Source organism: Methanocalculus sp. MC3 (genome assembly GCF_054767395.1).
Genome location: NZ_BAABMP010000002.1, coordinates 452,748 through 683,433 on the forward strand (window position 1 = coordinate 452,748; position 230,686 = coordinate 683,433).

Consider the following 230,686-nt stretch of genomic DNA (forward strand, 5'->3'; position numbering starts at 1 on the left):
TATTACGGGCTTGACTATGTTTTATGTTGGCCCGGTAAAGAGCGGGTTTTTCGTCATTATAATGGGATATGGTCATATTTTGTTACCTTTTTAAAAGAGGATATTGGAAAAAAGGCTAAGAGTGAAAATCTGCCTGTATTAGTTCGGGGGTTGTTTGCATTTCCAAGTATGAACGAACCCCTTAAGATGATAGTGCGTGAAGGAGAGGGGATACCACATGCATTTACTGGTAGAATTGCCAAAGATTTTAGCCGATGTCGGTATTGTGGATCTTATGTTGAAAAACCATCGGGTAAGACCATACCGTTTTGTGATGATACCGATTGCCGGAAGAAATACCTTAAATTCCGCGATCTTCTGAAGAAGCTTTTTGAGGAAGGCAAGATCTCAGAGTTTGAACGGGATTGTCGGCTGAATAGTAAATGTATTCTTGAAGATACAGTTTACGGAAGCCGGTATCTTCTTGAAGATCTCCAAGAAGAGGCAGAAGAGCGTGGTTATTCTTATCCTTGGGTATCAACAAAATTCATAGTCACTCCTGATCTCGATATTGTTTTTGCTGATAAGACCTGTGAGCGGTGTGGTGCTTCGTTTGCGGGGAATAAACAGGCTCGATTCTGTTCTGACAATTGCCGGTATCAATATCACAATGAAAAAAAGAAAAAATTAAGTGATTGATCGGAGTGCTGCGAGTTTTACCTCAAGTTCATCAATGAGGCTTCTGTATCGCCGGTCTCCGTGTATCTCTGCTTTCATCCCGGTCAATTCAAGGATAGCCTCTTTTGTCAATGGTTGCCCGCATATAACGCATGTAGGCGCGTGTGGTTCGTTGATATGTAGACATCTGCTGCATGGTTTCGGCTTCAGGGTGTTTTTATCGGTGTTCTCCTCGATCTCGATCCCGTTCACCCGTGCAACCTCTCGATCCACATCGCTGTTATGGAGGTGTGCATACCTGGAGAGTTGTTCTGATGATAACGATCCCCAAGCCATCAGCTTGATCGTACTCTCAGAGAATCCCGCTTTAAGCATGTTGGTTATGCGTGAATGCCTGAATAGGTGAGGCGTGATGTGTTTTTGTATCCCGGCCCGTTTGGCGATCTTTTCGAGATGGTTCTTTGTATATTGGTAGGTGAGGTTTCGGTTTCTTATTGTCACAAAGACCGGGTTGTTACCGCTCGTATCGCCGGGATAAATGGATCTCCATTCTGCGAGGTATCCCCGGCTCAATGTCAATGGTATGTATCGCGGGATCTCTGTTTTCCCGGCAACATTCAACCGGACAAAATGATCCGTAAATTCAACATCCTTCCACTTCAATCCTGCGAGTTCGTGTATCCTCATAGCGGATTCATACAGACATGCTATCAGCGCCTTATCCCGGCGTGCTGTGACCCCTTCGCAGATATGAAGCATCTTCCGTATATCCTCTTCAGATAGCATCTGCTCAGGTGTCTTTGTCATTCTTTTAGATGAAGGTGCTTTGATCTTCTGGATCTTATCGACTGGTAGATCACAAAGCCCCTCTTCAATCGTCCACAGGTAAAACCTCTTCAGGAACATGATATAATCGCGCTGTGTGTCCTGTGACAACATCCCGCCATTATTCCCGTTTTTTGCTCGGAGTTTTTCACCGCGTTTTATTGCGGATACCGCCGCCTGGATCTCTCTGATTGAGTTATCCATAAGAGGCGTTTTGATAAACCGGGTGATGTTGCTAAGTGCGTTTGTGATCTTGTATGCCCGTGCCTCTCCGATGTTACTTGTTGCCTGAAGATGGCTGACAAAGTCACGGATAAGATCCGCGTCTTCGGGTGTCATTTCCCCGGTGTTGATTCGGTTTAAAATGCCCTTCTCTCCGTATCGGTTGAACTGATCAGCCGATCTTGAAAATTTCACAGTTTCGATCATGGTCGTCCCTTCCACATACCGCATATGTGAGCGGTTGTATATAAGGAGAGGAAATAATATGGAAAAACCGTGTATTTCCGTGTAAGCGTTGAACAAAAAGGGATTTACGCCCCGGCCGGGACTTGAACCCGGGTCAAAAGCTCCGCAGGCTTCTAGGATATCCACTACCCTACCGGGACCCTGCAAAGGTGCTCTACTCTATACGTGATGTTCTGATAAAAAGATATTGATTAGTTTATTGGCTCTGTCAAAATTGCAGTCTCAGGGAGCTGCATTTTAACCTCCGCTTTCACGAAATTCCCGCCAAACGTGATGTGATAAACACCTGCTCTCCGGACGGTGATTGCCATGTTCGTATTCTGTGTATATCCCCGGCTGTATCCGTCCTGCACGATGATCTCACCAGTTCCTGCGTCACGGACAGTACATTCAAACCAGGCATTTTCAGAGGGCCGTGTGACAACCACCGAGAATTCATCTTTCGACCCATACTGACTTGTCCCGACAATAGTTCGGGTGACTGTCGAAGGAGTGATTTTTGCGGTAATGATGAGTGGGGCCTTTGTCACCTCGACGATCATGGCAGTTTCAGAAAAACGTGGTTCAATCGTTTCTGAATAGACCGTCTTGTATCCCACTGTTTCCTGAGGCGATGTGACTGAGGATGGAACCTGTTCAGGCTCGGGCTTCAGCGGGCCTGTTGGATAGGGAGTTGCGGGCACAACTACAGATGGATCAATAACAACACCCGGGGTCTCTGCAGGTGGAGGAGCTGGTTGTACCGGCTCAGGTGTGATGGCAGGTGTCTCTACGATCGACTGGGGAGGTGCGGTACATCCACTCACAAAAACGATGAAGAGAATCGCAATGAGCAGATACCCCTCACGCCTCAGATTCATGATCCATCAGTTGCAACTCAAAGTATAAAAGGGAAGATGGTTGTTTCAGGGTGATTGACCCTGATACGAGAGGATAACACCCCTAAACACTCTGGCTGCATTCCTGAGATCCTCATGTGCGACCCGTTCATCAATAGCATGCAGTGTCCTGATATCTCCAGGCCCGTATTCAACCACATCGAACCCCTTCTTTCGAAGCTCACGTGCATCGCTGGCTGCCCACTGGACAATCGGCTCTGCATTGATGTTATGGATTATCCCGATCTGATCGCAGATTCTCCGGACAATATTCGCATCCGGTGGAGTCAGGGATGGGTTCCAGATGCTTGAGGGGGTAATTTCAGTATCAGGTGCATATGATCTGATTTCACTTAGGAGTTCGTGAGCATCACATCCGAAAGGAAGGCGGAGATCAACTTCAAGCCTGCATTTCTGGGCTACGATATTTGCCTTTTCACCCCCTGAGATAACACCGGGATTATACATTATTCTGGTCAGTACAGAGCGAAGATCTGATGTCTGAAAGATTCCTTCAAGCACAGCCTCGGAATGGCTGATAAGTCCGGACATTGCAGGGTCAATTGGGAATTCCCGTTTGTGAATCTGCTTCAGATATTCAAGAAATTCCATTGCATCCATGATAGCGCTCTTTCCAACCGCCGGATAGAGAGAGCTGTGGCCGGGAGAACCCTTAAATTCCATTGTAAAGCGGCAGAGTCCTTTCTGCCCGATACATGGAGCGATTGAAGGGGTCGGCTCTGCAATGATACAGTCAGAGGGTAAAAGCAGCTCTTTATTCAGAAGATGATGGATACCATGAGGGCCGCCCACCTCCTCATCGCAGACAAAAGCGAGGGAGACCGCAGGATCAAGCCCTTCATCAATGATGGAGGCAAGGGCTGCGATTAGGGAAGCACAGCCTCCTTTCATATCCGTACTACCCCGTCCCCAGACAAAAGTATCATCTATGAAACCTGAGTAGGGGGGATGCGTCCATCCTTCATCAAGTGCGGGAACGACATCAATATGCCCGCAGAGAAGGAGGGGATCGCCCTGTCTTCTGGAGATAAGATTGCAATGTCCCGGAGTATTCTCAATGATATCTGTTGCAATCCCAAGGGATGCAAGGAGATCACTGAGATAGCCGACTACCTCGGTAGTGATCCCGGGAGGATTTTCACTATTTATTCGAATAAGATCTGAACAAATCCTGACCGGATCCATGATGCCTTCCTAATCTGACCGGCTTCTTTTATAGGTCTCAAAGAGTGTTGCAAGAGATGCACCATTATATAAGCTTTTAATGAGCTCCTTTGCAAAGAGATCATCTATCATGCTCCGGAACGCAATCGATGGAATCGGCTTGGTTGATGACGGATCGAGGACTATACGGAAACTCCGGTACTGTGCCGGATCAGAATCTGAATAAATACCCTGCCAGAGCATTGGAAGTTTTGAAAAGGTTTCCGGATGATTTTCTGCAAGCCAGTTGACAAATGGCCGGAATAGTGGACGGTCCCCCTTCTTCTCCTCGTCAATCCTCCATCGCATATATTCTCCTGCCATGATGGATCGCGGCGATTCATAGCTGAATCCTGCAATACTTAGTGTATAATCAAGGTGCGCGACGGCATCCATCCAGTGAAACCATAAGACCGGGTGAAATTCAGATATCGATTCAAGAACAAGAGATTTTGAATAGAGATAGTCAAGTTCACGAGCATATTCATTTTTTTCCATCATCATAGGGGATTATATGGAGGGGGTGGAAAAAAGGGTTACTGTCTCGGCAGATGTCCTCTCCTGAGAAATGTACCTGTTCTTCAGGAAAATGAACAATACTGGTGCCAGAGGTGGTAAAGAGAAGGTGACGTTGTCTGATTCAAATTCTGTCTGACATCATCACTGGTTAAAAGGCTGGCGAAGACTGATGGCCTTATGAATCAGTTGATCCAGTTCATCACCGGTTTTTCCCCTGATATCAATTTCATTATCCCTTCTGAGAAGGCAGGGCTTGAGTTTTCCATCTGATGTCACTCTGATTCTATTGCAATGAGCGCAGAACTCGGTATTGTGCAGAGGACGAACTACCTCTACTTCTGCCCCATCGACACAATATTTTTTTCGATGGTGCATCCTCCGTGTCAGGATCTCAGTTGCCTGTGAGGCGATCTTCTTCTCAAGTCCATCTACATCGGCATGTGAGGTACACTCATTAAACTCCATCAGTTCGATGATCTGAAGGATCAGATTCCGGTTTCCCCTGACAAACCTGAAGAAATCAGGGATCTCATCATCGTTTATTCCCTGAAGAAGAACCATATTCAATTTTACTGGTGTCAGACCGGCATCAAGGGCAGAATCTATGCCTTCAAGAACATCTCCCAGGAGATCTTTTCCGGTGATCTGTTTATACCGGTCGGGCCTGAGTGTATCAAGGCTGATGTTCACACGCGACAGGCCCGCTTTCTTCAGATCATGGGCACAATCTGCAAGCAGTGTCCCGTTTGTTGTCATTGACGACTCGATATGTGATGGAACCGAGCTTATGATCTCAATCAGATCTTCACGGAGAGTAGGTTCCCCTCCGGTGAATTTCATGCTCCTGATCGGATACCGGGAGAAAGCATTGATGATTGTGATAATCTCATCTGTACTGAGTGAATTATCCGGCTGTTCTTCCCCCTCCGCATGGCAATACACACAGTTGAGGTTACAGGCTGGCGTCAAAGAAAACCGAACATTTGTTACCTGACGCCCATATGGATCAATCAGCTTCTCTGTCATCTCTTTTATGAATATAGTTCCTGGCAATTATATAGGTCTCAGTACTGCCTTTGCGGGTTGCTTTTGTGCTGTATATCCTGACAGAATAGAAATTCGCCCTGACTTCAGCAAGAAAATCATTAAAGAGCTCTCCCTGAAATGTCTTCACGACAAAATTCCCTCCCTGTTTCAGAACTGCCTTGGCAAACCTGAGCGCTTCTTCATTCAGATCGATTATGCGCGCCTGATCATAGCTTTTCTTCCCGGAAATCTTTGGGGATGCATCACAGGTGACAATACTGACGGGATCTATGATCCTTTGTGCTTCTGCACGTATGAGGGGATTTGTAAAATCTCCTGTTATGGTGTGTACACCCTGAAGTGGAGTTATCGGATTGAGATCAATTCCGATAATTACCCCCTCAGTGATATTCCTCAATACCTGAAGCCATGAACCGGGAGCAGACCCAAGATCGATTACCGAATCTGTGGGACGTATAATCCCGAATTTTGCCTGAATATCCAGCAGTTTATACGAAGCACGAGATCTGTATCCCTCACCGGTTGCTCTGGTATAAGCCGAATCACGTGACCATTGTGAACCCATCTTCTCTCCTCTCCCCAATCAAAATAATGAAAGAAATGTAACACATCATTTATCATCGGGTGTGTCGATAATAGAACAATATAATTATCCGTATTTAGTTCGTATCAATATGATAAGGGGTTTGTGATGTTAAAAGCAACTATTGATGCAGATACGTTCAGAGAATCGATCGACGCCATATCAGCTCTGGTTGGTGAATGCCGTCTTCATATAAGTGAGAAGGGTTTTACCACACGGGCAGTAGACACCTCAAATGTTGCGATGATCTCACTTGAGCTGGATGCAGGTGCATTTCAGTCATATGCTGCAACAGAACTTGAGATTGGACTTGATATTGCGAAATTGAAGAATATCCTCGGGATGGTAGGAAAGAGTGATCCTATCGAGCTTGAACTGGATGCTGAAAGTAAAAAACTCGCGATAAGTTTCAAAAGTTACCGGTATTCGATATCACTTCTGGATACAAAGACGATTCGAAAAGATCCAAACCCGCCAACACTCAATCTGCCCGCAGTTGTGAGGGTTCCGGGCGAAACACTGAACAATGCTATTAAAGCAGCCTCAGTCGTCTCTGATAAGATTGCACTGAAGATTGAGCCTGAAATTTCCCTCTTTACCATGATCGCCGAGGGAGATACTGATAATATCAAACTTGAACTTGGAAAAGACGATGTCGAGTTTGTTCAACCAGCAGAAGCACGTTCGCTCTTCTCACTTGATTATCTCAAGGATATGGGGAAAGTAATCGGGCGATCCCAGACTGTAGAAATTCAACTTGGAATTGATCATCCTGTTCAGTTCCTCTTTCCAATCGCCCAGGACAAAGGGCGTGTCACCTATCTCCTCGCACCCCGTATTGAGGCAGATTAATGAAAATCCGGCTTGAACTGCAGGATCTTGCCCACTACCCTTTTTTAAAAGAAGCACAGGAAGTAATCGCATCACGTGGTTATTCTCTTCGCACTATTACCGGCAACCCTGAGAACCGGATCTACCTTGATGCAGCAGTGGATCGAATACGTGATGCCGCCCAGTCAAAAAAAGGGAGGGCATGGACAGATAGTGATGATCCATTCCTTGATATTCTCAGTTATGGCCTTGCCAGAATTCTTGTATCCTGCATAAAAAACCGCTCAGGGATTGCGACCCTTGCCAGATATGAGGCTGAACGGGCATTCTTCTTCCTACAGACCATCGAGAAGAACGATGCTCTTCGCCTTCATATCTTTCGGGAACTGGATATGCCTCTTTTGGGAGACAGTATGTCCTACACCCGCTATATCGAGATCACACAGACACTGCGGGAAGACACTTTCCGGCTTGTGAACCGTGATCTATCACAAGGACAGGTCTTTCTGAGTGAAGAAGAGAAAGATCTTCTTCTCCGTGAGCGGATCAGAACACTCCTCCTCGATCAACTTCCTCTTGACCTGCCCGAATCTGTCTGTGACAGCCTATCTGTTCATCTCCAGGTTGTCCAGTCCATTATTGCCGAACGTACCGTTGAAGAGTATGGGGATGTCGAGGAGTCACGGTTCCCGCCCTGTATCCATGCGCTCTTCGAAGCGGCTGTTACTGGAAAATATCTCACCCATTCGGGGAGATTTGCATTGACTACATTCCTCCATACCATTGGAATGGATGTAACAGAGATTATCAGAACCTTCTCACAAGGGAGTGACTTCAATATTGAAGTGACATCCTACCAGGTGAATCATATCATCAGCCAGGGAAGTGACGGGTATACAACACCATCATGTGCAACCATGATGACTCATGGGATCTGTTCAGGGAAGAATGCAAAATGCAAACTTATCAGCCACCCCCTCTCATATTACCGGAAAGAGAAGAAGCAAAATAAGAGACCTGCGAGTAAAATTAACTCATCCGGGAAAAATAACGAAGAAAAAGAAGATATATGATTTTGCGGGGATCTTTTAATGAGTTTGTCAGGTTCAGATTGATTTCTCTATTACCGTTGATCCCGCTCCGATGAGGATGAATATGAAGATCAGCAGAGCGATCAGATAGGCGTATCCCGGATTCATTATTGCTGGCAGTCCAATGAGAAGAACAAGGAATATAATGAGGCTTATAACCCCTATGGCGATGTCCATGAGCCATTTTTGCATACATATATTCTCCTGAGGAGAGGCTTAATGGTTTTCACAAAACTCCTGTCAAAACCATTGGATAACCCGGTAGATCACACTTTCTTTCATCATTTGATCCGGATGCCAACCAGAGAATCTATCTCCCTCAGAAAAGATCCATACTGTATGGTACCAGATGATCCCATGAGCCTCCTCAGGCAACATGTCACTTCAGAGAGCCTCATTGAGCATTGTGTAGCAACCGGTGCAATCATGCGGGCTGTTGCCCCACATCTGAATGAAGATCCTGATCTCTTTGAGATAATCGGTATCCTGCATGATATCGATTATGAGATCGTCTCCGGAGGTATGGAGAGGCACGGCATTGTTGGCGCGGAGATGCTCCGTGAGGCAGGCAAATCTAAAGAGATCGCAGATGCTGTCATGAAGCATAACCACCATCTCTTTTCGGGTCATTCGACCCCGGTTGATCTCTGCCTTCAGTCCGCAGACAGCATTTCTGGTCTCATCATCGCCTGTGCCCTCGTCAAAGGCGGGGCAATAGAAGAGGTGACGGTAAAAACCGTGAAGAAGAAGATGAAAGATAAAGGCTTTGCAGCGGGGTGTGATCGTGACAGGATACGATCGATTGAACTCCTGATGGATCTCGATCTCTTTATCCAGTCTGCAATCGAGGGTGTTACACGAATCTGGGTGCGTTCAAATGATTGATAAAGATGAAAAAACCGACATTCTCGATGCACTCGCGTATGCTGTCAGTGAGCTGAAGGAGAAGATGGATCCCCGTCTTATCCCCGAAGTTGGCAGCAACATTGTCTATGCCAAAAAAGGTGCCCGAAGCCCGGCTGATGTGGCGGGGGTGGAAGGGAGGATTGTGACGCTTCGGAAGAGTGTTCACCCGGTGGGAGAGTGTGCATTCGGTGCAAGTGACCATGTTGCGCGGATCGTACTGACAGCAATGCGGTTTGACCCTGAGATACGATCTGCTGCAAATATCCGGTTTACTGAGACTCTGGCCGCTCTATTGGAGGATATGAGCTTCACTGTATGCTGGTTTGACAGGGAACATGAGCCACCCGGCATACAGACGATGGATTGGGGCGTTGCATCATGTTGTAAGGAGGATGTCCCGGATATGATCATTGATCGCGGGGCTGTTGGAAAAGAGCCGATGATACGGATCCTTGGACCGGATCCGTCATCGGTTGCAAACACAATCATTATGTTGTCATCGCGCATTACTATTATGGAAATTTGAGGACGATATACATGGGAATCAAACCAAGCTACATTAAATCAATCGGAACAGGTCTCCTGGAAAAGCATGGCAATTACTTCTCTAATGAATTTGATGAGAATAAACTCGCCGTTTCGAATCTCACCACCATCGAAAGCAAAGGTGTGCGAAATCGTGTGGCGGGTTACATTACGAGAAAAGTAAATACCAGAAGACGCAGATAAGCTAGCGTATGATCCATGGAATAATACCAGCTATCATAACTCCTTTTCAAAGAACAGAAACGATGCCTGTTGATATCAACGGGCTTCGTTCAAACGTCGAAAATCTTTTGTCAGAGGGAATTGATGGAATTGTCCCCTGTGGATCGACAGGGGAATCTGCAACCCTTAATTTTGCCGAACATGAAGAGATCATCGAAGAGGTGGTCTCAGCTGTAGGAGGCAGGATACCAGTCATTGCCGGCACTGGTTCGAACAACACCGAAGAGGCACTGACACTTACAAAAGCTGCAAAAAAGATCGGGGCTGACGCTGCACTTGTCATCAGCCCGTATTACAACAAGCCAAATCGTGCCGGGCTCATCAAACATTATACCAAACTGGCTGACTGCGGCATCCCTATCATCGTCTACAATGTGCCATCACGGACTGGTCAGAACCTGGCCCCGGATCTGATCCTTGAACTTGCAAGGAATCCGAATATCATCGGAGTGAAAGAGGCAAGCGGTGATATCGGCCAGATATCCCAGATCATCGAGATGACCCGGGATCTGGAGAGGGAGGTTCCATTCTCTCTCCTCTCAGGTGATGATAACATGACGTTGCCGATTCTCGCACTGGGTGGACATGGAGTCATCTCTGTTGCTGCAAATCTTGAGCCCGCCAGAATGGGAACTCTCTATGATGCCTGCCGGACCGGATCGTTTGTCAGGGCCCAGCAGATCCATTATGAGCTTTCCCCGCTCTTCCGTGGCATGTTCATTGATACAAACCCAATACCCGTAAAGAAAGGTGTCGAGCTGAGGGGAGGAGCAGCAGGTCCGCTCAGGCTTCCGCTCACCGAACTTGACCCTCAAAAAGAAGCGGTATTGAAGGAGATACTGAGTCATTATGATTAAAGTTGCAATTTGCGGTGCATTTGGCCGTATGGGTACAATCATCGGAAGAATGGTTGAGGAAGATCCCGATCTCACCTTTGTGGGCGGTATTGACATTCGCTCCGGGGAGGCATTCGGACAGCCTGTTGTGGATTCAGAGCATCTGGAGCAGTTCCTCAGAGAGAGAAAACCTGACTGCCTCATTGATTTCACAATAGCAAGTGCATCAGTCAGGAACATTGAAATTGCAGCATCCGCAGGGGTGGCTCTTGTTGTCGGGACAACCGGTTTCTCCGGAGAGGAGGAGGAACGAATCAAAAAAGCAACAGAAGGAGTCGTGCCTATTGTCAAGACCACAAATTTCAGTGTGGGTGTCAATATCTTCTGGCAGCTGATACGAAATGCAGCATCACTCCTCCCTGATTATGACTGTGAGGTGATCGAGGCACACCACCGGTACAAGAAAGATGCCCCAAGCGGTACAGCAAAAACAATCCTGGCAATCCTTGAAGAGGAGATGGGGGCACGGGATAAGTTGTATGGCCGTGAGGGAATGACTGAACGCGCTGATGAGATTGGTGTACATGTGATCCGTGGCGGGGATATCGTTGGTGATCACTCTGTTTTATTCTCAGGCAATTTTGAAACGATTGAACTTTCTCACCGCGCGTACGATCGTTCTGTTTTTGCACGGGGCGCGATCAGGGCAGCGAAATGGGTGCCGGGTCAACCTGCGGGCACATACACGATGAAAGAGGTTCTGGGCCTCTGATCGTGGTGTGTATATCGAAACCTATTTCTCATCTTTTTTTAAACAATACTATAGGAGGAATCCAATTGGTAGCTGTTATTGATAAGGAGAAATGTACAGGCTGCGAAACATGCGTTGATATCTGTCCAACCGCTGCGATCTCTATGAATGACGAGAAGGCTGTTGTAGATGCAGATACCTGTGTTGACTGCGAAACCTGTGTGGATGAGTGTCCGGCTGAAGCCATTCACATGGAATAATTCTTTTTTTTATCTCCCCCGATAGAGTTTGACGGAATTAAAACTCTAACGCTTAAATATATTCTCACCCTTACTTCTGTTTACCCATGATCAATGTTGGAGTGCTTGGTGCTACAGGTGCCGTTGGCCAACGGTTTGTCCAATTACTAGCGAATCACCCCTGGTTTGAACTTACCACACTTACCGCGTCCGAACGGAGTGCTGGGAAGCCATACGGACGGGTTGTGAACTGGAGAGTGGATGCACCGTTTCCAGAGACTGTGGCTGATCGTATCGTGAGCCCGACAACAGTCGAGGCTGTGAAAGATCTTGATATCGTCTTCTCTGCACTTCCTGCGGATGTCGCAAAGACACTGGAGATGGATATTGCAGATGCCGGTGTTACTGTATGCAGCAATGCATCATCACACAGGATGGATCCCCTGGTTCCCCTGCTCATCGCTGAGATCAATCCCGAACATATCGGCCTTATCGATCTTCAGCATGACAGCGGGAGGGATGGCTGTATCGTAACAAATCCAAACTGTTCGACCATCATGCTCTCTTCCTCCCTGGCACCGCTGCTGCCTCTGGGCATTAATGGTGTGACGGTGGCAACCCTTCAGGCGATATCTGGCGCCGGGTTTGATGGCATCCCCGGCATGGCGATATTTGACAATATCATTCCCTACATTGGATCTGAAGAAGAGAAGATGGAGAGTGAGCCAAAGAAGATCCTGGGTACATTCAATGGTGCTGAGATAGAACCCGCATCATTTCAGATCAGTGCAAGCTGTAACAGGGTGCCGGTTATTGACGGCCATCTGATGTCAGTCTGGATCGATGCTGAGTATGGTGCCGCTGAAGCGAAGGACGCCTTTGCCAGATGGAGACCCCCATTTTCCGGGCTCCCGAGCCAGCCTGAGGAGACATTGCACATCTTTGAACAGCCTGATCGCCCGCAGACCAGGCTTGATAGAAACAGGGGTAATGGAATGACCGTCTCAATAGGCAGGATCAGGGAAGGTATCCGCTATACTGCAATGGGACATAACACGATCAGGGGGGCAGCCGGTTCGTCTGTCCTCAATGCTGAGCTAATGAAAACAAAGGGTTATATTTGAGGGATCACATGCAGACAGATAACACAGTATTCGTTGGTAACAAGCCGGTAATGAATTATGTACTGGCAGTGGTGACACAGTTCAATAATGGCGCTGAAATGGTTGCCATCAAGGCCCGGGGAAAGGCAATCTCACGTGCAGTGGATACCGCAGAGATTTCATTGAACCGATTCCTTGAGGGTGTTGGAAAGAAGGATATCTGTACCTCAACAGAGGAGATTGAAACAGATACTGGAAGAACCAATGTATCCAGTATCGAGATCATCCTCACAAAAACACTCTGAAACAGGATCCATCCTCCAGTGTATGGAAATGGATTTTCTCTCCTTTTTTTATTACCTGAAAGTTTCCATGAGTTTTTTTGCAGAATAAGGGCAAGATAATTGGTTCCGACCAGAAACACTATAATTATATACGACAGATAGTATCTAATGAAAACAGGCATAATTATTGCGGCTCTCCTTATATTCGCTCTATGCAGTATGCCTGTTGCCGCTTCTGAGCCTGGAAACAGGTACAGCTACATCACCTTTGAGACAGTGGATATCGTTCTCGATGGGGCGGATGCAGTAATCACCATCAGTTATTCGATCGATACCGGTGTTCAGGTATTGGTTATGCTCCTTGGAAACCATGATCTCAGAACAAAGGTGCTCCGTTCAATGAATTTTGATGACGCAAAAATACAGTATGCCGATCTGGAACGGGCAATTATTACCGTTGACGCTGCATCTTTTGATTATGGCGATGGATCGTTCTGGTTCCCACGCCACTCATTTCTGGTAACCATCCCTGAGCTCACCATACAAACCCCACAATCTGCCCGTAAGCTCTTCATGATCAGTCAGATGGAAGAGGGATTTGGATATTTCGCTGCCCGGCCATAATCACGATATACTAAGGTTTTGTCCAGGGCCAGTGAAAAGAGTGTTTTTGAGTGAACAGATCCACCTGAGATCAGATCCGCTCAAAGTCGATGTATCCCTTCTCAGGATCAGTGTTTAAGAGGCGAACCTGAACTCTCTGTCCAACCTTCAATCCATCCTCGTTTCGTACGACCCGACCCTCTACAGGGGGATCAATGATCCTGGCATAGGTTCCTTTCTCTGAAGCGCCGGTGATAAGACCCCTGAATGTCTCACCCACCCTGTCCATCAAAAGAACAGCACCTGCTGCTTTTCTCACAAACCGCTCCACTTTATTTGCCGCTTTTTCTGAGGCAGAGAGATGTCCGGCAAGCATAGTCAGCTCATCTATGTCATAGGGAGTTTTTTGCCTCTCAATACTGGCTTTGATCAGCCTCTGGATGATTATATCCACATACCGCCTGTTTGGTGCTGTGCCATGGGTATAATCTGTTACTGCAAGGGCAAAATGGCCAACCGAATCCTGATCCGGCGCGACTGCCACATATTCCCCGGGTCCCATGAGCTTGACGACAGTAAGGGAGAGATCAGGAAAAGTTTCGGGATCTTTCTTTTTCTGGGTAATAAGAAATGAAGCAAGCGCCTGGACATCAGGATCAGCAGGCAACCTGAAATGGTGTGAGGCTGCCTCTTCTACAATGCCCTGCCAGTTCCTTGGAGTCCTGACAATCCGCTGGATCATCGGAAATGATCGTTCATTCAGACGGGCGACAAGTGTCCTGTTTGCGGAGATCATAAATTCTTCAATGAGAGAATGGGCCGGACTCTCCTGTTGGATGACAAGGCCGGTGACTTTTCCCTCAACCATAACTGGCGATGCTTCGATTGTTTCAAGATCAAGAAATCCCTGCTCTGCTCGCTCTGCCTTCATCTTTTGAGCTGCTTCATGCTGCAGGAGAAGCTGTTCCGGGAGTTTTGGAATATCAAGATCTTCATAGGGAAAAGCACCCTTGTTTTCGAGCCATTCTCCGACAACTTCATACACCAGCTTTGCTTTATTGTGGACGATGGCCGGATAGATATCCCCGTGACGGATTGATCCATCAGAAAGGACGGTATATTCGATAACAACTGCCAATTTGTCTTTTGTTGGGTGGAGGGAGGTGATATCTTCCGAGAGGCGGATCGGAAGCATCGGGTAGGTTACAACACCGGTATAAATTGAGGTTCCATGCTTTGCAGCGTGCCGATCGGTTGCCGATCCTTTTCCAACGAGATGATCTACATCAGCTATTGCGATCTTCACCTGTATTTCGCCATTCGGCTTTTTTTCACAGAACTGTATCTGGTCAATATCCATAGTGTCATGATTGTCAATTGAGACCCAGAGAAGAGACCTGAGATCACGGGCAGATCTTCTCTCTTCCGGTCTCATCTCATCATTGAGGTTGTTTACTTCTGAGATGACACTCTTTGGAAATGTCGGCAGAAAGCCATACTTCTCCATTGCCTCATCTGCTATCTTCCTGAGATCTGGTGGATTGCTCGCCTGCATAAAAGATGAATATGGTGCGACTGCTGATGAAGTTGTTGGAGCTTTGACCTCATCGCTCAGTCGTCTGGTAGTTTTTACCAGTAATTATAAGCCAGATCGAACTATTTATTCTGGTAATCTGTTGAGAGGTGGATTTTGAATAAACCTGAGATAATTGGCATTATTCTCATTATTTTTGGCATTTTAGGCATTATTGGGACCGGATACAGCTACACTCTTGGAACTGCCGCTGATGCACAACAAATATTGCAGGATAGCGGTGCAATCATTGAGCTCCATGAGGACTCCGTCCGATCGACTGGCGAATCTGTGAAGGAAATGGGATATCCAATGGAACAGGTGGGCGGATACATGAGGGATGCCGGACGACTCATCAATATGATCCCCCTGGTCAGGGCAGGAGATCCGCTTGAAGATGGCGGTGAATTGCTGTATACCATCGGCGGTACCTTGAATAAAACCGGGTATGATCTCATCAATACGGCGGATAACATGAGATCTCTCTCGGAAAACCTGAGAGATCTGAGTGATGATATCGTCACCATGATGAATCTTGCAATGGCCGGAATCGGGCTTATGTCGTTTATGTTCATTATCACCGGTCTTGGTTTCCTTGAGAATGGATCAGACAGAAGAGAGATTACGAGGCTTCGCCTGGAACTTGATGAACTGAAGAAGAAAGGAAGATAAATGTCTCTTCAAAAAACTTCCCACCCTAAATGAGGAATGAGGCACCGTAATAGATGAGGGACTCTTGTGGATTTTGACCGGCTGCTCATCAATTCCTTTCTCTATACAAAGGATGCGTTTCTTGGAAAACAGAGCAGGTGGATCCTCTTCATCATCTCGAAATATCTTCTCTATCCCATTTTTCTCGGCTACATGGTCGAGATATACCGGGGGAAGATGCCATCCCGAACAGACAATCCTTATGAATTCATCGATGATGAGCCTGTCTTTGGCGCCCTCTTCTTCAATGGATTGAAACTCTTCGTAATCAAGCTGATCTATACGGTACCAATCGCCATTATTGCTGCTCCTCTTCTGATTACTCTCATTTTCGGAGATGAAGATGCCCTGTCAGGGCTTGTATCCGGAACAGGTATTGTTCCTGAGGAAGTGCTCTTTGCCTTTGGTTTTCTAACAGGGCTTGCTATCGTCATCTATACCTTCCTGATCGGGATCAATCTGCCGATAGCTCTTGTTCGATTTTCGCGAACCGGCCTTATGAGAGAGGCATTCAGGTTCTTTGAGATCCAGAAGATAATCGGGCATATCGGACGATTGAACTATATAATCGCCCTCTTCCTCCTTGCCATAATCATAGGTTTAATCGAATATCTGCTTCTTCAGGTGCCGGAGATTGGATGGGCTCTCCTCATCATCTTTACTCCCGTGCTGGCAGTCTTCTCGGCACGGTATATCACGATGATCTATGAGACTCTCCCGGAGTAGTCTGTTCCTAAACGGCGGAATAGGATTCCTTTTCAAGCGTGCCGGTACTGCAGATCTGGATGCAGAGACCGCAACCATCGCAGGCAGCAGTATTGATCACAACACCGTCACTTTTCAGCTCGATTGCCTGGTGTCCTCCATCCCGGCATGCGATGACACACCGGCCGCATCGGATACATGATGCAGGATTGCTTATGTGGGGGCGGATTCGTAGTTTTCGATCGAGTGACTGGTGGCTTGTCAATGTATCCAGACATAAGCCCCTGAGTTCATCGGGTGAAGAATATTCTTTCTCTTTCAGATAGTCAGTAAGCCCCTTCTTCATCCCTCTGACGATACCATAGCCATTCCACATGACAGCGGTGCAAACCTGTACAGCAGATGCACCAAGGAGTAAATACTGGACGGCATCCTGCCACCTGCTGATCCCGCCAATACCCATGATGGGAAGAGGAACGGTTTTTGCGATCTGTGAGACCATCCGGAGTCCGATAGGCCTGATCGCTGGGCCTGAATACCCCCCATAGGTTGAATAACCATCCACGTTCGGAAGAGGGGTCAAAGTATCGATATCTATGCCAAACATGCAGCTGACCGTATTGATTGCAGATATGCCATCGGCTCTGCCAAGTGCAGCAGCGAGGGCAACAGGGCTTATATCAGTGATATTGGGGGTAAGCTTGACATAGACCGGAACATCTGCGACTTTTACCACCATCTGTGTGAGATCCTGAACCATCCGGGGGTTCTGCCCTATTGCTGAGCCGATACCCGCTTCAGGCATGCCATGGGGGCAGGATACATTCAGTTCAATCGCATCGCACCCGGCATTCTGCACATCTTCTGCAAGATCCTGCCATGTGGGCGGATCAGGGGAGCCCATGATACTTGCGATCAGGATCTTATCGGGGAACTCGGATTTGATAGCTCCGATCTCCTGTACCCAGTATGAGACGCTGTGCTTGCTGAGCAGCTCGATATTTTCAAATCCCAACAGGTCATTACATTCGCTTTTCCATGCAGTAAAACGAGGAGATACATCCCTAATCGGCATATCGTCGGGGGTTATCGTTTTGATAACGGCGCCTCCCCATCCGGCCCCAAAAGCCCGCCGAATCATCTGGCCATTCGATGTAGGGGGAGCTGATGAGAGTATGAATGGGTTCTCAAGGGTAAGGGAGCCGAGTGTTGTTTTCAGGAGAGGGGAGTCTTGCATTTTTTTCATCACAGCACGGTTAGATATTCCTCTTCAGGAAAAGAACCTTTGGTTATTCTATTCCGAGCCAGAGGTCTCCTGATTATCCGCGGGAACAGATCGGGGCGCTCTTTTCATATCTGAGAATGCTTATTTCCATTGTAAGAGGAAACAACCATGAACCCTGACTGCATATTGTGCATCAAGGGTGCAGATTATGGCTGATATGCAGGTGATCCGGTGGTGTATCGATATCGGAATGGCAGTTCTGTTTGTTGTTGTATTTGTGACCGGGCTGTTCAAATGGACACTCCTGATGAGGGCACTTGGCCTCACAGATCTGGTAATGCCGGTTGCGCTGATGAGCGATATCCATGACTGGGCGGGTCTTCTTCTCGGGTTTATGGTCGCCCTTCACCTGTTTATGAACCGTGCCTGGATCATCTCCACTACCAAAAAGGTGCTTGCAGGAAAAAAGTGATGAGTGGCCGGGTTCTTCCGGCTCATATTACCGGTTATAGACACTTTCGGAGATATCTGCACTATCTGAAAATCCACGCTGCTCCCAGTATCCCCGGTAGGAGGGATCATCTGAAAGCTCGATTGTCTCGATCCATTTGATCCATTTATAGCCCCATTTGTCCTCGGCAACGAGCTGGAACGGATATCCTCTCTCTGACGGAAGCGTGACATTGTTCATCCGGTATGCCATCAGAATATCATTTTCCATGATGTAGTCGAGTGGAAGCGAAGTTGTGTATCCGTCATCTGCCCTGAAGATGACGGTGTTTGCCCGGGGATCTGCTCCAGCGTCATTGATGATATCCCGAACCAAAACACCTTCCCAGAGGATGGTGGCATCCCAGCCTTCAACACAATAGAGGGTGACCACTTTTGAGTAGTGCGGGTATTTGTCAAGGATCTGATCATAGTTTAAGATGGTGTCCTCCTCAACAAGTCCGGTGACCGTCAGCCGGTAGCGGGTGATATCAACATACCGTGGGCCACGGATTGCATTTTCGCGGAAGTCATTGACTGATGAGAGGTCAAGTCCTTCATAGTTCCTAATCTCAACGGCTGCAAGGGCGGTTGGATCATTGCCTGACATCCTGCTATCTGCACCAACATAGGGGAGGAGAAGGAAGATAACCGCACTTAAGAAGATAAACAGGGCGATTATCAGGATGAGGAAGGAAGGTTTCTGCATGAGAAGGGATGTTGTCGGAAGTGTTGATAAAATCATGTATGGGAACTGGCATGTGGCGTATTGTGCGGTTGTGATGGCTTGGGTAGGGGGTAGCTCGGTTCAGATTCGGGGTGCATCTGACATATGTCGTCATGATGATTTACCCACGATTCAGAAAACCTCATCAGTCATGATATCCATCTGAAGAGTATGCCAGTGATCACCACTTCTGATGGCATATCCCTCAGGTATGCAATTCATGGTGAAGGAAAAACAGTCATTTTTGTGCTCGGGTATGGAATGAGCCTCGATGAGTGGCCGTCCCGGCTGATATCACAACTTGCACAATCGTACAGGGTCATTCTCTACAACCACCGCGGGGTGTCCGGTGAGCGTAACCCGGCGATTGAGTTTACGATCCCACAGGGAGCCCGGGATCTGCATGAGGTGATTACACAGCTTGCGGGCAGGGAAGGGTATGGACAAGATAGGGAGGAAGATAAGAAGGAATTGATAGAGGTAGAGGAAGGGGAGGATGATTCTGAAAAAGAGAGGGGTGTGCATATCATCGGGTACTCGATGGGGGGGATGATTGCACTTGAATACGCTCTTTTGTATCCGGATTCAGTCGACCGCCTTGTCCTCCTGAATGCCGACTGCGGTGGGGTGCTGAAGGTCCCGGCAGAGGAATGGGTCACAGCAGAGATGGCAAAAGAACTCTCCACCGCTGAGGCATATCTTGAGCGTGCCGGAAAGCTTCTCCTCACGGAATCATATCGCTGTGAATTTCCCGATCCCATGACCTGGTTTGTGGATTATGGGGAGGTGGCTGACCCGCATGCAGTAAAGGAGCAGTTTGATGCGATGCTCCTCTGGGATGGGGTCTGCCCGGATCTCCATACAATCCGCTCTCCGGCACTCATTATTGCTGGCGATCAGGATATTGTCATCCCCCCGGAGAATGCCGAAATTCTGGCAGCGGCCATGCCGGATGCCACGCTCCATATACTGGGCGGGCAGGCGCATGGGATGATCTTCTGCCAGCCGGTGAGGATTGCAGAGATGATCGAGGAGTTTCTTGGGTGAGCGGGGGGGCAAGGAGATGAGGGATAATGGTCGAAATGATGATTTGATAGATTCAGATTCTATCCTGAGTGAAGGGGATTATATCTCCCTACAAAAATATCGAGCTGAGAAAGAAAAGGGGATGTTGATCTCTGAATCCGATGCGAAAAGGGGACTTGGTTTATGATGTATGAAATCAGGTTATCCTCATAATTCCATTAATTTTATTCCTTGCTTTCTGATTTCATTTGATTAGGCCGATTTTTCCATTATCCCTTCATTCCTTCCCAGAACCGTTCGTCCTTTTATCAATCAACCGGGTTCCGATGGCTATAACCTTAGAGGCAAGGTAGCACTATAGCATACGTACATGAGGGTACATGTACGTATAGGTGGTAAAAGAAATGAAAACAAAGACAAAAGATGAAAAGAAGAGCGTAATAAGAAGATTTAGAAAAAGGATCTCTCTCACAATCGATCCGGAAAATTATGACTTCATTCAGGATACAGGCTTGAATGTCTCCAAAGTCTTAGATGTGGCGATACATTCGCTTAGATTGAATATGTATTATGAAACATTAGTAACAGCGTTGATAGCTAACTCCGAATTAAAAAAAAACACCAAAAACAAAGCCTCGGGCGGGAATCGAACCCGCGACCTCTTCCTTACCAAGGAAGCGCGATACCGCTATGCCACCGAGGCGATTGTTGTGCCAGACAATAAGTTGCCTGTTTGAGTTGCCTGATTGAAATGCCCATATTCCGGAGATCTAAGCCCCTGAATCCGGCAGCGACCCCCAAATACATGAGAAGTTGCATTATATCGTAAGCCAGCGTTGTTTTAATACCTTCCGGAATGGATCATGGCTTGGAGCGTATTTTGCGATGGATTTCCTATATTCAAAGAATGATTGACGACTCTTCGCACCCACTATACCCAAACACCTGACAACTCCCGGCACACTCCCCCAACACATCCCCACAATATACTCCCCGAATACCCACTGCACCAGATCACCATTCAACAGACCCATCACCACTTAACACTCACAACAAGACACCATATCGGGGCCATTACAACCCAAGCGCCCTGATGCTCTCCTTCACCCCTTCAAGGGTATCAACCTCGATAACCGGGATCACCTTCTCCCTCCTGACGGCTTCCATCACTGCATAAAAGTCAATGGTTCCGGTTCCAACCGGACTATGCGAATCGGTTGTCCCATCATTATCATGAATATGGATATGAGCAAAAGGATACTTCAGGAATTCTGGAAGGCAGCTATTCAGGTTAGCATGGCCGATATCAAGTGTAAAGCTGGTGCCTTCAATGAGGGGCAGCTCAGAGGGGGTTTTAAGGAAGAAATAATCCCAGTTCCCCATATTCTCAATCGTCAGTTCGACCCCCCGCTCATTCGCCAATGCCCGGAGTTCGGCTATGGATTTCAGCATCTGCCGCTCTGCCATCTCCCTCTCCTCCAGCCATGCGAAATAGCCGGGGTGGACGATCACCGGGGCATTGACCTCAGCGGCAATTGCAAAGCATTCGTCTGTTACCTGGACGCTCGCCTTTCTGATCGGCTCAAGGAGGGAGGCGATATTCACTCCTCGTGATGGCGCATGAATCGAATAGGAGAAGGAATATGACTCGAGGATCTCAGGATTATCAATATAATGAAGGCCGTCATCCATCACCTCAACAGAGCCGGTGATTGGAGCAAGCTTCTCAAGGGCTATCCCGAGCGGCTCGCGATGAAGGCAATAGGTAGAGACTGCAAACATACACTCAATCGGCAGGAACAGACGATAAATGATCTGATCCGAATCCTCAGGCACAGATCTTCTTTCAAATGAAGATACACCCACCAATGCCACAGCTCCACCTGCAGAAAAGAAGTATCCCCTGTCACGACAGATATGTATCGAAGATAATGGAATACCAATATCTCTTCGGTCCGGTACGCTCCCGCCGCCTCGGGAGATCCCTTGGCATCGATCTTGTGCCCGGAAACATCTGCTCTTTAAACTGCGTCTACTGTGAGTGCGGCACAACCATCCATATCACACGGAAACGGGGGGAATATGCCTCCCTCTCAAGAATCCAGCAGGAACTTGATCACTACCTCAGAATAAAGCGGGATATCGACTATATCACCCTCGGCGGAACCGGCGAGCCGACACTCCATTCGGGAATCAGCGCCATCCTTGAGTATCTCAGAAAACACCACCCTGAATACAAACGAGCTGTCCTTACAAACAGCACCCTCCTCCATGACCCGGCAATCAGAGACGAGATCAAAACAGCAGACCTCATCCTCCCCTCACTTGATGCAGTCAGCGATGACATCCTCCAAACAATCAACCGGCCACCTTCAGGCATCACCGCAGAAACAATGGTTGATGGCCTGATAGCACTCAGGAAGGAATTTAAAGGAAAAATCTGGCTTGAGATATTCTTCATTCCGGGTGTTAATACAACAGACGAAGAGCTCCACCTCCTGCGGGATGCAGCAGTCAGGATCAACCCCGATGTAATCCACATCAACTCGCTCAGCCGCCCCGGCGCAGAAACCTGGGTCACGACACTCACAGACGACGAGAAGAAAGCCATTCAATCTTTCTTTATTGAGCAATTTACGAATACTCAGATCATCTAAAAACCTCAACAGCAGAGGAGATGATGGTCCGGTTTAATCCCTGCCTCCACCAATCAACCTTTTCTGGCTGGGAGGGCATACTACTATGAGAGAATCTCTATGGCGGTTGGAAAGGATATCATCAAGGCAATACAGGAAGAGATTAAGTCAGACGTCAGGATCATGCATGTCTGCGGCACACACGAAGCAGCTATTGCAAAACACGGGATACGAAGCGTCCTCCCAAAAGAACTGAAGGTCGTGATGGGGCCCGGCTGCCCCGTCTGCATCACGCCTGCCGGCGAGATAGACTGTGCAATAGATCTTGCAGCAGAAGGAAAGATCATCACCACTTACGGCGATCTCCTCCGGGTGCCGGGATCGAAAGGTTCGCTCGAATCAGCTGATGGTGATATCAGGATCGTACAGGGCATTCATAAGGCAGTAGAGATTGCAAAAAATACTGATAAAGAAGTTGTCTTCATCTCTGTTGGTTTTGAGACAACAGTTCCAACCGTTGCCGCAACAATCCTCCAGAATCCACCTGAAAATTTCAGCATCCTCTCCTGCCATCGTGTCGTTCCTCCTGCCATGCAATGGCTCCTCAGCCAGGGAGAAGCGGACCTTCATGGATTCATCCTGCCGGGGCATGTATGCGCTGTTATGGGATATGAGGAATATGAGCAATTCCCGGTCCCCCAGGTGGTAGCAGGCTTTGAAGCAGACGATCTCCTGCTTGGCCTGTACATGCTTGTAAAACAGATCAATAACAAAGAGGCAAAGGTGGAGAATGCCTACCCAAGGGCCGTAACACGGGAAGGAAACACCAAGGCAAAAGCCCTGATGTACGAGGTATTTGAACCCTGCGACATCGAGTGGAGAGGCTTCCCCGTCATACCGGATTCCGGTCTTGCATTAAAGCCTGAATATGATATTTATGACGCATTAAAGAAATTCAATAAGACAATTCCTCATATCGAGAAGCGCTCCGCCTGTATCTGCGACCAGCTCCTCCGCGGTCTCGCCGAACCAACCGACTGCCCGCTCTTCGGCACAGCATGCACCCCCCGCACCCCGGTCGGCCCCTGCATGGTCTCCCATGAAGGTGCATGCAAAATCTGGCACCAGTATCACCGATAACGATATCCTTATCTGTTTTTACACAGATCTATCTAGACGCAATGCCCGCATTCGGGCTTCTGCAACAATTGTCTCGGTAGGGTAGTGGACATCCTAGAAGCCTCCGGAGCTTTTGACCCGGGTTCAAGTCCCGGCCGGGACGTCTTTCTTTTCGTAACCATCAACCTGTGGAATGCAATGTATCTGCATCCCGTATATAGCCAATAATTTAAACAATCAGATCGTAAATGTTACCACTATGGCGTTTGACCTGTACGATCTTGTAAATAAATATCCCCCAAAGCAGATGATGGCGGTGCCGCTTGTCATCACGCTCATCGGACTGATAATCATCGGGGCCAATTTCATGATCTCCGGTGTTCCTATCAATCTTGGGATTGATTTTGCCGGGGGAACGGCGGTAACGGTGATGAGCGATGATACACCTGAACAGTTGGAAGCGTATTTTGCAGCATATCCTCTGATCAGTATCGGTGAAGGCTTAAACAGGGGAAACTACCTTCGGTTCGGGCCAATGTCTGATGAACAGTTCCGCTCACTCTCCCAGGATATAGCTACGCGGTATCCTGATGCAAAAGTGGATCAGATCGGAGAGTCGTTTGGCGAGACACTCCAGCAGCAGGCACTTATTGCCCTCCTCTTCTCGTTCATCGGGATGGCAGTCATCGTATTCATCGCCTTTAGAACTGTGATACCCTCTATTGCAGTCGTCTTTGCTGCATTCACTGATATCCTCATAACCGCAGCAATCATGGATGTGATAGGACTACCCCTCTCACTTGGCACAACGGCCGCACTTCTGATGCTCATCGGCTATTCTGTCGACAGCGACATCCTCCTGACAACCCGTATCCTGAAACGGCAGGGGAAACTCGAGGAGAAACTGAAAAATGCATTCAGGACAGGCTTTATCATGACAACAACGACCCTTTCTGCGGTCCTCGCACTGTTGGTCGTCTCGTGGATCGGAGGAATAGAGATCATCATGCAGATTGCAGCCGTCCTGTTGATCGGTCTTCTCGTTGATCTGATGAACACCTGGATGTTCAATGCCGGAATTCTGAAATGGTATGTGCAGAGTGGAAAAGCAGCAAAAGGGGTGAAGAGATGACAAAAGACGATTCCAATTCTCTCATGCGTGACTGGCGCATACTGGTGCTTATTGCAGCACTTATTCTCTCAGCCGTTTCGATCTATCTGCTTCCCCCCGCCTTTGATAAGGGCATTCAGGGGAATGTTCAGCTTGGCCTGGATCTGGAAGGCGGATCATGGATACAGCTTGAATATAAGGCAGAATTAATCACCTTTGAAACAACCGGCTCCGTTGAAGAACTTCTACTTGGAATATCCGAAGATCTCGACACAGAAGTATCACTCCTGGAGGAAAATGTTGTTGAGATACGAAAACCATTCACCCGGGAAGAGCTGGAGCCGGTATTCGCAGAATATGGCGCAACGATCACCAGCTATGAGATCGGGGTAGGTCCTGAAACAGCAGAAACCGTCAAACGCATCCTGGAAGAGAAGATCAACCGCCTCGGAACGAGAGATGCCAAGGTGAACACCCTCACCACATTCGGCGGCGCCTCACGGTATATCCGGATAGAACTTGCAGGCGTCGACATGATCACCGCACAGGAGATCGTCGGGCAGCAGGGCAGGTTCGATATCAGAATTCAGACCACCGGTGATGAGACCGAACATGTCCTCTATGGTGACGCAATAACAAGTGTCGGGAACCCTGCACAGAACCCAATCGGAAGCAGTAACTGGGGCGTTCCATTCACCATCAACGATGAAGGCGCACGCGCATTACGGGAAGCCGCTATCCGTACAGGGGCAACAGATCGGCCGATGGAGCATGAACTGATGATGCTTCTGGACGACGAAATGGTCTACAGTGCACCGCTCTCAACTGATCTTGCCGCACGGCTGAAGGTCGAGGAGGTCAGAAACCTTGTTGCATCAACTGGTGTTGGAGAAGAGGCACTGAACAGGGCGATGATCCTCGAAATTCACCTTCGTGCCGGTGCGCTTCCGGTTGATGTCACCATCGCCGGATCAGGGTCAGTCTCAGCCGCTCTTGGAGAACACTTCAAGACGATGAGTATCATCGCCGGTATCATCGCACTCCTTACTGTGGGACTGGTCGTCTATTACCGGTACCGTGAACCAAGCATTGTCATTCCGATGCTCCTGATCAACACCTCGGAGATCATTATCCTCCTTGGAATTGCACGGTACTTTACCCAGCTCGATCTCGCAGCTATTGCCGGCCTTATTGCAGTTCTTGGAACAAGCATCGATCAGCTCGTCGTCATCACCGACGAGGTACTTCACGAAGGAAAGGTGCCCTCACCAAATGTCTATCTCAAACGGCTCGCACGGGCGCTTGGCATCATCATAGTTGCCGCCTCCACGATGATCATCGCGATGCTCCCGCTAGCCGTGATGGATCTCTCATCACTTCGTGGATTTGCCATCATCACCATCCTTGGCGTCTTAATTGGAGTCGTCATCACACGGCCGGCATACGGGAAGATCATCATGGCGATCCTCTCCCGATAATCCACCTTTTTCCATCGCGCATACAAAAAATCGATAATTCAATACAAAAAAAGGCAAACGGGTTATTTTTCAAGGAAGGATAACACAGATCAAACCAAAACCCCATTGTATAGTACCAATCTGCCCCCACTGTTAATATGAGATGGAAACAGAATGATTATGGTCATTCATGAAGGCGGTTTTGGGGCTTGAAGACGGAAGCTTTTTTGTAGGAGAGGGTTTTGGTGCTGAAGGAGAAAGCACCGGGGAACTGGTCTTCACCACACAGATGGCAGGATATATGGAGGCGCTGACTGATCCCAGCTACGCGGGACAGCTACTCATGTTTACCTATCCGCTCATCGGCAATTATGGTGTAGATTTTGCAAATTTTCAGAACCCTCTCATCCATGCACGGGGATGTATCACTCATGAGGTATGCAAATTCCCAAAACACAATCCTTCGTTAATCACTTTTTTTGAGGATCAGGGACTGCATGGACTATCTGGAATCGACACACGAATGCTTACAATAAATACCCGGCTCCATGGCACACTCAGATCAGCACTGATTGTCGGGGATGATAATGGAGAGTATGCAGTTGAGATGGCACGAAAGGCGCCGCAGATCTCAGATATTGATCTGATACAGTCAGTCACCTGCACCGATCCCTATCATGTACGGGGCAAAGGAAAACGGATCGCCGTCCTTGATCTTGGGGTGAAGAAGAATATCGTCATCAGCCTGCGAAGGCGGGATGCAGATGTATATGTCTTCCCCTACACTGCAACAAAGGACGAGATAGATGCCTGCAGACCGCAGGCACTCTTCGTCAGCAATGGACCCGGCGATCCAAAACGTGCAACACATGCAATCGATACCGTCAAACGATACATCGGCGAGATCCCGATATTTGGTATCTGCATGGGCAACCAGATCCTGGCACTTGCTCTTGGTGGAGACACCCACAAGCTGAAATTCGGACACAGGGGATCAAACCAGCCTGTACGGTGTAGTGATGGAACGATATCCATAACAACTCAGAATCATGGATATGTCGTTGATGCGGAGTCGCTTCCGGAAGGATGCCAGGTGAGCTATACAAATGTGAACGACAACACCCTCGAAGGATTCGTTGATCGTCACTTAAATATCTCCTGCGTCCAGTTCCATCCTGAAGCCCACGGTGGACCGCATGATACGGAAGAACCAATCTTTGATATGATCTACAGGAGCATTCCGGATGCCTAAATTATCACACATAAAGAAAGTGCTGCTGATTGGATCAGGTCCAATCCAGATCGGGCAGGCAGCCGAGTTCGATTTTTCTGGAACACAGGCCTGCCGGGCGCTCAGGGAAGAGGGGATCTCTGTTGTCCTTGTAAATTCAAACCCGGCTACCATTATGACCGATCCGGAGACGGCCGATGTTGTCTATGTCGAACCACTGAAAGCCGATATAATTGCAAAGATCATCGAGAAAGAGAAGCCGGATGGGATATTAAGTGGCCTTGGCGGACAGACCGGGCTGAACCTCACCGCAGAACTTGCTGAACTCGGTGCCCTTGAGGGCATAGAGATCCTCGGCACCCCGCTGAATGCCATTTACATGGGCGAGGATCGGGAGAAGTTCCGTGACCTGATGAACAGGATAAATGAGCCCGTACCAAAATCGATGATCCTGACACGCCTCGATCAGGTGGATGAAGCATTGAAGACGGTTGGCCTTCCCGCAATCATCCGCCCGGCATATACACTGGGAGGATCAGGCGGTGGAGTTGCCACAACCGAGGAGGAACTCCGACGGATCGTCGAGATGGGGCTTTCAAAGTCAAGGATACGGCAGGTACTTGTCGAAGAGAGTGTCAAAGGCTGGAACGAGATAGAATTTGAGGTGATGCGGGATGCAGCTGACACCTGTATCATCATCTGCGGTATGGAGAATGTCGATCCGATGGGTGTCCATACCGGTGAGAGTGTAGTTGTTGCCCCAATCCTTACACTCCGTGATGACCAGTACCAGATGCTCAGGACAGCTTCCATAAAGATCATCCGGGCACTTGGTGTTCAGGGAGGCTGTAATGTCCAGTATGCCTTTAAAGATGGAGATTACCGGGTTATCGAAGTGAATCCCAGGGTCTCCCGTTCATCTGCACTCGCCTCAAAAGCAACCGGATACCCGATCGCACGGGTCACTGCCAAGATAGCCATTGGGATGAGGCTGGATGAGATCACCAATTCTGTCACCGGATGCACCCCGGCATCATTTGAACCTGCCATCGATTATGTGGTTGTGAAGGTTCCCCGCTGGCCATTTGATAAATTCAAGACCGCTGACCGATCGCTCACCACTGCCATGAAGAGCACCGGTGAAGTGATGGCAATCGGCCGGACTCTCGAAGAGGGATTCAAAAAAGCACTCCGCTCAATCGACACCGATGTTATTACCCACACAAATCCCGATGAAATACGGATGATTCTCCAGCGTCCGACCGATGAGCGGTTCTCTACCCTCTTTGATGCGTTTCGAATCGGCTTCTCATTAGAAGAGATTCAGACGCTCACCCAGATAGAGCCCTTCTTCCTGGAAAAAATCCGGCATATTGTTCAGATCGAACAATCACTCTCCCCGGAATCAACAAATGAAGATTTGCGATCGGCAAAGAAATTTGGATTCTCAAATACCGAACTTGCTGAACGAACAGGAAAAACCATTGCCGCTCTCGAAGCAATAACCGGCAATCCCACATATAAGATGGTTGATACCTGTGCGGCAGAGTTCCCGGCACAGACTCCCTATTACTACTCAACCTGGGAGACAGGGTGCGAACTGACAAAGAATGATGCACAGAAGATTCTCATCCTTGGATCCGGGCCGATCCGGATCGGGCAGGGGATTGAGTTTGATTACTGCACGGTTCATGCAATCCAGGCGCTCAGGGAACGTGGTGTTGAAGTCCATGTCGTGAATAATAATCCGGAGACGGTCTCAACAGACTTTGATACTTCAGATCGGCTCTTCTTTGAGCCGATGCAGCTTGAGGATGTCATGAACATTCTCCGGAGTGATGGCTATTATGGCGTCATGGTACAGTTTGGTGGGCAGAATTCCGTCAACCTTACTATCCCGATCAGCGAGGAGATCAAACGTCTCGGACTCTCCACTCAGATACTTGGAACAACTCCCGATGCGATGGACATTGCAGAAGACCGTGACCGTTTTAGTCTTCTCCTCGAAGAACTTGGGATTCCAAGCCCTGCAAACGGATCAGCCTACTCTGAAGAAGAGGCATTCTCCATTGCAAACCGGATCGGCTACCCCGTCCTTGTACGGCCATCCTACGTCCTTGGCGGCCGGGCAATGGAGCTCGTTCACGATGATATCGAGCTTGGGACCTATATCAAGGAAGCCGTCCGTGTCAGCAAAAAACACCCTGTCCTGATAGACAGGTTCCTTCAGGATGCAGTCGAGCTTGACGTTGATGCAGTCTGTGATGGAACTGATGTCCTGATAGGCGGTATCATGGAGCATATTGAAGAGGCTGGAGTCCATTCAGGGGATTCGGCATGTGTCATACCAACCCAGTCACTCCGTCCCGAGACGATCGCCACCGTTCGGGAATATACCCGGAAACTTGCTCTTGGTCTTGGCGTTGTCGGCCTCATAAATATCCAGTATGCAATCCAGAACAATCAGGTCTATGTACTCGAAGCCAATCCGCGTGCAAGCCGGACAGTGCCCTTTGTATCAAAGGCAACCGGTATTCCACTCGCAAAAATCGCTGCACGGATCATGCTTGGAGAGAGCATATCGGAGATCGGCTACACCGAACGTGATATTCGCCATGTGGCGGTGAAGGAGGTTCTCCTTCCCTTTAACAAACTCCCCGGTGTCGATGCAGTTCTTGGTCCGGAAATGAAGAGTACCGGCGAAGTTATGGGGATTGATTTTGACTTTGGACGTGCCTTTTTTAAGGCAAGCCTTGCTGCTGACAATACTCTCCCTCTACAAGGGCGTATCTTCATCTCCGTTAATGACGACCAGAAAGAGGTCAGCATACCAATAGCACGCAAACTCCAGGATCTCGGGCTTGAGCTCTATGGGACGTCAGGTACAGTCCAGCATCTTGCCCAGGCAGGCATCCGGATGAACCTTGTCCGGAAAGTGCAGGAGGGATCGCCAAATGTCATCGATATGATGCGGAGGGGCGAGATCCAGCTCATAATCAACACACCCTCAGACAAAACATCACGACAGGATCACTACCAGATCATGCGTATTGCCGTTGATTATGGGATCCCCTATATCACAACTATCCCGGCAGCAGATGCTGCTGCAATGGCAATTGAAGCATACAAAAAGAATGAGACCACAATAGAGCCCCTTGGATTCTACCTCCGGTAACCGGGGCTCTTCATAATTTTACAGCCAGATATCAGGTTGTAAATACTTCACTCAACCTCTTTTTCTGCTCGATACCTGATCCCCTCAGGATACATTCTATCTGAACCACAGAGTTCCTTGGAATCTGCAATGTTCCTTCGACAACCCGGGTTTCACCTTCAGGTACAGGTGGAACAGATTCTGATTCTGTGAATATCCAGGGATCAGTCACACCATCTGCAGGATACGCAGTCATATCAACGGTGAGGTCACGTGCGGGCCCGGTTCCGGTACTTGAGATAGTACAGTAGACCTGATAGTACGCATACCGCTGATCAGAGTGGACAAGGCGGGCACTAAAGCTCAGATCAGCATCCGGATTTCGAATGGGGTGGTGAATAACCGCACCTGTAATCGGCTGTTCGGGACGGTAATTAATATCGTAGAGGCTCTGTATATACGCATTTCTGAATTGGACAGGCATAGAACCCATGGGGTTGCCCGGGATATTTGATTCGATGTAAATGTAACTTCTACTGAGAACCCCGGGATTATTGTGATAGTAATCCCGGATATTGTTATTTTCATCAAGATAATTGCCTTTCAGGATGGTGTCTGCATCCTTCTGGTACAGGTATACCTTATTCGCCTTCTTATCGGCTTCAGTCAGCGGCAGGACAACCGCATAATGCCGTGGCGTTTCAAGAAGCGATGCTTCAATACCGAGGAGACGAAGGAGTGCTGTGAGAAGAATAGCCGTATCCTGGCTGTCACCACCTCCATCATACAGGGTCTGGAGAGGATACTTTGGATAATCATCATAATCAACAACTGCACCCCACCTGTTATTTGGAAGCGACTGGACAAAGGCAATAACCATATCGCGTCTCTGGTCATCATTGAGATTCCTTGAACCTGCAAGGGAGATGAGATCCTGAATCACGAGATCCAGTTCTGCCCTCCCACGATCGGACATGATGTAATCAGCTGGTCTTGGTTTGTCACGGGGAAGAGTTGCCAGATAATTGTACCGGCTTGCCGGAATATGAATAGTCCAGGTATAAAACGACTCCCCGTAGTACCAACTAAATGAACGGGCGGTATCGCTTGTCTGGAGTTCCACCTGATCAGGCAGTTTTGTATCTACTGTGTCAGGCTCATCAACGGGGATCTGGAAGACAACCTGCGTCAGCTGTCCGGGAGGGATGGTGATCTGATCCGGCATTGGCGGAGTCTCCGGAGCCACATCAGGGATAAATGAAGGACCTTCCTCCATGTCCCATGGAAGGGAAAAGGGGAGCGCAGGCTGCTGGACAAAAAAACCGATGATGAGAACAACAGCTATTCCCGCTATAACGATGATCAGCTCATCCCTGGGCATATAGATATTCTGATGCCTCAGAGGGTAAATGAGTTGTGATGGAAATAGGTGAGTAGGGAGGGAGAAGGTACTTATCCTGTGCGTAGCAACAGATCCAGTTCACTTCTGAGGATCGGCATTTCGCGGTGGATCTTCATGATTGCAGCCCGCGTTCTCAGAAGTTCTGCGTTCTCTTTTGAAGAAAAGAACCCTTCGGGAATTGTATCAAGGCTGTATGCAGCAGAGAGGGCAGTCTGCTCCATTCCCTCAACCAATGTCTTTGCTTCGTTCAGCTCCCTTTTCCAGTCCACATAATTGAATGCGTCATAGAACTGGTCAGCCCTTCTCAGGTGTGCATTATATCGGGAATAATCATCATTCACCACCTTGCTTGCTGATCGGAGTGCATCTGTCCAGATACGATATGCGGTATATCGTGCCATCAGTTGTTCATCATCTTCAGGCAGCTCCTCCATCGAAGCAAAGAGGATATCAATCTCATAGATCTCATCATCAAGTGTAAAGGTATTTGTCCGGCCTTCGATAATACTGAGTTCTTCAAGTGCATCGTTGGCTGCCTTGATATGTCCAGGGATCTCATTTAAAGGCGTTGCTCCAAACGGGCACCCTGATACCAGCACTCCTGCAAGAAGGAGAGCAATGAATACTATTACATATCGGTAGATGGTCGGCATCTGATAAGAGAGTGTATATCCGATACTGATGATAGCCTTTGTGGCAGCCGGATTCATTCAACATGAGTTCCGGAAGCCTGAAGAAGAAAGCTCATTGCTTTTGAAAGATTACAATACTGGAAAGGATCAATGTGTTACCATGTCAGAGAAAACCGTAGTATTATCCTTTTCCGGGGGTCTTGACACCTCCATCTGCGTTCCTTTGTTAAAGGAACGGTATGGATATGACCGTGTCGTTACCGTCGCAGTAGATGTCGGCCAGCCGGAAGATGAAGTGAAGATGGCAACAGACAAAGGCGAGCTGATTGCCGATCGCCACTATACCATCGATGCAACGGAAAAGTTTGTTCGGAACCATATATTCCCGGCAATCAAGGCGAATGGCTCCTATGAGGGTTATCCGATGGGAACATCCCTTGCTCGCCCACTGATTGCCGAGGAGACGGTGGCGGTTGCGAAGAAAGAAGGGGCGCTTGCTGTTGCCCATGGGTGTACAGGGAAAGGAAACGATCAGCTCAGGTTCGATTTCATCTTCAGACTGCATGGATATGAGATCATCGCACCGATGCGGGAGATGAACCTCACCCGTGAATGGGAGATTGACTATGCACAACAGCATAATATTCCGGTACCTGTGGTAAAAGACAAGCCCTGGAGTATTGATGAGAATATCTGGAGCCGGAGTATAGAAGGAGGACGGCTTGAAGATCCGGCATACCATCCCCCGGATGAAATCTACCATTGGACAACAAATCCCCGTGATGCCCCCGATACTCCTGAGGCGATCTCAATTGAGTTTGCAGAAGGAGTGCCGGTTGCAATAAACGGCGAAGCGATGGACGGCATATCTCTTATCAGGAAAATGAACGTGATCGCTGGCAGGCATGGAATCGGCAGGAATGATATGGTTGAGGACCGGATCCTCGGCCTGAAGGCACGGGAGAATTATGAACATCCGGCAGCAACCGTGATTCTGGCAGCACACAAGGATCTCGAGCGGCTCTGTCTTACCAGGCAGGAGCTGGCATTCAAAGTAGGGGTTGATGAGAAATGGTCCGAGCTTGCATACATGGGACTTGTTCATGAACCACTCTACCATGCGCTGAATGCCTTCATTGACACCACCCAGAAGCGGGTCAATGGAACAGTCGATCTCGAGCTCTATAAAGGAAACCTCCGCATCCTTGGACGTTCATCCCCTGACGCCATTTACTCCGATGATCTCGTTTCATTTGACAGCACAACCCTTGATCAGTCGCATGCTATCGGATACTCGGTCTTCTTCGGCCTTCAGGCACGAATGATACCAAAAAAGTAAAAAAAAAATTACTGGAGAGGTGCCCCGGCATTCGGGCCGGGGGCACAATCAAATATCTCGGTTACCGTGAGAATAAGAAGGGATTTCCCGGAGAGATTGGGTTTCTTCTCATGAAGTATCGCCCGCATCTTTTCCACGTTCTCCCCGCTCTTCTCAACTTTTACATCACATTTCAGCTGTGTGCATCCGCCAATCTCCCTGCTCCAGACATATAGAGCCGCATGGGGGTTCTCAAGCACGTTCTGAAGGGTCTTTTTCATAAAGTTGTCTCCTATCCAGATCGTCTTTTCGTCCATGACCCATACACTCCCCATTGGGGCAACATTGGGAATACCATCCTTTGAAGCGGTAGCCAGAGGAAGGATACCAACAGCAGTGATTGCTTCTTTTAGTTTCTCATCTATGAATGCCATAATAGAACACTCCGTTCTGTTGATATGATAAACGACGTGGATACATAAGGGTTGTGTCTGACAACCCATCTCTGATTATTCGATGAAGAGACTGGTTCTGGTAAAGCTGGTGTTGTCGAAGAGCCCCCGCTCGGTCAGTCTCAGTTCCGGAATAACGGTGAGTGCCAGGAAGGAGAGGTACATAAAGGGATTCTCAATTGCACCAAGCAACCGGGCATGATCGTCAAGCTCCCCCAAAGATGCCACAACTTCGGGATAGGATTGATCTGACATAATGCCGCCCCATGGAAGTGGTAAAATGGTCTTTCTACCATGGGAAACAACCACCATTGCCCCGTTGTGGGAGGCAACGGCTTGTATTGCGAGAATGATCTCAGAATCTTCTGCTCCAAGAGCTACAATGTTATGCGAATCATGAGAAACACTGACCGCAAGCGCCCCCCCGGCAAGACCAAAGCCACGGACAAGACCAATGCCAAAACCGCCTGCACGATAGCGATCACAGACGACGGCTTTTAGGATATCAGAGTGTGTATCGGGGAGATTCGATCCAATGACGTCATGAATCTCAAGGCGGGTAGTGATCTGTCCGGGAATGATACCAATGACGCGTGCAGGTCCGGCTCCATTGATCTTCAGGTCATCTATCTCCGGAAGCCTGCAATTGAAGGTTGTCCGCAGTGGTGCGGGACGGGTGTAGGGAATATCCCGGATTTCAACTCCTCTCTTAAACACCCTCTCAACTGAGAAGCGATCAGACTCTTCAAGAACGACGAAATCTGCAATTCTTCCTGGTGCCAAAGCACCCCTGTCATGGAGGCAAAAACGCTCTGCAGGGGTGAGGGTTGCCATTCTGAGAGCAACTTCAAGCTCCACTCCGAAATCTTGGGCAATTCTTATACAATCATCAATTGAACCGGCAGAATCCAGCATATCGGCATGGCGATCATCTGTGGCGAATGCGCAGCGGGTGGCGGTCCGGCAGTCAGCGATCGGTATGAGATCCCGGAGATTGCGTGCAGCTGCACCTTCTCTCATGAAAATATACATTCCTTTCCGGAGCTTCTCTAGCGCCTCCTCACGGGTGATACACTCATGATCGCTCTGTATCCCGGATCTGATATACCGGTCAAGAAGAGCGCCCGAGAGCATCGGAGCATGGCCATCTATGATGTTACAGAGTTGCAGCTTGGCAAGGACATCCGGATCATCATTCAGAACGCCCGGTACATTCATCATCTCCCCAAGACCGATAACGCGTGAGTTATCAAGGAGAGGCGAGAGATCACCTGCAAGAAGCGTTGCTCCGGCTGAATCCATCGGAGTTGCCGGAACGCAACTCGGAAGCATAAAGAAAATATCAAGCGGTGTCCGTTCAGCATCATGGATCATCGCCTGTATGCCTGCTATACCGGCAACATTTGCAATTTCGTGAGGATCTGCGATCACCGTGGTCATGCCATGTGAAAGAACGAGCCTCCCATACTCCGCAGGAGTGAGAAGCGAACTCTCAATATGAAGATGCGAATCAATCAGGCCGGGAACGATACGCCTCCCTTTGAGATCAAGTACCCTTCTCCCATTATATTCTGGTCCAAAACCAAGAATCATGCCATCCCTGATCGCCAGGGTGGTTTCTTCCCAATCAGATGTGAAGGGGTTATAGAGCGTTGCATTCTGAATGATCGTATCGGCAGAGAAGATATCAGGAGTCATAATCATTCAAATCATTGAACGTGAAAATCCAAAATCCTGCCTGCCAGTCGTTTCTCATTCTGAAAGAGCGTAATATGTGCTTTATAACTCCCCTCTGGCAGAGGGGCCGGAATGAAGAGAGCAAATTGATCGGGGCTGATGGAGACACTCTCAAGAATCAGCTGCTCCTCTTCCTGATGAAGCCCGCCCACATCATAAATCATTATCTGTACAAGGATATCCGCTCCTTCATTCAGATCAATCGGAATCACAAATCCTGAGTCCTCATAGGAGATTGCGCCAATACCTGCATTAGTCATACATCCGGCAGACAAGAAGCAGAATATACTTAATCCGATGAGAAGAGGAGCCATTGACTTCATTGTCAGAACGTAGCAGAGGAGATGAGATAAAGATTGCGATACAAACTCCCTCTATTCCGGATATCAAAAATAATCTGTGAAATAATTGTTTTTAGTTGAGCACCTATATATCCGACGAAGACAATATATGATTGATACCATATATGGATGATCTCAAACAGCTTAAAGACCTCATTGAAAAAACCCTCAAAATACGGTGTTCTCAATATAAAGAGGAATATATCAAGCGAAGGCTCCTTTCACGGATGCGAACCACCGGGACAGGTACCTATGATGAATATACACGGTATTTAAATAGTCATCCTGCAGAATGGGAACTCCTTCGTAATGCCCTCACCATCAATGTGACTGAATTCTTCCGTGATGCAGAGGTCTTTGAGATTCTGAGAAAAGATCTGATACCGAAGGTAATCGCCGAACATAATCGTATCAGGATATGGTGTGCCGGATGTTCCTCTGGTGAAGAGCCATACTCAATTGCGATGATACTGAATGAACTGCTCTCCCGTAAAAGCGGTGTGGCAGTCAGCATCCATGCAACAGATATTGATGAAAATATCCTTCAGAGAGCAAAGGAAGGTATTTATGAAGCAAAAACTGTTGAAAAACTGAATAGTGCGATCATCAGAAGGCACTTCAACCAACTTCCGGATGGGAGATATCAGGTAAAACAGGATCTGAAGGATATGATCCACTTCAGAAAACACGATCTGATGAGTGGAATCCCTGCATCACGGTACGTGGACATCGTAACCTGTCGAAATGTCACCATCTATTTCACTGAGGGGCAGAAGAATGATCTCGCAAAGACCATCCATAGTGCATTAAACACTGGAGGGTTTTATGTCATGGGGAAAACCGAATATCTGGGAAGGGAAGTCGAGCATCTCTTTTCCCATTATAACGCTCTCCAGAAGATCCTTATAAAAAATGAGATTCGCTAAATTATTACCAGAGTTTCTTTTGATCAAGAAGGAACTCGGGATCTTCATTTCTTGATAGAGTCTTTAAACGCTCTTTTTTCATAGATCTCCGTTTGATCTCCATTGAGAGGGTAAAGAGATTGACCCCGATGAGTAGAATCACAAGGAAAAGACTGACCCATAGCAGTACTCCCTGTGTTGAGAGGAAGAGGGCAAAGAGCAGGACGACAAATGACAGGAGATAAAAAATTGCCCATGTCCTGAGCATCGGTATATCCATGACTTCTCATTCAGCACTTTAATTTAAAGAATCTTTCCCTTGATGCATGGAGGATGCCACCCTGACATCCATCCATGGATCAGGATTCATCCGATCAACAGCTACATCTATTCAAACCACATTATAGTAGCAGTATGAACCGGTCAGATGTCATAATGGTCATTGCCGGTCTGGCTGTTGTTTTGATAATCGGACTTGCAGTACAGCAACCATCACTTTCACTTCCATGGAAGAGCGAAGCAGTTTTGGATCCATCATCCCCGGGGCAGATCTCAGATTCGATCTTTCTGACACCATTTGAACAGGAAGATCCTTCATTTTCCTATCCTGTCTCTACCATACAGCTTGTCGACAATCCTTTTGGTTATCCGCGGGCATATATGCCAGGTACAGGTTCATTCCAGAGCCGGACATATCAGATCATAGATGGTGAACGTTACGAGGTCTTTCCTCTTTTTGGATCTGCTCCCTATACAACTGCACAGATTGAAGCGATTGCAACAATAGAGTGGATAACCGTTGGTCTTCTTGAACAGAGACGTGGAGGGGTCTCAACAATCTTCTCCATTCCTGAGACACCATTCCTGCGCATACGAACAGAAGTGACAGCTGATAGGTTTCCGGGACAGGCACAATTCCGCTATATCCTCTGCGATGCAGAGACCGGATCGATCCTTGACGGTGGCGAGGTGATCGGTAGGGGTTCTATGAGAAGTGTTCTCGTTTCATCGAAAAAGGAGATGTATTTTATTATCTCTGCAACAAGTGTCGATGGTTACAGAATATTCCTTGAAGTACCACGGGAACATCTCTAAAAAAAGCGTAATGTTGCCATCAGGGGCAACAGGCATACAGGAAAAAGGGGGAGTACTCTCCTGTATTCTCAAATAAAAGGGTCTTTCAGACTTTCTCAATTGTTACCTTAATCCGGTCCCCTGCCTGCAATCCATGACCTTTTGGTACATCAATATTAAACCAGAGAGATTCCGGGGGATCCTGGGACATCAGACAATCCTTTTGTTCATCAATGTGGGCGACAAACTCGATCGTCTCAACAACTTCGACAATATGCTGTGACATACTAGAAAAAGGAAGTGAAAGAATAAAAATTATATGGCTTTTGCAGTTACCATCCAGGTTGTACTGTTAGAGTAACTCCAGCGTTTGATCTCGAGATCATCACAGATCTCAGAGAGGATGGCAAGATTGGTCCCAACCTCTTTTGATGAGAGACCAAGATCATGGGCAATGTATTTCGACTTGAAGAAATGTCTGCCTTTCTGCAGACCCCCACGCAGATATTTCAGAATCCTGTCCTGGGTTTCGTTATACCTGTCACGAATGCTATCTGGCACAGTCATCTGGCTAACCTCTGGTGATAGTTTTGTGCTATATTACTATAAAGCATTTGTGGTTCAATCCATTCTCATAATCAAGTTTATACAGAATCTTATGCAATTGGTGCCTCACCGATCTTTGCTATGAGACTCTCGATCACCACATTTCTCATCCCCTCGACGAACTTTATGCTGCCAACAACAAGGTGTCCCCCGCCATTGACACCGCCTCCGGAGATCTCATCACGGAGTTCCCGAACCATTCTTGGGATATTCATCAGAACACCGCGTGAACGAAGGACAACAAAATCTGGCCCGATTCCAAGTGTGACAACCGGTTCCCCTGCATGTTCGTTGCAGAGAAGATCATGGATTTCACCTGACGTCTTTCCGGGTGGAGGGAAGGTAAATCGGTGTGCATACATCTCGACATCAGCCAGGAAGAGGTGTGCACCGGATGCAAGGGTCCTTCGTTCGACATGTGGCATCAGGGTCTTCACCTGTTCTGCTATTGCCGTCTCAGCCTCTTCAACAAGGAGAGAGACAAGCCTCCTGTGCCTGAGGGGATTATTACTTAGATTGAGTATATCCTTAACAATCTCACGGCCGTCATTAAACCTCAGCCAGAACTGCTCATAGTCAAGAGCAAGAGCGATCTTTTTACACTCATCCAGTGGATATTCGTCAGCAACAAGCGAGAGGTACTGGGGGAGTTCAATTGAATCGCTTCGATCAGCCACCCCGGCAATTGCCGGAAAATGGCGGATCCGCTCTTCAACATGGGGATTGATCATTCGTGCAAGTTCGGTTCCGATCATCCCGGCAGTCAGTCCGAAATCCCCCCCGACATGGTAGGGATTGACATGTGCCTGTAAGAACTGATCCACAATCTCGTCAGGATGATGGTGATCGGCAACAATGACATCAAGATCATAGACCTGTGCCACTTTATATGCCGGCATATCCTCTTCGGTTGAGCCATTATCCATCAGGAAGATGAGCGGGAGTTTCTGTCCAAACCTGATGGCATCCTTCAGCATGAAATCAAGATCACGGGTTATATCCTCTATCTCATAGAAGGGAGCCTTTGAGGGTGATCGTTTAAAGAGATAATATTCTGAATCGGTCTCGGAGATGTGTTCGCGAATCAGGGATACAACTGCCGTCTCAACCGCAACAGCCGCAGAAATGCCGTCTGCATCGGCATGATGGCGAAGAATAATCGGCTGCTGGGTAAAGACGGCACGCCTGACGATCTTTGCAAGCTTTTTCATCTCGGGTCTCAGTTTCACAAGTGTGTCACTTTCAACAAAGAAGGGAATATCTGCTGGCTCGGCCCGTTTATCAAGTGCTGCATTAATCCGCGACCGTACCTGAGCTGCCTCTTCACCATCAAGGCGATTGAGAGAGGACACCTCAATCTGGAGCTGGTTGTTCCTCTTCATCACCTCTCCTGAGATCTGGACGATATCGCCGGTATCTGCCTCCGGGTAGGCCCTGACCCCTGCCTCGATGAATGCTGCGGCATTCTCGACTCCGGTCTCATCAATGATCGTGAAGATCGTCGGTCCGCTCGTCTGTTTCACCTGCCCGAGTTCACCTTCTACGGTAATCCGTCTGCCAACCTTGTCACCGAGATCGGAGAGTTGTGTCGTCCTTACAGCCCTGTTCACCACTGTTGTTTCATACTCGTCAAGGAGAACTTCACGGAGATCGATATTGCCGTTTGGGCGTACCTGTGCCACCATCACAAGAATGTCTGCCCGCTCCCTGTGCTGTGTCAGGGCATTACTCTTATGAATAAGCCCTTTTATTGAATTATTCAGCTGGACAAATGTGCCAAAGTTGGCAAAACCCTGAACTTTTCCAAGATATATATTCCCTTCCTGTACATCCTCAACCTCGCATCCCGGGCCAAGTTTATAGACTGTTTCTGTAGATTTACTCATATTTTAACTCCATTTATCTCTTTATTTATCATCAGGCTTGCAGAGCGCAAGCAACCGGCATTCGCCGTCACGGCGGCCCTTGGCGATGATGAAATCACCTTCATACAGCCGTACATTCTTTTTTGGACGATAGATCCATTTATCTCCCCTTTTAATTGCAAGGACAACCATTCCAGTTATTGCTCCAAGTGATGCCTCTTTGAGGGTTTTTCCCGAGAGGAACGATCCTCCCTTCACCTCAATCCGGGAGATGATTTCATCGGATTCACGGATAATCTTCTGGAAAATTGGGGGGATCTCAATATCACGCATGAGCACATCTACAATTGAGAGTGCCGCACTACAGATCGCATCGGCAAATGCCGACATGTGAAGAAGTCCACGCAGGTATTCCACATGATCCACCTTCTTTGCTGATTCAAGAACCCAGAGTTCAAGCTGGAGCCGCATCGAATCCATGCGTTCATTGAGCCATACCACCTCTTCGGCAATATCCTGACTATCAAAGAGAAGGGCGGTGTATGCAAGTCCTACTGCCAGTTCGCTGATATTTTTCATCTCAACGATCAGGAGAACGGCCCGGTCGAGATCATCAAGTGCCTCTTCTATGAGTTCCTCATCTGGTGGAGGAGGCGATCCCAATAGTTTGTAAAGTGGTTCAATGCCATCTTCTGGTCCCTTTGCGAGGATGATATCGTCCTTCTTCAGGTACGTCTCCTTATCCGGATCATAGGTCCAGACACGTCCACGCCGGATTGCAATGATACGCATTCCTGTTGTACTCTGGAGACGGATATCACCGATGATAACACCATCAAGATCGCATCCTTCCCGAATCTCGGCACGGATAGTTACTTCTTCGGCTTCAGGAAGGGCAAGCCGCATTCTCGCAGGTATTCGGATGTCCTTCAGAAGAACCATCGCAATCTCAGAAGCGGCATTTGAGATCCGCTCTGCACCTTCGGCAATCTGAAGAAGACCACTCATAGATTCGGCCTCCTCCATCCTCCGCGCTCCAAGGATGCTGGTAATTCGTGCCTGATAGAGGAGGAGGTTCATCGTCTCTTCAAGGTTGACAACTTCATTTGCAATCTCCTTACTTTCAAAAAGGATTGCGGAATAAGCCAGATCTACCATTAACTCAGAGACATCCTTCATTTCAATAAGGACATTCTTGAAGTTGACAGGCTGACGATCAAGATCGAACATAACTTCATTACTAATTTATCTTTCACTACTTATCACTATAGCAACAGGTGGATCACCAGGATCAGGACACTTGCCCCGATGAGATCGATACTGCTTGTTACAACAGGTATCCCAAAGTTATCGGGATCATAGCCTGATGAGAACGATACACTTGCGGTAACATATGCCAGAATATTCAGCCCGGTTACAACTATCAGTCCTGAAAAGGTTGTAATAGCGACCATCAGAAAGAGTCCTGGTGTATCAAGGTGCATCATCAATGCTGCCAAATGAGCAATCCCTGCCATGAGAGGCAGAATAATGAGTGCATACAGGTAATTATCAAGGAAGCCGGAGAATACCTCCCGCCCGGGAATGAGTCGTGGCTCTATCTCTCCCATATGCATCCCGGTGGCAAGCTTGGAACAGATGATCCCTCCAATCGCCCCGCATCCGTTCATAAACGGTGGAATGATGATCAACAAGGCGGCAGTTGCCACGAGATCCTCAAGTCCTTCCGTATAGATCACGCCGGCTATCGTTCCGAGGATACAGAGCGGAGCCAGGAGGGGGAGCCCTTCCCTGATAATTGATTGAATGGTATCTGTTCCCCGGAGGATTCCGACGATGCTGACAACTACCAGCAGGAGAACAATACCAAAGAGGATGAACTGCCAGGATAATGGAAGATTGACGACAATCACTGCTGATGTCACAAGAAGAGGGAGAGTGATCACGTCTCCGGCAGTTGTGACAGTCGGAGCGCCCACAATATCGAGATCAAGACCATACCGGTAAGATCCAAGCGCTACAAGAAGGGTAATCAGTGTTACAATCACCCCGGCAACCGTTCCTGAAAGAACTGATACCAGAATCATCTCATGGACGGTGATAATATCGAGACCGGCTGCTTTTCCGATAATGAAGCCGATGATACCGACAATTGCTGCTATCAGGACGGTGAGAATAAACGTTGCCCGGAGATTGTCGCCAAGAACCGATCCCCGGCGGTAATTAATATCAAATGCACCGAGGTGCATCGATGATGCAAGACGCGAGGTGAGAATTCCTGCAATCGCACCCCGCATATTGATCGAGGAGGGGACAAGAATCATGAGACCCGGGATCAGTATGAGCAGCTCGTTCACTGACCCAAGGTATATGCCTGCAACTGATGCCACGAGCGTGGTGATGATGAGGGCAAGAAGCCCCGTCAGCAGATCGCGATAACGGTGGCTGAGGCCCTCTATCAGCTGGTTCATCAGTAATTCCCTCCATAGTAATCAGTCCCGAAATGGTATCTCAATCATAGTACAGTCATTTGGAAATAGAATTTCGCCCTGATAATGTCGTTTTGCATCCTGTATATGGTTTGCTGTTGATGTGTATCGTGAACTGATATGCACAAGGGCAAGTCGCCTGGCGCCGGTCGCCTGTGCCGCAATGGCTGCCTGGCCAGCTGTTGAGTGGAAAACTTCATCTGCCCGGTCTTTTTCCAGGTCGTCAAATGTTGCATCATGGATCAGGAGATCGGATTCGGCAGCTGTTTCCGGCCATTCCCTCAGCGGGCGGGTATCCCCGGTATAGATGACCTTCCTTCCGGGTCGCGGGGATCCCATAACCTGATCCGGGGTGATGGTTGTCTGATCCCCGGAGGTGTTGATAGTAACCGTTTCTCCACGCTGAAGACGGCCAAAGAGCGGACCTGGCGGGACTCCAAGCGATATCGCCTCTTCACGGTCAAAGCGCCCCGGACGTTCATCCTCCACCAGAATAAAACCAAAGCTTTCACAACCATGACGGGTGGTAAAAGGAATCACCTGATATCCGTCAAAGAGAATCTCTTCGCCATCTGAAAGTTCGTGTGCTTCAATTGGAAATGAAAGGCCCTGGTTTAACTGCCTGATTATTGAGACGATCTCATGGATGCGGCGGGGCCCATAGAGCCGGATTGGATCCTGCCTCCCATTGAATCCCATTGTTTCAAGAAGACCAAATATTCCAAGGTAATGGTCGGCATGCCAGTGGGAGATGAAGATCGCATCGACGGTGAAACCGGTCCGGACACGCATCATCTGTTGTTGTGCTCCCTCACCGCAATCAAAGAGGAGAGTGTCAGATCCCCTCCTGATCATGAGGCATGATGGATTCCTCTGGGGTGTCGGAAGTGCACCAGCGGTTCCAAGAAAATGGACATGAAGTGTTTCTCCGGCGATTAGTGCCACCCCCGAACAACAGCAAGGCTTTCTTCCGCCTCAGTGAGATCACGTCCTTCAATAACGACAATACCAGAATATGAGTCAAGGAGCGCACGTGACACTCGGCCCCAGTTCACTGTTCCCCTCTCAAGTGAGAGATGTTCATCGGAAGTGCCATGGTTGTCATGAAGGTGGAGATGATCGGCTTTTGGAAGATATTTTAAGAATTCATCCACGGTTCCGGTCGTGTTTGCATGCCCGATATCAATTGTTACGCCAATACCATCGATCCCCTCAATCATCCCGAAAAGCTCCCCGGGATCACGGCAGAGAAACTCCTTTATCGAGATCATATTTTCAAGACAGGCAAGCACGCCATATTCTTTAGCAATAGCCCCGATTTCAACAAGCGCTTCTTTCTGAAGCGACCATGCACGTCCGGCATCAAGCTTTGAAAGAGGGGAGAGATATCCCGGATGAATCGTAACCCGATCGGTAAGATCTGCTGCATGTTGGATGCAGAGGCAGATCTGACGGATTGATTCACGCCAGATCGGATAATTCATCGAGGCGAGATTCAGATCGCCATATGGTGCGTGAACCGTAATACCCAGGTTTGTACTGGCAAGCACCTCATCAATCCGTTCTCTTTTTTTCGGATCATCAAGCCGGTAATTCCCATCTGCCGAGATCTCCCAGCCATCATACCCCAGTTCTTCGATCCCATGAACCCACTTTGGATCATCCCAGACTTTTGATGATGAAGAGAAGTAATATCCCGAGATCATACACTGCTCCCAATAGTTTTCAGGATCTTTTCAATCCCGGCACGACATTCCTCAAGAGAACCTGTATTATCTATCCGTATATCAGCACCATCCATTGCATGCACCAGTCCAAAACCACATTCCCGCTCATCACGGGAGAGGAGATCGTCCTCATTCACCATATCATCGGATCTCCCGCGACTGCGGAGGCGTGCAAGCCGAATCTGAAACGGGCAGTCAATAGCAATCAATGTGAAGTCAGAAAACGTTTTTCTGAAGAGTTCAACCTCGGCATCTCCCCTGATACCGTCGATGAGGACAACCGGGGCTTTCTGTTCCCTGACCGCAGGAACAGTCAATTCTGCGAGAGCGGCCATTCCCCGCTCTTCTCTCAGGCGGCGCGCAATAGTGCCGAGATGCTGATCGGTTGCAGGAAGCCCCGCTTCTTCTGCATATCTCCTGATGAGATCCCCCATGACAATAACCGGTATCCCGAGTTCCTCTGCAACCGCTGAACACTCACCCTTGCCGCTCGCCGGTAGTCCGACCAATCCTAGTACCTTCATAGTGAAATTCTCCGTTCTCACGTGTTCTGATAATTACCGGTCGACATAAACAGTCTGCGATTGCCTTTAGTTCATCTGAGGAGAGGGGGGGAACCATACCAAACACTCCCTGCTGGAGAACAAATTCCAGCCCCTCAGCTTCGCGTGATATATATTTGACCTCGTCTTCATAACCCCGGAATAAGGTGACGACGACCTGAAATTCCGGAAGTTCTCCTGTATGATATGCGTTTTTGCAGATATTGAGTGTTTCTTTTACCGCAGCAGAATACCGCTCTCGAAGCAGGTTGTCATAACGATTCCATTTTGCCTTGATATCAAGTGCCAGATGATCCACCAGGTGTTCATCCAGGAGTTTTTTAATAACCTTCGGGAAGACACCGTTTGTATGGAGACCGACAAGCAATCCTTCTTGTTTTGATAATCGGGCCAGTTCACAGAGGGCATCTCCCTGGAGGGTCGGCTCACCCCCGGAAAAGACAACGCCCGATACCGCGATCCGGGACGATCGAATCTGCTCGAATACCTGATCGATTGGGCGGTAATCTCTGCCATCCTGAATTTGTTTGTTATGGCAGTAATCACACCTGACCGGACATCCCCTGAGAAAGAGCGTACACACAGCACGGCCTGGCCAGTCCACTGTGCTGATTGGAATAAAACCACCATAATTTACCTGCACATGATCACCGGGTTCTTCTGTATATGGTCTGATTTTGCATTAAAGTATGTTCATAGACAAAAAACAAATGAATCCAAGTTAGGTAAAACAATATTGATTGTTTAGAAATAAAGTAATTTTGCCCTAATTTTCTGAAATAAAAGGATTTATCAGGTATTTTATCATACCAATTCCTATGACTTTACTGGAAGATGCCAGACGCGGCATCATCACAGACGAAATGAAGATCGTTGCACAGGCAGAAGGCGTGACAGAAGACTATGTCCGGCGCGGTGTTGCCGGCGGGCATATCACCATTCCGATCAGCCCGTACCGCGATGTAAAGATCTGCGGAATAGGCGAAGGGCTCAGAACCAAGGTCAATGCCTCAATCGGTACATCATCTGATATTATAGATATTGAAGAGGAGATCGAGAAAGCACGTCAGGCAGAACTCGCAGGAGCAGATACGCTGATGGAGCTTTCAACCGGCGGCGAATTCCTTGAAATTCGTCGGCGCGTCATCGAGAATACAACACTCTCTGTCGGCTCGGTTCCCCTCTACCAGGCATTCATTGAAGCAGCCCGTAAGAAGGGTGCCGTGGTGCATATGGATGAGGATGACCTCTTCAAGGCAACAGAGGATCAGGCGAAGCTTGGAACAAACTTCATGGCAATCCATACCGGGATCAATTGGGAGACGATGAAGCGTCTCCAGAATCAGGGCCGGCACGGAGGTCTCGTATCCCGTGGGGGTGCATTCATGACCGCCTGGATGCTTCATAATGAGATGGAGAACCCGCTCTACCGCCGCTTTGATTATCTCCTTGAGATCCTGAAAGAGCATGAGGTCACCCTCTCCTTTGGGAACGGGATGCGTGCAGGCGCAATCCACGATGCTACCGATCGTGCACAGATCCAGGAGCTCCTGATCAATGCAGAGCTTGCAGACAAGGCAAATGCCTTTGGTGTCCAGACGATCATTGAGGGGCCGGGACATATCCCGCTTGATGAGATCGAGACGAATGTCCAGCTCCAGAAAAGAGTCACAAACAGGAAGCCATTCTATATGCTCGGACCTCTTGTTACCGATATCGCACCCGGATATGATGACCGGGTGGCTGCAATCGGTGCCGCCGCATCATCTGCTGCCGGTGCGGATTTCATCTGCTATGTCACCCCGGCAGAGCATCTTGCACTCCCGACACCAGAAGAAGTCTATGAAGGTGTTATCTCATCCCGGATTGCAGCACATGCAGGCGATATGGTCAAACTGAAGAAAACCCGTGCACTCGACCTTGAGATGGGGCATGCACGGCGCGATCTCGACTGGGAACGCCAGTTTGCTGTTGCAATGAATCCTGAAAGGGCACGCCATATCCGTGACAGCCGATCTCCTGCTGACACAGATGCCTGCACCATGTGCGGAGACTTCTGTGCACTGAAGATCGTCAGCAAACACTTTAATTTCTAAATCTCTCATCCAAACCACTTTTTTTATCTCCGTCTTTCCATTGTCGTGAATTATTGACGGGATTTTTCTGTATCTCAATAGTGGGCTATTCAGATCAAACAGTAGTTTTTTGTATTCAGGAGGGAATTTGCAGATGATCAGAAGAAAACAATCGTTAAGATCTCTGAGTTAGAGAAAACTATAAATATTAAACAACACTAACGTATGGTAAGTCAGAGGTACTCATTATGACAACTGATAAGGATTACATGGATCTTGTAGTGAAAGAGGCGGCTCATGGCGATGCCGGACGGGGAATGGCCCGTCTCTCAATCGATGTGATGAAACAGCTGAACCTGGTCTCAGGCGACGTGATCGAGATATCTGGTAAGAAGAAAGCCGCTGCCATCGTCTGGCCGGGTTTTCCTGAAGATACAGGCCGTGCGGTGATCAGGATCGACGGGAACGTCCGGAGCAATGCCGGTGCCGGTATTGATGACAAGGTCAGGATCAAAAAGCTGGATGCAGGATATGCAACAAAGGTTGTTATCCAGCCGACTCAGGCAATCCGGCTTGTAGGCGGGGAACAATACCTGAAACGAATGCTTCATGGCAGATCTGTATCCGCAGGCCAGACTGTCCGGGTAAATGTACTTGGAAACCCACTCACCTTCGTCATCTCAAAAGTGAGCCCAAAGGGCATTGCCATTGTCACCGAAGACACAGAGATCGAGCTGAAAGAAACACCCTATGAAGGAGAGAAAGGAAAAGAAGGTTTCTCTGATATCCATTATGAGGATATCGGCGGACTTGGACGTGAGCTTCAACTCGTCCGCGAGATGATTGAGCTCCCGCTCAGGCACCCGGAACTCTTTGAGCGGCTTGGAATCGAGCCACCAAAGGGGGTGCTGCTCTATGGTCCACCAGGAACCGGAAAGACCCTGATCGCACGGGCAGTTGCCAGTGAAGTGGACGCCCACTTCATCACGCTCTCAGGCCCTGAGATCATGAGCAAGTACTATGGTGAGTCCGAAGGCAAGCTCCGCGAAGTCTTTGATGAGGCACAGGAGAACTCGCCGACGATCATCTTCATCGATGAGATCGACTCCATTGCACCAAAACGTGAAGATACGAAAGGGGAGGTGGAACGGCGGGTTGTTGCACAGCTCCTCTCCCTGATGGATGGGCTCAAGAGCCGCGGACAGGTGATCGTCATCGCCGCAACAAACCTTCCGGATGCAATTGATCCTGCGCTTCGGCGTGGAGGGCGGTTTGACCGTGAGATCGAGATTGGAATTCCTGATAAAAAGGGAAGGCTCGAAGTCCTCCAGATTCACAGCCGCGGGGTTCCACTTGGAGATGATGTTGAGCTCTCGCATTTCGCAGATATCACCCATGGTTTTGTGGGTGCAGATCTGTCACTGCTCGTCAAGGAAGCGGCGATGCATGCACTCAGAAAGATCATTCCGAAGATCAATGTGGATGAAGATATCCCAACCGAGCTTCTGGATGAGCTGAAAGTTATCCGCGAGGATTTCGATGAGGCACTGAAACATGTTGAGCCAAGTGCAATGCGTGAGGTGCTTGTCGAGGTGCCAGACATCCACTGGAGCGATGTCGGCGGCCTTGAAGATGTTAAAGAAGAGCTGAGGGAGGCAGTGGAATGGCCGCTGAAGTTTCCGGAAATATTCCAGAGACTCACAACCAAGCCACCAAAAGGGATCCTCCTCTTTGGCCCTCCCGGCACCGGAAAGACGCTCCTTGCCAAAGCTGTGGCAAACGAGAGCGAGTGCAACTTCATATCAATCAAAGGACCCGAACTCCTCTCCAAATGGGTCGGCGAATCCGAGAAAGGTGTCAGGGAGATCTTCAGAAAAGCACGGCAGGCATCGCCATCCATCATCTTCTTTGATGAAGTTGATGCGCTTGTGCCTCGCAGGGGAAGTTACACCGGATCCTCCCATGTCACCGAGAGTGTGGTCAGCCAGATCTTAACGGAACTTGACGGGCTTGAAGAACTCAAGGACGTGGTTGTCATTGGTGCAACCAACAGGCCGGATATGATGGATACTGCCCTCATGCGTCCCGGGCGGCTTGAACGCCATATCTTTGTCCCGCCACCAGATGATGAGGGAAGGAAGCAGATCTTCAAGGTATACCTGAAGGATGAAGAAGGTGTGCTTGCAAAAGATATCGATCTTGACACACTGGTTGCTGAGACAAAAGGGTTTGTCGGTGCTGATATCGAAGCTCTTGTCCGTGAAGCAAAGCTCTATGCAATCCGTGATTTCATATCAAAGATGGGAGGCAGAAGCGAGATTGAGATGAAAGATGCGATGGAGAATATTCGTGTCACCAAGGATCATATCAGGCGGGCACAGGAGCGGGTGAAGCCATCCCTTGACAGCGATGCGATCGAGTCCGCCGAACGGCAGTCATGGGAGTTCCTCTATAACGAGGAGCAGAGGCAGATCCTGGAAAAGGCATTGAATGTTGCAAAACGTGCGCTCCTCCTTGAGAAAGGTGAGACGATTGCAGCTGCTGCAGATAAAATCCGCAATCTTGTGACATCCGGCAGGAAACAGTTTGATGTGATCAGGGAACAAACAACAGAACTGGAAAAACTAATGGCTGAAGAGAAATGAGTGTGAAAGAAGAATGAATGAACCACCATCAGATGCATACAGGGAACTGATTGATGCGGTCAGGAAGATCATGGCAGAGTCAATGGACGTTGATCTGACATCCCCACGGGTTATGGGATTCCGTGTGGTTATCAACGGCTCCCCTGTGAACATCAGCCAGACACCATTCGACGAAGAGGAGCATGCAGTTGAGGTCTATGAGATTAATGACGATCTGATCATCGCAACTGATGTCTCAGGATATGATCCTGAAGAGATCAGGATCTTCTTTGAGGGTGGCCGTCTCCATATCGTATCACATGAGAGGAGAGAACCGATTGCCGTGGTGGATCTCCCACAGGTCGATCCTGATAACATCAGGATGAGCTGTATCAACGGTGTCCTTGAGATCATCTGCCGGAAAGATTCGGATAAAGGCCATCAGGTCATCCATCTCGAATAATCAGAAGGGCAGGACGGGGAAAAATGTCCTGGAAGCAGATCCCCTCCTCCTTTTACACCTGAACTCCCGGAAAACATAGTCACATGATCTCAAGTGCCTCAAGAATGAGCCGCTGTTTCTTTGTCATCTCAGTTGTCATCACCTGCCCATCTGCAAGAGTGATCTTTTTGAGCATATTGAGCTCCAGCAAGAGGCTCTTGACAGAATAGTGCTTCAGCAACCCTGCATCCTTCATCATTCCCAGCAATCTGGTGCGGATAATTAACGCCACAAACACAACAAAGATGAAACCGCTTGTGGTACTGTCCTTATGTGTATTCAGTGGGAGAACATCCAAATCCGACTTCATCATCTCTATCTCCTTCTCGATCTCATCACGTTCCCTGTACAGAGACAGAGCAGTCAACCAGTCAACATCTCCTGAATAAAACACCATGAACTTCCCCATTCTGTTCATCCGTTGTGCAACAGCATTCTGCCGAATGGTTGCCTCAATCCGATCATCAACCACATTCCAATCGAAAAAATTCTTAAGCTTGCCAGCTATCTCATAAAACCTGATATATGCAGGTTTTTCCTTCTTCAGCCTGACAGTGGCCAGTTTATCTCTGATATCAATCAGGCGGCTGGTGAGTGATTCTTTCTCCTCGAGTTCCCGTTTTGGATCATAGAAGAGATACCCTTTCAATTGAGAGGACTCAAGCGGGAGTGTCACTGGCTTTGCGTAGAGCGTCCTGTCTTTGAACTTCTGCAGGTATTCAACATTGGTGATATCCCGCTGAGCTTCGGTGAGAAGGAGTTTCACTTCCTTCAGCTGGATCGTTGCAGCGATAATGAATGAAATCTGTTGTTCCAGCATCTCCAGAAGGTTATGCTGGCTGAAGAATCCACGATCCATAATGGCGGTATACTCTTTCACGCCATATGCGGCAATTTTCTTCAGGGTTCCAGTGAGCGTTGTGACATCAGTAATACTCCCTGGATAGAGATCGTACATCACCGGGATACCAAGTTCCTTGTCCATGATGAGTGAGAGATTAATCTGGGGAAGTGACACGCCATCCCTGTTATAACCGTATTCAAGGAGGTTCATCAGGGAAGAATGGCTGGAGAGACTGGTGATATCATAGATCAGTGTTCGTTTTGTCCTGTTCTCTTCCAGGAGTCTTGCCATCAGTTGCTGCGGAACAGTACTGGTTCCGATTCGAGCAAGCAGTTCACTGATCCTCTGGCCGGTAATAGACCTCTGTGGTGAATCAAGGGCAAGGGTGGTTCCGACATACCATGTCCCGACATCTTTCATTGCCATAGGTCGGACAATACGGTTCATTGCAAGTGCAGTCACCATTGCCGCATCGGAGTCGTTGAGGATCTCATGAAGGTACTGATCCAGTTTCAGATCATGCATGATCTGCGTAAGGAGCATGATTGAGCCATGATCATAGGCAGATCGAATCGTTATGGGTTGAGTATTTTTCTTGAGCTTATCTTTGACTTCTTGTGGTGCATCCCGCATACGGACGGGTTTTCCATCGATATTCCGACCCAGATATTTGGAGTTTTTGTATCGAGTCTGCTTTGATACTGGGTCGTAATAGGGTGTTTCTTCGTACCAGTATTCTCTTCCGCCTGTTTTTTTGATCCTTCGAATAGGCTCCATGGCGTGCCCACACAATATAGGCACATGATAGTATAAAGTACTTTCGGTTATGAGGGTATATCGAAGAGATAATGGGTAAATGAATGATTATGAAAGATTTTAGTGTGATCCAGTGCCTACAAACACCGGGAGTTCAGGTTTACACTAATTACAATTTTTTTCATTCCGGTTTTATATTCATGGTTCATAGAGCAGTTCCATCCTGCTGATTGTTGCCTGAACAATCCGCAACCATTAATCAGGCACGGGATGATATTCTGGGTATGACTGCAGAAGATGTCTTCTCGATTCCACTGGATGTACCGTTTGCGGCAGTTGATACCTTCATCGCAAACTACCAGAGGATAACACGCGGTACCGGGCGCCTGATGCTCTTTGCCGGCGACCAGAAGGTCGAGCACCTCAATGACGACTTCTTTGGCGAGGATATCCATGAAGATGATGCAAGCCCTGTGCACCTCTTCAAAATCGCCTCAGAGGGAAAAGTTGGTGTCTTTGCAACACAGTACGGACTTATCGTCCGGTATGGAATGGATTTCCCGGATATCCCCTATCTCGTGAAACTCAATTCAAAGACGCACCTGGTCAAGACCTCCCAGCAGGACCCTTACAGCCCCCTCCTTGTTTCGGTCCAGGATGTTGTGGATCTCCGTGACAGGACGGGACTCGCAATCACAGCGGTTGGCTATACGATCTATATCGGATCAGAATACGAGAGTGAGATGATGCGTGAGGCGCAGCAGGTGATCCTGGATGCACATAAAAACGGGATGCTTGTTGTGCTCTGGATCTATCCACGCGGAGCAGCGGTTAAAGACGAGAAAGATCCGCACCTGATCGCAGGTGCAGCGGGAGTTGCCGCAGCACTTGGTGCAGATTATGTCAAGGTGAATGCTCCGAAGAAAGAGGGTCATAATTCTTCTGATCTCCTGAAAGAGGCTGTTCTTGCAGCTGGCAGAACGAAGGTGGTCTGTGCAGGAGGCTCCTCCATCGATGAAAAGAAGTTCTTAACAGAACTCTATGACCAGATCCATTCCGGAGGAGCGGCAGGAAATGCAACCGGCAGGAACATCCATCAGAAAGGACTTGATGCAGCCGTCCGGTTCACAAATGCAATCTTCGCTATTACGATTGAAGGGGCTGATGTGGACGAGGCATGGAAGATCTATAGTGGGGAGTAAAGAGAGAACTTTCCCTCTCTACCTCTTAGATATAATAAAACCAAAGGGAGTCTTACCATCTCTGCATGAGCAGATCCTTCTTCAGTGATCCCGATCATTTTCACTTTTTTGGGCCCGCATTTGATCTCACCAATGATCATCTCACTTCTGACGAGAAGAAAAGACTGATCGGGATCATCGCTGAAACCTTTGAAGAGTATCCCGATTGCCGCGAAGTCACCCTTGCCCTGTCATCACTCTATGAGTCCATCGGGGATCATAGGTCAGCGTACAGCATATTGATTGATGATTACTTCTTTAGTGACTCTTCCCTCTGCATGATACGAAAGGCACTTGTCGATCGTTCACGGGATGGAGAGTATGATGAAAAATTATTAGCAAACCTTACGAAACGGCATGACGATCCACAGTTAATGCGACGGCTATATGCCTTCCTTGGTTTTACTCTCATGAAAGATGATGAGGGAGCAAAAGAGCTATGGCATAATCTGCTGGAGGAAACATTATTTCGTCCACCTTCCGGAACAGACGATATTCTGGACCATCCCTATAGGTATTCTGTATTCCATAATCTATCATTCCGGGAGCAGATTGAAGGTATCAGATACCTTCTTCGAGCAGGAATCTCTGATAATCTGGAGGTAGAAATCGTCAGTTTTACCGAAGCCATACCATCGTACCTCAAAAATCTCCTCTCATTGATCATGCTCTTCAGATCTGATACTGAAGATGCGGATATACGGGATCCACTCACTGTGGTGATTGCTGCTGCTTTTGGGAGTGTCGAGATAATTGATGGCTTTCTTGCGGACGTTGAAAAGAGGCTGGATGATATATTTGTGGAATATATCGATGTACAGAGAGAGGAGGCAATTTCAATTGGTGAGGAGGCATTTGCCCTCATTCACCTCCTCAACTGGGCCGATGATCCAATCCTGCATGAAGAAGGGGTCCTTGATGAGTTTGAGAGACTCATGCAGAGTAAAAACTCCAGTGTCCTCATTATTGCAGATTGGATTATTCACGGGATTCCTGATGAGAGATTAAAAGATCTACCCCCGGAATATCAAACCGGTTATTTCCTGAAGAGAGCTGAGCTCCTCGAAGATTATTATGAGGATGAACGTGATGATGAAAATACCTCTTTAGAAGAGCTAGATGAGAGGGTACCTGATGAGATACTTGCACTGAGCCCCGAAGAAGTGATTGAACTGGGTAATATTGAACTCTTTTTCTCCTATCTCAGGGATCATATCAGTGATGGCAATTATCTCGACATGAGCGGAACCTTCATTGAACTGGGTCTCGATCTTAGCCGGATGGACGAAGTGTTCGACCAAAAATCTTTGTTTATGGAATATAAATGTAAACAGGCACTGACGATTATCGAGTCATACCTCTTTGTCCAGGACAGGAATTACAAGCGAGCAGAGGCGCACATACATCAAGGTGAGATGGATCCGGACGAGGCTGACCTCTTCCTGGCAAGGATCTATCTTCAGACAGAATCTCCGAAGAAGGCAGTTGAAATCTGTGAGAAGCTTCTGAAAAAGAAGCGTATAGGGGTTGACCCCTATACTCTCCTGATTCAGGCATACAAGGCAGCAGGTAGTGAGAAGAAGGCACTAAAAGCCGAAAGGGCAATAAGAAGACATGAGTAGAAAAGGCTTTTTGTATTGAGAGGTGGTGGGGGAATGCATCACTCTCATCACCCGCCAGGTCGATGCAGAAAGGATTCAGTTATCCGGCAGAGTCATACCCCCTGGCTTTTCCTCTGTAAGCAGCCAGTACCAGAGGGGCAGGTAGCGGATCGTTTTACCAGATAGTATCTCCTCATCAAATAAATCCGAGGTCAGTATAAGCGCATCAGATGCCCCAAAGTGGGTCATTGCAGAGAGAAGCCCCTTTATTTCCCTTTCTCGTGTCGATGGATCAGAGAGGTCGATTGATACCTGGATTAATTCAAACGATTTCAGATCTGACTTCAGAACAAAATCCACTTCAAGTCCTTTTTCATCCTGCCAGTAATAGATATCATGGCCTGTTCGGTAAAGCTGGATGAAGACCAGATTCTCAAACAGCCGCCCGATATCCTCAGAGAACCGAAATGAAACTGCGTTCATCATACCTGGATCGATACAATAGAGTTTTCTCGGTTTATTCATCTGTTTTTTGAGCGAGTCATCATAGTGCCTGATGGAAAAGAGCAGAAATGCATCCTCAAGATAGGAGAGATAATTGATTATTGCATCGGTGCTGATCGTTTGAAATCCTGAGAAGAGCTTTCTCAGTGAATTATAGGTATGAGGCTTTGCCACATTGGATATACAAAAGATAGCCAGTTCCTTGAAAAGAGCAGGGTTCCTCACCCCATGCCGGGTCACGATATCCCGAAAGATGATATCATCAAAATATGATTGGAGCAGGAGGGTTTCATCTGCCGAGGGATAGAGAATAACCTCCGGGAATCCTCCGCGAATGAGATATTCATGAAATAACCTCTTTATATCAGATCTCTTCTCTGAATAGGGCAGTGTTTTCAGATCAACAGGGATGTTATGGTACTCTACACACTCGCTGAAACTGAAAGGATACATCCTGGTTAAAAGGTGCCTTCCGGTGAGGCGGTTTGCGACCTCTTCAGAGAGGAGTGATGCATTCGATCCACTTATAATGATCTTGAGGTTTCTTTTTCTATCATATATGCCCTTGATCCACAGTTCCCATCCAGGAAAATTCTGTATTTCATCAAGAAAAAAGTATAACCTCTCATCATCTCCACAAGGATAAAGTTCCCTGAAAGTGTCGATTAATCGGTCAAGCTCATCTCCATTCAGAGGCTGTAGCCTGTCATCATCGATATTGAGATAGAGTATTCTGGATTTGGGAACACCATTATTGATCAGCTCCTCAATCTGTTGAAACATGAAATATGTCTTTCCGCATCGCCTCACGCCAATGATATCATTGATATGAGGGAGTTCAAGCTGTATGCTGGATCGCCGGCGATATAGCTTCGGAAGATCCCTCTCCTGCCACTCAATGATCGCAGCCTTCAGTTTGCCAACGGTATCCATGATCTAGAGTTGACATATGTATTCATATACCTATCGTCTATAAACGATAAAAAATCGGAATTTTATCGTATGTAGACGACAGACCTGGGGGATGAGCATTAAGTCATACCACGTACCAGACTCCCAGATAGGACATATAAAGAAATGAAACTGATTTTAAAAGCAGATGATGCTGATATGGGGATTCGAACCCCAGTCGTCGGCGTGAAAGGCCGACATGATTGGCCACTACACTATATCAGCCATGCAACAAAAGTGCTATACAAGGTAGACCTCTGGAAATAAAAAGATATTGATATACCTCTCTCCAGCAGACTGCTTTTTCTCTATTCTGATACTCAAATCAGACCGGAGTGCCTTCGGTCTCGGTGATGGTTTTGAACGCGGCCATGATCTGTTTGGTGATGGGGCCGGGCCGCCCGCTGCCGATTGCCCTTCCATCAACTTTCACGATCGGGGCAATCTCAGCAGCAGTTCCGGTAACGATCATCTCGTCTGCGGTATAGAGATCAAAGAACCCAAGCTCTATCACTTTCAACTGGATGCCAAGTTTCTCTGCAATCTCAATGAGGACATCCCGGGTGATTCCTTTCAGGTTCGTCAGGGTATGAGGAGCATAGATGATCCCATTCTTAACCAGGAAGATATTATCGCCGGATCCCTCTGATATCCTGCCCTGTGCATCGAAGAAGATTGCCTCATCCCCGCCCTTGTAGTTTGCCTCAATCTTGGCGAGGATATTATTGAGATAGTTCAGGCTCTTCACATTGGGTGGGAGGGCATCCGGTGCATTCCTTCGTATGGCAACAGTGACGGCAGTCAGACCCTTTTCATAGAGATCACCGTACATTGCACCCCATTCCATTGCAATACAGACAATAGTTGGTTTTGGACAGTGGCGGGGATCAAGTCCCATCGTACCGGCTCCACGGCTGACGATCGGGCGGATATATCCGTTCTTAACCCCGTTTCTCCTGACCGTCTCGATGATAATTTCGGCAAATTCGTCTTTTGAGACAGGCACAGCCATATCGATCATTTTGGCAGAGTCATAGAGCCGGTCGATATGTTCCTTTAAACGGAATATCCGTCCATTATAGCTGCGTATCCCTTCAAAAACACCATCACCATAGAGGAAACCATGGTCAAAGACCGAAACCTTCGCCTCCCCTTCAGGAAAGAATTTTCCATCGATGTATATTTCCATGTAAGAGTATTGGAAAGAGGATCAATGTATTAGTTTTGCTTCGTACCTGATCCGCAGCAACACTCAAGAAATGTCCCAATCATATCAGCACTTGCAACAGGGTGGAGATGGGCATAGCTGCCAACCGAATTATTCACAAGAATTCCGTCATTTCCAGAAGTGATCCCCTTCCCGCGTGAAAGCCTGAATGCATACTGTTGATCGGAGTCCATCAGGATCTCACTATAATGGAACTCATGACCCCGAAATACCGCTCTTCCAAGGGGACCGGCAAGCGATTCTCCTTCAACGTATCCAAGCACCCGTCCTGAAGGAATCAGGGTTATTCCCGGAAAAATACCACACATCTCATGAGTGGATGACGTTTCCTGCTCCTGCCATCCTGCCTTTTTGGTGATCGATCTGGTGAGGTACATCAGACCGCCGCATTCCGCATAGAACGGGATGCCATTCTCCGAAGCACCCGCTATTGCATTCCGCATTCCGGTATTTTCTTCCAGTGCTTCAGTATAGAGTTCCGGATAGCCGCCGCCGATTATGTAGCCATCAGCACTGGGGAGGCGATCATGTATCGGAGAGAAGAAGACGAGGTCTGCTCCGCGTGCGCGGAGGAGATCAAAGAGATCCGCATAATAAAAGGTGAAGGCCTCATCATAGGCGATGCCAATCGTAAGATCCATTTCATTGTGTGGATGAAATGCCGGATGAGGGGTTCCGGGGTGGAGAGGTTCCTCTGCAATCTTCAGGAGGGCATCAATATCGATAAACTCCTCGATAACACGGGTAATTGTCAGGATTCGATCCTGAAATGCGCTGTCCTCACTCCCTTCCCGAAAGGGAACGAGGCCGAGGTGCCGCATTGCAAGCTCCATCTCCGGCATATTCGGGACTGCCCCGATGACAGGTATTCCGCAGAAGTGCTCGATTGCACCTTTGGCCTTCTCAAGGTGTCTTCCCCCCGACACATTGTTTAAGATCACACCTTTGATCCGCACATCCGGATCAAAGCTCTGAAATCCCCTGACAATCGCAGCGGCACTCCGGGTAATACTCTTTGCATTGATGACAAGGATTGTATTGACACCAAGCGTCTTTGCAATCGATGCAGTGCTCCCGGTATCTCCAAGGACTTCAGATCCTTCATAGAGCCCCCGCACACCTTCAATGACGCCGATATCAGCACCTGCTGCGGCATGCGAGTAGATACCCCGGAGACCCTCTGCATCAAGGACATAGCTATCGAGATTTCTGCATGGCCGTCCGGTGACACCGGTCAGGTATGATGGATCGATGTAATCCATCCCCACCTTGTAGGTCTGAACTGGCATTCTTTTCGCGAGGATTGCGGAGATTGCAAGCGTGATACTCGTCTTTCCGCAACCCGAGCGGTCACCAGAGATCAGGAGGGTACGCATTTCATGCTCCTGAGCACCGCTCCAAATTCACTCTCCACAATTGAACGGACACCCAGGGTCTTTGGATGGAGATCAATCTCCACCAGTACATGCTGATGGCCGAGTTCGCGGAGTGGTGCTACCTGCCGGGGGCCGTTTGTAATCGAGAAGACGGTGATTCCTTCAGTATATTCTGCCGGGACTGCATGGGGAACACCCACGATAAAGAGAAAGTCAGGCTTCTTCTCCCGGATCAGGCGACCCAGATCATCTCCAAGAGCTCCATATTCATCAAGAGAGCCGAGTATCGAGAGCGGGAGACCTCGTTTCTCTGCTTCAGTACGGATCCGCTCTGCATCGCCCCTGACTTTCGGAAGACCGCGATCTTCGAGATTTGCATAATAGATGATATCCGCATCCGGTGCCGCTTCATGGAGCGCACAGAGTTCATCCATAAACATGTATGCCGTCTCCTTCTTGGCATTCATGATTGCCATCCCTTTCTTCCCACCGCATGCACAATCCAGGAGAGCCTGTGCGGCGATATGTTTCAGATCCCCACGCTCAGGCTCTATGTACTTCCGGGATGCCGCACCACGAAGCCGCTCAACTTCATTTGCCTTTGCGAGAAGATGGCGCTGCCGTGCCAGTTCATCTTCGCTGATCCAGCCCACCCTTGCAGCCGGTTCAAGGGCGGCGATTACCCCGTCGATATTCTCGGAAAAACCTGCATGGATATCTACTGAGATTGCCGGAGTGGTAATACCCGAGGAGTCAATTGCAGCCTGCATATCCTCCCCGATGATCATCGAGACACAGGTCCCGATAACCGCGATTCTCCCAGGCGAGAATGTCTTCTCGGCATATCTGAGAACATCCTCAAGGAGCTGCTGCCCCCCGAAGATAAACTCGTTATCTGCAAGGGATGTGGTGATCACCCGGAGCCCGTCCTCTTCAAGAAGGCGGGCATGTTTGAACGAACACCCTGACGGACCATGGAGTATCGCGACATCGACTCCGAGATCACGGGCGGTATACAGGGCGGCTACAATGGAACTTGGGCGTGGCTGAATGTACTGCATAGTGGTTTTATCTCCATGTTTTTACTGCCAGAAGAAGGATTGTTCCCGGCGTGCGGGGTGCATGACGTCGTGCTTCTTCAAGTGAAGAGGCGACAGTGGCATCGGAATGGCAGGATACAATCCCGGCATCGGGATTCATGACTACAAGCGTTAGTATATCGGGATTGATATCCTTTATCGCTCGTTTGATATCGGATTCTGCAAAATTTTCACAGACCGCATGCTGATCCTGCCCTATGATAAGATGGAGCGGGGCGTCCGGCTGTATCCGGCGTGCATAGGCTGCTGCCTCAATGGTTGTGTCTGCCGTCGTCCCACTGTTTGAGGCATCAACGATCAGGCATCCATTCTCTCTCCCGGTCTGCATTCTGCCGGGAAGAGCTTCAAAAGAGGAGAGAGGCGAGGGATTAATTCCAAGAAGGCAGGCTGCAGCAGCGGCCGTCATTAGTGGTATGCGGTATCCCTTCAGTGAGAGGAGCGGATGATCAAATGATCCGCTGATCCCGTTATACTCATACTGAATCGAAGAGCCATCATATGAGACGATCTCTCCAACAGTATGCTGATCCGGATGGTGATCCAATGATATGCCATCGGGAAGAAGGACCCGCATGCACGTCTTTAATGATTCGCATTTTGCAGCAAGGGCTGATTTCTGCCCACCAGCGATTTTGTAATCATCTGCCGAGGTAAGTATCCCAAGATCTCCTCTCCCCGGAACACCAAGAGAACACTCACCTATCAGCCAGCCATGAATGGAATGAGCCAATCCGGCAGGGGAGATAAGACTGGCTGGAGTGATACTCGTTCGGCCAAGCATCTCTTGTTCGGGATAGCGAAGGGTTCCTCTTGAGGTATGCAGGATACCGGCGCCAGACATCAGGTGGGCAAGTGCATAGGCTGTTGTCGTCTTTCCGACAGCTCCGGTGATCTCGATCAGAGGATCTGGCAGATCAGATCCGATCAGCATTCCTGCTGCCTGGTGGTGGGTGATCAACGGCATCCCTGCATGGAGCAGGGGGTACGCAGGATCAAGATGAACCGGGGCAATACAGCAGGAATATGTTGTTGCCATTACTTTTTCCGGAGTGATGCCTTCACTGCCCCGGTATACATCCACAGAATCGACGGAATATCCCTGCTCGCGGAGGGCGGAGGCGATCACTCCTCCGCCATGAATAGTATCGAGCGCGAGCAGGCGCATAGATCGATCAGAGGTGATCGCGGATGGCATTCTCCGCATTCTTCAGCATCAGTTCGGCAAGGAGCGGGTCACCGCCGATCGGATCGGCATACACGAGTGGGAGATCTTTCCCGTTCAGCTTCACAACTCCCCTCTTCTTTCCTTCTTCAAGACCAAGGATACCCGGGATATCCTTGAGGATATGAACACCCTTTGCGAGGAAGAGCGGAACAACAACGAGAAGATCGATATCCTCCTGTGAGAACGACTGTATTGACTCCTCTACAGAGGGTTCATTCATGCTCATAAACCCTGCCTTGACGATATAGCCATTATTCTTCGCGGCGATGAGAGCGGCGGTGCTCTCGACAAGTTCCTTGTTGTGCGGGAGTTTGCTCCCATGTCCAACCAGTAGTAAGCCTTTCTTAGCCATTATACTAGAGTTGTACAATTATAGGTAAAAAGTATTATCGATTCGGTTTGAGAGAGGGAGATCCAAACTACTATCCCTTATCATTTCTAATTATAGTGAATCTATGATGGAGGCATACGAACGGTTTGAGCTGCTGATGAACCAGCAGATCGTCAGGACACCCATTGCACTGGCATCCATGGCCGGAATGGTGGATGCTGCTTATGCACTTGAGCGGGGTGGGCATATCGGTGCTGCGTTCCTTGGGGGTTTCTCCATCGATGAAGAGACGGTGCTCGCAAGCCATGATCTTGCCGAAGCCGGGAGAGCCGAGTTCTTCTTCCCAGATCCTATTGAAGGGATCCGGGCAGAAGTCTTGAAGCTGAAGGGATCAGACATTGTGCCCGGCATCAATCTCCGGGGGTCCTCGGTTGCATCGTTTGAAGTACTCGCTGATGAGCTTGGGGATATCGCAGTTTATGAAATAGATGCACACTGCCGCCAGTTGCCGATGATCAAGGCAGGTGCAGGCGAGCATCTGCTCACCCACCACCATGATCTCTGTTCGATTGTAAAAGCCTTAAAAAAATTTGATATCTGCGTCTCGGTGAAGCTTCGTACCGGACACACTGACGAGCGGGCACTGGCAAAAACACTCTGGAAAGCCGGTGCTGATATCATTCATATTGACTTGATGGACGAAGGGTACCAGAAGATCCGCCAGATCAGAAACTCCTGCCCCCTTCAGATAATTGCAAATAACTCAATGCACTCATATGACCGGGTGATGGAGCAGTTCTCCCATGGTGCGGATCTCGTCTCTGTTGCGCGGAAAGCCGATCTCCATACCCTGAAAGGGCTGGATGCTGCGATCCGACGATATGCCGATGAAACCGGATGGTATAACGCACCAAAGCAGCTCTGCCGGGGAGGTGATCTCAGGGCTCTTGCATTCTGCTGTATGCCGGTGAAGGAGTGCCCCCTGCTCCCGGTTCTGAAAGGAATCGACATGGGACGGGAATCGTATGTCCACTTAAAACAACAATCTGTTTTGAATACGCCTCTTCAGGAGGGGGCACACACCTGTTTTGGGAGCCTTGCCTGGTGCTGTAAAACCTCAACCCCCTGTATGTTCCGCGACATGACACTTAAGAATCTGAATATCCAGAAGACAGACTATATGAAGTATAAACGGAGACTTGCCGAGAAGATAATGGAGGAGATCTTCCATGAAGTGCCCGCCGACATCCCGTGCTGAGCTTGCACAGCTCGCAATGATGCTTGAGGTGACGGCATATCCAAAGCCGGGGAATGTCGACCGCTGCCATGATTATGAAGATACCCGGCTCGAACATTTTCTTGCATCTGTGATCGCCTGCCGCCACACACTTGATGCAGTCGAGGGGGGAAAACTCGATATCGGTGAGGGGATCTATGATGCAGTCGTCAGGACCAATTGCCATTCAGGCGGCAACACCCATTTTGGAGCATTTATTCTTCTTCTGCCGCTTATCGCCGGAGGAGATATTCCGGGCGCTCTCCGGCTGATCAAGGAGACGACGGTTGACGATGCTGTCCTCTTCTATCGTGCATTTGCAGAGACACAAGTCCGGGTGATCGAGTCTGACGGGCTGGATGTAAATGATCCCGAGTCGATTGAGCAGATCAAAAAAGACGGAATGACCCTCCTTGATGTGATGGCATATTCTGCACCAAAAGACATGATCTGCCGTGAATGGGTGGAAGGCTACACTCTGACCAGAAGATTTGCAGACCGGCTCCATGATACAGGCGGCGGTGCACAGGCGATCAGTCCTCTTTTCATCCGCCTGATGGCAGAGGAGATGGATACCTTCATCGCCAAGAAGTTCAATGCAACAATTGCTGAGGAGGCGATGGCGATGGCACAGGAGGTTCAGGCGGGGCGGCGGACGGTTACCTCAATGGATGAGGAGTGTATCCGCCGCGGTATCAATCCAGGATCGCTTGCGGACATCACCATCGCCGGGATCTATCTCGCACTCACCGAGGGATGGCAATGGGACAGATAAACAATAATTCCCCGGATGAAACCACCCGAAAGGAGATCATTATCCAAGATAGCGTTCTTCAGGAGGGCATCAACGAGGTGATCGGCACCACCCACATGAATGCCGCACCAATGGGCGTCATCCTCAGGGGCAGGCGCTACACCCTCGCCCTTTTTAAAGGGAGCCATACTGCTGAAAATATCATCAGGGACGGCTGGTTTGTCGCAAACCTGATCCATGATCCGGTGATCTATGTCGAGTCTGCATTCGGTGATCTCCCTGAAGCTGCCTTCGCAACCGAAGAGATCGACGGCACTCCGATGCACCGCCTCGCCACAGCCGAGGCATGGGTTGCCTTCAGGGCAGAGGTGATCGGCGAGAGCGGCGAGGCATACAGCATCCTCCTCACACCACTTCAGGAAGAGGTGATCGTCCGCTCCATCTATCCGGTGAACCGGGGCTTCAACGCGATCATCGAGGCGGCGGTGCACACCACCCGGTATATCATGAACCACGATCCAAAACTGGAATGGCTGATCCGGCATCACCTGACGCTTGCGAGGAAATGCGGCGGTGAGCGGGAGAAGGAAGCGGCGGGGATGGTTGAGGGGTTGATCAGGGAGTTCGTTGTGGAAGAATCTATCTAGAAGAGAGAGTATGTATAGTCTATAGAGCGATCTATGAAGAGGATAGGTTCCGATCTATTCGCATTATGACCGGGAGAAAAGTCATGACATTCAGGAATTACCGTATTATGCTCCGTAAAGAACCCGAAGGCGGTTTCACGGTCACTGTTCCAACCCTGCCAGGCTGTATTACCTTTGGCGAAACGATAGATGAGGCAATAGAGATGGCAAAAGAAGCAATAGAACTCTATATTGAGCATCTTCTGGAGAAGGGAGAGGAGGTTCCAACAGATGGTGGGCTCCTCGAATATACCGTAACAATAGATGCATATGCCTAAGCTACCGGCTCTCACCCCGCAAAAGGTAATGAAAATTATCCAGAAGAGAGGGTTTTTGCTGGATCGAGTCAAGGGAAGCCATCACATCTTTTTCCACCCTGAAACAAAACGCAGAGTCATTATTCCTTTTCATAAACGCGAACTTCCAGTCGGCACTCTGATAGAGATTCTGAAACAGGCTGGGATTAAACGCGATGAGATAGAAGAGCTGCCGTAAAGCCTCTTTGAGTTCAAGATGGGAGATGAGAAGGTTATGGCCAAGCATTTGACAATACCCCTTCTGATCAGGAAAGGTTTCACGCCTCCTCAAAAAGTGGTCAGGAGAAGACGGCTTTCTCACTGTTGAAGGATCTGGTTCGAGGACGATGTATCAACTGAGAAGAGTGTTATAATCATCTTATCAATGGTAAGATACACATCACAAAATAAAAGCCAATATGACGATTAATATCTCAATAAAAAGCAATTATTTCTCTTTCATGACATCTTAACAGTGTCTATCATTGATAAGATGTGTTGGCTCATTTGCTAAGCGGCATCTTATTCCCGACATTCGGCAGCTAAATTTTCACGCATAATATTTTTCCACTCCCTGCCCGAACAGCCGCGTTATATCCTGTAATTCGTCTGTATAATTGAGAATACGGCACTCAACCCCTGTATCAGTCACTTCTTCGATCTGCCGAACCCGCCTGAACAGATGATAGATCCGTTTCGTTGTTGGTTTCGCCGTCTGTTTCTTGACATCACGGATTGTCTTCTTCTGCTCCCTGAGGATCTCCCGGATCTGCCACTGGGTCACCGTGTATACCATCAGACTAAGGACCATCAGCATTGAGACTGCGGCTATTCTATTCGGGTTTTTCAGAAAGATCTCAGAGATATGGAAACTGTTATCCTTCAAAAACCGGAATCCGCGTTCAACGGCACCCTGCTCCTTATACCAGTCAAGAAGTGTGTCAGGATCCAAATCACAATCGTTTGTGGCGAGAATGAACCGCCCAAGCCGCTCTTTCTCCCGCCGTATCTCTTCATCATTCAACATCAGCTTACAAGAGATGAGGAAGACCTCCTTCAGTTCCTCTCCATTCTTTGGCCGACCCTTTTTCCCATTCGCACGATGGTTCTTCTTCGTCACCTGAATGTTTACTGGAACGTAGCGAGGGTGTCTTCTCATCCATCGATCAAGTTCTGCACGTGCATCTGGTTCACACGCATATTCATGCTGAAATGTCATTTTCAGAGCGGTTAAATCTTTTTTCCATTGTTTTTTGATTCGTGATGCAAATGTCTTTTCAGATTTGGTCTGCTGGTCACGGGAATGGTACAGCACCCATTTCTGGGGGATCCCGGCATACTCAGAAGTGAGTTCATACAAGTGATACCGCTCATCGGTACAGGGTTGCCAGGGAACGTCTTCCTGGTGAATGAGTGTTTTTGCCTCCTTGATCGTGTTTGGGACATGAGAGATCCAGTAACACTGTGTTCCCAGGGTTTGGAGGTTTAATTTCGTATAAAACGCTGAATCTGCGATATGGTAGATTCGTTGATCGGTCACCAGATTATTCCGGACAGCCTGAATTGACCTGAGAAGGGATTTCTTATCCGAGGCATTCCCGGAGAGGGGTTCCATGAAGACGGGAATGCCATGCTGGTTGGTGACCAGGGTTATGACGAATTGGTTGAGATCGTTTCGGTGATCTTTGGAGTGGCCACGGACAATCTGAATCAGCCGTGTCCCAAAATCGCTGTCATATTCTCCCGTTACCTTAAACGAGCTTGTATCATGATGAAGTCGGGGAGAATCCTGAGGTTTGGGTGGCTCAGAGGTGAGTTTTTTCATCATGGTGAGGCTGATTGCAGTGAAAAGGTGGGTAGGATTAAACCGTGCAATTGCATCCAGCGTCTCACCAAAGAGGGATTCATTGAGATGATCCGGATGGATTCCTGGACCAAGGAGCCGTTCTGTTGCAATATCATCGAAGTAATCCGGCATGATATAGAGCCGCCGCTCCACAAAGCCGAGAGAGTTGAGGAGAAGTGCTTTGACAGCGGTGCCATGGGAGACGATATGATGCCGTTTCTTGGGTATGAGTTCGTCAATGAGATCGCCAATCCCAAGCGAGTCATACACACCGGCAACGAGCCCAAGATGGGATATGGTGACATTCGAGCCATCTACAAGAGCCATAGTGGAACAATTGAATATTAAACATGTACTATCATATAAAACTATGTACGCAAATGTTTGATAGTTTGATTTTTACTGCCGAAGACCGGTTATTCCAACCATTCAGGCTTTAACATCGAAACTCAAGGGACGTCTCTCCTACTTATCAAAACTATCACCGCCTCGCCACAGCCGAGGCCTGGGTTGCCTCCAGGGCAGAAGTGATCGGCGAGAGCAGCGAGGCATACAGCATCCTCCTCACACCACTTCGGGAAGAGGTGCTGGCTCGCTCCATCCATCCGGTGAACCGGGGCTTCAAAAGCGATCATCGAGGCGGCAGTGCACGCAACCCGGTATGTCATGAACCACGATCCCGAGCTGGAATGGCTGATCCGGCATCACCTGGCGCTTGCACGGAAATGCGGGGGCGAGCGGGAGAAGGAAGCGGCGGGGATGGTTGAGGGGTTCTTAAAATAGAAAAGGGGGTGTTGGGTTAGAACTGCTTATCGAAGATGACTTGAGATGTGCCATCCAAAAATGTACCCGTAATAACAACTCGTTCCCCTGATGCTAATTCAATAGTATCAATTTCACCTACTTTTGGTTCTTCACCATTATATGTATCATCTCCAGGGCTAGTTACATTCCAATAAGCAATATTCTTTAGATCAGCACCACCCTGCCAAGTGATATCAGCATGTGATGTGTTAGTTTGCACAACCGTCACACCAACAATCTTCGCACCCTGGACGCCGCCCACGAGCCCGAAGACAAACGCTGCAATGACTGCAGCAAGGATCACCGTGATGGCGACCATCAGGATAACACCGATAACCGGTGATACCGCATCGTCATTTCTCTTCATAGACATAATCATTCACCTCACATCACCGGAGAGCCATTTTGGATTTCCGGTGTGTATGATGAGTCAATGGGAGATGAACTATATAAATACTGTGTCACCAGGTGCAAAGAGAAAGAAAAACCATTCGGCTACGGGAGGAAGAAATATTATTTCCTTAGAGGCCCATGAATGATTATTTATTTCCTCGCCCAGTACCGGATCTCACCATCAATCTCCTCAGAGACCCAGTCCGGGAGGAGCCCGGCAAGGAGCCCCCGCAGGTAGGCGCCGGCAATCAGAGGGGTACATAAGGGGTGATCGGCCGGAATCATGAAATCAGTCCGGATAGTAATCTGGGTATTGCCCTTCCGCTCATAGGGAACTCCGATCGTGATCAAGAAGCTCTCGACAATCGTCAGGATATCCTCTGGCTGCACCCGCTCACGGAACCCCTCGCCATGCTTCTGCCCGAGCAAGTAGGTATGCCGGGTGACCGCCTCGCGGATATCAGGGGATGGATCTTCGGCAAGACGGGCAAGGAGGGGATCGGCGATCCGGTTCTTTCCAAAGAACCTGGAGGTCTTGCTGATCGTCCAGTCACGTGCAAACGAAGATCCAAAACCCATCCCAAAAACCTCTATCCCGGCTCCAACGGCTCCTTATCTCTATCTCTATCCCCATTCCTATCTGACAACACCGGTGATCATGCACCCGATTCCTGCAATCTGGAAGAGACGGGCGATCACAATCGACCCGTACGAGATGGCCGTCTCTCCCTGCACAATCGCCACAATATCCGAGAAGACGATGCCAATCACGAGCAGGAACAAACCCAGGTTAAAGAGGAGGAGCGTTCTATCCTTCACACGCTTATAGCTGAGGTACACAAGCACATTCAATGCCGCACCCATCAGGAGGGTGATGATCGCAAGTAATCCATGAAGTAATTCAAAAGCCATGCCAATCACCCAAACAGAACGCCTTAACCAACATATGTCTGCTCCTTGATCTTCTTCACTGCCAGAATGGTATTTACCTCTCGAACCCCGGGATGTGCCTGGAGCGGCTGAATGAGATCGTTTTTAAGCTCCGAAATATCTGATGTCACCGCTTTTATCAGGTAGTCGTTTGGCTCAAGCACCTCAAAGACCTCCCGCACAATCTGTTTCCCTGCGAGATAGGTAATGAGATCTCCTGCGGAATCGGGATCAACCTTGATCGAGAGGAAGGATACCAGCCGGCGGGGGAAGAACTCGGGATTGACCGCAATCGTAAACCGCTCGATCACGCCTTCCTGCTTCATCCGCTCGATCCGCTTAAATACCGTCGAGGGGGCAATGGAGAGCCGCTTCCCAAGGTCCGCCAGCGGTATTTTGGCATCCCCCATCAGCGCGTCAAGGATGGCATGATCGGTTGCATCCATTATAGTGATGATGGTTAATTGGATCAGATTAAAGAATCGGTTTGTCTTTTGGAAGCCGGCCACTCCCAGAAGGGATCCGGCACCGCCCCCCCTGAAGGAAGTTGGATTGCCTCCCGGATTGCACCGTCGATGAAGCGTTTGGCACCTGCCACTCCCCCACGAAGATCCCGTCCCAGGCTGAGCTCTGCGGCAATTACAGAAGCAAAACAGCATCCCGAACCATGAACTTCATAGGGATATCGCGGGGCAGAGAACGCCTCTTCTCCATTCCGGGTCATAAATAGATCTACCGAAGCATCTCCGCTTCCCAGATGCCCGCCCTTCAGGACAACCGCATCAGCGCCATATGAAAGGAAGACCAAGCCAGCCTCCCGCATATCCTCGAGGGAGCGAATCGGCGCAATACCGCTTAGAATCTCCGCCTCAGGGATGTTTGGAGTGACGACTGTTGCCCGCGGGATCAGCCCGTCTCTCAAGAGCAGAAGAGCATCTTCGGTGATAAGCCGATGGCCGCTTGTCGAGACGATCACCGGATCGAGGACAAGGGGGGCGCCCGTCGGGAGTGAGTCAATGACAGCCTCTATGACAGCAGTATTCCCAAGCATCCCGGTCTTCCAGGCAGATACTGTAAACTCCTCACAGAGGGTGGTAATCTGCGCAGCAACCGAATCGGCCGACTGCACCCATGCCCCTGCAACTTTCCGGGTATTCTGGGCGGTGACTGCGGTTACGACAGAGAGACCATAGACCCCATATGCGGCAAAGGTCTTCAGATCGATCTGAAGCCCGGCGCCCCCGCTCGGATCCGAGCCGGCGATCGTACAGGCAGTGGGGGGGAGTGGAGCAGTCATATCAGTAGAACTCTCACCCTCCCACATCATGAGAGTTGCGATTCAGGTGCGTGCGCTCCGGTTCGCCAGAACAGTATCATTACAGCATCTCAGATGCACTTGGATCACGCCTTTATTGCCCCTCCCGATCAACAGAATCGTATATGGATATAGAGGGATATGTGCGCAGGCATCTGGCTGAAGGATGCCCCGATGATGACCTGCGCATCCGACTCCGCGACCGGATCCTTGAGATAAAAGATCTCACCCCGGAATATGCCAATGCATTTGCCGCTGCCGCAATCGAGGAAGTAAGGCTCACTGAGGGGCTGAAAGGAGATCTCTTCACCTATGAGAAGGCTGGCGTCTCCATGGGTGAGTTTGGCGTTGGATCCCGTGGAACAGGTGACTTCTATGCGCACCGAAAGATCGCTCAAATCATCGGGGATACAGGTGCATCGGTCGGCGTCTCAGAGATGGATGATGGCGGAGTGGTTCAGGCAGGGGGACAGTATATCATCGCCACCGTAGACGGCATGCATTCCCGCCTCTCGGACTATCCATTCCTTGCTGGCTTTCATGCCACACGGGCAACCCTCCGTGATGTCTATGTGATGGGAGCAACACCTGTCGGCCTCATCTCGGATATTCATGTGGCAGATGATGGCGATGTTGCAAAGATCTTCGACTACACAGCCGGTATCACCACCGTCTCAGAAGCACTGGGTGTTCCGCTCATCGCCGGATCAACCCTCCGTATCGGGGGCGATATGGTGATCGGCGACCGGATGACAGGATGTGTCGGTGTCGTCGGCGTTGCAGAGCATATCACCGCCAGAAGAAAGATCATGCCTGGCGATCTCTTCCTGATGACGGAAGGATCCGGCGGCGGCACCATTGCCACCGCTGCAATCTATTCCGGCAATGCGGAATATGTGGAAGAGACGATCAACCTCAATTTCCTCAGGGCATGCGATGCACTCGTCCGGGATCCAATCTTCACAGAGATCCACGCGATGACCGATGTCACCAATGGGGGGCTCAGGGGTGACACCTATGAGATGGCAGAGACCGCTGGCTGCCGGATCGTCATCGAAGAAGAAAATATTCGGACGCTTATCAACCCGCGTGTTCTCGCTCTCCTCGATAAGCTTGGAATTGACTATCTTGGCGTATCCATCGACTCGCTCCTTGTCGTGGTTCCTCTGGAGGCAGCAGAACGCGTCATCTCTGTAATCAGAAAAACAGGAGTTGCCGTTGCAATCATTGGCCGGGCAGAAGAAGGACCAGCAGAATCGATCCTCCTCTCCGGCGGAGTTGAGACTGACTTTTCCCCGCAGTTCCGTGAGGCTGCCTATACCCCGCTGAAGAAGGTCGTTGAGAAGCAAAGCGGGGATTTCGAGGAGATGAAAAGGAAAGTTGACCGTGCAGCAGATGCGGCATTGGAGAAGAAGCAGCGGATGCTGAAGAGACTGCAATAGTCTCTCTTACGCCTCCTCGCTATCATTTAGGGGTATTTAAAGCAGGTGCGGCGCGGGTATCGGGGGGCGGGCTCGCGAGGGAACAGGATGACAGAGATGATACACCCTTGCTCGAGAGAGCTACCTGAAAGGCGATTCTTCAGAATCGGGTGTTTATCTGCTCTGGCAGCCCCCCTATACATTCCCGCCCCTCCCGCGTTGCATCTCTGCGGTAGCCCAGTACAACCTTCCTGCGAAGCATGTGAGGACGGGGCCGGGGCGGTGGGGGAACAATGCCTCAGTGAACAGATCCTATAGATAGTTCAAACACCTGATACACAGATGTTGACTCGTACCCTATTTAAAACCCACACGAATCAGCAAATTGCCTCTTTCTTACTCCTTCTTTCCACTTACACAGACATTGAATGCAAGATAGGGTATATGCGCCTCGATGAATGGCTCAAACCTCTGAGCAAAGGAAAAAAGCCTGGGGGAGAGGGTATAGTGTGCGAATGAGCAGCGGCCGGATTGAACATCAACAAAACCAGCCTGAGAGAACATATCCTCCATCTCTTTTCCGGTATAGTAATGCTCCCCAAAATCACCTACTCCAATCTTATTGAATCCAAGACGCTCGCCGAGCCGGTAGAAGAAAGGCACCATGCAGGTGAGCGTATTCCAGGAGAGCGTACAGACTGCTATCTGCCCGCCGGGTTTCAGAATGCGATATGATTCACGCAGCATTGCTTCTGGATCATTCAGATAGGTGAAGGCAAGAAGGCTTGCAATGCTGTCAAATGTCTCATCCTCAAATGGGAGAACATCAGCTGTTCCGACAAGGAATTCAGAATCAGGGCACCGGAGACGCCCCATCCTGACCATGCCGGGAGAGATGTCAAGCCCGATAGCCTCCTCCCCGGTTTTGTTATAGTGTTCGATAAAGATCCCTGTTCCACATCCAAGATCCAGAAGGAATCCCCGACTTTTGAGTCGATCAAGAACAAGTCCGCTCAGATGCTGGTGGTACAGCCGTCCCTGCCTGAGATCGTACCGCTGATCATAGACCCCGGCAACCTCATCATAATGTGCCTGTACTTTTGCCCTGCTCATATCTTCAACTCCTCCAAACGCGCCAGAAAGGCATTTACCTGGAGATATTCATTCCCGGACTGCCCAAGCATCGCATCAGCCTCTGCAAGGAGAAGCGTTGCATTTGGATCATTACAACAGACTTTCAATGAATTCCGGAGCGTCATGATACATTCCCGTCCCGAAAGACCATATTCTATCATCAGGCTTTCTGCACTCTTTACAGCTGCCAATTGATCTCCCCGCCTGATTGCATCCAGAATCACATCCCCAAACCTTGAGATCTCGGTATCATCTATCTCCTCCGGACGAATGGGAGTGCCAAGCTCCACTGCCACCTGAAGATGCATGATCGCCTTCCTGAGATCTCCCCGCACTGCAATCGCGAGTAATGCTATATCTTCATCAGGGATCTCACCCGTTCTTCCTTCACAATCAAGGATCTCACGCAGACGAGCTTCAATGAGACTGCTTTCAATCGGTAGGAAAGAAAGGGGAAGGGTACGGGAGCGAATCGGACTGATGAGTGCTGAGGGTTGTGTTGTTACAAAGATAAAACGGCAGGTGGCGCTGAACCGCTCCATTGTCCGGCGCAGGCCGTTCTGGGCATCATGGGATAGTGCATCTGCACAATCAAAGACGATCACCCGGAATTCACGGTTGAGTGGCTTGAGGGAGGCATGCCACCGGACGATATATTTAAAATTGGAGAGAACACTCTGGCTTTTCTGGTATAGAGGAGTGAATTTCGGATTTGCTTCAAGATAGGCACGGCCCTGTGAGAAGAGTGTTCCGGATGGGATCACCGTTACATTTTCCGAAACGTGATCCTGATAAATGAGCTCAAGAAAGGAATCAAGCGCAGTAGTCTTTCCGGACCCGCGGGGACCGGAGAGAAGAAGATGCGGAAACGAACCGGAATCGGCAAAATATTTTAGCTGCCGTTTTATATGCTCCTCTCCAAGGATCTCATCGAGTCCATCCGGCCGATACTTCTCTATCCAGAGCATCAGGCCAACCTCTCTCTCATCTCTCTCAATGCATCTGCAAGGAATTTCTGGTTATCGATCGAAGCCGCTAATGTATGTAGATCTCCAGCCATCTCAGTTCCACAGGCTTCTGTTATCGCAGGGAGTGCACGGGTCAGTTCATCGATAATCGGAAGTGTGGCAAGCCGGGCGGTTCGTGAGAGCGGATTTAGGTCGATTGCACTGACGACCCTTCCCATCTTCCGGAGCGCCTCGCACCGGTCTCCATCCTCAAGCGCAACCAGAATGAGATCGGCAGATCCTATACCCTCAGGCAGGCAGAGGCCGCGATCATGAGCAAGCGGGACGAGCCGCTCGCATTCACCCATCAGCACCTCCACACCATGAGCGGCAAGGTGATCTGCAACCTGCTGCATCCTCTCCTCAGTCCGGTGAAAGAGATTCACTTCAACTGCCACTCCTGTCCTCTTCTGAAACACTGCTATCTCCTCTGCTGCGAGGGCGGCGCAGTTCCCGTTCACCGAAAAGACGGGACGAACTGCAGAGAGGATCAGCCGGGCGGCGAGACGCTCTGCTTCAGCTGCACTTGCAGTCGTCTGCTCACCAATCAGGTAGTCAAATGCCTCACCCCGTCCATGTGCCGCAAGACCCTCAAGCGAGACAAGACCGCTCCGGGCAGCCGCAGCAAGAGATTCACGGACCATGAGTGAACGGTATCGGGGATGATCGCTGGGTATCATTGTTTCACCTCACAAATTATTGGTCCTTCATCTGCAACGGAGGTGACATACACTTTTCCAAACTGCGAAAGAACTGCCTCTGATTCCTCCCCAAAAGCAAAGACACCCTCACCCAGCATCGTCATGGATGCAGGAAGATTCGCATCATCACAGGCAGAGAGGATAGATCGGATCGGATCGGTGATCAGACCGGACGCTTCGGCAAACTGCCGGGAGAGGCTGAAAAAATCATTGATATCGGCCGGACATCTGCCGGGATATGCCAAGGCAACCCGTTTCATGGATTCTGGAGAAGAGAGCACCTGCTGTGTGGAGATTGGGGAGAGGCTGATTATGGCAATCTGCTCGTCATGAACAGGAAGTCTGTGTGCAACTCCCCCTATACCGGGTGCTGTACGGCAGACGAGTCCTCCGCCAAGCTCTGCTGCCACATCACCAAGTCCGTTTCCATGCATAACTTCAATCTCATGCGCAAGGCGGGCAATTTCCGGCATTCCCATTGAGAGAGAGAAAAGTTCATCTGCTGCAATAATTGTTGCCAGAAGGGAGGCGGCAGAGAGTCCAAAGCCAGAGCCTATCGGAAGGAGGGACTCTGTCCTTACCAGAGCACGCACCCCAATCCTCTCCAGTGCTTCCTCAATCGGGGGGGATCCGATCGTCTCCACCCCATCTGCAACAACGAGAACCTCCGTCTCTTTTGACCGCTCCACGGTAGCTGTCACTCCTTGGCTGAGGACAAGTCCGGCGCCGATGCTTCCGGTATCTTCAGGCGTCTCTCCCATAATCCTTGAGAAGTAGCCGGATATATGGCCCGGTGAGAAGGCTTTCACAGACGCCGGCATAGCTCGAAGGCAACCTCCTCTTTTGTTGAAACAGAAACATCAGGACCATCTCCCATGATCAGAAATGATCCCGTGGTAGAGCCCATCACCGAGGGGGGGTTGGCAACAACCAGTGACGCCCCGCGCCTCAGAAGCTCGCGTCCTTCAGCCGCGGCATCATCACCCAGCTTAAACCCGATTGTCGTGATAGCCGGATTTGATAGCGCGAGATCGATTATTTTGGGAAGAGGATGGAGTGCGATCTCCTGATCTATACCGGATGGGATCTTGCCTGCGATCCGATCAGGTGCATAATCCGAGATCGCAGCCGCACTGATGTAGATATCAATCCCAAGGTCAATTTCTGCCCTTACCGCCGCCATCATCTCACCAGCTGTTTCCACGGTCACATTCCGGACAGCCGGAAAGATACCTGAGTGAATGACGGTGACATCCGCGCCAAGCCTGAATGCTTCAAGGGCAATTTCACGGCCCATCAACCCGGTAGAACGGGTGGTCAGGACACGGACATCATCAAGCGGCTCGCGGCAGGCACCGCTTGTGATCAGCACTTTCTTTCCGGCAAGGGGCCTGCCAAGCACCGCCCGCTCGGAGCGGAGAACAATCTCGTCGATGTTAGCGATCTTTGCCTTCCCCTCTTCGATCCGTGGAGGAATAACTTCTATACCATATCCTTTCAGGATCTCAAGATTCTTACATACCGCGGGGTGGCGGTACATCGAATGGTGCATCGCGGGAGAGAGTACAATCGGCTGACCGCTTCCAAGAGCAGTGGTTGCAAAGGTGGTTACAGGCGTATCATCGATTCCACAGGCGATCTTTCCGATCGTATTTGCCGTGCATGGGGCGATCAGGAGGAGATCGGCCTGTCTTTCATCTCCACAATAGATCACATGCTCGACATGCCCGGTGATTGTTCTGATCGTATCCCGTCCGGTTGCATAGGTGAGGGCTTCAGGACTGATGATTCCGGCAGCAGCTTCCGACATAACCGCCTGCACATCACCCCCTTTCCTTCGCAGTTCATGAGCAAGCCGGACACAGTCAACTGCGGCAATGCTTCCGGTGACAGCAAGTACAATCAGTTTCCCTTCCAGTGTCCGCCTCATCCAATCACCAGATCCATTACGCTATGCCATATTTTGGGGGCATATTTCTTTATTCTATGCACAGTTATGTCGGCACCGAATCCGGATTCGGATAGAACATTTCGAATCATCGTTTCATCGGGCTTCAGTGTGTGGAGATGGATGACACTGCCATTTCCGACATGTGGAAGCACGGTTTCCAGATACCCTGCTGCATCAAAATGCCCCATGATCACCCGATCATACCTGCCGGAGAGGAGATCCCGGCAGTCACCGCAATCAGCAGTAATCCGGTGCATAAGATCATTCTCCCGGATATTTTTCAGGAGGTATCCATAGGAATCCGGGTTAATCTCCATCGCATGGACACACCCGCCGCCAGCAGCCGCCGGGAGAGTGAAATACCCGATTCCAGTGAACATATCTGCAATCCGCTCTTCTCTCCCGGAGGATGATATCAGAGATCGTATCCTTTCCTTCTCCCCCCGGTTCCCCTGTGAGAACATCACTTTTGTTGGATCAAGGCGGTATGCAATCCCGGATTCGCGATGAAGCACCTCATGGGGAGTGCCTGCAATCACTTCGTATGAGGGGATTCTGAGTGATCCTGCATGCGCTGGAATAAAGAGAATACATGAAGGATCTTCACGGGATCTGAGATCGGCGATATCATCAGCTGAAGGCCGTTTTCCATGGAAGACGATCGTATCGCCAAGCCGCTGGTATCCCCGCCCCCTCCTCTTTCTATCCGGGATAACAGTATCATATGCCTCACCTTCCAGGACAGGGGCATAGACAAGATCCCCGTCCCTGTACGGCCGCTTTTTTGGGTCAACCCAGGAGAGTCCGGAGAGTGAGGGGAGATCCCCGGGAGAGAGTATCCGTGCACGCATCAGTACCCAACCACAACCAGCATCTCACCATCGCGGAGGATGGTGACGGCTCCCCCTGCCTGCGTATGGCAGCCCTTTGGAGATGGGATCTCAAGAGGTAGATGCGTCTTTGGATCGAGGATACCGATGGTATCACCTTCATGGTATGTCACCATCGCTTCCTCGGCATCCCTGATATTCCCAATGAGCTGTACGGCCTCCTCGTCACGGAAACTTCTTGGCTGCTGGCTGAGCAGGTGTTTGGTCCTGAGTGTCGTGCCATCTGATCCCGAGACAAGGAAGTAGTCATTCTTCATCGAAACGACATCTCCACGGACGATTCGGGGAAGCCTGATGGACCAGGTCACACGATAGAGACGTTTTCCTTCTTTCTCCCCGACAAGTTTCGGATGCGATGTCGAACGTGCACCAAAATAGGAGGAGATATCATTCACAATCGACTGCCCGATCCCAAGAGAGGAGACGATCACATCTATTCCATCCTTTGAGGAGTCGATGGATGATACAAACGAGAGGCGATCACCTCCCTGCTGGGCTGCATCTTCTGCCTGCCAGGCGATCTCTGCGGCTCGCCTGCTCTCCCATTCGGTCAGACGCCTGCCCTCACCTCTCACCTGGATGATGCCCTCATAGTAGCTGCCGGAGATCCGGCAGCATCGGTCACACTGCTCCCTGCCAAGGACAACCAGCACCTGATATTCACCCTGAACCGGGATACCATAACATTTCCCGGATATCTTCAGGAAGGCTTTCGACCGATTCGAACTGATCTCACGGATTGACATCTCCATTGCATGATCAGATACATCGGGGTGGAACACAATGCCATCAATGACAAGAGAGCGGGCAAGGCTTTCCTTATCACTCTCCAAATCAGCCCAGCTACTGCCCACTTTTCTGGATCCGCAGGTGGGGCAGAGGATTGTTTCAACACGGGGGGAGACGGTTACCCATTCGATCTCATGCAGCCTGCATGGGCCACAGAGTCCTTCTTCAGAGGATTTCCCGCAACGGGGGCAGATAGTGTCTTTGATACTCATGATCTCTTATTGTACAAACTGGGCATGCGGGACAGAATCGATCACCAGGCATGATGAAGGTTCGATACAGCCAAGTGAGATTGCAATCTCAACGACTCTCGTCCCGATGATATTCGCATTACTTGCATGTGCAAGAGCATACCGTACCTCCTCCTCGGAGGCGGGAACATCTCCATAAAAATACTCGGAGATGGTGAACTCTATATTGCCTTCAGTGAGCGTTCTTCCCAGAAGTTCCCGATCGCAGACGGCAACAACCGTTCCTCCACCCGGCTCCTTATGGATCTTCAGGTACATTGCATAGTATTCGGTGTCATGGTGCAAAAAGGATCGTTTCGATCAGATGGAGATCTGAACACCATAAACCTCTTCTGGCACCAGAGAATGAATACGCCAGATATCTTCTTCTGTGAAACTGCCTGCCTCAAGATGCCGGAGCGTGAACCTTGGAACAGACCGGGGGCCGAGCACCGATCCGGGCCGGTCACGTTCATCCATATAATCGCTCTCCATCGTGAATGACCTGCTATCGGACGCAGCAGCGGCGATACAATCATCGTTTGCGATAAATGAAGGATGAAGTTTCGTATCGGGAGTAGCAAAGTGTTTCACTACCCGTTTGAGAGGGACACCGGCTCTCCCAGCCATCTCCACAACATCATCGCATGGGCCGCTCTCGGCATGAAGCTGTATCGCACATCCGCATTCTGCGGCAAATTCAAGTGAGGCATTCAATACCCGGTTTGAGGCAACCCATACAGCTGATTCCACCTCATAATGAGGGCGGCCACTCTTCAGGGCAATGGCTGATCCTTCCTTCACAAACCGGGCAGCCAGTTCAAGTGCTCCGATCATCAGGGATTCGGCTTCAGAAAGGGTCATTCGCTCGTTCATGCGCGATATCTCAGCCGGATGAACCCCAAGAACCGGAAATGCCACCACTCCCTCCCGGCAACATTCGGCAGCAAGGTCTATCGTCTTCTCAAAGACCACCCGGAAATCTTCCGGGATAGAGGGTATGATTCCATATGACCATGAGGGTTTTGTCACCAGAAAGATATGGGTTCCACCGGATCGGGCAAACTCTCTGACCGCCTTCATGCCAATCCCCCGAACCGGATCGATATGGATATGGTCGTCTGTTATTGGAAAGCGCGGTTTCTGCATATCAATCGATGATGGACATCATCGGATACCCATTCTCATACCTGAGTGCGGCAGTACAGGTTGCATCTCCCACCTGTGTTGAGATGGTGACATTGAACATCCTTCCTGAAACTTCGGAGTATCCAAAGGGGTTCTCAAGCATGACAGATCTATCGAGCCTGACACGCACGTTTGTCACATATGGCTGGAGGCTGACTGCGGACTCGATCGCTCTTTCAATCATATCTGCTGTCTCCGGGGAAACCGGAGTGCCGACGAACTGGTGATAGAGTGCACCGAGTTTTATCGCCGCTTCAAAGACTGCACGTTCCCTGTCTGTTGGCATATACATCACCTAAATTAACTTTATAAGTCCGTTTCGTGGAGAGAGGGCTTCTCCTCCCCTGAGAAGCACCTCAATCTGCTTCTCGACGGTATCCCGGGTAAACCCTTTCTGGACCAGGCTTTCAACGATCAGATCGATCCGGGCAGTGCCGCTCTCATCCCCGGACTGACGGATCGTCTCCTTGATACTTCGGATCAGATCCCGGCTCTGCTTTGAAACACCGGTGACGATCTTATCGATATCAAAGGATCCTGTCTGGGGATCATAGGCAACCTTCCGAAGACAGCCATCTACAATCCGGATCACCCGCACCGCATCGTCCCGCTCAATTGACATCGAGAGACGGGTGCGTGCGCTCGCTTCAGCCAGCCTTACCAATGCCTCAAGCTGCCTTGCCGTGACTGGTACAGGCTTGTCAGCAGATGCGAGGTTTCTGAGTTTCATATAGTAATCGACAAGCGCCTCCCTGGCTTCGTCTTTGATGATCGGAAAGGAGTTCCGTTTTGCATATGCGATATACTTCCGGAAGAGTTGGGGATCGATTTCTGGAGTGACCGGGGCGAGTTCACGTTTTATATATTCATCATTGACACCTTCAATCGGGTTCTTTCTATGCTGCATGATCAGCTCGCCGACTGAATGGGCTTTCAGGATATGCTGGGCAATTGCCTCATCCCGCTGGGTCTCAGGCTTGTCGGTCATAATGAAGATGAGATCAAAACGCGAAAGGAGGGAGGGGGGCATATTGATCTGCTCGGATATGCCGACATACTCGTCAAATCTTCCCAGTTTCGGGTTCGCAGCCCCAAGAAGCGCACACCGGGACTTCAGTGTCGCAGTGATCCCGGCCTTTGCAATTGAGATCGTCTGTTGCTCCATGGCTTCATGAAGGGAAGAGCGATCATCTTTTGCCATCTTATCCATCTCATCGACTGCCGCAACACCCATATCTGCGAGTACGAGTGCACCTGCCTCAAGGGTCCATTTTCCATCCCCAAACTCATCCTTCACCGCAGCTGCCGTAAGTCCGGCTGAGGTTGCGGATTTGCCGGATGTATAGATACCACGCGGAGAGAGTTTCACCACGTATCTGAGCAGCTGGGATTTTGCAATACCCGGATCTCCAACGAGAAGAACATGGATATCCCCTCGGAGCGTGCTCCCATCCGGCATCTCCTTCGCAATGCCGCCAAACAGCTGAAGAGAGACTGCCTCCTTGACATCATCATTTCCATAGATGGTCGGAGCAATGGAGTGGGCGATCTTCCGATAGAGGTTTGGATCCCGTGAGAGTTCAAGGATCTGTGCCTCGTCCTCCTCGGTGATGTTCACCTCCTCAAACTCTTTCTCACCAAACTCAATGGAGTTGCAATCGAGGTAGATATCAAACGTGGTGCTCTTTGTCCCGGCATTCATCCGCTGAATCGAACGGAGCACCCCGTTTACGATGACACGATCCCCCGGAGCAGCAAGCCCGGTCAGATCGTCGGTTGCGTCGATATCAAGGATCTGGGGCTGCTCACCCCCACGGAGTCCTTCGGGAATCTCCTGTATCCGGATCTTCTGTGCATCGACAAATTTTGATTTGAGATGGATTAATTCCAGGCGCTTGTGAGTGCATTCACCCATGCCACAACTTTCAGGTTCGACAAATTTGCCATATCCCTGTTCCCGAAGTGTCATATGGCCCGACGGACACCGGAAGACTGCTTCAACTATCCGGGGGCGCACCTCGGTCGTCTTTCTGATAATTCCCTCGACTGAGACGAAGGTATTCATCTGTTCAGACCTGATATCACGGACAAGTGTTTTACGCGGGAGGTTGATGAACCGGATATTCATCCGTGGGATGATCTCATGGGCATCTTTTCGTGAAAGGAGGTTGTGTGCCCGCAGGGCATCCCTGACCTCTGCAAAGACCTTGTTTGGATACGCAAGGAGTTCGTCGGCAAGCCTGACACCGCTCTTTCCAAACTTCTGAAGCGTCTCATAATTGATGATCAGGGATCGTTTATAGGGATATTCACGGCTGAGTGTCCGGAGTTCCTGTTTGTATTTCTTCGAGAGAAAATCCGCCCATTCTTTTGATTTATCGACAACTTCGATGTCGAATTCCTCATCCTGATTCAATGCTGATCAATCCCTCTCTTCTTCAATGCCGACAAGACAAACCGTGCGATCATCGCTTCCATCTGAAGCTCGCTCTGCGCCCCTTCGGAGATCCTGAAATCCGCCTCGCCAATATGATCGATCAATTCCACCTTCAGCATCCGATCAAGTTCCATTGAGACAAGATGCCTATAGCACTGCCCGAGAAGTTCGGTAGGCGCAATCCCGCGATCCCGTGTGAGTGAACTGAGGTGCCGCTCTGCGCCTTCGAAATCCCCTGAAAGCGAGAGGTTAATGAGATTCACAATCTCCGAGGGTTTTGCGGTTGCACTGATCGCATAAATCTGCTCTTCTGTGATATCCTGTGCAACTACCGCTGCACCCTGAAGCGCGTTGATCGCTTTTCTCATATCACCCTGGGCAATGTAGACGATTGCATCCTCCGCCTTTTCAGTGAGGGTAAGTCCCTCTTTCGCGGCAATTCGTCGGATCTCTTCCTTGACATCCTCAGGGGTGAGCGGGCGGAACCGGAAGAGGGCGCACCTGCTCTGGATCGGATCGATTATCTTTGACGAATAATTGCAGGAGAGGATAAAACGGCAGCTTTCAGCATAACTCTCCATTGTTCGTCGCAGAGCTGCCTGTGCATCGGTAGTCAGTGAATCAGCCTCATCCAGGAAGAGGATCTTAAATGATGCATCTCCCATCGGGGATGTACGGGCAAACTGCTTGATCTGATTTCTGACGACATCAATTCCTCTCTCGTCAGAGGCATTCAGTTCACGGAAGTTCATCCTCCAGTCCTCACCGAACAGTTCGCGTGCAAGGGCAACAGCTGCTGTCGTCTTCCCGACACCCGGGCTTCCGGTGAGGAGGAGATGAGGGAGGGTTCCCTTTTTGACATAGCTCTGCAAGCGCTCAACGATATCCCTGTGGCCGACCATATCGGCTAACCGCAGTGGGCGGTATTTCTCGATCCAGATCCCGTGGACATCCTCCATGCATGATCATTAGATCCCACCTGATGAAAAGGATACGTTCTATCGATACCCTGATGCCTCACCCCGACAGATACGATCAGACAATGGAACATGCAACTGATCCCGTCGGCTGGGTCTTCGCAGATGAACTGCACCGTGCAGAAAAAGGGAATAATGGTTTTAACACTCCAACCGGAGGTATTTTTCATCGCGTATTTTTGATCGGTGTTTTAACCGAAGTGCATGTGCAGACCAGCCGTGCAGTGGATGCACGGTTGAGTGATCCAACCGGAGGTTTCTCGATCTCAGTGAACCGTTCCTGCCCGCGTGTTGCCGATCTTCTCACGGCAACAGAGCCTCCGGCATTTGTCGCCATCTCAGGCGAACTCTCCCAGCGCGGACGCGAAGAGATCAGGGTGATTGCAGACTCCTGCCAGGTTGTGCGTCGCGAGGATCGTGATCGCTTTGTTCATCTCTGCGCGGAAGAGACGATTCAAAGGCTGGAGTCGATTGGAGAACTCTCTGAAGAACAGAGAGAGATAGCAGAGATGGTTGCAGAGGCTCTGAATGTTGTCGGCACAGAACCAGAGAGAAACCTGAGCGTTCAGGCTGATGTTTTGGATCTGACCGGGAAGATGATCAGCATCATCGAAGAGTGCTCAGGACCAAAAGGCGCTCTTCTTGAGGATGTGCTCCAAAAAGCTGGTGAAGGAGGAGTCGGGGAGAGCGAGGCAAAAGCAGCTCTGACAGTAATTCTTGAGGAAGGAGACTGTTATATGCCGACAACCAGCACTATCAGGCTCTTATGATACCCCGGTTCCTCTCCGAAGGGCCTGCACTTCTTCTGAACCGTACCATCCCGATTCTGGTGATAGCAGATATCCACCTTGGTGTCGAGAGTGCACTTGATACCGCGGGATGGCATCTGAAGAGCAGTTCGGAGAGCCGGCTTCAGCGCATACTCACCTGTATTGAGACAACAGACCCCGATCTCCTGCTCATACTCGGCGATCTGAAACATTCGGTGCCCCGCATCACCTGGCAGGAGCATACGGAACTGCCAGAGTTTCTGAATGCAATCAGGCGTGAAGTTGATCTCAGGCTTCTTCCCGGCAACCATGATCCCGGAATAGAACGATATATGGAGGAGGAAGAAATCCTGAACAAAACTGGTGAGATTATTGACGGAATCGGATACCTGCATGGCCACACCTACCCATCTCCGGATCTTGCCGGCCATCTCATTGTGGCAGGACACCACCACCCGGTCATCCACCTCTATGATGAGGTGGGCTGTTCGCTGAGGGGAAATCCCGCCTACCTCTTAGCTGAAGTCGATGAGAAGCAGCTCAGGATGGAACAGGCAGATTCACCCACCCGCCTCCTCTTCATGCCTGCCTTTTATGAGTATGCAGGAGGGATTGATATCAGAACGATCCCGGAGAGTGGATTATCCCCTCTTTCACGGAGTATCAGGATAGAAACAGCCGAGGTGTTTCTTCAGGATGGAACCTATATCGACACCCTCGGATCCCTCAGATCCGATCCATATTATCGCTCTTCTGCATGAGCGGATCAGGGATGCCCTTGACAAACGGGGGTTTAATGATCTCTCTGAGATCCAGCTCCGCGCAATCCCTCCCCTGCTTCGGGGTGAACATCAGATCCTGATCGCTCCAACCGGCACAGGGAAGACGGAGAGCGCGATGCTCCCGATCTTCCACTCACTCCTCACAATGAAGGAGCGGCAGGGTTTTTCGGCCCTCTATATCACCCCGCTCCGATCACTAAACCGGAACATGCTCTCCCGTCTCACCTGGTGGTGCGGGGAGCTTGGGTTATCTGTCGGGGTGCGGCATGGCGATACCACCATGGCAGAGCGGCGGAAACAGGCACTTAAACCCCCGGATCTTCTGATCACAACTCCTGAAACAGTCCAGTCGATGCTGATGGGATCCCGTCTCCGGCAGCATCTTGGGGGTGTAAGGCATGTGATCGTCGATGAGATCCATGAACTTGCCGATGGCAAGCGGGGAGTGCAGCTTGCTATTGCACTCGAACGGATCTGCGAATATGCAGGGGAATTCCAGCGGATCGGGATCTCGGCAACGGTCGGAAATCCGGAGATAGTCGGATTCTGCCTCTGTGGAGAGCGGCCTTTTTCAATCATTGAAGTGCCGGTTGCATCCCGCCTCTCTCTCCGTGTCCTTTTTGGAGGAGACAGGTTTGATGGCCAGGTGGAGAAGATCGAGGATTCGATCGAAGGCACCGGATCATCACTTGTCTTCGTCAATACCAGATCAGTAGCTGAAGCTATCGGCCATCACCTCATACCACGCGGCGATGTAGAAATACATCATGGATCACTCTCAAAGGAGGTCAGGATCGATGCCGAGGACCGGTTCTCAAAAGGCCAGATCAGAACACTTGTCTGTACCAGTTCGATGGAGCTTGGGATCGATATCGGGCATATCGATCATGTGATCCAGTTTGGATCCCCCCGCGATGTCGCACGCCTGATCCAAAGGGTCGGGAGGGCCGGACACCGAATCGACCAGATCTCACGGGGAACGATCATTGCGACCGGTTTCGACGACCTCCTCGAATCACTCGTCATTGCACGGCGGGCAGTTTTGAATAAGACCGAGCCGGTTATCCCGCCCTGCTGTCCGGCCGATGTGATCGCAAACCAGGTTGCTGCAATCGCTGTTGAGCGGGGGGAATGTGGGATTGAGGTGATCCGCAGGATCTTTTCACGGGCATGGCCGGTATCTGACTGCGGAAGCCTGCTTGACGACTGCATCAGCCGGATGGAGGAGCACAGCCTGATCCGAAGAGAGGGGGATATCATCATTAAAACCGGCCGTGCCCGGAAGTACCTCACCACAAACCTCTCGATGATCACCGATGAGCGGAAATTCAGGATCATCGATTATGTGACACGGAGGACGATAGGCACCCTTGACGAGTCATTTGTCGTCGGGTGGATTCATACCGGCGCCATCTTCATCACCCGCGGCAGGCTCTGGCGGGTGCTTGAAGTACTTGAAGATGCGATCACCGTCGAACCTGCACCAAAGAGCATGGGTGAGCTCCCATCATGGGAAGGGGAACAGATCCCGGTGCCCTTTGAGGTTGCAGAGGAGGTTGGTCAGCTCAGGAGAACCCGGTGCTTTGCCGAATATGGAGCTGATGCAGAATCAGTTGCGTATATAAACAGAATCCTCTCAGAGATGGATAAGAACAGAACCCCTGTTCCAACCGATCAGCTGGTGATGCTCGAACATTCCAAAGAGGGGGTGATCGTGAATATCTGTGGAGGCCATAAGGCAAATGAAGCCCTCGGGCGTGCCCTCTCCATCCTGATATCCGCACGGTATGGAACAAGTGTCGGGATCGAGGTGAATGCCTACAGGATTTTTCTGCGGCTGCCAAAACATATCGGAGCGCAGGATGTCAGGGAGATTCTTTCTTCTCTTGAAGGAGAACACATCGAGGCGATCCTGAGGATTGCGATGAGAAAGACCGCTCTCTATAAGTGGAAGCTGGTTGGTGTTGCAAAGAAGTTCGGGGCGATCGATTCGGATGCCGAATATGACAAGATCAGCCTCTATCGCTTAAGCGAACATTTTGATGGCAGCGTGATCGAACAGGAAGTATACCGTGAGCTCTTCAGCAGGTACATGGATGCGGGGGCAGCAGGCAGGCTCATCTCCCGGATACGTTCAGGGGAGATCGAGATCCGCATCGGGCCACTCTCCATCATCGGTTCAGAGGGGCTCTTTTCTTCACGGGATCTGATCGCTCCGCCAGATATGGATCAGGCGGTGATCGCTGCATTGAAACGGCGGCTGGATGCACAGGAGGTGATACTCGCCTGTATGAATTGCCGGGGGTGGAAGAAGAAGACGATTCTGGAACGGGTTGAGGATCACCCGGAATGTCCAAAATGCGGAGCCCGGCTTATCGCTGCCGTCAAGCCGTATGAAGAGGAGAATATTCTGATCACCAGGAAAAAGAAGAAGACACCTGAGGAGAAGGAGGTTGAGAAAAAAATGCTCAGATCCGCAAACATGGTCCTCTCCAGCGGGAAGACTGCCATCATCGCCCTTACCGGACGTGGGGTTGGTCCCGATGCCGCATCCAGAATCCTGGCTACCCATGCAAAAGGAGATGGATTCTATAAAGAGATCCTAAAAGCCGAGAGGAAGTATATCACAACCCACCGGTTCTGGTAATAATTCAGGAAAAAAAATAAAATCAGAGGATATCCGCAAGGTGCTGTTCAAGGACTTCAAGACCCGCCCTGACATCCTGGAGGTTCTTTCCACCCGTGAGGATGACTTTTCCGGATGAGAAGAGGAGAGCAACAATTTTTGGATCTGCTATCCTGTAGACGAGACCCGGGAACTGTTCGGGTTCATACTCGATGTTCTCAAGCTGCAAAGTGATAACAACTTTATTGAGGTTGATTGGCTTGCCCATATCATATGAACAGACGATATTGGTGACGTTGACATCTGGAACCTCATGCGTGGTGATACCTGCACCCTTGAGTGATGCAATAATCAGCTCAAGGCCCCGGCCAAGATCGCTTTCATTCTTGATCCCGGTGAGCACGACTTTTCCGGATGAGAAGATGAGTGATGCCATCTTCGGATCCTTAATCCGGTATACCGCTCCAGGGAACCGCTTCGTATTCAGCTCGCACCCCTCAATATGCTCGGAAATTGCCAGAAGATCGATGGAGTCGGCGATGACACCGGAAGCCACGATATTTTCGATCTTTAATGAGTCGTACTGTTGATCTGCCATCCTCGTACATTTAAAGGTGTCAGACCATAATGATGACGGAGAAGCTTTATGGCATTCATTCTTCCATCGTCTTCTGCCGCCCTGTATGCGGGCATTTTTACACGGTGAGACAAAGCACGCATAGAACCTGTGCATGGGAGATGGGAAGGTGCTGCCCGCATCCTCTTTTCATAGATTCAGATCGATTTCCATATATGGATAGAAAACCAAATTTAGCCGTTTTTATGACGGAAGGTGTTGGCAATACTACAGAGGGCAGGCAGACGGTCACCGACTGGACACGAAACCTGCCAGAATATGCTCAGGCAACGTCTGATTTTGCTATTCATGTGCCAGAGTACTTTAATTTCGCATTCGATGTCGTTGATGCGTGGGCTGAGAAGGACAGGAATAAGCTTGCGCTGATCTGGACGAACCAGAAGGGCGAGGAGAAGAAGTACAGTTTCTGGGATATGAAGACCCTCTCAAATGAGGCGGCAAATATCCTTCTGAAATTCGGGATTAACAAAGGAGATCGTGTCTTTGTGATGCTCCCGCGAATCCCCGAGTTCTGGATCCTGACCCTTGCACTGATGAAACTTGGTGCGGTCTTTGCACCTGCCCCGACGATGCTGACGACAAAGGATCTCATCTACCGGATAAATGCGGGCGACTTCAAGATGATCATCACGGATTCTGAAAATGCCCCGAAATGTGATGAGCTCTCCGATAATTGTCCTTCGCTCGCCCAGAAGATGGTGGTTGACGGGAACCGTCCCGGCTGGATCAGCTATCCTTTTGAGCTAAATTACCCGGCACCGGTGGCACGCAAACTCGTTCATTTCAGAAGCCTCAGGAGAACCCTCCCGACCGATCCGATGCTGATCTTCTTCACCTCAGGCACAACAGGGGATGCGAAGATGGTCATCCATGAACAGAGCTATGCTCTTGGGCATATCATCACCGCCCGTTTCTGGCATGATCTCCGGGAGAACGATCTCCACTTCACCGTCTCTGATACGGGCTGGGCAAAGGCAGCATGGGGGAAGTACTTCGGCCAGTGGGTCTGCGGATCGGCAATCTTTGTCTATGATATCCGGGGCAGATTCAAGGCAACCGAGCTCCTCCCCTTAATCGAGAAGTACGGGATCACCACGTTCTGCTGCCCCCCCACAATCTACCGGATGCTGATCATCGCCGATCTCAGGAAGTTTGATTTCTCCGAGCTCCGCCACTGCTGTTCTGCGGGCGAGCCCCTGAACCCGGAAGTGATCCGCATCTGGAAAGATGGCACCTGTCTTGATATCTACGAGGGATACGGCCAGACCGAGACGGTCTGCTGTATCGGGACCTTCCCCGGTATGAAACTCAAGCCCGGTTCCATGGGGAAGCCTGCACCCGGCTGGGATATCCAGCTGCATGATGATGACGGGCAGCCGGTAGCGGACGGAGATGAGGGGAGGATCGCCATCTCCCTCAATCCCCGGCCGGTCGGGCTCTTCCGCGAGTACCTTGACAACCCCGAGGCAAATGCCGAGTCTTTTTCGGATGGGTTCTACTATACCGGAGACAAGGCCTACAAGGATGAGGACGGGTATCTCTGGTTTGTGGGCCGCGATGATGACGTGATCAAGAGTTCAGGATACCGGATCGGCCCCTTCGAAGTGGAGTCTGCGATCCTCGAGCACCCGGCTGTCCAGGAGGCCGCGGTCGTCGGCACCCCGGATCAGATCAGGGGGGTTATTGTGAAGGCATTCATCGTCCTCCATAAGGATGTGAAGCCGTCTGAAAAGCTCGTGAAGGAGATTCAGAACCACGTCAAGGAGACGACAGCCCCCTACAAGTACCCGCGTGCAGTCGAGTTTGTGGACGAGCTCCCAAAGACGATCTCAGGCAAGATCCGCCGATCTGAGCTCAGGGAGCGGGAGATGGCGAAAGCCGCGGATCAGGGTGAAGAGACGATCAGGAAGAAGTAGGGATAAGAGGGAGTGAGGCGGGGAAGAGAAAGAGGGGGAAGGCAATAGCCCTTTTCTGATCATCTCTTATTCTCTTTCCCCATCTTTCACCTTTTTCACCATCTTTCAATGTCTTTCATCGCCTATTTCCGATCGAAAGTGGGCATATTTATACCCGATGACGTCAAAGAGGTAAGAGCACAGGAGCGAGGGTTGCCGAGCCAGGTCAAAGGCGATAGGTTCAGGGCCTATTCTCGTAGGGGTTCGCCGGTTCGAATCCGGTCCCTCGCATTTACATTTTCGAGCGCTTACCTCTCCTTACTCTTCTGAATATCTTTTGCGAACTTTGCGATACCTTTCCAGCGTTTTTTCTTAAGTCGCACGAGTCCAATTTCAGCTTTCTCCTGTTCGAATGCAAGTTCCCGCATCAGGCGTTGATAGCTCTCAAGGCGTGATGCCGGGAGGAGTCCGTTTTGTACTGCTGCCTTCACCGCACAGCCCGGCACCTCGTTATGCTGGCAGTCTGAGAACCTGCATTCTTCTGCCAGTTCGAGAATATCCGGAAAGGTATCCGCGATACCTTCAGATGCACAGCCGATACCAACCTCCCGCAGGCCAGGGTTGTCAATCATGAGTGCACCGCTCTTCAGGATGAAAAGCTGGCGGACTGTCGTAGTATGGCGGCCTCTTCCATCATTTTCCCTGATATGCGAGGTCTCCTGAACCAGATTTTCCAGGAGGCGATTAATAAGTGTTGATTTTCCTACGCCGGATGATCCGATGAGCGTGATCGTTTTCCCCGGCAAAAGGTATGGATCAAGCCCTTCAACTCCCTCCCCGCTCACCGCACTGATCGGGATAACCGGAATATCTGAAGTGATTGAATGGATCTCATCAATCAGGATTGCCGGATCATCAGCAAGATCGGTTTTATTCAGCACAACAACCGGACAGACACCGGATGCATGTGCGATCACCAGATAGCGTTCTATCCGGCGGAGATTAAAATCGTGGCCTGCTGCTGTCATGATGAACACATAGTCAATATTTGCAGCAATGACCTGATCGGAGCTCTCCCGCCCTGAAGTCCCTCTTGAAAACCGGTTCTTCTGCGGGAGGATATCAACGATTGTCAGAGTTCCAGCCTCGGGCTGGCTGAACAGAACAACGAAATCGCCAACAGCTGGATAGCGGCCAAGCTTACGCATAGCTCCGGATAATCCGGCGGTGACCTGTCCATCTTTAATAAGCAGATTAAATACCGTTTTCTGCCGGCAGGCTACGCGGCCTGGAAGATATGGGCCATTGTACTTTGAAAATGCTCTATCGAGCTCTTCATTCCAGCCGATCTGTTCAAGCGAATGGATATGGGAAGGATTGCATGAGGAAGGAGAGATACTCATAGTATAACCTGTAATCTTTCAAATGCATTGATTGAGAAGCGCAATGTGCTTTGTGGTTGTACTTTGAGGCTGAATGCAACAGCACAATAACTAATACTCAAAAAATCCATAATTGCTCCTTAATTCAATTAGAGGGCGAAAATGAAGACCTTCTTCGAACAAAAAGCTCCCAGGTTGTGGAAGTGACACTCTGAATTCACCTCGCCTCCCGGTCATTTCCGGCGGGCGGTCCTATTATTTCTCTTCTTTTGCATCTGATCCCCCTATCTGGCAAACAGCGGCATCTATACATTGATCTGAAACTTAGGCAAAGTAATATCTCCCGGATACAATACTGCATATGGACTTCAAAAAATCCGATCTCATCATCATTTCAGGCAGCATCATTGTAATTCTGGTGAATATCTACAACATTGCAACAGGAGTCACCGGAATCGGATTCTATATTTCGGTGTTTGCGATCCTAGTATTCATAATTCTCCTCATAAACACCGTGTACAGAGTGACAAGATTGGCAGAATAGTCGGCTGGCTGAATTACAACACATATCCCACGCCTTTATTACACGTCAGCCACCGATCAGAGTAGTTTCAGATAACAGTTGATAAAACGAGGTGGAGTATGAACGGGACGATTTCTATGTATATCAGGAATGCTGCCACACTGGTCATCGTAGGAATTGCAATGTTTCTGCTCTTTGGCACCTTTGTTGAGTTTTTGGAGACGTCAATCATACTCTTCGCAGCACTTGTCGTCTTTGTATTCTATTGCGGGGTAATACTCCCGGCAATAGACAGATGGGTGGCAGCAAAGAGAGAGGCAACAGATAAAAAAGCACACACAGTATCCCATACAGCAATCCAAAGAGAAACAGATGCCTTTGACCGGCTGCCCCGCAGATCCCGATATTCAAAGGTGATCGTCTTCATCTCTGTTCTGGTCATCTCGTTCTTCATCCTTCACATTCTCGTGCTCATGATGCACGAATTCTCCCACAGCACACTCGCCTGGCTTCTCGGAGTAAAAGCTGATCCCCTGAATATCATCTATGGGGATCTGATCGGGAGCGGGTGGGATGAGAATGTCGATTATGGAGTCCTTTTCAATGCCGGACGAGGGCCTACGGCAGCGGCAATTGCATTTGCAGGCCCCTTCTCAAACATCGCCCTCTTCTTTGTAACCGCAGGACTGATGGCCGTCAAATGGGTGAAAGAACACCGATGGGTATACCACACCGTATTCTGGACATCAGTAATCACCTTCATCATGATCTTTGAGTATGTCCTCACCCGCTCCTTCATGACCCATGATGATTTCGGGAACATCAATCACGGGCTCGGCATCTCGCCATGGCCGATCTTCATCACCGGCACAATCCTCGGACTCATCGGCCTGTATTATCTGTATGTATACAAACTGCCGGAGTATTTCGCCATCATGACCCCGGACGCCCGGACACTTCAGTACATCTCCGGAGCAGTCGTCTCATTCATCATCTTCCTCTTCTATATCGGCCTTCGGATCACCTCGTACCCGGAGGTTCCCCAGTGGTGGTTTGGCACAGCCGGTATTGTCGTCCTCTTCATTGCCCCGTTCATCGCAAGTCCCGCAAGGGCATGGGTGCAGGCGAGGATAAGTGAATATTCGGATAGAAAAGTTTGGGGAGAATAGGGAGAAAACACATTTCCCCAAATCCAGATCCTTTTCATCAACAGCAATTCTTATCATTCCCTATTCCAGATCTGGTATACCATGAAGAGAGAGGTTGCCAGTTTCCTTGCAGGAATCATCATCATTGCACTGGTCTGTGCTGCCGGGTGTGCAGATGAAAAAGAGTCTCCCCAGACACCCGGAGTGATAGCCGGGCCTGACCCGGTCCTCACTCATGAGGTCACCTTCAACTATGCTCCCGGAGTGGTGCAGGCTGATCTGATCATCAGGGGCACCACCGATCTTGCGGATGGATCGATTGTGGTTGTTGAGATGAGAGATAATTTTCTTCCCGCCACCATCCCGGATGAGCCGACAATCATGCCGGATGGACGGGTGATCACCATCACCGAAACAGGAACAGTTACAACACGTGAAGTCAGGCTATCCGGGGGCAGGTATCAGGCGACATTTGCGATCATAGACATACTCACCGGTGATCAGTTCTGCATCCGGGCAGGGTATTATCCATTGCAGGGAGGAGAGCCGCGTTTCCTGGATAACGAGGTCTGTGTAAGGAAATAGCATCCTTCTTTTTCTGACCAGTCACACGATTTCTTCTGCTTTCCCCGCAAGCCACCCGGCAAACACAATCTCCCAGATAATGATCGGATATGCGATCATCCGTTCCATGCCTCCATGCCCAAGCCCTAGCGTCAAACCGGCGATCTCAAGGGCGAGTGCCAAAAGTGTGACCGCCCCAAGCAGGACGAAGAGGGGAACAATCGGCATCCGCACCTGTTGTGAAGAAACGATTGCCGCAATCCCCCCGAAGAGAAATGCAGTCAGTGCCGAGAGATAATGAGGAAGACCGAGGGTTTCAGGAAAAAGCCCGACACAGATCGCCCCGATACCTGCGAGTGCCATGCAGACGGGGAGCAGCCGCCCAAGCCTTCTCCTGAGCAGATATGCGGCTGCGAAACTTGTGGAGCCGAAGAGAATAATAGATGAATTGAAGAGGATTGCCGTCTCTCCGACACCGAGATCACTAATCGCATTTGTTGCAACACTATAGCCGGGGTAGAGTGCCTCTGCTGCCACCAGCAGGAGGAGGAACCAGGCAGAACCGAAGAGGAGGAGGGCGGGGGCAAGGGCAACCCCACGATCGAGCCCCACTTGTTTTCCCTGATCCTTATCCGGATTATTCTGTATCGACATCTGCTCTATTGCCATAACTATTCACCAGCAGACTGATTCTTTTCACTTAAGGGTAATAAACCATACCTGACCAGTCATTCCCTGCTGGATTCCCAGAAAACCACCAAACCGCCCCCTAAACCAGATGTCTGCACAGGTTTTTCTACCAAAACGCCACAAGAATTTGTATATGCAAAAACTATTTCTGATTCCTTTGATCCTGCTTCTCTTTACTGCCGGATGCACAACCGATGCCCCGCCAGTGGCTGATGAGCCGGATATCCTGATGACTACGCCCTCAGATCCCTTCCCAACCGTCAGCGGGCAGGGAATGTATGTGAACATCATCACCGCCGAGACAGCAGTCCTTCCGGTGAGCTACAACCTTGGCTATGTCACCATACCTCCCGGCAATGCCACGCCTCCGCACCGGCTCCTCGGCACCTCCGAACTTGTCTATGTGATCGCCGGGGCTGCCAGGATACACTGTGATTCAGAAACTGTTGAGGCAGCGCCAGGAGAACTCGTCCTCCTTCCTGAAGGAGTGCTCCAGTCGATTGAAAGTATCGGCGAATCAGATCTCCGGTACCTCTCGGCAAACCAGCCCCAGTATTCGTTTGATATCGATATCAGGGATGATGACCTCATCCCACTCCAAAATTCCACAAATGCAGATCCGATCATAATCTCAGATCCGGCAGGCGGGATCGAGTGGGATTACGATACCGGGACGCTCATCTACACCCTGATCAATCCCGTGCTGATGCCTGAAATGGATATTCCAATCGACTACAGCGTAGCATATGCACAGATACTCCCCGGCGGTCAGATTGTTGGAAACCAGCTTTTAGATTCAACCGATCTGATCTACGTCCTGGAAGGTGGGATTGTCATTCGTGCCGGGGACGGAGTGGATTACACAATTCCAGCCGGAAAAGCAGCACTCTTCCCCCCAGGTAAGCCAAAGGAGATCAAAAATGCCGGCACTACGAATGCGGTCATTCTGAGCGTTGTTGATCCCGCATGGCGGCCGGAGATTTTTGTGATGATGGAAAAATAAATAGGGAAATTGTTCTCCTGAACAATCCGCTCATTTTTCAAACACTCCTTTTCTGTGCAATTATCCGGTTATAAAGGGCATGAGATAATACCCAATAATCAGGATGTGCAGGAGGAGAAAGAGATATACAACCTTGAATTTGATCTTCTGCGTCTTGTGCCTGAGCAGCTTTATCCCTGCAAGTGCACCGAACGGCCCGACAAAAGCATAGACTAACAGCCGTTTCTCGCTCGTCCTCCATGAGTTGTTCTTCGCCTTCAGCTTGTCATCTGCAAAGGTAAGGAACGAGAAGATATTCAGCACCGCATACAGAACGAGATGGAGCAGGGTGGTTTCGGTTATCACAATGTAGCCCCCATCACAAAGAGATCGAGTCGGGATATTGATGAGCCCAACTTCATCCCCTGCCAGGAATTCCTTTTCCAATCCGAACCTTCTTCTCAGGACCGGTGAGGATCTTTGCCTTTATCAGCTCGGTCACAATCAGCTTCACCATGATTGGGGAGAGATGGATTTCAAAGCCCGGATCAGCATTATCTGAAGATGAACCGTATTTCACCATCTCAGCACTGATCTCTGTCAGAGAGAGTGTATTCTTCCTGCTGATCAGGCCGATCAATGAGCGAACGATCTGTTGCTTTGTAGTATAATTCTCATAGAAGAGATCAAGGGACGCCTCATCCACTGCAAGGGTATCGAGGAGATCAAAAATTGTGTTTTCGTTCTCCAGCAGGTAGATCCCGGGTCCGGCAGTCACAACACATTCAGAATCAATCGAGTAGTTTGCAGAGATAATCGCACCATGTGTTCTGCCAGCCTCAAAGAATGCATCAGCATATGATGAGGGGGTATTCTGGTAGAGGAGCTCGCCGGGCTTAATTATCTTCTGAAGGCGGTATCCCTCGGGAGATTCAACAACAATCTGGTTATCCTTCAGCATGATCTCAATTGGGATCCAGACATCATTCAACTCAGGCAGATCGCCGAGTGCCTCAGCATCCTTCTGCGGGAGCGAGAGGAGGGAGAGGATTGCTTTCTGGACAGTCTCCCGGGTATAGATGACATCACCGATCTCTTTTCCTGAAATGATCTCTTCCAGTTTTGCCGTTGTCCTTGTCAGCAGATTCACCTGTCTCTGGAAGAGGGAGATCTCATCATCGGCAAAGAGTGGATTCTCTTCAGAGTTGGCATCAATCATCTCCGAATACCAGTCGATAAAACCCTGAAGGGTGCAGGTGATGATATCCTCGGTTATCGCAACCCCCCTGAATGACTTTTTTACACCAATCCCTTTCTCTTTAGCAAAAGCACAGAATGCATCCGCATCCTCCTCTGAACCAAAAATGAGCGTCTCCTCAAGGATCATATCAATAACTTCGACACAGGGAGTAATGAATCCCGCTTATTCTGATCTTCTATCCATCTCGCCAGACCCCGGTGCATCAACAGATCTTCCAATGTATATCATCGGAATGGCATTTTTGATGCTGATAATCATCGCAATTCCACTCGCAACCTACAGGCTGCGAAAGCCGGAGTGGAGTTCCAAGCGAGAAATGATCTAAAATTTCTTATTTTTCTGAAAAATAAGAATATTCATATAATTGAACGTCCCACCACTCAATACGATGACAGAACATAGGCAGGGAGAGAAGAGCATTAGTGGGCATAAAAACCCCTGCGACTGCTCGGTTGAGGGGATCGTCACCATCGACGCCCGCGGCCAGATGGTGCTCCCAAAAGAGGTGAGGGAGCGGGCGGGGATCGCACAGGGGGATCGCTTTGCAGTCGTCTTTTCTGAAAGGAAAGGATCTGTCTGCTGCATTACCCTGATCAAAAAAGACCATCTCGACAGCTACATCACCTCGCTTGTTCACCCGGAACAACAGGAATGCGGAACCAAAGATCAAAAGACACTGAGGAGTTGAAACCATTATGACTGACAGAGAAATTACCAGAAGGCAGGTGCGTGAGAGATATGGCAGGGTCGCCCGTGAAGGAGGTTTTGGATGCGGATGCGGTCCCGGGTGCTGCAATGGCAGACAGAATCCAAAAACAGTCTCCGCCTCAATTGGCTATTCAGAAGAGGATCAGCAGGCGGTGCCGGAAGGGGCCAATCTCGGGCTTGGATGCGGAAACCCTGTAGCGATTGCATCACTGAAAGAAGGAGAGACTATGCTTGATCTCGGATCAGGTGCAGGCTTTGACTGCTTCCTCGCAAGCCAGAAAGTCGGTGCATCCGGCCATGTCATCGGTGTCGATATGACCCATGATATGCTTGAGAAAGCACGCAGGAATGCTGAAGAGGGAGGATATGCCAACGTGGAGTTCCGGCTTGGGGAGATAGAGCACCTGCCGGTTGCAGATGCTTCAGTTGATGTCGTCATCTCAAACTGCGTCATCAACCTCTCTGTCGACAAGCCACAGGTCTTTGCTGAGATATTCCGGGTGCTCCGCCCAAACGGCCGCCTGATGGTCTCAGATATCGTCCTCACCGCCCCGCTCCCTGACGCCTTCAAAAAATCATCCCTCCTCTATACAAGCTGTGTATCGGGAGCTCTCCTGAAAGAGGAATATCTGAAATGCATCCGCGATGCCGGATTCTCCTCTATCACCATTCACGGCGAATCCGTCTTTCCCCTGAATCATATCATCAGCGAACCGGAACTGATCAGCACTATTGGAGCTGTTCCTCTGGATGAGGATGAGCGAAAGAGACTTTATGAGAGCATTGTTTCAATAAAAATCGGCGCAGAAAAGAAATGATTGAGAAGTGGCAATCAAAAGGAAGGGGGCACTTACCGCCCTCCTGCCCCTCCACCGCCAAAGCCGCCACCTGCACCGAATCCTCCGCCACCTGCGCCTGCCTGTGAGGGCGGGGAGAATGTGCTGATCGAATAAAATCCCATGAACCAGAAATAGGTCGGGACATAGTAGCCGGACTCAGAAACATCCACCTTCAGCTCCTTCATCGCCTTCTGGACGTTATCGCCAACTCCAAGCGCTGTGCCGTAAATAAGCCAGATCCCCCACATATTCATATCATCGGGGCTGTACTTCCGGATCATGCTCATATCAGAGAGGAATCGCCTGAAGGCACTCCATTCAAGCTTCGTCTTATAGTAGTCATCCTTCCAGTGGCCAAAGAGGGTTGAGGGAAGTGCCACAGCAATCCCCGCCTGAACTGCCATAATGACACCAAGAACAATTGCAGCCAGCAGCGTCCCTACGGTATCGGTGGCAAAGAGGAATGCCAGGATAACAACGAGAATATAGCCGACTGCGCCGAGGAGGAGAAGAGCAGGAGTCCCCCTTCCATCAACAGCATAGGTTCCTGATATCCGCTCATCACTCATCGTCATCAGGTCATTTATGTTCTCCTTGAGCCGTATTGCAATATGCTCATCTGCGGTGGAACTTTTTGCCCGTTCTGCAACCGCCTCGAAGTATCCGGTATCAAGAACCCCGGATTCATCAGAATTCAGGGTGATGAAGTTCATCACCTTCTGTTCATACTGATCATCCCCTTCCTCTTCAAGAAGCCGGATCCTCACTCCTTTCTGATCGGCATTCTCCCTGATCTCGATCTTCTTCTTCCTGTGGAGATCAAGGAGGGTTGCATAGAACCCGTTCTCATCAGAGGAGAATGCATCCTTATTGAAGACAAGATTCACCTGCCAGGGCGGCATCGTCTCGTCAGGCACCGTGCTGAGGTATTCGGGGACGGTATAATCCTTCTCCCTTCCGTACAGGATGTACAGAAGGAGAAGCAAAAACGGCGTCAGAAAAACCAGGACTTTTCCGATCAAGAGAAGGATATCCGCAATAAAGAAGCCGAAGAGATACGAGTTGTTTGCGGATTCGGTCTTCTCACGGACCCCTTCGACATAGGTTTTAATCCCGGCAACCGAATCTATTGCATCCGGGCTCATCAAAAACTCAACCTCGATCCGCTCATTTGAGGGGGAACTACCGGTGAGCACAATCATCCCATCGCCACGGGTTATCTCGTAGCTTGGGGGATGGGTGAAGACATCTGTTATCTTGTCTGAGATGAGCGTAATGGTGACGTCCTTATAGGGAATGTGCTCGTCTGCAAACATCAGGTTGATATGCACGGCATCGCTGTCGTACTCAACAGGCGGCACCATCTGATAGGTATACTCAACGACATATTCGCCCGGTGTGAAGTAGTCCGGATTGACAATGCCAACCTCATTTGGATAGGCAAGATCAGAGACGAGCGATCGGGCACGGGGATTATCCCCTTCAAAGAGATGGATACTGCTTGTACCCTCCTTCAGGTAAAGGACAGCTCCATCCGGTGCTAATCCCTCGATAAAGCGGATGTGAGGGTAGCCGGATTCTGGCTCTCCAAAGATAAGGGCAGCGTTCCAGTTGCGGTACAACATCCGGTATTCCTGGGCTGAGCGGACCGAATAGACGTACCGCTCTGTGAGATCCCCATTCTCCTGCCAGGTCACCTCATATGACTCGACGATGAGGTCGCCGCTATAATCAAATGCACCGGCAGGAAAGAGCCCCATCACTCCAATGACAGAGAGGCCAAGCAGCAGGGTTCCCGCAAACAGGAGTGCAATCAGTCTCTTCTCTTCCATGAAGAAACCTCAGAACTCGATCTTCGGGGCCTTTTCCAGATTCTCATCCTGGAATTCGAGGTACTCGAGCTTGACCATACCGATCATGTTCCCGACGATATTCGATGGAATTGTCTGGAGCATTGTGTTGAACTGCTGTGAGATATTGTTGAAGGTATACCGGTGGCGGGCGATCTCATCTTCCAGCCCTTTGATCGATCCCATCAGATCCTTTACAGTCTGGGATGTCTTCAGATCAGGATAGTTCTCCATCACCGCAAAGAGGCGGCCAAGCACACTCCGCGACTCGGCTTCAATGGCATTAAGATCCCCTGCCCCGGCAGATCCAACAGATGCACGCATCTTTGTGACCGATTCAAGCGTGCTCTTCTCAAATTCTGCATAGCTCTTCACTGATCCAAGGAGCTGGTCGATCATATCGAGCCGCTTCTTCATCGCAACCTTGATCTGGCCGAGCGTTGCCTCGGATGCGTTCTTCAGGCGATAGTATTTGTTGTAGATACTGACAAACCAGAGAACAATGACGATGGCAAGGAGGACAAGTATCCCGCCGATAATGAGTTCAATCATCTTCTTTCACCTGTACTCACATTGATCTGAGAGATAAAAATACTGATGCGGGCTGCTGAACAGGAGTTGATGAATCTGAGTCAGTCAGGTCATCAATCCGGGCATCAATCAGGACACACCCTGGACAAAGAACCGGCATGATTCACCTGTAATGTTTATTACCAGAAAAAACAGAAAACCGATATGAACGAAATCCCACAAGGGCCATTCTGCCAGAGTTGCGGCATGCCGATGAGCGAGCCGGAACACTTTGGAACAGAGAAGGACGGCTCAAAGTCAGAAGAGTATTGCAGTTACTGCTATCAGAACGGGGCATTCGTTGATGAATCAATTACCCTCGAAGAGATGATTGAATTTTCTGCACAGAAGATCGATGAGGCGGGCATTATGCCCTATGCAGAAGCACGGAAGATGGCCGGGGAGTTCCTTTTGGAACTGAAACGGTGGAGGAAGTAGCGAGCAATCAATAATATAAAAAGTTTAAAATAAATATTTAATAACTGAAGGTACGCTCATTTATTTTTCTTTGTATGATATTCAGGTAGTGGCTCATGTAGCAGTGCATCTGCGGGATCATATGCGGCAGGGGGTTCAATACCAAGATATTCCCTGTAGATACGCTCCTTATACTCAATCCCAATCTCATTGACTGCTGATATGAAGGATGTGTAAGTGCCAGAACCACCAATGGTGTCCCAGAACTCATCGCCGATTAAAACGACATCATCATGCTTCATATCAAACCATCGAAATGGAAAGCTCCACGCGTAATCTTCACGTTTGCCATAGGGATTATAGGGCAATGCAAAGAATGCACCATCCACAACTTGTGGCTCCATGCAGTGGAGTTTGAGGATTTTTTCTTTGCTGACCTTCGTCTGGTCACTATTGGGTAATGGCGCCTTTATTTCAAATGCATATCGTCTGTTTGTGGATTGATCTTCAACATAGAGATCACAAATCACTGATACTGGGATGGATTCGCCTTTTCCTTGCTTTATATAAGAAAGTTCGTTCACCCAATTTGGGGCTGTTTTTCCTTTATTTTTCTTCGAGTGTTCTAATGTATTGAGAACTTCCGAGATGCGCTGAAGTTGACCCTCCGGTATAGACCCATCAATACGGTAACCCATCTCAGCATATCCAAGACCATGAATTGCCGCAACTACAGCCAATTTCTCCCAGACTTTCCCAAAAGGTGTGACAAATCGTCGTTCAAAATGTGATCCTTTGAATATTTCATCTGGAACAAGCGCTGCATAGAGGGGTTTTGTGGAGAGATGCACATCTGTTAAAAAAGGATCTTTATAAAGAACTTTATCCATGATACTATCCATTAATTCCTGAATAACCCCTTGAATAGCATCTTTCATCTCTTTTGATTCAACCATTGTAAAAACTCCATTCACATTTTCCGCCAGATGAATATTGACTCATAAAACTCACCGGCTCGCCTACCAGTTCTCCGGTTAACATGACGTTCGATAATATTCTCCACTTCAACATCCAATGAGGCAGCGATATCACCATAGAGATCAGAACTATCATTGGCAACGACAATTAATCTCCCATCATCATGCATTGAACGGAGAATCCGCCGGAAGACCTCTGAAATATCCTTTTGATAAGCTTCTTTTGCAGATCTGCTCTTACCATTGACAGCAGGGCCAATCTCTTGTACCCGTTTATCTTCAAGACCAAGGAGATTATATGCATACGCATGCTGCTCATGATAATCAATCAATCCAACATATGGAGGGCTGGTTATAACTCCATGAACCTCAGGAAAATCGACAGTTCTGCAATCATCATGATACACATCCACGCTTGCTCCAGTTCTCAGTAAAGCATAATCCGAGACGCGCTTGATCGTGTCGTTACTGTATCGTTTTAAAAATTTGAAGGCTTCCTGTGTTGGCTGGCAGATCCGATTATGTTTATAGCATTTATATGGTTCAGTCACTGGTTTCTTTGGAAAATCCAGATCAAAATGTGTTGTCAACCTCGCTGAGCGGGCTGAGCGACAGAGGATTATTTTGAGGAGATCTTTGTACTGATAATCCCCCGCCTCGATAAAGTAGCGATAGGTAAGCAATTCCTCGCGTGCTTTTGGTGCAAACCATTTCTCAAGATACGCATTATTTTCATCCGAAAGATAGGGGCCATGTGTACACTCAAACCACAACCGGCGTTGTGCTGAATCCACTTGTGTCGCTGAATGAACCTTATTCAGGACTTCAAGGACTTCACGCTTCATCGTTGTAAGATCGTACTCCTGTGTCTTTGCCCGTGCCAGAAGAACATTAAATGCAGAGATGTCAAACCCAATTGAATTTATACCAAGCTCATTTGCCTGTACAAGCGTCGTTCCCGATCCAGAGAACGGATCGAGAACAGTCTGTCCCCTTAAGAAATATTTTCTAAGAAAAATCTCAACAAGTTGCGGGATATATTTTCCAAGATATGGATGAAGGCGATGAACATGTTTTGTCCGTTCTCTCTCAGGAAGATCTTTTTCAGTCCAATTCAGATTTAGGCATTCCAGAGGAGCATCAGGCGTCACATCATGGGCTCGGGTTGGAGTCTGCTCAATTGTATAGATCTTAACACGTTTCTCTTCATTTGTGAGCGTAGATGATACCATGAAAACACTTTCAATTTCATTAGTGGTTTCAGCCTTAGAAAAACATATTGATTTGGGTTAATAAGGCATTGACAGATGGATAGAAGCCCTTTAGCAACCATAAATGCCATTTTCAACACCAACAGACGAAATTACCTTTTTAGCCACCATACCAGCCGTATCATCATTTGGAGAAGAACAGGATGGAAGATTTCGCCACCTTCAAGTAACTTCACGCCAACCATACCGCTATGCGGATCCTGCTTGTAACCGGTACCCAGACAGAAGCGATTGTGAGGGACGCTGCCGATGAATCCGGCCATGACTGTGATGTTGCCGTCATCGGTGAGGTGGCATCGTTCATTTCACCAAAGCGGCTCACGGAACTGATCCAAAAAGACCGGTATGACTTTGTAATCGTCTCCGGGATGTGTACCGCAGATTTCTCCTCAGTGGAAAAGGTGACTGGAGTCTTTGTCTTCCGTGGCCCCCGCCACGCCGCAGATCTCGGCATGATCCTCCCGGGTGTCGGGCAGATCCAGCTCTCCCGGACTATTCCCGCAGATGACCTTATTGCAGCGATAAAGCGCGATAAAGCACTTTTAATGCTGGAAGAGAGAGAAGTCGCTGCCGATCCGGAATTCTACATCAGGGGAGTGAAGATCGGCGGCGGGAGCAGGATGAAGGTCGTCGCAGAGATCATGGATGCACACCGCCATCAGGATATCAGATCCGCTGTCCTTCGCTTCTTCTCTTCAGGAGCGGATATCGTTGATCTCGGTTTTGGGTTCGATGCCTCACCGGAGGATGTGGTAAAAACCTTCTCTCTTCTGGAAGGAATTGAAGGACCGCTTGCAGCAGATACCCAGGATCCTGAGTTAATCAGAGCAGCACTTGATAGATCTGATCTGATCCTCTCGCTCCAGGAAGAGAATATTCCCCTGATCGGATCTGCAATCGCAGAGGCGGGTATAGCTGCTGTTGTCGTTCCCGGAGAAGCAGGGCTTGCTGCAAACTGTGAAGCTGCCAAAGCCTGCGGAATTAAGTGCATCATTGCAGATCCGCTCCTCCCTCCTGCCGGTTCAGGACTGGTGAGAGCACTTGCGACAATGGTAGAAACAAAAACATCCTATCCCCTTTTTTTTGGCGCAGGAAACGTAGTGGAACTCCTGGATGCGGACTCCCCCGGTGCCAATGCACTCCTTGCGGCAATGGCACAGGAGATCAACGCAGCCCTGATCTTCACCAGCGAACACTCAGATAAAACGCTTGGGTCAGTTGCAGAGATGAGAAGAGCAACGACGATGATGGCATTAATGGAAGGCCGGCCATATCCAAAAGATCTCGGTCTTGACCTCTTCGTCATCAAGGAGAAACGCAGACGGCAGGAACCGCCTGTACTGTATGAAACAATGCATGAGGCCGGTGCATCAGAAAAAGCTCTCACATATGACCCCTGCGGAAACTTCAGGATAGGAATTGACGGAGAGGAGATCATTGCAGAAAGAAGGGGTGTTGCAATAAAGTCACAGGACTGGAGGCAAATCTTCTCGATGATCGAGGAGAAAGGATGGGTTTCAGTCCTCGATCACGCCGCATACCTGGGTAAGGAGCTCTATAAAGCAGAGCTCGCCATCCGTTTCAACAGAAGCTTTGAACAGGATGGCGACTTCTGATCCTGGCCAGGATATCTTCAGAAGATACCAAACCAGACAATAAACGAACTGATGACCATAATGATCAGAATGACGATCAAGGCCTTATTGAGACAGCTGCTGCAGATGTTGGCGACACCGCCTTCGTGACGCCTGAGACAAAGCCTGCAGGGGTGGCCGGTGGTAATATTCGGGTGATCTTTTTCATAGAGCGCCCGAATCTTCTTTTCCAGATGAGGTGAGTTGTGAATCTGGTGCCATTCCTCTTCCGAGAGGCCCATGAAGAGGTCACAGGTACTGCACTTGATCCAGATCTCATTATCTGATGGCTGCTCTACATTCAGTGTTTGCTCGCCACACTCAGGACAGTGCAGATGGTTGAAATCCATGGAGATTAGAAGGAGGATTAACCATATAAAAGTGTGTATCACTCCGGAATCAGACATCCTTCCAAACAGATAAGGGTAATCAAACATCTCGATCAGAAGGATTCTTTATTTTCTATGAAGATTATTCAGAAGATGAAGAGTGATGAATGAAGAGACATATATTGGCTGGTCCTCAGTCCCAAGAGGAATGAAGGTTCGACTCGCTGACTTCCATACAGGATTGGCGAAAAACCTGAAGAGGGACAAAAAGGGGAAGAAGGCAATAAAACAGTGGGCAATGGAGTCACTGAATGAGAACAGGGAGGCTCTCTCGGCAGCTCACGATCTCTTCTGGACAGACAAGCGCTATTCTCTTCTGGTCATTTTACAGGGAATGGACACAGCGGGTAAAGACGGGGCGATAAAACATGTAATGTCGGGCTTAAACCCACAGGGCTGCCGGGTTGAGAGTTTTGGGATCCCGACAAGAAATGAGCTTAATTATCCATTCCTCTGGAGATTCTGGAGATTCCTGCCCCGAAAAGGGGAGATAGGCATCTTTAACCGCTCATATTATGAAGATGTGCTTGTACCCAAAATACACCCGGAAATACTCGACACGCAACGGCTTCCTCCCGGATATGGCAGTAAGTCCTTCTGGGATGCAAGGTTTGAGGATATTATTTCATTTGAGAAGCAACTTGTCAATAATGGAGTTATTATTTTAAAATTTTTCCTTCACATCTCATTTGAAGAACAAAGAAACCGGCTTATATCACGCCTTAAAACCGAGAGTAAACAATGGAAATTCTCTTCATCAGACCTCTCAGAGCGTGACCACTGGAAACAATACCAGGAAGTATACGAAGAGATCTTCTCAAGAACCAGCACTGACTATGCTCCATGGTATATCATTCCCGCAGACTACAAATGGGTTGCCAGGACGATGATAGCAGATCTTATTGTGTTGAGCATCAGGCAGCTGGATCTCAGATACCCTGAGATAACCGAAATACAAAAAGTGGAGATAGAAGCCGCACTTGAAAAGCTTCAGAATACAGAGAAAAACCCTACGAATAAATGACTCTTACCTTCAGATACAGGAAAAACATTGATCGGCACCTATCAGATAATAAGGAGAGACGTATTTATCTTCCAGTAAATGAATCTGAATCGTGATGAACGATGATTAAAGAGAAGTATATGGAGAGGCTGCTCGTCAAGCCTGGAAAAAAGCTCAGCCTTACCGATTTCTATACCGGATGGGCACAGAGCGATGCACTCAAAGAAGCTGGCAAAAATGCGGTGAAACAGCGTGCCGCCGAGATACTTGAAGAGAACAGGGTAGCCCTTAATGAAGCTCAGGAGCTGCTATGGGCAGATAAGCGGTACTCAATCCTTGTGATTCTCCAGGGGATGGATACAGCAGGAAAAGACGGCACAATAAAGCATGTGATGTCAGGTGTGAACCCACAGGGCTGCCAGGTGATGAGTTTTGGCGTGCCGATGAAATATGAGCTCGACCACACCTTTCTCTGGCGTTTCTGGAAAGCCATGCCCCGTCGGGGGGAGATCGGGATCTTTAACCGTTCCTACTATGAGGATGTGCTTGTCCCGAAAGTCCATCCGGTGATCCTGGAAGGACAGCAGCTTCCACCGGGATATGGATCTGATGCATTCTGGGAAGCGCGATATGAAGACATCAGGGCATATGAACGGCACCATCGTGCAAACGGCACGATCATACTGAAATTCTTCCTCAACATCTCAAAGGAAGAACAGAAAGAACGGCTGCTATCCCGGCTGAAGACAGAGAAGAAGCAGTGGAAATTCTCCCTCTCTGATCTGACAGAGCGGCAGTACTGGAGCCATTATCAGGCAGCATATGAAGAGGCGATGTTCCAGACAAGTACTGATGAGGCACCGTGGTACGTGATCCCGGCAGATTACAAATGGGTTGCCAGGACGCTGGTTGCAGATATAATTGTCCGTGCAATCAGCCGGCTTGATCTCAGGTACCCTGAAACCTCAGCAGAACAGATGAAAGAAATTGAAAAAGCACGAATTCATCTTGAGAGTGAGTAGATTGATAGCAGAGGATTGCCTGAGCCTGTAAAGGGAGGATGCTGAGAGATGAGTCATAGAGCATTAAAAAAGAAGATATGGGATATTATCGAGCCTCAAGACACGGAAAGCCGGAAGAGCTATATCTTTGGGATCTTCATTACAGCCGTCATTCTCTTGAATATCGCTGCGATGGTCCTCTCGAGTGTATGGGAGATCCAAACAGAATACCCGATCATATGGACCATCCTCCTCCTGATCTCTTCATCGACCCTGATTATCTTCATAATCGAGTATCTGATCAGGCTCTGGACATGTACAGCAGACCCTGAATATGCAAAACCGATCATCGGACGGCTCAAATGGGCAAAAACACCCTTCGCACTCATCGATCTGCTGGTAATACTCCCATATATTCTCCTGCCATTCACCGGCATCAATCTCACCGGGCTTGTGATCCTGAGGGTATTTCGGCTCTTCAAGCTGATACGCTATTCTGACTCGATCAACCTGATCATCAGGGTGGTCAAAGGGGAGAGGAATACGCTCATCACTACGTACCTCGTCCTCTTCATCGTCCTGATCGCAGCTGCCACTCTTATGTATGAGGTTGAATTCCCTGCACAGCCTGAAGCGTTCTCAAGTATCCCGGCAGCGATGTGGTGGGGGGTCATTACCCTGACTACAACAGGATATGGTGATATTGTCCCGATCACGCCACTTGGAAAGATGCTTGGAACCGTGATTGCACTCATCGGAATAGCCATCTTCGCACTTCCGGCAGGTATCCTTGCGTCAGGCTTTTCAAAAGCTCTTGAGAAAGAGATCAACGAGGATGAAGAGTACCTCTGCCCCCATTGCAAGCAGGAGATAAAAGCCCGCGATCTCTGGAAGAAGTGATTCTTGGAGATGTGGAGAGATCAGAACGAGAACTCAGGCGGCTTTCTGCCGGCACCGCCGGATCTCTTCCATATACGCTCGTTCAGGCTGTAGTTCATAGGCTTTTTCAAATGAACGGAGAGCCTCCTCAAACCGATCAAGCGCAGCAAGAGCCTTCCCCTTCGCATACCAGAGCCTGTGGCGATCAGGCACCCCCTCCAGTGCACGATCCAGCGAGACGAGTGCCTCCTCATTTCGTCCCAAACGGAGAAGTGCATGTGCATGAGCCTGCCATGCTGAATACAAGCCGGGATCAATGCTCAGAGCCTCCTCACTTGATTCCACAGCCTTATCGAATCTGCCGAGCTGATGCAACAGTACTGCACGTGCATGCAGCACAGGGGCATTCCCGGGATTAATATCCAGAGATCGGTTAAAAGAGAGAATAGCATCCTCAAACCTGCCCAGGCTCCCAAGAATAGTGCCTCTGATGTACCAGGAGCCGCCATCCTCAGGGGTGAGTGATAGAGCCTGATCAAGTGAACGGAGGGCCTCCTGGTATTTCAGAAGACGGTGGAGTACTGTCCCCCTGAGAACCCAGGCATCCGCATTGGTTTCATCAAGAGTGATCGCCTTATCGGCCGAGGAGAGTGCCTGCTGGAACCGGCCGAGCCTTCCCTGGATAACGCCCCGGAGATACCAGGCATTCGCATCGTCCTGCCTACCGGAGAGAGCCCGTTCAACAGAGAAAGAGGCGTCATCATATTTTCCAGCCTTGACAAGCAGCCTGGCATGCCCATACCAGCCCTCAGGATCATCGGGATGCTCTTCAAGCCAGCAGGTGCAGTAACGGAGTGCCTCATCATAACGGCCGACATGGTAGAGAGCTGAAGCATATCGGCGAAATAGTTCAGGATCAGGTGGATTTTGATGAATTGCCCTTTCATAACAGGATACCGCCTCTTTGTATCTCCCAAGATGTGAAAGTGCGGTGCCACACCTGTTGATGAGCGCAGGATCGTCCTGAGAGAAGTGAAGTGCCCGCCTGAATGCTGATAATGCTTCATCATATCTTCCCAGACGGCAGAGGAGATCACCCATTTCTCTCCACCCTTCGGGTTTCCCGGCTAAGACTACACGATCATATGAAGAGAGCGCATCCTCAAGACGACCGGCTGCTGCCAGAAGATCTGCATAAAGGAAGCGAATTTCGGGATCATCAGGTACCTCTCCGATCAGCTGATGAAGCAGATCAAGTGCCTCTTCTTTTCGTCCAACTGCAATCAGGGAGGTGGAGAGAGCCTGGAGAACAGCTGTCCTGAATGAGGGATCTTCAGTTGGAGGAGAGAGAAGGAGGATTGCATCATCATGTCTGCCAAGGCGGGAGAGAAGAAGCCCCCGCTCTGTCGTAGTCTCATCTGGTGCGTGCTCATAGGCGAGGAGCGCTTCATCAGGACGATCAAGCTGCTCGAGAACAAATCCATACAGAGACCAGAGATCCGGATCATCGGGAATCTCAAGGACCAGTCTTGAGATGAGCCCCTGAGCCTCCGAAAAGCGATTGAGGGCGATGAGGGATCGGGCAATTCCAAGAAGGGATTCTGTATCGGATGGCTCCTGCTGAAGTGTTTCTTCAAAGGAGAGTACCGCTTCTTCATGACGCCCAAGCGATTGGAGAACGACACCCCGCTTTCGAAGAATAGAGGGGGCAGGATCGCCAGCACCGGCCAGTTGTTCATAGAGAGCAAGGGCCTCGTTATTCCTCTTCAGGATAACAAGCGTATCGGCAGCCTTTCCAAGCAGGATTGGATCGTCAGGGAGGGCATGGAGGGCACGCTGGTATAGAGCATAGGCTTCCTCTGCCCTGTCAACTTCGAAGAGCGCATCAGCATACAACTCCAGAAGAGATGTGTCATCCAGGGCAAGCGGCAATGCCTGTTCATATGCATCAACTGCATCCTGATACCTTCCGGAACGGAACCGGCAGTCACCAATCTTTTTCCAGATAAGCGGGTCACCATCCGGGACATACGAAGATAAAACCAGGTATTCCTCCTCTGCTTCATCAAATCTGCCTGTCCGGAAGAGCGAATCTGCATGGAGCAGGCGCTGCTCTGGCGTAAGAGTATCGAGCTGATCAAAAGCAGATACCGCATCCTCATGACGGCCAAGAAGAGTGAGCAGACGGGCACGCTCGCCGATCAGATTGCTATCATGGGGGATGATCCCAAGACCCCTGTCAAATGAAGCGAGCGCCTCATCAGGACGGCCAAGATGATTGAGTACAATTCCAGACCTGTGGAGGAGAAGGGGATCATCAGGAGTGAAACGGAGTGCCTGCTGATATGCGGCATCTGCTTCATCGAAGCGTTCAAGCTGACAGAGGAGATCACCCATCTCTCTCCATCCATCCGGCATATCAGGTGAAACCCCCCTACGATAAGTGGCGAGAGCATCCTCAGTGTGGCCGGCGGATTCGAGGAGTTCCGCATAGAGGAGAAGACGCCCGGCATTATCTGGCATTTCATCGACCTGCTGCCTGAAAATAGCAAGAGCCTCTTCCTCCATGCCAATTGCAATTGAGGAGCTGGAAAGGGCTTTGAGTGCTGCAGGATGGGAAGAGAGCCTTTCAGGAGTGGAGGAGAGGAGAGAGAATGCCTTATCATGATGGCCGGCTTCAAAGAGCAGGACACCCCGCTCTATAGTGGTCTCATCAGGTATATGCTCATAGGCAAGAAGCGCCTCATCAGGTCGATGAAGCAGTTCAAGGACGTTGCCCAGCATCTGCCAGATTTGTGGATCTGCTGGATTCTCAAAAACCAGTTTCGAGAGTATCCCCTGAGCCTCTTCAAAACGGGAGAGAGAGATCAGGCATCGGGCACTCCCGAGCATGGAGGCACTATCGGAGGGGTCAGAACGGAGCGCCCCTTCAAAGGAGTTAAGGGCCTCCTCATACCGTTCAAGCTTTACGAGAAGTTCCCCCCGTCTCCTCCAGAGTGTTGCATCCGCAGTTTCTCCCCCGGTGAGCCGGTCATAGAGAGCGAGAGCCTCTGTCTCCCTGTTCAGAAGGACAAGAGTATCAGCAGCCTTTGAGAGGAGAGCCGGATCATCAGGAGATGCCAGAAGAGCACGTTCAAATACAGCATATGCCTCTTCTCTTCTCAAAACCTCAAGGAGTGCATCCCCGTATGATTCAAGCAAGGCTGAATCATCAGGTGAAGACTGCATGGCCTTCTCATACCCGGATAGTGACTCTTCATACCTGCCCATTGAGAACCGGCAGTCGCCGATCTTTTTCCAGATAGCAGAATCTTCATCCGTATCATCAAGAGAGGCAAGGTATGCCTCTTCTGCACTATCAAATCTGCCTGTCCTGAAGAGTGCATCAGCGTGGAGCAGATGCTGATTTCGTGAAAGATTGCCGAGCTGATCGAAAGTTTCCAGCGCCTCCTCATATCGCTCAAGAAGAGTGAGCAGACGGGCACGCTCGCCGATCAGATCAGAATCATCCGGACTGAGGGCCATTGCACGGTCAAGATAACTGAGTGCCTCATCATGCCGTTTCAGCCGGGAGAGGAGCATCCCATACTCAAAGAGTAAACCGGCGTTCTCAGGATCAAGGCTGATTGAACGCTCAAAAGAACCGACTGCATCTTCAGCACGGTTCAGTGAGAGAAGAACTGACGCATGATCGGACCAGACAGCTGCCTGATCCGGATTCAGATTGAGGGAACGATCAAAGGAAGTGAGTGCGTCCTCATGGCGGCCAAGTGAGAGGAGAGCACGGCCATGATCACGCCAGACAGAAGAGTCACTCTCATCCAGAAAGAGAGCACGATCGAACGAAGAGACGGCATCCTCATAACGCCCAAGCAAGAGGAGAGCACGGCCATGATCACGCCAGACTGAGGAGTCGGGATCATCAGGAGAGAGAAAACGGTCGAACGAGGAGACGGCGTCCTCATAACGCCCAAGTGAGAGGAGCGCAGAGCCACGATCACGCCAGACAGATGAGTCGCTCTCATCAAGAGAGAGAGCACGATCGAACGAGGAGACAGCTTCTTCATGACGGCCAAGCGAGAGGAGAGAAGAGCCACGAATCTGCCAGTACCGTGGATCATTCAGCTCGGTTCCATCTATTCTGTCAAGTGCGGAAAGAGATTCTTCAAATCTGCAAAGCAGGTGTTGGAGCGCTCCGTACCTGAAAAGTGCCTCATTATTATCGGGATCAATCTTCAGCAATTCATCAAGGGATTGAACTGCACCTTCATTCTGGTGGAGTGCCATCTGGGCAGATGACCGGTTCAGCCAGACACCTGGATCGGCTTTGCCTGATTCGATGATCTCATCGTATTCGACCAGGGCTTCCCGGTACCGTTCGAGGCGGATGAGAAGAGGAGCAAGCCGCAGACGCGCTATAGAATCCTTTGGACGAAGAGTACGAACCCGTTCATATGAAGAGGCGGCCTCTCTGTAGCGGCCAAGTGCCTCAAGAGCGGATCCATGGTAGAGCAGAACAGTAGTACTCTCAGGATGTGTATCCAGTATCTTCTCAAAAGCCTCCAGAGCCTCTTCATATCGCTCAGATTCCATGAGAAGCTTTCCCTTTCCAAGATTCGCTTTCAGATCCGATGGATTGAGTGAAAGTGTCTGCTCAAGAGATGCTAGCGATCCATCGGTCCTGCCAAGATGATTAAGTGCCAGTGCACGAAGTGACCAGGAGTCAGGATCATCATCACGAATGGCAATCGCATGATCCAGGAAGGTAAGGGCATCCTGATCCCTGCCAATTGCAAGGGCAGCTGAGCCGCTGTTCAGCCATGCTTCATAATAATCTGGCCGGTCTTCGAGAACCTTCGCATAGGCACCCAGTGCGTCTTCATTATGTCCCTGAATCTGAAGAAGCGTCGCCTTTGAAAACCAGGATTCTGTATCATGTGGGTTCTGCCTGAGTGCGGTTTCAAGTGACTGAAGAGCCTCCTCATACCTGCCCAGATTCCAGAGGCATATCCCGTGCCTTCTCCAGACAGCTCCGGTTTGGGGATGCAGGGTATCAGGAGACTCATTATCCCCGCCCTGACGAAAGAGAGGGAGAGCCCGTTCATAGCTCTCGATCGCATCATCATATCGCCAGAGTTTATCAAGTGCTATCCCACGGAGAAACCAGGCAACAGGATCCTTTTGATTCAGGGTTATTGCTTTCTCATATGAGATAACTGCATCATCAAATTGGGAGAGGCGGCACTGGATGGCACCTTTCATGCACCAGATCTCAGAAACACTGAACGCTGAATCGGATTCATCATCCTTTGCAAGTCTGAGTGCCTCGTCAAATGATTGAAGAGCCTCCTCAAAACGGGAGAGCCGATAGAAGCAGACACCCTGTAAAAACCAGGCTTTTCCAGAAGAGGGATCGATGACAAGTACCCGGCCAAAGAGTTTTATTGCATTTTCATACTGTTTCTCTGAGAGGAGATATTCACCCATCGAGATAAGATCAGGGAGATCATCGATATGGCTGGACTGATTCAGGATACCAATGGCCCGGTCAGTTTTTCCAAGCCCGAGAAGAGCAAAAGCATATCTTCGCCTGGTATCCCGGTCACCTGATCGAATTGCCAATGCTTTTTCAAAGGAATCTGCAGCATCATGAAATTCATGTAAAGAGAGTGAAGCGATCCCTTTCCCCTTCCATGCGATAAAGTTATCAGGATGTATCTGGAGTGCTGTTGAAAAAGACCGTATGGCACCCCGGAGATACCATACACCCGTATCATCGGGATAACCAGGCTGCATTACCCCGGTTTCTTCACCTTGATCTGATCGGGATAACCGGCAGAGGATCGTACCCCTCAGACACCAGAGCCGGGCATCGCCGGTGTCAAGAGCTGTCAGCCTGTCGACGAGATCAAGGGCTTCAGGATACATTCCTCCTGAGAGCAGTTCATGAACAATTTTTTTCAGATCAGGGAGAGCACCCGGGTGAAATGCCAGATTCAGCACTCTTATCGCATCGTCTGTTCTCCCGATTGCAAGGAGCGCAGATGCATATGCCTTGCGAACCTCCGGATCTTCGGCACGAATTGCGAGGGCTTCCTTATAGGCGAGGATCGCCTCAGGATAGTCCTTCATCCGGAGATATGCTTCACCTTTTCCAATCCAGGCTTCATGATACCCCGGGTCAATTGCAAGGGCATCATCAAAGAGACGCACAGCATCTGCCAGATCCCCTTTTGCCAGGAGAGAGCGGGCCAAACGAATATATCCGTCTGCTTCCTCCTGTTTATTCGGCTCAGGCTCCCTTTTCCAGATTTCCATTAGATCTCAGTCCGGATTTTCCATATTCTTCGTCTGTTCCCTTCATCTTATTGGTTTTTTCAATGAGATTAGTATGTTGATGCTGTTCTCCATATAGAGGAGGTAGAAAGAATATAAATAGAAGACGACGATCGCAACGACCGAACTGTAATACCATACCATAAACTCTTTGTGGGATTTTTCACGCAAGTTTTATATAGAGAAATGAAGAGGATTACATTGAAGGTGTATCTATGTCAATCAGCACATTTGCATCGGGATCCTTCGCATATGCACAGGAGGCTGTGTGGGGGAAATGGAAGCAGTGGATACTATACTGCTTGTGGTAGCGTACCTGATTTCAACATTAACTCTGTTCCTGATACCCGTCTTCAATGGGTATATCGTTTCAATCCTGTCAGGGAAAACCCCTGCACCTGAAGTTGAGAACTGGGGTAAACTCTTTGTTGACGGATGGAAACTGAACATCGTCGCTCTGATTTACATGATCCCGGTGATCATTGTCCTGATCATCTTTGGCGCAGCGACCCTCCCATTTGTAATAACCGGAGCAGCAATGGGGGATATGACCGGAGTTGTACCGGATCAGGCAATTATAGGCGCCATTGGCGAACTTATGGCAGGTTTCATGATAGCATTTGTCATCGGGATCATCATCTCATTGATCGCCTATACAGGAGTGGTGAGATTTGCCAAAACCGGAAGTATCAGCGAAGCGTTCAACTTCGGAGGCATATTCGGGCATATCGGTAAGATCGGCTGGCTTGATTACATCTTTGCCGTCATCGCCCTCTGGGTGATCATTGCCGTCTTCGCATTCATCATCGGCATCCTGAGTGCAATTCCACTTATTGGCTGGCTCATCAGCCTCTTCCTCGGACCCCCGCTCTCCATCTTCACCTGGAGATATGTGACAATGCTGTACGAGAGTGTTCCGGCATAAATCTCTTTCCCTTCTTCTTTTCAAGTGGATATCCGGGATTCAGGCATGCAGCAGAGGAGAGAGCTTTTCGCTCTTCACCCCAAATAGAAAGGCATGCAATTCTCCTTCTCAGACAGATATACAAACACCCCAAAATCCTTTCTGAACGAGTTATTCAGGGTATCCCGCGACCCATCAATCATCTCATTTGCAGGCGGGCTGCCCGATACCAATCTCATCGATCTTGATGGAATCAGGGCAGCTGCCTCCACTGTTTTCGAGGAAACAGGACGAACAGCCCTCCAGTATACAACCACTGACGGGTACCTGCCGCTCCGGGAGTACATTGCAGAGCGTTATCAAAAGCGGCTTGGAATTCCGGCAAGCCCGGATGAGATCCAGATAGTAAACGGCTCCCAGCAGTGTCTTGACATCATCGGGAAGGTCTTCATATCAAAAGGAACGCATATCGGGATGGAAGCACCCGGATATCTCGGTGCAATCGATGCCTTCTCTCTCTATGAACCACAAATCCACACCGTCCCCCTCATCGAAGGTGGTCCTGATCCCGATTCTTTTCAGGAGCTGATTGAGACCCGACAACCCTCCTTCTTCTATGGGATTCCCAACTCCCAGAACCCATCCGGAACCAGTTACTCTAAAGATCGGAGAAAAGAAATGGCTGAGATACTGAGAGGTTCAGATTGTGCCTTCTTTGAGGATGATGCGTTTGGAGAGCTCTTCTTTGATGGGAAACCCCGCCTTCCAATGAAGCACTATCTCCCGGATCAGACGATACTCTCGGGATCATTCTCAAAGATCATTGCACCGGGACTTCGTATTGGGTGGATCCATGCACCTGCTCCGGTTCTTGAGCGGTTCAATCATGCAAAACAGGCAGCCGATCTCCATTCCAATCTTCTCTCCCAGATGATTCTTCACGAGTACCTTCGGAGAAACGATCTTGATCATCATATCAGACAGATAACCCGCGTATATAAGGAGAAATGCAGGCATATCTGTGAGCATCTCGATTCTCTCGGGCTTGCCCATACCGAGCCCGCGGGTGGCATGTTCCTGATGGCAACACTGCCGGAAGGACTCTCCTCAATGAAGCTCTTTTCAGAAGGTGTGAAGGCAGGGGTCGCCATCCTCCCGGGGGTCCCATTTTATCCCGAAGGAGGTGGAGAAGACACCATCAGGATCAACTTCTCAAGCCCCTCGATTGATGAGATCGATTGCGGTATGGAACGGCTTGGAGCAGCGCTCAGCGCTCTCTGAAGCCGGGTTACCAAAGGTAAAATTCACGGGAGATAGCGCCTGATCCCCGCAGACTGGAAGAGTATGAGCGCTGATACCCCAAGTACCACCAGGAAGATCACGGTGAATGCCTCCTCCGGCGCATAGATCGTCAGGGCGGCCCCGGCAACAATCGGACCCACTGCCCCGCCTATGCTCTGTACCGTATGCAGGAAGGCACTCGCTGTTGCAGTATTTCCCGGTGGTGCCGAGGCAACTGCGATCATGTTATCAATAGTGAGCAGAATTGACATGCCGGCGGAGAAGATCATCCAGATACAGGCGATAAGAAGCGGCGTTTTCGGGAAGAGGAAGAAGATACCGCATCCGATGAGCAGAAATACCGATCCTAGAATGAAAGGAATAACAACCCCTTTTTTCGCGACAATATAACCGGCAAGGGGACCTGAGATCATATCTGTCAGGGATCCCGGCATCAGGAGAATTCCCACATAAATTGCAGAGAGGGCAAGACCGGCAGGAGATGAGATCAGGTAGGGCATCACCTGAAGAAGGATGAAGAATGAGAAGACGACAAGGAAGGCATTGATTGTGATTGCCGGGAATGGGGCTTCACGTATCATCCCCAGATCGAGGAGTGGGGAGAGCGTCTTTCTCTCATGCCTGAGAAACAGTGACAGGCTGGTGAGTGATATGAGCGTTGAGATCCAGACGGGGAGAGAGGTGATGCCATCAAGTCCAAGCCACGTTATCGCGAGCATCCCTGAGAGGATCGAAAGCGCAAAGAGCACCATACCAATGAGATCGATTGCTGCTTTCTTCCGCTCTCCATGATCAGGGATGATGAACCATGCCGAGATGATCAGGAGAAGAACGATCGGCATCATCACCAAAAAACAGGCACGCCATCCGATATGCTCGATAATAAACGCCCCTGACATGATACCGACAAAACTCCCCGCTCCATAGGTTGCAGCAAGAACCCCGATTGCGGTAGCCACCCATTCCACCGGTGTCTCCTCTGCAACGAGTGCATATGCAAGCGGTGCAACCGCAAGCCCGAGTCCCTGAAGCATACGGGAGAAGAGGAGGGTTGGCATATCTGGTGCATATCCGGCAAGCGCGATACCTGCACCATAGACGATCAGGCACGCAAGAACAATCCGGCGCTTACCGAGTATATCACCAAGAGATCCGATTGCAAGGAGGAGAACAGCACCCACAAGCATCACAGCGGGGAGTATCCAGGCGATGATAACAGAAGAAACACCAAATTCATCTTCAATCCCCGGAAACGCAGCGATGATCATCGCTTCTGTTGCCATCACTGTTGCAATGATGAGACCAAGGAGGATTAAAAGACGGTGATAGCGTTTCAGCCCGAACATGAGAGTGATCATATCAACCCGGAAAACCATGAATCTATATGGATCATAAGGCTCCCGTATCCCACCGCGATGCCTGGAACGCTGAGTACCGGGTACGGGGGAAACTCTATGGCGGAGCGCCGTTTCCACTCCCGGATCTATCAGAAGGGAGCCGGGTACTTGATATCGGGTGCGGCAATGGAAAACACCTCCATCCAATGGAGGCGCGTGGATGGAAAGTTATCGGAATCGATCATGCAGAAGAGGCAATACGTCTCTGTCAGGATAGATCTCTTCTGTTCATAGGGGATGCCTGCAGACTTCCCTTCAAGGACCGGTCGTTTGATGCGATCATCGGAATCCATATCCTCGGACATCTCACGGAGCAGATGCGTTCCCTGCTGATCTATGAAGCCTTTCGAATCCTGAAATCCGGGGGGATATTTCAATGCACGGTCTTTTCCAGAAGGGATATGCGGTGTGGAAAAGGAGAAGAGATACACCCGTTTACCTATCGGAGGCGGGGAATAATTACCCATTATTTCACTGAAGAAGAACTTCACGGATTGAAGGGGCCATTTCAGGAGGCAACAGCCTCACTTGAGAGCCACCCGGTCCGTTTCTCCGGGGAGTTATACACCAGGGAGCATATCACATTCACTTTCAGGAGATAATAAAATTTACTTCATAAAAACAAGGATTAATTGAATATATTTATCTATGATCCCCCTTCAGTATCTTTAATAAGGATGGATGAACGGATGGAAAATAGAAGAGGAATCGTTGTATTAATTCTGTTTTTCTGTTTCCTCATTGGAGCAGCAGGATGTACCGACAGAGAAGGGAGAATCGGAGATCCCGTTGACTCCGGGCTTCGGATCATAACCGAGGAGAACCCGCCCTATAATTATCTTGATACGGATGGTGAGGTAGCCGGACAGTCAACTGAGATTGTACGTGAGATTCTTGCCAGAATGAATGAGAAAGCACCAATCGAGGTGCTCCCCTGGAGCGATGCCTATGGGCTTGCACTCAATACCCGTGACGTCGCCCTCTACTCTGCAGCCCGGACACCGGAGAGGGAAGATCTCTTCTCATGGGTAGGTCCGATCGGGAAACAGGGTTTTGTCTTCTATTCCCCACGTGATTCGGATCTTACAATCTCCGGTGTGGATGAGATCCAGGGCACGTATACAGTAGGTGTTGTCAGAGACGACTGGAGACACCAGTATCTTGTAAAACAGGGCTTTATGAACCTTATTCTCTATACTGATGATATCAGGGCAATACAGGGAGTCAATGCCGGTGAAGCCGATCTCTGGTTTGGAAGCAGTGATTCCATAAACCCGCTCTCCCGTGCTGCAGGACTTGAACCAACTGATCTGATGCCTGTCTATACCCTTCGTGAGATCGAACTCTTCATCGCCTTCAACAAGGATACAGACGAAGATACCATACGGAGATGGCAGGCAGCCCTTGATGGAATGAAGAAAGATGGAAAGTACGAGGAGATCACAACGCGGGAGCAGTTGAACCTCTATATTCAGCCAGAAGGTATAAGCGGGGCAGGAAAGGAGTCACTTGCACTCCTTATCTCAAAGAGCGACACGAAATTAACCGGGAAAGCAGATACGCTCCGACTTCTTGCAGGGACATCCGATCTGGTATCAGGCGAGATGGGTCGTATCCAGCCGGTTCTTGAAAATCTCAAAACTGACGATAAAACGACCACCTTCGCCTTCATATCACCGGATGGGAGCTGGTATACCTCAAAGGATGTTAAACCCCGGCAGGATGCAGGCATGCGGCCATACCTCGTGACACTCTTCTCCGGAACCCCAATCATTGGTACTCTGATCACCGATCCGGTGACCGGACGCGAGGCTGCGGTTATTGCAGTTCCGGTTATGAGCGGGGATACGGTAATTGGAGCCATTGAAGCCATGATCGATCTCGGATCATTTTCAGAATCATTAGCCTCGGATCTCTCACTTGCCGGGACTGCCTATTTCGCCTCATTCAACGAGGAGGGTGTGATTGCCCTCCATTCACATACCGAGAAGATTGGTGTTGTATCCCCGGGGGGTACAGATACCTTCTCAGAAGCAATACGGACGATCATTTCAGGAGAAGAAGGAGAAGTAGGGTTCTATGAAGATGGCATCTATCATCAGGCTGCCTTCAGGGCATCAAAAGTCTCAGGCTGGAGATATATTATCGCAGAACAAGGCACACCACCCATCCCGCCAAAGACACGGGCAGAAGAAGAGCTCGAGAGCCTGATCGAGTTGCATGACTGATCATCTATAGAATAGAGAGCCGTGAGATCCGGCTCAACACCTTTTTTATGATCAGACGGGGTGGCGGTAGATGACAGCTGTTGCGTTATCTGTTGTGATATTCAGCACTTTCTGCATTAATCGGTGGAGAATATCGGCAGGATCAAGACGGAGCGATTCACAGACGAGAGCATCCTCATCAAGATATTCATAAAAGCCATCAGTTGCCAGCAGGAGTACATCACCCGGATGCAGGAGATCCATTGTCAGGGTAACGATAAAATCACCTCCGATACTCCGTGTGATATATGATCGAAGCGGATGATGCAGGATCTCACAGGGATCAAGAAGGCCCCGTTCAACCATATCCGAGACAAGTGAATGATCCCGTGTAACCGAGACAACCTGACCGGAGAGATGGTATGCACGTGAGTCACCTGTATTGGCAATGATGGCAACCCCCCGCCTGATTATGGCTGCAACAAGAGTGGTGCCCATCCCTTTCGCATCACCAACCGCAGCCTCTTTTACTGCGCAATCGGCAGCTGCAAAACCATCACGGAGGATCTGATGGCATTCGTCATTTCGAAGTCCTGCCGTGTATTTGTCAGATATGAAATCCTTCAGGGTCGATATGGCAAGTGACGAGGCCTTATCCCCGGCCCGCTGACCGCCGATGCCATCGGCCACCGCAATCAGGTACCCGGATGGAAGCGGGAGGATAGTGTATGAGTCCTCATTTACCGTTCTACCCCCCCGGCACGTGATTCCGGCGATCTCTCTTCCGACCGTAACCATCTGCCCGATCATATCGACATCCCTGCTATCTTAAAAAGCATTCAAATCTTTAGTACAGTTTAATCGCAGGCAAGGTTACTTCAATCTTTCTTATCAGATATGATAAGGGAGGCGTGAAGTACTGATTTCACAGCATCCATCCCATTATCAAGATACAGGGCGCCGATCAACGCCTCATAACATTCTGCAAGCACCCGGCCCGATGTCCAGATCTCCATCTGCCTCTCCCCCTTCCCCCAAAGGACATAATCGGAGAGATCAAGAGATTCAGCGGCATTTCTGAGCCTGAGCATATTCACGGCGTTTATCTTTTTATTCGTTATTGTGCCTTTATCAGAGTCACCCTGAAAAATAATTGCTTCAAGAACGGCCAGTTCAATCACCGCATCCCCAAGGACTGCGAGCGCATCCATATGAGCATCTGCATCGATTCCAGCCTCACGGGCATATGCCGATCTGGTCAGGGCACGGGTGAGAAGGGTGGGATTATGAAAATTGCAGCCGAGTGATTCTTCAAGGGATCTCATCTATCACCATAGAGATTGATCAGCCTGATCAGATCGGAAAAACCGGAGATTTCCATATCAAGCACACCGGCACGGGTCATCCCCATGCTCGTCTCGGCATCTGCGGTCAGGCATTCAGGCCCCCTGAGAACCCTGCGTGCGGTTCCATCTGCCGAAAGTATCGATTCAGCCTCGGGAAGGTGGACAAATGAGCGTCCGGGTATGATCACGGTATCGGCAAGGATGCTAAGATCGACCTTCCGGAGATCATCGGCAGTGATCAGGCAGGCAATCTCCTTGTCAACGGCGACGACATCGCCGCCGCCACAGCTCTGAAGAATGTCACGGATAAACGGAGCCGCAACGCTCCCGGTGATTACGCTTGCGGATCCGTGGATTCGTGGGAGTTTTGCAAGCAGATCAGATTCATTTCGGATCGCAAACGGAGATCCAAACTCAGGATCAAAGACCGGGGTACCGGATATCTTCATCGAACACGTCGATGCGACAGATCTGATCATCTCTGCAAACTCGTCCACCGTCTGGACAGGATGATCCGGTATAATGGGAGCATTCCCAAGAATAAGACCCTGCTCTGTTGCATTGGCAAACCGCATCAGGATATGCCCTTTTACCCCTCTCTCCTGAAGCCAGTGGCATGTCTCTTCCAGAACCGCCCCGTCATTGACACCGGGAAGAATAACTGATGCCGCATAGACATCAATCTCTTCCGCAAGCCGCTCAAGGATCGCAAGCGATGCCTCGGGTGTCGGATCATGCATATACTCCCTCCTCAGATCAGGATCAGATGCAAACACCGTAAACGAGATCTCGGAGAGGCCGGAATCTATCAGAAGATCTGCAATCCCCGGATCATCGAAACCCTTCCCGCTCGTATAGCCGATATGAAGGGGGGCTTCCAGACTGGCAAGAAGTTCGATGAGATCGATAAATTCAGGATAACAGCTTGGATCGCCGCCTCCGCTGATGGTAATCCGTGTGATCTCTCCCCTGACAGACTGAATATCTGCAAGGACGGAATCTGCCACCTCACGGAGTGGCTTGAAACCGGAGTACTCCTCTTTTACGCCGCGGCTGCAATAATCACATCCCTTGATAAAGGGGAGACAGTATCGGCAGCCAAATGGCGGGATCTCGCGTTTACCCGTATGCCTGAAGTAGCAGTACGAACAGAACCCACGGCAATCAAGTCCCGGGCGGCCGCCGATATCAACCGTCAGCTGAACCATTCAGTAGCGTTTGGTTCGGGAGGTAATAATTACTGCCGATTGCCGAGGATGAGACGTGAGAGCAGTCCCTGCCTGATCAGAATCGCCGCCGCCTCACAGGACTCATGACAGCAATAACACCGGATGCAGAGAGAAAGATTGATCTCTGCCCGCCTTTCACGAAGAGAGGCGGCATCTGCGGGGCAGATCCTGACGCATGCACCGCATCCTATACAGGCAGAGGGCACAACCACTGGATAGGGGAGAAGAAAACGGCCTTCTCTCTGGAAACGGGCAAGTAACTTCCTTGAGATCTTCATTAGAAGCCCTGCGGGGCGGGCGGTATCCGGCAGGCGGAACGCGGGGATCATGAGAGACGCCGGATCAGCACCAACAATAGCCGGCTCTCCATCAATCAGGCCACGCTCCTCTGCCACCCGAAGTGTAGGAACAATATCTATCGGAATCCCTATGATCCGGCAGGCAACAGAATCAAGTGCATGGGGGTTCCGTGATGCTAAAATCAGGCCGACGGGTACCGGTGTTCCCGAGAGAGGTCCGTTTCCCTCCATCCCGACAACAGCATCCATCAGGTGAAGAACCGGAACAACTGCACCATGCAGATCGATGAGCATCTCCGAAAAGGCATCTGCTTCAGGGAACCGTGAATGAAAAGCTGATTTTTCATGTCCCGGGACGACCCCGAAGAGGTTCTTCACCGCCCCGGTATAGGTCGTCAGAAGATGGGTTTTTGGTTTTGAGAGGGAGATGATCGCGTCAGCCTCAACTGCCGGGGTGATAATTAGAAACCGTTTCACCACCCTGCCCTCAGGAGAAGAGACAGTTGTATGCGATACATCCTCATTCAAACGGACACCCGCCATCGTTACCAGAGGAGCATAGCCTGATCGCTCATATGCCCTCTTCAGGGATGAAGGAGTATACCGGGTGCCGGCACCCGGACTGTCGCCGATGATAACCTGGCACCCGTGAGCGGTCAGAATACGGGCAACAGATCTGAGAACAGATGGATGTGTGGTGACTGCTTTTTCCGGATCTGCCCCTGTGAGGAGGTTGGGTTTGAGGAGAACAGTCATCCCCGGAGAGACAAACGAGCCGATACCGCCGAGATGATCGATCGCCTGCACCACCGCCGCATCCACCTCTGCTTCATCATAGGTGGAACAGAGAACAGATGAAACGGTTGCAGTCATAAAAAGAGAGTGTGAGAATTAGATATACCGGGGCTTCATCGAGAGGAGTTTCTGGGTATAAAGCGGCCTGAAGGGCATTCCTTTCGTCTCGGAACGGACTGCTACAATCAGGTCATCGACAGTGAGCTGCTCCTTATATGGCTTTTTGGGATCGGATTTGGAACGTATTGTTACGGTCAGTACACCTGATTCTTCCTCCTGATCCCCGACGACGACCACAAAAGGCACCCAGTCCATACCAGCCTCACGGATCTTCTTGCCGACAGACTCTTCCCGATCATCGAGATCAGTCCGGATATCCGCTCCATTTAATGCAGATACAACCTTCGCGGCAAAATCAATATTTCTGCTTGAGACGGGGAGGACACGAACCTGGGTCGGAGCAAGCCAGACCGGAAATGAGGACACCTTCATCTTTGCCGTTCCCTCCAGCATTGCACAGATCACCCGTTCTATAGATCCGGTTGGCGAACAGTGCAGGATCGGGGGATGGATAACATTTCCATCACGGTCAATATAGGAGATACCGAACCGATCTGCACTCTCGACATCAATCTGGACTGTCGGATTCTCAATAGGACGATCCTGGCTGTCGATTGCGGCAAGATCAATCTTTGCCACCCAGTAATGAACACGGTCAGAGAGGATCTCAACCAGGATCGGCCTGCCCGAGATCTTCGCAACCTTCTTTACCCATTCTGCATGCTCGGCATAAAAGTCCCGCGTGCACCGGAATGCAGCTTCGAGCGGCGTTCCGAGATCCTCACCGCTCTTCCATCCCATGAGAAGCTGTTCTTCAAAACAGGAGAGTGCATTCTCCATATCCTTTGTGAGGGTATGCATATCCGGCATGGTGAATGTGCGGAGCCGCTTTAAGCCGATCACCTCTCCCTTCTGCTCATGGCGGAATGAGTAGGTGGAGAGCTCGTACATCTTCATCGGGAGATTATTTGGAGAGATATGCATGTCATGCATAATCGAGAACATGCCGAAACAGGCGGCAAACCGAAGCATCATATTCCGGTTATTCGACTTGAAGCGATACTGCCGCTCACCAAATTTCCCTGCATGCTCAAAGATAGCAGGATCGCCGAGATCGTACATCACCGGTGTCTCAACCGGGGATCCGCCGTACTCAAGAACTGTCCTGAGGCAGTAATCTCCCAGAAGATCACGGATCAGCTTGCCCCTCGGCATCCACCTGAGATTGCCAACATCGGATTTTGCCTCGTAATCGACAAGCTCCTTCGCCCTCATCAGCTCCACGTGAACCGGATCTCCGCCTGTTGGAACAGCAGATCCAGTCTCCTTCTCGATTAAGCGGCTGAAATTTGAGCCATCGATAAAGTCGGCGACATCCTTCTTCTCGCCATCAGGAGTGAGAACAAACCATTCACGGGAGATTTCCTTCTTTGCCGGGGCATTCTCTGATCCTCCGGGAAGAAGGGTTCGGGAGAGTTCGGAGAGCGGGTGCCCCTTGCATGAGAGTTTGAATGATTTATACCACCCAAACGGAGCTCTCTTCACTTCAACGCTTCCCTTCAGCATCTCTTCAAGGGCTTTTAATGCCGCTACTGCCTGTTTCGGCTGCGCGAGATCATGTGAGAGATGGGCATAGGGGTAGATCATCACCCGGACTGAACCCACCTTCCCGGCAGTTGCCAGGATCTCATCTGCCGCCTGTCTGACGACATCCATGATATCCTCCTCATCGACCGACTCAACCGCACAGAATGCAGCAATAGCATCATTGAGGGAATCTTTATCGATTATTTCCTCTTCAGCCACTGCTGTTTTTTTCTGTGCCTCATACTCAATAAAATCCGAATGTATCAGAAGAAGCCGCATTATTAACCTTCCCAAATCCAGTACGTATGCGTATCAATCAGTTATATAACAATTCAGTCAGGCCGTTTGTTCCCGGCATACCGGGAGAGCGTTGCCTGCCGCTGATCCATATATTTGGCGTCGGGTTTTTTGTCATACGGGGTTGCCGCGCGTTCAGTTGTATAGAAAACCAGTTGTCCGATAGGCATTCCCGCATAGACCCTGACCGGCCTGACATTCACATTACACATCTCAAGTGTGATGGTGCCGCGGAACCCGGCATCGATCCAGCCCCCGGTCTGGTGCAGTTCAACGCCAAACCTGGCAATACTGCTCTTGCCTTCAATGGATGCCACAATATTGTCAGGAAGGCCGATCACCTCAAGGGTCTCGGCAAGTACGAACATCCCCGGCTGGATATCAAAATAATCGGCAAAAGTCTCCTCAGTCTCCAATTCTATGCTCTTTTTGTCATAGGGATCTATTACAGAATCTCCCGGACGATACCAGACAAAATGGTTGCCAAGCCGGATATCAAGGGAGTTTGGTTGAACCAGCTCGGGATTGTACGGGTCAATCAGAATATGCCCATGATTGATCCGATCGCTGATCTCCCAGTCAACAAGAATCATCACTCTTTTGTGGCACGTGATCAGACTTATCGCTTCCTTCTGGATTGTCAAGGTGCCACTCGGTTCTCCGTAAAAGACCATGAAGAGTACTCGCCTCGCGTGCAGTCAGCAGGGTTCTTCCGAGAATTCGCCTCACCAGAAGGAGTGTTGTTGCCCTTTTCTCAGAAGGGTGGGAGATCCGATCGAGGAACGAGCTGATATGGGAGAAGAGGTAATTCATCTCGAATCGCGATGCAAGCTGGTATTCGCCGCGGGGAAGATTCGCAAGCTCATAACAGATGATGCCAACTGCATGGGAGATATTGATGATCGGATAGATATCCGAAGTCGGAATCGTGCAGATGAGATCAGCCTGCGATATCTCCTCGTTATTCAGCCCCCAGTTCTCTCGTCCAAAAAGGATGGAGATCCTGCCATTGATCGGGGCGATGATATCACGGAGTTCGGCAGGAGAGTAAAACGGCATCCGCATCGGGTTTGTCACCGACTTTCCGAGTGTACCGGTGGTGGCGATGGTTACCGCACTCCGTTCAAAGACCTCCTCAAGCGTGATTCGTTCCGCAGATTCCAGCACGTCACGGGCATGTGAAGCGCGGGCTTTTGCCTCATTCCCGAGTTCACAGGGGTTGATGAGAACAAGGTTTGTGAAACCGAAGTTCTTCATTACCCGTGCTGCAAAACCGACATTACCCTCATATAGGGGTTCGACAAGGACGATATCAACCTCGGGCATCCTCTACCGGACCGCCCGGACCGTTGCCTTCAGCGCCTCGATCCCAGCCTCATACACGGCATTCCCAACAATGATGGTATCCGCATAACCGCTCATCTCGGCGGCACGTTCGGCACTGTTGATCCCGCCGCCATAGAAGACCCGGGCATCTGTGACTGCTTCAGAGACTGCTTGTACAACTGCCGGATCTCCATAGGTACCGGAATATTCGATATACACAACCGGGAACCGGAAGTATCGATCGGCAACGGCGGCATATGCAGCGACATCGGCAGGAGCGAGAGTGCAATCAGATCCGGTCACTTTCGCAACTGAAGAGGCGGGATTTAAGACGATATATGCCTCAGGGACAACCCGCGGCCAGTCAATTGGATAATCCCTGACCCAGCGCTCATGCTGGCCGACGATCCAGCGGGGATGGGATGCGTTCAGGACACTCGGTACAAAGACGAGATCCATCCCATCAAACCGTGCACCACCGGGTTCAGCCGGTTCAACAACGATCGGAAGGTTATAATCCCGAACACAATCGTACAGGACTGCCAGCTTCTCAGGAGTGACATCGAGTGTTCCTGAGAGCATGAGTGCATCGGTTCCGCTTGTCGCGACTGTTTCTATGGCATCCCTGTCAAGTGAGCGATCGGGATCCAGCTTTGTGATATGAACCCATTTTTTCCAGTTCATGGTTTTGCCGCCTGTTTTTTCAGTGTTGCCAGCACCTCGGGGGAGATGCCGGGGATTTGATCTCCTGCATCCAGAAGTGTTTTCCGATTGTAAATGCCAGCTGCTGCAAGTTTCTGAAGCGTTGCCTCACCGACTCCCGGCATCTCAAGGAGCTCTGCCTGTCCTTTCCGGAAAGTGGCATTGGTGATCTTCTCAGGATTTTTCAGGTTAAAATAGTCGCATACCAGTGATACATGTTTGATCACCGTCTCGATGGTGACCCCCGATGCAACCGCAATGCCGGCAGGATGTATCCGGGTAAAATCCTCAGGAGATGAGATACCGGCTGCCAGGTATTTCTTCAGGGATGCAGCAGGGATGCCCAACTCCCGCAGGACTCTGGTATCGCTCTCCATCTTTGCTTCTCTGATGAGTGTTTCAGCTTCTTCTGCGGAAACACCGGCTTTTTTCAGCAGGGTGGCATCAGCCCGGCCGAGTGCGGCGATATCACACACCCCTGCCTCGATGAGCATATTGGCAACTTTTGCCGGGCTTCTTCCTCTTCGAGGGGTAATATGGGAGCGGATGAACTTCTTCATCTCTGTCCTCCGCTTCAGAAGAGCGATTACCTCCTCTGCACCCTTCTGAATGGATGTTGCTTTCGAAGGGGATATTCCAAGAATATCTGCAAGAGCATCGGTATTTTTCCCAATGAGATCGATGATCGAATAGAGATGGTGGACATGCAATGAGGTGATCATCTCCTCACTACACCCGGAGATCATCCCAAGCGCCTCTTTATTGGAGGCAATATGGGAGCAGAGAGGGCAGCCGAGATCCCAAGGGCGGGCACCTTTCCTGACAAGGCTGATATGATGAAGGGAGTGGGAGGGGCAGATCTCTTTTGTCCTGACCGCACCACCCCAGGTTCCGGGTGGAAGGCTGATATTGAAGGTGCAGTCCGGGTAGTGCATGCAACCGATGAACTGGGATGAACCCATCTTGCGTATCCTGAGTGAATGGCCGCAGACCGGGCAGGGACCGACGATCGACTCCTCAACCGTCATCTCCATGATATCTTCCCCGATCATCTCCTGGTTTGCCTCAAGCTGGTTAAAGACGCAGTTGAGCATCTCCCGTGATTCGGCAAGTACATCTGAAGACTGTTTCTTTCCCACCTTGATCTGGTTCATATGATCTTCAAGCGATCGCGTCATCTCAGGCCGTGTGATGGTATCGGCGTGGTTTGAGAGTGTATCGGTCACAGCACGTCCGACAAGCGTTGGGCGCAGTGGATTGCCTTCGATATACTTTCGTCCGATGAGTTTCTGGATCACTTCATGCCTTGTACTCTTCGTTCCAAGGCCAAGTTCCTCCATCCGCTGGATCAGGCGGCTCTGGGTATAGCGTGCAGGAGGTTTTGTCTCTTTCTCATCGAGATTAACAGCGATTATCGGAAGGATCATCCCGGCAGCCAGCTCGGGGAGGATGAGCTCTTTTGCATCGGAGTAGGGGTAGATGCGTCGGTATCCCGGTACAACAAGCCTGCTGCCGGTTGTGGTATAGGGCTCGCTTCCCGCAGTCATGTTCACCTTCAGCGTCTTCCATTTCGCATCCGGGGAGAGGGTTGCAAAGAAGCGTCTGACAATAAACTCATAGAGCTTCCAGGAACCCTCACCAATCTTGTCAGGGCTTCCATAGCTTGTGGGGTGAATCGGCGGGTGATCGGTCGTCTCTTTCTTTCCACGGGTCGGGTGTGGCCGCATATTGGACAGCACCCATCTTCCATCTTCTGCAAAGACGCCATGCGAGAGATCCTGGACAATACCTTTCAGATTAAGGCTTTTCGAATAGACGGTATTGTCGGTTCTGGGATACGAGATGAATCCGTTCATGTAGAGATCTTCTGCAATACGCATCGCGTTTGCCGCCGAATAGCCAAGCCTCCCGGCAGCAACGATGAGTGTCGTCGTATCAAGCGGGGAAGGGGCTCGATCGTTCTTCTCCCCTTCTATAACCTCAGTGACGGTTAAAGGGGGGATGCTGCCACGAACAGCTGCTTCTGCATCGGCCTTCTCTTTGAATCTGCCATGAGTATGACGTGCTTCAATGGCAGATCCATTCTTTTCAGAATCAAGCCCGACCATCCAGTAGGTTTCCGGGACAAACGCCTCGATCTCCCGTTCCCTCTCAACGATCATCGCCAGTGTCGGGCTCTGCACACGGCCGACAGAGAGAATATTCATACCACCACGTTTTGCTGCGATGGAGATGAAACGGGTAAGGGATGCACCCCAGACCAGATCCACAATCTGCCGGGTCTCCCCGGCTGCGGCGAGGTGGAAATCCAGTGGTTGTGTCTCAGCAAATGCCCTCTGTATCTCTTCAGGCGTGATAGCGGAGAAGCGGGCACGATCAATCGAGACAGTCTTATTTACGGCACGGACAAGCTCATATGCCTCCTTACCGATGAGTTCGCCTTCAGTATCGTAGTCGGTGGCGATTGTAACGAGATCTGCTCTTTTAGCTGCCTTCTGGAGGATGGAGACGAGCTTCGCCTCAGTGGCCCTCTTGATGATCCCGGCTTCAATGAGTGATCTGGGAGGATGGGTTGCACTCCGCCAGTTATCATATCCGGGCTCAAAATCAACCTCAACAACATGGCCCCGCAGTCCCATGACTTTGGTATCCCCAAACTCATAGACAAAGACAGAGCCATCCTTTTTTGTGGAGAGCTTCCCTTTACCCGCAAGTATTTCGGCAATCCTCCTTGCGGCAATATTCTTCTCAGCTATTATCAGATGCACGGAAAACACAACCTCCAATCATTCCTTCAGAAGATCGGCGATTATTTTCGCGATCTCTTTTGGATCTGCACGCCCTCGTGTTGCCTTCATCACCTGGCCGACGAGGAAGTTGATCGCCCCCGCCTTTCCAGCCCGGTGATCGGCAACTGCCGCTTCATTTTCCCTGAGAACCGAGGCGACAGTATCAACAATTGAATCGCCTTTCTCCTTTGAAAGTCCAAGACGTGCGATAATCTCACCGGGCATCTCCGGCTGCTGTCCCTCCATTACCTGGTTCAGGATGAGCCTGAGAATCTCGACTGCCGATGTATCAGTGACTGATCCCTTCTTCACTTCCAGAAGGAGGGCGCCATAGTGGGGAACCGGCACCTTTGTCACAGGCATGTCACGATAATTCAGCTCACCGAGAAGAATATCCGCGGTCCATGGAGCGGCAATCTCCGGCATATCTGAGGCGATCTCCTCGAAGAATTCGGCAAGCTTCAGATCCCCGGTCAGGGTCCGGGCATGGTTTTGTGAGATCCCGTATTGCTGCACAAACCGATCCCGTCGTGCGTCAGGCAGCTCGGGGAGAGGGATTTCGTCAACCCATGAACTGACCTCAAGCGGGGCGAGATCGGGCTCGGGGAAGTACCGGTAATCATGCTCCATCTCCTTTGAACGGGCGGAGGTGGTGACACCCCGTGCCTCCTGGTAATGCCGTGTTTCGCGGACGATCTGAGCATTTCTCCGAATCATCCCTTTCTGCCGTGTTATCTCAAAGGTAAGGGCTTTCTCAACCCCTTTATAACTGGTGATATTCTTCACCTCGACCCGTTCATATCCCTTGATCGATATATTGGCATCGACCCTGAGTGAGCCCTCCCGTTCGGAATCATAAATTCCGAGGTACTCGAGTGTTGCCCGGAGTTTATTCAAAAACCTCCGCGCCTCTTTTGGAGAGGAGAGCTGGGGTTCCGTCACAATCTCGATTAGGGGAACACCGGACCTGTTGTAATCGACAAGAGTGTAGCGGCCGCGATCCCCGCTTCCTTTATGAACAAGCCGGCCGGGATCCTCCTCCATGTGGATCCGGGTAAGTTCAACCCTTTTCTCGCCGCCATTTTCTGCCTCGATATCGATATAGCCGCCAAGTGCGAGAGGTTTGTCATACTGGGTGATCTGGAATGCTTTTGGGAGATCCGGGTAGAAATAGTTCTTCCGTGCAAATTCAGAAAAAGCCGGAACCTTGCAGTGGAGGGCTTTTGCAACCTTCAGTGCATACAGAACCGCCTGTTTGTTCGTCACCGGCAGCGTTCCCGGCAGACCAAGGCAGATCGGGCAGACATGGGTATTTGGCCCGTCATCACGGTAATCGGTTGAACAGCCACAGAAGAGTTTCGTCTTCGTATTCAGCTGGCAGTGGATCTCAAGTCCGATGATGACAGTCATACTGAACCCTCCTCAAAGGCGAGTGCAGCCGAAAGAATCTCATCCTCTGACCTGTGTTTTCCGATCAGCTGGAGACCGACGGGGAGATTGTGGGCAGTGCCACAGGGAACTGATATCGCCGGGACACCTGCAAGGTTTGCCGGAACCGTCAGGATGTCAGCGAGGTACATCGATAGGGGATCACTCGTCTCTCCGAGGGGGAGAGCGACACAGGGCATTGTCGGGCCCGCAAGCATATCAACAGTCTCAAAAAGGCGGGCAAAATCATTCCGCACCATCTGCCGTGCGGCCTGTGCTTTTGCATAATACTTCCCCTGGTATCCGGCAGAGAGAGCAAAGCTGCCAAGCAGGATTCGCCGCCGAACCTCTTCGCCAAACCCGCTCTTCCGGATATGTGAGTATGCATCATGCCAGGAGCGGACGAAATCAGGTGCAGTGCCATACCTGACTCCGTCATACCTGCCAAGATTTGAGCTTGCCTCGCTCATCGAGGTGACATAGTATGCGGCGAGGGCATACTGCATGCTGGGCATGGAGCATGATATGATCTCAGCACCCAGTCCTTCAAGCCGGTCTATTCCCGACTGTACGGTTTTTGCAACCGCCGGATCGACCCCTTCTCCAAAAAATTCGGCAGGAACCCCGATCCGTTTCCCGGCAATCTCCGCTTTCAGCGGAGCAGGTGCAGGAAGATCCAGACTGGTCCCGTCGCGTGGATCATAACCGGCGATGACAGAATACAAAAGAGCGCAGTCCCTGACATTCCCTGCAAGCGGTCCGATCTGCTCCATGGAGTTTGCATAGGCTATCAGACCGTACCGGGATACCCGGCCATAGGTTGGCTTCAGGCCAACGATCCCACAGAAAGAGGCAGGACAGCGGATTGACCCCCCGGTATCGGTACCGAGTGCCATTTGTACCATTCCTGATGCAACAGCGGCAGCTGATCCACCTGATGAACCGCCGGGTGCCCGTGTCGGGTCGGCTGGATTGAGGGTAGGTCCAAATGCAGAGGATTCAGTGGTAGTGCCCATTCCAAACTCATCCATATTGGTTTTACCAACGATCGCAGCACCTGCTGAGCGGAGAAGGGTTATGACATGGGCATCGTAGGGTGGGATATAGCCTTTGAGGATATTTGAGCCGCAGGTGGTCTCAATTCCGGCTGTTGAGATATTGTCCTTGACGGCAACCGGAATGCCACTGAGAGGGCCTTCGCCATATTCAGCCTCACGGCAGATGGTGATGAAGGCATTGTGGGGATCAGGATTATCAAATGAGTATCGGGATCCCATCTCAGATCACCCTCGGGGCACGGATGAACCCATCTTCCGGATCGGTAGCATTCATCAGGACTTCATCATGTGAGAGGGAAGGTACAACCTCGTCATCCCGGAAGACATTCTTTCGCAGAGGGGCTGCATCACCTCCTATCGGAACAGAATCAAGTACATCAAAATAATCCAGTATTGCATTGAACTGGCCCGTAAAAAGGTCCAGTTCTGATTCATCAACGCCGATATCGGCGATTGTGGCGATATGTGCTACATCCTCTTTAGATACCATGCTCTGCCCTACCATCCTGAATATACTTCATGTACCCTTGTACGGCTCTTTTAAAACCTCTTTCCCGTGCATGATCCCTGATAACCTTCCAGACACCGCTGCCATACTGCATTGCTTTCTTCTCGTACCATGCGATATCCTGAGGCAGATATGCAGATGCTACCGATCGGAGAGGGAATTTTCGTATACCTGAGCTGATCATCTCACCAACCGGAATCCGATCTGCGGCGCGCACGACCCTGGTATCAAGATAGGGAAGCGAGATCCAGACAGAAAAAAGACCGGAAACCGCCTGATCCCGTGCCAGCTGTCTTGGGAGGTCTGCGATATCCGCAGTTCTGTCTGCTTTGAGATCAGAACTCTCAAGGTACCTTGTATACCCACAGAAGAGTTCATCAGCACCCTGCCCGGAGATGATCCGATCATATCCATAATCGGCAGCTGCTTCACAGAGGAAGAAGCCGGTTGCGGCAATCGAGGCATCAACCGGATTTATGGAAGGAAGGAGGGAGAGTATCTGCCGAAGAACAGGTTCCACGCGGGACGGATCGATCTCTCCTGTAATGAGGTCACACCCGATTGCAGCTGCCACCTCTTCTGCACGGTTGAGATCGTGCGATCCTGAGATCCCAACGGCAAGGCAGGGGCGATCTGCAAGAGCTGCGATGAGGGATGAGTCGACTCCTCCCGAGAGGGCAACAACACTCTTTTCACTGGTCCGGAGGGAAACAGCTTCCCTGATGGCATCTCCAAGCGGCATTGCGATCGGATCTGGCACAATGCGGCAGATGGTCTCGCCATTCTTCTGGAAGGTACCCGGGGGGGCGTTTCCAGTCACCACGCCAAGGGAATCACGGAGCCGGTATGCTCCGTACTCGATCGCAAACTCCCCACCAAAACCGCATACTCTCTCCGGCTCCTCTTCGAGAATGAACCGGATCTGATCGTCTGTCAGGAGGGCGCCTCCTTCTTCCACCCATCCACGGATTGATAGTAATGTATCCATTAAGGTTACTCCGGCATTCTGCTCCACATGATCATACTGGATTCCTGATAGCTCTTATCCACGATACACTGCCGCTTCGATCTCATCACGGACTGCGGATCGGATCATCCGTTCGATCGTCTTCTGATCAAATGGCAGTTCACTTTTTGACCGCAGCTCCCTGATGAGGGCGTCCATCACCCGGATCCCCTCGCTCAGGGAAGGGCCATAGGCGATTGCACATTCATAGGCATCGTCTGCAATCCTGACCACTCGTGACATGGATCTGAGATTGGAGCCGAGAGATGATATAAGTTACATATTGTAACATAGTGTTTGATCCAAAGTTACAAATTGTAACGCCATTGATAGAAGGTGTTTCATTTTGTAACTTACACGAACCCACTACACTATCTATTATTAGAAGGATGAACTCAACTACTTGCAGGATGAATCGGATCGTTTCACAAGCAGCAATGATTCTCATTGCCATCCTGCTGGCAGGAGGCATCTGGGTGGCCGCTTCCTCCGGGAACCTCGACCTGCTTTCTTTTATGCTCCTTGCCCTTATGCTCTACCTCTTCTGGATATGGAGGAGGCGGAATATCATCATTGATGAACGGCTGGTGGTGATCTATGAGAAGACAGCGGTCCGGACACTTGAGACTTCAGTGCTGCTCCTCCTCTTCTTCTCATTATTTATCCTCTTCACGGGGTACTATGCAGGTGCATCAAACATCCTGGTCTGGGGATATGCACTCATGCAGAATATCGTCCTGATCATGGCCATCTACCTTCTCTTCTGGCTGTATTATTCCAGAAAGTTTGGAGCATAAGAGATGAATAATACCATCAAGTTCCATCGGACCGCACACAACCTGACGCAGGAGGAGTTAGCTACCGCACTTGGCGTCACCAGGCAGACGATTCTGGCTATTGAAAAGGGGAAGTACGATCCATCACTTGAACTTGCATTTAAGATCAGCCGCTATTTTGGAGTATTGGTCGATGAGATCTTTGTGTATGATGAAGAAATGAAGCCGGATTGAACTGCTCACAATCCATAAATACAAAAATGTACAATATATTTTACATCAGGCAGGGTTCCTGCACCATACATGGAGAAGATAATGGAGATCTGTATCCGGCTTGAAGAGGTCAAACGAATCTATACGATGGAGGCTGGAGATGTTTACGCACTGAACGGCGTCACTCTCGATATCGGTGTTGGTGAATTTGTTGCAATAATGGGAGCGTCCGGGTCAGGGAAAACAACCCTTTTAAACCAGATCGGGTGCCTTGATCAGCCGACAAGCGGGGACCTGTTTATTGAAGGAAAGAATACCCGTGAACTCTCAGATTATGAGCTGACTGAGCTCCGCAGGGATGCAATCGGCTTCATCTTCCAGAAATTTAATTTGATCCCCCTCCTGACGGCATTTGAGAATGTCGAATATCCGCTTATCCTGAAGACTGGTGCACGGGATACAACCGGGAAACCAGCAGAACTCTTAAAACTCGTCGGCCTTGACGGAGGACACATCCACCACACCCCAAATCAGCTCTCAGGAGGCCAGCAGCAGCGTGTTGCGATTGCGAGGGCTCTGGCCAATGATCCACGGATTCTCCTCTGCGATGAACCGACAGGCAACCTCGACTCAAAGACCGGGCAACAGATTATGGATATTCTCACCAATCTGAACGGGCAGGGGAAGACAATCGTGATGGTCACTCATTCGGATGAGATTGCATCTTTTGCAGATCGGATCATCACCATCCGGGACGGGGTGATCCAGTGATTCACCTCGGAATGACATTTGAACTGGCAAAGAGAAATGTCAGGCTCCATCTCTTCAGATCAATTCTTGCAGCACTTGGGATCATCATCGGTGTTGTGGCGATCACCTCGATGGGCCTTCTCGGTGGTGCACTTGAACAGTCAGTATCTGATGAGCTGATGAATATGGGCAACTCAATTATCATCACCCCGGCAGGACCATCAGTCGGAGATCAAAAAGCGGGTATTGATGAGCGGGACATCAGGCAGATCAAGTTGATCGCGGGGAGGCACCCGACAATCGCCTTCTACAATACCTATGACCAGATCAAAGTCGGAGATAACCGGAGGTATGCTTCGGTGTACGGTGTTGATCCGGGAGAACTCCCGTCGACAACAACCCTGGTATCAGGAAGATATGTCTCGGGAACAGAAGGTGTGATGATCGGCCAGAGTCTGGCCCGACAGTACGATATCAAGGAAGGCAATTTTATCACAATCGGCATCGGAAGCCGTGAACAACGGGTGCGTGTTGTCGGAATCCTTGAAGATACCGGGTTCTCTGGCGGCATCCAGACCGATAATGCCATCATTGCATCTGATCGGTGGTATGAGTCAGAGTATGGGGGGAAAGGTAAATACGATCAGGTTGTCATCACCGTTGAAGATCTCGATGAGATCGACCGTATCAAGGATCAGATCGATGCCAGGCTGAACCGGCGTGAGGATATCGTCAATATTATGGATTTCAGGGCGATGATCTCATCCATCCAGGATGCAATCGGTCAGATATCACTCTTTGTCATGGCAATTGGCGGAATATCGCTTGTGGTTGCCGCAGTCAGTATCTTAAACGTGATGCTCATCTCTGTAAACGAGCGGATCAAGGAGATCGGGATTCTTAGGAGTATAGGCACCCAGAAGAGCGATATCAGCAAGATGTTCCTGTACGAAGCAACGATTCTTGGCCTGATCGGATCGGTCTGCGGAGGGGTGATGAGCCTCATCGGCGGCGGGCTTCTCATTCTGCTCATCATGCAGGATATCAAGTATCTGATGACATTCAACACCGTCTTCACAATATTCTATGGCATGTGCATCGGAACCGTCATCTGTATCGCGGCAGGGGTGTACCCGGCACACCGGGCAGCCCAGATGAACCCGATTGATGCGCTTTCGAATGATTAGATGAGTCGGGCGGTGTTATACCAATCCTTCTTGTATTCCACCCCTGACCACCATCCTCTCTTATCAACCCATATCACCAATAATCTTCGATGCTCAGCAGACAGACAGAAGAACAGATACAGGGGTTGCTGAACCGTTTTTGTGATCTCTACTCACAGAAGGATTGTGAGGGGATCCTCGCAATCACTGCTGTTGACATGATGGGATTTGGAACGGGTATGGATGAGATTGTCAGAAACCGGGAGGAGATGGAGAGGCAGCTCAGCCGCGATTTTGGGGAAGTGGAGAGCCTCGCTGTCAGGATGGCGAACTGCACCATAAAAGCTGAAGGGACGATCGCCTGGGTGATGGGGGATATCACCTTCACAGCAGATAAAAACGAGATCCCCTGCCGTATCACGATGGTACTCCGGGGCACCGGACACCGGTGGGAGATTGTGCAGATGCATATCTCGCAGCCAACTGCGGGTCAGGCAGAAGGAAGATCATTTCCGGCCTGATCTCAAAATTGCAGAAAAAGGAGTAATTAAGAGGTGAGCGGGGCGAGCTTCTTGATCACCCGCTCCACCTGTTGTATCGAGGTGCCGATATATCGTTTCGGCAGGAGTGCATCTTCGATCTCAGCGGAGGAGATCAAACCAGTCACCTCGGGGATCTCCGAGAGGATCTCAGCAAGCGGCCTCTTCTCTTCAAGCGCCTTCATGCTGTTTGCCCGGATCACCTCGTGTGCTGCCTGCCGATCCATCCCGCGCCTCGTGAGTTCGATCATCACCGACTCGGCAAGATTGATGCCATGGAGCAGATCAAGGTTCTTTGCGACATTCTCTTCTTTGATGATCAGTCCCTCAAGGGCCTGCGCCATCACCTTGAGGCAGTGATCGCAGAGGATGGTTGCTTCAGGGAAGATCACCCGCTCGCATGAGGAGTTCGTGAGATCCCGCTCATCCCACAGGGTATTATTCAGGAGTGCAGGCTCAACTGCGGATCTGATCACCCGGGCAAGACCGCCTACCTGTTCACTTTTAATCGGGTTTCTCTTATGCGGCATCGTGCTGGATCCGACCTGCTTCTTGGCAAAAGCCTCTTCAACCTCGGCAATCTCTGTCCGCTGGAGAGAACGGATCTCTATCCCGATCTTATCGAGGGTGGTGGCAATGTTTGCGAGGAGGAAGAAGTATTCGGCATACCGATCCCGGGAAACCACCTGGTTCGAGACATCGACTGAACCGATACCAAGGTGGCGCATCATCGCCGCCTGCACCTCCATCCCGTCCTCACCAAAGGCAGCCTGTGTCCCGACAGCCCCCGTCATCTGCCCGACAACAACCCGTGGACGCATCTCACGGAGCCTGATGATATGGCGGCCGATCTCACTTGCCCATATGGCAAAGCGGAGGCCGTAGGTTGTCGGCACACCGATCTGGCCATGAGTTCTGCCTGCACAGACGAGCGTCTTTGTGGCAGTGCTCCTCTCAATGAGAACCCTGAGCAGAATCTTCAGCTTCTCTTCGATAAAGTCGAGGGCATCTTTGATCTGAAGGGCAGTTGCCGTATCCAGGATATCGTTTGAGGTCGCCCCGTAATGCACCCAGCGTCCGGCAGGGCCGGACACCTCGGCGAGCGCCTTGACAACAGCCATCATATCATGGTTGATCTCAGCTTCAATCTCGTTTGCCCGGCGAAGAGATGCCTTCGGTGCAGCAGCAGCGATCGCCTCTGCCGATTCCATCGGGATGAGGCCGATCTCAGCCTCGGCTGCGGCAAGTGCCACTTCGGCCCTGATGATTGCATTAAATCTCGCCTCTTCGCTCCAGACACGGCGCATCTCGGTTGTACCGTACCGGAAGTCTATCGGGTGGATCGCCATGGATCTATATTGGGACTCTGGCAGGATTAAACCGATCCATACCTGTTGTTTGGAGGGAGGAGATGGATGAGAAGAGGGGTTGCGATCAGAAGCCGATCGGCACCTCATCTCCTTTCACTCCTCTGCTGCTTTGAACACCAATCATCAGTAGCATCCCGATCAGCAGGAGTATTATGCAGCAGAAGAACGTCACCTGAAAGGCCCCGACAAGCGCAGCAGGTGGGAGTTCCTTTGCCGCCACCTCTGCGATCTTCGGTCCGGCAGCGAGGGTGGCAACCAGCATTACCCCGGCAACGCCGAGCGAATTGCCAAGGTTCGTCATCATCTTGATAAGCCCTGATGAGGCGCTCCGGTCCTTATCAGGGACGACACTCATGATGGCACTATTCAATGGAGCATATGCGGAGCCTGTTCCGATACCGAGGATGAAGAGTGAGATCCAGATATCCAGAAGACCTGTCTCTGCTCCAATTCTGGTGAGGATGAAGAGAGAGAGGAGAGATAGTGCAAATCCACCAATGATCGGCCGCCGCGTCCCGATCGCATCCGCAATCTTCCCGGCAATCGGGGCAGAGACAATCATTCCCAGAGGGAGGGAAATAATAATTAACCCGGCATTATCTGTTGAAATTCCCCTGACAAGCTCAAGGTAGAATGGCATAATGACAAGTACCCCTGCCATCACCATCTGGAGCAGGAGTATGCAGATATTCTGAAGTGAGAATGATCTGTTCCTGAAGACAGAGAGATCGATGAGTGGTTCAGAGGATCTCCGCTCATGAATGATGAAGGCGAGCCAGCTGATCGCAGAGATAAGAAGGAGGAGAAATCCGGTGATACTGTGTGCATTCTGGATAGAGGTGAGTGCGCCGATAAGCGTGGAGAGGGCCAGGAAGATCAGGAGGACACCGAAAAGATCGAGCCGCCCCTCTGGTAAAGGAGGGTGAACCGCAGGAATAATTTTTATCCCAAGAAGCACCGCTGCGATTCCAATGGGTATATTCACAAAGAAGATCGCATTCCATGAGAAGAGCGAGGTGAGGTAGCCACCGGCAACCGGCCCCAATGCAGCTCCCATCATCGTGAACATCGCAACAATACCAAGAGCTGCCCCCCGGGAAGATGCCGGAACAGACGTAATGACCATCACCGATCCGAGTGCGGCGATGGTCGCACCACCGGCTGCCTGAAGCAGACGGGAGAGGATCAACAGCTCGATAGAGGGAGAAAGGGCACAGCATGCCGATCCGATCGTGAAGATACAGAAGCCTGAGATGAAGACCTTCTTATATCCTGCAATATCCCCAAGGCGCGAGGCGGCAAGAAGGAGTGAGACGAGGACGATCAGATATGCAGTGAGAACCCATGAGGCGGCAACAGCCGACGCATCGAATGCCCCGGCAATGGAGGGAAGAGCAATATTGACGATTGTGCCATCAAGACCTGCCATGAATGATCCGAGGGCAATAACAAAGACGATTAAAAGATCATGTCGACTGAGATTCGAGGAGCCTCGCATAAATAAGAGAGATAAATGTAATACCAGATAATTATTCGGATCTGTATCCTCATAATCCTGCTTCTGTTATCCCGGAAAGGTGAGGAGAGAGGAGACTCGAACATTCATTCATTCTTGAGATTCAGGAAATACAAATGCAGAATCATCATTACTTAATAATCTGCAGACAGACACATTGATACAGAAGATCAAACACGATCCCCACGGAAATAACGCATATGAGCTCAATTGACGACTGGTTCCCCTATACCCGCTACCGCCCCCACCAGGAGAAGATGCTGGATGCCGCAGCAGAGACAGCCAGAAACGGCGGCACACTCCTGATCGATGCACCGACAGGGAGCGGGAAATCAAGTGTTGTCTCCGCCCTCCTTGCCGAATCAAAGGGAAGAACCATTCTCGTTGCGGTAAGGACGATCAGCCAGCTGAATACCTTCATCAGGGAACTTGATCTGATCAGGCAGAAGAAGCCGGGATTGAAGTTCACCTACCTGATTGGGAAACGGAGTATGTGCCCACTCGGCGGGGTTGGGGATGTGTACCGGCAATGCGAAGGGGTGAAGAACTTCACCAGCGCCCTGATGCGGGAAAGGGCGATAAAGGGATCGCTTGTACCTGCAAAGGATCCGGAGATCCAAAAGCAGATCAAGCGCCAGGACCGTGACCATCCGCTCATCTGCCCGTATTTCGTGAACAGCAGGGTCTTTCTTGAAGGGGATGAAGGATTAAGGCTGGTGCCATCGCAGGATATCCGGAGAAAAGCAGAGAAGGCTTCGTTGAATGTCGTGAACCCCGATAATCTCCATGCGTATGCAGGCAGCCTCTGCCCCTATGATCTGATGATGACCTCGGCAAAACATGCGGATGTCGTCATCGTTAACTATCATCATCTCTTTAATGACGATATCAGGGAACAGCTGCTCGTCTCGCTGAATGTCGAGCCGCAGGATATCATACTGCTTGTGGACGAAGGGCATAATGTCGGGGATGTGGTGCAGGGGATCCAGAGCGTCTCCCTCCAGGAGCGGGACATCCAGCAGGCATCCCATGAACTCTCATCCCTGAAGTCGAAGGTGAAAGGAGCAGAAGCTGTCAGGCACGTGCTGCCGAGGATCCGTGACTTTATGGACGGGCTCCGCCGCTCAAATGAGACCGAGGACTGGTTTGACCCGGCAATCTTTGATCGGATACTGACAAAAGGCTCACTGTACCCGTCGATGGCGGCAATTGTCGAGGATATCATTGCAATCAGTGATGTCGTGCGGGAAAAGAGCCTTCAGAAAGGTGAGTTCAAGGAGACCTCCATCGAACGGCTCTGCGAGTTCCTCTACCGGATCCATTGCTCGGCAACCGATCCGGCATACCTGACCGTCTACCGGAAAGAGGAGGACTCGGTGATCCTTGAGGTCAGGAATATCGATCCTGCCGGGAAACTCAAGTTTATTGTCGGATCCCACCACGCCTCGATCTTCATCAGCGGCACACTCTCTCCAATCGACAGCTTCAGGCAGTACTATTTTGAAGATATGGATGTTTCCACCCTCTCAATACCAAATGCATTTCCAAAAAAGAACCGCCTTCTCCTCACATCAGGAGATATCACGACCGCCTTTCGTATGAGGCAGGATGCAGGCAACATCGAGCGGACTGTCCGGACGATCACGGCTTTTGCCGGGGTTCCCGGCAACCTCGCAGTCTACTTCCCTTCGTACCAGATCATGAGCGAATATGCAGAACGCTGCGCCATCAGAAAGAAGAAGGTCTTTGTGGAGCCGCGTGATGCGGGTGAGGCGACAGAAATGCTGGCTGAATTCCTCGGTCTTCCTGCAAAGAAAAAATCAGGTATCCTCTTTGCGGTCTGCGGCGGCAAATGGAGTGAGGGGCTTGATTACCGGGGCGAGCTCCTCTCTGGTGCGATGGTTGTCGGTCTCCCGCTCGCCCCCTATACGCAGGTACGGGCAATGAGCATCCAGTACTTCAGGCGGAAGTTTGGGAAAGACGGTGAGTTCATCGCCTATACGCTCCCTGCCATCAATAAAGCCGCACAGGCGCTCGGCCGTGTTCTCAGGACGCCGGATGATCGCGGGGTGCTGATCCTCGGAGACAGCAGGTTTCTCGAAACCGAGGTGAAAAGCGGCCTCCCACCCTGGATGCAGGAGGAGATGACCGCCATCACCGCAGATATGATACCCGGGGTGCTCTCACGATGGCAATGAAGGAAGGTACAGGCAGGTTTGGCCTCTGGCCGGTCTCGGCTGCCTGGGATGATGAATATATTTATCGGGTCTGGTTTGGTCATTCTGATGGAGAAGACGGGCTTCCTCCGGCGATCACCGAATACCTCGCGGGGAAACGATCTGATCTCTCGGAACTCAGGTCACCGGCAGATGAAGGGGAGTCGAAGTCGGCTGCCATCTACCGGGTTGTAAGAGCCATTCCCTATGGGAAGACGATGACATATGGTGAGGTGGCAGACGCAACAGGCACCCATCCACGGGTAGTCGGAGGAGCACTCAGGAGGAATCCGACACCGCTTGTGATCCCCTGCCACCGTGTCATTGGTGAGAAGGATATCGGGGGCTTTACGCCGGATATCCGAATCAAGGAAGACCTCCTCAGGCTTGAAAGCCGGAGACAAAAGAACACCCATAAATTTGAGAAAAACAAATAAACCTGTTATTCACTATGAATGAGAAGAGAACTGCATTGATCCTTGTCGGTGGCGAGGCACGGCGATCGGGAGGAATGGAGAAATATTTCTTCACCTATGGAGGGAAATCCTTCCTCTCCCATCTGATCTCTGCTCTCTCAAAGGCTACAGACGAGATCATCATCGTTGCCCGCGATGAGGAGCAATGCAGCAGATTTGAGGATATCCCCGGCATCAGAATCTGTTGTGATCAGGTACGCGGAATCGGGCCACTTGGCGGGATCATTGCTGGTGTCGAAGAGGCAGAAGGCGATCTTATTTTTATTACTGCCTGTGATATGCCATGTATTCGATCTGACGTTGTCGAGTTACTCTTCACTTCAATAAAAGATGCAGATTCAGCAGTCCCCTACTGGAATGAAGAGATGTACGAACCCCTGCATGCCGTCTATCGAAAGGATGCCCTGAAGGCATACATCGCCACCCATGCCTCGTACTCACTCCGTGAGATGATCAGGAGCATCAATACAAAATTCATTCAGATTCAGGATATCCGGGAGATCGACCCGAACCTGAAATCCTTCACGAATATTAATGATCTGGGGGATTTAAAAGCAATTAACGGGTCGAAATAAGTTCAGACCCGTTTTCTCTGCCCGCTTGCATCCCGTGCGTACGTTCCAAATTCAGAATTGATGATCTGATCTCCGGTGAATACCGGGCCGTCCCGGCAGACACAGAGACCTTCCGGATCGATTGCACAGGATCCGCAGACCCCGACACCGCATTTCATGTACCGGTGAAGCGAGAACTGACCGCGATCTGCAATCCCTGCATCTGAAAGCCGATCCAAAATCCCTTTCATCATCATCTCGGGTCCGCAGACACAGATGGTATCATAGGAGAGGAGATCGATCTCACTGTCCATCACCCCGGTGACAAAGCCATGGTACCCGGCGGTTCCATCATCGGTTGCGATTTTGAGATCGGTTAGATCCGAAAGCTCGCGGGCAAAGACGAGTTCTGTTCCCGTCCGTGCACCGAGTATGAAAGTATCAACTGACCCGTTTATGGCCAACGGATAGAGCGGGACAACACCGACTCCGCCTGCTATGGCAAGAACCCGCCCATTCGGGGTGAAGCCGTTTCCAAACGGCCCACGGATACCGATCCTATCTCCGGGTGTGAGTGAGGTGAGTGCCGCTGTTGCCTCTCCCACCTTCTGAACGGTGATCGAGCCGGGGGACGAGAAACCCATCGGCACCTCATCAATTCCCGGAACCCAGACCATACAGAAGTGGCCGGGGCGGATCGCAAATTCGGAATCAAACCGGAGTGTTTTCACAGTCGGGGTCTCGTCGATGACCTCTCTCACCGTCACCACAACCGGCATCCCGTCACGCATGGGCACACCCCACTATCTCAGCAGCAGGAACTCCGTCTGGGGAATAGAGTTCATCAGCAATGGTTTTGAAAACTGAAGAGTCATCATAGACGGCTGATCCGATCTGCACCGCAGACGCACCCGCCATCATCATCTCGATTGTATCCGCAGCAGAGGAGACCCCGCCGCAGCCGATGATCGGGATTGAACAGGCTTCATAGAGATCATAGACACATCGGAGTGCAATGGGGAAGATCATTGGGCCGGATATGCCCCCGAACCGGTTCCCAAGCACCGGACGCCTGAGATCAATTGAGATCCGCATCGCCCGGACGGTATTGATCGCAACAAGGGCAGTCGCCCCGCCCTCTTCTGCAGCCCGCCCGATAGAACCGATATCAGTGACATTCGGAGTCAGTTTCACCCATGTCGGCCTCCCAAATGCTGCCACCTCCTCGGTGCAGGCACGAACCATGGCAGGATTAGATCCGATCGCAGCACCGTACCCCTCTGCATGGGGGCAGGAGAGGTTCAGTTCAAATCCGGCGGCGATTCCCTCAAACCAGGAGGCAACCTCGCCAAACTCAGCGGGTGTTCCCCCGAATATGCTGACAACAAAAGGTTCCCCGGAGAGAGTCTCCAGTTCAGGGACAAAATTCCTTGAAGGGTTTGGGAGCCCCATCGCATTGATGAGACCGCCCGCAAGCGGGATCAGGCAGGGACCGGCATGCCCCTCTTTTGGGACCGGACCAATGGATTTGGTAACCACACCCCCGGCACCCTGGCGGCGCATCCGTGAGAGCGAGGCTCCGGTAGTTCCAAGGACGCCTGCTGCCAGGATGAGATGGTTATCGAGAGCAACTCCCCCGACAGAGACCTGATCCTTTAGTAATGTAATCATCCAGAGGGAATTGGTGCTGTTTAATAATGAGCATACCCCATAGTACCAGTATTATGACGAGCCTTGCAGTGCTTGGCGTCGGGCGAATCGGGGGAGAATGCGCCTTTGCAGCTACCACCCTCGGTATTATCGATGAGTTGATTCTGGCAGATGTCTACAAGCCACTCCTCCGCGCCCAGGCCCTCGATCTCCTCCATACAAATACGGATATACCAATCTCTACAGAGACTGGCAGGATACGTGATGCGGACATCTGCATCTTTGCAGCTGGATCGCCCAGAAATCCCTCGATTAAGACGAGAGCGGACCTCTTCGATGCAAACCTCCCTGTTGCTGAGGCATGTATACAGCATCTTGGAGGATTTGGAGGGAAACTGATTATTGTCTCAAACCCGATGGATGTTTTCTGCTACTATTTCCAGAAGAAGCTCGGGATGCCGCAGGATGACTGTATTGGTTTTGGCGGGCAACTCGATTCGCGGCGGTTTGAGGTAGCGCTCGGAAGCCGCGGGATTGGCGGGCCTGCGTTTGTGATGGGAGAGCATGGCGAACATCAGGTACCCATCTTCTCTCATCTGGGCAGGGAGATGCCACTTCCAGAGCGGGAGGAGATCCTCGCAGAGCTAAGGGGCGCAAGCATGGAGGTTATCTCAGGCAAGGGCGGAACCGCATTTGGACCGGCTTCACACATCATCGATCTTGTACGGATGCTGAAGGGTGAGAAGAGTGAGATAATAACCGCTGCACTCTCCCTTGATGGTGAATACGGGTATTCCAACTGTGCAATGGGAGTTCCGGTTCGTGTCTCTTCGAATGGTGCAAAAGTGATCCCTGACTGGCCGATTGATAGATGGGAGAGGGAACAGCTTGATGAAGCCGGAGCATTCCTGGAGTCCCTCTGCCGGAGGCTTGATGTCTGATCTTGAGATAGCAGTCATCCAGGTTGAGTACAGCAATGCCCCGGGCGGCCCCCTGATCCATATCTTCGGGCGAAAGAGGGATGGATCTGCCGTGGCGGTGGATGTTACCGGGTTCCGGCCATATTTCTATGTCGCGGCAGGTGAGGCGGCACGGGAGAACCACCCTGACACCATTGAAGTCTCGGATATCCGGTCAAAGACGATCAAGGGCGAGGAGGTTGTCCGGCTCTACACGAGGCGGCCGGGAGATGTCCGTGATGTCCGTGAACGCTATCACCATTTCGAGGCTGACATACCCTTTGCCACACGGTTCATGATCGACTGCAATGTGACAGGCGGGGTCCGGGTGCCGGGAACAACCGTCGAGTATACCGAGGTTTGTCCAGCCGATGTTGATGCGCCTGCCCGGGTTTGTTTCCTTGATATCGAATGCGATGATTCCGACGGCTTTCCTGAGCCGGAAAAGCAGCCGATCTTCTGTATCACCTGCTATGACTCCTTTGATTCCCGGTACACGACCTTCCTCCTGAGATCACCTGATGCGAAGACATCACCAGAGGGGGAAGTACAAAACGGCGGGTACGCAAACGGCTGCTTCTCTGATGCGATGCATACAATATGCTCCTATCCTGACGAGAGAGCGATGCTCAATGCCTTTACTGCACATATCAGGGACACAAACCCGGATATCATCAGCGGTTGGAATATCCTTGACTTTGATATCGCCTATATTACACGGAGGATGGCAACACTCGGGCTGAACCAAACCGATCTCTCCCGGCTGCCGGGCCAGACCGACCGGAATGCGATCCGCGGCCGTGTTGTCTTCGATCTCCTGACTGCATACAAAAAGATGCAGGGGTCACAGAAGGAGTCATACAGGCTTGATGCAATTGCAGAGGATGAACTCGGAGAACGGAAAGTCAGGTACACCGGAACAGTCTTTGATCTCTGGAAGATGGATCCGGTGAAGCTGATCGAGTACAATTACAAGGATGTGGAACTCTGTGTCGGGATCGATGCAAAGAACACGATTGTCAGGTTCTATCAGGAGATTGCACGCTATGTCGGATGCCCGCTCGATCGAACCCTGAACTCATCAAATGTCATTGATATCTATATCCTGAGAAAAGCATCAGGCATATTTGTCCTGCCCTCGAAGGGGAATGCAGCAGGGGATGAGTTTGAAGGGGCAACCGTCTTTGAACCGGCAACAGGAGTCCGGGAGAATGTGGTGGTGCTGGATCTGAAATCCCTCTACCCGATGGCGATGATGACACTGAATGCCTCCCCTGAGACGAAAGATCCGGCCGGTGAGATCAAGGCTCCAAATGGGATCCGGTTCAGACGATCTCCTGACGGACTTACCCGGAGCATCATATCGGAACTGCTCACCGAGCGGGATGAGAAGAAGCGGATCAGGAACACCTTTGAATATGGATCTGATGAGTACATCCTCTACGATCTCCAGCAGAATGTCCTGAAGGTGATCATGAACACCTACTATGGTGTATCAGGGTATTCCCGGTTCCGGCTCTATGATCGGGAGATCGGATCTGCGGTCACCTCTGTCGGACGGGCGATCATCCAGCATACACGGGATATCATTGACCAGAAAGGATACTTTGTGTTGTATGGGGATACTGATTCCTGTTTTGTCGAACTGCCGCCAACTGATCTGGAACAAACCATACTGATCGCCCGTGAGATCGAAGAAGAGCTCAATAAGAGTTTCCGTGCCTTTTCAGAGGAGGTGCTGAATGCAGATACGCATTACTTCTCTATCAAATTCGAGAAAGTCTATCGCCGGTTCTTCCAGGCAGGCAGGAAGAAGCGATATGCCGGACATCTCATCTGGAAGGAAGGGGCAACGGTTGACCAGATCGATATCGTCGGCTTTGAGATGCGGAGATCTGATTCGCCCCAGATTACAAAGGTCGTCCAGAAGACCGTGATGGAGATGATCCTCCAGGGTGCCGGGTTCGATTCTGTGAAGGAGTACCTCGGAGAGGTGATCAGGCATTATCGTGGCGGCCGCTGCTCGCTTGAGGATGCAGGGATTCCCGGCGGCATCGGCAAACATCTTCAGGATTATGATACAAAAGACGCACATATCAGGGGTGCAATCTACTCAAATACCTACCTGAAGACAGATTTTAAGAAAGGCAGCAAGCCAAAGCGTGTCTATATTAAAAATGTCACAAGCACCTACCCTAAGACCGATGTCATCTGTTTTGAATATCCCGATCAGGTGCCGCCGGAGTTTGTCATCGACTGGGAGACGATGCTTGAGAAGACGGTGAAAGGGCCGATTTCACGAATTCTTGAAGGTCTTGGATGGGACTGGGATGAGATTGATCCCCGGAACACAACACTTGCGATGTTTGGGATCTCATAATCTCCGCCGCCGGAGTGCCCGGTACGAGAGGTAGGTGAAGACGCCGGAGAAGAGCATGATGAGCAGTATCATGATGCCTGTTGCGATATTGCCGATCAAAAAGATCCTCAGGGCATCAGATCCAAATGCCATCCCAAACGATCCGATACCTGATCCAAAAACCATAATCCAGAAGACTTTCCATGGATCGATTCCGATCAATCTCCCGATTGCTGATCCCATCAGGGATCCGGCACCCTGTATCGGGAGCGTCACATAGAGGAGGAGCGTGAGTGCAGTAAACCGCTCCATCCAGGGTTTTTCAGCAATCAGGGCTTCAACATCCGAGATGAGCCTTTCCATATATGTCCCGATTCGTGGAATGGCAAAGAGATGCTGGAAATTCCACGCCATAAAGAGGGCTCCGGCCGCATCAAGGACAAGGATGGTGAGACCGGCGTACCACCATGGAAGCCCGGCGACGATGGCAACCGGGATGATCCATCTGCCTATCGGAGTTGCAAGATAGGCCAGAACCACCGATAGAAGAGTGAGGAGGAGGAACGGCGGCAGGAAAAGAGATGAGATGGCACCATAGATCAGAATAAGTGAAAATGGAACGACAATCCCGATCAGGGGATACTCTTCTGGTATATCCACAATCAGGATTGGAAGGGGTTTAAAATAAAGGTGTTTGAAGGTTTAGATGGAGCGGAAGAAGACCGTTGTTTTGATCTCCTCTGCGCCAAAGAATTTCTTACAGAAATCAGCTGTGATCTGCGGCGGGTATTCCTTGCAGCTGAATATGTCAAGGTATGCACCGTTTGTGTCGTTTGCAAAGTGTCCGGTGATACATGAAGTCTCAATCAGCTGTACTAATGAGTATCCGGCAACCCGCTCATTTGGACCGAAGTTCACAATAACCGGTTCACCGAAGCGCTTCATATCAATGAGATCACAGACCTCTACAACAAACTGGTGGAGTTTCTGCGGGTCACGGATTGTCTCCGGGTTGCAATTCTTCAGATCAATTGCCGTGCAGAGGCCCCACATGTTCTCCTCTTTGAAGCGGTTCATGATCTCTCTGTCGGACAGTTCTTTTGGTATCTGCATAGTCTGGGTCATGGTCTTACAATCTCCCTCTTTGGATACTAATAGGTTTCAAAATTCAGTATATAAATATATCCTTATAGGAAAACGATTATAATCAGCCAATTACGCAACCAGAGAGCATATTTTGGTCAAAATCGACTAATTTGAGTTTTGTGTCATCCAATCTAAAAATAAGCAATTATAATCGAACAAATTTGAAAAAGCTCAATTTTGCCATCGATAAAAAAAAGAAGAAATTTCAGGTCATGCGCTTTTTGAAAATGATTTGAGTATATAAAGGTAGGAGGGAGCGAATCACCCCTGACACCAGGTCATTATGGCTTTATTATAGCTCCAGATCCGGAACAGGACCCTTCAGTGATTGATAGGTGGCAAGTGCAATCGGATTCCCAAGAATAATCCGTTTCAGTGTCTGTTGGATTGTGAGGGAGGAGGCATGGTTTAAGAGATTGACAAGTATCTCCATCAAAGGAATATGGGTTTGTGTGTCCATACGGTCAATATGCGAGAAGGTAGTAAGAAGCCCTGTTGTTGTGTATTCATTGACTTCCATCAGGCGTATCAGAGCATCTGCTAAGAATACTCTCCCTTCCTCTGTCTCAAGGGATATCTTACGATTCCGGGCAAACCTCCCATAGAGCGCCCGTTGATCGTTTGCCTGTTCTATCCTGAGGTAGCCGGAGTCCTCTATCTCCCGGAGAAGAGAGACCAGATCATCTGCATCTGCACTTGTTGTTGCAGCGAGGAATTGTTCCCATACAACCGGATCCCTGCTTGCCTCGTCCATCATTTCCCGGAATAATTTCAGCCTCTCAGGGTCAGTTGAGGCAATCAGAAGACCATAGGCATGCATTCGATCAGTTGAAACAGGAGTATTCTGGAACTGGTTTTTGATCATTTCATGTACTTCAGGGGTGTCGAGCCTGGCAAGGAGGCGCAGACAGAGGTTTTTCACCTGGCGGTTCCTGATGAAGACGGCAAGGCCCCCGATTGATTCCCAGGTATGATCAGTCTGGTGGTATGCCTGGTAGAGTGCCATGAGAGTCAGGGCATGTGCCTTTGCGATCGCAAGTTCCAATCGGCGGCGTGCATGATAGGCAGCCAGATAGTGGTGGGCAAGGGCAGGATCTGCTGCATCCGGGAAGATTGTAAGAACCTGTGCTCCGGCCCCTTCCATCAGTTCGGTATCTGAGAGGAGATCAATGTACAGGGTGATGAAGTCGGGAGATGGTTCCGCATCCTGATCCTGCATGAGGCGGAGGATCTCTTGCGACGAGAGCGAATGAAACGCAAAAAACCTGCCTGCAACATCCGGATCGGTCCGCGCCTGGAAATACAGGAGATCCTCATCAGGATGGTAATCAAGGAGCCCGTAGAACGAGAAGCCACGGTTCAATGAGTAATAATCGGGACTATCGACATCTTCCATGATGATCTCCTCCTCCGCATCCTGGACCAGATGAGATGTTGAAGCGATCTCTGTGCCATCAGCCTTCATCAGGGCAAGCCTGAAGGGGAAGCACCAGGGAGGATCGCCACCGGACTGGCGGAGGCTGATAGCACAGCGGCGATCATCCGGATCATAGGACGGGGTGACGGTGAGCGTCGGGAAGCCCGATCGTTTCAGCCACCCTTCTGCCATTGGTCCAAGATCCATCCCGGCGATTGATCCCATCAGGCGTACCCAGTCATCACGGCTTGCATTTGAATGTGCAAACTTCCTGTGGTACAGCGAGAGAGCCCATACAAAAGGCTCTTTTCCGAGGATCAACTCAACCATCCTGACAAATTCAGGCGCTTTCACATAGGTTACCGAGGTGATCAGGTCATTTGGATCATTGAAACCGTCCGGCTCTATCGGCATAGCAGCAGCCCCGGTATCACGTGCAAAGGTTCCGTCCGCCGGGTCGAGGAGAGAGAGGACTGTCTGGAGGCGGCTGTACTCCTCACCTAAATGGAAGGCATGGTACTGCTGTTCGATATGGACGGTGACGGCTTCATTCAGCCAGATCTCAAATGGCGTCTCCCCGGTGACTTCGGAACCATTCAGATTATGATAATACTCATGCAGTTTAACCCGCATCAGGTACTCAAAGCCCGAGTCTGTCATCCCGGCAAACGGCATCAGGCGGTTTGTCGAGATGGTGGTATTGCCGACATTCTCCATTCCACCAAAGTCGGAGTTCTGCATCCCGATCTCCCGGTACACCGAACCGGTATAGATGTACCCCCCTACAATCTCCTGATCAAGATGCTCCATCTGGCGTGAGATCCGCATGAGATCCTCTTCATATGCCCCGCGTCTCCTGAGTTTTGCCCGCTTGTTATAGAGCCGGTAGATCTCATGCCTGACTTCAACCTGTTCATAACAATGGGGGCCTGTGAAGAGGTAGACCCAGAGGATGCCATCCTCAAGGACATCGAGTGCCTGTTCTGCCCGTATCGGATCGGAACCGGGAGGGCAGAGAAGCTCTATCTGGAAGGCTCTCCCTGAAGGATATTCAAATGTCCGCTGGAAGGAGGCATAGGTGCCGACACCAAGGAAGAAGAGATATGGTGCCATGGGTGTCGTGGTATTCTCATAGGTGATTGAGTCCCGCTCACCCGTGGCAGGGTGCGGGTGCAGGAACCGGGAGGAGTGGGAGAATGAATGCCCTTTTGCGAGCCGGTGGCGGGGGATTGCAATATCGCCGTTTGAGATCATATGGGTATACCGCGAGTCGGCGATGATGGTTGTCCTGTATCTGCATTTGGCGGTCATCTCGTCGATACAGGGGACCAGACGCTGAAATCCCCACTGCTGGCACTGGGTGATCTGGGTGGGCGGTGCATCTATCGGTGTTTCATCATAGTAGAGGCCTTCGAGGAGCGTGTGGGACGGATGGCAGATCGTCTCGCTCCGTATGACAAATTCGGTATCTGAAGGTATTTCATCCCCAAAAGATATCAGAATACCATCTTCCTCCACCACGTATTCAATCCAGTGTCCACGGCATGAGAGGGAGTGGATTTCCAGTCCCTTTGCATTCAAACGCAGGGAGCGGATGGGAGTAGCCTGTGTCCTGAAGAGGGTTTCTGCAAGGACGCGGGTCTCGGTATCCGAGATGGCAAAAGTGAGATCCATATGAATGACATCAACGGGGGAAGGGGAAAAGTCCGAGCGCAAGTACCGGAATCGCGGAGCCATGGGGATGTATTCGATTTGGAGAAGGTAAAAGGTGATGGTGAGGGGAGAGGAAAATCCGGTCATTATCGTGATCGAGATGGGGAGGCGGAACACGATCTATCGAAAATTGTGAAACCCTCTTGTTACACAACTTCCCCTCTCCCACAACCAACAGACCAAAATACTCCCTCCCTTCATTATTCACTATGAAATACTATCCCGATGCCAGCGGGAGCCTCACCTACCCGGAAGTGAACGTGGCAATTGAAGAGGTCTTTGCAGAACATGGACGGGGCAATGTCCAGATGCCTCCAAAGATCTATATCACCTTCCCGGAGGGTGATTTTCGGACGATGCCCGCCTCAATACCTTCGATGAACCTTGCAGGTGTCAAGATCGTGAACGTCCACCCCGGCAATCCTGCACATGGCCTGCCGACGGTGATGGCAACCATAATTCTTATAGATCCGGATACCGGGATACAGACGGCACTCATTGATGCAACCGCCCTCACCGATATGAGAACCGGAGCAGCCGGGGCGGTAGCAGCAAAATATCTTGCACAGAAGAATCCGCTGACGATAGGTTTTGTCGGGAGCGGGCGGCAAGCAGAAGCCCAGCTGCATGCAATCGCAGCGGAGTGCGATATTGAAGAAGTGATCGTATGGAGCAGGAGAAAGGAGAATGCGGATCGGTTTGCCGGGGCATATCAGCAGTCTCCGGCAAAAAGCGTCAGAACAATTGAAGAAGCATGTAACTGCGACCTTCTTGTCACTACAACCCCATCACGGGAGCCGCTGATCAGATCAGAGTGGATTTGCCCGGGAACGCATATCAATGCCATAGGAGCCGATGCTCCTGGCAAGCAGGAGCTTGACCCTGCCCTGCTGGCCCGTGCAGAGATCTTTGTGGATGATTACGAGCAGGCGATCCATTCCGGCGAGGTGAATGTGCCGATCAGATCAGGTGCGTATTCGGCTGAGAGAATCGCGGGAACGCTCGGAGAGGTGGTGATTGGCCGGAAACAGCGGAGTTCGGCAGATGCCATCACGATATTTGATTCAACCGGTCTTGCGGTACAGGATCTGGCGATAGCACGGATTGTTGTTGAAAGGATGGAAGGGATGGAGATCTAAAAGGATAACCGGCTTATTCCACCGGCACCTTGATAGTGATCTCATAGGAGTCGATCAGCCGCCGCTCAACGATCATGTAGTAGCTCCGCCCCCCTTCAAAGAACTTATGTTTCCAGGGGCGGGGATCGCTATCTCCTTCCCAGAGGCTGCTGTCAAGAATACCCCCGCCAGTGGGGGTGATAGTAGCAACCGTTCTCCCGGGATCTGCTCCATCCATCACGGTGATGGAAAACCGGGGGTACCCGACAACCCCGGATATCATACCCTCGCTCACTGTTCCTGAGTCTGACGGGCTGACTGATGTCTCAAGAGTATACCAGAGCTCCCAGCGTGGGAACGGAATAGTAAATACTTCGGTCATCAATGGAGTTCCGGTTGTGATCCCATCACCTGTTCCCGCACTGAAGGTCGCGTATGTAGCAAGCTGGGGGATTTGAGGCCCTGTATCTACGGGAGATCGTGCCTGAAGGTGGCTATCATCCCGTGTCAGGTGATAGGTTCCCGGATCGACATATCCGAGCTGGATTGGGGAGCCATCCCATGCCTGAACCGGACGATCGCCAATCCCGGCACCTTCAACAGTCGATGGATGGGGGATCCGGATCTGGCCAAGCGGCACCGGTGTCGGGATTGCAGTCGGTGCCGGTGCCCGCTCGTCTCCGACACCAGGGATTGAGGGGATCTCCGGTATGCTCAGATCCGGGCTCTCACCGGTTGCCATCGGCTTGATGACGAGAGCTACAATGATAATGATAAAGATCCCGGTGAGGAAGATCATCCCGTCCTTTTTATCCATAGTATACCACCCCTAAGAGAACCATGCCCATCAATGGAGTGAACCACAAGTGTGCCAGTCCTCTTGATGTTACGCCTTATGTACGTACTAAGGGTAACAACCCTATTATCAATTTCCCAACAATCACAGGCAGTTGACTGAAGCAGAGGGTTCAGAGAAATAATGCAGAGACGCAGTTCAGAAGCTTTGTTGCGAGAGAGAGGAGGTGTAGAGCCATTATCTTATCCAGACAATCACATATTTCTTAAAGACAATTGTTAGATAGAGCACACGAAAAAACAGGAATTGCCTCCGTTATGGTCACCTCATCCCAATTGAGGAGCCCGGAATGGAAGCTACGATACATACTTATTTATATTATTGAATACACTAGGGAACTATGAATATTGGTTCGCTCCCACAGGAATGAATCTGATATTCTGTAAAGGAAAAGAAGGTGATTATAAAATGAGTCTTAAAAGAAAAGAGGACGGCTTCACCGGCCTTGAGGCTGCGATTGTCTTAATCGCATTCATCGTGGTCGCTGCGGTCTTCTCATATGTTATGCTCGGAGCAGGGTTCTTCACAACCCAGAAGAGCCAGGAGACTGTCTTTGGCGCAGTTGGCCAGGCCACTGCCAACATGGAGGTTTCGGGGCCTGTTGTTATTTATACAGATACTAATACTGATGTTAGCTCGATTAACTTCACAGTTGTTCTCGCCGCAGGCGGAGCACCAATGGATACAAGCAAATTCACCTATGTTGCATCCTCACAGACAGCCTATCACGAACTGAATGCCAGTCAGGTAGATTACATCTGGTATGTTCAGGGTAGTGCAGGAACCACGAAAACATTCCTTGAACGTGGTGATATTCTGGAGGTTGGAATCAGTGGAACTGCAGTTGATATTGTAACTGCGAATAAGCCATTCACCATCGAAGTGAAGCCAACAGTTGGAGCATCGCTTCCAATCAACCGCCTTGCACCACTTTCACTCCAAGCCAGTCAAGTGTATGAGGTTTACTGAGGTGATCTATCATGAAGAAGATTGAAAATGCATTTACAGGCCTTGAGGCTGCGATCGTCCTGATCGCCTTTGTCGTTGTCGCCGCAGTATTCTCTTATGTGATGCTCGGCGCAGGATTCTTCACAGCCCAGGAGGCACAGACAGTTGTGCACACAGGCATGGGACAGGCGGCATCCAGTATTGAGATAACCGGAGATGTTTATGGGTTTGGGAATACATCTGTATCGCCCGCGACAGTACAAAATGTATCCTTCACAATTTCACTGACTGCCGGAAACCAGCCTATGGATCTGGCCCGGGCTCGAATGACACTCGCAACACCAACCACAAGGGAGATACTGGCATTGGCATCATCCACTGGAACTGATGAGCCAGAAGCAGGAGAGTGGGCTGTAACCAATATCTTTGATGCTGTTGGTTCCGGAGATCTCGTCCTTGATCCGACTGAGAAGTTCCAGATTAAAGTAGCGCCAACAACTCAGATTGCTGCGGATACACGGTTTACCATCACAATACAACCTGAAGTTGGTGCTCTCACCACAGTGGTTCGGACAACTCCTGCTGACATCAAAGCAGTGAATATCCTCAGGTAAACCACATTTAATCTTTTTTTGAAATCAAGAGAAATAGTGTAGGCTCATGAGCCCACATATGGTTGTTTCCTTCCTTACGAGCAGATTTCATCCATCTCTCATCTCATCATTCACAGAAAAACACCATCAGACCAGAATCCCCCCCTCCCCCACACATAACACTCCAATCCCTCTGAATTAAACAAAACTATTATATATCACTCAAATAATATACTTAGCATATGGCAGTAAACCAATCTCAGGTCGATAATATTCTGGCGACCGCCTCCGCCGACGATCCCGAGGTTAAACTGCAGAACCTGGAACAGGAAGTCGACCTCATGAAGAAGTCGATCAAGAAGCTTTTGATCGATATACGTGAGCGTCTGAACGAAGCTGATAATCCCCTGACAGTCATTGCACAGGGAGGCGAAATAGTTGCAGGGCTCACCCCTGCTGATGCGGCCAAAATCCAGGAGATTGAGGAGAGAACCCAGGAGGATGCAGCCCGGATCCAGGAGCTTGAGGAGAAGGTGGAAGAGCTCCTCTCACGCCCCGTCGGAGAGAGGGAGAAGCAGCTGCCTGAGAAGAAGGATACACGTCCTCAACAAATATATGATGATGAATTCATCCCGGAGATGCCTGCCGAGTACGCACTCCCACGGGTTCCGGCAGTCGATCCCAATACACGGCTCCCGGCAAACCTTCCGATGAAAAAGGAGGAGGATGGGAAACTCTGCCTTCACAAGGTGTACCAGCTCTTTAACTGGACAAAGGCTGCCATCACCAAGTACGGCCATGACAGGCTGGATATCATGCTCGATTCATACCAGTCCATTGGGTACATCACAAAAGAGGCAGCCGACGAGGTGAAAGAGATCGCCCGGATCATGCCCGCCTCGCTTGGAGAGGAGCATGAGGTTGGGGCGGATGAGTTTGTTTCAGAGCTCTACGTCCTGAACCAGATCCTGGATCCCGAAGACACCTCCCTTGACCGGGACATGATCACTGTGATGATGGAGCGGGATACCAGGAAAGGCTTTACAAAACGTCCAAAACTACCAAAGGAAGAACCTGGCGAGGAATGGGCACACCTGATCGATAAGATATAACCCTATACAAACCATACTATACCAGGAACAACAACTCTATGAATGAGCCATCATGAGTTCGGAGACCTTCGTCACTGCCATATTTCTTATCACTGCCATCATAGCAGCAGGTGTGCTCGTCAACGCAGTTTTTCCCTCCATCTACATGGCTTCCGAGACCTTCGTATCAAGCTCTCATGAGATGGATGACCGATTGCGAACCGATATTGCAATTGTCAATACAGTCATAAACGAAGATGATAATATCGCCTATGTCTGGATAAAAAATACCGGCGTGAACCCGATAGGCGATAGCCTGATCTCCCGTTTTGATATTTATCTTGGAAAAACCGGCCAGATCAGGCGGATGGAATATGATGCAGCCGCCGGAAAAACTCCTACAGCGGGGAGATGGAATTTTGAACTCTATGATGACAACAGTAACGGACTCTGGGATCGTGGAGAGACACTTGAGATCGTAGCAAATAGTGGGAGTGTTGCGGAAGGGGACAGGATGACCTTCCAGATCGTCCTTACAAATGGCGTTCGCAGAAACATTGAATTTACAGTCATCTAGGAGGTGTTTGAGATAGGATTTGCAACCATAATAGGAGCGATTGTAGGGGTCTTTCTTCTTCTTGTTGTCGCATACCTTCTGATCGGAGCCACCCTGATCACTGCTGAAGTCGTGATGACAGCACAGCGGGATATGACTGAGGTGCAGACAGACAAAACAGGAACCTCCATCACAATTGATGAGCATCTGATTGCAGAGAATACAACACTCTATGTTCTGGTAAAAAATGATGGAACGACGGTGATTAAGAATCCTCTTCAGATGGATCTGTTTCTTGCCACCGACACAGGCACCCAGACACGGGAAGAATGGCAAAAAATCGGAATCACTCCGGATCTCATCAACCCCGGATTCCTTGATCCGGGTGAGGTGCTGAATATGAGTGTGAGTATTGATGAACTGAGCCCCCCCATCTGGGTGAAGGTGGCAACACCAACAGGCACCGCTGCATCTGCCTATCTGTGAGGTGACAAAAATGGGCGTGTATGATGATGACGAGGACTCCGGCAACTCATACTTAAATGACCTGATCGGGGGATCAGACAAGCAGATCCTCTCGACAGGCAACCCCGAGATTGACAGAAAGATTGCAGACGGTCTGCCTCTCTACTCGATGACCCTGATCGAGGGCGAGAACGATACCGGCAAGAGTGTCATCACCCAGCAGATCATGTGGGGTGCGATGAAGAATTCATTCACGGTTGACCTCTTTACAACAGAGAGTACCGTCAAGAGTTTCCTCAAACAGATGGAGTCGATGAGCCTGGATATCTCAGATTACTATGCATGGGGGTACATTCGGGTATTCCCCCTCCATGTGGTTGGATTTGACTGGGATGAAGGTGATATGCAGGGCATCCTGGGAAGGCTTGTGAAACACATGCAGAGTAGCAAGGCGGAGGTCATCATCATCGACTCGCTCACCCTCTTCTCTGAATACGCATCAACAGATATGGTCATGACCTTCTTCACAAACTGCAAGACCCTCGTTGATAATGGAAAAACCATCCTGATCACCCTCCACACCTATGCATTTGAAGAAGACTCGCTTGTTCGAATCCGCTCAACCTGTGATGCACACCTGGTGATGAAGAAGTCACTTATCGGGGATAAGTACGTCATGGTGATGGAGGTTGGAAAAGTACGCGGTGCGCGAAAAACCACAGGAAACCTGGTATCCTTTGAGGTTCACCCGGGGTATGGCATGAAGATCATCCCAATGTCGGTAGCAAAAGTATAGATCATGGCATCCTCACTCTCAGTGGACGTAACCCTCCCCTTTCAGCCCCAGACAGCTGATGTCGAAGAGATCTATGAAGGAGATCTTGAGTCATCCGCACTGTACCGTATGCTCCCCGAGAATGCCAGGGAGTACGTCCGTGAGAGCCCGCACCTCCTCGAATATCTTTTAATTTTTCCTGTTGATATCTATGGCATCCCGCTCTTCCTCTCGGAACTCAAAGGCGATCTCAAAAAGATGGAGAGCCCGAATGTCATCTACCCTGTCGGAAATGAAACATTTGTCCATATCCTCCCTGACCCAAATGATGTCAGGCAGTACTATATTCCAATAGAGCCCTCGTTTCTTCACAGTGTCGGCTACCTCAACGCCGCAATTGAATGCAAACTGGTTGATCTCCTCGATGCCCTCGATTATGATCCGGTAACCGAAAAGGAGCGGGGCGATCTCCTCAAAAAACTCTTAAAAGAGATCACCTATATCAAAACCTCGACAGATACCGCACTCATTGAATCCGGGGAAGCTGAGGTCTCAACATCCCTGAAAGATAAAGTCATGAACTTCCTCCAGAAGGATCTCGGGGACACAAAGAAGGACTCGGTAGCACGTAAATTTCCAGGAGTCCCCCAGACTGCTGATGGAAAAGTGATTGTCACACCCGCACAATATACCGCACTTGAGTACGTCCTCATACGCGACAAAGTCGATATGGGGATCTTAAAGCCGTTTCTCCAGGATAGCTATATCGAAGATATCAGCTGCAATGGCGTCGGGCCGATCTTCATCGAGCATAAGATCTTCAAAGGATTGAAATCTGTAATCGAATTCAAAAAATCCGATGAGCTCGATCTCTTTGTGCTGAAGATGGCAGAGCGTATTAAAAGCCCGATCACCTACAAGAGCCCCATCGTCGATGCAACACTCCTTGATGGTTCCCGTATCAACATCGTCTATGGAACCGAGATCAGCAGGCATGGGAGCAACTTCACCATCCGAAAAGCAATGGGAGAGCCGCTCTCGATCTTAAATATCATCGACAGTGGCGGTATGGACTACATGTGTGCTGCATACCTCTGGCTTCTCATCGAATACGGGATGTCTCTTTTTGTCTCAGGTGAAACAGCATCTGGCAAAACCACCACCCTGAATGCCATTACCGCCTTCCTGCCTCCCGACAATAAGATCGTCACCATTGAAGATACCCCGGAACTGAACATCCCTCACAAGAACTGGGTACGTGAGGTTGCAAAGGGCAAAGGCAAAGGCGAGGGTGAAGGGGGCGAAGTGACGATGTTCGATCTCCTCCGTGCCGCACTCAGGCAGCGGCCAAACCAGATTCTGGTTGGAGAGATCCGTGGTGTCGAGGGATCGGTCGCCTTTGGTGCGATGCAGACAGGCCACCCGGTCATGGCAACATTCCACGCATCAACTGTTGAAAAGCTGATCCAGCGTTTAACAGGTGATCCCATCCTTATTCCAAAGACATTTGTAGACAGCTTAAACCTCGTTGTCATCCAGAGTGCGGTGAAGCGGCCCACCGGTGAGACAGTGCGGCGTGTCCTCTCCATATCCGAGCTGGTCGGATATGATCCTGAGAGCCAGGGGTTCTCCTTTGTCGAGGCATTCTCATGGGAGCCGGTCACAGATACCTTCAACTTTAATGCAAAAGGTATCAGCTTCCTGCTTGAGTATAAGATTGCAACGATGCTCGGTATTCCCGAGCGAAGAAAAGCCGACATCTACCTTGAGATCGATAAACGTGCCAAAATACTTGAGAAGCTCCATGAGGCTGGATTCACCCGTTACTATGATCTCTTCAATATGCTGACAAAAGTCAGGAAGCAGGGTCTCTTAAAGATCGATATCGGAGGCGACTGAAGAGATGTTTGAGGATGTTGTTGAGCGCCTTAGGGAGAACAATGAGGGGAAACTCCCCTTTGAAGATCTCTTTCAGAAGATATACAAACGGATCACCAGAGTCTTTGATGACCGCAGGATGGCATCAGATATCCTCCTGATGGTCACGTACATGGATTCACTTGCAATCGCAAAAGCAACACGGCCAGAGATCTTTGCAAGCACCGCTGAGAAGAAGGAGTATGCATCATCAAAGTACATCAAGAAGATCGAGTTCTTTGTCAAGCGGTTTGGATACAGCTATGTCCAGGCGATAACAATCGTTGGCGAGCGGGTTGAGAATGCAATTCTGAAGACCCTGCTTCGGCGATTTGGAAATGCGATGGAATCAGGTGTCCCGGACATAGATTTCCTGAATGGTGAGCTCTCTTCCTCAATGGAGATCTTCAGAAATAACCAGGAGGCAGGATATGAACTCCTGAAGAAATGGGCGGATGCCTACATCGCCATGCTCCTCTCCTCTGTTGTGATTGCCATCACGCTGATGATATCGGTTGCGATCTATACGCCGGGTTCAGTTGAGGAGACCCTTGGGATCACCTATGTAATCGTGATCCTTATCTCCTTCTTTGGTATCGGAACGATGTTTCAAACCGTTCCAACCGACGATCGTGTCTATAAATCAGAAGAATGGTCCTCTAAAGAGCAGGCGATGATCAAGAAGCTGGAGAAGATCATCATCCCGGTAACGATCATCGCATGGCTTGTCACCTGGGCAATTGGCGTTCCGGCGGGAGTCGTCTTTATGCTTGTTGGATTCATGCTCACCCCGCTTGCGGTCCTGGCATATATTGACAATAGCAATGTCATCGCCCGCGATGATGAATTTCCAAATTTTATCCGGGGTATCGGGGCGGTTATGGGAGGAAAATCCGTAACATTGTCAACAGCACTCGCCATGGTTGACAAGAAATCAATGCCCACCCTCTCTCCCCTTCTTCTGTCAGTCTACTCCAAACTGAACCTCGGGCTGGATGAAGACCTCTCATGGAAACGATTCATCGGCGAGTGTGGGAGCAATTTCATTTATAAGTATTTCAGCATCTTCCGCGACACAGCAAAGATGGGTGGGGATGCAAAAAAGATCGGCACCGTTGTTGCAGACTCCATGCTTGAGCAGGTACTTATGAGAAAGCGGCGTGAACTTGCAAGCATGGGCTTTGTCGTTCTCTTAATCCCGATGCATGCAGCGATGTCCGCAATCTTCATAGCACTGTTTGAGATCCTGAGCACCCTCTCACAATCCATAACAGCTGTAATGACAAGTTTTGAAGCAGCATCAGCAGCAGCGTCAGGGGATTCAATCGGGGGTGCCATGGGTGGGGGGATGATCGGTATGTTCCTCGATTTTCCTGAAGCCTTAATCGGTGCTTATGTGGTTCAGATCCTGGTGATCATCTGTTTCTCCAATGTCATAGTCGGGCAGCTCGCGGTGGGCGGAGATCGAACCATTGCATACCCCTTTATTGCAATACTGTTTGTCATCACCGGAATGCTCTTCCTTGCAATCCCACCGGTTGTCGATATGTTCTTCAGTATGGAAGGACTTGTTTCAACAGGAGCAGGTGTTGTATGAAGGATTCAGTTCGGAGGATGCTCCTCTTTTTTGGGATCGTTGCAATTGGAGTAATACTCCTCTTCATCGATCTGCCGTTTCTCTATCTGGTAGTAATCGTCTCAATATTTGGCATATTCTTACTCTTTGTCACAGGAGCTCTCTCCCTGAAGAGCCTGAGAAGAGAGAGGGATAAAACAGAAGAGCCTGCCACGCAGGAAAGACCGACATTTGGCGAGAGATTTGCAGAAAAGGCACCATCATTCTATAATCTCTACAAAAAACTTAACCGTGGAGGAGGGAAGCCAAAGGAGAAGAAAGAGAAGAAGGAGGGGGGCCTTTTTGGCAGGAAAAAGAAGGATGATAAGGAAAAAGCAATACCTGCCTCCTCATCCGGTGCGATCAAAGCCACTATTGGCGAATCAATTGACGACGAACCTGAAGAAGACGATCTCTTCGGCGACATCAACTTAGATGATCTGGATGATGAGGGTCTTGATGATTTCGGAGATAATGGTGCGGTCATTGACATGGGGCAGGATGACGCATACATGGCTGATGACGTCGCCTCAATCCTTGCCCAGGCAGGGGATCTGGATGATGAACTCCCGGAGGGGGGCTTCGATCAGCCGTTGGACGCTCCGATTGATGATTCTTTTGGAGACTCTCTCAGTGATGATCTCCTCTCGGCTGACGGCGATCTCGACGCAATTGATCTTGATGAATTAGAGACAGGCGATGAAGAAGAGTTGCCGGATGAAATTGAGGATCTGGATGAGATCGAGGATCCGCTGGCTGACTCACCGATTGAGGAGGAAGTAAGCTGGGAAGAGAAGAATAAGGATCAGTTCAGCTTTGGTGAATCTGCTGAAGCGATCAGTTCAAATGTAGGTTTTTCCGATTCGACAGGGAAAGAGACGAAGAGCTCGTTCTTCTCCAAATCCGGCAGAGGGGGCATGGGGGAGAGCGATCTCCTCAGTGAGCTGAAGAGCGGCACAAAGAATATCAGGAAAAAACAGGATCTCAGCCTCGTCCGGGAGTTAAAGGATGCTGATGTCTCACCGAAGGAGCTTGAAGAAGAATTATCCAATCTGCTCACTATATTAGGAGGAAAAAAGGATAATTGATCAATATCCGGTAGAAATGATGGGGATGGGGTGAAGAATCATGGTTAGTGCACCGGTCAAGATACAGCATAATGATGAATGGATCAATTGCAAAATATCAATTGATGATGAAAAAATTGTCATACCCCCTCCGGCCAATATAACAATCCCCCTTAAACATATCGTCGATCTGGAAGAAAAAAAGAAGAACACCCTCACCATCATCAGAAAAGATGGTTCAGTCATCGATCTTGTCTCGGTTGAAAAGGTCAGATTTGTTCTGAAGCATAAAATTCTGATGAAATGCAGCGGATACCGGCTGATGGTGCAGTTCATGTCACCTGCAATACGCGGAGGCGTGCTTCTGACAAACGCAGCCTGGGAGAAAGGTGCCATTATCGTCTTAAAAACCGGTATCTGGTGTATCACCCAGAACAAACAGATCTGCATTCAGATCGATGATGTCACAAACATTGAGCTCACCAAAAGGGAAGTCAGTGAGAAGCCGACAGATGTCGTCAGGATCGATCACCTCGAGCACCACGATGTCGTATCAAGTTTCATCCTCACCCAGATCTCAACCCTCCAGATCCTCCACAATTTCCTTCAGGAAGCAACTGCGGGCATTAAGATGGAAGGAACCGAACTGGGTGCAATGGATCAGCAGATTGCCATGCTCGTCTATTCAGGAATGGATTCCTCCTCGATTCAGAATATGCTCCAGATTCAGTTCAAAGAGATCGATCACGTCTATGATAAGTTGATCAACCTTAATATGGCAGAAGTAAAAGAGATACGAAGAGAAGTTCAGCTCACTGCAAAAGGTGTCCGGTATATCACTGATGCAACCAAATCCGGGGCAAACTGATTTGTGATACACCCTGGCAGGACAAAACTCTAAATATCGTCCCACACACATATCTGGATGGATGCTGAATGGGTAGAATACTGATTGTTGATGATACGCTGTTTATGAGAACCCTTCTCAAAAACATTCTTTTCTCCGGGGGCCATGAGATTGTTGGTGAAGCCGGAGACGGAGCGGAAGCTGTTGAAAAGTATCAGGCTTTGAAACCTGACCTTGTTACAATGGATGTTGTGATGCCGAAGATGAACGGTATCGAAGCACTCAAGGAGATCAAAAAATTTGATCCCGGTGCAAAAGTCGTCATGTGTACAGCGGTCGGACAGGAGCAGATGGTAAAACTTGCCATTAAAACCGGGGCAAGAGGATATGTTGTGAAACCGTTCCAGGCACCAAAAGTGCTTGATGAGGTAAAGAATGTGCTGGCGTCTTAGTGTATGATAAAAGTTCTCATTGTGGATGACTCCGTCTTCATGCGGACAATCCTGAAGGATATCATCGGACGAGACCCTGAGATTGAGGTTCTGGGAACCGCAGTGGATGGGATTGACGCACTGGCAAAGATAGAACGTCTTGAACCAGATATCATCACACTCGATATTGAGATGCCAAGGATGAATGGCATCGAGTTGCTTCAGAAGCTCAGGCGATCACCTTTTGCAAAAAAGCCAAAAATTCTGATGCTCAGTTCCCTCACTGCCGAGGGGGCCGAGATGACATTGAAAGCAATCCGCCTTGGAGCATCGGATTTTATCCTTAAGCCAACAGATCTCCGGAAGGTCAGGACTATTGAGGAGGATGTTGTCGGCAAGATAAAACATCTCATATCACTGCCGGATTCGATAGTGAAGAAGACTGCGCCGAGAACTGGTTTGGTTGTCGATAAAGATAAGGCAGAGACCCTTGTGTTGATTGGGTCCTCGGCTGGCGGGCCGCAGATGCTTGACACGCTCCTCTCAATGTTTCCGGCAGATCTCGGCGCAGGTGTTGTTATCACCCAGCATATGCCGGTTGGGTTCACCGCCGCACTTGCCGAGCGTTTCAACCGCATCTGTCCATTGGATGTGAAAGAGACTGAAAATGGAGATGTCATTACAAGGAATAATATCCTCCTTTCAAAGGCAGGGTACCATACAATCATCACCAGTGCCCAGACAACCCCCGGACGGATCACCGGAAAGGTTGTCCATTCAAGCGGCCAGCCTCTCCATGGAGTGAAACCGGCAGTCGATAAGACATTTATATCTGCTTCAAAAGTCTATGGAAAAAATATCGTATCAGTGATCCTCTCAGGCATGGGAAGTGATGGCGGGGCTGGCATGCTGGCGATCAAAGAGGCTGGGGGGAGGACCTTTGTTGTCCGTGAAGATGAATGCCTCGTCTATGGCATGGCCAGATCAGCACTTGAGCATAATGCCGTCCAGGAGACTTTTTCCCTGAAGAAGATGGCTGACGAGATTCACCGGGCGGTCCGGAAGATTGGAGGATAGTATGGTAGAGTCAGAGTTTGAACAATACCGGGGCCTCTTCGTTGCCGAGTCACGGGAAAATCATGAAGTGATTGTACGAAACCTTCTCATCCTTGAAGGTGGCGAAGATACAGGTGCAATCGATGAGATCTTCCGGGCAGCACATACCCTGAAAGGTGCCTCCGCCTCGATGGGCTTTGATACAATGGAACATCTCTGCCATGCAATGGAGGATGTTTTCCAGGCGATCAGAAATAACGAACTGACGGTGACCCAGGCTCTGATGGATCTCCTCCTCAGCACGGTGGATATCATAGAGGAGCAGATCGACGAGATCGAAGAGGGCGGGGATGGCTCTTCTGTCAATGTTGACGATATGGTTGACTCGCTCCGCCTTGCAACAGGGAATGGCAAAAAAGAAGAGCCTCCAAAAGAGAGCACGGTCAGGGAAACATATGCTCCTCCCTCCCTCGATAGTATAAATGGCTATCCTCAATATACGATACGAATAGAGATCGATGAATCCTCCCTGATGAAGGATGTCAGGGCACTGATTGCCATTGGAAATATCGAACAGTTTGGCACCATCCTCGGAACCAATCCCCCACTCTCCCAACTTGAAGATGAGGATGCTCCCTTTGACGGCATACTTTCAATTGTGATTGAGAGTGATGCGGGCATTGAGGCACTTCGTTCAGCCGCATCAGGAACAGAAGTTGCCGATGTCTCAGTCGAGGAGATTGTCACCCAGGGTTCAACAGAAGAACAGGCAGATACACAAAACCTGCCTCTCTACCAGATGATCATCAGTGTTGATGAAGAATCAGCGATGAAAGGACTCCGTGCCTGCATCTCCCTCGACCGCCTTCAAGAGTGCGGGACGATCGTCAGCTGCGATCCCCCGCGTGAGGCTGTCGAGGACGGCCTCTTTGATTCGAACTTCCAGCTGACGATCGCAACAGACAGGGATCCAGAGGCATTGAAGAAAGCGGCGATGGTGCCGGAGATCCGATCGGTCGATATCATCCCGCTGGATGCTGCCGAGCAGAGAAGGCAGAAGGCCTCCACGCCCACAAAAAGCGGCGATCCAGCACCTAAAAAGAAGGATGACGCCAAGAACAGGGAGATCAAGAACCTGAGGGTCGATATCCTTCAGCTGGATCGGATGATGAACCTGATTGAGGATCTGGTGATAAACCGTGGCCGCCTCAAGCAGATAGCTGAGAAGAACAAGATGAAGGAGATGGATGAGGCGATCAGCATGATCGATCGATCGGTCTCCGATCTCCAGGTCCTGATGATGGATATCCGGATGATCCCCTTAAATCACATCTTCAACCGCCTTCCACGTGTTGTGAGGGATACTGCCCACTATGATAACAAGGAAGTAAATTTTGTCATGGAGGGTGGGGAGACCGAACTTGACAGGAGTGTGATGGACGGCCTGAATGATCCCCTCCTCCATCTCATCAGGAACGCCGTCAATCATGGCATTGAATCCCCGGAGCGCCGGAAGGAGGTTGGCAAACCTGAGAAGGGGCTTGTCCAGCTCTCTGCACGCCGTGACCGTGATAATGTCATCATCGAGCTGAGGGATGATGGTGCCGGTATCAATGTGGAGAAGGTGAAGGCAAAAGCTATCGAAAGAGGTATCCTTGCCCCGGATCAGGCAGACCAGCTGACGAAGGAGGAGGCAATCAGCTATCTCTTCCACGCAGGTTTCAGCACCGCAGATACCATCACCGATATCAGCGGCCGTGGTGTCGGCCTTGATGTTGTCAGGGGTGCGATAGAATCACTGAAAGGAACCATTCGTGTAACAACCAATGAAGGCAAGGGATCAATCTTTGAACTTCTGCTCCCACCGACAATGGCGATCGTTGAGGTGATGATTGTCCGGTTAAATAACCGGAGGATTGCAGTCCCGATCAGTGCCATTGTTGAGGTGGCAAGCATGAGGCGGGAGAATATCCACCGGATCGGGACACAGGATTCTATCCTTCTCCGGGATGAGGTATTGCCTCTCCACATGCTTGAAGAGATGTTTGGCGGATCTGATTCATCAGAGATTCTCATCGTCGTACAGTATAACAAGCAGAAATGCTGCATTGCCGTCGATATTGTCGAGGGGCAGCAGGAAGTGGTGGTAAAACCACTCAGCAAGATTATCGGAGTAATCCGGGGAATTTCCGGCATCACCATCCTCGGAGACGGGCATGTTGTTCCGGTATTAGATGTAAATACAATGGTGTAGATTATGGCATTACTGACACCCACACAGATGGACGCGCTTGGCGAACTTGGCAACATCGGGGCATCCCATGCAGCAACAACGCTCTCGCAGATGTTAATGGGCCAGATAGAGATGACAGTACCTCTCGTTGAGGTTGTCGATCTGGCAGATATTTACAAACACGTCACTGATGAGACAGCGGCTCTCTCCATATTCCAGATGCAGGGCGAACTCGACCAGGGAGGGTATGTGATATTTATCATGCCGCTCTCCTCTGCAAAACGGATGACCAACACGATGCTTGGCATGGGAGATGAGGAGCGTGAGCTGAATGAGATGGATGAGAGTGCATTGAACGAGGTCGGCAATATCATGGTCTCTGCATTCCTCGATGCAACAGCAGAGCTCCTTGGCGTTGTGATGCTCCCCTCACCACCGGTTCTCGTCGTTGACATGGCACATGCTGCGATCGAACAGCTCCTTGCCGAGGTTGCCTTTGATGTGAACGAGGTCGTCTTCTTCCACACTAAACTGTCATGCGACCAGTATTCCATCAATGGCGATCTTGTGATGCTGCCAGAGATGAACACCCTCTCCCAGATCCTTGAGCTTATGGACAACCTCCTCAAGAAACATGCCAGTTAAATGGCTCTGGAGATATTGAATGGATGAAGAATCAAACCGATACAATCCAAAAGCCATCGTCATAGGCATCGGCGACTACCATACCGGAGCGGAGCCGATGACCTCAATAGGACTTGGATCCTGTATCGGGTTGATCTTCCATGATACAAAACTCGGCATCGGCGGGATGGCCCATATCATGCTTCCCGAGAGCGGAGGGAAGCGGGATCGTCTCGGGAAGTACGCCGATACCGCAATTGAGATCCTGCTTCAGGAGCTTTCGAAGAAGGGATGCTCGCCAAAAACCCTTCAGGCAAAGCTCGTTGGCGGAGCACAGATGTTTGCAAATTTCAGCGGCAACCTCTCTATTGGCGAGCGGAATATCGAAGCTGTCAGGGCAGGACTGAAAGTGAAGGGGATCTCAATAAAAGGAGAGGATGTCGGTGGAACAAAAGGAAGAACAGTCCTCTATTGCCCGGCACAAGGGTTTACAATCTCCATCCGGCGTGCGGATGGAACACGTTCTGAGATCTGATACTTAAATGACTTTTTTTTGATCAATCATCAGATGCTGTCGCATAGTAGTACTCTCCATGCGACTTCTGTTCGCGATCCAGGAAGGATCCAATCTTATTGATCCTTGGCCTGCCGGTTTTGTCCCGCCTGAATGTGATACCAAGATTTTCAAGGAACCGGTTCATTCCCTGCTTCATCCAGAATGGGCCATATGCTGCACCTCTTCTCCCGGGTTCTCCTTCAAAGACAAGAAGACGCTCAGAGAGCATATCGATTGAGTACATATCATGGTCAATGACGAGCACCCCCACCTCACGCCCTTCTGCAAAATGCTTCAGAACAGAGACGGTATTCATCCTCTGTTCAACATCAAGATGGGCGCTTGGCTCGTCGAGAATATAGAGATCGGCATCCTGAGAGAGGCAGAGTGCGATTGCCAGGCGCTGGAGTTCACCTCCGGAGAGGGTGTCTGCCGGAGACTGGAGGATCGGTTCAAGCACAAGCGGCTCAAGGATCTCGTGTTGGTAATATGAGGTGTCAAACCGTTTTGTCGCAGACCGGAGAAGCTCCTCGACGGTTGCATCTGAACCGGCCTTGATATACTGGGGTTTGTATGATACCTTGATTGCAGACTGTATGGTTTCTGATCCCTCATCAGGCTCCTCAACACCGGCAAGCAGTTTTGCAAAGGTACTCTTTCCAATACCATTTGCACCGACGATGCCAAGCACCTCGCCTTTACGAATCTCACCGCCATCTATTGTCAGGCTAAATCCGGAATAGGTCTTTGTCATCCGGGGGATCGTAAGGAGTCTCTCCCGCTCAACTGTCTTCTGGTGCGATCTCGTCTCAAAGACCACCTGGTTCTTTCTGAACCGGACATTCTCCTCGTGGAGGAATCCCTCGAGATACTGGTTGATCCCGACACGGACACCTTTTGGGCGGGTGATGACGCCGAAGACGGCAGGTTTTCCATAGCCGACATGCACGGTATCTGCCAGGAGATCGAGTATGGCCAGATCGTGCTCGACGATCATAATCGGGCGTGAGAGGGCAAGTTCCCTGATAAGCCGGGCAGTTGCCATCCTCTGATAGATGTCAAGGAAGGGTGTGATCTCGTCAAGGAAATAGAAATCTGCTTCCCGTGAGAGTGTGGCGGCAAACGCCACCCGCTGGAGTTCGCCTCCGGAGAGCGTGTCGATGTTCTTATCGAGGATCGTCCCAAGACCAAGTTCACTGATGTAGTGTTCAAGACGGCCGGTCTCATCGGTCTTCCTGAGAAGATCCTCGACCTTTCCGGAGAAGACCTTTGGTATCCCATCAATATACTGGGGCTTGACCGCAACTTTTACTCCTCTCTCTGCTACTGCCTTGATGTAATCAAAGAGTTCGGTTCCTGCATACTGTTTCAGGATCAGATCCCAGGTTCCCTCTCTCTCCTCCTCTTCTCCGAGATTTGGTTTCAGCTGGCCAGAGAGGATGGCAACAGAGGTACTCTTCCCGATGCCGTTTGGACCAAGGATACCCGAGACCTTCCCCTCAACCGGGATGGGAAGGCCATAGAGGGCAAAGCCGTTCTTTCCATACCGATGGGTTGGATTATCCAGCTCAACAGGGAGGGTGATGATATCAATGGCGTCAAAAGGACACTTCTTGATACAGATGCCGCACCCGACACAGAGCTCTTCAGAGATCTCTGCTTTTCCGTCTTCCCCGATGATAACGGTCTCATCACCGGTTCTGACGCGCGGACAGTAGATGATGCATTCGGTGCCACACTTCTTTGAATGGCACCGATCCCGATGGACGACTGCAAGACGCATGGATAATCAGAGAAGGTTTGTTGTCAGGAGGATTGTCCAGGTGATGAACCAGATGGCAAATGTCATGAAACCCTGGTAAAACCAGTCTTTCTTGCCAAGTTCCGTGATATCAATCCCGATGATTGTAATGACATGTTTCTGAAAGACAATTGCGGCAAGGAGAAGCAGAATTGTCAGCATCGTATTTGGCTGTATACCTGAAGCATCAGGGACTCCTCCAAGCATAAACGACAGGATACCTGCAATAAGACCCATCAGGCAGGCTATGAGAGTCCGCTTCACCCGTTTCTTATGCTGATCCTTCTTCTCAATTCGTTTCTCTGTGGTATCCTTACTCATCTTCGCACCAGTGGTGTATTTTTTAGTCTTCGCATCTTATGTATCTTGGTATTCACATGGCAACAGACAAAGGAATGAGCGGGCTTGATCTGACCGCATTAACAGCGGAGTTACAGAGCCTTCTTCCTCTCTGGGTCGGCAAGATTTATCAGTACGACAATACAAAATTCGGGTTTCGTTTCAATGGAGAGGATAAGGCACGCCACCTCTTCTTTATCGAGATCGGCAGGCGTGCCCATCGTGTTCCTGCACTCCCTCCCGCTCCGAAGAACCCGTCCGGGTACTCAATGTACCTCAGGAAGTTCCTGGATGGAGGCAAAATACTCTCAGTTACCCAGAAGAGTATCGAACGGGTGATCATCCTCGAGATCGGGAAAGGCGGGGGAAGACTCAACCTCATCATCGAGCTCTTTGATGAGGGGAACCTCATCGTTACAGACGAGCAATTCGTCATCCAGAATGCCCTGAAGAAACGCCGGTTCCGGGAACGGGAGATCGTCTCCGGAGAGAGATATGAAATTGAGGGAGTCGATCTCGCTGATCTGGCGCGAGAGGCATTCGAGGAGATCCTGAGATCCCAGGAGAAGGATCTCGTCAGGGCAGTTGCCGTTGGCCTGATGTTTGGAGGCGTGATGGCAGAGGAGCTCTGTCTCCGTGCCGGTGTCGAGAAGGCATTCCCGACACAGTACCTGACTGATGAGATACTCTTGCGGCTGTATGATGCCTACAGAAGCATCATCCTTGAAGCCAGATCCACCACGCATCCGGTGATCGACACAGGCGGATGCTGGCCATTCCCGCTGGCTGGATCTGAAGAGGCTGTTTTATATCCAACCTTCTCTGATGCACTTGCCGCATATTATCCGCTCCCGAAGATGGAGGAGAAGGAGGAGGCAAAAAGGGAAGTCCTCTCAAGGGAAGAGCGTATCCGTCGGCAGCAGGAAGGAGCAATTCTGAAGTTCGAGGAGAAGATCCGTGATTCCGAGCGTGCCGCAGAGCTGATCTATGAGAACTACCCAGATATCCAGCAGCTGATAGATATTCTCAAAGCCGCATCAGAGAAGCTCTCCTGGCAGGAGATTGAGAAGTTGATCAAGAACGCAAATCATCCGGCTGCAAAGATGATCGTCTCGGTGAACCCTGCTGATGCGTCGGTTGTCGTGGATCTCGGGATGAAGGTGACGATATCTGTTCAGAAGAGTGTTGAGGGGAATGTCGGCGTCTACTATGACCAGATGAAGAAGTTCAGGTCAAAGCGTGAAGGTGCGATCCGGGCGATGAACCGGCCCCCGCCAAAACAGAAAGAGCGGGCGGCGGTTCCAAAGAGGCAGAAACCGAAATGGTACCACAGGTTCCGCTGGTTTGAGACGAGTGACGGCGTACTCGTCATCGGCGGCAGGGATGCAGACCAGAACGAAGAGCTTGTGAAAAAATACATGGAAGGGGGCGACACCTTTGTCCATGCTGATGTGCATGGAGGAAGTGTCGTCATAGTGAAAGGGACGACGGAACGGATGGATGAGGTGGCACAGTTTGCCGCATCGTACTCGAACTTCTGGAAGGGCGGGTATGGATCCGGGGATGTCTATGCAGCAGCACCCGGACAGGTGAGCAAGACCCCGGAGTCAGGTGAGTTTGTTGCCAGGGGTGCATTTGTCATCAGGGGAGAGCGGACATATTACAGAAACGCCCCCCTTGCGGTTGCCGTTGGTGTTGTGACAGAGCCGGGGGTTGCGGTTATCGGGGGTCCTGTTACTGCCATTGAAAAGAAGGCAAAACATATGGTCAGGATCGCACCCGGAACCTTTGAGCCAAACGATATCGCAAAGAAGGTGGTCAGGATGCTCCGTGACCATCTTCCGGCAACCGATGCGAAGGTTCTCAGGAGTATCCTCTCAACCGAGGCGGTTGCTGCCTTCATACCGGCCGGGGGATCCGATATCATTGAGGAGTCATGAAAGCCACCTTCTGTGACCTCAGGAGAAATACAGGCGAAATTAAACTGATGCCAGAGTCACTTGACGATCTCTGGCACCTCTCCCACCTGATCGAGCCATCTGATCAGGTGTACGCCACCACACTACGGTCTGTCGAACAGGCATCTGATAAGATCAGGCCCGATAAGGTAGAGAAGAGGCCGGTTCGGATCGGTCTTGAGGTAGAACGAACCGAGTTTGTACCGGAGTCACGAAGACTAAGGATAGCAGGAATAATCCGGGATGGACCGGATCCCGGACTCCACCACAGCCTGAATGTCGAGACAGGATACGAGATCTCGGTTATCCGGCAGTGGAGGAGATCAGATCTCGCCCGGATCGACCGGGCGGTGAAGGCATCACTCTATGATGCAATTCATATCATTGCCCTTGAGGAAGGTGAGGCTGAGATCTGCCGTGTGCGGCAGTATGGGCCCGAGAGGATCACCACCATGACGCAGGGGAGCGGGAAGACCAGAGGCGAGAATACCCGGCAGGCCCTCTTTGAGAGCCTCTATTTGTTCCTCCTGCAGGTTACCGGACCCATCGTCATCGCAGGTCCCGGATTCATCAAAGAGGAGTTTGCCACCTATGTCCGGTCGCGTGATACGGATCTCCTGGCACGGATGGCAATTGTCGATACCCAGAGAAGTGGGTATGGCGCCATCCAGCAGGCGATCGGCGATGGCGTTCTTGAACGGGTGGCAGAAGATCTCCAGCTTGCTCACGAGGTACGGGCAGCCGACGAGGTCTTCAAGCGTATAGCACGGGATGATCCAGTCAGTTACGGAACCGAAGAGGTGCAGAGGGCAGTTGCATTCGGGGCGGCAGAAGAGGTGATCGTTGCAGATTCTGCCATCAGAAAACCGGAGATATCATCCCTGATGGAAGAGGCAGAAGCAATGAATGCAAAAGTCCTTGTGCTCTCAACAGAGTTTGAGCCGGGGAAACGGATCGAAGGGCTCGGCGGGATAGCCGCTCTGCTCAGGTATAAAATCGCATAATAATTTCCCTTTCCATCAACTCATCGTGATTTTTAGGGAAAAAGTGAATTGCCGGAGAGGCAATCAGTTCTCTTCTTCTGGTACTACTTCAGAAACGTCTGCGGGTACTTCGGGCCGCTTGAACGATTCCATGAAGACAATCTCAGCAACAGATTCGCTGATCGCAAATAACTCCTGGATGATCGTTCCGCGCCAGAGGAACCATCGCTGGTCATAGTTGATTCCGGGTGGGAGAATGAGGGTAAGCTTCCCCTCTCCGAGTGTGAGATCGAGATCCCTGCCTGAGAAGAGGCGGATGATCCCCTTCATCTTCTCTTCATCATCTTCAACGATCTCTTCGATGGTGAAGGTATATTCGAGGGTCTTGCCTGCAAGCGGGTGGTTGAAGTCAACGATTGCACGCTGTCCGATGATATCGACAACGACACCTTCCTGCTTCTCCATATTGACCCTCATGCCGACGACAGGCTTCCTCTCAAATGCCTTTACCGGGTATGCCTTCACCTTCTCTCTGTCATGGGGTCCAAAGCCCTTCTCAGGTTCGACGGTGACAGACTGCTCAACACCGACTTCGGCGCCGCTCAGTGCCTCGTCAAGGCCGGGGATGACATGGGTGCTGCCAACCTTGATGACCATTGGTCCATAGCGGGCTGATTCATTGAAGATCTCTGCTTTTTTTGCTACATCTTCACTGGTAGTGTCAAAGGGCATGCCTTCGATCGATCCGGTATAGGAGAGCCGGATAAAAACTCCATTCTCGATTGCCATAATGATACCTTGTCTTAATTACTGCGCCCGAATAATACTTAAAGAAGAGGTACCTCATGCTTGAGATAGAGATTAAAGTGAAAGTCGCGGATCTCCAACCAATCCGGGAGCGGATCCTCGCATCCGGCGCTCCACTCCTTGAAAAAGGTGATGAGTTTGATGCTTATTACAACAGCCCTGAGAGAAACTTCGCAGAGACAGACGAGGCACTCAGGCTGAGGAAGGCGAATGATTATGCCCTCCTCACCTACAAGGGACCAAAGATCGGCTCAGGCTCATTCAAGGCACGGGAAGAGCTGAATCTCAGGGTTGAATCCCTTGAGACGATGGATCTGCTCCTTCAGCGGATCGGTTTTCAGAAGACTGCTGCTGTCAAAAAATATAGGGAATCCTATAGAATAGGGAAAGCGACGGTGACGCTTGATTCCGTGGACGGGCTAGGCACTTTTGCTGAGATCGAAGCGGCAGCAGGGCTCTCGCAGGATGAATCTGAAAAAGAGATCGAGAGAATTGCAAAAGAATATGGGATTATTGGAGAGCGGCTCACGCTCAGTTATCTTGAGCTTCTGCTGAAAGAACAGAGATGAGTTCGATCTCAATCTCCCCATCACCATCTCCTATCTGAATCAGGGCGCCATAGCCCTCTGAGGCGGGTCCCGGGTTCACCACCCAGGTATTGCCCTCCTTTACAACACCCCGCTGTTCATGGATATGGGCACAGCAGATAAGATCAAAGGCACCCAGGTGTTTTCTGACACTCACTGATCCGACATGTACCTCAGGGCTGACCTCATCGAGGATCCCAAATGGCGGTGCATGGGAGATGAGGATATTTGTTTTATTCTTCTGCATCCTCTTCAGAAGGTTTTCCAGCGTGGAATCGATCTCCTCTTCGCTGCATTCAAACGGCGTATCAAAGGGTGTCGGATTCGATCCGCCGATTCCGGCAATAGTAACTGATCCAAAGGTGATCGATGATCCATGCAGGCAGACGGCATCCGAGTTATCCAGGCAGGCAAGTGATTCGCGGGGATCGCAGTTGCCGGGAACGGCCAGAACCGGAAGGCCAAGCCTTCTGGTTAAAGCAGAGATATCCTCAACCGGACCCATCTGGGTGACATCGCCGGCAATAAAGAGGCAGTCCGGATCGGTTGCAAGCAGTTGATCGATATGATCGTAGTTGCCATGGAGATCCGCAAGGAGCAGTGCTTTCATCATATATCTTCATTATCACGCGGAATACTCAAAAACCTTCGTTCTGGTTCCATCCAGTACCCGGTGATCTTACCGGAGAGTGCGAGCGATCCAAAGGCTTTCTCGATATGAGGAGGGAGGGGTGTTGGTTCTGTTCCGGCAAGAGGAGTTCCCGGGAGCGGCTGAAAATAATGGAGATGCACTTTACCATTCCTGATTATTGACCTGATCAGATCCATCGTCATCTCCAGATCCTCTTCTGTCTCACCCGGAAACCCGACGATCATATCAACAATCGGAAGAAACCCATGGGATCTACAGAGATCAAGGGCCTCTTCTGCATCACTCCGGGTATGTCCCCTGTTGATCATTTGGAGGATACGATCGCTTCCGGATTGCGCCCCAAAATGGATCTTTCTTCCCGCACCATACCTGCCAATCAATTCAAGGGCATCATCCGAAAGCCAGTCCGGGCGGACTTCAGAGGGAAAGGTGCCAAGCCAGATCCGGTTCATTGTAGAGAGCCGCTTCAGGAGTGCCTCCACCCGATCAAGGCGGGGAGTCCTCCCATCTGATCCATAGGCAAGCGCATTGGGAGTGACAAAACGTGCATCTGAAACCCGTTCTGCCGCCCTTGCAATCGCATCAATGCTCCGATGCCGCATCCACCTTCCAAAGAGCCGTGGAGTCTGGCAGTAGGCACAGGCATGCGGGCATCCACGGGTTATCTCAAGATAGCCCTTCACCTCCAGAAAACAGGGATACCCATCAAGGAGGACGGTGTGGTCTGTGGGGGTGTACCCTGCACGGGTCGCAACGCCGGGGATTTTATCAGTTGATCCTGACTGAATTGCTGCAAGGAGCCGGGGGAGGGTCTTCTCCCCTTCACCTACGATCACATAGTCTGCATACTCTGCAACCTCCATCGGGCATGCAGAGGCATGCGGACCCCCGACGATTGTAATTCCAGGTGCATCCCGGATCTCGGATCTGAACTGAGGCTCGTTGATACTGTTCAGACTGTAACAGGTGACATCCCCGTCCGGGGTGCCTGAGAGATCAAGCTGATATCCAGCCATTCTGCATGCAGCATACAGAACCGCATAGGTATTCCGGGCAGCCCTGATGTCACGCCAGACGACCTTCATCTATGCATTCGCCTGATCGGGACAGATGAGTTCGCCGCGATCACCATCGACGGTAACAGCCATCCCGCTCTTCAGGGAAGAGAGACCGCCTTCCAGCTGGTCGATCATTGGAATTCCTGAGATAATTGCCCCAACAGCAATAATCGCCTCAGCCTCGGAATTGATCATGGCGGCAGGTGCACAATCATTCTTTTTCAGGCTGTATATCACATAGGATCCGACTGTTGAGCCCTTTCCAAAAGGAAATGCAAGGATTTTTCCGGCAATTGAAACACCCTCAAGGGGATGGCCTTTCTCAATGATGATCCCGGTATCCGGGTCGACCCCGGAGAGAAATGATATCGGGGCGTCGGTCATGATCAGTTCCCCGCTGGCTATACCTTTTGCAATGGATCGTCCTTTGATTATCACAATACCACCTAATAAGTGGTGGGAGCATAGAGTATATTATAGCCATGGACGAATCCCTCATCGACAACCCATGCAATGACTCGACACTTCAGTCACAGCAGTTAAAAGAGCTCTATGAAACGCTGGTCGAGCTTCGCGAAAAACTGGAAGTACAACAGAGAGAGGTCATGAAGCTCCGTGAGGAGAACAGCCAGCTGAAGCGTGAGAACACGCAGTTAAAGCGGCTTCCACTCTTTGTTGCAGTTGTTATCGAAAAGTTGCCAGGTGGTGAGGTCTACCTTCGTCAGCAGGGGAATAACCAGGAGTACATCACCCATGCCGGAGATGACATCTATCCCCTCCTGAAGGCAGGTTCAAAAGTCGCCGTGAATAACGCGCTCTCCATCGTTAAAGTCGTTGGAACAACCTTCGACTCCCGTGTCAGGGTTATGGAGCTCGAGTTATCACCAACACAGACCTTTGGTGAGATCGGCGGCCTGACCAGTGAGATCGAGGAGGTGCGGGAGGCAGTGGAGTATCCGCTCACCCGGCCGGAAGTCTTCAAGAGGCTCGGTGTCGAGCCTCCAAAGGGAATCCTGCTATATGGACCACCCGGTACCGGAAAGACCCTGATCGCAAAGGCGATCGCCCATAATGCAAACGCCACCTTCATCAGGATGTCAGGATCCGAGCTTGTCCATAAGTTCATCGGGGAAGGAGCACAGCTTGTCCGCGAACTCTTCCAGCTAGCCCGTGAGAAGGCGCCTGCAATCGTCTTCATCGATGAGATCGATGCGGTCGGCAGCACCAGGACCCATGACGGGACATCCGGATCTGCCGAGGTGCAGCGGACCCTGATGCAGCTTCTCGCCGAGATGGACGGCTTTGATAATCGCGGGGAGATCAGGATCATGGCCGCAACAAACCGGCCCGACATGCTTGATCCTGCCCTCCTCCGCCCCGGAAGGTTCGATCGGCTGATTGAGATCCCATTCCCTGATGGGTCGGCACGCCGTGAGATCCTGAAGATCCATTCAAAGAACCTCAGCCTTGCAGATGTCAATCTTGATTCAATTGCTGATCTTACCGAGGGATCTACGGGCGCAGAACTTGAGGCAATATGCCGTGAAGCGGGGATGATCGCAGTCAGGCAGAATGCAGATTCTGTTGCGATGCCGCACTTCGAGGCGGCTGTTGATAAAGTCAGGCATAAGAAGGTTGAGCCGGACACACGCATGTACCTGTAAAAGGGGTTGCCTCTATGCGGGTTATCTTCATCCCAAAGCCCGGCATCGACCTCTATCAAACTTTTCTTCAATCCGAGACGAGCAGGCTGATCCTCAGGTTTTATGCACCAAAACGCTTTCCTGGCGGCGGGGTTGAGGTGCCTGTTGCAACACTCGGATCAGGGCTATCGCTTGCTTCAGAACTCCGTTGGTATATCAGACGATACACACGGGTTTTTCTGATGAAGACCGGGGATGGCCATATTATCTCTCTTGGGCTTGCAAAAGAGATCTATGAACGGAATCTCCCCTACCCGGGAGATGACTGGGAGTATACCTATATCTGCCGGATATCAGGAGTTGAGGGGATCACCACCCTCACGGTTCTCTGTACCCATGATGAGGCAGGAAAAGAGGGAGAGATGCCTGATCCACCGGATACATCATCTGGTGAAACAGAGTATGAGATCCCCCGCGCTCCGGATGAAAAAATAGAAGATACGGAGTGACGCTCAGGCAAACATTGTTCCAGTGCCAGAGGAGTACGTCATCCGGTTCCGCTCGAAATCCAAGGTGACCTTTCTTGCAGCTTTTTCGAAGTCATCCTGGGAAACAGCAGTCCTCTCCTCGCGAATTGCGCACATGCCTGCTTCCATACAGATGGCAGCAAGATCAGCACCATTCTTCCCTTCGGTGATTCCGGCAACCTTTTTCAGATCAACATCCTCTGCGAGGGTGATCCGCTTGGTATGGATCTTCAGGATAGAGAGGCGCCCTTCCACATCAGGAAGCGGAATCTCGACAATTCTGTCAAACCTGCCTGGACGAAGGAGTGCCATATCAAGGATATCGATCCTGTTTGTTGCCCCGATGATCTTGACATCCCCCCGTGACTCAAAGCCATCCATCCCGGCGAGCAGCTGCATCAGCGTCCGATGAACCTCCCGATCGCCGGAGGAGGTCTCCTGGCCACGTGATGCACCGATTGCATCGATCTCATCAATGAAGATGATAGAGGGGGCGTTCTTCTTCGCATTCTCAAAGAGCTCGCGGACAAGGCGTGCCCCTTCACCGATATACTTCTGGACAAGCTCTGATCCAACCACCCGGAGGAAGGTTGCCTCTGTCTCATGGGCAACAGCCCGTGCAAGCAGCGTCTTTCCGGTACCGGGAGGCCCATGGAGCAGAATTCCTTTTGGTGGAAGGATACCGACCCGCTCAAAGAGATGGGGTTTTTTCAGCGGGAGCTCGATTGCCTCACGCAGTTCGGCAACCTGCCGTTGAAGCCCGCCGATATCGCTGTAGCTCTCGGTTGGGCGGCTATCAACCTCCATACCATAGACCTGCGCATCATAGGCGGATGGGAGCACCTCGACGATTGCCAGTGTCTGCTGGTTCATTGTACACCGGACACCGGGTTTCAGATCCTCGGCATTGATGAACTGTGATGTGCGCACAAGGAACTTCGGACCTGCACTGCTCCTCACAACAACACGGGTGTTGTCGATGACATCGGCAATCGTTCCGACAATCAGGGGCGGGCTCCTCATCTGCTCTATTTCTGACCGTAGTTTCCGGACCTCACGCTCATACCTCACCTTCTGGGTTTCAAGGTACTGGCGATCAGTCTTCGACTGCCGGAGTTCCTCTCGCAACTCCTGGTTCCGGCCTTCAAGCTCGGTAAGACGCTCAAGCACCATCCGGTATGAATCATCGGAATGGAGGGTGTCGTCAGGTGTGCGGGATTTTACGGCCATAACTCTTCAAATAGATATATAGGAAAAAAAGTTATAAAGTTGTTTGGGATATGTATGCAACCACAACACTGTGAAGCCTGTGGAGAGCTTATCAAAGGACGATCAAAGATTGTACGGATTGAAGGATCACAACCGATGAAGGTCTGCGAACGATGCGCACGGCATGGAACGGAGGTGCAGGTCCAGACAGGGCCGCGGCCATCATATGGCCGGGGAGGTGGAAAGCCGGTGCCTACGTCCGGCCGGGTTGCCACCCCTCCTGTCCGCCGAAGGCGTGATGTCTTTGATCTCATCGGTGGAGACATCGTCGAGGATTATGCCGATCGGATACGGGATGCACGCCTCGAAAAAGGGATGAGCCAGAAGGATCTTGCCCTTGAGCTGAAAGAGAAAGAGCACCTCATCAAAAAGATTGAGAACGGGGATCTGATCCCTGAGGATGCTGTCCGGAAGAAACTTGAAGCAGCGCTCGAAATTCGCCTGATCGAGTCAGAGGGTATGCAGGATGAGAGCGGCGGACATGCAGGGACGAGCGGGACAACCCTCGGCGATGTCATCCAGATCAAGAGGAAGTGAGATGGACTCGCCATTCATCCTCATCAACTTCAAGACATACCGGGAAGGAACCGGGTATGGTGCAGATCGTATTGCACGGGCAGCGAGTGCAGTGATGGAGGATACGGGCATTACAATCGGTATCGCCCCATCCTACACCGACCTCAGAAAGATGGCAAAACATTTTTCGATTCCGATCTTTGCACAGCATATCGACGGTGTCGGAGCAGGAGGGTTTACCGGACATACTCCTGCATACATGATGAAGATGGAGGGTGCTGCCGGATCGCTCATCAACCACTCAGAGCGGCGGCTGACACTTGCAGATATTGAAGCCTCGCTCACCGCCGCAGAGGCAGAGGGATTGACATCAGTTATCTGCACAAATAATATCAGGACAACAGCAGCAGCGGCCGCACTAGGGCCTGAGTATGTTGCAATTGAGCCACCGGAGCTGATTGGTTCCGGGATCTCGGTTGCACAGGCCGATCCTGAGATCATCGCCGGATCTGTAGAGGCTGCCCTGAAACAGAATAGTGAGGTGAAGGTGCTTGCCGGTGCCGGGATCCAGTCCGGGGAGTGTGTCAGGATATCCCTTGATCTCGGATGTGCCGGGGTACTGCTTGCATCAAGCGTGGTGAAGGCAGACGATCCCGAGGCGGTGCTCCGGGATCTCGTCTCTAAAATCTGAACTATTCTACAATTAAGGAGATGAGGTCATGCTTTGTTATGACCCCTTCAACCCGCCCTTCTTTCATCACAAGCACCGCATGGTGCTGTTCTAAAATGCCAACTACCGTCTCGATCTCGATCTCTGGTGGAACTGTCGGGAAACTGGATTCCATGTAGTCCCGGACTGTTGGGTGATGGCCCTTCTGATGCTTCTGCTCGCCAATTGCGGTGAGGATGGCAGATTCTGATATACAGCCGACCGGCACCCCGTCCAGCAGAACAGGGAGCTGTGAAAAGGCCATTCTGTCCATCTTCTCAACTGCCGATAAAATTGAGTCATCAGGTGAGACACTCTCGACAGGGGTGTGCATCAGGCTCGATGCGGTGATGACGGGTATTTCAGAAAGAGTGAGCACATCAACTATTCTGCGAAGGGTGCTGACACGCGGATCAACCGAACCCCGTTCGATGCGTGCGACCATCGACTGGCTGATCCCGGATCTCCTGGCAAGTTCGGCCTGCGTCATCCCAATCCGTCGGCGTACAGATCTGATCTCGTCTGCGGCAGGAATATGCATACTATTACTCACAGGTATATATGAAAAAAGCTGCCCTGGTAATGATGAGTGGGAGGAGTAAGCCCCCTTCTGTTCATTGCGGCATTCAGCTAAGCGCCGTACCCGGGCGGGATCCGGGCATCCCTTCTGCCCTGTTTGGCTTGCACCCGCAGGGATTCACCGTTCCATCGATCCCTGCCGATACGCTCAACGAGTTGCACTGCAGAATGCAGAGTATCGCACCACCGGAGACCGGAGGTGCTCGATCGTTTCATTGCTGGCGGCAGGACGTGTCGTTTCTGTGTCATTGCCATGACTCTCGCCATCCCCGATTGACCGGGGCTGCGCGCCCGGAGGGTGGGGGGACTTTCCTCAGCAGCCCAAAAGGGCCACCGTCAGCCGCACTCTCCCTCTCATCGCTGTACGATAGGGCGAAATGCGCTATGTACAGTATAGAAATATCGATGTATACAGAGATTAAACCTCGTATTATGGGAGATACCATCATCTTCTCCGGAGTTGATTCAATACTATGATGCTTCTGTCCGAGGAAGACGGGAGGATTGGAGTCTCCCTCGCAAGAGAGGCTCTCAGGGCGGCAGTGCTGCATACGGAGTTGACGCCGCCCCCCCTTCCACCGATATTTTCTGAGAAACGCGGGGTCTTTGTCACCCTGAACAGGGATGGGGATCTGCGTGGATGTATCGGCATTCCTCTCCCGGTGATGCCCCTTCAGGAGGGAATTATTGAAGCGGCACACTCAGCTGCGCTCCGGGATCCACGGTTTAACCCGGTCAGTCCAGAGGAGCTTCCGTTGATTGCACTGGAGGTGACAATCCTCAGTGTTCCTGAAGAGGTCCCCGCTCCCCCCTCAAACCGGGATGATAAGGTTGAAGTCGGCAAACACGGGCTGATCGTGAAAGGAAGAGGGCGATCCGGCCTTCTCCTCCCGCAGGTTGCATCAGAATACGGATGGAATGCAGTTGAATTCCTCGATCATACCTGCAGAAAAGCAGGACTCCCGCCGGGATGCTGGCGGGACGAACAGGTATCCGTCCTCAGGTTTGAGGGCCAGATCTTCTCTGAGTAACCATGTCAATACAGTTTGAAGTGATGCATAAGGACATCGCCGGGAGGGTCGGAAGGCTCACCGTCGGCGATAAACGTATACGAACCCCGGCCCTCCTTCCGGTTGTAAACCCGCATATCCAGATCATCTCACCTGCCGAGATGGCGGCGATGGGAATCGAAGGGCTGATCACAAATGCCTATATCTTCTCAAAGAGTGCTGATTTTCGCGAGGAGGCACTCTCCCGCGGACTCCACTCGGTGCTTGGGTTTGACGGGCTGATCATGACGGATTCGGGATCATTCCAACTCTCGGTGTACGGCTCGGTCGATACCACAAATGAGACAACCATCTCGTTCCAGCGTGATATCGGAAGCGACATCTGGGTACCCCTCGATATCCCGACCCACCCGGATTCACCACGGGAGACGGTCGAGGCGGATCTTTCCGTCACCATGAGCCGCCTCCGTGAGGCCAGGGAGATCTTCGGGGATGATGCACCCCTCGCAGGGCCTGTGCAGGGTGGTCTCCATCCCGACCTGAGAGAGCAGGCAGGCCGTGAGACGAGTGAACTTGGATTTGCCTTCTGCCCAATCGGTGCGGTTGTTCCTCTTCTGGAAGGGTACCGGTATAAAGAACTCGTCAGATCAGTCATTTCTGCCAAGAAAGGGCTCTCATCTGCTGCATGTGTCCACCTCTTTGGTGCCGGCCATCCCTCGATGTTCGCACTTGCAGTCGCAATGGGCTGCGATATCTTTGATTCTGCCGCCTATGCCCTGTATGCACGGGAAGGCCGCTACATCACCCCTTCCGGCACCCTGAAGCTCGCTGAGATCGCAGAACTTCCCTGTGCCTGTTCTGTCTGCCGATCACATACCGCTGATGAACTGCGATCCGCTCCCGATAAGGAGCGGCTCCTCGCCTACCATAACCTTGCGGTGACACAGGCTGAGATCTCCCGGATCCGCCTCTCCATCCAGGAGGGCACCCTCTGGGATCTTGTTGATGAGCGGTGCCGATCTCACCCGAGACTGCTGGAGGGATACCGCGAACTGCTGAAGCACGCCCACCTCCTCGAACGATCTGATCGGGCAACAAAACGGAGATTCTTCTACCGGGGCGATGAATCCTGCAAGCGGACCGAGGTGATTAAATTCCAGGAGATGATCCCCCGGATACGGCTTTCAAAACGCTCGTTAATCCTCTGCGGCGGCCCACAGCCACAGGAGTTTGAAGAAGTGCTTGAGCTTCGGCCGCCCTTTGGGGCTGTGCCGACTGAGCTCTCGGAGACCGCACCGATGGGGCAGTCCGAGGTTCCGGAGTGGGATGATGCGATGCTTGAGTCTGCTTTTGCCGGGGTGGATGCGCTTTTATCTGCTAATCCGGATACCGAGGTGACCTTCTCGGCAACACCTGATCTTGTTGATCTGATCCAAAAACGGTTCCCGGCACACAAGGTGATCTCATGAGCACCTTTGAAGTCCGCCGTCGTGACGGGCTTGCCAGATATGGGCTCTACACGACAGGCGACGTAACGATCGAGACCCCGGCAGTGATCGACCCGATCACAGTCTTCCCGGATCTTGCATCACGCCCCTTCTCCAATATACCGCTCCAGGCCGACGAGGCATTTGTGAAAGAGTGGTTTGAACAAGCAGGGGAGCAGCCGATCCCTGTCCATCCGGTTCTTTCCGAGGGGATCTCTTCAGGTGATGCTGCGATCATCTCCTGCTGGCACACTGCCCTCACAAACCCCCGTACCTATACGGAATGGGTGGAGCAGTTCATCTCTTCCCTCCCCCCGGATGCCGCCCGGTACGCACCTGCATCCGCACTCCCATCCAATGCCGCGATGCTGGTTGCCACCGGCTTTGACCTCTTCGATACGATCGCAGTTGACCTGAGAGCGGCACAGGGGCTCTTCTGCACCACTGAAGGGGTCTATCCCGGCTCATGGATCAACGAGGGTGTCTGCTCCTGCCCTGGATGCCAGAGTGGCGATCTGAGAGAGCATAACCGGCAGGCACTTGCATCCGAGATTAAACTGGCAGCAGCACTCCTGAAACGGGGTGAACTGCGGGAGCTGATCGAGTCGCGATGCAGATCAGATGCCGCCCTTGTCGGTATCCTCCGCCATCTTGACGCGAAGAAGGCGTTCATGGAATTAAACTCCCCTATCGCACGGACGAGCCCATTCAAGGCATATACAGCAGAATCGATGAACCGTGTCGAGATCGATCGCTTTGAAGAGCGGGTGAAGAGCAGGTTCTCACAGGATCGATGGGATACATGCGTCCTCCTCCCCTGTGCTGCCCGGAAACCCTACTCATTCTCCCAGAGCCACAAAAAGTTCCAGGAGGCAGTTGCGGGAAGAGCACATGAGGTGATCGTCACCTCCCCGCTCGGTGTTGTGCCGCGTGAGCTGGAGCTGATCTATCCGGCAGCCCACTACGATGTTCCCGTCACCGGGTACTGGGATCGCGAGGAGATGCATATCCTCACCCGATATCTGGCAGAATATCTCCGCTGCCACCCATACCGGCGTGTCATCTCGCATCTCGAAGGCGGTGCCCGCGACGTTGCGCGTGCCGCAGCTGCGGAGGCGGGCATTCAGCTTGAAGAGAGCTGTATTGATGGCCGCCCGACATCACGTGAATCATTAAACCAGCTCTATGATGCACTGGCGGGTGAACGGAAGCGGTCTCCCGATATTGTCGGGGGGACGATCCAGTGGCAGTTTGGTATCACAATCGATACGAAAGGGATGATCATCAAAGGGAAAGGGCCTGAGAAGAAGGTGTACCGGGGGAGGCAGCAGCTCTTCTCCTTTGATCCGAATACAGGGCTGCTCAGGCCAACCTTTGAAGGCTGGGATCTCCTTCCCGGCTGCTACCGTGTCGGGATAGAAGGGTTTGTTCCGCAGGGCGATATCCTGGCACCGGGCGTCGCAGAGGCGGATCCGGCGATCCGCGAGGGTGATGAGGTGCTTGTCACAGGCGAAGGGGTGCGTGCAACCGGGAGAGCGATGATGTCAGCAGATGAGATGAGCCGATCTTCACGCGGAGTTGCTGTGAAGGTGCGTAAAGTAAAGAGATCCTAGTTACAAACGCATACGAGATTATCGGGATATCCGGAGTGGTAGTGAGTGTATACAGTACGATCAGCAAAAACATTATCAGAAAACGTCTTTGAAACATGGATTGAGGCGCCTCATGTCAGCAGGAATGCAGAGGCGGGCCAGTTTCTTGTGCTTCGGATCGATGAGGGAGGAGAACGGATCCCCCTCACCATATCAGGGGTCGACGGGGATTCTGTCCGGGTCATCTTTATGGCTGTTGGAACGACGACCGAAAAACTCGCTGACCTCAAAGCAGGTGACACCATACTTGATGTTGTCGGACCCCTCGGGCAGCCGAGTGAGGTGCACCACTTTGGAAGCTGCGTCCTCGTCGGCGGCGGTGTCGGGATCGCGTGCCTTCCGATCATTGCAAAGGCGCTGAAGGCATCAGGCAACAGTGTGATCGGGATCATCGGTGCACGGAATAAGGACCTGTTGATCCTTGAAGATGAGATGAGAGAAGCCTGTGATGAGCTGATCGTCACAACCGATGACGGGTCATACGGGATCAAGGGCTTTGCCGCCGGACCCCTGAAGGAGATCTGCGAGTCCCGTCCGCCGGATGCGGTCTGGGTGATCGGTCCTGCCATCATGATGAAGGTGACTTCAGGTGTAACCAAGCCGTTTGGGATCAGGACATTTGTCTCGCTGAACCCGATCATGGTGGATGGAACAGGTATGTGCGGATCCTGCCGGGTTGTCGTGAATGGCGAGACGAAGTTTGCCTGTGTTGATGGCCCGGAGTTTGATGCCCATTTGGTGGACTTTGATCTCCTGATGAACCGCCAGCGGTTCTACCATCCTGAAGAAAAGGAATCCCGTGAACATCATCATTCAGGGGGATGCGGCTGCGGGGGGAACCATTAATGGCTGACCGTTCTGCTGAAGCAAGGGTCAAAGACTTCGCCGAGGTCGACTGCGGCATATCCGCTGAGGAGGCGGTTATTGAGGCGGCACGATGCCTCCGGTGCAAGAAGCCCGCATGTGTCGATGGCTGCCCGGTCGGAATCGACATTCCGGGATTCCTGAAGTATATCGAGGAGGAAGACTTCCGATCTGCGATAGGTATCATCAAGGAGAGCAATATGCTCCCTGCAATCTGTGGCCGTGTCTGTCCACAGGAGGCTCAATGCGAGGGCGAGTGTATCCTCGGTGTGAAGGATAAGCCTATTGCGATCGGCGCACTTGAGCGATTCCTTGCAGACTGGGAGCGGGAGCAAGGCGTCACTGCCCCGGCAATTTCAGAGAAGAGGACGGAGAAGATCGCCGTTGTCGGTTCAGGCCCTGCCGGGCTGACAGCAGCGGCAGAACTTGCACGCAACGGGTTCTCAGTTACAATATTCGAAGCACTCCATGCAGCGGGCGGCGTCCTCACCTACGGGATTCCGGAGTTCCGACTCCCAAAGAAAATAGTGGCTGCCGAGATCGATGAGGTGAAGCGGCTCGGTGTCGAGATCAAAACCAACCACCTTGTCGGGAGGAGTGTGCCGGTGGAAGAGCTGCTCTCCTATGATGCAGTCATCCTCGCAACAGGTGCCGGGCTTCCGGGATTCATGGGAATTTCGGGAGAGAACCAGATCGGCGTCTTTTCTGCAAATGAATTTTTAACCCGCGTGAACCTGATGCATGCAAATGCCTTCCCGGAGTATGACACTCCGGTCAAGCGCGGGGGGAACGTCGTTGTCATCGGTGGCGGCAATGTCGCGATGGATGCGGCCCGTGTCGCCCGCCGGATGGGTGCGGAGGTGACCCTCATCTACAGGCGGAGGCAGGAGGATATGCCAGCCCGGCTTGTTGAGGTACATCATGCCGAAGAGGAAGGTATCCGCTTCCTCACCTGCACGAACCCGACCAGGATCCTGGGAGAAGGAACCGTCACCGGAGTCGAGGTTGTCTCGATGGATATGTGCGAGCTCGACGATTCAGGCCGCCCGAGTGCAAAACCGATTCCAGGCAGCGAGCAGATCATCCCTGCAGATATCGTAATCGAGGCGATCGGCCAGAGCCCGAACCCGCTCCTGATCCGGATGATCGAGGGGCTTGTCCGTGAGAAGAAAGGAAACCTGAAGGTCGATATGGATGGCAGGACAACCATTCCAAAGATCTTTGCAGCAGGCGATGTCGCAACCGGTGCGGCAACGGTGATCCTTGCTATGGGTGCGGCGAAGGTCGCAGCAGAGTCGGTTCGAAAGATGTTTGATGGCGAATAGAGTGGAAACGACTCTCTATCACCACTCTTTTTTAGGTTTTTCGTTATTTCCCCTGTAACTGCCTCCGCATCAGGAGGCCTCAGGCAGATCTCCCGGCTGATAGAATCTCGGAGGGAGGATTCCTTCCAGCTGGAATGCCCGTTTTGTTCTCCGTGAGATCTCGGCCTTACATTCGAACTCATCACGGAGATCCCAGACATAGGCACGTGCCCGGAGCCGGACAGAGTGAAGCTGGTTTTCAGTGAGGATCGTGTAGGAGCAGGTGTCAGAGATATAGATATGCCGGGATGTGACAACGGCATCCCTGAAGAGTTTTATGGCACGATCGATATCCGCTGAATGATCGATGTAGATATCTATGACAACCATCATTTCGGTGAGACCTGCATTGGCGCTTGCGACGCTCTGGGTAATGATTTTGTAGTTTGGGATGGTGACATAATTGTCATCCGGGGTGATGATGCGGGTATCGAGCATCCCGATCTCAGCTACTTCACCATATTGGTCACCCATCGTGATACGATCTCCGATCCGGAATGGCTTCTCAAAGGCGATGATCACGCCGCCGATAATATTAGCAAAGACATCTTTGAGCCCAAAACCGATTGCAGCACCAAATAAACCGGAAAATGCAACTAGCTCGATTGTATCGAGGGTGATGATCTGGTGCAGGAGGTAAAGGATAGCTGTTGTATAGATGACGATATTCAGGATAGGGACGATCATCCGTACCGCTATCCGGGCATGGCCAAAATATTCCGAGAGCCGTAGTAAAACGAAGCTGAGAACCCGGGCGAGGATATAGGCCCCAATGAAAACCAGAGCTGCATCCAGCACGAGTGGGAGAATTTCATTATAAATATCCGAAACCGGCCCATTCACCAGGCTTCCCTGAGGGAGAGCCGGATCAATTGCACTGCCATCCACCATAGATATCACTCCCAGATAATCCTGAGTTTTCTAAGAAGATCATGCACCCCGAGGATCGCCTCGGGACAGATCTGGTATCCGCCATTTGTTTCCATGATGATGCCGAGTGTCTGAAGCCGGTAGAGTGTCGGGTTGATATCATATTCGAGAGCGGCAACCTCCTCCAGATACTCCTTTGATGTGACACCCGTCATCGCAATCACTCCGAGTATGAAGGCATCCTTTCGGATCAGGGGATCATTGACCCTGACCGGCTGGTAGTCCTTCAGGTTCACCGTTGGATAATCGAAGCTCTTCTTCCAGATCGCTTTTCCAATCCCGGGATTGCCCTCAGCCATCCTTGTGATCTTGCGAAATACCATCTCTTCATCAGAGAGTTTCTCTTCATGGTTGCGCCGTCTAAATGCCAGCCTGTCAAAACTGAAGCTCGGAAACGGGAGCATGAGAGGCTCTTTTTTGAAGGGAAGATGCACCTCGTGTTTTCTCATCTGGACAATTGACGGGAGCTCCACCTCCACTCCGCCGATGAACTGAAGCTCGGCATCGGTATACTCCTGCAGAATGCATTGGCGCATCCCGGTATCCGAGAGAGGGGGGATTAAGATGGTCCGGGGGAAGATCCGCTCCACCTCCCGGATCCTCCGGAGATAATTCCAGGCATAGAGGTTCCAGGTTGTTATGAAGAGGGAGGATGAGGTGACAACCTCTGTGAGGAAATCATCCAGTGCCGAAAAACCCCCGATATGCCGGGAGAAGAGGTGCTGGCAGCCGTCCATAAGAAAGATCGGTTTCGATGACCGGTAATCCAGAAGATCCCTTTTACTGGTTATCTGTGATCCATACTCTACAAGATAGACATCACTCGCATATACATCATGAACCGCGGATATCAGGGTGCTCTTACCAGAATAGGGAAGGCCGATGATAGCAACATTCTCCCTTTTTTGTGAACGATAAAGATTGATCACGTCCTGTATCTCTGCAAACTGACTCTGAAATACCGTACATGGAGCATGGTTCATTACTTCTGAAGAATCAGCCAGATCACCTGTCATCAGACCACACGCCAGAATATCAGGGGATATAAAGATAAAGCTTCCCCTCTGGCTCCGGATCTGCCGATCAGGGCAAGACATATCACCATTAATGAGAAAGGATCTACAGATTTCCTATACAGCAGGGAGCCGGCTTCACCGGGGAGAGGGGAAGGGAGACTATGACAAACAGAATCTATGTGATCGGGCATAAAAACCCGGATACTGACAGCATATGTAGTGCAATCGGATATTCCGAATATCTGAACCAGCAGGATCCCGGCAGGTACATCCCTGCACGATGTGGTGAGATCATGGCAGAGACAGCCTATGTCCTCTCCCACTTCGGAGTTGAGGCTCCTGCCCTTGTTGAGTCAGTTGAACCCACCGTTGCTGATATCCCGTTCACCTACACCCATAGCGCACAGAAGGATCTCCCCACAATCGATGTTGTCGATATGATGGAGGAGCAGGATGTCAGGAACATTCCGATAACTGATTCAGAAGGATCATTTGTCGGCCTTGTCTCAGAACACGGACTGGCACGGGCATATGTCCGCCGTACCCGGATCGAGCCCCTCTCTGTCCTCCCGATTAAGATCGAGACACTGGCACGGATCCTTGAGGCTGAAGTGGTTGTACGGAACCGTGATCTCCTCGAAGGAAATGTCTATATCTCAATAGATGCCCTGCATGTCACCCTCTCCCGCCTGACACAGAACGATATCGCCATTGTGGGAGATAACGAGCCTTCACAGCTTGCCCTCATCCAGGCAAAAATCGCCCTTTTGATCATTGCAGATGGCGCCCCCATAGGAGAGCGGGCGATCAATGCCGCAAAATCACAGGGAGTTTCTGTCATCTCAACAAAGCTCGATGCATTCGGGGTTGCCAAGATGATTAACCTCTCATTGCCTGCAAGCGAGGTGATGGCAACCGATGTTCCGATCATCCACATGGATGACGGGCTGGATTATGTGAAACAGCTGGTAACGAACTCCAGGTACAGGACAGCCTGTATCGTTGACGAGGAGGGAAAACTCCTCGGCATGATCTCACGGAACACCTTTGTCTATGACATTCAGAAATCCGTCATCCTTGTCGATCATAATGAGTACAGCCAGGCGGTGGATGGGATTGAGAATGCCGAAATTCTTGAGATCATCGACCACCACCGGCTCGGTGCAATGACGACATTAAAGCCGATCCGGTTCATTATGGAGCCGGTCGGCTCAACCTCAACGATCGTTGCCTCAATCTACCAGGAGAGCAAACGAAATCTCTCTGAACCAGTCGGGGGACTGCTCCTTGCAGGCATCCTCTCCGACACCCTTGGCCTGAAGATGTCAACGACCACAAAGAAGGATGAAGAGATGGTCGCCTGGCTTGCAGAGAAGACCGGGATCGATCCGGTGGAGTTTGGGATCTCGCTCTTCAGGGAGGGGATGGAGCTCTCAAGCTTCTCGATTGAGGAACTGGTGAAGAAGGATCTGAAGCGTTACAGCCTCTATTCGATGGATGTCGCAATCTCACAGGTGATGGCCCCTTCATCCGAGTTTGCCAGACAGCATGAAGAGGAGATCCGATCCACCATCGAAAATCTCCGGAAATTGATGGAGGTTGATATCTTTGTGGTGCTTATTACGAGCGTCTTTGAGAATGGATCAGATCTCTATGCGGCAGCAGATGATACAACACTCCAGCGTCTGGGTTACCTGAATCAGCCGGTGCGGCTTGAGGGTGTCATGTCCAGAAAGAAGGATTATCTCCCCGAATTTGGCCAGTTGATCCGGGGATTATAATCTCCCCGGCTTCCGCACCATCGGGACAACACCTGATCCTTCAAGGTTGCCGAGAGCAAAGGCATACCGCTCCCGGATCGTCTTTGGGAGAGCATCCTCGGGGATCTCCTCAAAGCCATATCTGCCATACCAGCCGACAAGCACCTCTGTCGAGTGCATGTACAGCCATTCTTCACTGCAGGATTCGATCAGGGCATCCATCGCATATTTTGCAAACCCATGCCCCCGGTATGCCTCGGGGGTGAAGACGGAGTCGACTTCAAAGCCATCCGGGTGGCGGCGGCATCTCGCAACAGAGACGAGCACACCCTCGGCAAAGGCTCCAAATACCCGGTCTGTCTTCGGATCAGCCTTCTGTTGATGGTACGTCTCCCAGAGTTTTTCAGCAAGAGGGAATTCTGAAGCCATCAGCTCACGCCCCTCCATCCTGAGCGTAAACTCAGGGTAGCGGATATACACGGGAACACCGGCTTGTGCTGCAACACCGGCAACGGTTGATCCGATCTTCGCCTTCTTCAGATAATCGAGATGCCCAAATCGTGAGAGGAGTATCATGGTTGCCTGAAGTGTCTCTGCTACAGAAAGGATCGTTTTGACACGCTCTCCATGCAGGACAAGAAGGGAGATGGAATACCGGCTGCTTCCGTCGTTGATCCTATCGGCAGCATCCTTCAGCTCTTCCCGTAATTTTCGGATAGCAGCATGATCGGTGGAATCGGTCACATGAAGGAGCGTGATCTGGCCTTTGATATTCAGGCTCTTCACAAACGCCAGGATCTCATATGAGATGCTGGAGAGTTCAATTGGAATGAGGAGATTATCAAAAATTTCCGGATGTTGGCTGTTTTTAACATAACGGGGATACTGCATGATCAGGAGATCCCGGCTCACATTGAGGAGTAGGTTGTCTGATACTGATCCCAGGAGGAATTTTCCGACTTTCCCCCTGCCCCGTGCACCGACGATGATGCAATCGACCCGATCCTCTTCTGCAACCGATCTGATCGCCGCATCGAGTGGTTCTTTGATCTGCTCCACGATCCTGATTTGGGTAGTGATACCCTGGGATGAGAGAAGGAGGCGAGCCTCCTCCAGCTGCCCTTTCACTTTCCCGTTCGCTTTTCCTTCGGTCACATGGAGGATGATCGCCTCGGTGACATCAGGGATTTCAGAAGCCATTCCAAGAGCCGCATCTGCATACTCTGAAAAGTCGGTTGGAATCAGTATCCGCATTCTTATTCTACCAGATAAATTGATGGAAGGCGGAGAATATAAGGAGAGGGTATCTGGATTTGAGGGGGTTATTTACATTGAGATATGACTGTCCATACATATACAATTTGTATAAGTGAAATGTGTTTATGTTTTCTCTGCTACAATGATTCGTTCTACCTGATCAATAAATGCGTCAGCCTGTGAGATAACGATTGATACATCGTCCAATGAAATACTGGTACAGATGTTATAATCTACCTCTTCCCTGAGAACTTCTATCCGGTTGAGTGCCCTGCCATGTTCAACTGCAAGTTCTCCGCTCCGGATATAGTGAAGTCCAATGGCAGAAATCAATCCGGCATGTGTCTTAACCAGAATTCCTTTTCGTGCAAGCAAAGCTGAGGCGGATAAATGCATGGCATAGTATGCACGATTCACAGCATCCTCATAAAGTCCTTCCTTACAGAGCAATCGTGCAGCCATGAGTCGTTGACGGGACTTCATCAGCATATCGTTAATGTCAGTAGCTTCTTCCGGTATCATCACTCACACCGCGATTGCGTCAGCATAAACGTTCCTGAAGAATAGGGAATTGTGTCGTGAATCGACCTCAGCTCTTGGAATTACTTTAACTGAGATGTATTCCTCAGTCTCAAGGAGGAGATCAAATGCAAGATCGATGAGCTTCTCACGAAGCTCCCGGTTTTCAGCATGAGTGATTACAAGGATGTCGATATCAGAATCAGGATGTTCTTCCCCCCGTGCGACAGAGCCAAAGAGAAGTATCTCTTCAATGGCATCACCATATGCAGCTCGTGCCTTTTCTGCGTATAACTGAATAACCGGACGAATTAGCAGAGTCATAGGATTAAAGATAGTACTCCTGAGGAGTATATTTGATTTTCGTCTATCGGACTGGAGTTTTTGTTTTCGATCAGTTCTTCCCGATCTGACGAAAGGGAAAATGATATCCGGATCCCCCCCTTACGCCGGGGGGATCACCTTCACACCCTCGTTATCAATCCCGGTTGTTACTGCGATCTCAAGGCCGATCTTCCTGACAATCGCCTGCATCTCCACTTCAGTCCTGTCGGTTATGATCGCAACGGCGGGGCCGACAGAGCTCATTGCGACAAACTCAAGCCCGGCTTCGCGGAGGCGGCTCATGTACTCGTAGAGGGCGAAGCTGTGGTGTTCAATCTCAGCTCTTTTTGAGCCCCGGAACTCGATCTCCCACATGATATCGCCGATTGCCTTCAGGTCGCCCCGTTCAACTGCCGGGATTAAGTCCATCAGCATCATGTAGGACTTCAGTTCGCGGTCCCGGTAGTCGAGGGTCCGGGCTTTTGTCATCAGGAGATCAAACTCATGTTCGCCTGCACTGGAGACACCGGATGGCGGGATGACGATATAGACGTTCTTATCCTCTGCAAAGGAATGATGATAGACAAGGGTGAGGCAGTCTCCCATCACGCCGATCCCGCCGTGCGTGGAGACGGCCGGTCCGACGCCGGTCTCAAATCCATAGACGACATCGCCAGTGTCGGTCTCCTCGACATAGTTATTCCCGATAAGCATCCTGATCTGGTCTGCCGTAAGCGGGCATCCAAGGGCGGCATTTGCCGCATGGCCGACGACGGTGAGGAGCGTGCTTGTCGAGCCAAGCCCCACATGCTCTTTTCCATGATCGGTTGCCGTAACCGAGAATCCACCGGTATAGCCGATTGCTTTTGAAAAAGCGATTAGGAAGTGGCGGATAATCGCCTCACGCGGGTGGTTGATGACAATTCCTTCAGGCTGGCAGGCGATCTCTGCCCGGCAATAGAGCTTGAGTGCAAATCCAAGCCCGCCGCCACCTGGATGGCCGGGTGCAAACCGGTTCATATCAAAGACGGTCAGGTGGATCCGGGCAGGGGCTACCGCGGTGAAGGTGCCCTCCTGTGGCTTGGCAGTCACCGTCCCTTCAAGACCGCATGTCCTGATCTCTTCGCCGGGAGCAAATGCCATGAACTCATACTCGACAAGGTCAAGGTCACCCCCACGGATCTTCATCGTAGGCATGGTACTAATCTCTTAACGGTTCAGGATAGTGTATGATAGCTTTTCTGATCTGATCCCGGACACTTTCACCACCAGCCCGCCGGGGTTATTACCGGATCGCATCAATCAAGTTGCATAGAATGTCAGAACAGCTCCGAAAACTCACATCCCTCTCACGATCCTGTTTTGATCTGGCAACGGCAGATTCCAGGAGAGAGTCCGCTATGGTGAAGGGAGGGTACCTGAAGATGCTGCTCAATGGCAGATGCAGCTTCGACTGCGCATACTGCGGGATCTGCCGGAGGGAGAATGCGCCTGCATTTGCCCCAAAGGAGCTCGCTGACCTTATCTGCTCCCTCTGGAAGGAGAGCCGGATCACCGGCCTCTTCCTCTCGACCGGGATTCCGCGTGACTGTGGGGAGAGCATGGACGACCTGATCGAGGCTGCCACCCTCATGAGAAAGGGAGGATTTACCGGATACCTGCACCTGAAGGTGGTGCCGGGCGCCCTCAGAACAGATATCAATGAGGCGGCCCGGCTCGCCAACCGGATCAGCATCAATCTCGAAGCAGTCGATAAAGACCGGCTCTCGGAGATCGCGTCTGTCAAAAACTATGAGTCGGATCTATTGCGGCGGCATGCCTGGGTCGCCGAAGCCGCCCCCGGCCGCCACACCACCCAGATCGTCGTCGGGGCGGCAGATGAAACAGACGGCGAGATCCTCTCCTTCATGCACCGTGAATACCAGAGGTTTGCCCCTGCCAGCATCTACTATTCGGGGCTCACCCCCCTCCCCGGCACACCGCTTGCCGGAGCAGCCCCGGCAAACCCGTCACGCTTAAAGGGGCTCTATGCAGTCGATGCACTGGTGCGGGACTATGGCTATTCGCCGGATGAAACCGCTACCGCCCTTGACGAAGAGGGGAGGCTCCTGCCGGGAGATCCAAAAATCAATGCTGCGGGATCAGTCCGGATTGATCCTTCTTCCGCCACACGGGAAGAGCTGATCCGGGTGCCGGGGATCGGCCCAAAGGCAGCTGAACGGATCATCAGCATGAGAAGTGCCGGGCGGGCAGTGACAGAGAAGATGCTCAGGGAAGCAGGAGTTGTGATGAAAAGGGCTGGGGCGTATCTGGTGATCGGGGGGAGGGTGCAGGAGAGGATAGGGTGAGAGAAGGAGGAAGGGGAGAGCATACAATGGGGAGGAGGGGTTTGCAATGAATTGAGATTTATCAAAAATAGCGTCCCAAAATCTGGTCAATGGAAATAACCGAAGACTTTTTGTCCACATTATGCCCATATTGACCTAGAAAATTCTACAGGCATTTTATCGGCGGACATTAATTTAAGGGAATATTTACAATTTTTTTGGTTTTGTTCTCACATCATGTCATGTTCAGAAATGTCCACATTATGTCCAGATTGTCATTGAGAATTCTACGGGTTTAAAATGAATATTTTCAAATTTAAATGGATATTTATGCGTTTTACATCTCCGCCACATGTCACAGGATTAATATTGGTAACACCATATGAAAACCGAGGATGCATTGAGGCCCGTTGCGGGAGAAGAGTGAGGAAGAGAGAGCATTAAATGAGAGTATCCAATCAGGATAAAAACTGGTTTTCTCAGGAATTATTATCACAACCGGTAACAAATGTAATTTCGAAATTAAAGAAATCCAGGTGAAAGGGCAGAAAATGGATACCATAATCAAGGGAGAGATGATCCGGTGGGCAAGGGAACGGGCAGGATTGTCCCGAGATGAACTTGCGGCCAGATTACAGGTTCATCCGGATAGTATCAATCGTTGGGAAGCCGGAGAGACTCCGATTCCAATAACAAAAGCCAAAGCCCTTGCAAAAATCTCTTTATTACCCTATGCCCTGCTCTTTGCAGATAACCCGCCGGATGAGACGATACCAATCCCTGATTTCAGAACTCATCGAACGGGAATTATCAGAAAACCGAGTCCTGAACTACTTGAAACGATACGTGATGCAAAGCTGAAACAGGAGTGGTATCGTGATTACCTTCTCTCCGAAGATGCAGAGCCCCTTGGGTTTATTCATTCATTTGGGATTCTCGAAAGTCCAAAATCCGCTGCAGAAGAGATGAAGAGAATTCTGGGCATGAGTGATGATGAATACTATCGCAGCCAGAATTGGGAGAGTGCATTTCGCTATCTGATCAACCATGCAGAGGATGCCGGAATTACCGTTATTGTCAATAGTACGCTCAGGAGCAATACTCATCGTCCACTTGATACAGAGGAGTTTCGCGGATTTGTTCTCTCTGATGAGTATGCACCCCTTGTCTTCATCAATGGAAGAGATGCAAAAGCCGCACAGATGTTCACACTCATGCATGAGATAGCACATCTTCTGATTGGAAAGAGCGGGGTGCTTGACAATATGCTTGAAACAAACCCATCCATTCCTGAGGAGCGGTGGTGCAACCAGGTTGCTGCGGATTTCCTCACTCCGGAAGATAAGGTAAGGGCTATCTGGGATTATACAGCTGCTCCTGAAAAAAATATTGATACCCTCCGGCTTAAGCTGAAAGTAAGCAGGCTGGTCTGCATATTCCGTGCATTTCAACTGAATCTGATAAGCAATCATGAGAAGGAGAGCATGCTATCTGAGGAGTTGGCGCGTTTCGAATCTCAGAAGAAGAAAAACAAAGAGAAAGATGCACACCCGGATCCATATATTATCAGAAGATACAAAACAGGAAGAAACCTGGCTCTGGCCGTAATCTCCGAAGTACAGGCCAACCGGATGCTCTATCGTGATGCATTCAGGATTCTTGGAGTGAAAAGTGCTGACAGTCTGAGAGAATTCTCAAGAAGGCTTGGGTATTAACATGAAATACCTTCTTGATGCCAATATTTTTATTGAAGCTAAAAACAGGTATTACTCCTTTGAGATTGCAGAAGGATTCTGGGAATGGCTAGCATTACTGGCAGATGAGCAGTCCTTTTTAACAATTAAGGAGGTTCGGGAAGAGATCATATCCTCGTACCATGACGATCAATTAGAGGCATGGTTGAGGATATTTCCATTGAAACAATTCATCGATACCGATTTAGAGATTCAAGCCAATCAAAGGAAGATCGCCAATTATGTATTAAACCACGAAGTATTCTCTCCTGAAAATAAATACAGGTTCCTTGAAAAGGCTGATCCATGGCTTATTGCAACTGCGATGACGAGAGGATATACTGTCGTGACCAATGAATCGAAAGTAGGGGAGGGGACAAAGAAGGTGAAGATTCCAAATATCTGTGAGGTATTCAGTGTGGATTACACAAACCTGTTCGAGGTTATGAAAGCAAAAAAGGTGAAATTAAAGCTCTGAGTGAATGAAAGGAGGCAGCATACCTTCGATCATTATTCATCAATCCACCTGAGCCATACCTCACTTATACTCCCGCTTCGAGTACTGGTACTTCTCGTCATCCCCGCCCTTGATGGTGATATAGAGCCACTCATAGAGCGACTTCAATGTCCCAAACTGCACGTACCGGCGCATCGAGAACTTCACCCTGAGCTTCCCATCCAGCTTCACGCGGCCGATCTGCCGCATCCGGCGTGCGATCTCAAGATCATCTCCGGCATCGATGGTGCGGTACATTCCTGCCTCAAAGAACGCCTCCCGCCTGAATGCCGTGTTGCAGCCGAGGGTGTAGTAGAGGGTATGCGTGTAGTAGCCAAGCCGTGAGAAGGTATTGGCGAGGGCAAGCGATATCTTGTGCCTGATCCCAGGCTCAATCGGCTCAACCAGCCCATAGAGCTGGACAACTTCCGGGTCAGAGAAACCTGCCTCGATTCTGGCAAGCCAGTCCCGTGGGATGATGCAGTCGGCATCGGTGGTTGCAATGATATCGCCCTTTGATGCCTCTGCACCGTCATTCCGTGCGCCTCCGACCTTTTTTCTTGTCTGGATGAAGACGAGATCCGCATACTTCTCTGCAATCTCCCGTGTCCGGTCTTTTGAGTTTCCGTCAACGACGATGATCTCGTATTCCGAACGGGGGATTGACTGGTTTGCGAGGCTCTGTAAGCACTCCTCGATATTTGACTCTTCATTATAGGTTGGAACAATAACCGAGATCATGCATCCTCCGCAAGCCTCTTGTAGGTGTTCATATGCTCCCCGGCAATTCGATTGATATCAAAGCGCTCTGTGAATGAACGGGAGATACCTCTGAGACGCCGAAGAGCCGTCTCATCCCTCATGAAACCTTCCGCTTCGTGGATATCAGAAAAGAGGAGTGAGGCATCGCCAAAGACTTCACGAAACTCCGGAATATCCCGTGCCACCACCGGCACACCGGTTGCAAGCGCCTCGAGGAGCACCATCGGCATGATCTCCGCATATGAGGGGAGCAGGAAGATATCGGCACCGGCATATGCCTCTGTGATATCAGGAACAAAACCGGTGAATTTCACATTCTTCCCGGACTTCCTCTTCAACAGTTCGATCTTTGCATAATCTTTTGAGAGCACGCTGTATGGATAGCCCCCCACCCAGACGAAGGTGACATCAGGCATCTTCTTTGCGAGCTTCAGGAAGTCATAGATCCCCTTCCTCGGCGTCTCCTGGGCAACCGTCAGGACAACGGTGGTATCATCATCCACCTGGAGGCAGCTGCGGAACCGCCGTCTCTTCTCCTCATCTGGGATAAATTTCTCACGGTTCACCCCGTTTGGGATGAGGGTGGTCGGCATATCGGGGAGCATCTCCTCGATCTCACGGAGGCTTGGGGGCGTGATTGCGATGATATGGTCAAATTTGCCATAGATCTTTGGGTATTGATTATTGATGATCGTCGAGAAGGCAACATTTCCGTCATTCAGCCGTGGGGTGGAGTGTGCCGTTAAGATCTTCACTCCTTTGCTATATGAGCGGTGTGTCAGTGCCATCGGGCCGAAACTATGGTAATGGACGACATCAAAATCCGGTTGATAGGAGTTCCAGGCCACATCATATGGGTGCTTCTCATGAATCTGGCGGTACAATGTCTTTGCAAGCGTCGAACAGCCGATGTACTTGAAGAAGAAGATATCCTCAACAAAGATATTTGCTCTCATTAATTTCGCTCCATAAAAGAAAAGGCGCTCTGGATGCAGCCATCCATATTCAGGTACTCAAATTCAGAGAACCGCCCGACGAGATCAATCCCCTGCCCGGAAAGCCAGGATCTGACAATCGCGATATTCTCCAGATAATCGAGATCATAGACCACATACGCAAATTTGGATCTATACACCGAACCATGGGCGATTGTGCCATCTTCCGGGATAACACCCATCTGCCTGAGGCTTCTTATAGTATCGTCAAGGATCTCATCATCGGTGAGCCGGGAGATCGGATCTCCTTCATTATAGGTGATCTCGGCAAGCACCGAGGCATGCCCGTCCGGGGCAACAGCGTCGCTGTAGTTTGAGGGGAATGAGATCCTGTTGAAGTCTCCGATGGCAGCATCCGGGATATACACCCAGGAGAGGGGTGGCGCACCACCGGAAAACCCGATACAGACGCTGATGAGCGAATTATATCTCAGCGCATCGCAGGCTGTCTGCACCTCTGCTGGGACAGAACCCAGGCATGGCAGGAGATGCTGGAGCGGGATTGTGGATATCACCCGATCTGCCGAATATTTGGTTGTTCCATCACTGATCACCCACTGCCCGTCCCTTTTCTGAAGAGAGGAGACAGAACAGCCGGTCACAATAAAATCCTGCACCGGCTCAGCGATAGCCTTCACAACTGACTCGATTCCCCCGAGAATCGGGTAGTTGAAGACCGACTGGTGGGTATACCCTTCTGTTTTGATGCCGATTGCCGATCTGATGATATCTTCTACAGGCGGCCGGGGCACCCGGCCCTCCATCCAGTGTGCGGACATCTGTTCGGTCGGATAGTTCCAGATCTTCTCGTTATAGGGAATCAGGTAGCAGTCGGCGATGCCTCGTCCAAAGGTGCCAAGAATCCAGTCCCTGAAGTTCTGAGGAGTCGGGATCTCAGCCTTCTCCGCGGCGATGATCGTCCTGATATATTCGTTGATACAGTAAAAGAGATCCTCTTTTGGAAGTTCATAGAGGCCGTTTTCAAAAGGATAGGTGACCATCAGGCCTTTATAGAAGATCTTGGTATTCCGTTTCCGCTCCGCCTTGTTTGAGGAGAGGAGATCATTCATAAACGAGAGTACAGTCTCGTTCCGCGAGAAGATGATATGTGAACCGCCGATATCAAAGGTAAATCCATCCGCTGACTCCGAGCGGCATAAACCGCCGATCCGATCCTCTTTCTCAAGAACGATTGCCTCTTCCCCTGCCTGATGCAGGAGCCGGGAGAGTGTGACTCCAGTGAGTCCACCACCGAGAATAGCCCATCTCACACTATATCATATGATGAGGTCGGTAATATGGATTTGTCCGAAATCACCTATCTCCTCTTGAAGAGGTGCTCAAGATCGGCTGAGCCGAACCTGACAATAGCCGGCCTTCCATGCGGACATGTATAGGGCGGTCCTGCGGAGAAGAGCTGCTGTATAAGCCGCTCCATCTGCTCGTGTGAGAGGGGTGTATTTCCCTTGATTGCAGCCCTGCATGCAATAGTTTTAAAAACACGCAACCTCCGCTCACTCGCGGGCCCTCGGATGCCCTCGATCACCTCAAGGAGAAGTGACTCGATCTCGCCGGGATCATCCAGCTTTGACTGTCCGGCTGGCACCGCCTGCACCGCAAAGGTATCGCCGCCAAACTCCTCAATCACAAAGCCTGCCGACCGGATATCTCCGATTGCATCCAGAACAAGAGCCGCATCCTTTCTTGAGAGGGGTACCATCACCGGGACGAGGAGCTGCTGTGAAGCAGAAGCATCTCCCTCCCTCTTCTGGAGGAGATCAAAGGCGATCTTCTCGTGGGCTGCATGCTGATCGATGATCATAAGATCCCCTTCATCTGAGATGGCGATAATATACGTCCCGTTCACCTGTCCAAGCAGACGGGGCAGGTGCGATCCCTTATCAGGATGAGAGAGAGACGTTCCGGCAGGCTCTGTCACCCGGAGCTGCCGATCAGATCGTCCATATGTTGCCGCTCCTTCGGAGACGACATGTTGTATTGGAGACGCCGGAGACAGCTTGTCCGAAACCTGATCCCTCATAGTGGGGAGCGGCTTTAATACCGCCGGGGTGTGGATCAGCTGCTCCTGTGCCTTCTCCGTAACAGCAGACCAGACAGTCGTCCTCACCGCATCCATCACCTGCCGCTCTGATGAGAATTTTACCTCACGCTTCGTTGGATGCACATTCACATCCACATCCCCGGGGTTAATCCGGCAGTCGATCACAGCAAACGGATATTCGCCTTTTGCAAGGCTCGTCCCAAATCCATCCCGTATTGCCCGTACAAGGGATGGCGATGCAATCTGCCGTCCATTCACCGAGATATAGATCTGATTCCTGTTTGTCCGTGATCCAAGTGGATATGCAACATATCCCACAACCGGGTTTTCACCCCTGAGCGGGGAGAGGGTGATAAGTGTGCGTGCGAGATCGCCACCAAAAAGGCTCTGGATCGTCTCCAGCAGATCCCCTCTGCCGGGAGTGGCAAACTTCTCCTTCTCCTGATGCATCAACTGGAACGAGATCTCCGGGTGAGAAAGTGCGGATCGCTCCATCAGGTCAAAGACATGCGCAAGCTCTGTTGAGACAGTCCTGAGAAATTTCCTGCGTGCAGGAGTATTAAAGAAGAGACTCCTGACCTCGATCATGGTACCGGGTGGGGCGGCACATTCAGAGAGATCGGTGATCATCCCACCGGAGAGTGTGATTGTGATCCCGGCGATATCATCCCGCCTCCTGCTCGTGAGTGTGACTTCTGAAACTGCCGCAATACTCGCAAGAGCCTCACCCCGGAATCCAAGAGTGCTGATCTCCGCAAGATCCCCGGCAGTTTTGATCTTGCTTGTTGCATGCTGCCGGAATGCAAGGGGTGCATCTTCCGGAGACATTCCCCTACCATCATCGATAACAGTTATTCGCCGGATTTCCGCACTATCGCTCTTCACAAGGACACGGATGCGTGTTGCACCTGCATCGATTGCATTCTCAACAAGCTCCTTCACAACAGATGCCGGCCGCTCCACCACCTCGCCAGCGGCGATATGGGAGATCGTCTCTTCATCAAGGAGATGTATTGTCGGGTCTGCCATTTACTCACCAGCCTTCTTCTTCAGTTCTGCTAACGTGTTCAATGCTTCGATCGGGCTCATCGTGTCGATATCAAGGGACGAAAGCTCTGAGATTACCGGATGATTCTGTTTCTCAACTGAACCGGAATCCATCAGGAGAAGTTGTGTGTACCGGGGTTTTCGTTTTCCGGGCACCTCACCCCGCTCCTCTTCGGCTAATGTCTCCCGGAGGATGGTGCGGGCCCGATCAAGTACCTTCCCGGGCACTCCGGCAAGGCGGGCGACATGGATACCATAGCTCCGATCAGTTGCACCGGGGATCAGCTTTCTGAGAAACGTGATCTCATCATCTGTCTCCCGCACCGCAAAATGGTAATTCCTGACCCGCTTCAACTCGGTCTCCACTTCGACAAGCCGGTGGAAGTGGGTGGCAAAGAGGGTCTTTGGACCTGATGAACGCCTGCCATGGAGGAACTCAAGAACGGATCGTGCAATGCTGTACCCGTCAACGGTGCTTGTGCCCCTCCCGATCTCATCCAGGATCACAAGGCTTCTGTCGGTTACATGCCTGAGGATATATGCAAGCTCAACCATCTCCACCATGAAGGTGCTCTGCCCGCCAGCAAGATCATCTGATGCACCGACACGGGTGAATATCCGGTCAAGGAGGCCGATCTCAGCGAGATCCGCAGGGACAAAGGATCCCGACTGTGCCATGATACAGATGAGGGCAACCGACCGCATATAGGTCGATTTTCCTGCCATATTGGCACCGGTCAGGATCAGGACCTGATCGCCTTCACTATCCATTTCGGTATCATTTGGAACAAAGCCGGACTGCACACTCTCCTCGACCACCGGATGCCGCCCGCCCCGGATCACAATAGAGGAGCTGTCAGTGAGCAGGGGACGAACATATCCTCTTCTGGCGGCTACATCGGCAAAGGAGAGGAGGAGATCGATCATCCCGACAGCCCTTGCCGCTGCCTGAAGTGCAGGTACCAGCGGACGGAGTTTCCCGATCAGATCGAGGTAGAGTTCAGCCTCACGGGCAAGTGCCCGTTCATCTGCAGTCGCGATCGTCCGTTCATACTCACGGAGAGCGGGGAGTGTGAACCGCTCACCAGACGCTGTCGTCTGTTTCCTCTCATATTCTGGTGGAACACGGCTGAGGTTTGGTTTTGTCACCTCGATATAGTACCCAAAGACCTGGTTATAGGCAATCTTCAATGATTTGATCCCTGTCCGTTCGCGTTCGGACTGCTGGAGCGAGAGGATCCAGTCCCTGCCAGATCCTGCCGTATCCCTCAGCGTATCCAGATCGGGATCATAACCATTGCGGATGACACCCCCGCTCCTGACAAGAAGGGGTGGATCGTCAGTTATTCCAGATCTGATGAGGGCAATTGTCGGATCAAAGCTCCCAATCTCCCCGGCAAGCTCTTCCATCAGGGGGGGTATTTCACCTTTGAGAGAGATGGTGATCCCCCTCACAGCATCAAGAGAAAGAGCCAGTGAGATCAGGTCACGTGGAGAGGCATTCCCTATTGCAATCCTGCCAGAGATCCGTTCAATATCACCGCATCCGGAGAGAGACTCAAGAATATCAGTTCTGGTAAGGGGTGAGTCAAGGAGCCATGCAACCAGATCGAGCCGATCATTAATGGCCTGTTTGCTGGTGAGAGGGGCTGTGATCTCAGAGGAGAGTGCCCGCCTCCCCATCGGAGTCTTTGTTGAGTCGAGGGTTGAAATCAGGGTTGCTTTTGAGCGTTCCCCCCCAATCGATCGGGTGATCTCAAGGTTTCTCTGGGTGACAGCATCCAGGATCATGCGGTCAGACGCATGCATGAGCCTGATCCCGGAGAGATGGGGGAGGGCGTTCTTCTGGGTGGCAATCGCATAGGAGAGGGCAGCACCTGCTGCTCCGACTGCAAGCGGCATCTCAACAATCCCAAAGCCTTCAAGGGTTGCCACACCAAAATGGCGGCAGAGAAGAGAGTTTGCATCTGCCACATCAAATTCTCCGGGATGACGATCTGTTACCAGAACAAAATATGATTCGAGGAGACGGAGAATCTCCGGATCTGTCCTCTCCGGAATCAGGCATTCTGCCGGGCGCTGGGACTCGATGACAGACGCAATCCCCTCGCTTCCTTCGTTTTTTGGTATCTCGCGGACGGAAAACTCGCCGGTTGTGATCTCAAGGATCGCGATACCAAAGGATTCGGCCTTCCGGTCAGGGAGGAGCGCCATCAGGTACCGGGAATCAGGAGCATCCACAATCGAGGGATCGACTGCGCATCCGGGTGTATGGACACAGACAACATCCCGCTTCACCACCCCTTTTGCCTTTTTGGGATCCTCGATCTGTTCACAGACCGCAACCCGGTACCCACGCCGGACAAGGCGGGGAATATAGGCTTCAGCTGCATGATAGGGGATGCCCGCCAGCGGAATCGGCTTCCCGGACGGATCAGTTGACCTTGAAGTCAGGACGATTCCAAGTTCACGGGCACAGATCTCCGCATCCTCGTAAAATGTCTCGTAAAAGTCTCCCATACGCATAAAGAGGATACAGCCGGGGTACTGGTTCTTCATATCCTCCACCTGCTGCATGGCAGGTGTCAGCGTTCTGGGTTTTGACATGCAAGTACCTGATCTCATCTCTCTCCTGAAATAATCAACGATCGGTGATCGCAATCTTTGGATCCGATGAGAACAATTATCGCCTTTCATGGCATGAATCACCATATGGGCAGCATTGGATACTTCAGAAAAGCGATCGAGACGATGCCGCGTGATGACCTTGATGCTGTCATCGATGAGCGGGTCCGGTATACCATTCAGTATGCACACGACCATTCGCCATTTTACAGAAAGTGGTTTAAGAAGAATTCCATCGATATCAGGGAGATCCGTGAGCACGAGGATCTGCTGAAACTCCCGATCATCTCAGGCCAGACGATCAGAAACAACCAGCCGCCGGTCACCGACTCGTTTGAGTTTCTCTCTGCAAATATGGATGAGATATATACAATCCATGAGACGAGCGGAACAACCGGAAACCCCAAATCATTCTTCCTCACCTGGCAGGACTGGCTCCGGTATTCGGAGAAGTACGCACGGATCTTCCGTTCATATGGCATCTCAAGAGGGGATCGGGTCATCGTCTGTGCCAGTTACGGGATGAATGTCGGGGCGAACATGATGACACTCGCTGCACGGCGGACGGGAACCACCATCATACCGGCAGGCAAATGCACATTTCCAATCCGGATGATCAGGAACTACAAGCCGACTGTTGTGATCGGATCCGTCTTCAAGCTGATCCGGCTTGCCCGGCGGCTTGAGGCAGATGGCATTGATCCAAAAGAGTCCGGTATCGAGCGGCTTGTCGTCGGAGGAGAGAGTTTTGCCGAGGCATCCCGTGTGTACCTCAGTAACCTCTGGGACTGTGAAGTCTACAATACCTATGGGAGTACTGAAGGGACAATGTGCGGGGAATGTGTGGCAAAGGCGGGCCTCCATGTGCCCGAAGATCTCATCCATATGGATCTCTACAGTCCCCGGATGGACAGGTTTGTCCCGGATGGCGAGTACGGGAGGATCATCCTGACAAAACTCCTTCCTGTCGGAGAACGGTGCGGCACACTCCTGATCAACTATGATACCGAGGATGCAACCGCAGTCGTCTCAAGGGATCGGTGCGCCTGCGGAAGGACATCGCTTCGGATCAAGACCCCTGAGCGGGAGGGTGAGCGGTTCTTTGTTGAAGATCGATCCTTCAACCGTGTCGATATCGAACGGGGAGTCTTTCAGCCCGACAACATGCAGTATCTCACCGGCGAATATGAGGCATTCCTCTATGGAGGGAGGGAGACTGACTCGACAGTCATCCGTGTGAGCCTTGAATGTAATGATCCTGCAAATACTGATACCGAAGGGATCCAGGAGACATTCAGGAAGGCGTTCTTCCGGCTCAAACCAGAGCTTCGTGAGCAATATATCAATGGAACATTTGAGATGCTCTTCCATTTCACAGGACCGGGAGAGCTGGAACTCTATAAAGTGCAGGGGAGGCCAAAAAGAGTCGTTGACAGGCGTTGATCAAAAACCATCTGATTCAAGATGAATAATAACCAATAGATTTGTTCATGTTGAATAAGGAGCATAATATGCCCGATTACGAGGCGGGCTATCGTGATTTCCGGATCGACGTTCCGGAATACTATAATTTTGGGTTCGATGCCATCGATGCAATGGCAGAGAGAGACAGGAATAAACTCGCCATGATCTGGGTGAACCAGAACGGGGAAGAGAAATACTATACCTTCCGTCACCTGATGAATCTCTCCAACCAGATCGCCAATATGTACATGAAACGCGATCTCGCGAAAGGAGAGCGGATCCTGATCATGCTTCCGAGGATCCCGGAATGGTGGACATTTGCACTCGCCGCAATCAAACTTGGCGTGATCTTCTGTCCATGCCCGACGATGCTGACACCAAAAGATCTGAAATACCGGGTGAACCTGGGCAAATTCAGGATGATCGTCACCGATGTTGAGAACGCATGGAAGGTGGATGAGATCTGCGAGGAATGTCCCTCACTGGATCTGAGATTCGTCGTTGACGGTGAACTACCCAACTGGATCAGCTATCCGGTGGAGCTGAACTATCCGGCACCGGCTTCCCACCGCCTTGCTCCCTTATCGGGCGGAAAGAAGACGAAATCAACCGATCCGATGGTGATCTACTTCACCTCCGGAACAACCGGAGATCCGAAGATGGTCATTCACGATCATAGTTACCCTCTTGGACATCTGATCACCGGGAAGTACTGGTACGATCTCCGGGAGAATGACCTGCACCTCACCCTTGCCGATACGGGATGGGCAAAATCCTCATGGGGCAAGTTCTTTGGCCCATGGATCTGTGGTGCATGTGTCTTTGTCTATGATATCAGGACAAAGTTCAACCCGACCGAGATCATTCCCCTTCTTGAGAAATATGAGATCACCACCTTCTGCGCACCCCCGACAATCTTCCGTATGATGATCCTCGCAGATCTGGATGCATTCGACCTCTCGCAGCTTCGCCATTGCATCAGTGCCGGTGAAGCCCTGAACCCTGAGGTGATCAAGGTCTGGAAAGAGGCGACCGGGGTTACCATCTATGAAGGATACGGACAGACCGAGACGGTGCTTTGTGTCGGCACCTTCCCATGCATGGAGGCAAAGCCTGGTTCAATCGGACGCCCATCGCCGGGATGGGAGATCGAACTCCATGATGAGGAACAGAACAGGGTTCCTGTTGGGGAGGTTGGAACCATCGCCATTAGAACAAATCCCCGTCCAATTGGTCTTTTTTCCGGATATCTGGAGAACAAGCAGGCCACAGATGAGGTCTTTATCGGTGATTTCTACTATACCGGTGATAAGGCGACGATGGATGAGGATGGGTATCTCTGGTTTGTCGGGAGAGACGACGACGTTATCAAGAGTTCAGGATACCGGATTGGCCCATTTGAAGTGGAATCCGCACTCCTCGAACATCCGGCTGTGAAAGAGTCTGCGGTTGTCGGTGTCCCTGACCGGGTGAGAGGAACGATCGTGAAGGCTTTTGTCATCCTCAAAGACGGTTTTGAGCCCTCAGACAAGCTCGTCCGTGAGATCCAGAATTACGTGAAGCATGTCACAGCACCATACAAGTATCCACGTGCCATCGAGTTTGTCGAGGAACTCCCAAAGACGATCTCAGGGAAGATCAAAAGAAAAGAACTTCGGGAGATGGAGCTGGAGAAGTATAACTCCAGCTGAATCACTCTTTTTTGTCGCAACTCGCTATTTCATGCGGGTAGTTTGAAGCAGGTGCGACGCGGGTATCGGGGGGTGGGGTAGCGAGGGGGCGGGATGAAAGAGCTGATAAAGCCTTGCTCGAGAGAGCAACCTGAAAGGCGATTCTGAAAGAATCGGGCGTGTATCTGCTCTGGCAGCCCCCCAAAACATTCCCGCTCCTCCCGCGCTGCATCTGCGGCCGAACAGTACAACCTCCCTGCGAAGCATCTGCGAACGGGGCCGGGGCGATGGGGAAAAATATCTGAGTGAAGAAATCCGAATGCATGATTCGAACACCCCATAACCAGATGAAGGCTCGTCCCCTATTGAAAACCCACACAGATCAACGAATTACTTCTTTTTATCAAAGCTCCGCGCCCGATAGGCGACAATAATCGCGCCAACCGGAACGATACCTGCTGTATAAACGAAGAATATAATCAGTGCATACTCCGGAAGAAGCAGGAGGAGGAAGAATATCGCCGCAGCAGCTACTGCAAGTGCGAGCAGGCTGTTCCCGACCCATGCGATCAGCCCCTCTGGATCTGCACAGGTCTTTCTGTCAAATCCGGCAATGAGGTTCGTCATCTTCCGGTATTTGATCAGGTACCCAAGTGCCAGGAAGACGACTGCAATGAACTCAATTATAAGCAGGAGGATGAGTGGAGCATCACCGATCATCACTCACCACCTTGTTCTGCTGTGACATAGGCATCGTACATGCTGTAAAGCCAGATGAGAATATAGAATGGAATCCCGATAAGTATGGTTGAGAGACCGGCAAACAGTGCTGCCATCACAAAGAGGGCGATAGCCTTTAAGAACTGCCCGGTATAGAACTGTCCAAGACCGGGGATGAAGAAAGACAGTATCACTGCCAGTATGGGAGATGCCATGATATATCCATCGCATCTCTGATAAAAAAGCCTTATGCCGGGTGCTGGTAATGGCGGATATCACCATACGCGACCAGCTTTCCTTCTTCAAGCACAGATACCGCACCATGGCCCCCGCAGATGAGACAGCGTGTTCCCATCTTCTTCATATCAGAATCGATCTCCTCTGCAAGTGCCATCAGGGCATGCCGCTCCTGCCTCGCCAGATCAGAATCTACATTCACCGAGGTGACGAGGAAATCTGCTATCGAGTTATATTCCTGGCGTTCAGGAGTGAGGCTTTTAAAGTTCATCAGGGCATCGCTGGTGAAGAGGAGGCCGATATCGGCTGCAAGCAGGAAGACCTGGCCATAGATATGCCCCCCAAGGCTCTCCAGCACCTCGAAGGAAAAGCCGCCGATCGAGAAGGTATCGATGACCGGAAAGATGCCGCGTCGTCCGATCTCATTTTTCGGAAAGATATGCCGCTCCTCTGGCGGGGTGCATCGTGAGAAGAGGTTGATGATCACCGTATAGACAGCTTCAAGGATGAGATCCTGGCTCCGTGAGCCGTATCCCCGGTTATTGCATTCTATGATCGCATCGGTTCCATGGTGGAGATACGAGGAAACCGGGTGGAGCCCCGCGGCACCGCAGTGATCGGCATCTGCATGGGTGCAGATGATGCGGGAGATGCCTTTGTACCCGGACTTGCCGATCTCATGGAGCATCCGCTCGATATCGTCATGATAGATCCCATATCCGGTATCGATCATCAGCCGATCAGATCCGGCATCAAAGATAAAGACGCTCCCCCCGCCCGGTGGCTGGATACAGGTGAGCGAGGAGCCATCCGGGGTTTCAATCTGCTGATAGTCGGCATAGAACCCTTCCCCGGTTGTTTCCGTGAGAAACGTCCCGATCCGTTCGATCTGGTTGAAGACGAGTTTTGGATCTTCGCCGCGATTGGTCAGCTCCTGGACGACATGGTTCAGATCGCCAAGCAATGAGAGGAGGAACTCATCATTTGCCTCCCCGAGGAATGGCCGGATCTTCTGTGCAAAGCAGATATAGAAGATCGTCTCGTCAAGGGCACCGCCGAGGCTATCATATTCGAGGATCTCAAGACGGTACCGGCTCTTGATGAAATCAATCACCTCCTCAACCCGTGGGGAATCGACGACATTCAGGCGGAGTGTCAGACGATCCGGGTGCCTGCCGGTATCATCAAAGTCGATCTCTGACACATCGGCCCCTGCCTCTGCACAGGCGGTGAGGACATCATAGAGGGCGCCGGGACGGTGCGGGGTGGGGAGATAGATATGAAAGAGGAGGATATTCACCGGAGGGATATTTGACTGGAGGTAGCCTATCTCAGAAAGCCCCTCCCGGATAAGGCGGTAGTCTGAAGCGGTTGCGGTCATCTCAAAGAAGACCGTGTTCTTATCGATCCGCCGGTTGAACTGGATACGGGTGATGTTGCCGTTGTGCCGCCTGATGATATCGGCCGCTTTCAGGAGCGAGCCAGGCTCATCCGGCATCCGTGCGATGAATGAATGTTTCTCTTCCATCTCACGTTATTGTTCGATGGTATTCAACGTTATATCTTCTCTTTGGTTCCGATCACCACTATTATCTGATCATACCCTGGATCTCTCTGTATGCAGATGATGATTGGCGATCAGTTCACTGAATCGGTCTCTGGTAAGCGCACCCGGATCAAAAACCCCGCAGACGGCACCCCTGCCGGGGAGGTTCCATCCGGTGGAGCGGAGGATGTCAGGCTTGCGGTGGAGGCTGCGAGTGAGGCATTTGTGAGATGGAGCGAGGTTCCCAATTCCCACCGGGGTATCACCCTCTTCCGGTCAGCTGAACTGATCAGGAGGGAAGCAGACCGGCTCGCCCTCATCCTGACAACAGAACAGGGCAAGCCGCTCCGTGAAGCAAAGGATGAGGTGCTTGGGGCAGCGGCAGTTTTTGAGTACTATGCCGGATCGGCATCCCTCATCACAGCCGGATATTCCGAGAGACTGCCGCGGTACGGATATGGCGTGGTGCAGAGGAAGCCGCTTGGGGTCTGCGCCGCGATCATCCCATGGAATATGCCGGTATTGATCGCCGCCTGGAAGATCGGGGCCGCTCTTGTGACAGGAAATACCCTTGTTCTGAAGCCCTCTATACAGGCGCCGATGGCTGTTCTTGCACTCGGTGAGGCGATGCAGCGATCAGGACTTCCTCCAGGGGTGCTGAATATCGTCACCGGGAATGGTGCAGATGCAGGCGATCCCCTCATCCGTCATGATGCGGTGAAGAAGATTTCATTCACCGGAAGTATTGAAACAGGCAGGGCAATTGCCGGGGCAACAGCTGGCACCATGAAGAGGCTGACACTGGAGCTTGGCGGAAACGATCCGATGATCATCTGTTCCGATGTTGACCCGGTTGCAGCCGCCGATGCAGCTCTTGCACTCCGCCTCTATAACTGCGGCCAGATCTGCACCTCTCCAAAGCGGATGATTGTCATGGATGAGATCCATGATGCATTCATCTCACGGCTTCAGCAGACGATCCCGGAGGTTGTCATTGGTGATGGTTGCGATCCCGCATCCCGGATCGGCCCTCTGAATAACGAAGCAGGGAAAAACAGCGTGGAAGATGCAATCCTGAGGCTTGAGGATGAGGGAGCCAGGATTCTGAGAGGGAAACTCTCGGCAGGGCTCTCACATAAGGGCTTCTTCTGCCCGCCTGCCCTTGCCACCGGATGTGCCGCGGATTCAAAAGTGCTCTCTGAAGAGATCTTCGGCCCCCTCATCCCGGTGATCCGGGCGGGCGATCTGGATGAGGGGATCGAGATTGCCAACAGCACACGCTTTGGACTGGGCGCCTCGATCTGGACACAACAGATCAATACTGCTGAACGGGCAGCAGAGGAACTTGAAGCGGGGATCGTCTGGGTAAACCAGCATATGAAGCTCCCCCCGGAAGTGCCGTTTGGCGGGGTAAAGGGGAGCGGGTTTGGGCGTGAGAACGGCCTGTCATTTATTGATGCCTATACCTGGGAGAAGACGATCCTCATCTCCCGGTAGAGGCTATTTGTCCACTTTTTTCAGCCGGATAACGAATGATACACCCTGTGTGGGATCGCCCGGCACCCGGTCTTCAACGATGATCGAACCGCCATAGCGATCAACTATCAGGGTATGGACGATGAAGAGGCCAAGCCCCTTCCCCCTTACCCTCTCGGTTCCCCGTGTGTATTTTGTAAAGATTACCGGTTTTGTCGCGTCCGGAATGCCGGGTCCGGTATCGTCGATTCGTATCAGGACGGCATCTTCTGTTGTGGTTACTGAGATGGTGATGCTGACATCGTCACCCCCAAACTTCAGGCTGTTTACAATGATATTCGAGAGTGCCTGTGAGAGGAGAGAGTCTGCACAGGCAGAGATGTCTTCATCCTCCATGAGAAGGGTGATCCGATCGTCTGCATCCGCTTCTTTTCTGAGCATGGGTCCGATCCGAACCGGCACAAGTGATGCCTCTGCATCCTGGATCTCCCGCAGGGTCGCGACGTTATCGATGATCTCGTCACTTTTCTTCAGGGAGTTTTTAAGGCCTTCGATATAGCGCTCAAGGGTCTCATCAGCCTCTGATTCCAGGAGTTCAAGATACAGCAATGAGGTATGGTTTGTGTTATTGATATCATGGGTAATCAGGTCAAGATAGAAGCCGACCCTCGCGTGGGCTTCTGTTAAGTCAGTGGTCCGCTCAAGCACCCGCTCCTCAAGCTCCTCATTCTGCACCCTCAGCTCTTCTTCGGATGCCTGGAGCCGGCTCATCATATCCTTCAGCCGATCGACCATCAGCTGGATCGAGAGGGAGAGGGATCTGAGCTCCGGGGGTCCCGCGATCCCGATTGGATGATCGAGATTCCCACCGGAGATGACCTCTGTATCATCGACCAACCGGTGAATAGGCCATGTGATCCGTTCGGTGACTGCATAGGCGAGAATTCCTCCAATCAGAATCGCAATGACAGCGATCATAAGATGCAGCATCAGGAGATTGTGGAGATGTTGCTGAATGGGGGCAGTCGTATAGGTCATCTCTGCAACGAGATTCATCTCAGGCGGGTTGCCATTTGAGGAGAGATCGATGAAGAGGAAGCGGGTATATACCTCAGAAGCCGGATTCTTAAATTCCAGTGATTCTCCGGTTTCCAGCACCGTTTCAATGATCTCTGAGCGCCACTCTTCAGGAACATAACTGGGATTTCCCACCTCATCCCCTTTGAAATAAAAAATCCTGACCGAGGTGAGGTACGGGTTCATCTCACTGATCCTTTCCACTGCCACAGAGTACCTGAGCGCCGATCGCATCTCCTGGATCTCATCATCCATATAGCTGATCTCCAGGATATAGCGGTGATCAGAGGTTGGGTGATAGACAAACTTCCGGAACATGCCGGTGGAGAAATCCTTGACAATCCGATCTGAGACAAAAATATTTCCTTCCCGGATCTTCGTCAGGCGGCGATAGAATTGCGGGTACTCTGAAAAGTCCAGGAGATGATCGGGGGAGTAGGTAGTATACTCAATCACCCCTGCATCATTGATGATATAGAGCTCATAGCCATCCCCAAATGATGCCTTCACCCCTTCAAGATCGATTCGACCGGGATCACCTCCACTCTCTTCATATGCAGAGAGGAAAGAATCCATTGGAGCTTTGAGTTTGTAATCAAGAGACTGGTCAAAGAGGAGAAGACCCCGATCAACAAGGAGCATCGACTGGATGAGCCCTTCTTCATTCTTCTCCTGCTGGAGGAGCATGGTGTTCCCGAGCTGCTCGCGGGAATTGTTGTAATTGACATTGATGACGACGGTGGTGACAATAAGGATGATGAGCACTATGCTACCGAAAAGAAGCCAGCTGAAAGGGATTTTCTCTGTGAATGAAGACGTGTTCACCATATGCACCAAAAGGGTCTGTATCTATACGATGACAGGAACCCGCATAAAGGTTGTCATTTAACTGAATAAGCCAGATATATCAGAAAAAAAATATTTTCATCATAAGATTGGTTTGCCAATCCGAGTGATTTCTCAGGCATTTACATCCATCCGGTAGCAGCCTTCCGGCACAAGGATCTCAAATCTCGCCCCCTCACCATACACCCCCGTCTCCCGGATGGTAATTCCGGTGATGGCAAGGATCTCCCGTACAAGAAAGAGGCCATAACCTGTATTTGTACCAAAGCCACGTTCAAAGATCAGCTCTTTATTCTCATCCAGAACGCCGGGGCCGTCATCTTCATAGAGGATTAAAAGACCGTTATCTGTCTCACTACAGCTGATCCTCACCTCTGTTGCCCCATCTGCATGGCGGAGCGTGTTATCCATCAGGTTTGAAAAGACCTTCTCAACCATCGGATCAGCATATATGAAGTATCCCGGACAATCGCATCGGACAGGGAGGGAACCATCCTGTATCCGCCCGATCAGTTCACGGAGGGAGAGCCACTGTGGTTCGTGGACACCAAGCTTCTCATATTCTCCCGTAAATGCAATCTGTTCCTCGATTGCCGATAATGCAGCACCGGCTTCCTTGAGATATGAGAGAGTTTTGGGGTTGTGATCAGTCATCCCCGCCAGTTCTATGTAGCCACTGAGTGCAAGGATTTTATTCTGGATATCGTGGCGGGTGATACTCGTCAGGAGCTGCAGCTTTTTGTTGGAATGCTTCAGAGCGTCTGCGGTCTTCTGCTGTTCGGAGAGCGCCTCACTGAGTTTTGCCGTCCGCTCAAGCACCCGCTCCTCAAGCTCCTCATTCTGTACCCTCAGCTCTTCTTCAGATGCCTGAAGCCGGCCCATCATATCCTTCAGGCGATCCACCATCTGCTGGATCGAGAGGGAGAGTGACCTGAGCTCTGGGAGGCTGGATACCCCGATGGTGTGATCGAGTTCGCCACTCGCGATAGTTTCGGTATCATGGACCAGGTGCTTAATCGGCCGGTTGATCCGGCCGGTTGCGCCAAATGCAAGTATGCCACCAAGGAGGAGCGCAATGCCGGCAACCAAAAGGTGTTTCTGGAAGAGGGTCTCGAGTTCACGCTCTATTGGAGCTGTCGTATAAGTCAGTGCAGCAACCAGGTTCATCATCTCAGGGCTGTCATGTTCCGAGAAATCCGCATAGATATACCGCGTGTAGGAGCTCGTCTCAGGGCTGTTGATCTGGACTGGAACTCCGGTATCAAGAACATCGGCGATGATCCGGGTCCGTTGCTCGTCCGGAGGTATCGAAGAATTCCCGACCTCATCACCCACTTTGTTGAAGATCCGAATAGAGGTCAGGTAGGGGTTTATTTGAATGATATTCGCTGCAGCTTCAGTGTAATGGAGGGTAGATCTGATCTCCTCGATCTCTGCATCGGTGTAGCTTATCTCAAGGATGTACCGATAATCTGGTGTTGGATGGTAGACAAATTTCCTGTTTGTTCCTGTGGAGAGATCATAAGTAATCCGATCAGAGACATACTCGCCACCAAGCCTTATCCCTGTCAGGCGGCTGAAGAACCAGGGATATGCCGAGAAATCCATCAGGTAATCGGGAGGATAGGTGGTATGGATGATCACTCCATGCTCGTCAATGATATAGAGTTCATATCCTTCCCCAAATAATCGCTTAAGCTCTTCAAGATCGACTGCCCCGGGATCTCCTCCGGTATCATGATATGCAGCAAGAAAGAGATCCATCGGCTCTTTAAGCTTGAAATCGAGAGAGTGGTCAAAGAGAAGATAGCCCTGATCGATGAGCTGCATCGACTGGAGAAGGCTGAACTCGGTGTTCTCCTGGAGTGTCAGCACTTCAGATTCAAACTGGTTTCGTGCGGATGAATAATTGATATGCAGCACCATTCCGGTGACTGCAAGTATGATCAGGACGATGATTCCAAAGAGCAGCCATCGAAATGGTATTCTGCCGGATAGTTTTTCTCCCGCCACCATTCGCATTTTTCCTTTATCGATTTATTGGAGAAGGGGGGGGAGAATGATAAAGGTTCCTATCCTATCCGACATCTAACTATCAAATCCTACTTTCTCCTGAATATATACCAACCCGTCATTGTCTCATCGAGCACCTTCTGGCTGTTCTTTGCGGTGAGAAGACTCACAACAATAAGGGCAATCAGTGCGAGCGTCACCGAATACAGGCTGAAATGAACCGGGAGCTTGGCCACGTACTGGTGGTAGTACCCAAAGATGCCGGATCCGATCAGGCCACATGCCATAGCGGCAAGTGCGCCTTTGGTTGTCGCCCCCCGCCAGTAGAGCCCTCCAAGGATCGGGATGGCAAAGGTTGAGAGCATCACGCCAATTCCCATCCAGATGAGCCAGGCGAGCATTTCCGGAGGGTTAATCGCAAGAATAAGTGAGATGACAGCTGCAAGGAATACCGAGGCTTTGGATACGGTGAGCACTTTCTTTGTTGATGCTTCCGGATGAAGGATATTCTTGTAGATATCCCAGGAGAAGATCGTGCCGATGGTGAGCATCAGGCGATCGGTTGTTGACATCACCGCAGCCAGCACGATAACGGCAAAGAACGCCCAGATAAGCATATTTGGTGCGGCAAACTCGACTCCGAGGATGAATGAAAAGTCCTGAGCATTTATGGTATCAGGGAGAATGATCTGGCCTTCTTCGACGAGGACACGGACCGCAAATCCGACGAATTTCACAAGGAGCATCACCACAAGGTAGATGAGAAACGCAATCAGGGGAGACCACTTGAAGTATTTCGTCTCTTTTGCAGCAAGTACATTGTTAATGACATGCGGAGCACAGGCAAGCCCGACCATCAGGAGGATGGCAAACGAGAAGAGGAACTCCGGTGTTGCAAAGGCGTATCCTGCATAGACCGGGGTTGGGTACCACGGTGCAACAAAATTCGGATCTATGCCGGAGAGCACCTCGTTGATATGCGTTAATCCTCCCGCCCGCATGATCAGGAACGGTGCAATCGCAACGACACCAAAGATCAATATCAGTCCCTGGATAAGGGTCGTCCATGAAACCGCATAGAGGCCGCCGATCACCGTATAGGTCGTGATGATGATACCCGCAATGATCAGCGCCTGCCAGTGCTCTATCCCAAAGAGCCAGATCAGGACGATGCTGATTGCGGTATACTGGCCGACAAGATAGATCAGCGAGACGGTGATCCCGGCGATGGCAGAGAGCCCGCGGAGGTGCTTTGCACTCTCAAACCGGTGGGCAAAATAATCTTCAAGCGTGAGATAGCCGTTCTCACGCCCGACCGTATGGAGTTTCATCCCAAAGATCGTGATACAGAAGGCAGCGGCCGCAGGAACAAAGATCTGCTCCCAGATCGTCGGCCAGCCAGAGGCATAGCCAAGCCCCGATACCCCAAGGAGGGTCATTCCGCTGCATATCGAGGCGACCATCAGGATCGTAAAGACCCAGAAACCAAGCGATCTGCCCGCGAGGATGTAATCCTCGGTATTAATAATCTTCCGTGATGCCCAGGCACCAATCCCGATCAGGAGAAGGAAGTAGAAGATGATGATGACAAACGTCATTGCATCTGCCATACTCAGTCTCCCTCCGGGAATCTCAATGCCCAGATAACCAGCAGAATGATGATAACCAGTATCGTTCCAAGAACGGCATACACCGTGTGGTCAGGTAATCCAAATATCATATAATGCTAATGTGTGCCATGCTAACATATAACATGCTCGATCCTGATCGCATCGAAAGGGAAATATCCGATGATTCACCGGATCATCACATATTATCGATTCATCAGAAGATGCAGGATACCAGCAGGAAGTCTCAGGGAAAAAAAGCAAAATGGAAGAGATGGGAGTTTAGAGAGGATGATTTCTGGTTTTTGCAACCAGAGATCAGTTCTCTCTTATAATCGCCATCATCTCCTGAAAATATACCAGCCTGTCATTGTTTTATCAAGAACCTCAGGGCTGTTCTTCTCAGAAAGCCAGCTGACGATAACCATCGCCAGAACCGATACCGTCACCGAATAGAGGCTGAAATGTACCGGGAGTGCGGCAACATACTGATGATAATAGCCAAAAACCCCAGATGAGATCAGCCCGGCACTCATCGATACAAGCGCCCCCTTTGTTGTTGCCCCCCGCCAGTAGAGTCCTGCGAGTATCGGGACTGCAAATGTTGAGAGCATCACACCAATCCCCATCCAAATCAGCCAGGCGAGCATTGCGGGAGGGTTGATGGCAAGGATGAGCGAGATGGCAGCTGCAACAAAGACAGAGACCCGTGAGATCCAGAGAACCCGGCTGTCCGGGGCATCGGTATTGAGAATGTTTTTGTAGATATCCCAGGAGAACATCGTCCCGATCGTCAGCATAAGCCGATCGGTCGTAGACATCACCGCAGCAAGTACAATAACGGCAAATATGCCCCATATAAAGACATTCGGGGCGGCGTACTCAACCCCGTACATAAATGCATAGTCCTGAGCATTGATCGCTTCCGGGAGCACCAGACAGCCTTCCTCGACCAGGACACGGACCGCAAAGCCTGCGAACTTTACGAGCAGCATCACCACAAGGTAGATCAGAAATGCCAACAGGGGAGACCATTTGAAGTATTTCACATCACGTGCCGCGAGGACATTGTTGATGACATGCGGAGCACAGGCAAGGCCAACCACCATCAACAGGCCAAAGGAGAGGAGGAACTCAGGTGTTGCAAAGGCATAATCGGCATAGATTGGTTGTGGAAACCAGGGCTCGACGAGGTTCGGATCAATTCCGGCAAGGACACCATTGATATGTGTCAGGCCACCTGCCTTTGCGATCAGGACGGGGGCAATCGCAATCACACCGGCAATCAGGAGACCGCCCTGAAGAAGTGTTGTCCAGGAGACTGCATAGAGCCCTCCGATGACGGTGTAGGCAGTGATGATGATCCCTGCAATGACCAGTGCCTGCCAGTGGGCAATATCAAAGAGCCAGATCAACACGATACTGATGGCGGTGTACTGGCCGACAAGATAGATCAGTGAGACAGCGATTCCGGCAATTGCCGAGAGTGCCCGGAGCTCACGGACACTCTCAAACCGGTGGGCAAAATAATCCTCAAGGGTCATATACCCGTTTTCATTGCCGATTTTATGGAGCTTCACACCGAATATGGTGATACAGAAGGCAGCAGCAAGCGGGACTGCGATCTGCTCCCATATTCCGGGCCAGCCGGAGGTATACCCATACCCCGACACCCCGACCAGGGTCATGCCACTGCAGATTGAGGCGACCATCAGGATCGTAAAGACCCAGAAGCCAAGCGACCTGCCCGCTACGATATAGTCGCTTGTCGTGTTGATCTTCCGTGATGCCACAATCCCGATTCCAATCAGCAGGATGCAGTAAATCAGAATGATCAGAATGGTTCCGATTCCGGCTAGTGTCATGAATGCTCCGGCTTTCTCGATCGATGAATGATGATTTGGCAGGGAACGGGCAGGAGCGTGTTGATGGAAGAAGAACGATCCGGCCAAATCTCGTTTCCGATCATGTCATGCTATAGTATGTCACGGCATTTAATTAAAATGCGTGATCTATCCGGCGGAAAACTAAAAAATAGTGATGAGAAAGGTCTAATCTCCGGCTGTGGTCTTTGAGCCACGCAGTGCCGCGATCGTTCCCGTCCTCACAAGCTCCTTCACCCCGTACTGGCGGAGGAGTTTCTCGAGTGCATCGATCTTCTCTGGCGGGCCGACCACCTGAAGGATAAGCGTCTTCGCACCGACATCGATGATCTGTGCACGGAAGGTATCTGCGATCTGCATCACCTCGGCACGGGAACTGCCCGGGTTTGCAACCACCTTGATGAGCGCCAGTTCACGCCGCACATGCTCGTGATAGGTGATATCCGAGACCTTGATGACATCGATCAGCTTGTTCAGCTGCTTCTTCACCTGCTCGATCCGGGTATCATCCCCATGCACGGTGATGGTGATCCGGCTCATCTCAGGCACTTCGCAGGTGCCGACAGCCAGGCTCTCGATGTTGAATCCCCGGCGGGAGAACATTCCGGCAACCCGTGAGAGGACACCGGCACGATTCTCAACAAGGACTGAAAGGGTATGGACCTTCATTTCTTCTCCCCCCCGATCATCTCATTGATGGCAGCACCGGCAGGGACCATCGGGAAGACATTCTCCTCCCGCTCGACCCTGAAGTCAAGGACGAACGGGCCGTCTGTATCGATGGCGGCAGTGAGCGCCTCTTTCACCTGATCTGCAGAATCGACCCTCATTCCGTCGATTCCATATGCTGCGGCAATACCGACGAAGTCCACAGACGGCAGTTCGGTATAGGAGTAGCGGCGGTCATAGAAGAGCTCCTGCCACTGCCTGACCATCCCGAGGTACATGTTATTCAGGATGACAACCTTGACGGGGATATCATACTGGACGATGGTGCCAAATTCCTGGATATTCATCTGGATACTCCCATCTCCCGCAATATCAAAGACCGGGAGATCGGGGCGGGCAAAGTGGGCTCCCATTGCAGCAGGCAGGCCATATCCCATCGTCCCAAGACCCCCGGAGGTGATCCAGGTTCTTGGGTGTTTGAAACAGAACTGCTGTGCGGTCCACATCTGGTTCTGCCCGACCTCGGAGACGATGATCCCCTCTCCATCGAGGAGATCGGAGAGGGTTTTAATGACAAGCTGCGGCCTGAGCACCCCGTCTTCCGGGCAGGCCATCGGGTACTGCACCTTCCAGTGGCTGATCTTCTCATTCCAGACAGACCTGTCGGTTGTTCCGGTGAGACGGTCGAGCATGCAGATCAGGACCTGGCGTGAATCGCCGACGATCGGGAGATCAACCACCTTGTTCTTTCCAATCTCGGCAGGATCGATATCAATATGGATGATCCTGGCATTCGGGGCAAAAGACTGAACCCTGCCGGTTACCCGATCATCAAACCGTGCTCCGATGGCGATTAAGAGATCACATTCGGTGATGGCATAGTTTGCATATCTTGTACCATGCATCCCGAGCATGCCGAGGTTGAGGGGGTGATCGCAGGGGATTGCTCCGATGCCCATCAGGGTGGTCGTCACCGGAATCCCGGTCATCTCAGCAAACCGGACAAGCTCAGGTGATGCATCTGATGCAATCACGCCTCCGCCCGCATAGATCACCGGCCGCTCTGCCTCTGCTATCATGGAGAGGGCTTTTTCAATCTGCCTGAGATGCCCTTTGAATGTCGGGTTGTACCCTCTGAGGGAGACCTCCTTCAGGGGTCCCGGATCGGGCGCTTCATTGGTCACGACATCTTTTGGAAGATCAACCAGGACAGGACCCTGCCTGCCGGTGCCGGCGATATGGAATGCCTCAGCAAGAACCGTGTCGATATCCTCAGCCCTCTTGACGAGGTAGCTGTGTTTTGTGACAGGCATCGTGATGCCGGTGATATCAGACTCCTGGAAGGCATCGTTTCCAAGCAGGGCTGTTGGGACCTGTCCGGTCAGTGCCACCATAGGAACGGAGTCCATATATGCAGTCGCAATCCCGGTAACAAGATTGCATGCTCCCGGCCCGGATGTTGCCAGGCATACACCTGTCCTGCCGGAAGCACGTGCATACCCGTCTGCCGCATGGGCTGCAGCCTGCTCATGCCGCACAAGAATATGGCGGAGGGGGGAGTCGTACAGCTCGTCGTAGATTGGGAGTACCACACCACCGGGGTAGCCGAAGATAGTCGTCACTCCCTGCCGCAATAGTCCTTCAATGAGAATTTTAGCCCCGGTTTTCATCTTTTTTCCTCAATAACCTGTTCATTCCGGATATCATCGCCTCAACCGACGCCATGATGATGTCCGTTCTGGCGCCGCGGGAGGTGATCAATTCTCCGTCCTTCCTTAACTTAACTGTGACGTCTACAAGAGCATCTGTTCCCCCGTAGATCGCATCGACATGATATTCTTCAAGGGTGATATCGCCAACATCCTGCACCGCCTTTCTGAGGGCCATGATGACCGCGTCAACCGGGCCGGTTCCTGTGGATGCCTGGGTGATATCCTCACCATTGACGGTCAGGGTAACCGATGCCGTCGGCATAACACTGTTGCCAGAGACCGTCGTGAACTGTTTCATCTGGATCACCGGCGTGCAGGAGATATCCAGCACCGCTTCTGCGATTGCATGGAGATCCGAGTCGGTGACCCGCTTTCCTTCATCGCCAAGCTGCTTCACCCGTGAGACGATCTCCTGGAGCTGCCGTGGTTCTGTCCTGTATCCCATCTCTGACAGGGCTGCTTCAACAGAGGCGCTGCCCGAGTGTTTTCCAAGGAGGATCCGCCGCCGTCTCCCGACCATCTCAGGCATGATCGGCTCATAGGTTGCAGCATCACGGAGGATGCCATGTGCATGGATGCCGCTTTCGTGGGTAAATGCCATCTCCCCGACGATCGCCTTGTTTGTCGGAAGCGGTACACGGGTAAGCCTGGATACGAGTGTGGAGAGGTGATAGAGCTCTTCGGTTTTGATACCGGTCTTCACACCATACAGGACCTCAAGCGACATCACAAGATCCTCAAGCGGGGTGTTGCCTGCCCGCTCACCCAGGCCGTTGACCGTCACATGGGCGCATGATGCACCGGATTTCAGGGCGGAGAGGGTCGTTGCGAGGCCAAGCCCCAGATCGTTGTGGCAGTGGATCGAGAGAGGCGCGAGTGTGGCAAGAGGCGGGATGATCTCACCCGCCCGCTCGGGGGTCATTACGCCGACCGTATCACAGAAGCAGATCCGATCCGCACCCCGTTCAACTCCCCCTGCATAGAGATCGTACAGGTATGCCTGGTCGGCTCTTGATGCATCTTCGCCCGAGAGCTCTACGATCAAGCCGCGATCCTTTGCATATTCGACAGAATCCCATGCCATCTTCATCACATACTCCCGGTCTTTCTGGAGTTTCTTCTCGATATGAAGATCAGATACCGGGATGACAAGATGGATGGATTCAGCACCAAAATCTGCTGCATAGTCGATATCAAGCCGGACACCCCGGACAAAAGTACAGATCTCTGCCTTCAGTCCGGCATCGGATATCAGCCTGAGAGACTCTCGTTCTCCATCAGATGCAACAGCTGATCCAACCTCGATGACAGAAACACCAATGTCTGAGAGAAGTGTTGCAATGTTTAACTTATCATCGGGTTTCAGCGATACACCGGGGGTCTGTTCCCCGTCACGCAGTGTCGTGTCTAAAAAGCGTGGGCTTTTAACAAATAAAGCAATCACTCATAGTGGAAAGCACCATTTCAATAATGGTATGTGAGAATATTTAATAGGTTGTTTTTTTCAACTGGTTGGGAAACAATTGCATTTCTCCATTCTTCATTCAGGGCATCCCCGATAGTCCCAAAGAGCAAGTCTTATCATCACTCTATTTATGGCCGAGGCTCTCCAATGTCGGCAAAATAATAAAAAGAGAGTTAATTTCTGTTCTGCTCAGGCAGCGCTGTCATAGACAAGCGTCATGTAGCGTGCTGTGAAGATGATGAACGCCGGCATGAGAATGAAGAGCAGGAGCTGGCCAAGAATCGGGATGAGCATCAGGACGAACTGGATAACAGCAAGGACAACTCCGAGGATGATCAGTGCGATGATGTAGTTGATCCAGCCGATCTTACCGATGGTCTCGAAGATAGCACCGAAGTTGAATGCCTCGCCAAATGATTCCATCCGTGAGAACCGGATGTAGGCGATCGGGAGGATAAGCATGATGATGATAGCAACGATGAAAAAGACAAGTAAGCCAAGACCCATTGCACCAAAGGCTGCCATATCCCCTCCTGCCATGGCAGCACCGGCTGCACCGAAGCCCATGACAAATGCAACGATTATGAGGGGTATTGCGTAGATAATTCCTACAATCAGCAGCTTGATACCGTCAATGAAGAGACCGCCCCAGTTTTCAAGTTCGGGAGCCGGGGTCGTTCCCTTGTAAATTCTCATTACATACCCATAGATAAGAGGGAAGATGATCGATGAGATGATGAGGAGAATCCACTTCATCCACTTACCGATCAGACATTCCTTTGTATACTCAAAAGAGTTGCCAAGTAATGTACCATATTCCATAGTGTCACCACCTCTGTGGTAATCAGAATACGATCTTCTTTGTATATATATTTAACCCATAAATGAACGATAATTGGGCTTTTTTGAAAGATTAAGATGTGATACTGTGAGAAGTTCGATATACAGGGAGAAAAAATGCCCGATTGGTGTAATGGAGGGAATACAAGAGGGAAAGACGATCAAGTTTCATCGGGAATGCAATGCCTGAAAAAAAGCAGTATAATAATAGTATAGATATTATTTATTATGAAGAACTTTCATTAAATATAAAAATGTAGGTTTTGATTATTGTCAGGGAATATTCCAGTCTAATGCCTGAAGTACCTGACTCCGGTGAAGATCATCGCCATATTCCGCTTGTTGGCCGCCTCAATAACCTCGGCATCCCGGATTGAGCCGCCGGGCTGGATGAGGGCGGTTGCTCCCGCGTCTGACGCCACCTCTAAAGTGTCGGGGAAGGGGAGGAAGGCATCGGAGGCGGCAACCGATCCCTTCAGGGACTTATTCGCCTTCTCGATCGCGATCTTTGCCGCATCAACCCTGCTCATCTGGCCAGCTCCGATCCCAAGGGTCTCCTCGTTGTTTGCAAAGATGATCGTATTGCTCTTTGTGTGTTTGCAGACCCGCCATGCAAGCCTCATTGCATCCAGTTCTGCTGCAGTCGGCTCACGTTCTGATACCACTTCCCAGTGTTCGAGGTATGGAGGTGTCCGCATACAGAGGATACCGCCGTCGATGGACCGAAGCTCATCAGCCAGTGAGGGTTCAGGCATAATCAGAACCCGCATATTCTCTTTTGCCTTCATCATCTCCAGAGCCTCTGATGAGAATGAGGGTGCGATGATCACCTCGACAAAGGTGCTGCAGATTGCTTCTGCCACATCAGATCCGACCTCGCGGTTCATCGCAACAACGGAACCATATGCCGAGACAGGATCGACATCCCGTGCCCGTATATAGGAGTCGATGAGTGTTTCCCCGGTTGCAACACCACAGGGGTTGTTGTGCTTGACGATGACGCATGCGGGATTATCAAACTCCCTGAGAAGGCCGACTGCGGAATTGAGGTCGAGATAGTTGTTATAGGACATCTGTTTGCCCTGGAGCGGCTCAACCCCGGCGATCCCGACGGTTCCATAGACGGCAGCCTGCTGGTGCGGATTCTCCCCGTACCTGAGCATTCGTCCGGACTGGAACTGGACCGTCAGGACAGACGGGAAGGTGGAGTCCAGGCTGCTTAGATAGTTGCTGATGGCAGCATCATAGGCAGCAGTCCTGGCAAACGCCTTTTTTGCAAGGGAGAGACGGAGTGAAGCAGAAACCGTTCCCTCTGCCATTGCAGTTTCAATCGCCGGGTAATCAGCAGGATCGCAGCAGACAAGAACATCCCTGTAGTTCTTGGCAGCGGCCCTGATCATAGCAGGACCGCCAATATCGATGAACTCAACCAGTTCTTCAAGAGGGAGATCCTGTGCGGACATGGCTTCGAATGGATAGAGGTTCACAACCAGCAGATCGATTCCGGGGATATCGTGCTCCGCCATAACGGAATCATCGATCCCACGCCTGCCGAGGAGACCGCCATGGATCTTCGGATGGAGGGTCTTTACCCGGCCATCCATCATTTCAGGAGAGCCGGTGTAGGCAGAGACCTCGGTGAAGGGTATCCCAGCGTCTTTAAGCGCCTTGCCGGTACCACCTGAACTCAGGATACTGACGCCTGATTCATGAAGAACGCGGGCAAATGTAACAATTCCTGTCTTATCCCAGACAGAGAGGAGAGCCGTTCTCATGTGAGAACTATTGATCGTCAGGATTATTAGAACTCACCCATACCTGACATCCACCAGGAAATGTGAGAAGACGCGACGGGAGCCATACATGATCTTGTACAACTCTCATCAGATAGGGTTTTCACCCGCCTGCGCCCCCTGATCTGACCTTCGTTCATCCATCACACCCATTAAACGCCATACTCCTATAAAATGTTCAGAAATTGAAAATACGGCTATTTTGCTTCTTCGTATGAATGATACACCGGAGGGCATCCAACACCCATTTACGTAAGGTAAAGGTTAAATTTATATAGAACTGCATTGCAATAGATAGTGTAACACTTTGATGTGATCTTCTATGGAGGATGATGAAACCCAGAGACAGGAAGAGATTGTGAGCAATGAGAGTGAAGCGAGCGAGGTTAAAGATGAAGGAGATTCCAAAGTGACTCAGGAAGCATATGAGGAACTCAATAATAAATTCCTCAGGCTCGCTGCAGACTTTGAGAATTTCAAAAAGAGATCCGCACGGGAGAGGGAACAGATCCTCAGGTTCGCAAATGAACAATTTGCACTGGAGGTACTGGATATTCTCGACAATTTCGAGCGGGCGCTCAAAGCAGAAGATGCTGATCCCAAAGAGGGGCTTTCGCAGATTCACAAATTATTCCTCTCAATCCTGGAGAGAAACGGCATCACCCCCATCGAATGTGCAAATGTCCGCTTCAACCCAAATGAGCATGAAGCGATCGCAGCCATCCCCTCAGATGAGGAAGAGGGAACGATTGTCGATGAGGTATGCCGCGGGTATTGCATGCATGATAAAGTGATACGATGCGCCAAAGTGGCAGTATCGCAGGGTAAACAAAATAAAGAGTGATAAAAATGGCAGAAAAAATTCTTGGAATTGATCTTGGAACGACATACTCCTGCATGGCGATTATGGAAGGGGGAACCCCGAAGGTGATCCCAAACTCCGAAGGCGCCAGGACAACCCCCTCGGTTGTTGCATTCTCAAAAGATGACGAGCGCCTTGTCGGGAGTGTTGCAAAACGCCAGGCTGTAACGAATCCGACCAGAACTATCGCCTCGATCAAGAGGAAGATGGGAACGAATGAAACCGTTGCAATCGGCGATAAGAAGTATACTCCCCAGGAGATCTCGGCGATGGTGCTTCAGAAGCTGAAGGTCGATGCCGAAGCTTATCTTGGAGAGAAGATCACAAAGGCCGTCATCACCGTGCCAGCATACTTCAATGATGCACAGCGTCAGGCAACAAAGGATGCAGGCAAGATTGCAGGCCTTGAAGTGATGCGGATCATCAACGAGCCAACAGCAAGCTCCCTTGCCTACGGCCTTGATAAAGAGGGTGAGTCGACCGTCCTCGTCTATGACCTTGGCGGCGGTACATTCGATGTCTCGATCCTGACACTTGGCGATGGCGTTTTTGAGGTACTCTCAACCAATGGTATCAACCAGCTTGGTGGAGATGACTTTGATGACCGGATTATTGGTTTCTTAATCGATGACTTCAAGAAGAAGGAGGGGGTCGATCTCAGGAAAGATCCGGTTGCACTGCAGCGGCTGAAGGATGCAGCAGAACGAGCAAAGATCGATCTCTCAACCCTTCAGAAGACGAATATCAACCTCCCCTACATCACTACATCCGACTCGGGGCCGAAATTCCTCGACACCGATCTGACCCGTGCAAAGTTCGAGCAGCTGATCGGGGATCTCGTTGACAAGACGATCGATCCTGTGAAGAATGCACTGAAGGATGCAGGACTTGAGGCAAAGGATATCTCGCATGTTCTCCTCGTCGGCGGTTCAACC

219 protein-coding genes, 5 tRNA genes and 1 other RNA gene (2 of these 225 only partly in view) are annotated in these 230,686 nt (G+C 50.7%); 104 read left to right on the plus strand and 121 right to left on the minus strand.

Annotated features, from left to right (window positions below):
- A protein-coding gene (locus ACYUBO_RS05945; RefSeq protein ID WP_460373076.1) for a hypothetical protein crosses the window boundary here: on the plus strand, positions 1–678 show its 3' portion. The gene continues 153 nt to the left of window position 1, outside the view; the window shows 678 of its 831 coding nt (coding positions 154–831); its start codon lies off the left edge, out of view; the stop codon is at positions 676–678.
- Here the strand turns inward: ACYUBO_RS05945 and ACYUBO_RS05950 are convergent.
- The 7 genes from ACYUBO_RS05950 to ACYUBO_RS05980 form a co-directional block, all read right to left on the minus strand.
- Positions 667–1,821, minus strand: a complete 1,155-nt coding sequence (locus ACYUBO_RS05950) for a tyrosine-type recombinase/integrase (RefSeq protein WP_460373078.1) — start codon at positions 1,819–1,821, stop codon at positions 667–669. The two genes, ACYUBO_RS05945 and ACYUBO_RS05950, sit on opposite strands and share 12 nt — an antisense overlap.
- A gap of 197 nt (positions 1,822–2,018) precedes the next feature.
- A tRNA-Arg gene (locus ACYUBO_RS05955) sits at positions 2,019–2,090 on the minus strand.
- Positions 2,091–2,141: 51 nt separating this feature from the next.
- Entirely contained in the window at positions 2,142–2,810 is a 669-nt protein-coding gene (locus ACYUBO_RS05960; protein ID WP_460373080.1) for a hypothetical protein, read from the minus strand.
- Positions 2,811–2,855: 45 nt separating this feature from the next.
- On the minus strand, positions 2,856–4,034 hold the full coding sequence (locus ACYUBO_RS05965) for a M20 family metallopeptidase (RefSeq protein ID WP_300332586.1): 1,179 nt from the start codon (positions 4,032–4,034) through the stop codon (positions 2,856–2,858).
- Positions 4,035–4,043: 9 nt separating this feature from the next.
- Positions 4,044–4,556, minus strand: a complete 513-nt coding sequence (locus ACYUBO_RS05970; RefSeq protein ID WP_366898463.1) for a hypothetical protein — start codon at positions 4,554–4,556, stop codon at positions 4,044–4,046.
- 156 nt (positions 4,557–4,712) lie between these two features.
- The gene (gene moaA / locus ACYUBO_RS05975; protein WP_460373081.1) at positions 4,713–5,597 is read right to left on the minus strand and encodes a GTP 3',8-cyclase MoaA; all 885 of its coding nucleotides are present in this window, start codon (positions 5,595–5,597) and stop codon (positions 4,713–4,715) included.
- Positions 5,578–6,183, minus strand: a complete 606-nt coding sequence (locus ACYUBO_RS05980; protein ID WP_460373083.1) for an RlmE family RNA methyltransferase — start codon at positions 6,181–6,183, stop codon at positions 5,578–5,580. Before ACYUBO_RS05980 ends, moaA begins: the two co-directional genes overlap by 20 nt.
- Before the next feature lie 126 nt (positions 6,184–6,309).
- Between ACYUBO_RS05980 and ACYUBO_RS05985 the strand changes: the two genes are divergently transcribed.
- Together ACYUBO_RS05985 and ACYUBO_RS05990 are read left to right on the plus strand one after the other, a co-directional pair.
- Positions 6,310–7,053, plus strand: coding sequence for a DNA polymerase sliding clamp (locus ACYUBO_RS05985; RefSeq protein ID WP_300330806.1), 744 nt, complete (start codon positions 6,310–6,312; stop codon positions 7,051–7,053).
- A complete protein-coding gene (locus ACYUBO_RS05990; protein ID WP_460373085.1) occupies positions 7,053–8,105 on the plus strand; it encodes a DNA primase large subunit PriL in 1,053 nt (350 codons plus the stop codon). Before ACYUBO_RS05985 ends, ACYUBO_RS05990 begins: the two co-directional genes overlap by 1 nt.
- Before the next feature lie 33 nt (positions 8,106–8,138).
- Here ACYUBO_RS05990 and ACYUBO_RS05995 read toward each other — a convergent pair whose 3' ends face one another.
- A complete protein-coding gene (locus tag ACYUBO_RS05995) occupies positions 8,139–8,315 on the minus strand; it encodes a hypothetical protein (protein WP_300330801.1) in 177 nt (58 codons plus the stop codon).
- 147 nt (positions 8,316–8,462) lie between these two features.
- Here ACYUBO_RS05995 and ACYUBO_RS06000 point away from each other — a divergent pair, with 147 nt between their 5' ends.
- The 9 genes from ACYUBO_RS06000 (at position 8,463) to ACYUBO_RS06040 (ending at position 13,634) form a co-directional block, all read left to right on the plus strand.
- A complete protein-coding gene (locus ACYUBO_RS06000; protein ID WP_460373087.1) occupies positions 8,463–9,008 on the plus strand; it encodes an HD domain-containing protein in 546 nt (181 codons plus the stop codon).
- Positions 9,001–9,555 (plus strand): thiamine-phosphate synthase family protein, encoded by a 555-nt coding sequence (locus ACYUBO_RS06005; RefSeq protein WP_460373089.1) that lies wholly within the window; start codon positions 9,001–9,003, stop codon positions 9,553–9,555. Before ACYUBO_RS06000 ends, ACYUBO_RS06005 begins: the two co-directional genes overlap by 8 nt.
- Positions 9,556–9,566: 11 nt before the next feature.
- The gene (locus ACYUBO_RS06010) at positions 9,567–9,758 is read left to right on the plus strand and encodes a 30S ribosomal protein S17e (RefSeq protein WP_300330790.1); all 192 of its coding nucleotides are present in this window, start codon (positions 9,567–9,569) and stop codon (positions 9,756–9,758) included.
- A gap of 8 nt (positions 9,759–9,766) precedes the next feature.
- A complete protein-coding gene (gene dapA / locus ACYUBO_RS06015) occupies positions 9,767–10,654 on the plus strand; it encodes a 4-hydroxy-tetrahydrodipicolinate synthase (protein WP_460373091.1) in 888 nt (295 codons plus the stop codon).
- Positions 10,647–11,405 carry a 4-hydroxy-tetrahydrodipicolinate reductase gene (dapB, locus tag ACYUBO_RS06020; protein ID WP_300330781.1) on the plus strand — a complete coding sequence of 253 codons (759 nt, stop codon included), beginning with the start codon at positions 10,647–10,649 and terminating at the stop codon, positions 11,403–11,405. The genes dapA and dapB overlap by 8 nt, the downstream gene beginning before the upstream one ends.
- Positions 11,406–11,470: 65 nt before the next feature.
- Positions 11,471–11,644, plus strand: coding sequence for a ferredoxin family protein (locus tag ACYUBO_RS06025; RefSeq protein ID WP_300330776.1), 174 nt, complete (start codon positions 11,471–11,473; stop codon positions 11,642–11,644).
- A gap of 86 nt (positions 11,645–11,730) precedes the next feature.
- Entirely contained in the window at positions 11,731–12,747 is a 1,017-nt protein-coding gene (gene asd, locus ACYUBO_RS06030; RefSeq protein ID WP_460373093.1) for an aspartate-semialdehyde dehydrogenase, read from the plus strand.
- A gap of 8 nt (positions 12,748–12,755) precedes the next feature.
- Complete coding sequence (gene albA, locus ACYUBO_RS06035) at positions 12,756–13,031, plus strand: DNA-binding protein Alba (protein WP_300331327.1); 276 nt, start codon at positions 12,756–12,758, stop codon at positions 13,029–13,031.
- A 147-nt stretch (positions 13,032–13,178) separates the two neighbouring features.
- Complete coding sequence (locus ACYUBO_RS06040; protein ID WP_460373095.1) at positions 13,179–13,634, plus strand: hypothetical protein; 456 nt, start codon at positions 13,179–13,181, stop codon at positions 13,632–13,634.
- A 70-nt stretch (positions 13,635–13,704) separates the two neighbouring features.
- Here the strand turns inward: ACYUBO_RS06040 and ACYUBO_RS06045 are convergent, their stop codons facing one another.
- Entirely contained in the window at positions 13,705–15,168 is a 1,464-nt protein-coding gene (locus ACYUBO_RS06045; RefSeq protein WP_460373097.1) for an RNB domain-containing ribonuclease, read from the minus strand.
- A gap of 135 nt (positions 15,169–15,303) precedes the next feature.
- On the opposite strand from ACYUBO_RS06045, the gene ACYUBO_RS06050 reads away from it, so the two are divergent.
- Together ACYUBO_RS06050 and ACYUBO_RS06055 are read left to right on the plus strand one after the other, a co-directional pair.
- Positions 15,304–15,858 carry a hypothetical protein gene (locus ACYUBO_RS06050; RefSeq protein ID WP_460373099.1) on the plus strand — a complete coding sequence of 185 codons (555 nt, stop codon included), beginning with the start codon at positions 15,304–15,306 and terminating at the stop codon, positions 15,856–15,858.
- Positions 15,859–15,924: 66 nt separating this feature from the next.
- The gene (locus tag ACYUBO_RS06055; RefSeq protein ID WP_460373100.1) at positions 15,925–16,623 is read left to right on the plus strand and encodes a DUF4013 domain-containing protein; all 699 of its coding nucleotides are present in this window, start codon (positions 15,925–15,927) and stop codon (positions 16,621–16,623) included.
- Positions 16,624–16,630: 7 nt separating this feature from the next.
- Here ACYUBO_RS06055 and preA read toward each other — a convergent pair whose 3' ends face one another.
- The gene (gene preA / locus ACYUBO_RS06060) at positions 16,631–17,848 is read right to left on the minus strand and encodes an NAD-dependent dihydropyrimidine dehydrogenase subunit PreA (protein ID WP_460373102.1); all 1,218 of its coding nucleotides are present in this window, start codon (positions 17,846–17,848) and stop codon (positions 16,631–16,633) included.
- A gap of 187 nt (positions 17,849–18,035) precedes the next feature.
- Between preA and ACYUBO_RS06065 the strand changes: the two genes are divergently transcribed.
- Positions 18,036–18,299 (plus strand): DUF4405 domain-containing protein, encoded by a 264-nt coding sequence (locus tag ACYUBO_RS06065; protein ID WP_460373104.1) that lies wholly within the window; start codon positions 18,036–18,038, stop codon positions 18,297–18,299.
- A gap of 27 nt (positions 18,300–18,326) precedes the next feature.
- Here ACYUBO_RS06065 and ACYUBO_RS06070 read toward each other — a convergent pair whose 3' ends face one another.
- Positions 18,327–19,025: a molybdopterin-dependent oxidoreductase gene (locus tag ACYUBO_RS06070; protein ID WP_460373106.1), complete on the minus strand. Its 699-nt coding sequence runs from the start codon at positions 19,023–19,025 to the stop codon at positions 18,327–18,329.
- 189 nt (positions 19,026–19,214) lie between these two features.
- Between ACYUBO_RS06070 and ACYUBO_RS06075 the strand changes: the two genes are divergently transcribed.
- Positions 19,215–20,090 carry an alpha/beta fold hydrolase gene (locus ACYUBO_RS06075; protein WP_460373107.1) on the plus strand — a complete coding sequence of 292 codons (876 nt, stop codon included), beginning with the start codon at positions 19,215–19,217 and terminating at the stop codon, positions 20,088–20,090.
- A gap of 610 nt (positions 20,091–20,700) precedes the next feature.
- On the opposite strand, the gene ACYUBO_RS06080 is transcribed toward ACYUBO_RS06075, so the two are convergent.
- Positions 20,701–20,772 (minus strand) — tRNA-Thr (locus ACYUBO_RS06080).
- 371 nt (positions 20,773–21,143) lie between these two features.
- A complete protein-coding gene (locus ACYUBO_RS06085) occupies positions 21,144–21,851 on the minus strand; it encodes a sugar phosphate isomerase/epimerase family protein (RefSeq protein WP_460373109.1) in 708 nt (235 codons plus the stop codon).
- 149 nt (positions 21,852–22,000) lie between these two features.
- Between ACYUBO_RS06085 and ACYUBO_RS06090 the strand changes: the two genes are divergently transcribed.
- The 7 genes from ACYUBO_RS06090 to carB all read left to right on the plus strand — a co-directional run bounded on the left by ACYUBO_RS06090 (position 22,001) and on the right by carB (position 30,798).
- Positions 22,001–22,726, plus strand: a complete 726-nt coding sequence (locus tag ACYUBO_RS06090) for a radical SAM protein (RefSeq protein ID WP_460373111.1) — start codon at positions 22,001–22,003, stop codon at positions 22,724–22,726.
- Positions 22,727–22,825: 99 nt separating this feature from the next.
- Entirely contained in the window at positions 22,826–23,845 is a 1,020-nt protein-coding gene (gene hypD, locus ACYUBO_RS06095; protein ID WP_460373113.1) for a hydrogenase formation protein HypD, read from the plus strand.
- A 70-nt stretch (positions 23,846–23,915) separates the two neighbouring features.
- Positions 23,916–23,987, plus strand: a tRNA-Arg gene (locus ACYUBO_RS06100).
- Positions 23,988–24,083: 96 nt separating this feature from the next.
- The gene (locus tag ACYUBO_RS06105; RefSeq protein ID WP_300331740.1) at positions 24,084–24,956 is read left to right on the plus strand and encodes a protein translocase subunit SecF; all 873 of its coding nucleotides are present in this window, start codon (positions 24,084–24,086) and stop codon (positions 24,954–24,956) included.
- Positions 24,953–26,413 (plus strand): preprotein translocase subunit SecD, encoded by a 1,461-nt coding sequence (locus ACYUBO_RS06110; protein ID WP_460373114.1) that lies wholly within the window; start codon positions 24,953–24,955, stop codon positions 26,411–26,413. The genes ACYUBO_RS06105 and ACYUBO_RS06110 overlap by 4 nt, the downstream gene beginning before the upstream one ends.
- A 169-nt stretch (positions 26,414–26,582) precedes the next feature.
- Positions 26,583–27,644: a glutamine-hydrolyzing carbamoyl-phosphate synthase small subunit gene (carA, locus tag ACYUBO_RS06115; protein ID WP_460373116.1), complete on the plus strand. Its 1,062-nt coding sequence runs from the start codon at positions 26,583–26,585 to the stop codon at positions 27,642–27,644.
- Positions 27,637–30,798: a carbamoyl-phosphate synthase large subunit gene (carB, locus tag ACYUBO_RS06120; protein WP_460373117.1), complete on the plus strand. Its 3,162-nt coding sequence runs from the start codon at positions 27,637–27,639 to the stop codon at positions 30,796–30,798. The genes carA and carB overlap by 8 nt, the downstream gene beginning before the upstream one ends.
- A 31-nt stretch (positions 30,799–30,829) precedes the next feature.
- Here carB and ACYUBO_RS06125 read toward each other — a convergent pair whose 3' ends face one another.
- Both ACYUBO_RS06125 and ACYUBO_RS06130 read right to left on the minus strand, forming a co-directional pair.
- Positions 30,830–32,158: a hypothetical protein gene (locus ACYUBO_RS06125; RefSeq protein WP_460373119.1), complete on the minus strand. Its 1,329-nt coding sequence runs from the start codon at positions 32,156–32,158 to the stop codon at positions 30,830–30,832.
- 71 nt (positions 32,159–32,229) lie between these two features.
- Positions 32,230–32,832 carry a hypothetical protein gene (locus ACYUBO_RS06130; protein WP_460373121.1) on the minus strand — a complete coding sequence of 201 codons (603 nt, stop codon included), beginning with the start codon at positions 32,830–32,832 and terminating at the stop codon, positions 32,230–32,232.
- Positions 32,833–32,971: 139 nt separating this feature from the next.
- Here ACYUBO_RS06130 and ACYUBO_RS06135 point away from each other — a divergent pair, with 139 nt between their 5' ends.
- Positions 32,972–34,150, plus strand: a complete 1,179-nt coding sequence (locus ACYUBO_RS06135) for an argininosuccinate synthase (protein ID WP_460373123.1) — start codon at positions 32,972–32,974, stop codon at positions 34,148–34,150.
- Positions 34,151–34,158: 8 nt separating this feature from the next.
- Here the strand turns inward: ACYUBO_RS06135 and ACYUBO_RS06140 are convergent, their stop codons facing one another.
- The 3 genes from ACYUBO_RS06140 to ACYUBO_RS06150 all read right to left on the minus strand — a co-directional run bounded on the left by ACYUBO_RS06140 (position 34,159) and on the right by ACYUBO_RS06150 (position 36,641).
- Positions 34,159–34,563: a pyridoxamine 5'-phosphate oxidase family protein gene (locus ACYUBO_RS06140; protein ID WP_300329316.1), complete on the minus strand. Its 405-nt coding sequence runs from the start codon at positions 34,561–34,563 to the stop codon at positions 34,159–34,161.
- A 75-nt stretch (positions 34,564–34,638) separates the two neighbouring features.
- Positions 34,639–36,279, minus strand: a complete 1,641-nt coding sequence (gene ade / locus ACYUBO_RS06145; RefSeq protein WP_460373125.1) for an adenine deaminase — start codon at positions 36,277–36,279, stop codon at positions 34,639–34,641.
- An 11-nt stretch (positions 36,280–36,290) separates the two neighbouring features.
- Complete coding sequence (locus ACYUBO_RS06150) at positions 36,291–36,641, minus strand: hypothetical protein (RefSeq protein WP_460373127.1); 351 nt, start codon at positions 36,639–36,641, stop codon at positions 36,291–36,293.
- 143 nt (positions 36,642–36,784) lie between these two features.
- On the opposite strand from ACYUBO_RS06150, the gene ACYUBO_RS06155 reads away from it, so the two are divergent.
- Positions 36,785–37,585, plus strand: a complete 801-nt coding sequence (locus tag ACYUBO_RS06155; protein ID WP_300329304.1) for a CheR family methyltransferase — start codon at positions 36,785–36,787, stop codon at positions 37,583–37,585.
- Positions 37,586–37,589: 4 nt separating this feature from the next.
- Here ACYUBO_RS06155 and ACYUBO_RS06160 read toward each other — a convergent pair whose 3' ends face one another.
- Positions 37,590–37,844 carry a hypothetical protein gene (locus ACYUBO_RS06160; RefSeq protein ID WP_300329301.1) on the minus strand — a complete coding sequence of 85 codons (255 nt, stop codon included), beginning with the start codon at positions 37,842–37,844 and terminating at the stop codon, positions 37,590–37,592.
- Between the two features lie 134 nt (positions 37,845–37,978).
- Between ACYUBO_RS06160 and ACYUBO_RS06165 the strand changes: the two genes are divergently transcribed.
- The gene (locus tag ACYUBO_RS06165) at positions 37,979–38,659 is read left to right on the plus strand and encodes a hypothetical protein (protein ID WP_460373129.1); all 681 of its coding nucleotides are present in this window, start codon (positions 37,979–37,981) and stop codon (positions 38,657–38,659) included.
- 85 nt (positions 38,660–38,744) lie between these two features.
- On the opposite strand, the gene ACYUBO_RS06170 is transcribed toward ACYUBO_RS06165, so the two are convergent.
- The 9 genes from ACYUBO_RS06170 to ACYUBO_RS06210 all read right to left on the minus strand — a co-directional run bounded on the left by ACYUBO_RS06170 (position 38,745) and on the right by ACYUBO_RS06210 (position 46,531).
- Positions 38,745–38,924, minus strand: a complete 180-nt coding sequence (locus ACYUBO_RS06170; protein WP_300329295.1) for a hypothetical protein — start codon at positions 38,922–38,924, stop codon at positions 38,745–38,747.
- 29 nt (positions 38,925–38,953) lie between these two features.
- Positions 38,954–39,205 carry a DUF7123 family protein gene (locus ACYUBO_RS06175; protein WP_300329292.1) on the minus strand — a complete coding sequence of 84 codons (252 nt, stop codon included), beginning with the start codon at positions 39,203–39,205 and terminating at the stop codon, positions 38,954–38,956.
- 89 nt (positions 39,206–39,294) lie between these two features.
- Positions 39,295–41,130, minus strand: a complete 1,836-nt coding sequence (locus tag ACYUBO_RS06180) for a DHH family phosphoesterase (protein ID WP_460373131.1) — start codon at positions 41,128–41,130, stop codon at positions 39,295–39,297.
- Positions 41,131–41,151: 21 nt separating this feature from the next.
- Positions 41,152–42,339, minus strand: coding sequence for a potassium channel family protein (locus tag ACYUBO_RS06185; protein ID WP_300329286.1), 1,188 nt, complete (start codon positions 42,337–42,339; stop codon positions 41,152–41,154).
- 35 nt (positions 42,340–42,374) lie between these two features.
- Positions 42,375–43,580 (minus strand): magnesium transporter, encoded by a 1,206-nt coding sequence (locus ACYUBO_RS06190; protein ID WP_460373132.1) that lies wholly within the window; start codon positions 43,578–43,580, stop codon positions 42,375–42,377.
- A 21-nt stretch (positions 43,581–43,601) separates the two neighbouring features.
- Positions 43,602–44,534: a ribonuclease Z gene (gene rnz / locus ACYUBO_RS06195; RefSeq protein ID WP_460373605.1), complete on the minus strand. Its 933-nt coding sequence runs from the start codon at positions 44,532–44,534 to the stop codon at positions 43,602–43,604.
- Positions 44,534–45,304 (minus strand): sugar phosphate isomerase/epimerase family protein, encoded by a 771-nt coding sequence (locus tag ACYUBO_RS06200; RefSeq protein WP_460373133.1) that lies wholly within the window; start codon positions 45,302–45,304, stop codon positions 44,534–44,536. Before ACYUBO_RS06200 ends, rnz begins: the two co-directional genes overlap by 1 nt.
- Positions 45,301–45,849: an AAA family ATPase gene (locus ACYUBO_RS06205; protein ID WP_460373135.1), complete on the minus strand. Its 549-nt coding sequence runs from the start codon at positions 45,847–45,849 to the stop codon at positions 45,301–45,303. The genes ACYUBO_RS06200 and ACYUBO_RS06205 overlap by 4 nt, the downstream gene beginning before the upstream one ends.
- A complete protein-coding gene (locus ACYUBO_RS06210; protein ID WP_300334237.1) occupies positions 45,803–46,531 on the minus strand; it encodes an anaerobic ribonucleoside-triphosphate reductase activating protein in 729 nt (242 codons plus the stop codon). Before ACYUBO_RS06210 ends, ACYUBO_RS06205 begins: the two co-directional genes overlap by 47 nt.
- 175 nt (positions 46,532–46,706) lie before the next feature.
- On the opposite strand from ACYUBO_RS06210, the gene thiC reads away from it, so the two are divergent.
- The 3 genes from thiC to ACYUBO_RS06225 all read left to right on the plus strand — a co-directional run bounded on the left by thiC (position 46,707) and on the right by ACYUBO_RS06225 (position 51,050).
- Entirely contained in the window at positions 46,707–47,984 is a 1,278-nt protein-coding gene (gene thiC / locus ACYUBO_RS06215; protein WP_460373137.1) for a phosphomethylpyrimidine synthase ThiC, read from the plus strand.
- A 227-nt stretch (positions 47,985–48,211) separates the two neighbouring features.
- On the plus strand, positions 48,212–50,608 hold the full coding sequence (locus ACYUBO_RS06220) for a CDC48 family AAA ATPase (RefSeq protein ID WP_460373138.1): 2,397 nt from the start codon (positions 48,212–48,214) through the stop codon (positions 50,606–50,608).
- A 13-nt stretch (positions 50,609–50,621) separates the two neighbouring features.
- Positions 50,622–51,050 (plus strand): Hsp20/alpha crystallin family protein, encoded by a 429-nt coding sequence (locus tag ACYUBO_RS06225; protein ID WP_300330973.1) that lies wholly within the window; start codon positions 50,622–50,624, stop codon positions 51,048–51,050.
- A 79-nt stretch (positions 51,051–51,129) separates the two neighbouring features.
- Here the strand turns inward: ACYUBO_RS06225 and ACYUBO_RS06230 are convergent, their stop codons facing one another.
- Positions 51,130–52,710 (minus strand): IS1634 family transposase, encoded by a 1,581-nt coding sequence (locus tag ACYUBO_RS06230; protein ID WP_460373139.1) that lies wholly within the window; start codon positions 52,708–52,710, stop codon positions 51,130–51,132.
- Between the two features lie 263 nt (positions 52,711–52,973).
- Here ACYUBO_RS06230 and ACYUBO_RS06235 point away from each other — a divergent pair, with 263 nt between their 5' ends.
- Positions 52,974–53,891, plus strand: a complete 918-nt coding sequence (locus tag ACYUBO_RS06235) for a beta/alpha barrel domain-containing protein (protein WP_460373140.1) — start codon at positions 52,974–52,976, stop codon at positions 53,889–53,891.
- 65 nt (positions 53,892–53,956) lie between these two features.
- The gene (locus tag ACYUBO_RS06240) at positions 53,957–55,552 is read left to right on the plus strand and encodes a tetratricopeptide repeat protein (RefSeq protein ID WP_460373141.1); all 1,596 of its coding nucleotides are present in this window, start codon (positions 53,957–53,959) and stop codon (positions 55,550–55,552) included.
- A 75-nt stretch (positions 55,553–55,627) separates the two neighbouring features.
- Here ACYUBO_RS06240 and ACYUBO_RS06245 read toward each other — a convergent pair whose 3' ends face one another.
- The 7 genes from ACYUBO_RS06245 to cfbA all read right to left on the minus strand — a co-directional run bounded on the left by ACYUBO_RS06245 (position 55,628) and on the right by cfbA (position 62,267).
- Positions 55,628–56,968 carry an ATP-binding protein gene (locus ACYUBO_RS06245; RefSeq protein WP_460373142.1) on the minus strand — a complete coding sequence of 447 codons (1,341 nt, stop codon included), beginning with the start codon at positions 56,966–56,968 and terminating at the stop codon, positions 55,628–55,630.
- Positions 56,969–57,138: 170 nt separating this feature from the next.
- A tRNA-Glu gene (locus tag ACYUBO_RS06250) sits at positions 57,139–57,211 on the minus strand.
- Between the two features lie 100 nt (positions 57,212–57,311).
- Entirely contained in the window at positions 57,312–58,175 is an 864-nt protein-coding gene (ilvE, locus tag ACYUBO_RS06255; RefSeq protein WP_460373143.1) for a branched-chain-amino-acid transaminase, read from the minus strand.
- Between the two features lie 29 nt (positions 58,176–58,204).
- Complete coding sequence (gene cfbB / locus ACYUBO_RS06260; RefSeq protein ID WP_460373144.1) at positions 58,205–59,590, minus strand: Ni-sirohydrochlorin a,c-diamide synthase; 1,386 nt, start codon at positions 59,588–59,590, stop codon at positions 58,205–58,207.
- Positions 59,575–60,651 carry a Ni-sirohydrochlorin a,c-diamide reductive cyclase catalytic subunit gene (gene cfbD, locus ACYUBO_RS06265; RefSeq protein ID WP_460373145.1) on the minus strand — a complete coding sequence of 359 codons (1,077 nt, stop codon included), beginning with the start codon at positions 60,649–60,651 and terminating at the stop codon, positions 59,575–59,577. Before cfbD ends, cfbB begins: the two co-directional genes overlap by 16 nt.
- A gap of 7 nt (positions 60,652–60,658) precedes the next feature.
- Entirely contained in the window at positions 60,659–61,885 is a 1,227-nt protein-coding gene (gene cfbE / locus ACYUBO_RS06270) for a coenzyme F430 synthase (RefSeq protein WP_460373146.1), read from the minus strand.
- The gene (cfbA, locus tag ACYUBO_RS06275; RefSeq protein ID WP_460373147.1) at positions 61,863–62,267 is read right to left on the minus strand and encodes a sirohydrochlorin nickelochelatase; all 405 of its coding nucleotides are present in this window, start codon (positions 62,265–62,267) and stop codon (positions 61,863–61,865) included. Before cfbA ends, cfbE begins: the two co-directional genes overlap by 23 nt.
- A 103-nt stretch (positions 62,268–62,370) precedes the next feature.
- Here cfbA and ACYUBO_RS06280 point away from each other — a divergent pair, with 103 nt between their 5' ends.
- The 5 genes from ACYUBO_RS06280 to ACYUBO_RS06300 all read left to right on the plus strand — a co-directional run bounded on the left by ACYUBO_RS06280 (position 62,371) and on the right by ACYUBO_RS06300 (position 65,457).
- Entirely contained in the window at positions 62,371–63,504 is a 1,134-nt protein-coding gene (locus ACYUBO_RS06280; protein ID WP_460373148.1) for a methanogenesis marker 9 domain-containing protein, read from the plus strand.
- Positions 63,476–64,297, plus strand: coding sequence for a triphosphoribosyl-dephospho-CoA synthase (locus ACYUBO_RS06285; protein WP_460373149.1), 822 nt, complete (start codon positions 63,476–63,478; stop codon positions 64,295–64,297). The genes ACYUBO_RS06280 and ACYUBO_RS06285 overlap by 29 nt, the downstream gene beginning before the upstream one ends.
- On the plus strand, positions 64,285–64,923 hold the full coding sequence (locus tag ACYUBO_RS06290) for a DUF447 domain-containing protein (protein ID WP_460373150.1): 639 nt from the start codon (positions 64,285–64,287) through the stop codon (positions 64,921–64,923). Before ACYUBO_RS06285 ends, ACYUBO_RS06290 begins: the two co-directional genes overlap by 13 nt.
- Before the next feature lie 83 nt (positions 64,924–65,006).
- Positions 65,007–65,240, plus strand: coding sequence for a type II toxin-antitoxin system HicB family antitoxin (locus ACYUBO_RS06295; RefSeq protein WP_460373151.1), 234 nt, complete (start codon positions 65,007–65,009; stop codon positions 65,238–65,240).
- Positions 65,241–65,268: 28 nt separating this feature from the next.
- Positions 65,269–65,457: a type II toxin-antitoxin system HicA family toxin gene (locus ACYUBO_RS06300; protein ID WP_460373152.1), complete on the plus strand. Its 189-nt coding sequence runs from the start codon at positions 65,269–65,271 to the stop codon at positions 65,455–65,457.
- Positions 65,458–65,808: 351 nt separating this feature from the next.
- On the opposite strand, the gene ACYUBO_RS06305 is transcribed toward ACYUBO_RS06300, so the two are convergent.
- Positions 65,809–67,431: an IS1634 family transposase gene (locus ACYUBO_RS06305; protein ID WP_460372697.1), complete on the minus strand. Its 1,623-nt coding sequence runs from the start codon at positions 67,429–67,431 to the stop codon at positions 65,809–65,811.
- A gap of 122 nt (positions 67,432–67,553) precedes the next feature.
- Positions 67,554–67,772, minus strand: coding sequence for a hypothetical protein (locus ACYUBO_RS06310; protein ID WP_460373153.1), 219 nt, complete (start codon positions 67,770–67,772; stop codon positions 67,554–67,556).
- Between ACYUBO_RS06310 and ACYUBO_RS06315 the strand changes: the two genes are divergently transcribed.
- The gene (locus tag ACYUBO_RS06315) at positions 67,771–67,887 is read left to right on the plus strand and encodes a DUF447 family spectrin-like domain-containing protein (protein ID WP_460373154.1); all 117 of its coding nucleotides are present in this window, start codon (positions 67,771–67,773) and stop codon (positions 67,885–67,887) included. The two genes, ACYUBO_RS06310 and ACYUBO_RS06315, sit on opposite strands and share 2 nt — an antisense overlap.
- Before the next feature lie 16 nt (positions 67,888–67,903).
- Here ACYUBO_RS06315 and ACYUBO_RS06320 read toward each other — a convergent pair whose 3' ends face one another.
- The 5 genes from ACYUBO_RS06320 to thiD all read right to left on the minus strand — a co-directional run bounded on the left by ACYUBO_RS06320 (position 67,904) and on the right by thiD (position 70,528).
- Entirely contained in the window at positions 67,904–68,275 is a 372-nt protein-coding gene (locus ACYUBO_RS06320) for a type IV pilin domain-containing protein (protein ID WP_460373155.1), read from the minus strand.
- A 176-nt stretch (positions 68,276–68,451) separates the two neighbouring features.
- Entirely contained in the window at positions 68,452–68,880 is a 429-nt protein-coding gene (locus tag ACYUBO_RS06325) for a hypothetical protein (RefSeq protein WP_460373156.1), read from the minus strand.
- Between the two features lie 57 nt (positions 68,881–68,937).
- On the minus strand, positions 68,938–69,213 hold the full coding sequence (locus tag ACYUBO_RS06330; protein WP_460373157.1) for a hypothetical protein: 276 nt from the start codon (positions 69,211–69,213) through the stop codon (positions 68,938–68,940).
- A gap of 23 nt (positions 69,214–69,236) precedes the next feature.
- The gene (locus tag ACYUBO_RS06335) at positions 69,237–69,677 is read right to left on the minus strand and encodes an Lrp/AsnC family transcriptional regulator (protein WP_300331035.1); all 441 of its coding nucleotides are present in this window, start codon (positions 69,675–69,677) and stop codon (positions 69,237–69,239) included.
- Positions 69,678–69,700: 23 nt separating this feature from the next.
- A complete protein-coding gene (gene thiD, locus ACYUBO_RS06340) occupies positions 69,701–70,528 on the minus strand; it encodes a bifunctional hydroxymethylpyrimidine kinase/phosphomethylpyrimidine kinase (protein ID WP_460373158.1) in 828 nt (275 codons plus the stop codon).
- Positions 70,529–70,671: 143 nt separating this feature from the next.
- On the opposite strand from thiD, the gene ACYUBO_RS06345 reads away from it, so the two are divergent.
- Positions 70,672–71,988, plus strand: coding sequence for an AIR synthase-related protein (locus tag ACYUBO_RS06345; protein WP_460373159.1), 1,317 nt, complete (start codon positions 70,672–70,674; stop codon positions 71,986–71,988).
- 375 nt (positions 71,989–72,363) lie between these two features.
- Here the strand turns inward: ACYUBO_RS06345 and ACYUBO_RS06350 are convergent, their stop codons facing one another.
- Genes ACYUBO_RS06350 through ACYUBO_RS06405 form a run of 12 tightly spaced genes read right to left on the minus strand, consistent with a single transcriptional unit; the run spans position 72,364 to position 83,253 of the window.
- Positions 72,364–73,080, minus strand: a complete 717-nt coding sequence (locus ACYUBO_RS06350) for a class I SAM-dependent methyltransferase (protein WP_460373160.1) — start codon at positions 73,078–73,080, stop codon at positions 72,364–72,366.
- Entirely contained in the window at positions 73,077–74,069 is a 993-nt protein-coding gene (locus ACYUBO_RS06355; RefSeq protein ID WP_460373161.1) for a DNA polymerase III delta subunit-related protein, read from the minus strand. The genes ACYUBO_RS06350 and ACYUBO_RS06355 overlap by 4 nt, the downstream gene beginning before the upstream one ends.
- Positions 74,069–74,788: a phosphopantothenate/pantothenate synthetase gene (locus ACYUBO_RS06360; protein WP_460373162.1), complete on the minus strand. Its 720-nt coding sequence runs from the start codon at positions 74,786–74,788 to the stop codon at positions 74,069–74,071. Before ACYUBO_RS06360 ends, ACYUBO_RS06355 begins: the two co-directional genes overlap by 1 nt.
- The gene (locus ACYUBO_RS06365; protein WP_460373163.1) at positions 74,785–75,630 is read right to left on the minus strand and encodes a GHMP family kinase ATP-binding protein; all 846 of its coding nucleotides are present in this window, start codon (positions 75,628–75,630) and stop codon (positions 74,785–74,787) included. Before ACYUBO_RS06365 ends, ACYUBO_RS06360 begins: the two co-directional genes overlap by 4 nt.
- Complete coding sequence (gene coaBC / locus ACYUBO_RS06370) at positions 75,615–76,739, minus strand: bifunctional phosphopantothenoylcysteine decarboxylase/phosphopantothenate--cysteine ligase CoaBC (RefSeq protein WP_460373164.1); 1,125 nt, start codon at positions 76,737–76,739, stop codon at positions 75,615–75,617. Before coaBC ends, ACYUBO_RS06365 begins: the two co-directional genes overlap by 16 nt.
- Positions 76,736–77,611, minus strand: a complete 876-nt coding sequence (locus ACYUBO_RS06375; RefSeq protein ID WP_460373165.1) for a class I SAM-dependent methyltransferase — start codon at positions 77,609–77,611, stop codon at positions 76,736–76,738. Before ACYUBO_RS06375 ends, coaBC begins: the two co-directional genes overlap by 4 nt.
- Complete coding sequence (locus ACYUBO_RS06380; RefSeq protein ID WP_460373166.1) at positions 77,611–78,651, minus strand: 60S ribosomal export protein NMD3; 1,041 nt, start codon at positions 78,649–78,651, stop codon at positions 77,611–77,613. The genes ACYUBO_RS06375 and ACYUBO_RS06380 overlap by 1 nt, the downstream gene beginning before the upstream one ends.
- Positions 78,652–78,657: 6 nt before the next feature.
- Positions 78,658–78,975, minus strand: coding sequence for a DUF424 domain-containing protein (locus ACYUBO_RS06385; protein ID WP_460373167.1), 318 nt, complete (start codon positions 78,973–78,975; stop codon positions 78,658–78,660).
- Positions 78,976–78,990: 15 nt separating this feature from the next.
- On the minus strand, positions 78,991–79,818 hold the full coding sequence (locus ACYUBO_RS06390) for a TatD family hydrolase (RefSeq protein ID WP_460373168.1): 828 nt from the start codon (positions 79,816–79,818) through the stop codon (positions 78,991–78,993).
- A gap of 1 nt (position 79,819) precedes the next feature.
- Complete coding sequence (locus ACYUBO_RS06395; protein WP_460373169.1) at positions 79,820–80,143, minus strand: dihydroneopterin aldolase family protein; 324 nt, start codon at positions 80,141–80,143, stop codon at positions 79,820–79,822.
- 9 nt (positions 80,144–80,152) lie between these two features.
- Positions 80,153–82,273 carry a minichromosome maintenance protein MCM gene (locus ACYUBO_RS06400; protein WP_460373170.1) on the minus strand — a complete coding sequence of 707 codons (2,121 nt, stop codon included), beginning with the start codon at positions 82,271–82,273 and terminating at the stop codon, positions 80,153–80,155.
- Positions 82,270–83,253 (minus strand): replication factor C small subunit, encoded by a 984-nt coding sequence (locus ACYUBO_RS06405; protein ID WP_460373171.1) that lies wholly within the window; start codon positions 83,251–83,253, stop codon positions 82,270–82,272. Before ACYUBO_RS06405 ends, ACYUBO_RS06400 begins: the two co-directional genes overlap by 4 nt.
- 23 nt (positions 83,254–83,276) lie before the next feature.
- Between ACYUBO_RS06405 and ACYUBO_RS06410 the strand changes: the two genes are divergently transcribed.
- From ACYUBO_RS06410 to ACYUBO_RS06420, 3 genes are read left to right on the plus strand one after another with little or no spacing between them, the layout of a single operon-like run.
- On the plus strand, positions 83,277–84,041 hold the full coding sequence (locus ACYUBO_RS06410; protein ID WP_460373172.1) for a hypothetical protein: 765 nt from the start codon (positions 83,277–83,279) through the stop codon (positions 84,039–84,041).
- Entirely contained in the window at positions 84,038–84,802 is a 765-nt protein-coding gene (locus ACYUBO_RS06415; RefSeq protein WP_460373173.1) for a metallophosphoesterase, read from the plus strand. Before ACYUBO_RS06410 ends, ACYUBO_RS06415 begins: the two co-directional genes overlap by 4 nt.
- Entirely contained in the window at positions 84,738–87,470 is a 2,733-nt protein-coding gene (locus tag ACYUBO_RS06420; RefSeq protein ID WP_460373174.1) for a DEAD/DEAH box helicase, read from the plus strand. The genes ACYUBO_RS06415 and ACYUBO_RS06420 overlap by 65 nt, the downstream gene beginning before the upstream one ends.
- Positions 87,471–87,492: 22 nt before the next feature.
- Here ACYUBO_RS06420 and ACYUBO_RS06425 read toward each other — a convergent pair whose 3' ends face one another.
- On the minus strand, positions 87,493–88,047 hold the full coding sequence (locus ACYUBO_RS06425) for a TATA-box-binding protein (RefSeq protein ID WP_300333590.1): 555 nt from the start codon (positions 88,045–88,047) through the stop codon (positions 87,493–87,495).
- Positions 88,048–88,241: 194 nt separating this feature from the next.
- Here ACYUBO_RS06425 and ACYUBO_RS06430 point away from each other — a divergent pair, with 194 nt between their 5' ends.
- Both ACYUBO_RS06430 and ACYUBO_RS06435 read left to right on the plus strand, forming a co-directional pair.
- Positions 88,242–90,002 (plus strand): AMP-binding protein, encoded by a 1,761-nt coding sequence (locus tag ACYUBO_RS06430; RefSeq protein ID WP_460373175.1) that lies wholly within the window; start codon positions 88,242–88,244, stop codon positions 90,000–90,002.
- 185 nt (positions 90,003–90,187) lie between these two features.
- Positions 90,188–90,272 (plus strand) — tRNA-Leu (locus ACYUBO_RS06435).
- 17 nt (positions 90,273–90,289) lie between these two features.
- Here ACYUBO_RS06435 and rsgA read toward each other — a convergent pair.
- Positions 90,290–91,384 carry a ribosome small subunit-dependent GTPase A gene (rsgA, locus tag ACYUBO_RS06440; protein ID WP_460373176.1) on the minus strand — a complete coding sequence of 365 codons (1,095 nt, stop codon included), beginning with the start codon at positions 91,382–91,384 and terminating at the stop codon, positions 90,290–90,292.
- Positions 91,385–92,005: 621 nt separating this feature from the next.
- Between rsgA and ACYUBO_RS06445 the strand changes: the two genes are divergently transcribed.
- Both ACYUBO_RS06445 and ACYUBO_RS06450 read left to right on the plus strand, forming a co-directional pair.
- Complete coding sequence (locus tag ACYUBO_RS06445; RefSeq protein WP_460373177.1) at positions 92,006–93,055, plus strand: hypothetical protein; 1,050 nt, start codon at positions 92,006–92,008, stop codon at positions 93,053–93,055.
- Positions 93,056–93,136: 81 nt separating this feature from the next.
- A complete protein-coding gene (locus tag ACYUBO_RS06450) occupies positions 93,137–93,619 on the plus strand; it encodes a hypothetical protein (RefSeq protein ID WP_460373178.1) in 483 nt (160 codons plus the stop codon).
- Between the two features lie 21 nt (positions 93,620–93,640).
- Here ACYUBO_RS06450 and ACYUBO_RS06455 read toward each other — a convergent pair whose 3' ends face one another.
- A complete protein-coding gene (locus ACYUBO_RS06455; protein WP_460373179.1) occupies positions 93,641–94,267 on the minus strand; it encodes a DUF998 domain-containing protein in 627 nt (208 codons plus the stop codon).
- Positions 94,268–94,421: 154 nt separating this feature from the next.
- On the opposite strand from ACYUBO_RS06455, the gene ACYUBO_RS06460 reads away from it, so the two are divergent.
- Positions 94,422–95,291 (plus strand): cupin domain-containing protein, encoded by an 870-nt coding sequence (locus ACYUBO_RS06460; protein ID WP_460373180.1) that lies wholly within the window; start codon positions 94,422–94,424, stop codon positions 95,289–95,291.
- Positions 95,292–95,351: 60 nt separating this feature from the next.
- Here ACYUBO_RS06460 and ACYUBO_RS06465 read toward each other — a convergent pair whose 3' ends face one another.
- Both ACYUBO_RS06465 and ACYUBO_RS06470 read right to left on the minus strand, forming a co-directional pair.
- Positions 95,352–95,717, minus strand: a complete 366-nt coding sequence (locus tag ACYUBO_RS06465) for a DUF1294 domain-containing protein (protein WP_460373181.1) — start codon at positions 95,715–95,717, stop codon at positions 95,352–95,354.
- Positions 95,689–96,657, minus strand: a complete 969-nt coding sequence (locus ACYUBO_RS06470) for a hypothetical protein (RefSeq protein ID WP_460373182.1) — start codon at positions 96,655–96,657, stop codon at positions 95,689–95,691. The genes ACYUBO_RS06465 and ACYUBO_RS06470 overlap by 29 nt, the downstream gene beginning before the upstream one ends.
- Before the next feature lie 262 nt (positions 96,658–96,919).
- Here ACYUBO_RS06470 and hgcC point away from each other — a divergent pair, with 262 nt between their 5' ends.
- Positions 96,920–97,219 carry an HgcAB-associated protein HgcC gene (gene hgcC, locus ACYUBO_RS06475; protein WP_460373183.1) on the plus strand — a complete coding sequence of 100 codons (300 nt, stop codon included), beginning with the start codon at positions 96,920–96,922 and terminating at the stop codon, positions 97,217–97,219.
- 7 nt (positions 97,220–97,226) lie between these two features.
- Positions 97,227–98,057 (plus strand): arsenite methyltransferase, encoded by an 831-nt coding sequence (locus ACYUBO_RS06480; RefSeq protein WP_460373184.1) that lies wholly within the window; start codon positions 97,227–97,229, stop codon positions 98,055–98,057.
- Positions 98,058–98,089: 32 nt separating this feature from the next.
- On the opposite strand, the gene ACYUBO_RS06485 is transcribed toward ACYUBO_RS06480, so the two are convergent.
- Positions 98,090–99,910, minus strand: coding sequence for a DUF2207 family protein (locus ACYUBO_RS06485; protein ID WP_460373185.1), 1,821 nt, complete (start codon positions 99,908–99,910; stop codon positions 98,090–98,092).
- 9 nt (positions 99,911–99,919) lie between these two features.
- Positions 99,920–100,480, minus strand: a complete 561-nt coding sequence (locus ACYUBO_RS06490; protein ID WP_300331020.1) for a LemA family protein — start codon at positions 100,478–100,480, stop codon at positions 99,920–99,922.
- 183 nt (positions 100,481–100,663) lie between these two features.
- On the opposite strand from ACYUBO_RS06490, the gene ACYUBO_RS06495 reads away from it, so the two are divergent.
- Positions 100,664–100,936: a zinc ribbon domain-containing protein gene (locus ACYUBO_RS06495; protein WP_460373186.1), complete on the plus strand. Its 273-nt coding sequence runs from the start codon at positions 100,664–100,666 to the stop codon at positions 100,934–100,936.
- 56 nt (positions 100,937–100,992) lie between these two features.
- On the opposite strand, the gene ACYUBO_RS06500 is transcribed toward ACYUBO_RS06495, so the two are convergent.
- Together ACYUBO_RS06500 and ACYUBO_RS06505 are read right to left on the minus strand one after the other, a co-directional pair.
- Positions 100,993–101,871 carry a TdeIII family type II restriction endonuclease gene (locus tag ACYUBO_RS06500; protein ID WP_460373187.1) on the minus strand — a complete coding sequence of 293 codons (879 nt, stop codon included), beginning with the start codon at positions 101,869–101,871 and terminating at the stop codon, positions 100,993–100,995.
- 14 nt (positions 101,872–101,885) lie between these two features.
- Positions 101,886–103,124, minus strand: a complete 1,239-nt coding sequence (locus tag ACYUBO_RS06505; protein ID WP_460373188.1) for a DNA methyltransferase — start codon at positions 103,122–103,124, stop codon at positions 101,886–101,888.
- A gap of 230 nt (positions 103,125–103,354) precedes the next feature.
- Between ACYUBO_RS06505 and ACYUBO_RS06510 the strand changes: the two genes are divergently transcribed.
- Positions 103,355–104,779: a dihydropteroate synthase-like protein gene (locus tag ACYUBO_RS06510; RefSeq protein WP_460373189.1), complete on the plus strand. Its 1,425-nt coding sequence runs from the start codon at positions 103,355–103,357 to the stop codon at positions 104,777–104,779.
- A 17-nt stretch (positions 104,780–104,796) separates the two neighbouring features.
- Here ACYUBO_RS06510 and ACYUBO_RS06515 read toward each other — a convergent pair whose 3' ends face one another.
- Complete coding sequence (locus ACYUBO_RS06515; RefSeq protein WP_300331011.1) at positions 104,797–105,147, minus strand: hypothetical protein; 351 nt, start codon at positions 105,145–105,147, stop codon at positions 104,797–104,799.
- A gap of 187 nt (positions 105,148–105,334) precedes the next feature.
- Between ACYUBO_RS06515 and ACYUBO_RS06520 the strand changes: the two genes are divergently transcribed.
- From ACYUBO_RS06520 to ACYUBO_RS06530, 3 genes are all read left to right on the plus strand, one after another.
- Positions 105,335–106,210, plus strand: a complete 876-nt coding sequence (locus ACYUBO_RS06520) for a PPK2 family polyphosphate kinase (protein WP_460373190.1) — start codon at positions 105,335–105,337, stop codon at positions 106,208–106,210.
- A gap of 101 nt (positions 106,211–106,311) precedes the next feature.
- The gene (locus ACYUBO_RS06525) at positions 106,312–107,211 is read left to right on the plus strand and encodes a PPK2 family polyphosphate kinase (RefSeq protein ID WP_460373191.1); all 900 of its coding nucleotides are present in this window, start codon (positions 106,312–106,314) and stop codon (positions 107,209–107,211) included.
- A 48-nt stretch (positions 107,212–107,259) separates the two neighbouring features.
- Positions 107,260–108,090, plus strand: a complete 831-nt coding sequence (locus tag ACYUBO_RS06530; RefSeq protein WP_300330085.1) for an ion transporter — start codon at positions 107,260–107,262, stop codon at positions 108,088–108,090.
- A 33-nt stretch (positions 108,091–108,123) separates the two neighbouring features.
- On the opposite strand, the gene ACYUBO_RS06535 is transcribed toward ACYUBO_RS06530, so the two are convergent.
- On the minus strand, positions 108,124–114,387 hold the full coding sequence (locus ACYUBO_RS06535) for a tetratricopeptide repeat protein (RefSeq protein ID WP_460373192.1): 6,264 nt from the start codon (positions 114,385–114,387) through the stop codon (positions 108,124–108,126).
- A gap of 295 nt (positions 114,388–114,682) precedes the next feature.
- On the opposite strand from ACYUBO_RS06535, the gene ACYUBO_RS06540 reads away from it, so the two are divergent.
- Both ACYUBO_RS06540 and ACYUBO_RS06545 read left to right on the plus strand, forming a co-directional pair.
- On the plus strand, positions 114,683–115,330 hold the full coding sequence (locus ACYUBO_RS06540) for a DUF4013 domain-containing protein (RefSeq protein WP_460373193.1): 648 nt from the start codon (positions 114,683–114,685) through the stop codon (positions 115,328–115,330).
- Positions 115,331–115,423: 93 nt separating this feature from the next.
- The gene (locus ACYUBO_RS06545; RefSeq protein ID WP_460373194.1) at positions 115,424–116,590 is read left to right on the plus strand and encodes an aminotransferase-like domain-containing protein; all 1,167 of its coding nucleotides are present in this window, start codon (positions 115,424–115,426) and stop codon (positions 116,588–116,590) included.
- Between the two features lie 23 nt (positions 116,591–116,613).
- Here the strand turns inward: ACYUBO_RS06545 and ACYUBO_RS06550 are convergent, their stop codons facing one another.
- Positions 116,614–117,969: an MFS transporter gene (locus ACYUBO_RS06550; RefSeq protein WP_460373195.1), complete on the minus strand. Its 1,356-nt coding sequence runs from the start codon at positions 117,967–117,969 to the stop codon at positions 116,614–116,616.
- 26 nt (positions 117,970–117,995) lie between these two features.
- On the opposite strand from ACYUBO_RS06550, the gene ACYUBO_RS06555 reads away from it, so the two are divergent.
- The gene (locus tag ACYUBO_RS06555; RefSeq protein ID WP_460373196.1) at positions 117,996–118,610 is read left to right on the plus strand and encodes a class I SAM-dependent methyltransferase; all 615 of its coding nucleotides are present in this window, start codon (positions 117,996–117,998) and stop codon (positions 118,608–118,610) included.
- A gap of 75 nt (positions 118,611–118,685) precedes the next feature.
- Positions 118,686–120,236, plus strand: a complete 1,551-nt coding sequence (locus ACYUBO_RS06560; RefSeq protein WP_460373197.1) for a transporter substrate-binding domain-containing protein — start codon at positions 118,686–118,688, stop codon at positions 120,234–120,236.
- A 51-nt stretch (positions 120,237–120,287) separates the two neighbouring features.
- Here the strand turns inward: ACYUBO_RS06560 and ACYUBO_RS06565 are convergent, their stop codons facing one another.
- The 14 genes from ACYUBO_RS06565 to ACYUBO_RS06630 all read right to left on the minus strand — a co-directional run bounded on the left by ACYUBO_RS06565 (position 120,288) and on the right by ACYUBO_RS06630 (position 134,888).
- Positions 120,288–121,025 carry a PP2C family protein-serine/threonine phosphatase gene (locus ACYUBO_RS06565; RefSeq protein ID WP_460373198.1) on the minus strand — a complete coding sequence of 246 codons (738 nt, stop codon included), beginning with the start codon at positions 121,023–121,025 and terminating at the stop codon, positions 120,288–120,290.
- A gap of 68 nt (positions 121,026–121,093) precedes the next feature.
- On the minus strand, positions 121,094–121,540 hold the full coding sequence (locus ACYUBO_RS06570) for a ribonuclease III domain-containing protein (RefSeq protein ID WP_300332463.1): 447 nt from the start codon (positions 121,538–121,540) through the stop codon (positions 121,094–121,096).
- Complete coding sequence (gene mmp10 / locus ACYUBO_RS06575) at positions 121,537–122,769, minus strand: methyl coenzyme M reductase-arginine methyltransferase Mmp10 (protein ID WP_460373199.1); 1,233 nt, start codon at positions 122,767–122,769, stop codon at positions 121,537–121,539. Before mmp10 ends, ACYUBO_RS06570 begins: the two co-directional genes overlap by 4 nt.
- A 29-nt stretch (positions 122,770–122,798) precedes the next feature.
- The gene (locus tag ACYUBO_RS06580; RefSeq protein WP_460373200.1) at positions 122,799–123,962 is read right to left on the minus strand and encodes a DUF362 domain-containing protein; all 1,164 of its coding nucleotides are present in this window, start codon (positions 123,960–123,962) and stop codon (positions 122,799–122,801) included.
- 18 nt (positions 123,963–123,980) lie between these two features.
- Positions 123,981–125,810, minus strand: a complete 1,830-nt coding sequence (locus ACYUBO_RS06585; protein WP_460373201.1) for a threonine--tRNA ligase — start codon at positions 125,808–125,810, stop codon at positions 123,981–123,983.
- Positions 125,811–125,863: 53 nt separating this feature from the next.
- Positions 125,864–126,421: a dCTP deaminase gene (dcd, locus tag ACYUBO_RS06590; protein WP_460373202.1), complete on the minus strand. Its 558-nt coding sequence runs from the start codon at positions 126,419–126,421 to the stop codon at positions 125,864–125,866.
- Positions 126,408–127,154: an RNA methyltransferase gene (locus tag ACYUBO_RS06595; RefSeq protein WP_460373203.1), complete on the minus strand. Its 747-nt coding sequence runs from the start codon at positions 127,152–127,154 to the stop codon at positions 126,408–126,410. Before ACYUBO_RS06595 ends, dcd begins: the two co-directional genes overlap by 14 nt.
- Positions 127,155–127,157: 3 nt before the next feature.
- Entirely contained in the window at positions 127,158–127,838 is a 681-nt protein-coding gene (locus ACYUBO_RS06600; RefSeq protein WP_460373204.1) for a phosphoglycerol geranylgeranyltransferase, read from the minus strand.
- Entirely contained in the window at positions 127,835–130,624 is a 2,790-nt protein-coding gene (locus ACYUBO_RS06605; RefSeq protein ID WP_460373205.1) for a DNA topoisomerase I, read from the minus strand. Before ACYUBO_RS06605 ends, ACYUBO_RS06600 begins: the two co-directional genes overlap by 4 nt.
- A gap of 18 nt (positions 130,625–130,642) precedes the next feature.
- Entirely contained in the window at positions 130,643–132,055 is a 1,413-nt protein-coding gene (gene gatB, locus ACYUBO_RS06610; RefSeq protein ID WP_460373206.1) for an Asp-tRNA(Asn)/Glu-tRNA(Gln) amidotransferase subunit GatB, read from the minus strand.
- Positions 132,052–133,350 (minus strand): Asp-tRNA(Asn)/Glu-tRNA(Gln) amidotransferase subunit GatA, encoded by a 1,299-nt coding sequence (gatA, locus tag ACYUBO_RS06615; protein WP_460373207.1) that lies wholly within the window; start codon positions 133,348–133,350, stop codon positions 132,052–132,054. The genes gatB and gatA overlap by 4 nt, the downstream gene beginning before the upstream one ends.
- A 1-nt stretch (position 133,351) precedes the next feature.
- Entirely contained in the window at positions 133,352–133,621 is a 270-nt protein-coding gene (gene gatC / locus ACYUBO_RS06620) for an Asp-tRNA(Asn)/Glu-tRNA(Gln) amidotransferase subunit GatC (protein ID WP_300330305.1), read from the minus strand.
- Positions 133,611–134,627, minus strand: coding sequence for an asparagine synthase C-terminal domain-containing protein (locus ACYUBO_RS06625; RefSeq protein WP_460373208.1), 1,017 nt, complete (start codon positions 134,625–134,627; stop codon positions 133,611–133,613). The genes gatC and ACYUBO_RS06625 overlap by 11 nt, the downstream gene beginning before the upstream one ends.
- Before the next feature lie 54 nt (positions 134,628–134,681).
- Entirely contained in the window at positions 134,682–134,888 is a 207-nt protein-coding gene (locus ACYUBO_RS06630) for a hypothetical protein (protein ID WP_460373209.1), read from the minus strand.
- Between the two features lie 167 nt (positions 134,889–135,055).
- On the opposite strand from ACYUBO_RS06630, the gene ACYUBO_RS06635 reads away from it, so the two are divergent.
- The 5 genes from ACYUBO_RS06635 to ACYUBO_RS06655 all read left to right on the plus strand — a co-directional run bounded on the left by ACYUBO_RS06635 (position 135,056) and on the right by ACYUBO_RS06655 (position 138,071).
- Positions 135,056–135,442 carry a DUF2178 domain-containing protein gene (locus tag ACYUBO_RS06635; RefSeq protein ID WP_460373210.1) on the plus strand — a complete coding sequence of 129 codons (387 nt, stop codon included), beginning with the start codon at positions 135,056–135,058 and terminating at the stop codon, positions 135,440–135,442.
- A 3-nt stretch (positions 135,443–135,445) separates the two neighbouring features.
- Positions 135,446–135,655, plus strand: a complete 210-nt coding sequence (locus tag ACYUBO_RS06640) for a helix-turn-helix transcriptional regulator (protein WP_460373211.1) — start codon at positions 135,446–135,448, stop codon at positions 135,653–135,655.
- Positions 135,656–135,724: 69 nt separating this feature from the next.
- Entirely contained in the window at positions 135,725–136,405 is a 681-nt protein-coding gene (locus ACYUBO_RS06645; protein WP_300334514.1) for an ABC transporter ATP-binding protein, read from the plus strand.
- Entirely contained in the window at positions 136,402–137,571 is a 1,170-nt protein-coding gene (locus ACYUBO_RS06650; RefSeq protein WP_460373212.1) for an ABC transporter permease, read from the plus strand. Before ACYUBO_RS06645 ends, ACYUBO_RS06650 begins: the two co-directional genes overlap by 4 nt.
- A gap of 89 nt (positions 137,572–137,660) precedes the next feature.
- Positions 137,661–138,071 carry a nuclear transport factor 2 family protein gene (locus tag ACYUBO_RS06655; protein ID WP_460373213.1) on the plus strand — a complete coding sequence of 137 codons (411 nt, stop codon included), beginning with the start codon at positions 137,661–137,663 and terminating at the stop codon, positions 138,069–138,071.
- A 26-nt stretch (positions 138,072–138,097) separates the two neighbouring features.
- Here the strand turns inward: ACYUBO_RS06655 and purB are convergent, their stop codons facing one another.
- Positions 138,098–139,438, minus strand: a complete 1,341-nt coding sequence (gene purB, locus ACYUBO_RS06660; protein ID WP_460373214.1) for an adenylosuccinate lyase — start codon at positions 139,436–139,438, stop codon at positions 138,098–138,100.
- Positions 139,439–139,523: 85 nt separating this feature from the next.
- Entirely contained in the window at positions 139,524–140,957 is a 1,434-nt protein-coding gene (locus ACYUBO_RS06665) for a DHA2 family efflux MFS transporter permease subunit (protein ID WP_460373215.1), read from the minus strand.
- 218 nt (positions 140,958–141,175) lie between these two features.
- On the opposite strand from ACYUBO_RS06665, the gene ACYUBO_RS06670 reads away from it, so the two are divergent.
- Genes ACYUBO_RS06670 through mobA form a run of 3 tightly spaced genes read left to right on the plus strand, consistent with a single transcriptional unit; the run spans position 141,176 to position 144,242 of the window.
- Positions 141,176–143,173, plus strand: coding sequence for an ATP-dependent DNA helicase (locus ACYUBO_RS06670; RefSeq protein ID WP_460373216.1), 1,998 nt, complete (start codon positions 141,176–141,178; stop codon positions 143,171–143,173).
- Positions 143,164–143,628 carry a methylated-DNA--[protein]-cysteine S-methyltransferase gene (locus tag ACYUBO_RS06675; RefSeq protein WP_460373217.1) on the plus strand — a complete coding sequence of 155 codons (465 nt, stop codon included), beginning with the start codon at positions 143,164–143,166 and terminating at the stop codon, positions 143,626–143,628. Before ACYUBO_RS06670 ends, ACYUBO_RS06675 begins: the two co-directional genes overlap by 10 nt.
- A 14-nt stretch (positions 143,629–143,642) precedes the next feature.
- Complete coding sequence (mobA, locus tag ACYUBO_RS06680) at positions 143,643–144,242, plus strand: molybdenum cofactor guanylyltransferase (protein WP_300333687.1); 600 nt, start codon at positions 143,643–143,645, stop codon at positions 144,240–144,242.
- A gap of 2 nt (positions 144,243–144,244) precedes the next feature.
- Here mobA and ACYUBO_RS06685 read toward each other — a convergent pair whose 3' ends face one another.
- Together ACYUBO_RS06685 and ACYUBO_RS06690 are read right to left on the minus strand one after the other, a co-directional pair.
- On the minus strand, positions 144,245–145,012 hold the full coding sequence (locus ACYUBO_RS06685) for a dihydroorotate dehydrogenase electron transfer subunit (protein ID WP_460373218.1): 768 nt from the start codon (positions 145,010–145,012) through the stop codon (positions 144,245–144,247).
- The gene (locus ACYUBO_RS06690; protein ID WP_460373219.1) at positions 145,005–145,892 is read right to left on the minus strand and encodes a dihydroorotate dehydrogenase; all 888 of its coding nucleotides are present in this window, start codon (positions 145,890–145,892) and stop codon (positions 145,005–145,007) included. Before ACYUBO_RS06690 ends, ACYUBO_RS06685 begins: the two co-directional genes overlap by 8 nt.
- Before the next feature lie 26 nt (positions 145,893–145,918).
- Here ACYUBO_RS06690 and ACYUBO_RS06695 point away from each other — a divergent pair, with 26 nt between their 5' ends.
- Positions 145,919–146,812 (plus strand): malate dehydrogenase, encoded by an 894-nt coding sequence (locus ACYUBO_RS06695; protein ID WP_460373220.1) that lies wholly within the window; start codon positions 145,919–145,921, stop codon positions 146,810–146,812.
- Complete coding sequence (locus ACYUBO_RS06700; protein WP_460373221.1) at positions 146,805–149,210, plus strand: DNA-directed DNA polymerase; 2,406 nt, start codon at positions 146,805–146,807, stop codon at positions 149,208–149,210. Before ACYUBO_RS06695 ends, ACYUBO_RS06700 begins: the two co-directional genes overlap by 8 nt.
- On the opposite strand, the gene ACYUBO_RS06705 is transcribed toward ACYUBO_RS06700, so the two are convergent.
- The 3 genes from ACYUBO_RS06705 to ACYUBO_RS06715 all read right to left on the minus strand — a co-directional run bounded on the left by ACYUBO_RS06705 (position 149,205) and on the right by ACYUBO_RS06715 (position 153,489).
- Positions 149,205–149,849, minus strand: coding sequence for a small multi-drug export protein (locus ACYUBO_RS06705; protein ID WP_460373222.1), 645 nt, complete (start codon positions 149,847–149,849; stop codon positions 149,205–149,207). The two genes, ACYUBO_RS06700 and ACYUBO_RS06705, sit on opposite strands and share 6 nt — an antisense overlap.
- Positions 149,850–149,891: 42 nt before the next feature.
- Positions 149,892–150,314 (minus strand): S-adenosylmethionine decarboxylase, encoded by a 423-nt coding sequence (locus ACYUBO_RS06710; protein WP_460373223.1) that lies wholly within the window; start codon positions 150,312–150,314, stop codon positions 149,892–149,894.
- 313 nt (positions 150,315–150,627) lie between these two features.
- Positions 150,628–153,489 carry a DUF3458 domain-containing protein gene (locus ACYUBO_RS06715; protein WP_460373224.1) on the minus strand — a complete coding sequence of 954 codons (2,862 nt, stop codon included), beginning with the start codon at positions 153,487–153,489 and terminating at the stop codon, positions 150,628–150,630.
- 185 nt (positions 153,490–153,674) lie between these two features.
- On the opposite strand from ACYUBO_RS06715, the gene ACYUBO_RS06720 reads away from it, so the two are divergent.
- Positions 153,675–154,604 carry an ornithine cyclodeaminase family protein gene (locus tag ACYUBO_RS06720; RefSeq protein WP_460373225.1) on the plus strand — a complete coding sequence of 310 codons (930 nt, stop codon included), beginning with the start codon at positions 153,675–153,677 and terminating at the stop codon, positions 154,602–154,604.
- Positions 154,605–154,617: 13 nt separating this feature from the next.
- Here the strand turns inward: ACYUBO_RS06720 and ACYUBO_RS06725 are convergent, their stop codons facing one another.
- Positions 154,618–155,400 (minus strand): hypothetical protein, encoded by a 783-nt coding sequence (locus tag ACYUBO_RS06725; RefSeq protein WP_460373226.1) that lies wholly within the window; start codon positions 155,398–155,400, stop codon positions 154,618–154,620.
- A 447-nt stretch (positions 155,401–155,847) separates the two neighbouring features.
- Here ACYUBO_RS06725 and ACYUBO_RS06730 point away from each other — a divergent pair, with 447 nt between their 5' ends.
- From ACYUBO_RS06730 to ACYUBO_RS06800, 15 genes are all read left to right on the plus strand, one after another.
- Positions 155,848–156,408: a flagellin gene (locus tag ACYUBO_RS06730; RefSeq protein WP_460373227.1), complete on the plus strand. Its 561-nt coding sequence runs from the start codon at positions 155,848–155,850 to the stop codon at positions 156,406–156,408.
- 11 nt (positions 156,409–156,419) lie between these two features.
- A complete protein-coding gene (locus ACYUBO_RS06735; RefSeq protein WP_460373228.1) occupies positions 156,420–157,001 on the plus strand; it encodes a flagellin in 582 nt (193 codons plus the stop codon).
- A 221-nt stretch (positions 157,002–157,222) separates the two neighbouring features.
- Entirely contained in the window at positions 157,223–158,092 is an 870-nt protein-coding gene (locus ACYUBO_RS06740; RefSeq protein ID WP_460373229.1) for a FlaD/FlaE family flagellar protein, read from the plus strand.
- A 52-nt stretch (positions 158,093–158,144) separates the two neighbouring features.
- Positions 158,145–158,648: an archaellin family protein gene (locus ACYUBO_RS06745; protein ID WP_300329040.1), complete on the plus strand. Its 504-nt coding sequence runs from the start codon at positions 158,145–158,147 to the stop codon at positions 158,646–158,648.
- 3 nt (positions 158,649–158,651) lie between these two features.
- Positions 158,652–159,113: a hypothetical protein gene (locus tag ACYUBO_RS06750; protein WP_300329043.1), complete on the plus strand. Its 462-nt coding sequence runs from the start codon at positions 158,652–158,654 to the stop codon at positions 159,111–159,113.
- 10 nt (positions 159,114–159,123) lie between these two features.
- Positions 159,124–159,888 carry an archaellum protein ArlH gene (gene arlH, locus ACYUBO_RS06755; protein ID WP_300329046.1) on the plus strand — a complete coding sequence of 255 codons (765 nt, stop codon included), beginning with the start codon at positions 159,124–159,126 and terminating at the stop codon, positions 159,886–159,888.
- Positions 159,889–159,891: 3 nt separating this feature from the next.
- Positions 159,892–161,766 (plus strand): archaellum flagellar ATPase motor FlaI, encoded by a 1,875-nt coding sequence (flaI, locus tag ACYUBO_RS06760; protein WP_460373230.1) that lies wholly within the window; start codon positions 159,892–159,894, stop codon positions 161,764–161,766.
- Positions 161,767–161,770: 4 nt separating this feature from the next.
- Complete coding sequence (gene arlJ / locus ACYUBO_RS06765) at positions 161,771–163,381, plus strand: archaellar assembly protein ArlJ/FlaJ (RefSeq protein WP_460373231.1); 1,611 nt, start codon at positions 161,771–161,773, stop codon at positions 163,379–163,381.
- Positions 163,378–164,487, plus strand: a complete 1,110-nt coding sequence (locus ACYUBO_RS06770) for a hypothetical protein (protein WP_460373232.1) — start codon at positions 163,378–163,380, stop codon at positions 164,485–164,487. The genes arlJ and ACYUBO_RS06770 overlap by 4 nt, the downstream gene beginning before the upstream one ends.
- A gap of 40 nt (positions 164,488–164,527) precedes the next feature.
- On the plus strand, positions 164,528–165,334 hold the full coding sequence (locus ACYUBO_RS06775; protein WP_460373233.1) for a DUF8579 domain-containing protein: 807 nt from the start codon (positions 164,528–164,530) through the stop codon (positions 165,332–165,334).
- Between the two features lie 68 nt (positions 165,335–165,402).
- Positions 165,403–165,765, plus strand: coding sequence for a response regulator (locus tag ACYUBO_RS06780; protein ID WP_292736921.1), 363 nt, complete (start codon positions 165,403–165,405; stop codon positions 165,763–165,765).
- A 3-nt stretch (positions 165,766–165,768) separates the two neighbouring features.
- Positions 165,769–166,821 carry a chemotaxis-specific protein-glutamate methyltransferase CheB gene (gene cheB / locus ACYUBO_RS06785; protein WP_460373234.1) on the plus strand — a complete coding sequence of 351 codons (1,053 nt, stop codon included), beginning with the start codon at positions 165,769–165,771 and terminating at the stop codon, positions 166,819–166,821.
- 1 nt (position 166,822) lies between these two features.
- Positions 166,823–169,054, plus strand: a complete 2,232-nt coding sequence (locus tag ACYUBO_RS06790; RefSeq protein WP_460373235.1) for a chemotaxis protein CheA — start codon at positions 166,823–166,825, stop codon at positions 169,052–169,054.
- A 3-nt stretch (positions 169,055–169,057) separates the two neighbouring features.
- A complete protein-coding gene (locus ACYUBO_RS06795) occupies positions 169,058–169,678 on the plus strand; it encodes a chemotaxis protein CheC (RefSeq protein ID WP_300333455.1) in 621 nt (206 codons plus the stop codon).
- Between the two features lie 19 nt (positions 169,679–169,697).
- Positions 169,698–170,192, plus strand: coding sequence for a chemotaxis protein CheD (locus ACYUBO_RS06800; RefSeq protein ID WP_300333453.1), 495 nt, complete (start codon positions 169,698–169,700; stop codon positions 170,190–170,192).
- Between the two features lie 22 nt (positions 170,193–170,214).
- On the opposite strand, the gene ACYUBO_RS06805 is transcribed toward ACYUBO_RS06800, so the two are convergent.
- Both ACYUBO_RS06805 and ACYUBO_RS06810 read right to left on the minus strand, forming a co-directional pair.
- Entirely contained in the window at positions 170,215–171,996 is a 1,782-nt protein-coding gene (locus ACYUBO_RS06805; protein WP_460373236.1) for a ribosome biogenesis/translation initiation ATPase RLI, read from the minus strand.
- 6 nt (positions 171,997–172,002) lie between these two features.
- Positions 172,003–172,335: an EMC6-like membrane protein gene (locus ACYUBO_RS06810; RefSeq protein ID WP_300332604.1), complete on the minus strand. Its 333-nt coding sequence runs from the start codon at positions 172,333–172,335 to the stop codon at positions 172,003–172,005.
- A gap of 56 nt (positions 172,336–172,391) precedes the next feature.
- Here ACYUBO_RS06810 and rqcH point away from each other — a divergent pair, with 56 nt between their 5' ends.
- Positions 172,392–174,293, plus strand: coding sequence for a ribosome rescue protein RqcH (gene rqcH / locus ACYUBO_RS06815; RefSeq protein ID WP_460373237.1), 1,902 nt, complete (start codon positions 172,392–172,394; stop codon positions 174,291–174,293).
- Positions 174,290–175,315 (plus strand): mRNA surveillance protein pelota, encoded by a 1,026-nt coding sequence (locus ACYUBO_RS06820; RefSeq protein WP_460373238.1) that lies wholly within the window; start codon positions 174,290–174,292, stop codon positions 175,313–175,315. Before rqcH ends, ACYUBO_RS06820 begins: the two co-directional genes overlap by 4 nt.
- A gap of 63 nt (positions 175,316–175,378) precedes the next feature.
- Here ACYUBO_RS06820 and ACYUBO_RS06825 read toward each other — a convergent pair whose 3' ends face one another.
- Positions 175,379–176,083 (minus strand): FKBP-type peptidyl-prolyl cis-trans isomerase, encoded by a 705-nt coding sequence (locus ACYUBO_RS06825; RefSeq protein ID WP_460373239.1) that lies wholly within the window; start codon positions 176,081–176,083, stop codon positions 175,379–175,381.
- A 56-nt stretch (positions 176,084–176,139) separates the two neighbouring features.
- On the opposite strand from ACYUBO_RS06825, the gene cyaB reads away from it, so the two are divergent.
- The gene (cyaB, locus tag ACYUBO_RS06830; protein ID WP_460373240.1) at positions 176,140–176,670 is read left to right on the plus strand and encodes a class IV adenylate cyclase; all 531 of its coding nucleotides are present in this window, start codon (positions 176,140–176,142) and stop codon (positions 176,668–176,670) included.
- On the opposite strand, the gene ACYUBO_RS06835 is transcribed toward cyaB, so the two are convergent.
- The 3 genes from ACYUBO_RS06835 to ACYUBO_RS06845 are packed head-to-tail and all read right to left on the minus strand — an operon-like array spanning position 176,633 to position 178,836.
- Positions 176,633–177,301 carry a metallophosphoesterase family protein gene (locus ACYUBO_RS06835; protein ID WP_300332271.1) on the minus strand — a complete coding sequence of 223 codons (669 nt, stop codon included), beginning with the start codon at positions 177,299–177,301 and terminating at the stop codon, positions 176,633–176,635. The genes cyaB and ACYUBO_RS06835 overlap by 38 nt on opposite strands.
- Positions 177,298–178,425 (minus strand): TIGR04013 family B12-binding domain/radical SAM domain-containing protein, encoded by a 1,128-nt coding sequence (locus tag ACYUBO_RS06840; protein WP_460373241.1) that lies wholly within the window; start codon positions 178,423–178,425, stop codon positions 177,298–177,300. Before ACYUBO_RS06840 ends, ACYUBO_RS06835 begins: the two co-directional genes overlap by 4 nt.
- Positions 178,426–178,836, minus strand: coding sequence for a DUF126 domain-containing protein (locus tag ACYUBO_RS06845; RefSeq protein WP_460373242.1), 411 nt, complete (start codon positions 178,834–178,836; stop codon positions 178,426–178,428).
- Positions 178,837–178,880: 44 nt separating this feature from the next.
- On the opposite strand from ACYUBO_RS06845, the gene ACYUBO_RS06850 reads away from it, so the two are divergent.
- Together ACYUBO_RS06850 and ACYUBO_RS06855 are read left to right on the plus strand one after the other, a co-directional pair.
- Entirely contained in the window at positions 178,881–180,062 is a 1,182-nt protein-coding gene (locus ACYUBO_RS06850) for a proteasome-activating nucleotidase (protein WP_300332278.1), read from the plus strand.
- A 14-nt stretch (positions 180,063–180,076) separates the two neighbouring features.
- On the plus strand, positions 180,077–180,550 hold the full coding sequence (locus tag ACYUBO_RS06855; RefSeq protein WP_460373243.1) for a DUF5804 family protein: 474 nt from the start codon (positions 180,077–180,079) through the stop codon (positions 180,548–180,550).
- A 3-nt stretch (positions 180,551–180,553) separates the two neighbouring features.
- On the opposite strand, the gene pan is transcribed toward ACYUBO_RS06855, so the two are convergent.
- Entirely contained in the window at positions 180,554–181,798 is a 1,245-nt protein-coding gene (pan, locus tag ACYUBO_RS06860) for a proteasome-activating nucleotidase (RefSeq protein ID WP_460373244.1), read from the minus strand.
- 54 nt (positions 181,799–181,852) lie between these two features.
- On the opposite strand from pan, the gene ACYUBO_RS06865 reads away from it, so the two are divergent.
- Positions 181,853–182,374: a multiprotein bridging factor aMBF1 gene (locus ACYUBO_RS06865; protein WP_300331761.1), complete on the plus strand. Its 522-nt coding sequence runs from the start codon at positions 181,853–181,855 to the stop codon at positions 182,372–182,374.
- Between the two features lies 1 nt (position 182,375).
- Positions 182,376–183,044: a triose-phosphate isomerase gene (gene tpiA / locus ACYUBO_RS06870; RefSeq protein ID WP_460373245.1), complete on the plus strand. Its 669-nt coding sequence runs from the start codon at positions 182,376–182,378 to the stop codon at positions 183,042–183,044.
- 1 nt (position 183,045) lies between these two features.
- Here tpiA and relB read toward each other — a convergent pair whose 3' ends face one another.
- A complete protein-coding gene (relB, locus tag ACYUBO_RS06875; RefSeq protein WP_460373246.1) occupies positions 183,046–183,603 on the minus strand; it encodes a type II toxin-antitoxin system RelB family anti-toxin in 558 nt (185 codons plus the stop codon).
- Positions 183,604–183,649: 46 nt separating this feature from the next.
- An RNA gene (rnpB, locus tag ACYUBO_RS06880) (RNase P RNA component) lies at positions 183,650–183,997 on the minus strand.
- 117 nt (positions 183,998–184,114) lie between these two features.
- On the opposite strand from rnpB, the gene ACYUBO_RS06885 reads away from it, so the two are divergent.
- Genes ACYUBO_RS06885 through gltA form a run of 5 tightly spaced genes read left to right on the plus strand, consistent with a single transcriptional unit; the run spans position 184,115 to position 189,979 of the window.
- Positions 184,115–184,672: a TIGR00296 family protein gene (locus ACYUBO_RS06885; protein ID WP_300331769.1), complete on the plus strand. Its 558-nt coding sequence runs from the start codon at positions 184,115–184,117 to the stop codon at positions 184,670–184,672.
- 2 nt (positions 184,673–184,674) lie between these two features.
- Positions 184,675–186,120, plus strand: coding sequence for a tRNA guanosine(15) transglycosylase TgtA (tgtA, locus tag ACYUBO_RS06890; protein WP_460373247.1), 1,446 nt, complete (start codon positions 184,675–184,677; stop codon positions 186,118–186,120).
- Positions 186,117–187,751: an archaeosine synthase subunit alpha gene (gene arcS, locus ACYUBO_RS06895; RefSeq protein WP_460373248.1), complete on the plus strand. Its 1,635-nt coding sequence runs from the start codon at positions 186,117–186,119 to the stop codon at positions 187,749–187,751. The genes tgtA and arcS overlap by 4 nt, the downstream gene beginning before the upstream one ends.
- Before the next feature lie 45 nt (positions 187,752–187,796).
- Complete coding sequence (locus ACYUBO_RS06900; protein WP_460373249.1) at positions 187,797–188,636, plus strand: sulfide/dihydroorotate dehydrogenase-like FAD/NAD-binding protein; 840 nt, start codon at positions 187,797–187,799, stop codon at positions 188,634–188,636.
- Complete coding sequence (gene gltA / locus ACYUBO_RS06905) at positions 188,636–189,979, plus strand: NADPH-dependent glutamate synthase (RefSeq protein WP_460373250.1); 1,344 nt, start codon at positions 188,636–188,638, stop codon at positions 189,977–189,979. The genes ACYUBO_RS06900 and gltA overlap by 1 nt, the downstream gene beginning before the upstream one ends.
- A gap of 69 nt (positions 189,980–190,048) precedes the next feature.
- Here gltA and ACYUBO_RS06910 read toward each other — a convergent pair whose 3' ends face one another.
- On the minus strand, positions 190,049–190,909 hold the full coding sequence (locus tag ACYUBO_RS06910) for a mechanosensitive ion channel family protein (protein WP_300332214.1): 861 nt from the start codon (positions 190,907–190,909) through the stop codon (positions 190,049–190,051).
- Positions 190,910–190,914: 5 nt separating this feature from the next.
- Complete coding sequence (locus ACYUBO_RS06915; protein ID WP_460373251.1) at positions 190,915–191,964, minus strand: hypothetical protein; 1,050 nt, start codon at positions 191,962–191,964, stop codon at positions 190,915–190,917.
- 161 nt (positions 191,965–192,125) lie between these two features.
- Here ACYUBO_RS06915 and ACYUBO_RS06920 point away from each other — a divergent pair, with 161 nt between their 5' ends.
- Complete coding sequence (locus ACYUBO_RS06920; protein WP_460373252.1) at positions 192,126–193,745, plus strand: putative manganese-dependent inorganic diphosphatase; 1,620 nt, start codon at positions 192,126–192,128, stop codon at positions 193,743–193,745.
- Here ACYUBO_RS06920 and ACYUBO_RS06925 read toward each other — a convergent pair.
- The 4 genes from ACYUBO_RS06925 to ACYUBO_RS06940 all read right to left on the minus strand — a co-directional run bounded on the left by ACYUBO_RS06925 (position 193,740) and on the right by ACYUBO_RS06940 (position 197,021).
- On the minus strand, positions 193,740–194,978 hold the full coding sequence (locus ACYUBO_RS06925; RefSeq protein WP_460373253.1) for a GNAT family N-acetyltransferase: 1,239 nt from the start codon (positions 194,976–194,978) through the stop codon (positions 193,740–193,742). The two genes, ACYUBO_RS06920 and ACYUBO_RS06925, sit on opposite strands and share 6 nt — an antisense overlap.
- 126 nt (positions 194,979–195,104) lie before the next feature.
- Positions 195,105–195,503: a HEPN domain-containing protein gene (locus tag ACYUBO_RS06930; protein WP_460373254.1), complete on the minus strand. Its 399-nt coding sequence runs from the start codon at positions 195,501–195,503 to the stop codon at positions 195,105–195,107.
- Positions 195,504–195,506: 3 nt separating this feature from the next.
- On the minus strand, positions 195,507–195,824 hold the full coding sequence (locus tag ACYUBO_RS06935; RefSeq protein WP_460373255.1) for a nucleotidyltransferase domain-containing protein: 318 nt from the start codon (positions 195,822–195,824) through the stop codon (positions 195,507–195,509).
- Positions 195,825–195,944: 120 nt separating this feature from the next.
- Entirely contained in the window at positions 195,945–197,021 is a 1,077-nt protein-coding gene (locus tag ACYUBO_RS06940; RefSeq protein WP_460373256.1) for a GHMP kinase, read from the minus strand.
- Positions 197,022–197,140: 119 nt separating this feature from the next.
- Here ACYUBO_RS06940 and ACYUBO_RS06945 point away from each other — a divergent pair, with 119 nt between their 5' ends.
- The 3 genes from ACYUBO_RS06945 to ACYUBO_RS06955 all read left to right on the plus strand — a co-directional run bounded on the left by ACYUBO_RS06945 (position 197,141) and on the right by ACYUBO_RS06955 (position 200,362).
- The gene (locus ACYUBO_RS06945) at positions 197,141–198,172 is read left to right on the plus strand and encodes a radical SAM protein (protein WP_460373257.1); all 1,032 of its coding nucleotides are present in this window, start codon (positions 197,141–197,143) and stop codon (positions 198,170–198,172) included.
- Positions 198,173–198,702: 530 nt separating this feature from the next.
- Positions 198,703–199,866, plus strand: a complete 1,164-nt coding sequence (locus tag ACYUBO_RS06950) for an ImmA/IrrE family metallo-endopeptidase (protein WP_460373258.1) — start codon at positions 198,703–198,705, stop codon at positions 199,864–199,866.
- Position 199,867: 1 nt separating this feature from the next.
- The gene (locus ACYUBO_RS06955) at positions 199,868–200,362 is read left to right on the plus strand and encodes a DUF4411 family protein (RefSeq protein WP_460373259.1); all 495 of its coding nucleotides are present in this window, start codon (positions 199,868–199,870) and stop codon (positions 200,360–200,362) included.
- A gap of 60 nt (positions 200,363–200,422) precedes the next feature.
- Here the strand turns inward: ACYUBO_RS06955 and ACYUBO_RS06960 are convergent, their stop codons facing one another.
- The 5 genes from ACYUBO_RS06960 to mutS are packed head-to-tail and all read right to left on the minus strand — an operon-like array spanning position 200,423 to position 207,853.
- Positions 200,423–201,121, minus strand: a complete 699-nt coding sequence (locus ACYUBO_RS06960; RefSeq protein WP_460373260.1) for a glycosyltransferase family 2 protein — start codon at positions 201,119–201,121, stop codon at positions 200,423–200,425.
- Positions 201,118–202,098: a glycosyltransferase family 4 protein gene (locus ACYUBO_RS06965; protein WP_460373261.1), complete on the minus strand. Its 981-nt coding sequence runs from the start codon at positions 202,096–202,098 to the stop codon at positions 201,118–201,120. Before ACYUBO_RS06965 ends, ACYUBO_RS06960 begins: the two co-directional genes overlap by 4 nt.
- Positions 202,098–203,408 carry a protoporphyrinogen/coproporphyrinogen oxidase gene (locus ACYUBO_RS06970; RefSeq protein ID WP_460373262.1) on the minus strand — a complete coding sequence of 437 codons (1,311 nt, stop codon included), beginning with the start codon at positions 203,406–203,408 and terminating at the stop codon, positions 202,098–202,100. Before ACYUBO_RS06970 ends, ACYUBO_RS06965 begins: the two co-directional genes overlap by 1 nt.
- A 47-nt stretch (positions 203,409–203,455) precedes the next feature.
- The gene (gene mutL / locus ACYUBO_RS06975; protein WP_460373263.1) at positions 203,456–205,228 is read right to left on the minus strand and encodes a DNA mismatch repair endonuclease MutL; all 1,773 of its coding nucleotides are present in this window, start codon (positions 205,226–205,228) and stop codon (positions 203,456–203,458) included.
- Entirely contained in the window at positions 205,229–207,853 is a 2,625-nt protein-coding gene (gene mutS / locus ACYUBO_RS06980) for a DNA mismatch repair protein MutS (protein WP_460373264.1), read from the minus strand.
- Between the two features lie 105 nt (positions 207,854–207,958).
- On the opposite strand from mutS, the gene ftsA reads away from it, so the two are divergent.
- On the plus strand, positions 207,959–209,314 hold the full coding sequence (ftsA, locus tag ACYUBO_RS06985) for a coenzyme F390 synthetase (RefSeq protein WP_460373265.1): 1,356 nt from the start codon (positions 207,959–207,961) through the stop codon (positions 209,312–209,314).
- 68 nt (positions 209,315–209,382) lie between these two features.
- Positions 209,383–211,026: an AMP-binding protein gene (locus ACYUBO_RS06990; RefSeq protein WP_460373266.1), complete on the plus strand. Its 1,644-nt coding sequence runs from the start codon at positions 209,383–209,385 to the stop codon at positions 211,024–211,026.
- 369 nt (positions 211,027–211,395) lie between these two features.
- On the opposite strand, the gene ACYUBO_RS06995 is transcribed toward ACYUBO_RS06990, so the two are convergent.
- From ACYUBO_RS06995 to ACYUBO_RS07005, 3 genes are read right to left on the minus strand one after another with little or no spacing between them, the layout of a single operon-like run.
- On the minus strand, positions 211,396–211,725 hold the full coding sequence (locus tag ACYUBO_RS06995; protein WP_300331214.1) for a DUF3784 domain-containing protein: 330 nt from the start codon (positions 211,723–211,725) through the stop codon (positions 211,396–211,398).
- Positions 211,725–211,940 (minus strand): DUF5683 domain-containing protein, encoded by a 216-nt coding sequence (locus ACYUBO_RS07000; protein WP_460373267.1) that lies wholly within the window; start codon positions 211,938–211,940, stop codon positions 211,725–211,727. The genes ACYUBO_RS06995 and ACYUBO_RS07000 overlap by 1 nt, the downstream gene beginning before the upstream one ends.
- 32 nt (positions 211,941–211,972) lie before the next feature.
- Positions 211,973–213,490, minus strand: coding sequence for an MBL fold metallo-hydrolase (locus ACYUBO_RS07005; RefSeq protein ID WP_460373268.1), 1,518 nt, complete (start codon positions 213,488–213,490; stop codon positions 211,973–211,975).
- A gap of 90 nt (positions 213,491–213,580) precedes the next feature.
- Here ACYUBO_RS07005 and ACYUBO_RS07010 point away from each other — a divergent pair, with 90 nt between their 5' ends.
- Positions 213,581–215,005 carry an aldehyde dehydrogenase family protein gene (locus ACYUBO_RS07010; protein WP_460373269.1) on the plus strand — a complete coding sequence of 475 codons (1,425 nt, stop codon included), beginning with the start codon at positions 213,581–213,583 and terminating at the stop codon, positions 215,003–215,005.
- A 3-nt stretch (positions 215,006–215,008) separates the two neighbouring features.
- Here ACYUBO_RS07010 and ACYUBO_RS07015 read toward each other — a convergent pair whose 3' ends face one another.
- From ACYUBO_RS07015 to purH, 9 genes are all read right to left on the minus strand, one after another.
- Positions 215,009–216,826: a sensor histidine kinase gene (locus ACYUBO_RS07015; protein WP_460373270.1), complete on the minus strand. Its 1,818-nt coding sequence runs from the start codon at positions 216,824–216,826 to the stop codon at positions 215,009–215,011.
- Between the two features lie 195 nt (positions 216,827–217,021).
- Entirely contained in the window at positions 217,022–218,923 is a 1,902-nt protein-coding gene (locus tag ACYUBO_RS07020) for a HAMP domain-containing sensor histidine kinase (protein WP_460373271.1), read from the minus strand.
- Between the two features lie 86 nt (positions 218,924–219,009).
- Positions 219,010–220,530 (minus strand): sodium:solute symporter family protein, encoded by a 1,521-nt coding sequence (locus ACYUBO_RS07025; RefSeq protein WP_460373272.1) that lies wholly within the window; start codon positions 220,528–220,530, stop codon positions 219,010–219,012.
- 338 nt (positions 220,531–220,868) lie between these two features.
- Positions 220,869–222,392: a sodium:solute symporter family protein gene (locus ACYUBO_RS07030; protein WP_460373273.1), complete on the minus strand. Its 1,524-nt coding sequence runs from the start codon at positions 222,390–222,392 to the stop codon at positions 220,869–220,871.
- A gap of 186 nt (positions 222,393–222,578) precedes the next feature.
- Positions 222,579–223,079 carry an acetolactate synthase small subunit gene (gene ilvN / locus ACYUBO_RS07035; RefSeq protein WP_460373274.1) on the minus strand — a complete coding sequence of 167 codons (501 nt, stop codon included), beginning with the start codon at positions 223,077–223,079 and terminating at the stop codon, positions 222,579–222,581.
- The gene (ilvB, locus tag ACYUBO_RS07040) at positions 223,076–224,749 is read right to left on the minus strand and encodes a biosynthetic-type acetolactate synthase large subunit (protein WP_460373275.1); all 1,674 of its coding nucleotides are present in this window, start codon (positions 224,747–224,749) and stop codon (positions 223,076–223,078) included. The genes ilvN and ilvB overlap by 4 nt, the downstream gene beginning before the upstream one ends.
- On the minus strand, positions 224,733–226,235 hold the full coding sequence (locus ACYUBO_RS07045) for a 2-isopropylmalate synthase (RefSeq protein ID WP_460373276.1): 1,503 nt from the start codon (positions 226,233–226,235) through the stop codon (positions 224,733–224,735). The genes ilvB and ACYUBO_RS07045 overlap by 17 nt, the downstream gene beginning before the upstream one ends.
- A gap of 210 nt (positions 226,236–226,445) precedes the next feature.
- Positions 226,446–227,078 carry a DUF4013 domain-containing protein gene (locus tag ACYUBO_RS07050; RefSeq protein WP_300331957.1) on the minus strand — a complete coding sequence of 211 codons (633 nt, stop codon included), beginning with the start codon at positions 227,076–227,078 and terminating at the stop codon, positions 226,446–226,448.
- Positions 227,079–227,386: 308 nt separating this feature from the next.
- Positions 227,387–228,871, minus strand: coding sequence for a bifunctional phosphoribosylaminoimidazolecarboxamide formyltransferase/IMP cyclohydrolase (gene purH, locus ACYUBO_RS07055; RefSeq protein WP_460373277.1), 1,485 nt, complete (start codon positions 228,869–228,871; stop codon positions 227,387–227,389).
- 340 nt (positions 228,872–229,211) lie between these two features.
- On the opposite strand from purH, the gene ACYUBO_RS07060 reads away from it, so the two are divergent.
- Both ACYUBO_RS07060 and dnaK read left to right on the plus strand, forming a co-directional pair.
- A complete protein-coding gene (locus ACYUBO_RS07060) occupies positions 229,212–229,733 on the plus strand; it encodes a nucleotide exchange factor GrpE (protein WP_460373278.1) in 522 nt (173 codons plus the stop codon).
- A 5-nt stretch (positions 229,734–229,738) separates the two neighbouring features.
- On the plus strand, positions 229,739–230,686 hold the 5' portion of the coding sequence (gene dnaK, locus ACYUBO_RS07065) for a molecular chaperone DnaK (protein WP_460373279.1). The gene runs 882 nt beyond the window's last position; 948 of the gene's 1,830 nt are visible here — the first part of the coding sequence; the start codon lies at positions 229,739–229,741; the stop codon falls past the right edge of the window.

What these genes read in the sequence shown, in the direction of transcription:
- mmp10 (WP_460373199.1), bottom strand. Translation starts at nt 122,769, where the DNA reads ATGGTTCAGCTGACGGTTGATATCGGCGGCCGCCCGGGACTTGATTGC.
- ACYUBO_RS06070 (WP_460373106.1), bottom strand. Translation starts at nt 19,025, where the DNA reads ATGCAGAAACCTTCCTTCCTCATCCTGATAATCGCCCTGTTTATCTTC.
- ACYUBO_RS06565 (WP_460373198.1), bottom strand. Translation starts at nt 121,025, where the DNA reads ATGATCGGGCAGATGGTTACGGTCGGAAGAGAGATCGCCGGAATCACG.
- ACYUBO_RS06710 (WP_460373223.1), bottom strand. Translation starts at nt 150,314, where the DNA reads ATGACCCAGACTATGCAGATACCAAAAGAACTGTCCGACAGAGAGATC.
- ACYUBO_RS06635 (WP_460373210.1), top strand. Translation starts at nt 135,056, where the DNA reads ATGAATCGGATCGTTTCACAAGCAGCAATGATTCTCATTGCCATCCTG.
- ACYUBO_RS06645 (WP_300334514.1), top strand. Translation starts at nt 135,725, where the DNA reads ATGGAGAAGATAATGGAGATCTGTATCCGGCTTGAAGAGGTCAAACGA.
- ACYUBO_RS06550 (WP_460373195.1), bottom strand. Translation starts at nt 117,969, where the DNA reads ATGATCACTCTCATGTTCGGGCTGAAACGCTATCACCGTCTTTTAATC.
- preA (WP_460373102.1), bottom strand. Translation starts at nt 17,848, where the DNA reads ATGAAAAAAATGCAAGACTCCCCTCTCCTGAAAACAACACTCGGCTCC.
- ACYUBO_RS06495 (WP_460373186.1), top strand. Translation starts at nt 100,664, where the DNA reads ATGAACGAAATCCCACAAGGGCCATTCTGCCAGAGTTGCGGCATGCCG.
- ACYUBO_RS06225 (WP_300330973.1), top strand. Translation starts at nt 50,622, where the DNA reads ATGAATGAACCACCATCAGATGCATACAGGGAACTGATTGATGCGGTC.
- ACYUBO_RS06240 (WP_460373141.1), top strand. Translation starts at nt 53,957, where the DNA reads ATGAGCAGATCCTTCTTCAGTGATCCCGATCATTTTCACTTTTTTGGG.
- cfbA (WP_460373147.1), bottom strand. Translation starts at nt 62,267, where the DNA reads ATGGCTAAGAAAGGCTTACTACTGGTTGGACATGGGAGCAAACTCCCG.
- carB (WP_460373117.1), top strand. Translation starts at nt 27,637, where the DNA reads ATGCCTAAATTATCACACATAAAGAAAGTGCTGCTGATTGGATCAGGT.
- ACYUBO_RS06535 (WP_460373192.1), bottom strand. Translation starts at nt 114,387, where the DNA reads ATGGAAATCTGGAAAAGGGAGCCTGAGCCGAATAAACAGGAGGAAGCA.
- ACYUBO_RS06220 (WP_460373138.1), top strand. Translation starts at nt 48,212, where the DNA reads ATGACAACTGATAAGGATTACATGGATCTTGTAGTGAAAGAGGCGGCT.
- ACYUBO_RS06915 (WP_460373251.1), bottom strand. Translation starts at nt 191,964, where the DNA reads ATGACAGGTGATCTGGCTGATTCTTCAGAAGTAATGAACCATGCTCCA.
- thiC (WP_460373137.1), top strand. Translation starts at nt 46,707, where the DNA reads ATGACTTTACTGGAAGATGCCAGACGCGGCATCATCACAGACGAAATG.
- ACYUBO_RS06715 (WP_460373224.1), bottom strand. Translation starts at nt 153,489, where the DNA reads ATGGCTCCGCGATTCCGGTACTTGCGCTCGGACTTTTCCCCTTCCCCC.
- ACYUBO_RS05970 (WP_366898463.1), bottom strand. Translation starts at nt 4,556, where the DNA reads ATGATGATGGAAAAAAATGAATATGCTCGTGAACTTGACTATCTCTAT.
- ACYUBO_RS06010 (WP_300330790.1), top strand. Translation starts at nt 9,567, where the DNA reads ATGGGAATCAAACCAAGCTACATTAAATCAATCGGAACAGGTCTCCTG.
- ACYUBO_RS06285 (WP_460373149.1), top strand. Translation starts at nt 63,476, where the DNA reads ATGAAGTGCCCGCCGACATCCCGTGCTGAGCTTGCACAGCTCGCAATG.
- ACYUBO_RS06330 (WP_460373157.1), bottom strand. Translation starts at nt 69,213, where the DNA reads ATGGCTTTTGAATTACTTCATGGATTACTTGCGATCATCACCCTCCTG.
- ACYUBO_RS06685 (WP_460373218.1), bottom strand. Translation starts at nt 145,012, where the DNA reads ATGCGTGACGGGATGCCGGTTGTGGTGACGGTGAGAGAGGTCATCGAC.
- cfbE (WP_460373146.1), bottom strand. Translation starts at nt 61,885, where the DNA reads ATGCCATCCGCGATCACCTCTGATCGATCTATGCGCCTGCTCGCGCTC.
- ACYUBO_RS06510 (WP_460373189.1), top strand. Translation starts at nt 103,355, where the DNA reads ATGCGGATCCTGCTTGTAACCGGTACCCAGACAGAAGCGATTGTGAGG.
- ACYUBO_RS06175 (WP_300329292.1), bottom strand. Translation starts at nt 39,205, where the DNA reads ATGACTGTGCCAGATAGCATTCGTGACAGGTATAACGAAACCCAGGAC.
- ACYUBO_RS07060 (WP_460373278.1), top strand. Translation starts at nt 229,212, where the DNA reads ATGGAGGATGATGAAACCCAGAGACAGGAAGAGATTGTGAGCAATGAG.
- ACYUBO_RS06085 (WP_460373109.1), bottom strand. Translation starts at nt 21,851, where the DNA reads ATGTTTGCAGTCTCTACCTATTGCCTTCATCGCGAGCCGCTCGGGATA.
- ACYUBO_RS06665 (WP_460373215.1), bottom strand. Translation starts at nt 140,957, where the DNA reads ATGCGAGGCTCCTCGAATCTCAGTCGACATGATCTTTTAATCGTCTTT.
- ACYUBO_RS06910 (WP_300332214.1), bottom strand. Translation starts at nt 190,909, where the DNA reads ATGGTGGATGGCAGTGCAATTGATCCGGCTCTCCCTCAGGGAAGCCTG.
- ACYUBO_RS06470 (WP_460373182.1), bottom strand. Translation starts at nt 96,657, where the DNA reads ATGATCCTTGAGGAGACGCTCATTTTTGGTTCAGAGGAGGATGCGGAT.
- ACYUBO_RS06310 (WP_460373153.1), bottom strand. Translation starts at nt 67,772, where the DNA reads ATGACATACCGGGTTGCGTGCACTGCCGCCTCGATGATCGCTTTTGAA.
- ACYUBO_RS06290 (WP_460373150.1), top strand. Translation starts at nt 64,285, where the DNA reads ATGGGACAGATAAACAATAATTCCCCGGATGAAACCACCCGAAAGGAG.
- ACYUBO_RS06730 (WP_460373227.1), top strand. Translation starts at nt 155,848, where the DNA reads ATGAGTCTTAAAAGAAAAGAGGACGGCTTCACCGGCCTTGAGGCTGCG.
- ACYUBO_RS06460 (WP_460373180.1), top strand. Translation starts at nt 94,422, where the DNA reads ATGCAAAAACTATTTCTGATTCCTTTGATCCTGCTTCTCTTTACTGCC.
- ACYUBO_RS06500 (WP_460373187.1), bottom strand. Translation starts at nt 101,871, where the DNA reads ATGGTTGAATCAAAAGAGATGAAAGATGCTATTCAAGGGGTTATTCAG.
- ACYUBO_RS06075 (WP_460373107.1), top strand. Translation starts at nt 19,215, where the DNA reads ATGCCAGTGATCACCACTTCTGATGGCATATCCCTCAGGTATGCAATT.
- ade (WP_460373125.1), bottom strand. Translation starts at nt 36,279, where the DNA reads ATGACTCCTGATATCTTCTCTGCCGATACGATCATTCAGAATGCAACG.
- ACYUBO_RS06490 (WP_300331020.1), bottom strand. Translation starts at nt 100,480, where the DNA reads ATGATTGAACTCATTATCGGCGGGATACTTGTCCTCCTTGCCATCGTC.
- ACYUBO_RS06555 (WP_460373196.1), top strand. Translation starts at nt 117,996, where the DNA reads ATGGATCATAAGGCTCCCGTATCCCACCGCGATGCCTGGAACGCTGAG.
- ACYUBO_RS06570 (WP_300332463.1), bottom strand. Translation starts at nt 121,540, where the DNA reads ATGAGATCCCTTGAAGAATCACTCGGCTGCAATTTTCATAATCCCACC.
- ACYUBO_RS06110 (WP_460373114.1), top strand. Translation starts at nt 24,953, where the DNA reads ATGACAAAAGACGATTCCAATTCTCTCATGCGTGACTGGCGCATACTG.
- ACYUBO_RS06940 (WP_460373256.1), bottom strand. Translation starts at nt 197,021, where the DNA reads ATGCCTACGATGAAGATCCGTGGGGGTGACCTTGACCTTGTCGAGTAT.
- ACYUBO_RS06670 (WP_460373216.1), top strand. Translation starts at nt 141,176, where the DNA reads ATGAGCTCAATTGACGACTGGTTCCCCTATACCCGCTACCGCCCCCAC.
- ACYUBO_RS06780 (WP_292736921.1), top strand. Translation starts at nt 165,403, where the DNA reads ATGGGTAGAATACTGATTGTTGATGATACGCTGTTTATGAGAACCCTT.
- ACYUBO_RS06810 (WP_300332604.1), bottom strand. Translation starts at nt 172,335, where the DNA reads ATGAGTAAGGATACCACAGAGAAACGAATTGAGAAGAAGGATCAGCAT.
- ilvN (WP_460373274.1), bottom strand. Translation starts at nt 223,079, where the DNA reads ATGAAGGTCCATACCCTTTCAGTCCTTGTTGAGAATCGTGCCGGTGTC.
- ACYUBO_RS06700 (WP_460373221.1), top strand. Translation starts at nt 146,805, where the DNA reads ATGTCTGATCTTGAGATAGCAGTCATCCAGGTTGAGTACAGCAATGCC.
- ACYUBO_RS06190 (WP_460373132.1), bottom strand. Translation starts at nt 43,580, where the DNA reads ATGAACCAGCTGATAGAGGGCCTCAGCCACCGTTATCGCGATCTGCTG.
- ACYUBO_RS06000 (WP_460373087.1), top strand. Translation starts at nt 8,463, where the DNA reads ATGGTACCAGATGATCCCATGAGCCTCCTCAGGCAACATGTCACTTCA.
- ACYUBO_RS06335 (WP_300331035.1), bottom strand. Translation starts at nt 69,677, where the DNA reads ATGGATGCAACCGATCATGCCATCCTTGACGCGCTGATGGGGGATGCC.
- ACYUBO_RS07025 (WP_460373272.1), bottom strand. Translation starts at nt 220,530, where the DNA reads ATGGCAGATGCAATGACGTTTGTCATCATCATCTTCTACTTCCTTCTC.
- cfbD (WP_460373145.1), bottom strand. Translation starts at nt 60,651, where the DNA reads ATGCAGTACATTCAGCCACGCCCAAGTTCCATTGTAGCCGCCCTGTAT.
- ACYUBO_RS06950 (WP_460373258.1), top strand. Translation starts at nt 198,703, where the DNA reads ATGGATACCATAATCAAGGGAGAGATGATCCGGTGGGCAAGGGAACGG.
- ACYUBO_RS06690 (WP_460373219.1), bottom strand. Translation starts at nt 145,892, where the DNA reads ATGATTACATTACTAAAGGATCAGGTCTCTGTCGGGGGAGTTGCTCTC.
- ACYUBO_RS06235 (WP_460373140.1), top strand. Translation starts at nt 52,974, where the DNA reads ATGACTGCAGAAGATGTCTTCTCGATTCCACTGGATGTACCGTTTGCG.
- ACYUBO_RS06990 (WP_460373266.1), top strand. Translation starts at nt 209,383, where the DNA reads ATGCCCGATTACGAGGCGGGCTATCGTGATTTCCGGATCGACGTTCCG.
- rsgA (WP_460373176.1), bottom strand. Translation starts at nt 91,384, where the DNA reads ATGAGTATCTCTCCTTCCTCATGCAATCCTTCCCATATCCATTCGCTT.
- ACYUBO_RS06520 (WP_460373190.1), top strand. Translation starts at nt 105,335, where the DNA reads ATGAAGGTTCGACTCGCTGACTTCCATACAGGATTGGCGAAAAACCTG.
- ACYUBO_RS06600 (WP_460373204.1), bottom strand. Translation starts at nt 127,838, where the DNA reads ATGAACTGGAAAAAATGGGTTCATATCACAAAGCTGGATCCCGATCGC.
- hgcC (WP_460373183.1), top strand. Translation starts at nt 96,920, where the DNA reads ATGACAGAACATAGGCAGGGAGAGAAGAGCATTAGTGGGCATAAAAAC.
- moaA (WP_460373081.1), bottom strand. Translation starts at nt 5,597, where the DNA reads ATGACAGAGAAGCTGATTGATCCATATGGGCGTCAGGTAACAAATGTT.
- ACYUBO_RS06675 (WP_460373217.1), top strand. Translation starts at nt 143,164, where the DNA reads ATGGCAATGAAGGAAGGTACAGGCAGGTTTGGCCTCTGGCCGGTCTCG.
- gatA (WP_460373207.1), bottom strand. Translation starts at nt 133,350, where the DNA reads ATGGGATCCCGATACTCATTTGATAATCCTGATCCCCACAATGCCTTC.
- thiD (WP_460373158.1), bottom strand. Translation starts at nt 70,528, where the DNA reads ATGACTGCTCCACTCCCCCCCACTGCCTGTACGATCGCCGGCTCGGAT.
- ACYUBO_RS06005 (WP_460373089.1), top strand. Translation starts at nt 9,001, where the DNA reads ATGATTGATAAAGATGAAAAAACCGACATTCTCGATGCACTCGCGTAT.
- ACYUBO_RS06200 (WP_460373133.1), bottom strand. Translation starts at nt 45,304, where the DNA reads ATGATCTCGGGATATTACTTCTCTTCATCATCAAAAGTCTGGGATGAT.
- ACYUBO_RS06300 (WP_460373152.1), top strand. Translation starts at nt 65,269, where the DNA reads ATGAAAATTATCCAGAAGAGAGGGTTTTTGCTGGATCGAGTCAAGGGA.
- ACYUBO_RS06045 (WP_460373097.1), bottom strand. Translation starts at nt 15,168, where the DNA reads ATGCAGGCGAGCAATCCACCAGATCTCAGGAAGATAGCAGATGAGGCA.
- ilvE (WP_460373143.1), bottom strand. Translation starts at nt 58,175, where the DNA reads ATGGAAATATACATCGATGGAAAATTCTTTCCTGAAGGGGAGGCGAAG.
- ACYUBO_RS06375 (WP_460373165.1), bottom strand. Translation starts at nt 77,611, where the DNA reads ATGCGTGCACGGATACTCTCTCCCGGGGATCTCCCCTCACTCTCCGGA.
- ACYUBO_RS06925 (WP_460373253.1), bottom strand. Translation starts at nt 194,978, where the DNA reads ATGCGGATACTGATTCCAACCGACTTTTCAGAGTATGCAGATGCGGCT.
- ACYUBO_RS06820 (WP_460373238.1), top strand. Translation starts at nt 174,290, where the DNA reads ATGAAAGCCACCTTCTGTGACCTCAGGAGAAATACAGGCGAAATTAAA.
- gltA (WP_460373250.1), top strand. Translation starts at nt 188,636, where the DNA reads ATGGCTGACCGTTCTGCTGAAGCAAGGGTCAAAGACTTCGCCGAGGTC.
- ACYUBO_RS06995 (WP_300331214.1), bottom strand. Translation starts at nt 211,725, where the DNA reads ATGATCGGTGATGCTCCACTCATCCTCCTGCTTATAATTGAGTTCATT.
- ACYUBO_RS06320 (WP_460373155.1), bottom strand. Translation starts at nt 68,275, where the DNA reads ATGAAGAGAAATGACGATGCGGTATCACCGGTTATCGGTGTTATCCTG.
- gatC (WP_300330305.1), bottom strand. Translation starts at nt 133,621, where the DNA reads ATGGTATCTAAAGAGGATGTAGCACATATCGCCACAATCGCCGATATC.
- ACYUBO_RS06180 (WP_460373131.1), bottom strand. Translation starts at nt 41,130, where the DNA reads ATGAGTAAATCTACAGAAACAGTCTATAAACTTGGCCCGGGATGCGAG.
- albA (WP_300331327.1), top strand. Translation starts at nt 12,756, where the DNA reads ATGCAGACAGATAACACAGTATTCGTTGGTAACAAGCCGGTAATGAAT.
- ACYUBO_RS06350 (WP_460373160.1), bottom strand. Translation starts at nt 73,080, where the DNA reads ATGAGCAGGGCAAAAGTACAGGCACATTATGATGAGGTTGCCGGGGTC.
- arlH (WP_300329046.1), top strand. Translation starts at nt 159,124, where the DNA reads ATGGGCGTGTATGATGATGACGAGGACTCCGGCAACTCATACTTAAAT.
- ACYUBO_RS06395 (WP_460373169.1), bottom strand. Translation starts at nt 80,143, where the DNA reads ATGCCAACAGACAGGGAACGTGCAGTCTTTGAAGCGGCGATAAAACTC.
- ACYUBO_RS06295 (WP_460373151.1), top strand. Translation starts at nt 65,007, where the DNA reads ATGACATTCAGGAATTACCGTATTATGCTCCGTAAAGAACCCGAAGGC.
- tpiA (WP_460373245.1), top strand. Translation starts at nt 182,376, where the DNA reads ATGGACTCGCCATTCATCCTCATCAACTTCAAGACATACCGGGAAGGA.
- dcd (WP_460373202.1), bottom strand. Translation starts at nt 126,421, where the DNA reads ATGATTCTTGTTGACTGGGAGATCAGCGATCGGATCAATCATGGGCAT.
- ftsA (WP_460373265.1), top strand. Translation starts at nt 207,959, where the DNA reads ATGGGCAGCATTGGATACTTCAGAAAAGCGATCGAGACGATGCCGCGT.
- ACYUBO_RS06930 (WP_460373254.1), bottom strand. Translation starts at nt 195,503, where the DNA reads ATGATACCGGAAGAAGCTACTGACATTAACGATATGCTGATGAAGTCC.
- ACYUBO_RS05960 (WP_460373080.1), bottom strand. Translation starts at nt 2,810, where the DNA reads ATGAATCTGAGGCGTGAGGGGTATCTGCTCATTGCGATTCTCTTCATC.
- ACYUBO_RS06540 (WP_460373193.1), top strand. Translation starts at nt 114,683, where the DNA reads ATGGAAGCAGTGGATACTATACTGCTTGTGGTAGCGTACCTGATTTCA.
- ACYUBO_RS06840 (WP_460373241.1), bottom strand. Translation starts at nt 178,425, where the DNA reads ATGAAGGTCGTCTGGCGTGACATCAGGGCTGCCCGGAATACCTATGCG.
- gatB (WP_460373206.1), bottom strand. Translation starts at nt 132,055, where the DNA reads ATGACTGTCATCATCGGACTTGAGATCCACTGCCAGCTGAATACGAAG.
- ACYUBO_RS06625 (WP_460373208.1), bottom strand. Translation starts at nt 134,627, where the DNA reads ATGGATACATTACTATCAATCCGTGGATGGGTGGAAGAAGGAGGCGCC.
- ACYUBO_RS06655 (WP_460373213.1), top strand. Translation starts at nt 137,661, where the DNA reads ATGCTCAGCAGACAGACAGAAGAACAGATACAGGGGTTGCTGAACCGT.
- ACYUBO_RS06630 (WP_460373209.1), bottom strand. Translation starts at nt 134,888, where the DNA reads ATGTCACGAGTGGTCAGGATTGCAGACGATGCCTATGAATGTGCAATC.
- ACYUBO_RS05985 (WP_300330806.1), top strand. Translation starts at nt 6,310, where the DNA reads ATGTTAAAAGCAACTATTGATGCAGATACGTTCAGAGAATCGATCGAC.
- ACYUBO_RS06805 (WP_460373236.1), bottom strand. Translation starts at nt 171,996, where the DNA reads ATGCGTCTTGCAGTCGTCCATCGGGATCGGTGCCATTCAAAGAAGTGT.
- ACYUBO_RS06595 (WP_460373203.1), bottom strand. Translation starts at nt 127,154, where the DNA reads ATGCCCGAGGTTGATATCGTCCTTGTCGAACCCCTATATGAGGGTAAT.
- ACYUBO_RS06455 (WP_460373179.1), bottom strand. Translation starts at nt 94,267, where the DNA reads ATGGCAATAGAGCAGATGTCGATACAGAATAATCCGGATAAGGATCAG.
- ACYUBO_RS06345 (WP_460373159.1), top strand. Translation starts at nt 70,672, where the DNA reads ATGGATATAGAGGGATATGTGCGCAGGCATCTGGCTGAAGGATGCCCC.
- ACYUBO_RS06505 (WP_460373188.1), bottom strand. Translation starts at nt 103,124, where the DNA reads ATGGTATCATCTACGCTCACAAATGAAGAGAAACGTGTTAAGATCTAT.
- coaBC (WP_460373164.1), bottom strand. Translation starts at nt 76,739, where the DNA reads ATGAGGCGGACACTGGAAGGGAAACTGATTGTACTTGCTGTCACCGGA.
- ACYUBO_RS06695 (WP_460373220.1), top strand. Translation starts at nt 145,919, where the DNA reads ATGAGCATACCCCATAGTACCAGTATTATGACGAGCCTTGCAGTGCTT.
- ACYUBO_RS06355 (WP_460373161.1), bottom strand. Translation starts at nt 74,069, where the DNA reads ATGCTCTGGATAGAGAAGTATCGGCCGGATGGACTCGATGAGATCCTT.
- mutL (WP_460373263.1), bottom strand. Translation starts at nt 205,228, where the DNA reads ATGGCAGACCCGACAATACATCTCCTTGATGAAGAGACGATCTCCCAT.
- ACYUBO_RS06585 (WP_460373201.1), bottom strand. Translation starts at nt 125,810, where the DNA reads ATGCGGCTTCTTCTGATACATTCGGATTTTATTGAGTATGAGGCACAG.
- ACYUBO_RS06935 (WP_460373255.1), bottom strand. Translation starts at nt 195,824, where the DNA reads ATGACTCTGCTAATTCGTCCGGTTATTCAGTTATACGCAGAAAAGGCA.
- ACYUBO_RS07000 (WP_460373267.1), bottom strand. Translation starts at nt 211,940, where the DNA reads ATGGCATCTCCCATACTGGCAGTGATACTGTCTTTCTTCATCCCCGGT.
- ACYUBO_RS06245 (WP_460373142.1), bottom strand. Translation starts at nt 56,968, where the DNA reads ATGGATACCGTTGGCAAACTGAAGGCTGCGATCATTGAGTGGCAGGAG.
- ACYUBO_RS06850 (WP_300332278.1), top strand. Translation starts at nt 178,881, where the DNA reads ATGGACGAATCCCTCATCGACAACCCATGCAATGACTCGACACTTCAG.
- rqcH (WP_460373237.1), top strand. Translation starts at nt 172,392, where the DNA reads ATGGCAACAGACAAAGGAATGAGCGGGCTTGATCTGACCGCATTAACA.
- ACYUBO_RS06800 (WP_300333453.1), top strand. Translation starts at nt 169,698, where the DNA reads ATGGATGAAGAATCAAACCGATACAATCCAAAAGCCATCGTCATAGGC.
- ACYUBO_RS06795 (WP_300333455.1), top strand. Translation starts at nt 169,058, where the DNA reads ATGGCATTACTGACACCCACACAGATGGACGCGCTTGGCGAACTTGGC.
- ACYUBO_RS06135 (WP_460373123.1), top strand. Translation starts at nt 32,972, where the DNA reads ATGTCAGAGAAAACCGTAGTATTATCCTTTTCCGGGGGTCTTGACACC.
- ACYUBO_RS06315 (WP_460373154.1), top strand. Translation starts at nt 67,771, where the DNA reads ATGAACCACGATCCCGAGCTGGAATGGCTGATCCGGCATCACCTGGCG.
- ACYUBO_RS06740 (WP_460373229.1), top strand. Translation starts at nt 157,223, where the DNA reads ATGGCAGTAAACCAATCTCAGGTCGATAATATTCTGGCGACCGCCTCC.
- ACYUBO_RS06545 (WP_460373194.1), top strand. Translation starts at nt 115,424, where the DNA reads ATGCAATTCTCCTTCTCAGACAGATATACAAACACCCCAAAATCCTTT.
- ACYUBO_RS06185 (WP_300329286.1), bottom strand. Translation starts at nt 42,339, where the DNA reads ATGTTCGATCTTGATCGTCAGCCTGTCAACTTCAAGAATGTCCTTATT.
- ilvB (WP_460373275.1), bottom strand. Translation starts at nt 224,749, where the DNA reads ATGAAAACCGGGGCTAAAATTCTCATTGAAGGACTATTGCGGCAGGGA.
- ACYUBO_RS05995 (WP_300330801.1), bottom strand. Translation starts at nt 8,315, where the DNA reads ATGCAAAAATGGCTCATGGACATCGCCATAGGGGTTATAAGCCTCATT.
- tgtA (WP_460373247.1), top strand. Translation starts at nt 184,675, where the DNA reads ATGTCAATACAGTTTGAAGTGATGCATAAGGACATCGCCGGGAGGGTC.
- ACYUBO_RS06155 (WP_300329304.1), top strand. Translation starts at nt 36,785, where the DNA reads ATGGATGATCTCAAACAGCTTAAAGACCTCATTGAAAAAACCCTCAAA.
- arlJ (WP_460373231.1), top strand. Translation starts at nt 161,771, where the DNA reads ATGTTTGAGGATGTTGTTGAGCGCCTTAGGGAGAACAATGAGGGGAAA.
- ACYUBO_RS06515 (WP_300331011.1), bottom strand. Translation starts at nt 105,147, where the DNA reads ATGGATTTCAACCATCTGCACTGTCCTGAGTGTGGCGAGCAAACACTG.
- ACYUBO_RS05990 (WP_460373085.1), top strand. Translation starts at nt 7,053, where the DNA reads ATGAAAATCCGGCTTGAACTGCAGGATCTTGCCCACTACCCTTTTTTA.
- ACYUBO_RS06280 (WP_460373148.1), top strand. Translation starts at nt 62,371, where the DNA reads ATGATGGAGGCATACGAACGGTTTGAGCTGCTGATGAACCAGCAGATC.
- ACYUBO_RS06965 (WP_460373261.1), bottom strand. Translation starts at nt 202,098, where the DNA reads ATGAGAGCAAATATCTTTGTTGAGGATATCTTCTTCTTCAAGTACATC.
- ACYUBO_RS07030 (WP_460373273.1), bottom strand. Translation starts at nt 222,392, where the DNA reads ATGACACTAGCCGGAATCGGAACCATTCTGATCATTCTGATTTACTGC.
- ACYUBO_RS07050 (WP_300331957.1), bottom strand. Translation starts at nt 227,078, where the DNA reads ATGGAATATGGTACATTACTTGGCAACTCTTTTGAGTATACAAAGGAA.
- mutS (WP_460373264.1), bottom strand. Translation starts at nt 207,853, where the DNA reads ATGTCAAAACCCAGAACGCTGACACCTGCCATGCAGCAGGTGGAGGAT.
- ACYUBO_RS06150 (WP_460373127.1), bottom strand. Translation starts at nt 36,641, where the DNA reads ATGAAGTCAATGGCTCCTCTTCTCATCGGATTAAGTATATTCTGCTTC.
- ACYUBO_RS06205 (WP_460373135.1), bottom strand. Translation starts at nt 45,849, where the DNA reads ATGAAGGTACTAGGATTGGTCGGACTACCGGCGAGCGGCAAGGGTGAG.
- ACYUBO_RS05965 (WP_300332586.1), bottom strand. Translation starts at nt 4,034, where the DNA reads ATGGATCCGGTCAGGATTTGTTCAGATCTTATTCGAATAAATAGTGAA.
- ACYUBO_RS06160 (WP_300329301.1), bottom strand. Translation starts at nt 37,844, where the DNA reads ATGGATATACCGATGCTCAGGACATGGGCAATTTTTTATCTCCTGTCA.
- ACYUBO_RS06040 (WP_460373095.1), top strand. Translation starts at nt 13,179, where the DNA reads ATGAAAACAGGCATAATTATTGCGGCTCTCCTTATATTCGCTCTATGC.
- ACYUBO_RS07005 (WP_460373268.1), bottom strand. Translation starts at nt 213,490, where the DNA reads ATGGAAGAGAAACATTCATTCATCGCACGGATGCCGGATGAGCCTGGC.
- ACYUBO_RS06065 (WP_460373104.1), top strand. Translation starts at nt 18,036, where the DNA reads ATGGCTGATATGCAGGTGATCCGGTGGTGTATCGATATCGGAATGGCA.
- ACYUBO_RS06365 (WP_460373163.1), bottom strand. Translation starts at nt 75,630, where the DNA reads ATGCCGGCGTCTGTGAAAGCCTTCTCACCGGGCCATATATCCGGCTAC.
- ACYUBO_RS06420 (WP_460373174.1), top strand. Translation starts at nt 84,738, where the DNA reads ATGGAACCTATATCGACACCCTCGGATCCCTCAGATCCGATCCATATT.
- arcS (WP_460373248.1), top strand. Translation starts at nt 186,117, where the DNA reads ATGAGCACCTTTGAAGTCCGCCGTCGTGACGGGCTTGCCAGATATGGG.
- ACYUBO_RS06865 (WP_300331761.1), top strand. Translation starts at nt 181,853, where the DNA reads ATGCAACCACAACACTGTGAAGCCTGTGGAGAGCTTATCAAAGGACGA.
- ACYUBO_RS06745 (WP_300329040.1), top strand. Translation starts at nt 158,145, where the DNA reads ATGAGTTCGGAGACCTTCGTCACTGCCATATTTCTTATCACTGCCATC.
- ACYUBO_RS06125 (WP_460373119.1), bottom strand. Translation starts at nt 32,158, where the DNA reads ATGCCCAGGGATGAGCTGATCATCGTTATAGCGGGAATAGCTGTTGTT.
- ACYUBO_RS06955 (WP_460373259.1), top strand. Translation starts at nt 199,868, where the DNA reads ATGAAATACCTTCTTGATGCCAATATTTTTATTGAAGCTAAAAACAGG.
- asd (WP_460373093.1), top strand. Translation starts at nt 11,731, where the DNA reads ATGATCAATGTTGGAGTGCTTGGTGCTACAGGTGCCGTTGGCCAACGG.
- ACYUBO_RS06405 (WP_460373171.1), bottom strand. Translation starts at nt 83,253, where the DNA reads ATGGAGGATGTCCACGGGATCTGGATCGAGAAATACCGCCCACTGCGG.
- ACYUBO_RS06090 (WP_460373111.1), top strand. Translation starts at nt 22,001, where the DNA reads ATGGAATACCAATATCTCTTCGGTCCGGTACGCTCCCGCCGCCTCGGG.
- ACYUBO_RS06855 (WP_460373243.1), top strand. Translation starts at nt 180,077, where the DNA reads ATGCGGGTTATCTTCATCCCAAAGCCCGGCATCGACCTCTATCAAACT.
- ACYUBO_RS06480 (WP_460373184.1), top strand. Translation starts at nt 97,227, where the DNA reads ATGACTGACAGAGAAATTACCAGAAGGCAGGTGCGTGAGAGATATGGC.
- cfbB (WP_460373144.1), bottom strand. Translation starts at nt 59,590, where the DNA reads ATGCGTACCCTCCTGATCTCTGGTGACCGCTCGGGTTGCGGAAAGACG.
- ACYUBO_RS06640 (WP_460373211.1), top strand. Translation starts at nt 135,446, where the DNA reads ATGAATAATACCATCAAGTTCCATCGGACCGCACACAACCTGACGCAG.
- ACYUBO_RS06425 (WP_300333590.1), bottom strand. Translation starts at nt 88,047, where the DNA reads ATGGCAGATCAACAGTACGACTCATTAAAGATCGAAAATATCGTGGCT.
- ACYUBO_RS05950 (WP_460373078.1), bottom strand. Translation starts at nt 1,821, where the DNA reads ATGACACCCGAAGACGCGGATCTTATCCGTGACTTTGTCAGCCATCTT.
- relB (WP_460373246.1), bottom strand. Translation starts at nt 183,603, where the DNA reads ATGCATATTCCTGCCGCAGACGAGATCAGATCTGTACGCCGACGGATT.
- ACYUBO_RS06885 (WP_300331769.1), top strand. Translation starts at nt 184,115, where the DNA reads ATGATGCTTCTGTCCGAGGAAGACGGGAGGATTGGAGTCTCCCTCGCA.
- cheB (WP_460373234.1), top strand. Translation starts at nt 165,769, where the DNA reads ATGATAAAAGTTCTCATTGTGGATGACTCCGTCTTCATGCGGACAATC.
- ACYUBO_RS06825 (WP_460373239.1), bottom strand. Translation starts at nt 176,083, where the DNA reads ATGGCAATCGAGAATGGAGTTTTTATCCGGCTCTCCTATACCGGATCG.
- ACYUBO_RS06790 (WP_460373235.1), top strand. Translation starts at nt 166,823, where the DNA reads ATGGTAGAGTCAGAGTTTGAACAATACCGGGGCCTCTTCGTTGCCGAG.
- ACYUBO_RS06775 (WP_460373233.1), top strand. Translation starts at nt 164,528, where the DNA reads ATGGTTAGTGCACCGGTCAAGATACAGCATAATGATGAATGGATCAAT.
- ACYUBO_RS06170 (WP_300329295.1), bottom strand. Translation starts at nt 38,924, where the DNA reads ATGTCACAGCATATTGTCGAAGTTGTTGAGACGATCGAGTTTGTCGCC.
- ACYUBO_RS06360 (WP_460373162.1), bottom strand. Translation starts at nt 74,788, where the DNA reads ATGATACCCAGCGATCATCCCCGATACCGTTCACTCATGGTCCGTGAA.
- ACYUBO_RS06770 (WP_460373232.1), top strand. Translation starts at nt 163,378, where the DNA reads ATGAAGGATTCAGTTCGGAGGATGCTCCTCTTTTTTGGGATCGTTGCA.
- ACYUBO_RS06140 (WP_300329316.1), bottom strand. Translation starts at nt 34,563, where the DNA reads ATGGCATTCATAGATGAGAAACTAAAAGAAGCAATCACTGCTGTTGGT.
- carA (WP_460373116.1), top strand. Translation starts at nt 26,583, where the DNA reads ATGAAGGCGGTTTTGGGGCTTGAAGACGGAAGCTTTTTTGTAGGAGAG.
- ACYUBO_RS06835 (WP_300332271.1), bottom strand. Translation starts at nt 177,301, where the DNA reads ATGATGAAAGCACTGCTCCTTGCGGATCTCCATGGCAACTACGATCAT.
- ACYUBO_RS07020 (WP_460373271.1), bottom strand. Translation starts at nt 218,923, where the DNA reads ATGGTGGCGGGAGAAAAACTATCCGGCAGAATACCATTTCGATGGCTG.
- pan (WP_460373244.1), bottom strand. Translation starts at nt 181,798, where the DNA reads ATGGCCGTAAAATCCCGCACACCTGACGACACCCTCCATTCCGATGAT.
- mobA (WP_300333687.1), top strand. Translation starts at nt 143,643, where the DNA reads ATGAATGAGAAGAGAACTGCATTGATCCTTGTCGGTGGCGAGGCACGG.
- ACYUBO_RS06525 (WP_460373191.1), top strand. Translation starts at nt 106,312, where the DNA reads ATGATTAAAGAGAAGTATATGGAGAGGCTGCTCGTCAAGCCTGGAAAA.
- cyaB (WP_460373240.1), top strand. Translation starts at nt 176,140, where the DNA reads ATGCTTGAGATAGAGATTAAAGTGAAAGTCGCGGATCTCCAACCAATC.
- ACYUBO_RS06430 (WP_460373175.1), top strand. Translation starts at nt 88,242, where the DNA reads ATGGATAGAAAACCAAATTTAGCCGTTTTTATGACGGAAGGTGTTGGC.
- ACYUBO_RS06415 (WP_460373173.1), top strand. Translation starts at nt 84,038, where the DNA reads ATGATACCCCGGTTCCTCTCCGAAGGGCCTGCACTTCTTCTGAACCGT.
- ACYUBO_RS06945 (WP_460373257.1), top strand. Translation starts at nt 197,141, where the DNA reads ATGTCAGAACAGCTCCGAAAACTCACATCCCTCTCACGATCCTGTTTT.
- ACYUBO_RS06720 (WP_460373225.1), top strand. Translation starts at nt 153,675, where the DNA reads ATGAAATACTATCCCGATGCCAGCGGGAGCCTCACCTACCCGGAAGTG.
- ACYUBO_RS06960 (WP_460373260.1), bottom strand. Translation starts at nt 201,121, where the DNA reads ATGATCTCGGTTATTGTTCCAACCTATAATGAAGAGTCAAATATCGAG.
- flaI (WP_460373230.1), top strand. Translation starts at nt 159,892, where the DNA reads ATGGCATCCTCACTCTCAGTGGACGTAACCCTCCCCTTTCAGCCCCAG.
- ACYUBO_RS06130 (WP_460373121.1), bottom strand. Translation starts at nt 32,832, where the DNA reads ATGCCGACCATCTACCGATATGTAATAGTATTCATTGCTCTCCTTCTT.
- ACYUBO_RS06105 (WP_300331740.1), top strand. Translation starts at nt 24,084, where the DNA reads ATGGCGTTTGACCTGTACGATCTTGTAAATAAATATCCCCCAAAGCAG.
- ACYUBO_RS06305 (WP_460372697.1), bottom strand. Translation starts at nt 67,431, where the DNA reads ATGGCTCTTGTAGATGGCTCGAATGTCACCATATCCCATCTTGGGCTC.
- ACYUBO_RS06560 (WP_460373197.1), top strand. Translation starts at nt 118,686, where the DNA reads ATGGATGAACGGATGGAAAATAGAAGAGGAATCGTTGTATTAATTCTG.
- ACYUBO_RS06920 (WP_460373252.1), top strand. Translation starts at nt 192,126, where the DNA reads ATGACAAACAGAATCTATGTGATCGGGCATAAAAACCCGGATACTGAC.
- ACYUBO_RS05980 (WP_460373083.1), bottom strand. Translation starts at nt 6,183, where the DNA reads ATGGGTTCACAATGGTCACGTGATTCGGCTTATACCAGAGCAACCGGT.
- ACYUBO_RS06485 (WP_460373185.1), bottom strand. Translation starts at nt 99,910, where the DNA reads ATGGAAGAGAAGAGACTGATTGCACTCCTGTTTGCGGGAACCCTGCTG.
- ACYUBO_RS06390 (WP_460373168.1), bottom strand. Translation starts at nt 79,818, where the DNA reads ATGCAGAAACCGCGCTTTCCAATAACAGACGACCATATCCATATCGAT.
- ACYUBO_RS06725 (WP_460373226.1), bottom strand. Translation starts at nt 155,400, where the DNA reads ATGGATAAAAAGGACGGGATGATCTTCCTCACCGGGATCTTTATCATT.
- ACYUBO_RS07010 (WP_460373269.1), top strand. Translation starts at nt 213,581, where the DNA reads ATGCAGATGATGATTGGCGATCAGTTCACTGAATCGGTCTCTGGTAAG.
- ACYUBO_RS06530 (WP_300330085.1), top strand. Translation starts at nt 107,260, where the DNA reads ATGAGTCATAGAGCATTAAAAAAGAAGATATGGGATATTATCGAGCCT.
- ACYUBO_RS06445 (WP_460373177.1), top strand. Translation starts at nt 92,006, where the DNA reads ATGAACGGGACGATTTCTATGTATATCAGGAATGCTGCCACACTGGTC.
- ACYUBO_RS06580 (WP_460373200.1), bottom strand. Translation starts at nt 123,962, where the DNA reads ATGACTGCAACCGTTTCATCTGTTCTCTGTTCCACCTATGATGAAGCA.
- ACYUBO_RS06325 (WP_460373156.1), bottom strand. Translation starts at nt 68,880, where the DNA reads ATGGGTTTTGGATCTTCGTTTGCACGTGACTGGACGATCAGCAAGACC.
- ACYUBO_RS06380 (WP_460373166.1), bottom strand. Translation starts at nt 78,651, where the DNA reads ATGAGTATCAAAGACACTATCTGCCCCCGTTGCGGGAAATCCTCTGAA.
- ACYUBO_RS06230 (WP_460373139.1), bottom strand. Translation starts at nt 52,710, where the DNA reads ATGGAGCCTATTCGAAGGATCAAAAAAACAGGCGGAAGAGAATACTGG.
- hypD (WP_460373113.1), top strand. Translation starts at nt 22,826, where the DNA reads ATGGCGGTTGGAAAGGATATCATCAAGGCAATACAGGAAGAGATTAAG.
- ACYUBO_RS06165 (WP_460373129.1), top strand. Translation starts at nt 37,979, where the DNA reads ATGAACCGGTCAGATGTCATAATGGTCATTGCCGGTCTGGCTGTTGTT.
- ACYUBO_RS06450 (WP_460373178.1), top strand. Translation starts at nt 93,137, where the DNA reads ATGAAGAGAGAGGTTGCCAGTTTCCTTGCAGGAATCATCATCATTGCA.
- purB (WP_460373214.1), bottom strand. Translation starts at nt 139,438, where the DNA reads ATGGCGATCCACCCGATAGACTTCCGGTACGGTACAACCGAGATGCGC.
- dapA (WP_460373091.1), top strand. Translation starts at nt 9,767, where the DNA reads ATGATCCATGGAATAATACCAGCTATCATAACTCCTTTTCAAAGAACA.
- ACYUBO_RS06410 (WP_460373172.1), top strand. Translation starts at nt 83,277, where the DNA reads ATGAAAAGGATACGTTCTATCGATACCCTGATGCCTCACCCCGACAGA.
- ACYUBO_RS06735 (WP_460373228.1), top strand. Translation starts at nt 156,420, where the DNA reads ATGAAGAAGATTGAAAATGCATTTACAGGCCTTGAGGCTGCGATCGTC.
- purH (WP_460373277.1), bottom strand. Translation starts at nt 228,871, where the DNA reads ATGAGAACGGCTCTCCTCTCTGTCTGGGATAAGACAGGAATTGTTACA.
- dapB (WP_300330781.1), top strand. Translation starts at nt 10,647, where the DNA reads ATGATTAAAGTTGCAATTTGCGGTGCATTTGGCCGTATGGGTACAATC.